The 230,686-nt window shown below is 31.4% G+C and carries 223 protein-coding genes, 1 other RNA gene, 1 pseudogene, 1 riboswitch and 4 other annotated features (1 of these 230 cut by a window edge); of the genes and pseudogenes, 196 read left to right on the forward strand and 29 right to left on the reverse strand.

What is annotated here, in order from left to right; genetic code table 11:
* The first annotated feature begins 405 nt into the window (after window positions 1-405).
* The 7 genes from pepV (at window position 406) to LQ609_RS03795 (ending at window position 7,892) form a co-directional block, all read left to right on the forward strand.
* Complete coding sequence (gene pepV / locus LQ609_RS03765) at window positions 406-1,821, forward strand: dipeptidase PepV (protein WP_107509639.1); 1,416 nt, start codon at window positions 406-408, stop codon at window positions 1,819-1,821.
* On the forward strand, window positions 1,821-2,669 hold the full coding sequence (gene dat / locus LQ609_RS03770) for a D-amino-acid transaminase (protein WP_208143730.1): 849 nt from the start codon (window positions 1,821-1,823) through the stop codon (window positions 2,667-2,669). Before pepV ends, dat begins: the two co-directional genes overlap by 1 nt.
* A gap of 257 nt (window positions 2,670-2,926) precedes the next feature.
* Window positions 2,927-3,718 carry a phosphotransferase family protein gene (locus tag LQ609_RS03775; RefSeq protein WP_078357558.1) on the forward strand — a complete coding sequence of 264 codons (792 nt, stop codon included), beginning with the start codon at window positions 2,927-2,929 and terminating at the stop codon, window positions 3,716-3,718.
* A 13-nt stretch (window positions 3,719-3,731) separates the two neighbouring features.
* Complete coding sequence (trmB, locus tag LQ609_RS03780; protein WP_078357557.1) at window positions 3,732-4,367, forward strand: tRNA (guanosine(46)-N7)-methyltransferase TrmB; 636 nt, start codon at window positions 3,732-3,734, stop codon at window positions 4,365-4,367.
* 97 nt (window positions 4,368-4,464) lie between these two features.
* The gene (locus tag LQ609_RS03785; protein WP_239734342.1) at window positions 4,465-5,352 is read left to right on the forward strand and encodes a nuclease-related domain-containing protein; all 888 of its coding nucleotides are present in this window, start codon (window positions 4,465-4,467) and stop codon (window positions 5,350-5,352) included.
* A 511-nt stretch (window positions 5,353-5,863) separates the two neighbouring features.
* Window positions 5,864-6,706, forward strand: coding sequence for a YtnP family quorum-quenching lactonase (locus LQ609_RS03790; protein ID WP_239734343.1), 843 nt, complete (start codon window positions 5,864-5,866; stop codon window positions 6,704-6,706).
* On the forward strand, window positions 6,696-7,892 hold the full coding sequence (locus LQ609_RS03795; RefSeq protein ID WP_107509999.1) for a MalY/PatB family protein: 1,197 nt from the start codon (window positions 6,696-6,698) through the stop codon (window positions 7,890-7,892). The genes LQ609_RS03790 and LQ609_RS03795 overlap by 11 nt, the downstream gene beginning before the upstream one ends.
* 149 nt (window positions 7,893-8,041) lie before the next feature.
* Here LQ609_RS03795 and LQ609_RS03800 read toward each other — a convergent pair whose 3' ends face one another.
* Window positions 8,042-8,356, reverse strand: coding sequence for a hypothetical protein (locus LQ609_RS03800; protein WP_078357554.1), 315 nt, complete (start codon window positions 8,354-8,356; stop codon window positions 8,042-8,044).
* 80 nt (window positions 8,357-8,436) lie between these two features.
* Between LQ609_RS03800 and LQ609_RS03805 the strand changes: the two genes are divergently transcribed.
* The 14 genes and pseudogenes from LQ609_RS03805 to ccpA all read left to right on the forward strand — a co-directional run bounded on the left by LQ609_RS03805 (window position 8,437) and on the right by ccpA (window position 23,242).
* Complete coding sequence (locus LQ609_RS03805; protein ID WP_078357553.1) at window positions 8,437-9,513, forward strand: M42 family metallopeptidase; 1,077 nt, start codon at window positions 8,437-8,439, stop codon at window positions 9,511-9,513.
* Between the two features lie 87 nt (window positions 9,514-9,600).
* Entirely contained in the window at window positions 9,601-10,383 is a 783-nt protein-coding gene (locus tag LQ609_RS03810; RefSeq protein WP_078357552.1) for an amino acid ABC transporter substrate-binding protein, read from the forward strand.
* Window positions 10,364-11,083, forward strand: coding sequence for an amino acid ABC transporter permease (locus LQ609_RS03815; RefSeq protein ID WP_078357551.1), 720 nt, complete (start codon window positions 10,364-10,366; stop codon window positions 11,081-11,083). Before LQ609_RS03810 ends, LQ609_RS03815 begins: the two co-directional genes overlap by 20 nt.
* Window positions 11,080-11,808 (forward strand): amino acid ABC transporter ATP-binding protein, encoded by a 729-nt coding sequence (locus LQ609_RS03820; protein WP_239734344.1) that lies wholly within the window; start codon window positions 11,080-11,082, stop codon window positions 11,806-11,808. Before LQ609_RS03815 ends, LQ609_RS03820 begins: the two co-directional genes overlap by 4 nt.
* Window positions 11,809-11,890: 82 nt before the next feature.
* Window positions 11,891-12,907 carry a PTS sugar transporter subunit IIC gene (locus LQ609_RS03825; protein ID WP_078357549.1) on the forward strand — a complete coding sequence of 339 codons (1,017 nt, stop codon included), beginning with the start codon at window positions 11,891-11,893 and terminating at the stop codon, window positions 12,905-12,907.
* On the forward strand, window positions 12,904-13,218 hold the full coding sequence (locus tag LQ609_RS03830) for a thioredoxin family protein (protein ID WP_078357548.1): 315 nt from the start codon (window positions 12,904-12,906) through the stop codon (window positions 13,216-13,218). The genes LQ609_RS03825 and LQ609_RS03830 overlap by 4 nt, the downstream gene beginning before the upstream one ends.
* A gap of 155 nt (window positions 13,219-13,373) precedes the next feature.
* Window positions 13,374-14,252: a DUF1444 domain-containing protein gene (locus LQ609_RS03835; protein ID WP_078357547.1), complete on the forward strand. Its 879-nt coding sequence runs from the start codon at window positions 13,374-13,376 to the stop codon at window positions 14,250-14,252.
* Between the two features lie 12 nt (window positions 14,253-14,264).
* The gene (gene ytpR / locus LQ609_RS03840) at window positions 14,265-14,870 is read left to right on the forward strand and encodes a YtpR family tRNA-binding protein (RefSeq protein WP_107510001.1); all 606 of its coding nucleotides are present in this window, start codon (window positions 14,265-14,267) and stop codon (window positions 14,868-14,870) included.
* Between the two features lie 1,402 nt (window positions 14,871-16,272).
* Window positions 16,273-18,024 (forward strand): annotated as a pseudogene (locus tag LQ609_RS12755) (DNA translocase FtsK); the annotation flags it as partial.
* A gap of 22 nt (window positions 18,025-18,046) precedes the next feature.
* Window positions 18,047-19,354 carry a UDP-N-acetylmuramate--L-alanine ligase gene (gene murC, locus LQ609_RS03850; RefSeq protein ID WP_078357545.1) on the forward strand — a complete coding sequence of 436 codons (1,308 nt, stop codon included), beginning with the start codon at window positions 18,047-18,049 and terminating at the stop codon, window positions 19,352-19,354.
* 92 nt (window positions 19,355-19,446) lie between these two features.
* Window positions 19,447-20,001, forward strand: coding sequence for a DUF948 domain-containing protein (locus tag LQ609_RS03855; RefSeq protein WP_078357544.1), 555 nt, complete (start codon window positions 19,447-19,449; stop codon window positions 19,999-20,001).
* Between the two features lie 64 nt (window positions 20,002-20,065).
* A complete protein-coding gene (locus LQ609_RS03860) occupies window positions 20,066-20,641 on the forward strand; it encodes a YtxH domain-containing protein (RefSeq protein WP_107510002.1) in 576 nt (191 codons plus the stop codon).
* 254 nt (window positions 20,642-20,895) lie between these two features.
* Window positions 20,896-21,975 (forward strand): bifunctional 3-deoxy-7-phosphoheptulonate synthase/chorismate mutase, encoded by a 1,080-nt coding sequence (locus LQ609_RS03865; RefSeq protein ID WP_078357542.1) that lies wholly within the window; start codon window positions 20,896-20,898, stop codon window positions 21,973-21,975.
* A 277-nt stretch (window positions 21,976-22,252) separates the two neighbouring features.
* Complete coding sequence (gene ccpA, locus LQ609_RS03870) at window positions 22,253-23,242, forward strand: catabolite control protein A (RefSeq protein ID WP_078357541.1); 990 nt, start codon at window positions 22,253-22,255, stop codon at window positions 23,240-23,242.
* Between the two features lie 344 nt (window positions 23,243-23,586).
* Here ccpA and LQ609_RS03875 read toward each other — a convergent pair whose 3' ends face one another.
* From LQ609_RS03875 to LQ609_RS03885, 3 genes are read right to left on the reverse strand one after another with little or no spacing between them, the layout of a single operon-like run.
* Window positions 23,587-24,735: an acetoin utilization protein AcuC gene (locus LQ609_RS03875; RefSeq protein WP_239734345.1), complete on the reverse strand. Its 1,149-nt coding sequence runs from the start codon at window positions 24,733-24,735 to the stop codon at window positions 23,587-23,589.
* Window positions 24,728-25,372: a CBS and ACT domain-containing protein gene (locus LQ609_RS03880; RefSeq protein WP_078357539.1), complete on the reverse strand. Its 645-nt coding sequence runs from the start codon at window positions 25,370-25,372 to the stop codon at window positions 24,728-24,730. The genes LQ609_RS03875 and LQ609_RS03880 overlap by 8 nt, the downstream gene beginning before the upstream one ends.
* Window positions 25,373-25,383: 11 nt before the next feature.
* The gene (locus LQ609_RS03885; protein WP_078357538.1) at window positions 25,384-26,019 is read right to left on the reverse strand and encodes a GNAT family N-acetyltransferase; all 636 of its coding nucleotides are present in this window, start codon (window positions 26,017-26,019) and stop codon (window positions 25,384-25,386) included.
* Between the two features lie 149 nt (window positions 26,020-26,168).
* On the opposite strand from LQ609_RS03885, the gene acsA reads away from it, so the two are divergent.
* Window positions 26,169-27,881: an acetate--CoA ligase gene (gene acsA, locus LQ609_RS03890; RefSeq protein WP_078357537.1), complete on the forward strand. Its 1,713-nt coding sequence runs from the start codon at window positions 26,169-26,171 to the stop codon at window positions 27,879-27,881.
* 152 nt (window positions 27,882-28,033) lie between these two features.
* Window positions 28,034-29,701, forward strand: a complete 1,668-nt coding sequence (locus tag LQ609_RS03895) for a formate--tetrahydrofolate ligase (protein WP_107509793.1) — start codon at window positions 28,034-28,036, stop codon at window positions 29,699-29,701.
* Window positions 29,702-29,753: 52 nt separating this feature from the next.
* On the opposite strand, the gene LQ609_RS03900 is transcribed toward LQ609_RS03895, so the two are convergent.
* On the reverse strand, window positions 29,754-32,204 hold the full coding sequence (locus LQ609_RS03900) for a transglycosylase domain-containing protein (RefSeq protein ID WP_078357535.1): 2,451 nt from the start codon (window positions 32,202-32,204) through the stop codon (window positions 29,754-29,756).
* Window positions 32,205-32,304: 100 nt separating this feature from the next.
* Window positions 32,305-32,491: a binding site (T-box leader), on the forward strand.
* Window positions 32,492-32,543: 52 nt separating this feature from the next.
* Here LQ609_RS03900 and tyrS point away from each other — a divergent pair.
* The 3 genes from tyrS to LQ609_RS03915 all read left to right on the forward strand — a co-directional run bounded on the left by tyrS (window position 32,544) and on the right by LQ609_RS03915 (window position 35,357).
* Window positions 32,544-33,806: a tyrosine--tRNA ligase gene (gene tyrS / locus LQ609_RS03905; protein ID WP_107509795.1), complete on the forward strand. Its 1,263-nt coding sequence runs from the start codon at window positions 32,544-32,546 to the stop codon at window positions 33,804-33,806.
* A gap of 130 nt (window positions 33,807-33,936) precedes the next feature.
* A complete protein-coding gene (locus LQ609_RS03910; protein ID WP_239734346.1) occupies window positions 33,937-34,515 on the forward strand; it encodes a LemA family protein in 579 nt (192 codons plus the stop codon).
* Window positions 34,515-35,357: a TPM domain-containing protein gene (locus LQ609_RS03915; RefSeq protein WP_078357532.1), complete on the forward strand. Its 843-nt coding sequence runs from the start codon at window positions 34,515-34,517 to the stop codon at window positions 35,355-35,357. The genes LQ609_RS03910 and LQ609_RS03915 overlap by 1 nt, the downstream gene beginning before the upstream one ends.
* A gap of 55 nt (window positions 35,358-35,412) precedes the next feature.
* Here the strand turns inward: LQ609_RS03915 and LQ609_RS03920 are convergent, their stop codons facing one another.
* The gene (locus LQ609_RS03920) at window positions 35,413-36,660 is read right to left on the reverse strand and encodes a S1C family serine protease (RefSeq protein WP_239734347.1); all 1,248 of its coding nucleotides are present in this window, start codon (window positions 36,658-36,660) and stop codon (window positions 35,413-35,415) included.
* Window positions 36,661-36,824: 164 nt separating this feature from the next.
* On the opposite strand from LQ609_RS03920, the gene LQ609_RS03925 reads away from it, so the two are divergent.
* Window positions 36,825-37,454: a lysophospholipid acyltransferase family protein gene (locus LQ609_RS03925; protein ID WP_239734348.1), complete on the forward strand. Its 630-nt coding sequence runs from the start codon at window positions 36,825-36,827 to the stop codon at window positions 37,452-37,454.
* Between the two features lie 746 nt (window positions 37,455-38,200).
* Window positions 38,201-39,316 (forward strand): HAD family hydrolase, encoded by a 1,116-nt coding sequence (locus tag LQ609_RS03930; RefSeq protein WP_239734349.1) that lies wholly within the window; start codon window positions 38,201-38,203, stop codon window positions 39,314-39,316.
* A 754-nt stretch (window positions 39,317-40,070) separates the two neighbouring features.
* Here the strand turns inward: LQ609_RS03930 and serA are convergent.
* The 3 genes from serA to LQ609_RS03945 all read right to left on the reverse strand — a co-directional run bounded on the left by serA (window position 40,071) and on the right by LQ609_RS03945 (window position 43,360).
* The gene (serA, locus tag LQ609_RS03935; protein ID WP_078356380.1) at window positions 40,071-41,666 is read right to left on the reverse strand and encodes a phosphoglycerate dehydrogenase; all 1,596 of its coding nucleotides are present in this window, start codon (window positions 41,664-41,666) and stop codon (window positions 40,071-40,073) included.
* Window positions 41,659-42,816, reverse strand: coding sequence for a pyridoxal-phosphate-dependent aminotransferase family protein (locus LQ609_RS03940; protein WP_239734350.1), 1,158 nt, complete (start codon window positions 42,814-42,816; stop codon window positions 41,659-41,661). Before LQ609_RS03940 ends, serA begins: the two co-directional genes overlap by 8 nt.
* A gap of 100 nt (window positions 42,817-42,916) precedes the next feature.
* On the reverse strand, window positions 42,917-43,360 hold the full coding sequence (locus LQ609_RS03945; RefSeq protein WP_078356382.1) for an SACOL1771 family peroxiredoxin: 444 nt from the start codon (window positions 43,358-43,360) through the stop codon (window positions 42,917-42,919).
* Window positions 43,361-43,433: 73 nt separating this feature from the next.
* Between LQ609_RS03945 and LQ609_RS03950 the strand changes: the two genes are divergently transcribed.
* Window positions 43,434-44,186, forward strand: coding sequence for a glycerophosphodiester phosphodiesterase (locus LQ609_RS03950; RefSeq protein ID WP_078356383.1), 753 nt, complete (start codon window positions 43,434-43,436; stop codon window positions 44,184-44,186).
* A 65-nt stretch (window positions 44,187-44,251) separates the two neighbouring features.
* On the opposite strand, the gene rpsD is transcribed toward LQ609_RS03950, so the two are convergent.
* Both rpsD and LQ609_RS03960 read right to left on the reverse strand, forming a co-directional pair.
* Window positions 44,252-44,854 (reverse strand): 30S ribosomal protein S4, encoded by a 603-nt coding sequence (gene rpsD / locus LQ609_RS03955; protein WP_078356384.1) that lies wholly within the window; start codon window positions 44,852-44,854, stop codon window positions 44,252-44,254.
* 225 nt (window positions 44,855-45,079) lie between these two features.
* Window positions 45,080-45,544, reverse strand: coding sequence for a GAF domain-containing protein (locus LQ609_RS03960; protein ID WP_078356385.1), 465 nt, complete (start codon window positions 45,542-45,544; stop codon window positions 45,080-45,082).
* A gap of 137 nt (window positions 45,545-45,681) precedes the next feature.
* On the opposite strand from LQ609_RS03960, the gene ezrA reads away from it, so the two are divergent.
* The 4 genes from ezrA (at window position 45,682) to LQ609_RS03980 (ending at window position 51,068) form a co-directional block, all read left to right on the forward strand.
* Window positions 45,682-47,376: a septation ring formation regulator EzrA gene (ezrA, locus tag LQ609_RS03965; protein WP_239734351.1), complete on the forward strand. Its 1,695-nt coding sequence runs from the start codon at window positions 45,682-45,684 to the stop codon at window positions 47,374-47,376.
* Window positions 47,377-47,894: 518 nt separating this feature from the next.
* Window positions 47,895-49,040: a cysteine desulfurase family protein gene (locus tag LQ609_RS03970; protein WP_239734352.1), complete on the forward strand. Its 1,146-nt coding sequence runs from the start codon at window positions 47,895-47,897 to the stop codon at window positions 49,038-49,040.
* Window positions 49,030-50,247 carry a tRNA uracil 4-sulfurtransferase ThiI gene (gene thiI / locus LQ609_RS03975; RefSeq protein WP_078356388.1) on the forward strand — a complete coding sequence of 406 codons (1,218 nt, stop codon included), beginning with the start codon at window positions 49,030-49,032 and terminating at the stop codon, window positions 50,245-50,247. Before LQ609_RS03970 ends, thiI begins: the two co-directional genes overlap by 11 nt.
* A 47-nt stretch (window positions 50,248-50,294) precedes the next feature.
* Window positions 50,295-51,068: a sulfite exporter TauE/SafE family protein gene (locus LQ609_RS03980; protein WP_107510079.1), complete on the forward strand. Its 774-nt coding sequence runs from the start codon at window positions 50,295-50,297 to the stop codon at window positions 51,066-51,068.
* Between the two features lie 625 nt (window positions 51,069-51,693).
* Here LQ609_RS03980 and LQ609_RS03985 read toward each other — a convergent pair.
* On the reverse strand, window positions 51,694-52,497 hold the full coding sequence (locus LQ609_RS03985) for an NAD kinase (RefSeq protein ID WP_239734353.1): 804 nt from the start codon (window positions 52,495-52,497) through the stop codon (window positions 51,694-51,696).
* 85 nt (window positions 52,498-52,582) lie between these two features.
* Between LQ609_RS03985 and sppA the strand changes: the two genes are divergently transcribed.
* The 7 genes from sppA to LQ609_RS04015 all read left to right on the forward strand — a co-directional run bounded on the left by sppA (window position 52,583) and on the right by LQ609_RS04015 (window position 57,712).
* Window positions 52,583-53,578, forward strand: coding sequence for a signal peptide peptidase SppA (sppA, locus tag LQ609_RS03990; protein WP_078356391.1), 996 nt, complete (start codon window positions 52,583-52,585; stop codon window positions 53,576-53,578).
* Window positions 53,579-53,591: 13 nt separating this feature from the next.
* On the forward strand, window positions 53,592-54,143 hold the full coding sequence (locus tag LQ609_RS03995) for an RDD family protein (RefSeq protein WP_078356392.1): 552 nt from the start codon (window positions 53,592-53,594) through the stop codon (window positions 54,141-54,143).
* 80 nt (window positions 54,144-54,223) lie between these two features.
* Window positions 54,224-54,724 (forward strand): thiol peroxidase, encoded by a 501-nt coding sequence (gene tpx / locus LQ609_RS04000; RefSeq protein ID WP_078356393.1) that lies wholly within the window; start codon window positions 54,224-54,226, stop codon window positions 54,722-54,724.
* Between the two features lie 61 nt (window positions 54,725-54,785).
* Window positions 54,786-55,730, forward strand: a complete 945-nt coding sequence (locus LQ609_RS04005; RefSeq protein WP_078356394.1) for a class I SAM-dependent methyltransferase — start codon at window positions 54,786-54,788, stop codon at window positions 55,728-55,730.
* Between the two features lie 75 nt (window positions 55,731-55,805).
* On the forward strand, window positions 55,806-57,002 hold the full coding sequence (locus LQ609_RS04010) for an acetate kinase (RefSeq protein WP_078356395.1): 1,197 nt from the start codon (window positions 55,806-55,808) through the stop codon (window positions 57,000-57,002).
* Between the two features lie 179 nt (window positions 57,003-57,181).
* The gene (locus LQ609_RS12685) at window positions 57,182-57,310 is read left to right on the forward strand and encodes a hypothetical protein (protein ID WP_256681917.1); all 129 of its coding nucleotides are present in this window, start codon (window positions 57,182-57,184) and stop codon (window positions 57,308-57,310) included.
* A 210-nt stretch (window positions 57,311-57,520) separates the two neighbouring features.
* Complete coding sequence (locus LQ609_RS04015; protein ID WP_208143737.1) at window positions 57,521-57,712, forward strand: hypothetical protein; 192 nt, start codon at window positions 57,521-57,523, stop codon at window positions 57,710-57,712.
* A 121-nt stretch (window positions 57,713-57,833) separates the two neighbouring features.
* Here the strand turns inward: LQ609_RS04015 and LQ609_RS04020 are convergent, their stop codons facing one another.
* Window positions 57,834-58,340: a universal stress protein gene (locus LQ609_RS04020; RefSeq protein ID WP_107510073.1), complete on the reverse strand. Its 507-nt coding sequence runs from the start codon at window positions 58,338-58,340 to the stop codon at window positions 57,834-57,836.
* A 233-nt stretch (window positions 58,341-58,573) separates the two neighbouring features.
* Between LQ609_RS04020 and ald the strand changes: the two genes are divergently transcribed.
* On the forward strand, window positions 58,574-59,686 hold the full coding sequence (gene ald / locus LQ609_RS04025) for an alanine dehydrogenase (protein ID WP_208143738.1): 1,113 nt from the start codon (window positions 58,574-58,576) through the stop codon (window positions 59,684-59,686).
* Between the two features lie 145 nt (window positions 59,687-59,831).
* Window positions 59,832-60,713: a nuclease-related domain-containing protein gene (locus tag LQ609_RS04030; RefSeq protein WP_208143739.1), complete on the forward strand. Its 882-nt coding sequence runs from the start codon at window positions 59,832-59,834 to the stop codon at window positions 60,711-60,713.
* A gap of 590 nt (window positions 60,714-61,303) precedes the next feature.
* Here LQ609_RS04030 and LQ609_RS04035 read toward each other — a convergent pair.
* Both LQ609_RS04035 and LQ609_RS04040 read right to left on the reverse strand, forming a co-directional pair.
* Window positions 61,304-61,933, reverse strand: a complete 630-nt coding sequence (locus LQ609_RS04035; RefSeq protein ID WP_078356399.1) for a copper homeostasis protein CutC — start codon at window positions 61,931-61,933, stop codon at window positions 61,304-61,306.
* The gene (locus LQ609_RS04040) at window positions 61,930-62,985 is read right to left on the reverse strand and encodes a M24 family metallopeptidase (RefSeq protein WP_088368987.1); all 1,056 of its coding nucleotides are present in this window, start codon (window positions 62,983-62,985) and stop codon (window positions 61,930-61,932) included. Before LQ609_RS04040 ends, LQ609_RS04035 begins: the two co-directional genes overlap by 4 nt.
* A gap of 111 nt (window positions 62,986-63,096) precedes the next feature.
* On the opposite strand from LQ609_RS04040, the gene LQ609_RS04045 reads away from it, so the two are divergent.
* Window positions 63,097-63,786 carry a metal-dependent hydrolase gene (locus tag LQ609_RS04045; protein WP_078356401.1) on the forward strand — a complete coding sequence of 230 codons (690 nt, stop codon included), beginning with the start codon at window positions 63,097-63,099 and terminating at the stop codon, window positions 63,784-63,786.
* A 120-nt stretch (window positions 63,787-63,906) separates the two neighbouring features.
* The gene (locus LQ609_RS04050; protein WP_115337343.1) at window positions 63,907-65,202 is read left to right on the forward strand and encodes a DRTGG domain-containing protein; all 1,296 of its coding nucleotides are present in this window, start codon (window positions 63,907-63,909) and stop codon (window positions 65,200-65,202) included.
* A 33-nt stretch (window positions 65,203-65,235) separates the two neighbouring features.
* Here LQ609_RS04050 and LQ609_RS04055 read toward each other — a convergent pair whose 3' ends face one another.
* Window positions 65,236-65,586, reverse strand: a complete 351-nt coding sequence (locus tag LQ609_RS04055; RefSeq protein WP_078356403.1) for a YtpI family protein — start codon at window positions 65,584-65,586, stop codon at window positions 65,236-65,238.
* 74 nt (window positions 65,587-65,660) lie between these two features.
* On the opposite strand from LQ609_RS04055, the gene LQ609_RS04060 reads away from it, so the two are divergent.
* From LQ609_RS04060 to pyk, 8 genes are all read left to right on the forward strand, one after another.
* Window positions 65,661-66,587, forward strand: coding sequence for a DHH family phosphoesterase (locus LQ609_RS04060; RefSeq protein ID WP_078356404.1), 927 nt, complete (start codon window positions 65,661-65,663; stop codon window positions 66,585-66,587).
* Window positions 66,588-66,599: 12 nt separating this feature from the next.
* Entirely contained in the window at window positions 66,600-69,791 is a 3,192-nt protein-coding gene (locus LQ609_RS04065) for a DNA polymerase III subunit alpha (protein ID WP_239734354.1), read from the forward strand.
* A gap of 134 nt (window positions 69,792-69,925) precedes the next feature.
* Window positions 69,926-71,155, forward strand: coding sequence for an NADP-dependent malic enzyme (gene ystJ, locus LQ609_RS04070; RefSeq protein ID WP_078356406.1), 1,230 nt, complete (start codon window positions 69,926-69,928; stop codon window positions 71,153-71,155).
* Window positions 71,156-71,175: 20 nt separating this feature from the next.
* Window positions 71,176-71,631: a FadR/GntR family transcriptional regulator gene (locus tag LQ609_RS04075; RefSeq protein WP_078356407.1), complete on the forward strand. Its 456-nt coding sequence runs from the start codon at window positions 71,176-71,178 to the stop codon at window positions 71,629-71,631.
* An 18-nt stretch (window positions 71,632-71,649) separates the two neighbouring features.
* Window positions 71,650-72,519, forward strand: a complete 870-nt coding sequence (accD, locus tag LQ609_RS04080) for an acetyl-CoA carboxylase, carboxyltransferase subunit beta (RefSeq protein ID WP_078356408.1) — start codon at window positions 71,650-71,652, stop codon at window positions 72,517-72,519.
* On the forward strand, window positions 72,512-73,456 hold the full coding sequence (locus tag LQ609_RS04085; RefSeq protein WP_078356409.1) for an acetyl-CoA carboxylase carboxyltransferase subunit alpha: 945 nt from the start codon (window positions 72,512-72,514) through the stop codon (window positions 73,454-73,456). Before accD ends, LQ609_RS04085 begins: the two co-directional genes overlap by 8 nt.
* A 239-nt stretch (window positions 73,457-73,695) precedes the next feature.
* Complete coding sequence (pfkA, locus tag LQ609_RS04090; RefSeq protein ID WP_078356410.1) at window positions 73,696-74,661, forward strand: 6-phosphofructokinase; 966 nt, start codon at window positions 73,696-73,698, stop codon at window positions 74,659-74,661.
* 31 nt (window positions 74,662-74,692) lie between these two features.
* Window positions 74,693-76,453: a pyruvate kinase gene (pyk, locus tag LQ609_RS04095; protein WP_078356411.1), complete on the forward strand. Its 1,761-nt coding sequence runs from the start codon at window positions 74,693-74,695 to the stop codon at window positions 76,451-76,453.
* A gap of 510 nt (window positions 76,454-76,963) precedes the next feature.
* Here pyk and LQ609_RS04100 read toward each other — a convergent pair.
* Complete coding sequence (locus LQ609_RS04100; RefSeq protein ID WP_239734355.1) at window positions 76,964-78,319, reverse strand: amino acid permease; 1,356 nt, start codon at window positions 78,317-78,319, stop codon at window positions 76,964-76,966.
* A gap of 429 nt (window positions 78,320-78,748) precedes the next feature.
* Between LQ609_RS04100 and LQ609_RS04105 the strand changes: the two genes are divergently transcribed.
* The 35 genes from LQ609_RS04105 to LQ609_RS04275 all read left to right on the forward strand — a co-directional run bounded on the left by LQ609_RS04105 (window position 78,749) and on the right by LQ609_RS04275 (window position 119,278).
* Entirely contained in the window at window positions 78,749-79,867 is a 1,119-nt protein-coding gene (locus LQ609_RS04105; protein WP_078356413.1) for a citrate synthase, read from the forward strand.
* Window positions 79,868-79,916: 49 nt separating this feature from the next.
* Window positions 79,917-81,185 (forward strand): NADP-dependent isocitrate dehydrogenase, encoded by a 1,269-nt coding sequence (gene icd, locus LQ609_RS04110; protein ID WP_078356414.1) that lies wholly within the window; start codon window positions 79,917-79,919, stop codon window positions 81,183-81,185.
* A 63-nt stretch (window positions 81,186-81,248) separates the two neighbouring features.
* Complete coding sequence (mdh, locus tag LQ609_RS04115; RefSeq protein WP_107509859.1) at window positions 81,249-82,181, forward strand: malate dehydrogenase; 933 nt, start codon at window positions 81,249-81,251, stop codon at window positions 82,179-82,181.
* Between the two features lie 143 nt (window positions 82,182-82,324).
* Window positions 82,325-83,035 (forward strand): response regulator transcription factor, encoded by a 711-nt coding sequence (locus tag LQ609_RS04120; protein ID WP_107509858.1) that lies wholly within the window; start codon window positions 82,325-82,327, stop codon window positions 83,033-83,035.
* Window positions 83,028-84,734, forward strand: a complete 1,707-nt coding sequence (gene pnpS, locus LQ609_RS04125; RefSeq protein ID WP_239734356.1) for a two-component system histidine kinase PnpS — start codon at window positions 83,028-83,030, stop codon at window positions 84,732-84,734. Before LQ609_RS04120 ends, pnpS begins: the two co-directional genes overlap by 8 nt.
* 192 nt (window positions 84,735-84,926) lie before the next feature.
* Window positions 84,927-87,548, forward strand: coding sequence for a DNA polymerase I (gene polA, locus LQ609_RS04130; protein ID WP_239734357.1), 2,622 nt, complete (start codon window positions 84,927-84,929; stop codon window positions 87,546-87,548).
* 21 nt (window positions 87,549-87,569) lie between these two features.
* On the forward strand, window positions 87,570-88,442 hold the full coding sequence (gene mutM / locus LQ609_RS04135) for a DNA-formamidopyrimidine glycosylase (protein ID WP_239734358.1): 873 nt from the start codon (window positions 87,570-87,572) through the stop codon (window positions 88,440-88,442).
* Between the two features lie 8 nt (window positions 88,443-88,450).
* Window positions 88,451-89,044 carry a dephospho-CoA kinase gene (coaE, locus tag LQ609_RS04140; protein WP_078356420.1) on the forward strand — a complete coding sequence of 198 codons (594 nt, stop codon included), beginning with the start codon at window positions 88,451-88,453 and terminating at the stop codon, window positions 89,042-89,044.
* A 230-nt stretch (window positions 89,045-89,274) separates the two neighbouring features.
* On the forward strand, window positions 89,275-90,309 hold the full coding sequence (locus LQ609_RS04145; protein ID WP_078356421.1) for a glyceraldehyde-3-phosphate dehydrogenase: 1,035 nt from the start codon (window positions 89,275-89,277) through the stop codon (window positions 90,307-90,309).
* A gap of 191 nt (window positions 90,310-90,500) precedes the next feature.
* On the forward strand, window positions 90,501-90,959 hold the full coding sequence (nrdR, locus tag LQ609_RS04150; RefSeq protein WP_078356422.1) for a transcriptional regulator NrdR: 459 nt from the start codon (window positions 90,501-90,503) through the stop codon (window positions 90,957-90,959).
* Window positions 90,960-90,970: 11 nt separating this feature from the next.
* Entirely contained in the window at window positions 90,971-92,353 is a 1,383-nt protein-coding gene (locus LQ609_RS04155) for a replicative helicase loading/DNA remodeling protein DnaB (RefSeq protein ID WP_239734359.1), read from the forward strand.
* Complete coding sequence (gene dnaI / locus LQ609_RS04160; RefSeq protein WP_078356424.1) at window positions 92,353-93,273, forward strand: primosomal protein DnaI; 921 nt, start codon at window positions 92,353-92,355, stop codon at window positions 93,271-93,273. Before LQ609_RS04155 ends, dnaI begins: the two co-directional genes overlap by 1 nt.
* A 316-nt stretch (window positions 93,274-93,589) precedes the next feature.
* Window positions 93,590-95,518, forward strand: coding sequence for a threonine--tRNA ligase (gene thrS / locus LQ609_RS04165; RefSeq protein WP_239734360.1), 1,929 nt, complete (start codon window positions 93,590-93,592; stop codon window positions 95,516-95,518).
* A gap of 69 nt (window positions 95,519-95,587) precedes the next feature.
* A riboswitch (Lysine riboswitch) is annotated at window positions 95,588-95,760 on the forward strand.
* Between the two features lie 89 nt (window positions 95,761-95,849).
* Window positions 95,850-97,343 carry an amino acid permease gene (locus LQ609_RS04170; RefSeq protein WP_239734361.1) on the forward strand — a complete coding sequence of 498 codons (1,494 nt, stop codon included), beginning with the start codon at window positions 95,850-95,852 and terminating at the stop codon, window positions 97,341-97,343.
* A gap of 52 nt (window positions 97,344-97,395) precedes the next feature.
* Window positions 97,396-97,521: a sequence feature (ribosomal protein L20 leader region), on the forward strand.
* Between the two features lie 23 nt (window positions 97,522-97,544).
* Complete coding sequence (gene infC / locus LQ609_RS04175) at window positions 97,545-98,075, forward strand: translation initiation factor IF-3 (RefSeq protein WP_078356427.1); 531 nt, start codon at window positions 97,545-97,547, stop codon at window positions 98,073-98,075.
* Window positions 98,076-98,100: 25 nt separating this feature from the next.
* Window positions 98,101-98,301, forward strand: coding sequence for a 50S ribosomal protein L35 (gene rpmI, locus LQ609_RS04180; protein ID WP_078356428.1), 201 nt, complete (start codon window positions 98,101-98,103; stop codon window positions 98,299-98,301).
* A 42-nt stretch (window positions 98,302-98,343) separates the two neighbouring features.
* Window positions 98,344-98,703: a 50S ribosomal protein L20 gene (gene rplT, locus LQ609_RS04185; protein ID WP_208143750.1), complete on the forward strand. Its 360-nt coding sequence runs from the start codon at window positions 98,344-98,346 to the stop codon at window positions 98,701-98,703.
* Window positions 98,704-99,299: 596 nt separating this feature from the next.
* A complete protein-coding gene (locus LQ609_RS04190; RefSeq protein WP_078356429.1) occupies window positions 99,300-99,923 on the forward strand; it encodes an NUDIX domain-containing protein in 624 nt (207 codons plus the stop codon).
* Window positions 99,924-99,925: 2 nt separating this feature from the next.
* Window positions 99,926-100,852, forward strand: coding sequence for a hypothetical protein (locus LQ609_RS04195; protein WP_078356430.1), 927 nt, complete (start codon window positions 99,926-99,928; stop codon window positions 100,850-100,852).
* Window positions 100,853-100,948: 96 nt separating this feature from the next.
* Window positions 100,949-102,229, forward strand: coding sequence for a trigger factor (gene tig, locus LQ609_RS04200; protein ID WP_078356431.1), 1,281 nt, complete (start codon window positions 100,949-100,951; stop codon window positions 102,227-102,229).
* Between the two features lie 122 nt (window positions 102,230-102,351).
* Complete coding sequence (gene clpX, locus LQ609_RS04205) at window positions 102,352-103,614, forward strand: ATP-dependent Clp protease ATP-binding subunit ClpX (protein WP_078356432.1); 1,263 nt, start codon at window positions 102,352-102,354, stop codon at window positions 103,612-103,614.
* 120 nt (window positions 103,615-103,734) lie between these two features.
* Entirely contained in the window at window positions 103,735-104,322 is a 588-nt protein-coding gene (gene yihA / locus LQ609_RS04210; RefSeq protein ID WP_078356433.1) for a ribosome biogenesis GTP-binding protein YihA/YsxC, read from the forward strand.
* A 74-nt stretch (window positions 104,323-104,396) separates the two neighbouring features.
* Window positions 104,397-105,734: a glutamyl-tRNA reductase gene (hemA, locus tag LQ609_RS04215; RefSeq protein ID WP_078356434.1), complete on the forward strand. Its 1,338-nt coding sequence runs from the start codon at window positions 104,397-104,399 to the stop codon at window positions 105,732-105,734.
* A 20-nt stretch (window positions 105,735-105,754) separates the two neighbouring features.
* The gene (locus LQ609_RS04220) at window positions 105,755-106,588 is read left to right on the forward strand and encodes a cytochrome C assembly family protein (RefSeq protein WP_107509049.1); all 834 of its coding nucleotides are present in this window, start codon (window positions 105,755-105,757) and stop codon (window positions 106,586-106,588) included.
* 18 nt (window positions 106,589-106,606) lie between these two features.
* Window positions 106,607-107,530 (forward strand): hydroxymethylbilane synthase, encoded by a 924-nt coding sequence (hemC, locus tag LQ609_RS04225; protein WP_078356436.1) that lies wholly within the window; start codon window positions 106,607-106,609, stop codon window positions 107,528-107,530.
* 15 nt (window positions 107,531-107,545) lie between these two features.
* Window positions 107,546-108,229: a uroporphyrinogen-III synthase gene (locus LQ609_RS04230; protein ID WP_078356437.1), complete on the forward strand. Its 684-nt coding sequence runs from the start codon at window positions 107,546-107,548 to the stop codon at window positions 108,227-108,229.
* Complete coding sequence (gene hemB, locus LQ609_RS04235; RefSeq protein ID WP_078356438.1) at window positions 108,226-109,209, forward strand: porphobilinogen synthase; 984 nt, start codon at window positions 108,226-108,228, stop codon at window positions 109,207-109,209. The genes LQ609_RS04230 and hemB overlap by 4 nt, the downstream gene beginning before the upstream one ends.
* A gap of 1 nt (window position 109,210) precedes the next feature.
* Window positions 109,211-110,497 carry a glutamate-1-semialdehyde 2,1-aminomutase gene (gene hemL, locus LQ609_RS04240; protein WP_078356439.1) on the forward strand — a complete coding sequence of 429 codons (1,287 nt, stop codon included), beginning with the start codon at window positions 109,211-109,213 and terminating at the stop codon, window positions 110,495-110,497.
* Between the two features lie 60 nt (window positions 110,498-110,557).
* Complete coding sequence (locus tag LQ609_RS04245) at window positions 110,558-111,628, forward strand: AbrB family transcriptional regulator (protein WP_239734362.1); 1,071 nt, start codon at window positions 110,558-110,560, stop codon at window positions 111,626-111,628.
* Between the two features lie 47 nt (window positions 111,629-111,675).
* Window positions 111,676-111,888 (forward strand) — a binding site (T-box leader).
* 42 nt (window positions 111,889-111,930) lie between these two features.
* Window positions 111,931-114,561: a valine--tRNA ligase gene (locus tag LQ609_RS04250; RefSeq protein WP_239734363.1), complete on the forward strand. Its 2,631-nt coding sequence runs from the start codon at window positions 111,931-111,933 to the stop codon at window positions 114,559-114,561.
* 8 nt (window positions 114,562-114,569) lie between these two features.
* On the forward strand, window positions 114,570-115,835 hold the full coding sequence (locus tag LQ609_RS04255) for a bifunctional folylpolyglutamate synthase/dihydrofolate synthase (protein WP_239734364.1): 1,266 nt from the start codon (window positions 114,570-114,572) through the stop codon (window positions 115,833-115,835).
* 115 nt (window positions 115,836-115,950) lie between these two features.
* Window positions 115,951-117,348 (forward strand): YfcC family protein, encoded by a 1,398-nt coding sequence (locus tag LQ609_RS04260; RefSeq protein WP_078356443.1) that lies wholly within the window; start codon window positions 115,951-115,953, stop codon window positions 117,346-117,348.
* A 178-nt stretch (window positions 117,349-117,526) separates the two neighbouring features.
* Entirely contained in the window at window positions 117,527-118,252 is a 726-nt protein-coding gene (locus LQ609_RS04265; RefSeq protein ID WP_208143755.1) for a prepilin peptidase, read from the forward strand.
* Entirely contained in the window at window positions 118,242-118,958 is a 717-nt protein-coding gene (gene radC / locus LQ609_RS04270) for a RadC family protein (RefSeq protein WP_078356445.1), read from the forward strand. Before LQ609_RS04265 ends, radC begins: the two co-directional genes overlap by 11 nt.
* Entirely contained in the window at window positions 118,955-119,278 is a 324-nt protein-coding gene (locus LQ609_RS04275) for a hypothetical protein (RefSeq protein ID WP_239734365.1), read from the forward strand. Before radC ends, LQ609_RS04275 begins: the two co-directional genes overlap by 4 nt.
* A 71-nt stretch (window positions 119,279-119,349) precedes the next feature.
* Here the strand turns inward: LQ609_RS04275 and LQ609_RS04280 are convergent, their stop codons facing one another.
* On the reverse strand, window positions 119,350-119,496 hold the full coding sequence (locus LQ609_RS04280; RefSeq protein ID WP_239734366.1) for a hypothetical protein: 147 nt from the start codon (window positions 119,494-119,496) through the stop codon (window positions 119,350-119,352).
* Window positions 119,497-119,641: 145 nt separating this feature from the next.
* On the opposite strand from LQ609_RS04280, the gene LQ609_RS04285 reads away from it, so the two are divergent.
* The 24 genes from LQ609_RS04285 (at window position 119,642) to LQ609_RS04400 (ending at window position 142,767) form a co-directional block, all read left to right on the forward strand.
* Window positions 119,642-120,085 (forward strand): DUF4930 family protein, encoded by a 444-nt coding sequence (locus LQ609_RS04285; RefSeq protein WP_078356447.1) that lies wholly within the window; start codon window positions 119,642-119,644, stop codon window positions 120,083-120,085.
* Between the two features lie 101 nt (window positions 120,086-120,186).
* Window positions 120,187-121,044: a rod shape-determining protein MreC gene (gene mreC / locus LQ609_RS04290; RefSeq protein WP_078356448.1), complete on the forward strand. Its 858-nt coding sequence runs from the start codon at window positions 120,187-120,189 to the stop codon at window positions 121,042-121,044.
* Window positions 121,044-121,547, forward strand: a complete 504-nt coding sequence (gene mreD / locus LQ609_RS04295; protein ID WP_078356449.1) for a rod shape-determining protein MreD — start codon at window positions 121,044-121,046, stop codon at window positions 121,545-121,547. Before mreC ends, mreD begins: the two co-directional genes overlap by 1 nt.
* A 59-nt stretch (window positions 121,548-121,606) precedes the next feature.
* Window positions 121,607-121,681 (forward strand) — a sequence feature (ribosomal protein L21 leader region).
* A 12-nt stretch (window positions 121,682-121,693) separates the two neighbouring features.
* Window positions 121,694-122,002: a 50S ribosomal protein L21 gene (gene rplU / locus LQ609_RS04300; RefSeq protein ID WP_016911517.1), complete on the forward strand. Its 309-nt coding sequence runs from the start codon at window positions 121,694-121,696 to the stop codon at window positions 122,000-122,002.
* Between the two features lie 3 nt (window positions 122,003-122,005).
* Window positions 122,006-122,326 carry a ribosomal-processing cysteine protease Prp gene (locus LQ609_RS04305; protein ID WP_016911518.1) on the forward strand — a complete coding sequence of 107 codons (321 nt, stop codon included), beginning with the start codon at window positions 122,006-122,008 and terminating at the stop codon, window positions 122,324-122,326.
* Window positions 122,327-122,336: 10 nt separating this feature from the next.
* Window positions 122,337-122,621, forward strand: coding sequence for a 50S ribosomal protein L27 (gene rpmA, locus LQ609_RS04310; RefSeq protein WP_016911519.1), 285 nt, complete (start codon window positions 122,337-122,339; stop codon window positions 122,619-122,621).
* A gap of 77 nt (window positions 122,622-122,698) precedes the next feature.
* On the forward strand, window positions 122,699-123,256 hold the full coding sequence (locus LQ609_RS04315) for a Spo0B domain-containing protein (protein ID WP_239734367.1): 558 nt from the start codon (window positions 122,699-122,701) through the stop codon (window positions 123,254-123,256).
* 2 nt (window positions 123,257-123,258) lie between these two features.
* Window positions 123,259-124,548 carry a GTPase ObgE gene (obgE, locus tag LQ609_RS04320; RefSeq protein ID WP_078356451.1) on the forward strand — a complete coding sequence of 430 codons (1,290 nt, stop codon included), beginning with the start codon at window positions 123,259-123,261 and terminating at the stop codon, window positions 124,546-124,548.
* 12 nt (window positions 124,549-124,560) lie between these two features.
* Complete coding sequence (locus LQ609_RS04325) at window positions 124,561-125,022, forward strand: ACT domain-containing protein (protein ID WP_078356452.1); 462 nt, start codon at window positions 124,561-124,563, stop codon at window positions 125,020-125,022.
* A gap of 14 nt (window positions 125,023-125,036) precedes the next feature.
* Window positions 125,037-125,627 carry a Holliday junction branch migration protein RuvA gene (gene ruvA / locus LQ609_RS04330; RefSeq protein WP_208143758.1) on the forward strand — a complete coding sequence of 197 codons (591 nt, stop codon included), beginning with the start codon at window positions 125,037-125,039 and terminating at the stop codon, window positions 125,625-125,627.
* Between the two features lie 28 nt (window positions 125,628-125,655).
* On the forward strand, window positions 125,656-126,636 hold the full coding sequence (gene ruvB, locus LQ609_RS04335; RefSeq protein WP_404932019.1) for a Holliday junction branch migration DNA helicase RuvB: 981 nt from the start codon (window positions 125,656-125,658) through the stop codon (window positions 126,634-126,636).
* 16 nt (window positions 126,637-126,652) lie between these two features.
* Window positions 126,653-127,678, forward strand: coding sequence for a tRNA preQ1(34) S-adenosylmethionine ribosyltransferase-isomerase QueA (gene queA / locus LQ609_RS04340; protein WP_239734368.1), 1,026 nt, complete (start codon window positions 126,653-126,655; stop codon window positions 127,676-127,678).
* A gap of 15 nt (window positions 127,679-127,693) precedes the next feature.
* Window positions 127,694-128,833, forward strand: coding sequence for a tRNA guanosine(34) transglycosylase Tgt (gene tgt / locus LQ609_RS04345; RefSeq protein ID WP_078356456.1), 1,140 nt, complete (start codon window positions 127,694-127,696; stop codon window positions 128,831-128,833).
* A gap of 12 nt (window positions 128,834-128,845) precedes the next feature.
* On the forward strand, window positions 128,846-129,109 hold the full coding sequence (gene yajC, locus LQ609_RS04350) for a preprotein translocase subunit YajC (RefSeq protein WP_016911527.1): 264 nt from the start codon (window positions 128,846-128,848) through the stop codon (window positions 129,107-129,109).
* A gap of 168 nt (window positions 129,110-129,277) precedes the next feature.
* Window positions 129,278-131,569, forward strand: coding sequence for a protein translocase subunit SecDF (secDF, locus tag LQ609_RS04355; RefSeq protein ID WP_078356457.1), 2,292 nt, complete (start codon window positions 129,278-129,280; stop codon window positions 131,567-131,569).
* Between the two features lie 177 nt (window positions 131,570-131,746).
* Window positions 131,747-134,041 carry a single-stranded-DNA-specific exonuclease RecJ gene (gene recJ, locus LQ609_RS04360; RefSeq protein WP_239734369.1) on the forward strand — a complete coding sequence of 765 codons (2,295 nt, stop codon included), beginning with the start codon at window positions 131,747-131,749 and terminating at the stop codon, window positions 134,039-134,041.
* The gene (locus tag LQ609_RS04365) at window positions 134,041-134,559 is read left to right on the forward strand and encodes an adenine phosphoribosyltransferase (protein ID WP_239734370.1); all 519 of its coding nucleotides are present in this window, start codon (window positions 134,041-134,043) and stop codon (window positions 134,557-134,559) included. The genes recJ and LQ609_RS04365 overlap by 1 nt, the downstream gene beginning before the upstream one ends.
* Before the next feature lie 252 nt (window positions 134,560-134,811).
* Window positions 134,812-137,001 carry a RelA/SpoT family protein gene (locus tag LQ609_RS04370; RefSeq protein WP_115337365.1) on the forward strand — a complete coding sequence of 730 codons (2,190 nt, stop codon included), beginning with the start codon at window positions 134,812-134,814 and terminating at the stop codon, window positions 136,999-137,001.
* A gap of 13 nt (window positions 137,002-137,014) precedes the next feature.
* Complete coding sequence (dtd, locus tag LQ609_RS04375; RefSeq protein WP_078356461.1) at window positions 137,015-137,467, forward strand: D-aminoacyl-tRNA deacylase; 453 nt, start codon at window positions 137,015-137,017, stop codon at window positions 137,465-137,467.
* The gene (locus LQ609_RS04380) at window positions 137,464-138,336 is read left to right on the forward strand and encodes an N-acetylmuramoyl-L-alanine amidase family protein (protein WP_078356462.1); all 873 of its coding nucleotides are present in this window, start codon (window positions 137,464-137,466) and stop codon (window positions 138,334-138,336) included. Before dtd ends, LQ609_RS04380 begins: the two co-directional genes overlap by 4 nt.
* Before the next feature lie 320 nt (window positions 138,337-138,656).
* On the forward strand, window positions 138,657-139,922 hold the full coding sequence (gene hisS / locus LQ609_RS04385; RefSeq protein WP_078356463.1) for a histidine--tRNA ligase: 1,266 nt from the start codon (window positions 138,657-138,659) through the stop codon (window positions 139,920-139,922).
* Window positions 139,922-141,694, forward strand: coding sequence for an aspartate--tRNA ligase (gene aspS, locus LQ609_RS04390; protein ID WP_078356464.1), 1,773 nt, complete (start codon window positions 139,922-139,924; stop codon window positions 141,692-141,694). Before hisS ends, aspS begins: the two co-directional genes overlap by 1 nt.
* A gap of 57 nt (window positions 141,695-141,751) precedes the next feature.
* Window positions 141,752-141,944, forward strand: a non-coding RNA gene (gene ssrS, locus LQ609_RS04395) — 6S RNA.
* 55 nt (window positions 141,945-141,999) lie between these two features.
* Window positions 142,000-142,767, forward strand: coding sequence for a tRNA threonylcarbamoyladenosine dehydratase (locus LQ609_RS04400; RefSeq protein WP_239734371.1), 768 nt, complete (start codon window positions 142,000-142,002; stop codon window positions 142,765-142,767).
* Between the two features lie 41 nt (window positions 142,768-142,808).
* Here the strand turns inward: LQ609_RS04400 and LQ609_RS04405 are convergent, their stop codons facing one another.
* Window positions 142,809-144,071 (reverse strand): replication-associated recombination protein A, encoded by a 1,263-nt coding sequence (locus LQ609_RS04405; RefSeq protein WP_078356466.1) that lies wholly within the window; start codon window positions 144,069-144,071, stop codon window positions 142,809-142,811.
* Between the two features lie 90 nt (window positions 144,072-144,161).
* Between LQ609_RS04405 and cymR the strand changes: the two genes are divergently transcribed.
* Window positions 144,162-144,581: a cysteine metabolism transcriptional regulator CymR gene (cymR, locus tag LQ609_RS04410; protein WP_078356467.1), complete on the forward strand. Its 420-nt coding sequence runs from the start codon at window positions 144,162-144,164 to the stop codon at window positions 144,579-144,581.
* A gap of 257 nt (window positions 144,582-144,838) precedes the next feature.
* The gene (locus tag LQ609_RS04415; protein ID WP_078356468.1) at window positions 144,839-145,573 is read left to right on the forward strand and encodes a trypsin-like serine peptidase; all 735 of its coding nucleotides are present in this window, start codon (window positions 144,839-144,841) and stop codon (window positions 145,571-145,573) included.
* A gap of 56 nt (window positions 145,574-145,629) precedes the next feature.
* On the opposite strand, the gene LQ609_RS04420 is transcribed toward LQ609_RS04415, so the two are convergent.
* Window positions 145,630-146,637, reverse strand: a complete 1,008-nt coding sequence (locus LQ609_RS04420) for an LLM class flavin-dependent oxidoreductase (protein WP_078356469.1) — start codon at window positions 146,635-146,637, stop codon at window positions 145,630-145,632.
* 317 nt (window positions 146,638-146,954) lie between these two features.
* Between LQ609_RS04420 and sal(C) the strand changes: the two genes are divergently transcribed.
* From sal(C) to LQ609_RS04585, 33 genes are all read left to right on the forward strand, one after another.
* Window positions 146,955-148,580, forward strand: a complete 1,626-nt coding sequence (gene sal(C) / locus LQ609_RS04425) for an ABC-F type ribosomal protection protein Sal(C) (RefSeq protein WP_078356470.1) — start codon at window positions 146,955-146,957, stop codon at window positions 148,578-148,580.
* A gap of 59 nt (window positions 148,581-148,639) precedes the next feature.
* Window positions 148,640-149,788, forward strand: a complete 1,149-nt coding sequence (locus LQ609_RS04430) for a cysteine desulfurase family protein (protein WP_078356471.1) — start codon at window positions 148,640-148,642, stop codon at window positions 149,786-149,788.
* Window positions 149,781-150,890 (forward strand): tRNA 2-thiouridine(34) synthase MnmA, encoded by a 1,110-nt coding sequence (gene mnmA / locus LQ609_RS04435; RefSeq protein WP_078356472.1) that lies wholly within the window; start codon window positions 149,781-149,783, stop codon window positions 150,888-150,890. Before LQ609_RS04430 ends, mnmA begins: the two co-directional genes overlap by 8 nt.
* An 84-nt stretch (window positions 150,891-150,974) precedes the next feature.
* The gene (locus LQ609_RS04440; protein WP_078356473.1) at window positions 150,975-151,643 is read left to right on the forward strand and encodes a tetratricopeptide repeat protein; all 669 of its coding nucleotides are present in this window, start codon (window positions 150,975-150,977) and stop codon (window positions 151,641-151,643) included.
* Window positions 151,644-151,645: 2 nt separating this feature from the next.
* Entirely contained in the window at window positions 151,646-154,030 is a 2,385-nt protein-coding gene (gene recD2 / locus LQ609_RS04445) for an SF1B family DNA helicase RecD2 (RefSeq protein ID WP_078356474.1), read from the forward strand.
* 250 nt (window positions 154,031-154,280) lie between these two features.
* Window positions 154,281-156,911 (forward strand): alanine--tRNA ligase, encoded by a 2,631-nt coding sequence (gene alaS, locus LQ609_RS04450; protein ID WP_078356475.1) that lies wholly within the window; start codon window positions 154,281-154,283, stop codon window positions 156,909-156,911.
* A 67-nt stretch (window positions 156,912-156,978) separates the two neighbouring features.
* A complete protein-coding gene (locus LQ609_RS04455; protein WP_078356476.1) occupies window positions 156,979-157,248 on the forward strand; it encodes an IreB family regulatory phosphoprotein in 270 nt (89 codons plus the stop codon).
* On the forward strand, window positions 157,241-157,669 hold the full coding sequence (ruvX, locus tag LQ609_RS04460) for a Holliday junction resolvase RuvX (protein ID WP_078356477.1): 429 nt from the start codon (window positions 157,241-157,243) through the stop codon (window positions 157,667-157,669). Before LQ609_RS04455 ends, ruvX begins: the two co-directional genes overlap by 8 nt.
* A gap of 18 nt (window positions 157,670-157,687) precedes the next feature.
* Window positions 157,688-157,993: a DUF1292 domain-containing protein gene (locus tag LQ609_RS04465; protein WP_107509071.1), complete on the forward strand. Its 306-nt coding sequence runs from the start codon at window positions 157,688-157,690 to the stop codon at window positions 157,991-157,993.
* A 79-nt stretch (window positions 157,994-158,072) separates the two neighbouring features.
* The gene (mltG, locus tag LQ609_RS04470; RefSeq protein ID WP_239734372.1) at window positions 158,073-159,188 is read left to right on the forward strand and encodes an endolytic transglycosylase MltG; all 1,116 of its coding nucleotides are present in this window, start codon (window positions 158,073-158,075) and stop codon (window positions 159,186-159,188) included.
* A 193-nt stretch (window positions 159,189-159,381) separates the two neighbouring features.
* Entirely contained in the window at window positions 159,382-160,026 is a 645-nt protein-coding gene (locus LQ609_RS04475; protein WP_078356480.1) for an O-methyltransferase, read from the forward strand.
* Window positions 160,023-160,946: a peptidase U32 family protein gene (locus tag LQ609_RS04480; RefSeq protein ID WP_208143769.1), complete on the forward strand. Its 924-nt coding sequence runs from the start codon at window positions 160,023-160,025 to the stop codon at window positions 160,944-160,946. The genes LQ609_RS04475 and LQ609_RS04480 overlap by 4 nt, the downstream gene beginning before the upstream one ends.
* Before the next feature lie 23 nt (window positions 160,947-160,969).
* Window positions 160,970-162,238, forward strand: a complete 1,269-nt coding sequence (locus LQ609_RS04485) for a peptidase U32 family protein (protein WP_239734410.1) — start codon at window positions 160,970-160,972, stop codon at window positions 162,236-162,238.
* Window positions 162,238-162,861: a uridine kinase gene (gene udk, locus LQ609_RS04490; RefSeq protein ID WP_078356483.1), complete on the forward strand. Its 624-nt coding sequence runs from the start codon at window positions 162,238-162,240 to the stop codon at window positions 162,859-162,861. Before LQ609_RS04485 ends, udk begins: the two co-directional genes overlap by 1 nt.
* A 29-nt stretch (window positions 162,862-162,890) precedes the next feature.
* On the forward strand, window positions 162,891-163,367 hold the full coding sequence (greA, locus tag LQ609_RS04495; RefSeq protein ID WP_078356484.1) for a transcription elongation factor GreA: 477 nt from the start codon (window positions 162,891-162,893) through the stop codon (window positions 163,365-163,367).
* Window positions 163,368-163,506: 139 nt separating this feature from the next.
* Window positions 163,507-164,232, forward strand: coding sequence for a 5-oxoprolinase subunit PxpB (pxpB, locus tag LQ609_RS04500; RefSeq protein WP_239734373.1), 726 nt, complete (start codon window positions 163,507-163,509; stop codon window positions 164,230-164,232).
* Window positions 164,229-165,230: a 5-oxoprolinase subunit C family protein gene (locus tag LQ609_RS04505; RefSeq protein WP_239734374.1), complete on the forward strand. Its 1,002-nt coding sequence runs from the start codon at window positions 164,229-164,231 to the stop codon at window positions 165,228-165,230. The genes pxpB and LQ609_RS04505 overlap by 4 nt, the downstream gene beginning before the upstream one ends.
* Before the next feature lie 3 nt (window positions 165,231-165,233).
* Entirely contained in the window at window positions 165,234-165,659 is a 426-nt protein-coding gene (locus tag LQ609_RS04510; protein ID WP_107509077.1) for an acetyl-CoA carboxylase biotin carboxyl carrier protein, read from the forward strand.
* A 15-nt stretch (window positions 165,660-165,674) separates the two neighbouring features.
* On the forward strand, window positions 165,675-167,012 hold the full coding sequence (locus LQ609_RS04515) for an acetyl-CoA carboxylase biotin carboxylase subunit (RefSeq protein ID WP_239734411.1): 1,338 nt from the start codon (window positions 165,675-165,677) through the stop codon (window positions 167,010-167,012).
* A 12-nt stretch (window positions 167,013-167,024) separates the two neighbouring features.
* The gene (pxpA, locus tag LQ609_RS04520; protein ID WP_239734375.1) at window positions 167,025-167,783 is read left to right on the forward strand and encodes a 5-oxoprolinase subunit PxpA; all 759 of its coding nucleotides are present in this window, start codon (window positions 167,025-167,027) and stop codon (window positions 167,781-167,783) included.
* 11 nt (window positions 167,784-167,794) lie between these two features.
* A complete protein-coding gene (locus LQ609_RS04525; protein ID WP_078356490.1) occupies window positions 167,795-169,033 on the forward strand; it encodes an NRAMP family divalent metal transporter in 1,239 nt (412 codons plus the stop codon).
* Between the two features lie 66 nt (window positions 169,034-169,099).
* Window positions 169,100-169,789, forward strand: coding sequence for a 5'-methylthioadenosine/S-adenosylhomocysteine nucleosidase (gene mtnN / locus LQ609_RS04530; protein ID WP_078356491.1), 690 nt, complete (start codon window positions 169,100-169,102; stop codon window positions 169,787-169,789).
* A 230-nt stretch (window positions 169,790-170,019) separates the two neighbouring features.
* Entirely contained in the window at window positions 170,020-170,544 is a 525-nt protein-coding gene (locus LQ609_RS04535) for a YqeG family HAD IIIA-type phosphatase (RefSeq protein ID WP_078356492.1), read from the forward strand.
* A 2-nt stretch (window positions 170,545-170,546) separates the two neighbouring features.
* Window positions 170,547-171,647, forward strand: coding sequence for a ribosome biogenesis GTPase YqeH (gene yqeH, locus LQ609_RS04540; protein WP_078356493.1), 1,101 nt, complete (start codon window positions 170,547-170,549; stop codon window positions 171,645-171,647).
* Between the two features lie 12 nt (window positions 171,648-171,659).
* The gene (gene aroE, locus LQ609_RS04545) at window positions 171,660-172,469 is read left to right on the forward strand and encodes a shikimate dehydrogenase (RefSeq protein WP_218702722.1); all 810 of its coding nucleotides are present in this window, start codon (window positions 171,660-171,662) and stop codon (window positions 172,467-172,469) included.
* 2 nt (window positions 172,470-172,471) lie between these two features.
* The gene (gene yhbY / locus LQ609_RS04550; protein WP_078356495.1) at window positions 172,472-172,762 is read left to right on the forward strand and encodes a ribosome assembly RNA-binding protein YhbY; all 291 of its coding nucleotides are present in this window, start codon (window positions 172,472-172,474) and stop codon (window positions 172,760-172,762) included.
* Between the two features lie 5 nt (window positions 172,763-172,767).
* Entirely contained in the window at window positions 172,768-173,340 is a 573-nt protein-coding gene (gene nadD, locus LQ609_RS04555; protein WP_239734376.1) for a nicotinate (nicotinamide) nucleotide adenylyltransferase, read from the forward strand.
* Entirely contained in the window at window positions 173,330-173,902 is a 573-nt protein-coding gene (yqeK, locus tag LQ609_RS04560; protein ID WP_078356497.1) for a bis(5'-nucleosyl)-tetraphosphatase (symmetrical) YqeK, read from the forward strand. Before nadD ends, yqeK begins: the two co-directional genes overlap by 11 nt.
* 12 nt (window positions 173,903-173,914) lie before the next feature.
* Complete coding sequence (rsfS, locus tag LQ609_RS04565; RefSeq protein ID WP_239734377.1) at window positions 173,915-174,271, forward strand: ribosome silencing factor; 357 nt, start codon at window positions 173,915-173,917, stop codon at window positions 174,269-174,271.
* Window positions 174,271-174,987, forward strand: a complete 717-nt coding sequence (locus tag LQ609_RS04570) for a class I SAM-dependent DNA methyltransferase (RefSeq protein ID WP_239734378.1) — start codon at window positions 174,271-174,273, stop codon at window positions 174,985-174,987. Before rsfS ends, LQ609_RS04570 begins: the two co-directional genes overlap by 1 nt.
* Before the next feature lie 46 nt (window positions 174,988-175,033).
* On the forward strand, window positions 175,034-175,681 hold the full coding sequence (locus LQ609_RS04575) for a helix-hairpin-helix domain-containing protein (RefSeq protein ID WP_239734379.1): 648 nt from the start codon (window positions 175,034-175,036) through the stop codon (window positions 175,679-175,681).
* 61 nt (window positions 175,682-175,742) lie between these two features.
* Window positions 175,743-176,198, forward strand: a complete 456-nt coding sequence (locus LQ609_RS04580) for a ComE operon protein 2 (protein WP_078356501.1) — start codon at window positions 175,743-175,745, stop codon at window positions 176,196-176,198.
* 141 nt (window positions 176,199-176,339) lie between these two features.
* Window positions 176,340-178,526, forward strand: a complete 2,187-nt coding sequence (locus tag LQ609_RS04585) for a DNA internalization-related competence protein ComEC/Rec2 (RefSeq protein WP_239734380.1) — start codon at window positions 176,340-176,342, stop codon at window positions 178,524-178,526.
* 41 nt (window positions 178,527-178,567) lie between these two features.
* Here LQ609_RS04585 and LQ609_RS04590 read toward each other — a convergent pair whose 3' ends face one another.
* The gene (locus LQ609_RS04590; protein WP_078356503.1) at window positions 178,568-178,705 is read right to left on the reverse strand and encodes a YqzM family protein; all 138 of its coding nucleotides are present in this window, start codon (window positions 178,703-178,705) and stop codon (window positions 178,568-178,570) included.
* 91 nt (window positions 178,706-178,796) lie between these two features.
* Here LQ609_RS04590 and holA point away from each other — a divergent pair, with 91 nt between their 5' ends.
* The gene (holA, locus tag LQ609_RS04595) at window positions 178,797-179,771 is read left to right on the forward strand and encodes a DNA polymerase III subunit delta (RefSeq protein ID WP_239734381.1); all 975 of its coding nucleotides are present in this window, start codon (window positions 178,797-178,799) and stop codon (window positions 179,769-179,771) included.
* 38 nt (window positions 179,772-179,809) lie between these two features.
* Here the strand turns inward: holA and rpsT are convergent, their stop codons facing one another.
* Complete coding sequence (gene rpsT, locus LQ609_RS04600) at window positions 179,810-180,061, reverse strand: 30S ribosomal protein S20 (RefSeq protein ID WP_078356505.1); 252 nt, start codon at window positions 180,059-180,061, stop codon at window positions 179,810-179,812.
* Between the two features lie 234 nt (window positions 180,062-180,295).
* On the opposite strand from rpsT, the gene lepA reads away from it, so the two are divergent.
* The 20 genes from lepA to recO all read left to right on the forward strand — a co-directional run bounded on the left by lepA (window position 180,296) and on the right by recO (window position 198,663).
* Window positions 180,296-182,119, forward strand: coding sequence for a translation elongation factor 4 (gene lepA, locus LQ609_RS04605; RefSeq protein WP_078356506.1), 1,824 nt, complete (start codon window positions 180,296-180,298; stop codon window positions 182,117-182,119).
* Window positions 182,120-182,173: 54 nt separating this feature from the next.
* Window positions 182,174-183,292, forward strand: coding sequence for a radical SAM family heme chaperone HemW (gene hemW, locus LQ609_RS04610; RefSeq protein ID WP_239734382.1), 1,119 nt, complete (start codon window positions 182,174-182,176; stop codon window positions 183,290-183,292).
* A 116-nt stretch (window positions 183,293-183,408) separates the two neighbouring features.
* A complete protein-coding gene (gene hrcA / locus LQ609_RS04615; RefSeq protein WP_218702720.1) occupies window positions 183,409-184,383 on the forward strand; it encodes a heat-inducible transcriptional repressor HrcA in 975 nt (324 codons plus the stop codon).
* 24 nt (window positions 184,384-184,407) lie between these two features.
* Complete coding sequence (gene grpE / locus LQ609_RS04620; protein ID WP_239734383.1) at window positions 184,408-185,001, forward strand: nucleotide exchange factor GrpE; 594 nt, start codon at window positions 184,408-184,410, stop codon at window positions 184,999-185,001.
* A 44-nt stretch (window positions 185,002-185,045) separates the two neighbouring features.
* Window positions 185,046-186,881, forward strand: coding sequence for a molecular chaperone DnaK (gene dnaK / locus LQ609_RS04625; RefSeq protein WP_078356510.1), 1,836 nt, complete (start codon window positions 185,046-185,048; stop codon window positions 186,879-186,881).
* Between the two features lie 94 nt (window positions 186,882-186,975).
* On the forward strand, window positions 186,976-188,109 hold the full coding sequence (gene dnaJ, locus LQ609_RS04630; RefSeq protein WP_078356511.1) for a molecular chaperone DnaJ: 1,134 nt from the start codon (window positions 186,976-186,978) through the stop codon (window positions 188,107-188,109).
* A 3-nt stretch (window positions 188,110-188,112) separates the two neighbouring features.
* Window positions 188,113-189,045: a 50S ribosomal protein L11 methyltransferase gene (gene prmA / locus LQ609_RS04635; protein WP_239734384.1), complete on the forward strand. Its 933-nt coding sequence runs from the start codon at window positions 188,113-188,115 to the stop codon at window positions 189,043-189,045.
* Between the two features lie 8 nt (window positions 189,046-189,053).
* Window positions 189,054-189,803: a 16S rRNA (uracil(1498)-N(3))-methyltransferase gene (locus LQ609_RS04640; protein ID WP_078356513.1), complete on the forward strand. Its 750-nt coding sequence runs from the start codon at window positions 189,054-189,056 to the stop codon at window positions 189,801-189,803.
* Window positions 189,804-189,809: 6 nt separating this feature from the next.
* Window positions 189,810-191,156 carry a tRNA (N(6)-L-threonylcarbamoyladenosine(37)-C(2))-methylthiotransferase MtaB gene (gene mtaB / locus LQ609_RS04645; protein WP_208143777.1) on the forward strand — a complete coding sequence of 449 codons (1,347 nt, stop codon included), beginning with the start codon at window positions 189,810-189,812 and terminating at the stop codon, window positions 191,154-191,156.
* A gap of 126 nt (window positions 191,157-191,282) precedes the next feature.
* A complete protein-coding gene (rpsU, locus tag LQ609_RS04650) occupies window positions 191,283-191,459 on the forward strand; it encodes a 30S ribosomal protein S21 (RefSeq protein WP_016910862.1) in 177 nt (58 codons plus the stop codon).
* Window positions 191,460-191,675: 216 nt separating this feature from the next.
* Window positions 191,676-192,392, forward strand: coding sequence for an NfeD family protein (locus LQ609_RS04655; RefSeq protein WP_404932018.1), 717 nt, complete (start codon window positions 191,676-191,678; stop codon window positions 192,390-192,392).
* Between the two features lie 23 nt (window positions 192,393-192,415).
* On the forward strand, window positions 192,416-193,411 hold the full coding sequence (floA, locus tag LQ609_RS04660; RefSeq protein ID WP_078356515.1) for a flotillin-like protein FloA: 996 nt from the start codon (window positions 192,416-192,418) through the stop codon (window positions 193,409-193,411).
* 15 nt (window positions 193,412-193,426) lie between these two features.
* Window positions 193,427-194,128 (forward strand): hypothetical protein, encoded by a 702-nt coding sequence (locus LQ609_RS04665; RefSeq protein ID WP_078356516.1) that lies wholly within the window; start codon window positions 193,427-193,429, stop codon window positions 194,126-194,128.
* Between the two features lie 252 nt (window positions 194,129-194,380).
* On the forward strand, window positions 194,381-194,776 hold the full coding sequence (locus tag LQ609_RS04670; RefSeq protein WP_239700847.1) for a PH domain-containing protein: 396 nt from the start codon (window positions 194,381-194,383) through the stop codon (window positions 194,774-194,776).
* Between the two features lie 35 nt (window positions 194,777-194,811).
* Complete coding sequence (locus LQ609_RS04675; protein ID WP_078356518.1) at window positions 194,812-195,759, forward strand: PhoH family protein; 948 nt, start codon at window positions 194,812-194,814, stop codon at window positions 195,757-195,759.
* A gap of 1 nt (window position 195,760) precedes the next feature.
* A complete protein-coding gene (gene ybeY / locus LQ609_RS04680; RefSeq protein ID WP_078356519.1) occupies window positions 195,761-196,222 on the forward strand; it encodes an rRNA maturation RNase YbeY in 462 nt (153 codons plus the stop codon).
* A complete protein-coding gene (locus LQ609_RS04685; protein ID WP_078356520.1) occupies window positions 196,215-196,562 on the forward strand; it encodes a diacylglycerol kinase family protein in 348 nt (115 codons plus the stop codon). The genes ybeY and LQ609_RS04685 overlap by 8 nt, the downstream gene beginning before the upstream one ends.
* A gap of 21 nt (window positions 196,563-196,583) precedes the next feature.
* Window positions 196,584-196,988 carry a cytidine deaminase gene (gene cdd, locus LQ609_RS04690; protein ID WP_078356521.1) on the forward strand — a complete coding sequence of 135 codons (405 nt, stop codon included), beginning with the start codon at window positions 196,584-196,586 and terminating at the stop codon, window positions 196,986-196,988.
* Window positions 196,989-197,885 (forward strand): GTPase Era, encoded by an 897-nt coding sequence (gene era / locus LQ609_RS04695; protein ID WP_078356522.1) that lies wholly within the window; start codon window positions 196,989-196,991, stop codon window positions 197,883-197,885.
* Between the two features lie 25 nt (window positions 197,886-197,910).
* A complete protein-coding gene (gene recO, locus LQ609_RS04700; RefSeq protein WP_078356523.1) occupies window positions 197,911-198,663 on the forward strand; it encodes a DNA repair protein RecO in 753 nt (250 codons plus the stop codon).
* Between the two features lie 43 nt (window positions 198,664-198,706).
* Here recO and LQ609_RS04705 read toward each other — a convergent pair whose 3' ends face one another.
* A complete protein-coding gene (locus LQ609_RS04705) occupies window positions 198,707-200,095 on the reverse strand; it encodes a glycine--tRNA ligase (protein WP_115337387.1) in 1,389 nt (462 codons plus the stop codon).
* Between the two features lie 297 nt (window positions 200,096-200,392).
* Here LQ609_RS04705 and ccpN point away from each other — a divergent pair, with 297 nt between their 5' ends.
* From ccpN to LQ609_RS04740, 7 genes are all read left to right on the forward strand, one after another.
* Window positions 200,393-201,028: a transcriptional regulator CcpN gene (gene ccpN, locus LQ609_RS04710; RefSeq protein ID WP_078356525.1), complete on the forward strand. Its 636-nt coding sequence runs from the start codon at window positions 200,393-200,395 to the stop codon at window positions 201,026-201,028.
* Window positions 201,029-201,043: 15 nt separating this feature from the next.
* Complete coding sequence (locus LQ609_RS04715) at window positions 201,044-201,859, forward strand: pyruvate, water dikinase regulatory protein (RefSeq protein WP_078356526.1); 816 nt, start codon at window positions 201,044-201,046, stop codon at window positions 201,857-201,859.
* An 11-nt stretch (window positions 201,860-201,870) separates the two neighbouring features.
* A complete protein-coding gene (dnaG, locus tag LQ609_RS04720) occupies window positions 201,871-203,643 on the forward strand; it encodes a DNA primase (protein ID WP_078356527.1) in 1,773 nt (590 codons plus the stop codon).
* Between the two features lie 26 nt (window positions 203,644-203,669).
* Window positions 203,670-204,779 carry an RNA polymerase sigma factor RpoD gene (rpoD, locus tag LQ609_RS04725; RefSeq protein ID WP_078356528.1) on the forward strand — a complete coding sequence of 370 codons (1,110 nt, stop codon included), beginning with the start codon at window positions 203,670-203,672 and terminating at the stop codon, window positions 204,777-204,779.
* A 100-nt stretch (window positions 204,780-204,879) separates the two neighbouring features.
* Entirely contained in the window at window positions 204,880-205,233 is a 354-nt protein-coding gene (locus LQ609_RS04730) for a c-type cytochrome (RefSeq protein WP_078356529.1), read from the forward strand.
* A gap of 54 nt (window positions 205,234-205,287) precedes the next feature.
* Window positions 205,288-205,956 carry a tRNA (adenine(22)-N(1))-methyltransferase gene (locus LQ609_RS04735; protein ID WP_078356530.1) on the forward strand — a complete coding sequence of 223 codons (669 nt, stop codon included), beginning with the start codon at window positions 205,288-205,290 and terminating at the stop codon, window positions 205,954-205,956.
* Window positions 205,953-207,044, forward strand: a complete 1,092-nt coding sequence (locus tag LQ609_RS04740) for a Nif3-like dinuclear metal center hexameric protein (protein WP_119634333.1) — start codon at window positions 205,953-205,955, stop codon at window positions 207,042-207,044. Before LQ609_RS04735 ends, LQ609_RS04740 begins: the two co-directional genes overlap by 4 nt.
* 29 nt (window positions 207,045-207,073) lie before the next feature.
* On the opposite strand, the gene LQ609_RS04745 is transcribed toward LQ609_RS04740, so the two are convergent.
* Window positions 207,074-208,042 carry a 4-hydroxy-3-methylbut-2-enyl diphosphate reductase gene (locus LQ609_RS04745; protein ID WP_107509475.1) on the reverse strand — a complete coding sequence of 323 codons (969 nt, stop codon included), beginning with the start codon at window positions 208,040-208,042 and terminating at the stop codon, window positions 207,074-207,076.
* 148 nt (window positions 208,043-208,190) lie between these two features.
* Here LQ609_RS04745 and LQ609_RS04750 point away from each other — a divergent pair, with 148 nt between their 5' ends.
* The 5 genes from LQ609_RS04750 (at window position 208,191) to LQ609_RS04770 (ending at window position 212,706) form a co-directional block, all read left to right on the forward strand.
* Window positions 208,191-209,525, forward strand: coding sequence for a DEAD/DEAH box helicase (locus tag LQ609_RS04750; protein WP_078356533.1), 1,335 nt, complete (start codon window positions 208,191-208,193; stop codon window positions 209,523-209,525).
* Window positions 209,526-209,534: 9 nt separating this feature from the next.
* Window positions 209,535-210,425 carry a deoxyribonuclease IV gene (locus tag LQ609_RS04755; RefSeq protein ID WP_078356534.1) on the forward strand — a complete coding sequence of 297 codons (891 nt, stop codon included), beginning with the start codon at window positions 209,535-209,537 and terminating at the stop codon, window positions 210,423-210,425.
* A gap of 105 nt (window positions 210,426-210,530) precedes the next feature.
* Window positions 210,531-211,340 carry a metal ABC transporter ATP-binding protein gene (locus LQ609_RS04760; protein WP_078356535.1) on the forward strand — a complete coding sequence of 270 codons (810 nt, stop codon included), beginning with the start codon at window positions 210,531-210,533 and terminating at the stop codon, window positions 211,338-211,340.
* Window positions 211,341-211,448: 108 nt separating this feature from the next.
* Window positions 211,449-212,330 carry a metal ABC transporter permease gene (locus tag LQ609_RS04765; protein ID WP_239734385.1) on the forward strand — a complete coding sequence of 294 codons (882 nt, stop codon included), beginning with the start codon at window positions 211,449-211,451 and terminating at the stop codon, window positions 212,328-212,330.
* A complete protein-coding gene (locus tag LQ609_RS04770) occupies window positions 212,293-212,706 on the forward strand; it encodes a Fur family transcriptional regulator (RefSeq protein WP_078356537.1) in 414 nt (137 codons plus the stop codon). Before LQ609_RS04765 ends, LQ609_RS04770 begins: the two co-directional genes overlap by 38 nt.
* Window positions 212,707-213,380: 674 nt before the next feature.
* Here the strand turns inward: LQ609_RS04770 and LQ609_RS04775 are convergent.
* The 3 genes from LQ609_RS04775 to LQ609_RS04785 form a co-directional block, all read right to left on the reverse strand.
* Complete coding sequence (locus LQ609_RS04775; protein WP_239734386.1) at window positions 213,381-213,944, reverse strand: 5' nucleotidase, NT5C type; 564 nt, start codon at window positions 213,942-213,944, stop codon at window positions 213,381-213,383.
* Between the two features lie 71 nt (window positions 213,945-214,015).
* A complete protein-coding gene (gene ispG / locus LQ609_RS04780; protein WP_078356539.1) occupies window positions 214,016-215,116 on the reverse strand; it encodes a flavodoxin-dependent (E)-4-hydroxy-3-methylbut-2-enyl-diphosphate synthase in 1,101 nt (366 codons plus the stop codon).
* Window positions 215,117-215,145: 29 nt separating this feature from the next.
* On the reverse strand, window positions 215,146-215,904 hold the full coding sequence (locus LQ609_RS04785; protein ID WP_115337392.1) for a DUF1189 family protein: 759 nt from the start codon (window positions 215,902-215,904) through the stop codon (window positions 215,146-215,148).
* A gap of 164 nt (window positions 215,905-216,068) precedes the next feature.
* On the opposite strand from LQ609_RS04785, the gene LQ609_RS04790 reads away from it, so the two are divergent.
* The 13 genes from LQ609_RS04790 to LQ609_RS04850 all read left to right on the forward strand — a co-directional run bounded on the left by LQ609_RS04790 (window position 216,069) and on the right by LQ609_RS04850 (window position 227,257).
* On the forward strand, window positions 216,069-216,671 hold the full coding sequence (locus LQ609_RS04790; RefSeq protein WP_078356541.1) for a superoxide dismutase: 603 nt from the start codon (window positions 216,069-216,071) through the stop codon (window positions 216,669-216,671).
* A gap of 136 nt (window positions 216,672-216,807) precedes the next feature.
* Entirely contained in the window at window positions 216,808-218,853 is a 2,046-nt protein-coding gene (locus tag LQ609_RS04795) for a peptidoglycan D,D-transpeptidase FtsI family protein (RefSeq protein ID WP_208143781.1), read from the forward strand.
* 179 nt (window positions 218,854-219,032) lie between these two features.
* Complete coding sequence (locus LQ609_RS04800) at window positions 219,033-219,986, forward strand: PstS family phosphate ABC transporter substrate-binding protein (RefSeq protein ID WP_078356543.1); 954 nt, start codon at window positions 219,033-219,035, stop codon at window positions 219,984-219,986.
* Window positions 219,987-220,052: 66 nt separating this feature from the next.
* Entirely contained in the window at window positions 220,053-220,982 is a 930-nt protein-coding gene (gene pstC / locus LQ609_RS04805) for a phosphate ABC transporter permease subunit PstC (protein ID WP_078356544.1), read from the forward strand.
* Window position 220,983: 1 nt separating this feature from the next.
* Entirely contained in the window at window positions 220,984-221,886 is a 903-nt protein-coding gene (gene pstA / locus LQ609_RS04810) for a phosphate ABC transporter permease PstA (RefSeq protein ID WP_078356545.1), read from the forward strand.
* A gap of 77 nt (window positions 221,887-221,963) precedes the next feature.
* Entirely contained in the window at window positions 221,964-222,752 is a 789-nt protein-coding gene (gene pstB, locus LQ609_RS04815; RefSeq protein ID WP_237687674.1) for a phosphate ABC transporter ATP-binding protein PstB, read from the forward strand.
* A gap of 1 nt (window position 222,753) precedes the next feature.
* Entirely contained in the window at window positions 222,754-223,401 is a 648-nt protein-coding gene (phoU, locus tag LQ609_RS04820) for a phosphate signaling complex protein PhoU (RefSeq protein WP_078356547.1), read from the forward strand.
* Window positions 223,402-223,477: 76 nt separating this feature from the next.
* Window positions 223,478-223,627, forward strand: coding sequence for a 50S ribosomal protein L33 (gene rpmG, locus LQ609_RS04825; protein ID WP_016911879.1), 150 nt, complete (start codon window positions 223,478-223,480; stop codon window positions 223,625-223,627).
* Between the two features lie 131 nt (window positions 223,628-223,758).
* Window positions 223,759-224,331 (forward strand): 5-formyltetrahydrofolate cyclo-ligase, encoded by a 573-nt coding sequence (locus tag LQ609_RS04830; protein ID WP_345773189.1) that lies wholly within the window; start codon window positions 223,759-223,761, stop codon window positions 224,329-224,331.
* Complete coding sequence (locus LQ609_RS04835) at window positions 224,332-225,780, forward strand: rhomboid family intramembrane serine protease (RefSeq protein WP_078356549.1); 1,449 nt, start codon at window positions 224,332-224,334, stop codon at window positions 225,778-225,780.
* A gap of 3 nt (window positions 225,781-225,783) precedes the next feature.
* Window positions 225,784-225,975: a YqgQ family protein gene (locus LQ609_RS04840; protein WP_078356550.1), complete on the forward strand. Its 192-nt coding sequence runs from the start codon at window positions 225,784-225,786 to the stop codon at window positions 225,973-225,975.
* Complete coding sequence (locus LQ609_RS04845) at window positions 225,972-226,943, forward strand: ROK family glucokinase (protein WP_239734387.1); 972 nt, start codon at window positions 225,972-225,974, stop codon at window positions 226,941-226,943. The genes LQ609_RS04840 and LQ609_RS04845 overlap by 4 nt, the downstream gene beginning before the upstream one ends.
* Entirely contained in the window at window positions 226,943-227,257 is a 315-nt protein-coding gene (locus tag LQ609_RS04850) for an MTH1187 family thiamine-binding protein (RefSeq protein WP_078356552.1), read from the forward strand. The genes LQ609_RS04845 and LQ609_RS04850 overlap by 1 nt, the downstream gene beginning before the upstream one ends.
* Window positions 227,258-227,286: 29 nt before the next feature.
* Here LQ609_RS04850 and LQ609_RS04855 read toward each other — a convergent pair whose 3' ends face one another.
* Entirely contained in the window at window positions 227,287-227,526 is a 240-nt protein-coding gene (locus LQ609_RS04855; RefSeq protein ID WP_078356553.1) for a DUF2759 domain-containing protein, read from the reverse strand.
* A gap of 99 nt (window positions 227,527-227,625) precedes the next feature.
* Between LQ609_RS04855 and LQ609_RS04860 the strand changes: the two genes are divergently transcribed.
* A complete protein-coding gene (locus tag LQ609_RS04860) occupies window positions 227,626-228,258 on the forward strand; it encodes an MBL fold metallo-hydrolase (protein ID WP_239734388.1) in 633 nt (210 codons plus the stop codon).
* A 36-nt stretch (window positions 228,259-228,294) separates the two neighbouring features.
* Here LQ609_RS04860 and LQ609_RS04865 read toward each other — a convergent pair whose 3' ends face one another.
* Window positions 228,295-228,540: a DUF2626 family protein gene (locus LQ609_RS04865; protein WP_078356555.1), complete on the reverse strand. Its 246-nt coding sequence runs from the start codon at window positions 228,538-228,540 to the stop codon at window positions 228,295-228,297.
* Between the two features lie 152 nt (window positions 228,541-228,692).
* Between LQ609_RS04865 and comGA the strand changes: the two genes are divergently transcribed.
* The 3 genes in view from comGA to comGC are tightly spaced (at most 13 nt apart) and all read left to right on the forward strand, a layout consistent with a single transcriptional unit that may run on beyond the window.
* Window positions 228,693-229,595, forward strand: coding sequence for a competence type IV pilus ATPase ComGA (gene comGA, locus LQ609_RS04870; protein ID WP_107509993.1), 903 nt, complete (start codon window positions 228,693-228,695; stop codon window positions 229,593-229,595).
* Window positions 229,588-230,625, forward strand: coding sequence for a competence type IV pilus assembly protein ComGB (comGB, locus tag LQ609_RS04875; protein ID WP_078356557.1), 1,038 nt, complete (start codon window positions 229,588-229,590; stop codon window positions 230,623-230,625). The genes comGA and comGB overlap by 8 nt, the downstream gene beginning before the upstream one ends.
* Window positions 230,626-230,638: 13 nt before the next feature.
* Window positions 230,639-230,686, forward strand: the 5' end (the start) of a protein-coding gene (gene comGC / locus LQ609_RS04880; RefSeq protein ID WP_107509991.1) for a competence type IV pilus major pilin ComGC. Its footprint extends 270 nt past the window's final position; only the first 48 of its 318 coding nucleotides appear in the window; its start codon is at window positions 230,639-230,641; the stop codon falls past the right edge of the window.

The raw sequence follows: 230,686 nt of genomic DNA on the forward strand, positions 1-230,686 counted from the left end.
TATCATGTTAGCCTCGTCTTGCAATATTCAGCCTCTCTATTTATCATGTTAGCCTCGTCTTGCAATATTCAGCCTCTCTATTTATCATGTTAGCCTCGTCTTGCAATATTCAGCCTCTCTATTTATCATGTTGGACCTGTCTTGATAAATTCAAGACAGTTTGTCGACAGTCTGAGACCGACAGTTTTGTCGGTATATATTTAATTATTTATAAATGACTGTCCTTTTTAAATGGGAAATAATTTCTTTAAAAAAATTTAAAATATAAATGACCATAGTGGTACGTATAAGGAAATAATTTTTTAGCTAAAAAAATAGCAATTTATCAGTATTTCTATTTCATATTTACAAAAATATCATGTATTATATAGATAACTATTCAAGTTAAGAAAGAGATGATTTTCGATGTGGAAAAATAAAGTTAAAGAATATGAAGAAGATATTATTAATGATTTAAAGGGGCTCTTAAGCATCGAAAGCGTAAGAGATGATTCTGCCAGTTCATATGATGCACCGGTTGGACCTGGTCCTAAAAAAGCGTTGAATTATATGTATCAAATTGGTGAAAGAGATGGCTTCTCTTATGTAGATATTGAAAATATAGTCGGAAGAATCGAAGCAGGTAAAGGTGAGGACTTATTAGGTATTCTTTGCCATGTTGATGTTGTACCAGCTGGAGCTGGATGGGATTCTAATCCATTTGAACCTGTTGAAACTGAAAATGCTATTATAGCGCGTGGCACTTTAGATGATAAAGGTCCAACTATAGCAGCATATTATGCTGTAAAGATTTTAGAAGATATGAAAGTTGATTGGAAGAAAAGAATACATATTATTGTGGGCACAGACGAAGAGTCTGATTGGAAATGTACAGATAGATATTTTGAAACTGAAGAAATGCCTTCTGTAGGTTTTGCACCAGATGCCGAATTCCCACTTATTCATGGAGAAAAAGGTATTGTTACATTTAACATTCTACAATCAGGGTATGTTGAAGATAATGATGAACCAGAAGTAGAATTAAAAGCCTTCTTCTCAGGTGAAAGATTTAATATGGTTCCAGACACTGCTCAAGCAAAATTATTAATTAAAGAACAAATGACTAATGTTGTACAAATATTTGAATCATTTTTAAGTGAGCATGAAATTGAAGGTGAAGCTTCAATTGACGAAGGATTTTTAAATTTAATCGTTCATGGTAAAGCAGCACATGGTATGGATCCAACTTTAGGAGTAAATGCTGGGTTACTACTTATCCAATTTTTAAATAAATTGAATTTAGATAAGTATGCAAATTCATACGTTAAATTTGCTAATGACTATTTAGTCGACTCTCCAAAAGGTGAGAAAATGGGTATGAAATTTGCTACTGAAGAAATGGGAGAAGTTACAACTAATACGGGTATTATGAGCTATACAGATGTAGATGGTGGTCAATTCGGAATTAATTTAAGATATCCAGAAGGTTTCAATTTTGATCAATCCATTTCTCGTTTTACTGAAGAAGTAACTGAAAAAGGCTTTGAAATTGAAATGGATAAACATCAATTACCACACTATGTAGATAAGAACGATCCATTTATAGAGCAGCTATTATCAGCTTATAGAAATCAAACTGGTGACAAATCTGAGCCATACACAATTGGTGGTGGAACATACGCTAGAAACTTAGATAAAGGTGTAGCATTTGGTGCGATGTTTAAAGACTCAGAAGATTTAATGCATCAAAAAAATGAATACATTACAAAAAAACAATTATTTAATGCAACTGCAATTTATTTAGAAGCAATATACAATGTCTGTGTAAAGGATGATGAGTAATGACATATATTTATATAAATGATGAATTTGTTGACGAATCTAAAGGGCAAGTAAGTTTTTCTGACAGAGGATACAATTTTGGAGATGGAATATATGAATACATACGTATTTATGACGGCGAAGTATTCACAGCACATGAACACTATGAGAGATTGTTTAGAAGTGCTAAAGAAATTGGTTTAAATTTAGAAGATTATACTGTAGAAGGACTAATTGATGTAACAAAAGAGTTAGCTGCAAAGAATAATGTAGTAAATGGTGGCATATATATTCAAGTTACTCGTGGTGTAGCACCTCGTAATCACCCATTTCCTGATGCCAGTACAAAACCAGTATTTACTGCTTTTTCAAAAAGCTATGACAGACCATATGAAGAATTAGAAAATGGTGTTAAAGCAATCACTGTTGATGATATTAGATGGTTAAGATGTGATATAAAAAGTTTGAATTTATTAGGTAACGTTCTAGCTAAAGAAAAAGCTACTCAAAATGATGCTGCAGAAGCAATCATGCACAGAGACCAAACTGTAACAGAAGGTAGCTCAAGTAACGTGTATGCTATTAAAAACGGTAAAATATATACACATCCAGCAAATAATTTAATATTAAATGGTATTACGAGACGTGTTATTAAAAAAATAGCTCAGGACTTAGAAATTCCATTTATAGAAGAAGCATTTAATTTAGACTTCTTAAACAATGCAGATGAAGTCATTGTTTCAAGTACGTCTGTTGAAGTTATGCCTGTTGTACAAGTGAATGATAGTAAAATCGGGGATGGTAAAGTTGGTCAAATTACGAAGCAACTACAAAAATCATTTGATAATTATATTGAGTCCAATTCTTAAAAATATTTTAGTGTAATTTTAATATCTAGACCAAACCATATGAATACTGAATTTATTAGACTTATTGTATATTAATAGGTTCAAAATACTCGAAAGTTTTCATTTATGAGGTTGAAATCTTAACCAAAAGATAATAAAATTTAAAAGAAGCGCACTAAAACTACAAAAATTAAACGAAATTTTTTAAGATTAAAATATGACTCTTGAAAAGGAACATTCTTGAGTCTTTTTCTTTTTCTGAAAGTGAGGTGGATAGGTTGGAACATTTTTATCAATTAGGATGGACGTTAGACTCAGCAGGTGGAGCATCTGGTGAAGCATATATGGCAGAACAAGATGGCCGCAAGCTCTTCCTAAAACGTAATTCAAGTCCTTTTTTAACAGCATTATCTGCTGAAGGTATTGTACCTAAATTAGTTTGGACTAAAAGAATTGAAACAGGAGAAGTTGTAACTGCACAGCATTGGAAAAATGGTAGAGAGTTAGTCCAAGATGAAATGAATTCTAACCGTGTTGCCAAACTTCTTAAAAAAATACATTCTTCTAAACAATTATTAAATATGCTTAAACGTATGGAAATGAAACCGATGCATCCAGAACTATTATTTAAGAAAATCAATAGTTCTTTATCTAGACATGTATTATCGAATAGGACTGTTAGAAAGGCATTGCTTTACTTAGAAGATAATATGCCTACATTAGATAGCAGATTTTATACTGTAATACATGGAGATGTTAATCATAACAATTGGTTATTATCTGACCAAGACGAACTATTTCTTGTAGATTGGGAAGGTGCGATGATTGCAGATCCTGCTATTGATATTGGCATGATATTATATACTTATGTTGATGAAAATGACTGGGTAGATTGGTTGAGCAAATATGGTATTAACGATACGCATGATTTGAAAAAACGTATGAAATGGTACACGTTAATACAAGCTATCGCTATGGTAGAATGGTATGAAGAGAAAAAGCGATATAATGATATGAATGATTGGTTAAACTTCTTGAATGAAGTAATGACAAGAAATGTATTTATATAAGGAGCTACTTTGAATGAGAATGCGAAATAAACCTTGGGCTGATGACTTTTTGAAAGATCATCCCAATTTAGTAGATGTAGATCTAAACCATCAATATAAAATGGCTGAGTGGTTTGATAAAGACCAACCAATACATATAGAGGTTGGTACTGGAATGGGTAGGTTTATTACTGAAACAGCTAAACAAAATCCTAACATCAATTATGTTGCAATTGAAAAGGACAAAAATGTTATGGTAAGGGTATTAGAAAAAGTTAAAGAAATGGAATTAGACAATATCAAGTTAATAAATCAAGATGCAAAATTATTAACTGAGTATTTTGTAGAAAATGAAGTTTCTAGAGTATATCTTAATTTTTCTGATCCGTGGCCAAAAACACGTCATGCAAAACGTAGATTAACATTCTCATCCTTTCTAGATATATATCAACACATTTTGAAAAAAGATGGTCAAATCCATTTTAAAACTGATAATCAAGGATTATTTGAGTATAGTTTAGAAAGCATGTCACAATATGGTATGTCATTTGATTATATTAACTTGAATTTACATGAAGACGAACCAGAAGATAATATTCGTACAGAATACGAAGATAAATTCTCAAGCAGAGGATTTAGAATTTATCGAATGGAAGCTAGCTTTAAATAAAATGATTAAGCTGGGACAAATTAATTTGTCCCAGCTTTTTCTTTTATTCTTTTAGTAAGTTGAATATAATAATGGTATTAAATATGGAGGTACAACAATGGACAGTCATAAATATTTATTAGCATTACAGAATAGAATTATTTTAGAAAAAATTGATGACGAAACGAAAAATTATATTAGAGGTTTAGAAGGAGAGGTTTGTATCAAAGGATTATTAGATAAGTATAAACAGTCTAACTACATATATAATCTCAATTTAAATTATAAGAATCGGGTTCAAATAGACTTTTTAGTAATTTCTGATGATACAATATTTCATTTAGAAGTTAAACATTATTCAGGAGATTACAGTATTCATGAAGGACAGTTGCTTAATGAATATGGAACTATGTTTTACACCCCTTTTCAACAAATCAAAAGAGCACATTATGAATTAAACCACGTTATAACCCACTACAATATAAACAGAGAAATAAAATCTTTTCTAGTATTTTCAAATCCTAAATTCACAATAAAAACGCATATTCCAAATAACATCAATGTTTTATTACCTACAGAATTACACAAACTTCAATATATGTTTAAAAATAATAAATCAATAGAAAATTCTCGAATATTAAAGATATTTAAAAGTAATCATAGTGACTTTTCTCATATATATAATAATGTCAATAAAATTCCAATTGAACATTTACGTAAAGGACTAAAGTGTCCACGTTGTAAAAGACTATACAAAACTACACTAGAAATTAATAAGAAATATTTAGTATGTGAAGCATGTCTTTATAAAATTGCTCGACAAAACTTGTATTTATATAACTTGAAAGAACTTTATATATGTAAAAAAGAACCTTTTACATTGAATGAAGCTCAAAAGTGGTGTCAGTTAGAAAATAGTCTAACGATTAGAAGAGTGGTAGAAAAATATTTTAAGTCTATCGATAAAAATCCCAAAAAGTATTACTTAGATAACGAAGAATTGTAAGCATAGTGATACTTAGATCACTTGAATTTATCAAGACGAGGCAAACATGATAAATAGAGCCCATGAATTTATCAAGACGTGTCCAACATGATAAATAGAGCGGTTGAATTTATCAAGACGAGGCAAACATGATAAATAGAGCGGCTGAATTTATCAAGACGAGGCAAACATGATAAATAGAGCGGTTGAATTTATCAAGACGAGGCGAACATGATAAATAGAGCGGCTGAATTTATCTAGACGAGGTCAACATGATAAATAGAGCGGTTGAATATTGCAAGACGAGGTAAACATGATAAATAGAGCGGTTGAATTTATCAAGACGAGGTAAACATGATAAATAGAGCGTCTGAATATTGCAAGACGTGGCCAACATGATAAATAGAACAATTTCCACTTATCAACTGAATTAATAAATACGCTTAATACCATAAACAACTTGCCAATCTTGAAAGATGTTCATTAAATCAATTAATGATAAAATAATGATAAATGATTGGAGGGGATAATCTTGTTAAATATAGGTGATTTTAAATTATGTCCATTACAAGGTGGTATTACTCAAATGGATGGTGGTGCAATGTTTGGTGTTGTGCCAAGAGCATTGTGGACAAAAAAATATCCAGTTAATGAACTCAATCAAATACCTCTTGTTACGGATCCAATATTTGTTCAGAGTAAAGAACATAATATTATCATAGATGCAGGGATAGGTAACGGTAAATTAACTGATAAACAAAAGCGGAATTATGGAACGACTTACGAAAGTGATATAGAAAATTCTTTAAATCAATTTGGCATCACTATTAATGATATAGATATTGTTATTATGTCACATATGCATTTTGATCATGCGTGTGGACTAACAACACCAGATGGTCAATCAGTATTTAAAAATGCAACAATCTATACATCACAAATTGAATGGAACGAGCTAAGATCACCTAATATTAGAAGTAAATCAACATATTGGGAAGAAAATTATAAAGGTATTGAACATCAAGTAGTTACTTTCGTTAAAAGCATGGAAATAATACCGGGAATTACTATGCATCATACTGGTGGCCATAGTGCTGGTCATAGTGTCATCGAAATAGAAAGTGATGGTGAGAAAGCTGTACATATGGCAGATATAATGCCAACGATTGCTCATTTAAATCCATTATGGGTTACAGCTTATGATGATTATCCAATGGATTCAATTAATGCAAAAGAACGTTTATTACAAAAATATATTAAAAATGATTATTGGTTTGTGTTTTATCATGATGCAGATCATTTTGCTGTACGAATTGATGAAGAAACAAGGGGAATCAAAGAAAACATTAGAAGGGATGATTTAGTTGAAATATAATTTTGATGAAATTATTGATAGAAGAGGAACTGCCACGGTAGCTTATGAAGGGCAACGTAAAGTATACGATTACGAAAATCTTGAACCTTTCTGGATAGCTGATATGGATATTAAAACACCTGATTTTATAATTGATCATTTAAAAAACAAATTAGACCAAGCCCATTTTGGATATTTAGTTTGGAAACAAGATGAATACTTAAATGCAATTAAACATTGGTACAAAACTAGGTTTTCAGTAAATGTTCAAAAAAATGATATTTATTATGTGCCAAGTATATTATTTACTGTTACAGAAGTAATTCGTGAATTTACAAAAGAAGGTGAAGGCGTATTAATACACACTCCTTCTTATAATGCGTTTATTAATTTAATTGAAGGAAATAATAGACGTCTAGTAGAATCACCTTTAATCAAGACAGAAAATGGATACGAATTAGATAAGGCACAATTTGAGAAAATGGCGGCTCAAGATGATGTGAAGGTTCTAGTACTTTGTAACCCTCATAATCCTACTGGTAAAGTATGGACAAAAGAAGAATGTGAATTTATGAAAGAAGTTTGTGAAAAAAATGATGTATTTATCGTTTCTGATGAAATTCATATGGACTTTGTAAGAAGTGAAAAAGGATTTTATTCAATGACGAATCAAATGAAATTAGATTCTCCAATTTTAGTTGTAACTGGATTAGGAAAAACGTTTAATTTAGCGAGTTTAGCGAGTAGTTACATGATTACTAAACATAGATATTTCACATTACAATTTAATAGAAAGCTTGCCACTTATTACGGTTTAGCAGCAGCCAATACACTTGCAGTTGAAGCTGTAAAAGTAGCATATACACAAGCTGGAGATTGGGTTGATCAATTAAACCAACATATTGAAAGAAATATGGATATACTAGATGATTTTATTAAAAGTGAAATGCCAGAACAACTAACATTTATCAAGCCAGATTCTACTTATTTGGCGTGGATTGATTTTTCTAAAAGTGGATTTAATGAAAGTGAAGTACAAAAAGCGTTACAATCTGTAGGCAAAATTGCAACAGGAATTGGTAATTCATTTGAAATAAGTGAAAGTCATCACTTTAGAATGAACTTAGCATGCAGTGAGGAAAAATTGGTAAATGGTTTAGAAGCTATTAAAAAGTCATTTACCGCATTATCAAATAATAAAATTTAAAAAATTATAAAATATTTTTTAAATATTTAGTATTTTTTGCGCTGACTCCCGCGGAAAGCATGCGCAAAAAAACTGCCGTCAAAGTCTAGGACATTGACGGCAGTCTGACATGATGTACTTTTATGTACATCATGTTTCATTTAATAGTATTATATTTCATAAATATCAATGACTTGGCCATTAAAAGCATCAGCAATAAATTCGTAGTGTATAAGTTTGCCATTTTTATTTATAGAAATGCCACCATGAACTACTTTTGTTTCAATGCCGAATTTTTGGTAGGTCTTTGGGATATGTAAGATATAAGATGCTTCCACATTATTAAATTCTTTTTTCACTTGATTAAGTATTTCTTCGCAATTGTAGAGCTTGAACTGCTTAAAGTAAATGATAGTTGCAAGTACCCCTAATCCTGTAAAAATAGAAGAAATTAATATGACAAAGCGTAACTTATTATTTTGCATGACCATGCCTCCTTTTTTCTTAAATTTAGTTTAACACAAAGAATGTATGATAGATAAATATTTAAATAGGGAGAATCATAATGACACAAATTAGACAAGAAACATTGACTAGAATGAAAGAACTTACTGAATTACATGGCGTTCCAGGATTTGAAAGTGAAGTACGTGAATATTTAAAAGAAAAAATGGAACCATTTGTAGATGAAATAATTGGCGATAATATGGGGAGTATATATGGTATCAAAAAATCTAAAAAAGAAAATGCTCCTAAAGTATTAATAGCAGCTCACATGGATGAAATCGGATTTATGGTTACTGAAATGACAAAAGAGGGTATGTTAAAGTTCACACCACTAGGAGGCGTTTCATCAGATGTTTGGTTATCACAAACACTACAATTAAAAACTCGTGATGGTCAATATTATAATGGTGTAGTTGGAAGTATACCTAAACATTTTAGAACGGGTAAAGAATCAGGCGTTGCTATTGAAGACATGTTATTAGATGTTGGAGCAGAAAGTTTAGAACAATTAAAAGAAATGGGTATTCGCATAGGTGATACGATTGTTCCTCGTACTGATTTTGAAAGATTGACAGAAAATAGAGTATTAGCAAAAGCTTGGGACAATAGATATGGATGTCTTGTTGGACTAGAACTATTAGAGTTACTAAAAGACAAAGAATTGGATGTTGATTTATACGTCGGAGCAAACGTTCAAGAAGAAGTTGGATTAAGAGGTGCTTCTGCAAGTGTAAATCTTATTCAACCTGATTTAGCTTTAGTTGTAGATTGTTCTCCAGCGAATGATATGAAAGGTCACATCGGTTTGTCAGGTGCATTAGGTAAGGGTGTATTAATTAGAATTCTTGATCGTACGATGATTCTTTCTGAAAGAATGCGAGATTATTTAATTGAGACTGTTGAAGATAAAGAAATTGATCATCAATATTTCCAATCACCAGGTGGTACAGATGGTGGCGAAATTCACAAATCTTTAACTGGTATACCTACTGCTGTAATTGGCGTTTGTGCAAGGTACATCCACACGAGTAAAGCAATTTATGATGTTAGAGATTACTTAAGTGCAAAGACATTACTTGAAACATTAGTATTAGATTTAAGTTCAGAAAAGATTGAATATTTAAAATTTAAATAAGTCAGATTTTAGTAATTGACAGTTCATGGATTTCAGTCTAAACTATGTTTATTCCGATTAGGATACTAAGAATAGAGGGATGTATAAATGAAAAAAGGTATATTTTTAATTATTGCATTAATAGTAGTGTTAGCTGCATGTGGGAATAGTGACGATTCAAAAGAAAGTAGCAGTAAGAAAGACGACAAAAAAATTGTTGTAGGTACTGAAGGTACTTACGCGCCATTTAGTTTTCATGATAAAAATGATAAATTAACTGGCTATGATGTTGAAGTTACTAAAGCTGTAGCAAAAGAAATTGGTTATAAAGTTGAGTTTAAAGAAACTCAGTGGGATTCAATGTTTGCAGGACTTGATGCAGGACGTTTTGATATGATTGCAAACCAAGTAGGTATTAATGATGAAAGAAAAGCTAAATATAAATTCTCAGATCCATACACTTATTCTAAAGGTGTACTAGTAGTAAATGAGAAGAACAAAGATATTAAATCATTTGATGATGTTAAAGGTAAAAAATTAGCTCAAACATTAACATCAAATTATGGTAAACTTGCTCAATCTAAAGGAGCAGATATCACTAAAGTAGATGGTTTTAATCAAGCTATGGACTTATTACAATCTAACCGTGTTGAAGGTACATTTAATGATAATGTTTCATATTTAGATTATAAAAAACAAAAACCAAATGCTAAAATCAAAGCTATTGAAGGCGATGCAGAACAAAGTCAATCAGCATTTACATTTAGTAAAAAAGAAGATGACAAAAAAATCGAAGAATTCAATAAAGGTTTGAAAACATTAAAAGATAATGGTGAATTAGAAAAAATAAGTAAGAAATGGTTTGGCGATAATGTTTCAGAACCTAAATGATGAACAACTTCATGCTTTAAATGCTGCTAAACAAGCTTTTCTACCGATGTTAGAAGGTTTAGTTAAATATTCTATTCCTATAACTTTAGCTACTTTTGTTATAGGATTGATATTGGCTTTATTAACAGCTTTGATGCGTATTTCAAGCAGCAAAGTACTTAAAGGGATTGCCCGTTTTTATGTATCAATCATAAGAGGAACGCCTATGATTGTTCAATTATTCATTATCTTTTACGGTATTCCCGAAATTGGCAGATTAGCAACAGGAGAAGCGGATAATCAGCTTACATTATCACCGGTTATAGCTGCAATAATAGGTCTTTCACTTAATGTTGGTGCATATGCATCTGAAATATTAAGAGGTGGAATTATGTCAATTCCTAAAGGTCAGACAGAAGCAGCTTATTCAATCGGTATGAATTATAAACAAACAGTGCAACGCATTATTTTACCTCAAGCTATTAGAGTATCAGTACCAGCTTTAGGTAATACATTCTTAAGTTTAATAAAAGATACTTCATTACTAGGATTCATATTGGTTGCAGAAATGTTTAGAAAAGCACAAGAAGTAGCTTCTACTACTTATGAATTTTTAACTATTTATTTATTAGTAGCTATTTTATATTGGGTTGTTTGTTTCATCATTTCCGTAATCCAATCTTATTATGAATCATATATTGAAAGAGGGTATCGCTCATGATAGAACTTCAAAATATAAAAAAATCTTTTAATGACAAAGAAGTGATCAAAGGCATTAATCTTTCAGTAGATAAAGGTGAGGTTATCACTTTAATTGGTAGATCTGGATCAGGTAAAACAACTTTACTACGAATGATGAATGCATTAGAAATCCCTTCAGAAGGTACAGTTGTTGTAAATGGCGAAACTTATACTGCTGAGAATAAAAAATCTCAAATTAAAGTTAGAAAACAATCTGGAATGGTCTTCCAAAGTTATAACTTGTTCCCTCATAAGACTGCTATTGAAAATGTAATGGAAGGTTTAATAACAGTTAAAAAAATGAGTAAACAAAATGCACTTAGTGAAGCGCTACAGCTTTTGAAAAAAGTAGGATTAGAAAGTGTAAAAGATCAAAGACCACACGCATTATCTGGTGGACAACAACAACGTGTTGCAATTGCAAGAGCACTAGCAATGAACCCTAAAGTAATGCTTTTTGATGAGCCTACATCAGCATTAGATCCTGAACTTGTAAATGATGTGTTAAAAGTCATAAAGAATTTAGCTAATGAAGGTATGACGATGGTTATTGTTACTCATGAAATGCGTTTTGCAAGAGAAGTTTCAGATAGAATGGTATTTATTAATGATGGTTTAATTGGTGAAGAAGGTAAACCTGAAACGTTATTTACTCAGCCAAAAACAGAAGCATTAAAAAAATTCCTTAATGTAATAGAAGTATAATAAAAAAAGCACTTGTAATTATTTGATTTTAAATAATTACAAGTGCTTTTTTATAGTATAATCTCTTTAAGGAGTGTGAAAAATGGAGAAAGTTAAATCATTTTTTAATAGAACAATAATCGATGGCCTTAGTTACATGGCTTTAGGTCTCTTTAGTACTTTAATTGTTGGGCTAATTATAGAAACTTTAGGTCAAACCTTAAATACATATTTTGATACATCAATTATGATAGAAATAGGAAAATTGGCACAATCATTAACTGGTGCAGGGGTAGGGGTAGCAGTTAGTTATGGAATTGGTGCATCACCACTTATTATTTTCACAACAGCAGTCACAGGTATGTATGGATACGAACAAGGTGGAGCTGTAGGTAGTTATTTGGCATCTGTAGTAGCAAGTGAATTGGGCAGGTTTTATTCTGGTAAGACAAAAATCGATATTATTTTGTCACCTATATTAACTCTTTTTATTGGCACTTGTATTGCGAAATTTATCGCACCATTTATAGATGCATTTATGAAAGAGTTAGGTAGTTGGATTCAATTGAGCACAGAACAACAGCCGCTATTAATGGGTATGTTCGTAAGCTTTTTAGTCGGTATAACTTTAAGTAGTCCAATTTCTAGTGCTGCTTTAGCTTTGATGCTAGGGTTAAGTGGTACTGCTGCAGCTGCTGCAACAATCGGTGGTTGTTGCCATATGATTGGATTTGCAGTTACAAGTTATAAAGATAACGGTATTTCAGGGGTAATAGCACATGGAATAGGTACTAGTAAGTTACAAATTCCAAATTACTTGAAACAACCTTTTATATTGATACCACCCGTTATAGCAAGTTTAATAGTTGCTCCAATTATGACTGTATTTTGGCCAATGGAAAATAATGCTGCTGGTGCAGGTATGGGTTCAAGTGGGCTTGTAGGTCAAATAATGACAATAAAAACGATGGGTAGTTCAACTGAGGTTTGGCTACAAATTGCATTCTTCCATTTCTTATTACCAGCTGTAATCAGTTTATTTGTTTATCAAATATTAAGAAAGTATCATATAATTAAAGATGGTCAACAAACTTTAATGATAGGAAGTGTAAAAAAATGAAACAATTAACTTCAATTGAAGAATTCAAAACATTAATTAATGAACCAACAATATTTATGTTCACTGCATCTTGGTGTCCAGATTGCCATTTTATTGATCCGGATTTACCAGCCTTAGAAGAAAAGTATAAGCAATATCAATTCGTATCTGTTGATAGAGATGAATTTATTGATTTATGTCAAGAGGTAGATGTAATGGGAATTCCGAGTTTTATAGCTTATGACAAAGAACAAGAGTTGGGAAGATACGTCGGAAAAGAACGTAAAACAATTCCACAAATCAGTTCATTTATTGATGGATTGAGTTTATAGAATAAGTGAAAAAAAGCAGGTCGAAAAAAGTTTCTTTAATTTTCGAATTACCTGCTTTTTTATTTTATTTAAGTTGATTTATATATGTTTATCACTGTTACATAGTGGTAATTTGTTGTAAACTATATAGAGGTATAAAAATAGGAGTGTTTAGAATGAATGTCTTTCAAATGAGAGATTTATTAAAAGATCGCTTGAAATCATTAGATGCAAATTTCAAGTTTGATAGAGAAGATGAAAGTTTAAGAATAGAAAGAACTGATAACAAAAAAGGGCTCTCTGTTAAATTAGCTCCAATTATTGCTAAGTATAAAGATAAAGGTGATAAAACAATTGATGAAATTGTTTATTACGTAACAGAGACAATAAATGCAATGCAAGATGAATCTACTAAAGAAATTAATAAAATAGAGATATTACCAGTTATTAGGTCTACAAGTTTCCATAAAGAAACGAAAGAAGGTATACCATTTTTAATTGATGAACATACTGCTGAGACAAATGTTTATTATGCTTTAGATTTAGGTAATACTTATCGTTTAATTGATGAATCTATGTTAGAAGAGCTTAAATTAACTAAAGAACAGATTAAAGAACAAGCATTATTTAACATCAAAAAGAAAAAAACAACTTATAAATCAGATGAAGTTCAAGGTAATACATTCTATTTTGTAAATACTAACGACGGCTATGATGCTTCTAGAATATTAAATCAAACATTTTTAAAAGATGTTTATAAAAATATTGAAGGGGAAATGTTATTAGCTACGCCTCATCAAGACGTATTAGTTATTTGTGATATTAAGAATGAAATTGGTTATGATGTTGTTGCTCAAATGACGATGCAATTTTTCCAAAATGGCCTTGTTCCAATAACTTCATTATCTTTCTCTTATACACCAGAAAAGCCTTTAGAACCAATCTTTATTTTAGGTAAAAATCATTCACGTAAGAGAAATCAAGAAGTCATAGAAAGACTTGAAAAAAACAGAGAAAAATTTAAAAATATGAAAAACAATCAAAAAAGACTTTAAGGAGTTAAGAAAATGAATTTATTTTATAACAAAAATGGCGTTGGAGATGTTCTAATGGTCACAATAGATCCTGCAACTGAAAATTTAGAATATGCATATCAAAATGATATAACAATTATTAAAAGTGAAAGTAATATTGTAGGATTTAATATATTTAATGCTTCTAAATATGTTCAGTTAGAAGGTAGTGGAAATATTAAAATTCAAGAAAAACATATTAGTAGCATACAAGATTTATTAGAAAAAAATAATATTAACTATAAACTAGAAGTTGATTTATCACCTAAATTTGTAGTTGGATATGTAACAGAAAAGACTAAACATCCAGATGCTGACAAACTATCAGTATGCCAAGTTGATGTTGATAATGGCACATTGCAAATTGTATGTGGCGCACCAAATATTGACCAAGGACAAAAAGTAGTTGTAGCTAAAGTAGGGGCAGTTATGCCTAGTGGAATGCTTATTAAAGATGCAGAATTAAGAGGTGTACCTTCTACTGGCATGATATGTTCAATGAAAGAACTTGATTTGGAAGGTGCTCCAAAAGAAAAAGGTATAATGGTATTGGATGATAGTTATACTGTAGGAACACCATTTTTTGAAGACGAAAGGTAGTGAACCTATGAGTTGGTTTGATGATATATTCGGACAATCTAAAAGTAATCAAAATAACGAAAAAGAAAAAAAAGAACAAATATCTTCCGATTACCATCCAGAAGATGATTCAACTAACGAAGAAATATACAGAAGACCTAAAGGGAAATTTAGATTTCCTATTCAAATGGAATATGAAGAACCGTCTGACGATAACTTGGGGCAATATAATCAATCAGAAAATGAACCTGATTATAAACCGAAAGAACATAATCATGACAATAGGTTTTATGATGAAAATGAAGCTTCATTCCCTACAAATAGAAGAAGACGCAGAAGAAATCAAAATAGTACGCAACAATCATTTAATAATGCATCTAGAACACATAACAAAGATGTAAATAATTATAAAAATGACAAAAATGAAAAAAATAATAAAACATCAAATCGAAATAAAAAAGCTGAAAAGTATAATGAAGATACAAAATTTCAGGAAAGATTGAATTCTTTACACCAACCGAAATTTAAGGCATCTGAAGTTCCTTCAGCTATTTTTGGCATGCGCAAACAAAAAGATGTCCCTAATAGTGGGTTAAAAGATCATAGCACATCAGATTATTTAAATGATCTTAAAAATAAGGATACTGACAACACTAAGAATGAAAACATTCAAAAAGAGCAAAATGGTGAAATCATTCAAGATGTACCTACTTATTCACAGACAGATAACACAATTAATATTGAGAATATATATGCATCTCAAATTGTTTCTGAAATTAGAAAAGAACGTGAAAAGAAACTTCAAAAGAAAAAACAATTTGAAAAAGCATTAAGAGAAAAAAGAGAACAAGAGTTAAAAAATCTAGAATCTGAAGAAGAAAAATCGCAAGTTAAAAATCAAGATTATTTCTTTAAACAACAAGCTTCATATATTAAGAATAATCCAAACGATAACTCTAATAATGAAGATGTTGATAAAGATAATACGAGCGAACTCAATCAAAGTGAATCTACTGATGATGAAATCAAAATGTCATTACAACCAGATGTAAATGACCTTACTACATATGAATTTAAAGAAATTGATTTAGATTTTGATGAAGAATCATACAACAGTGATGAACAAGACATTGGACAAGATATGTCAGAACCATATGAAGATGAACTTGTTCATGACCAAGTATTTGAAAATGAAGAAAATGCTACTTTTGAGGAAGTAGAAGAAGTAGAAGAAAGTGATGTTTCTGAACAATCTCATCATGAGATGTCTGAACAAAGTTCTGAAGATGAACAGTTTGAAGAACAAATAGACCAGGAACATGAAGTAATTAATCCAGTAGAAGAAAATGATACTGAAGCATTAAATAATCATATAGAAGAAGCACATTCAGAAATCATAGAAGAATCAAATCATTTTGTAGAAGATGATATAAGCTTTGAAGACTTCGATGTAGTAGAAGATAGTGAACCTTCATCTGAAGAAGCGTTTGGATTAGTAGATGAGACATTACTGGAATCACCTCAAGATGAAGAAGCACAGAATACTCAAGATATTGATGATCAACATGAAAGTAATGTTCAATTTGATGAAGTTGAAAATTCAGAAGAAAAACAAACTTATGAACCAGTACTTAAACCAAATCCAACAAGAAAATCGTCACCGTTTAATGTCTTGATGACGCCTTCAGATAAACGAAAACACCAAACATTCAAAAATGATATAAAGCGTAAAGAAAATAATGAATCTGAACAAGCTACAAAACGTAAAGGTCCTTTATTTGTACTACCTCCAGTATCAATCTTAGATGATGTAGTAGAAAAAGAGGATAATAGCGAATGGCTAGAAGACAAGAAAAAAGAATTAGATGAAGCATTTTATCATTTTAATGTTCCAGCTCATGTCGTAAATATGATTCAAGGTCCAACAGTTACAAGATTTGAATTATCAGTTGAAAAAGGTGTGAAAGTTTCAAGAATTACAGCACTACAAGACGATATAAAAATGGCATTAGCAGCTAAAGATATTAGAATCGAAGCACCAATACCTGGTACAAGTTTAGTTGGAATAGAAGTGCCAAATCAAAGTCCAAAAAAAATACCTTTAGGACAGATGATTACCTCTAAAGCATTTCAACAAGCGGAAAGTAAGTTGACAGTTGCTATGGGATTTAAGATTAATAATGAACCGTTATTAATGGATATTTCTAAGACTCCACATGCACTTATTGCTGGTGCAACAGGTTCTGGTAAATCTGTATGTATTAATGCAATATTGACGAGTCTATTGTATAAGAATCATCCGGATGAATTAAAATTATTACTTATTGATCCTAAGATGGTTGAACTTGCACCTTATAACAATTTACCTCATCTCGTAGCACCAGTCATAACTGATGTGAAAGCTGCAACAGCTAGCTTAAAATGGGCTGTTGAAGAGATGGAAAGAAGATATAAACGTTTTGCAGAATTACATGTGAGAAATATTACTGCTTTTAATAAAAAAGCAAATTACGAGCAAAGAATGGCGAAAATCATTATAGTTATAGATGAATTAGCTGATTTAATGATGATGTCTCCACAAGAAGTGGAGCAATCTATTGCCAGAATTGCACAGAAGGCTAGAGCTTGTGGTATACATATGATACTTGCTACTCAAAGACCTTCAGTTAATGTAATTACAGGTTTAATTAAAGCAAATGTTCCAACTAGAATCTCATTTATGGTATCTTCTTCGATTGACTCTAGAACTATTCTTGATGTTGGTGGAGCAGAAAAATTACTTGGTAATGGTGATATGTTGTATCTTGGTAATGGTATGAATAAACCAATAAGAGTTCAAGGTGCATTTGTATCAGATGATGAAATTGATGAAACAGTTTCAAATGTAAGTAATCAAATGAAACCTAACTATCTATTCAAAGAAGAAACATTGTTGAAAAAAGTTAATGAACAACCTAAAGATGCTTTGTTTAATGATGTTTGTGATTTTATGGTGAAAGAAGGTCATATTTCAACTTCACTGATACAAAGACATTTCCAAATTGGTTACAATAGAGCTGCTCGAATGATTGATAATTTAGAGGAAAGAGGATTTATATCTGGTTCTAATGGCTCCAAACCAAGAGATGTTTTAATTACTAAAGATATGCTAGAAGAAAAAGAAACTAACAATTAAGTACTAGAAGGAGTGACATGAAATGACATTATTTCATTTTGTTGGAATAAAAGGGGCGGGTATGAGTTCACTTGCACAAATTATGCATGATATGGGACATAACGTTCAAGGTTCTGATATAGAAAATACAGTGTTTACAGAAATAGCTTTGAAAAATAAAGGGATAAAAATACTACCTTTTGATGTTGAAAATATTAAAGAAGGTATGACAATAATTGCAGGTAATGCATTTCCGGATTCGCACCCTGAAATTGCAAGAGCGTATGAATTAGGATTAGAAGTTAAACGTTATCATATCTTCCTTGGTGATTTTATGTCTCAATATACTTCTGTAGCTGTTACGGGTGCACATGGTAAGACATCAACGACAGGGTTATTATCACATGTTATGAATGGTGATCAAAAGACTTCATTTCTAATTGGTGATGGTACTGGAATGGGTATGCCTGATAGTTCTTACTTTGCATTTGAAGCATGTGAGTATAGAAGACATTTCTTAAGTTACTATCCTGACTATGCAATCATGACAAATATTGATTTCGATCACCCTGATTATTTTAAAGACTTACAAGATGTTACAAATGCTTTCCAAGAGATGGCTAAAAATGTAAAAAAAGGTATTGTAGCATGGGGGCATGATAGTGAGCTGAGAAAAATTGAAGCAGACGTTCCTATCTATTACTATGGATTTGAAGAAGATAATGATGTTTTTGCTAAAAATATTCATACATCATCTAAGGGCACAACATTTGATGTCTATTTCAAAACTAAAAATGAACTAATCGGTACTTTTACTACACCAATGTATGGAGACCATCATGTTCTTAATGCATTAGCAGTAATAGCAGTTTGTCATTTAGAAAAATTAGATATTGCAAATATTAAAGAAGCTCTGTTAACATTTGGCGGCGTAAAAAGAAGATTTAGTGAAAGCTTTTATGATAACCAAATTTTAATAGATGACTATGCACATCATCCTAGAGAAATTAACGCTACAATTGAATCAGCTAGAAAAAAATATCCAGAAAACGAAGTTGTAGCAGTATTTCAACCTCATACTTTTTCTCGAACTGAAACATTTTTAAATGAATTTGCTGAAAGTTTAAACCGAGCAGATAAAGTATATTTATGTGATATTTTTGGATCAATTAGAGAACAACAAGGCGAGTTAACAATTCATGATTTAAAAGCTTTAATTCCAAACTCAGATTTAATTAATGAAGATACAGTTTCACAACTACAAAAACATACTAATGGTGTTATACTATTTATGGGCGCTGGAGACATTCAAAAAATTCAAAAAGCTTATGTTTCTACGTTAGAAGTTTAAAATTGATATGTTTATTATTTATTGAGTCAGGGTATTAAATATTAGTATATCAATTAAAGATTTAGTTTTATAATTATTAGGAGGCGTTCAGTATGGATTGGATATTACCAATAGCAGGAATTATTGCTGCTGTTGCATTTTTAGTAATATGTGTTGTTTTAGCACTATTCTTAATGCAACTATTAAAAACAGTTAAAGGTATTAACGAAACACTAGATGGCATTCAAGGCCAAATACAAGGTATTACACGTGAATCTACAGATTTACTTCATAAAGCAAATCGCTTAACAGAAGATATTCAAGATAAATCATTACGTTTGAATTCTGTTGTAGATGCTGTAAAAGGTGTTGGTGATTCAGTTCAAACACTTAACACTTCAGTTGATAGAGTGACTAATTCAATTACTCACAATATCTCACAAAATGAAGATAAAATTTCTCAAGTAATTCAATGGTCAAATGTTGCAATGGAAGTTGCAGATAAATGGCAATTAAGAAGAGATCGTAGAAGTAATGTATCATCATATAAAAGCGATATAAATTCTTCTAATGATTTTGAAACGCAAGTACCAAAAAACTACAATGAAAAAACAACACAGGGCGATAACTTGGATGAAGATAAAATTGGTGCAGGTTTAAAAAAATAAACTAAATGCACTTATAATCTAGATTATAAGTGCATTTCTTTAATTTAATTAGGAGGAAATAGAAATGGAAAATAAATATAATAGAGATCTATATACACATGGTTTAGAAACGTATGAAGCAGAATACGAAAAAAATACAAACGGTAGAGACTTTGTATTTGGAGTAGTATTGGGTACAGTTGTAGGTGGAATTGTAGGTTTACTACTTGCACCTAAACCAGGTAAAGAGTTACAAGGTGACTTAAGTGAAAAGTCTAATAAAATTTTAGATGACGTAAAAACAAAAACTGATGGCTTGAAAGAACAAGCACAATCTAAAGCTGAAGAGATTCGTACACAAGCTGAAGATAAAAAAGTCGAAGTAAAAGAAAAAGTTGAAGAAAAGAAAGTACAAGCAAACCAAAAAGCTGAAGAAGTTAAAACTCAAGCTGAAGAAAAGAAAACTGAAGCTAAGAAAAAAGCTGACGAAGTTAAATCAAAACAAGCTGAGAAAAAAGCTAATAAAGGCGTTGTAACAGCTGATGATGTTGCTAACGAAGAATTAAAAGCTCAAAAAGGTGCTATTAAATCAGAAGTAGAAGATGAAGATTTAAAAGGACCAAAAACAGTTGTAGAGAAAAAATCTTTCGATAAAAAATAATAGTTAGTAAATACTAACATTTAGAAGGCTGGGACAAATTAATTGTCCTAGCCTTTAATCATTATTTTGGACTGTTCTGCTCCTTTTTATATAACTTAAAGTATAGTATAATAGTTTGAATAATAAGAAATTTTTAAAAAATGAAATGTTAGGGTTGAATAGGCGCTTTTAAATTGTTATACTAACATCTAATTACTTATATATTTTATCGCTTTAAAGTATGTGAGTTAAATTGTTTACACGAGGTGAATAGGATGTCAAATGAATTAGAAAGTTTAAGAGAAAGAATTGAAGGTATTAATGATGAAATATTAGCTTTACTACAAGAGCGTGGTACTATAGCTAAAAAAATAGGTGAAGAAAAACGTAAACAAGGTACTCAAGTATATGATCCACAACGTGAAAAAGAAATGTTGAATCATTTAATTGATAACAATGAAGGACCATATAACGACAATACTATTAAGCAATTATTTAAAGAAATCTTTAAAGCATCAACAGACTTACAAAAATCAGAAAATGAAAAACATTTATATGTTTCTCGTAAGTTGAAACCAGAAGATACAATTGTACAATTCGATAATGGAGCTATTATCGGTAATAATAAAAAATCATTCGTATTTGGTCCTTGTTCAGTAGAATCACAAGAACAAGTTGACACAGTTGCTAAAGACTTAGCAGATAGAGGAGAGAAATTCATCAGAGGTGGCGCATTTAAACCTCGTACTTCTCCATATGATTTCCAAGGTTTAGGTGAAGAAGGATTAAAAATTCTTAAAAATACTAAAGATAAATACGGTTTAAATGTTGTAAGTGAAATCGTTAATCCATCTCACTTTGAAATGGCTGATGAATATTTAGACGTATTCCAAATCGGTGCAAGAAACATGCAAAACTTTGAATTATTAAAAGAAGCTGGTAAAACGAATAAGCCAATTTTATTAAAACGTGGATTATCAGCTACAATTGAAGAATTCATCTATGCAGCAGAGTACATTCATTCTCAAGGTAATAGTAATATTATTCTTTGTGAAAGAGGTATTAGAACATATGAAAAAGCTACAAGAAATACATTAGATATTTCAGCAGTTCCAATTTTAAAACAAGGCACACACTTACCTGTAATGGTAGATGTAACGCACAGTACAGGTCGTAAAGATATTATGCTACCTTGTGCTAAAGCAGCTTTAGCAGTTGGAGCAGATGGTGTTATGGCAGAAGTTCATCCTGATCCATCAGTAGCATTAAGTGATGCAGGACAACAAATGGACTTAAATGAATTTGATTCATTCCATAAAGAAATCGTTCAAGCAGCAAAATTATACGAAAAATAAATGTGATATAGTATTTCTATTCTCAATAAACTCTTCCAATCCGAAAGATAACACTTTGGGTTGGGAGAGTTTTTGTATTTATGTCATATGTTCATTCGTTTTCTGAAAAAGAATGAACAATTTACACTTTAAGAGATTTTATTGGAGCAATTATATCGACAACACTGTTATAATCTTTTATAATTGGTAATTGTGAGTTCGCTTTCATATATTTTGAAAACATTATGAAAACGTGCTAGAATGTACTAGAAAACGTTTTCAAAGATAGGAGGATATTATGACTGTAACAATATATGATGTTGCGAGAGAAGCTAAAGTATCTATGGCAACAGTTTCACGAGTTGTAAATGGTAACCAAAATGTTAAACCATCAACACGTGACAAAGTAAATGAAGTAATTAAAAGATTAAATTATCGACCTAATGCAGTTGCACGAGGATTAGCAAGTAAGAAAACGACAACGGTAGGCGTAATTATTCCAGACATTTCGAATGTATATTATTCTGAGCTAGCTCGAGGTTTAGAAGATATTGCTACTATGTATAAATATCATACAATTATTTCTAATTCTGATAATGATAGTGAAAAAGAACAAGAAATATTTAACAACTTATTGAGTAAACAAGTTGATGGTATTATTTTCCTTGGTGGTACGTTAACTGATGAAACTGTTGAACTTATTGATAAATCATCTGTTCCTGTAGTAGTATCAGGTACAAATGATAAAGATTCAAAGCTTGCTTCAGTTAATATCAACTATACAGAAGCTAGTAAACAAATTGCTGAAACACTTATTACTAAAGGTGCTAAGAAGTTCGCATTTGTAGGTGGAGGCTATTCTGAAAAAGCACAAGATGATGCTTTTAAAGGATTAGAATTAGCACTTCAAGATGCTAATCTTCAAATTGAAGATAATGCTAAATTTGTAGGCAATGAAACTTATAAAGATGGAAGTCGTGCTTATGAAGCTATTTCAAAAGAAAATCCAGATGTAATTTTATGTATAAGCGATGAGCAAGCTATTGGTATTGTCCATGCCGCTCAAGATGCAGGCGTTAAAATTCCTGAGGATTTACAAGTTGTAAGCTTTAACAATACGAGATTAGTTCATATGGTAAGACCACAATTATCTAGCGTAACTCAACCTTTATATGATATTGGTGCAGTTGGTATGAGATTATTGACTAAATATATGAATGACGAACAAATTGATGAACCTAATGTTATTTTACCTTATAGAGTAGAATATAGAGGAACTACTAAATAAATTTATATAAGAGGCTGAGACAAATTAATTTGTCTCAGCCTCTTATTCATAGAGTATCTATATTCACACAAGTCGTTAGAAGTGTGAATAAGGGCACCCATATTCACACAAGTCAGTAGAAGTGTAAGCAAGGGTAACTATATTCACACAAGTCGGTAGAAGTGTAAGCAAGAGTATCTATATTTACATAAGTCGAGAGAAGTGTAACTAAGAGTATCTATATTTACACAAGTCGAGAGAAGTGTAACTAAGGTCACCTATATTCACACAAGTCAGTAGAAGTGCAACTAACATTTATAAAAATAAGAGCAGAAATTCAATGTTACAATGAATTTCTGCTCTTTTTACATTTTAAACCAATCTAATATTCTCATTTTAGTATTGTTATTTTTTTCGGATATTTCCTTTTTTCTTGGTATTTCCATATAGCCTTCTTTTTCATCTATCCATGATGTTGCTAGTGGAAATGGAGCGTGTTCTTGATATTTTTCAATCCAAGTTTGAGGTATTGGTGTGTTTGGTGTTTGTAAATCATTTAATGCAAACCAAACATGTGACCAAGCTCTTGGTACAACTCGCCAAATATTATAGCCACCTCCACCAATCATGATTACTTTTCCATCGCAATATTTATCAGCTAAATTCTTAACGATATAAGGTATTTTATATAAAGTATCTAAAGTACAACTCAAATGTGTGAGTGGATCTAAGTAATGAATATCTACGCCATTTACACTTAAAATAACATCTGGTTTATAAGATTCACAAACTGCTTCAATTGTATCCTTAAAAACATCTATATAAGAATCATCTTCAGTATATGCATCCAGAGGGACATTGACAGTAGTACCGAATCCTTTACCATCCCCACGCTCAGTTAATGCGCCAGTACCTGGAAATAAATATCTTCCTGTTTCATGTATGGAATAGTTCATAACATCTTCATTTGTATAGAAAGACCATTGTACGCCATCTCCATGATGTGCATCAGTATCAATATACAAAACACGTTGCTTATACTTAGATTGCATATACTGAATGGCTACTGCACTGTCATTGTATATACAAAAGCCACTTGCTTTTCCTTTAAATCCATGATGTAAGCCACCACCTAAATGACAAGCTCTCGTAGCTTCTCCATTCATGACAGCATCTACAGCAGTAAGCGTTCCGCCAACAACTCTTGCGCTATTTTCATGCATATTTACAAATTGAGGTGTATCTTCGCTATTTAAACCATATTTGTCATATTCATCTATCGGTAATTCACCTTTGCCTGCCTTTTTAATTGCTTCTATATAATTCACTTCATGTACGAGTTCAAGTTCTTCATCTGTCGCCACTCTTGGAGCTATAATGTGTTCAGAAGTTAACACGCCTAAATCAATGAGAAGGTCGGTTGTTAACTTTAAACGCATTTGATTAAATGGATGACTATCAGAGAACCGATATTTCAATAAATCTTCCGAATAAACATATTTAACTTTAGTCATTTTTTATACCAAAAGGATAGATGACATGATAACCTTGTTCTTCTAATAGTTTATATATTTTTTCGGGATTCATTGATTTTACTCGTAACATAAGATATCTCTTATTAACATTTTGTTGATCAGCATAAGCAAGGACATTTAAAATATCGATATTTTGTTGTTTGAATATATGTGTTATATCATGAAGTGCACCAACTTTATCGTCAATATATACTTCAATGATTGAACCTGGCATTGTGACACCAGTTAGTTCTAAAAATGTGTTGAGCATATCTTTTTGAGTTACAATGCCTATTACTTTATTGTCTCTTATAACAGGAATTGAACCTATAGACATTTCATAGAAATCAAGTGCAATATCTTCTACGAAATCTAATGGGTGACAGCGTATGACATTGCGTCTCATTATTTTTGAAACAGATAAAGATAAGCTTTTGTTCGGCTCATCATCTGATAATATGCTGGGTAATGCCATTTTTATATCTCTATCAGAAATGATACCGAGCAGCTGATTATCTTCATCAACAATAGGTAAGTGTCTAATTTCTTTTTGTGTCATTAAAACTAATGCATCTTCAATGGATTTATCGCTTTGAATAGTCGTACAAGGTGATGTCATAATTTTTTCAACTAACATAATTTTACCTCCTAAAAGAAAAATCTATTCATAAATCTTAATTGATCAAATGCTTCCATTTGTTCTTGTTTAATATTTTTACCAATTCTAGCCATTAAACTATTTGCAGGATGACTTATAATTTCTGGGTCATCTGTAGCAAATACTTCTAAACCACCTTCAGCCATCATTTTATGCATAATTTTTTGATATTGGTACACATCTAAACCACTATTTTTCAAATCCCAATGCCAATAATATTCAGTTGTTATAACAATGAAATCTTCCATCTCCGGAGCTTTCATCGCTAACTTCAACATTTTTTTACCTAAGCCATACTTTCGATATTTTAAAGAAAGTTCTATTGCACCAAGCTCTAAAATATAGGGGAGATTGCCATCAGACCATCGCTCAAGTGGGTCTGGATAAAGATAAGTAGTATAGCCAATAATATGTTGATCTATGCGCGCAATGATGATTCTTCCTTCAGGTAGTTCGGCAATTTCAATAATAGCTTCAAATTGTTCTTTAGGAACTCTGAAACTATTTAAACCTTCGTCGAAAGTCATTTTCTTTAATTCATCTGAATTTACTGGACCTTCAATTATGATATTAATATCTTTATTATATGTAACAGTATCAGATAAAAAAGTTTTTAAGTGTTCCAATTTTGTACCTCCTTTCTATAAATATGATATTCTATATTTGTAAAGTTTATTTTGAATAATCAAATTTTTTTGAAAAGTATCATCTATTTATATTATAATAGAAATAGGCTTTATTGAAAACGATTACATTTATAAAAGGGGAGATTTAAATGAAAGTCGAAGTTTACGAAGCATTAAATGATAATTATAATCTTGCTAATTATGATGATGCAGTAAAAAATCATAATTGGGAAGATATTGAAAAAAATTTCAGTTGGAGTGAAACTGGAAAGATAAATATGGCATATGAGTGTATTGATCGTCATGTTGATAATGGTAAAGGGGACAAGATTGCACTTCATTATAAAGATCAGAATAGACAAGATAGTTATTCGTTTAAAGATATGCAAATCGCGAGTAATAAAGCTGCAAATGTTTTGAAAAATAAAGCAAACGTTAAAAAAGGCGATAGAGTATTTGTTTTCATGCCTAGAACGCCTGAACTATACTTTTCACTTTTAGGTACTTTGAAAATTGGCGCTATTGTTGGACCATTATTTGAAGCATTTATGGAAAAAGCTGTTAAAGATAGACTTGAAAACAGTGAAGCTAAAGTTATTATTACAACAAACGATTTAGTTGGAAGAATTCCTAAAGATGAATTACCTAACCTTGAACATATCGTTGTAGTAGACGATGAGGTAAGTGATGAATATATTGATTTTAATAAAGAATTTGAAAAAGCTGATGAAAAATTTGATATCGAATGGTTAGATAAAGAAGATGGATTGATACTACACTATACATCAGGTTCAACAGGACAACCAAAAGGTGTTCTTCATGTACAAGAAGCAATGGTTGTACATTATATATCTGGTAAATATGTCTTAGATTTTAAAGAAGATGATGTTTATTGGTGTACCGCAGATCCAGGTTGGGTAACAGGAACATCATATGGTATTTTTAGTCCATGGTTAAATGGTGTTACAAATTGTATCGTGGGTGGAAGATTCTCTCCAGAAGGTTGGTATGAATTTATCCAAACTTATGGTGTAACAATTTGGTATACTGCACCAACAGCTCTAAGAATGTTAATGGGTGCGGGTGACGATGTTGTTAGTAAATATGACTTATCATCTTTAAGACATGTATTATCAGTAGGTGAACCGTTAAATCCAGAAGTCATTAAATGGGCTCATAAAGTATTTAACCATAGAGTACATGATACTTGGTGGATGACTGAAACGGGTGGACATATGATTGTTAACTATCCATCTATGGATATTAGAGCAGGTTCAATGGGTAAACCTCTACCTGGTATTGAAGCTGCAATAGTTGATGATCAAGGTAAGGAATTACCACCTAACAGAATGGGTAATTTAGCATTGAAAAAAGGCTGGCCTTCAATGATGAGAACAGTTTGGAATAACCAACCTAAATATGAATCATATTTTATAAATGATGAATGGTATGTATCAGGTGACTCAGCTTATAAAGATGAAGATGGTTATTACTGGTTCCAAGGTAGAGTTGATGACGTTATTATGACTGCTGGTGAGAGAGTAGGACCATTTGAAGTTGAATCTAAACTAGTTGAGCATCCTGCAGTAGCTGAAGCTGGGGTAATCGGTAAACCAGATCCAGTACGTGGTGAAATTATAAAAGCCTTTATCGCTTTAAGAGAAGGATATGAAGAATCTGATGAACTTAAAGAAGAGATAAGAAAATTTGTTAAAGAAGGATTAGCTGGACATGCAGCACCTCGTGAAATTGATTTTAAAGATAAATTACCTAAAACACGTTCAGGTAAAATTATGAGACGTGTATTAAAAGCATGGGAATTAGATTTACCTGCTGGTGATTTATCTACATTGGAAGATTAATTTTTATGAAAGTTGAGGCTGAGACAAATTATTGTCTCAGCCTTTATCATGATATTAGTAGTGGTAAGTTAAATTGATTTTTTACAATTATTTGTTTATTCTAAAGTTGAGATACTTATAATTTGTAATATAAATTTAAGGAGTGAACAATATTGAGTCATTTATCAGATTTAGAAATTGCAAAACAAAGTACATTAAGACCGATTAATGAAATTGCTGAAAAGGTAGGAATTCCTCATGATTCTTTAGAACCTTATGGGCATTATAAAGGAAAAGTTGATATTACAAAGTTAAAAGATATAAAAGAAAAAGGAAAAGTTGTATTAGTAACAGCATTGAGTCCAACACCAGCTGGAGAAGGTAAATCAACTGTTACAGTAGGTTTAGCTGATGCATTCAATCAATTAAATAAAAATGTAATGGTAGCATTAAGAGAACCTTCGCTTGGTCCAGTCTTTGGAATGAAAGGTGGCGCTACTGGTGGAGGTTATGCGCAAGTACTACCAATGGAAGAAATAAATTTACATTTCAATGGAGATTTACATGCAATAACTACTGCAAATAATGCACTTTCAGCCTTTATTGATAACCATATTTATCAAGGTAATGAGTTAAATATAGATTCAAGACGAATAGAATGGAAACGTGTACTTGATATGAATGATAGAGAATTACGTCAAGTAGTTGTTGGGCTTGGTGGGCCAACTCGAGGTGTTCCAAGAGAAGATGGATTTGATATTACAGTTGCATCTGAAATAATGGCAGTATTTTGTTTATCGAATGGTATTAAAGATTTAAAAGAAAACTTAGCAAACATAACTATCGGTTATACAGTAGATAGAAAGCCTGTAACGGTTCGTGATTTGAAAGTAGAGGGTGCATTAACACTAATTTTAAAGGATGCAATTAAACCTAATATTGTTCAAACTATTGAAGGTACACCTGCATTTGTACATGGTGGCCCATTTGCAAATATAGCACATGGTTGTAACTCGATAATCGCAACAAATACTGCTAGAAAATTAGCAGATATAGTTGTAACAGAAAGTGGATTTGGCTCTGATTTAGGCGCAGAAAAATTCATGGATATTAAGACTCGTAAAGCAGGATTTGATCCAAGTGCTGTCGTAATAGTAGCTACGATAAGAGCCTTGAAAATGCATGGTGGTGTTGAGAAAAATGAACTTAAAAGTGAAAATGTTGAAGCGGTTAAAAAAGGCATAATAAACTTAGAAAGACATATTCAAAATATTAAACAATTTGGTGTTGAACCCGTAGTTGCAATTAATGCATTTATACATGATACAAAAGAAGAAGTTCAATATGTATTAGATTGGTGCAAAGAACATGAAATAAAAGTTGCACTGACTGAAGTATGGGAAAAAGGTGGAAAAGGCGGAATAGACCTTGCAAAAGAAGTATTACGTGTCTTAGAAAAACCACAACAATTTTCACCAATTTATGATTTAGATATGTCTATAGAAGATAAACTAGAAACAATTGTTCAGAAAGTATATGGTGGAAGATCAGTTAAATTTAGTGATAAAGCTATAAAACAACTTAAAACGATAAAGGAAAATGGATGGGACAAATATCCAGTATGTATGGCTAAAACACAATACTCATTTACAGATGATCCAAAACAAATCGGTGCACCTTCAGACTTTGATATTACAATTAGAGAATTATCACCAAGAACCGGTGCAGGTTTTATCGTTGCGTTGACTGGAGATATCATGACGATGCCAGGTTTACCTAAAAAACCAGCAGCATTGAATATGGACGTTAATGAAGATGGATCTGCAGTAGGGCTATTCTAATTTAAGATAAAAAAAGAGCTGAGACAAATTAATTGTCTCAGCTCTTTTGTGTTTAGTCGCTACTTGGTGGTGCTGTACTTGTACCACTGGATGGCTTGCTGTCAGAACTACTAGATTTACTGCTAGATTTGTATGACCAAGCTTCTTTAGAGTTTTTAGCAACTTTTTCTTTAGGTTTAACTTTAGATGATGTGTTAGGATCAATTGCTTTACCTAAACGTTTCATTACATAATCTGATTGTATATCTTTGTTAGATGTATCTACCTTATCTGAAATTAATGTAGAAGGTGCTTTAGATTCACCGCTACTACAACTATCTGTAGAATTAGTATATTGGCAAATTGTATCTTCTTTTACCGTACTTGGTTTTGTGAATTCACTATCATATCCAAGCTTTTCTCTATCAGTAGTAGATAATGCGTTAACCATATCTCTCCACATAAATAATTGATAATGACTATCTTCATCGAATGAAATTGGTTGATCATAACCCATCCAAATACCTAGTGTTACTTTTGGTGTATATCCAACGAATAAACTATCTTTAGCATCTTGTGATGTACCTGTTTTACCAGCCCAGTTACCATCAAATGAATCTTTAATTTGGTAACCTGAACCATCATCAAGAACGCCTTTCAAGATATCTGTTGTTAAATATGTTGTTGATTCACTAAATATACGTTTTGGATCTTTCTTATGCTGATAAATAACTTCGCCATTACGTGATTTAATAGATTCAATCATGTAACTGTCATTATATTCACCTTTGTTTGCTAATGAACTATAACCATTTACATCTTGTTCTAATGTAAAGTCAGCTGTACCAAGCGTAAGGGCTAATCCATCTTGAACATCTTCAGGTATAGTCATACCCATTTTATTTAAGTTTTCCCATGGTTTATAGTCTTGTACATTACTATATAACCTTAAAGTACTTAAGTTTAATGAGTTTCTTAATGCATAATCAACTGTTACTGGACCAAATTCTCTTCTATCATAGTTATCTGGGGAATAGCCAAGATAATCGAATTTTTTGTCGAGTAAAGCAGTATTTGGAGTAATTAAACCATTTTCAAATGCCGGTGCATAAGTTAATAATGGTTTCATAGTTGAACCTGGTGAACGTTTAGCACTAGTAGCATGATTAATTTGTGATTTTTCGTAATCTCTACCACCAACAAATGCTAGGATTTTACCAGATTGATTTTCTTTTAGAAGGGCACCGACTTCATGTTGGAATTCTTTAGAAGCTTTTTTACCTTCACTATTTGTATAATCTGCTTCTCTATCCCATGAGTAACTACCTGAATTATTTTTTACGTCTTGAATCTTATCATACATGTCTTTTTCAATTGTTGTATCAACACGATAACCTTCAGTACGCATTGCTTGATTAGCTTTTTCTGTATATTTCGTCATAAGTACTGGCGTTTGGTCCAATTCTTTTTTAGAAATATTATCATTTTTAGCTAAATGATACTTAAGAATATCAACTGTACGATTTTCAACTTCTTCAGTTAAGAACGGATATTTTTGGTTTGGTTCTTCAACTTTATCAACAAATGCTTTTTTTATGTCAAAATCTAAAGCTTCATCGTATTCTTTTTTAGTGATTTTATCTTCTTGATACATTCTTTTAAGTACATAGTGCTGACGATTTATACCGAATTTTAATGATTCATCATCTTTCAAATCACCATTAGGTAAGAAAGGTGTGTAAGTATATGGGTTTTGTGGTAATCCGGCAAGATATGCTGACTCTGCCACGCTTAATTTTTTAGCTGATTTACCAAATACACCTTGTGCAGCAGCTTCAATACCTGCAATATTCGAACCATTTGAATTACGACCGAATGAAACGACATTTAAATAACTATCGATAATTTCATCTTTTGATAAGTTCTTTTCAACATTCATCGACAGTAACATTTCTTTAGCTTTACGTTCAAAAGATGTTTCATTTGTTAAAAGTTGGTTCTTAACAAGTTGTTGCGTTAATGTACTACCACCAGAAGAATTAGCACTGCCCAAAACTTCTTGCACAGAAGCTCTAAGAAAAGCTTTTGGAACAATACCATTATGGTTATAGAAATCTTCATCTTCTGTTGAAATAAGAGCATTCTTAACATTGTCACTTATTTCATTTCCTTTAATAACATCCCTTTGGACATCACTTTTTAATCGGCCAAGTGACTCTCCAGAACCAAAATAAACAGACGTACTTTCCGTCATTGAATAAAGTTGTTGCTTCATATCTTTTTTTGACATCACTTTTTCATCTTTGACAAGTCCTGCGAAGTAACCGCCACCAATACCCAAGCCAAGTGCTAATAATAAGCAACTTATGAATATAATAATAAAGAATAAATTGCTTATTACATTATATGTAGTGTGGAATATTAATTTTGGAGACCATTTTGTTTCTTTAAAAGTATCTTTATACTTCTTACTTGAACGATTAAATTGATCTTTGAATTTGTTTTTAGACTGATTTGAACTCAAATTTTTACCTCCAATCTAATCATCATTATTATAACATATATGTATTGTATTGACTTTTAAAAAAGATAGCTTTATACTTTGTAATTAATTGCATAAGGTAACGAACTAAAGGAGAAGTAGTTGTTATATTCTTTTTAAGAGAGTCAGTGGTGCTGAGAACTGATAAAGCGATAATGATGAATACACCTTTAATAAATGTTCGACGTTTTAATGTACGTAACATTAATGAGCGATGATGTGTTTAACATCATAAGTATGGTGGTACCGTGTATTCAAGCACCCTTACATTTTTATGTAAGGGTGCTTTTTTATATTATATTTTAAGAGGAGGAATTAGTAATGGCAAATGCACTTATAGAAGATTTAAAATGGAGAGGTTTAATTTATCAACAAACTGATGAACAAGAAATTGAAGAATTATTGAATAAAGAATCTGTCAAAATATATTGTGGAGCAGATCCAACTGCTGATAGTTTACACATTGGACATTTACTGCCTTTCTTAACTTTACGAAGATTTCAAAATCATGGACATACACCTATTGTATTAGTAGGTGGTGGTACTGGTATGATTGGTGATCCTTCTGGACGCTCAGAAGAAAGAAATCTACAATCAGACGAACAAATTGAAGCAAATGTACGCGGAATTATGAATCAAATGCATAAAATATTTGATTTTGAAGGTGATGATTCTGCAATTTTAGTTAATAATAAGGATTGGTTAAAAGAAATTGATTTAATTTCATTCTTAAGAGATTATGCTAAATATGTTGGTGTGAATTACATGCTAGCTAAAGATTCTGTGAAATCGAGATTAGAAACAGGTATATCATACACTGAGTTCACTTACATGATTCTGCAAGCAATAGATTTCGGTTACTTAAATCAAAATTATGATTGTAAAATGCAAATTGGTGGTTCTGACCAATGGGGCAATATAACAACTGGATTAGATTTAATGAGAAAAATGTATGGTGATACTGAAGCTTACGGATTTACAATTCCATTAGTTACTAAAGCAGATGGAAAAAAATTCGGTAAATCTGAATCAGGTACTGTATGGTTAGATAGAAGTAAAACATCAGCTTATGAACTATACCAATTTTGGATTAACGCTCAAGATGCAGATGTCGTGAAATATTTAAAATACTTTACTTTCTTAGATAGAGAAGAGATAGAACGACTAGAAAAAACAGTTGAAGAAGCACCTCACTTAAGAGAAGCACAAAAAGTGTTAGCTGAAGAAATGGTAGGATTCATCCACGGTAGTGATGCAGTTGAAGAAGCAAAAAGAATTACTGATGCACTATTTAAAGGTGATATCAAAGCATTGACTAAATCAGAAATTGAAGAAGGTTTCAAGGATGTACCTACAGCACAAGTAAGTTCTGAAACTGTACAATTAGTTGATTTTATTATTGAAGCTGGTGTTTCACCTTCTAAGAGACAAGCGCGTGAAGATATTAATAATGGTGCCATTTACATTAATGGTGAACGAATTCAAGACGTTAATCATGAAATAACAAGTGCAGACAAAATTGATGATGAATTTACAATCGTAAGAAGAGGTAAGAAAAAATATACAATGGTTAAATTCTCATAATATTAACAATAAAAGCGCAATAGATAAATTTATTTATTGCGCTTTTTTCTATATTCAATGAACTGTACTAACATGGAATTTATTGTATAATAAAATTGACATATGAAATTAATGAAAAGGAGAAAATTAAATGAAAAAATATTTAGGACCTATTATTGCTGTAGTAGCAGTAATCGTGATTTTAGGGGTCATTATGATTGGACCATATAATAGATTAGTTGGTTTAGAAGAAGAAGCGGATAACTCTTTATCTAATATAGATAATCAATTACAAAGACGTGTCGATTTGATACCGAATCTAGTTGATACTGTTAAAGGGTATACTAAGCATGAAGAGAAAGTTTTCAAAGATGTTTCTGATGCACGTAGTAAATTAGCTGGTGCAAATTCACCTGAAGAAAAAGCAGCCGCAAATGGTGAAGTAAATAGTGCATTAAGCCGTTTAATCGCTATTAGTGAAAATTATCCTGATTTAAAAGCTGATAAACAATTTACTGGATTAAGAGATGAACTAGCTGGAACTGAAAATAGAATTGCAGTAGCTAGAAAAGATTATAATGAATCCATTAACGAATACAATCAAGCTACGCGTAGATTCCCATCTAGTATAGTAGCAGGTTTGTTTAATTTCGATAAGAAAGAATATTTCCAAGCAAAAGGTGAAGCAAAAGATGCACCTAAAGTTGACTTCGGTGGAGATGAATCTTAATGACATCAATGTTTAAACGTTTCTGTGTTTTGTTTATTATAAGCTTTTTTTCACTAAGTTCTACAATACAAGCGGCAGATGAAAAGTTTCCTAAGCTTGAACAACCTGTATTTGTTCAAGATCATGCAAACTTAATCAGTGATGAAAGTAAAGATAAAATTAGTAAAAAAGGTCAAAAATTACAAGATGGTACTGATGCAGATATCTTACTCATGACGATGAAGTCAATTGGACAAACTCCTCGTCAAGATTATGCTTTAGAAGCCGGTAGACATTATAAAGTTGGAGATCAAAAGCACAATAGAGGTATTGTTATATTACTTAATATGGATAACGGTAATGAATATAATAATAGAGGTATTGATATTGCAGTTGGTGATGGCTTAGAAGGTGTGCTGAATGATTCTAAAGTTGGTGAACTTATTGATTCCAACTTTATGCCATACCAAAAAAAGGCTGCTAAAACGGGCGATGCTAAAAAAGCAAAAGCATATTATGATCAAGGTTTGACGAAATTATATGATGCCGTCTGGGATGAAATTGCTAAAAGTTATGGTTACGACGGTAAAAAATTCACTGAAAAAGAACCTCAAAGTAGTGGATTAGGTAAAATTCCATTTGTATTTTTCATATTATTTATCATAGTGTTCTTCATTATCTACTTTAAAAATGGAGGAGGAAAACCTCCTAGAGGTGGTAATGGAAGAGGTACAAGAAGAGGAATGGCTGGTCCATTTATATTTGGAGGATCATCAGGTAGTTCTGGTGGTGGATTCTCCGGAGGCGGAAGCTTCGGTGGTGGAGGCGGATTCTCTGGTGGTGGAGCTGGCAGAGGATTCTAAATACTATAAAAAAATCCTTCTAAGTTAAAAGTAAACTTAGAAGGATTTTTTTAATTTAATTTTGTTCTTTTAAAGTGATTTTAGTACTATGTTCTTTACCATCTCTTATATATTTCATAGTAATTTTATCACCAGGTTTTTTCTCATTATAGATATAATTTTTTATATCTGAAACTTCAGTAACATCTTTATTATCAACTTTAGTGATAACATCATCTTTTTTAAGCCCGTTGTTTGCTTTTTCATCTACCTCTGAAATGTATACACCTTTGTCAGTTGTTAATTTTAATTCTTTTCTATATTGACTTGGTATATCTTCAATAGATATCATACTAATTCCAATATATGGTCTCGTAACTTTACCATCATCCATTATGTCTTTAATAATGTTGTTTACTTCATTACTTGGTATTGCAAAGCCAATACCTTCAACATCAGGACGTGATATTTTCATGGAATTAATACCGATTAAGTTTCCGTTTAAATCAATTAAAGCACCACCAGAGTTACCTGGATTTATAGCTGCGTCAGTTTGTATGACTGTTGCTTCTGTTACACCGTCAGAAGTTTGTACATCCATTGTACGTTCTTCAGATGAAATAATACCTTGTGTAACACTGTTTGCAAATTCTACTCCTAATGGATTACCAAGTGCAAATACTGTTTCACCAGCTTTAACTTTAGAAGAATCTGCGAATTTAATTGGTTCGATATTATAATCGCCATCAATTTTTAAGACAGCTAAATCAGTCATAACATCCGTTCCTACAAGTTCAGCTTTAACTGATTTATCGTTATGAAGACGTACTTCAATTTCATTGGCACCCTCTATAACATGATTATTTGTAACAATATAAGAACTGTTATCACTAGATTGATAAATCACACCAGTACCAGTACCTGACTCTTGTGGATCACTTGATTCACCCGAACTTTTTCCACCAAAGAATGATTCAATTCCGCTAGCTTTTTGTTTGTTAATAACACCAACAATAGATGGAGATACATCTTCAATCATTTTAGATACGGATTTATTACTTGATTTATTATCTTTTATATTACCGCCTTTTTCATTAGCCGGTGCTTTCGTTATATTCGCTTCGTCATTGTAGTTATTAACGACATCAATAATTTTAGTACCACCTATATATAAAACGAGTATTAAGACTGCACCAATAATCCCCGATAAAAAAGGTATCAGGCAACTTTGATACCATGGTATCTTATTTTTCTTCTTATAATAATAATCATTCGAAGATGTTTGATTTAAATTTGAATTGTCGCCATTTTGATTCTGATCCATTCTAATCCCTCCTAAAAAACTCCATAAAATAATTATTATAGATATTGCATTAAATTGCCAATAATATGATGTATTTAATTGTTACAATATTTTGTATGAAAACTTGTGACTCAAGTATTAGAGTGATAAAATATGAATATCATTAAGAAGAGAGTGATCATTAAATGTATAAATTTGCTAGTACTGTTTTACATGTTGTTTTCCAAAAGTTCGGTAAACAACTTGTAAAAATAAATAAAGAGAAGGTTCCTGAAGAACCATATGTCGTTACTTGTACGCATACAGGTTATGTTGAAGTTATAATGTTAGCTTTAAGTTTATATCCTACTGAAATCAATTATATGGCAAAAAAAGAATTATTCTCTAAAAATTGGTCGGATAAGTTTTTCCATTCATTAAATGCTTTTCCAGTAGATAGAGAAAAGCCAGGACCAAGTACACTGAAAATTCCTGTTAAATTACTAAATCAAGGTAAAAGTGTTGGTATTTTCCCTTCAGGACATAGAGCAGAAACAGGAGAAGCACCATTAAAAAGAGGTGCCGCAACAATAGCTGTATTAAGCAATAAACCAATTGTACCTGCAGCTTTCGAAGGTCCTAAAAAAGTAAAATCTATCTTTGGATTTAGACAGAAATCATTTGTTAAATTTGGGGATCCTATTGATCCTAGTACATTTCCAAGTGAGTTAAAGAAAAGTGAAAAAATAGCAAAAGTTATGGAATTATTAGAAGAAAGAACGAATACATTACAAAAAGAAGTTACATATATAGCAAATAAAGCTATGGACAAGTAATGTAATACAATAAAAGATTTCGGGACATATAGCCTCGCTCAAAATAAATAAGCATATCACTTAACTGATTTTTTAAAGTTTACAGTGATGTGCTTATTTTTTATGGAGTTTACGATTTTGTACGTGCATGCTTGCCTAGGGGTATGGCTCGAGCCTGTAGTCTCTCACACATACTATTCCCTCTGGCGTCAGCACTTACAAAATCGGTGGAAATATTTATTTTTGTACAAGTTTACGATTTTGTACGTGCATGCTTGCCTAGGGGTATGGTTCGAGCCTGTAGTCTCTCACGCATACTATTCCCTCAGGCGTCCGCACTTACAAAATCGGTTGTAGTATACATTTTTATACGCATTCTTACTGAGATTATACTAATAAGAGGAACAGTAAAAGCAGTTCTAAGTAAAATTGCTGATAAGAGGTGCGTTAAAAGCAGTTCTATGTAAAATTGCTGATAAGAGGTGCGTTAAAAGCAGTTCTAGGTAAAATTGCTGATAAGAGGTACGTTAAAAGCAGTTCTATGTAAAATTGCTGATAAGAGGTACGTTAAAAGCAGAACTAGGCAAAATTGCTGATAAGTGGTACGTTAAAAGCAGATCTAAGCAAAATTACTGATAAGAGGCGCATTAAAAGTAGAACTAATTTATGTAAAGCGTTTACATCCTCAAGATGCTTTAATTGTACTGTTTTCAATTTGAAACTATGCTAAAATTATAATCAGAATGTTCAAAAAATGGAGGCATATTATGAAACAAGTATTATTTGATGTAGATGGTGTGTTTTTGAGTGAAGAAAGATGTTTCGATGTATCAGCGCTGACTGTTTATGAATTATTACATAGTCAATCATTTCTGAATTTAAAAAGCTCAATAAGTTTAGAGAATTTAACGGAAAATGATATACAGCAAATTAGAAAAGATATGTTTATTGATGACAAAATTTTGAATCAATTAAAGTCTTTAGGATTAAATTCAAATTGGGATATGCTTTTTATTGTAATAAGTACTCATTTAATTGAATTGTTAAAAAAAGTAGAAGGTTCAAAATTAGATCTCAGTAACGATAATTTCAGTGAAGCAACATTAAAAGATTATGCAAACAAACTTAATGGGGCGCAAATTAAAATTGAAACGCCGTTACAATTTTTATCTAAAGCAACATCAGGTAAAGAAAATATTTATCATGATTTAATTGCTTTTGCAAAAGAGGAACTTAACGTTGAAGATGCTTCAATTTTTGAACTCAAGAGTAAATTCTGGGATATTGCTCAAGAAGTATATCAAGAGTGGTATTTAGGTACAGAATTATATGAAGAAGTAGAACATAAAACAGCTAGAACAACATATAAGAATGGATATATTAAAGAAGAAGTTGTTTTAGCAGATATTGATAAGGTTACACAACTACTCGAAGATTTAAAACAAGTCGGATATCAAATAGGTATTGCTACAGGAAGACCGAGAACTGAAACATTAGTACCGTTTGAAACAATAGGGTGGTTAAAACAATTTGATGAATTTCACATTGGTACTGCATCTGAAGTGCTGAATGCTGAAACAACATACCCGGAACACAAACCACTTGGTAAACCGAATCCATTTAGTTATTTAATTGCCAATAGTGGTAATGATTCAGAGAAATATTTAACATATATTCAGAATCAAAAAATGATTTTTGAAAATGAAAACATATATATTGTGGGTGACTCATTAGCAGATTTATTAAGTGCTAAGAAGACAGGGGCCACTTTTATAGGTACATTAACAGGATTAAAAGGTCAAGCAGCTAAAGCTGAATTAGAGTCTTATGACGCAGATTATATTGTAAATAATGTATTAGATATTAGAAATATTTTATTATAAAAAAGTAAAAATAAAAGACTTGGACATAAATGTCCTAGAAATTTATAAAGAGCAGAAATTCATTATTAAATTGAATTTCTGCTCTTATTTTTTATGAAAATCATTCACACTACTACCGACTAGTGTAAATATAGATACTCATGCTTACACTTCTTTAGACTAGTGTAAATATAGCTACTCATGCTTACACTTCTTTAGACTAGTGTAAATATAGCTACTCATGCTTACACTTCTTTAGACTAGTGTAACTATAGCTACCCATGCTTACACTTCTATAGATTAGTGTAACTATAGGTACCCATGCTCACACTTCTTTAGACTAGTGTAAATATGGATACCCATGCTTACACTTCTTTAGACTAGTGTAACTATAGCTACCCATACTTACACTTCTATAGATTAGTGTAACTTTAGGTACCCAAGCTTACACTTCTTTAGACTAGTGTAAATATAGCTACCCATGATTACACTTCTCCCAACTAGTGCAAATTTAGCTATTCTATAACTAAGAGGCTGAGACAATTAATTTGTCTCAGCCTCTAATCTTTGTATAAAAATAGATATTGAGAGCGATTTTGTGAAGTGCTGACGCCTGAGGGAATGGTATGTGTGAGAGACTACAGGCTCGAACCATACCCCTAGGCAAGCATGCACGAACAAAATCGTAAAACTTATAAAAAAACATATCACTAAACTAGAAAAATCAGTTAAGTGATATGCTTATTTGTTTTGAGTTATGTCTCAGCTTTATTGTTTATAATGATTGATTAAGTTCTACTTTATTTATGCTTTGGAAGCCTTCTATAGCAAATAAATCAGCTATTGTTTCTTCAGAAGCTTCATCATCAATTGACAATACCATTAATGCTTCGCCGCCTATAGAATGTCTTCCTAAATGCATTGAAGCGATATTAATCCCATGTTCACCAAGGATTTGTCCCATTTTACCTACAATTCCTGGTTGATCATTATGATGAATTAATAGCATATGTTTTTCTGGTTTAAAGTCTACAGGATAATCGTTGATACGAACGATTCTTGGACCATAGCCATTTAATACGGTTGAACCTATTTTTATAGAATGCTCTTTATTTACTAATTCTAATTCTATATAGTTACTGAATCCGTACTTTTTACTATTTTTTTCAATTTGGTACGTAACGCCTTGCTCATTTAGAAGTACTAATGCATTGATTAAATTAACATGATCACCTAAATCTTGTTGCAATACGCCCATTACAAGTTGTCTTGTAATTAAGCTAGTGTCATCAAGTGCTATTTCGCCATGATATTTAATTTTTAATTCTCTTGGACCTTTTTCAAATAGTTGTATACCAACTTCACCAGTTGTTCTACTTAATTCAACAAATGGTCTTAATTCTTCTTCAACTTCACCTGACATTTGAGGGGCGTTAACTGCATGAAGAACATTATTGTTTTCGAAAATGTCGATGATTTCATTAGCAACTGAGACAGCAACTTTTTCTTGAGCTTCAATAGTAGAAGCTCCAAGATGTGGCGTTACAATGATTTTTTCATGTTGTGTTAATGGCGTGTTGTTCGCAGGTTCTTCTGTAAACACATCAAGTGCTGCTTTCTCTATTTTCCCTTCATCTAGAGCTTTAATAAGTGCATCTTCATCGATGATTCCACCTCTAGCAACATTGATGATTTGTAAGTTTGGTTTAGCTTTATTGAAAAAGTCTTCATTTACAAGACCTTTCGTTTTTGGTGTTAGTGGAGTATGGACAGTTATAAAATCAGCTTGTTCAGCAATTTCATCAACTGTTGCTCTTGTGATTTCTAATCTCTTTGCATCGTCACTTGATAAATAAGGGTCAAATGCAAGAATATTCATACCGAAACTTTGAGCACGTTTAGCAACGCCAAGTCCAATTCTACCAGCACCGATTACACCAAGTGTTTTTTTGTATAATTCTGTACCGCGGTATTTTTTTCTATCCCAGTTACCATCTTGTAATGAACGATGTGCTTCAGGAATGTTACGAGCCATAGATAATATCATAGCCATTGAATGTTCAGTAGCTGAAATGGTGTTTCCATCAGGAGCATTAATAACTAAAATACCTTGTTTAGTTGCATAGTTTATATCAATATTATCAACACCTACACCAGCTCTAGCGACAACACGCAAGTTTTTTGCTGCATCTAAAATAGGTGGTGTAATTTGGGTTTGACTTCTAACGATTAAAGCATCATAGCTATCTATAATGTTAATAAGTTCTGATTCACTTAGACCAGTATTTATGTCTACTTCAAATTGTTCATGGTCAGTTAAACTCTTTAAACCTTCTTCTGAAATTGGATCTACTACGATTACTTTAAACATATTGATTTACGACCTCCTGGAATTTAGAAACACCTTTACCAATTAATGATTCATCACGAATTTCTGAAAGTATAATTTCTAATGCACTTATAAATTGCAACATATCATTAGGAGAAACTTTACCCATATGGCCAACTCTTAAAATAGTACCTTTGAGATGTTGTTGACCACCTGCGATAGTAATATTGAATCTGCTAAGTAATTCATCTTTAATTTGTTTTACTTCATCTTTGTTTGGTACGAAAGCAGTTACAGTAGGGGAAGCAAATTGATCTTCAACTAACAAAGTCATACCTAACGCTTTTAAACTTTCCCTAACTGCAGTTTTACATACTTCGTGTCTTTTAATTGTATTTTCAAATTTTTCTTCACGAATTAAATCACAATATGCTTGAACACCTCTAATAAGTGATACAGCAGGTGTAAATGGAGTTGAATCATCATTTAAAGAAGTTATGTATTTATTTAAATCTAAATAAAATCTTGAAGTCGTCACTTCTTTAAATCGTTCAATTGCTCTGTCATTATATGCTACAAAAGCAGCTCCAGGTGGTAACATAATTGCCTTTTGACTACCTGAAACGAGAACATCGATATTATCTTCTTCCATATCAACTTCAACTGCACCGATGATACTTACGCCATCAACAATAAAATAAATATCAGGATTAAATTCTTTTACTAATTTTCCTAATTCGTTGATAGGGTGTTTTACAGAAGTTGAAGTTTCACAGAATTGTGTAAATATAGCTTTAATATCTACATTAAGTGAGTTTAAATATGTTTCGAATTCTTTTAAATCAACACCTTTTCCCCATTCAACTTCAAAAATATGTGCATTGAAAGGGTATGAAGAAGCTATCTTTCTAAACCTATCGCCAAATGCTCCTGAAACAATTATCACAATGTTATCTTCTGGATTGGCTATATTAACCATAGCTGCTTCAAGGGCACTTGTACCTGAGGAAGTTAAAATAGCTACAGGATGCTTTGCTCCAAAAATTGTTTGTAAATCTCTTGATGCTTGATGAATGATTTGACTAAATTCCTTAGTTCTATGTCCTGTCATAGGAAGATTCATTCTTTCTAATATTTCCCTTGGAACAGTAGTAGGACCTGGTGCGAGTAATAAAGAATCATGCTGATACATATATAAACACTCCTTACTGAATTTATGTTCTATATTGTAGCAGAGAAAATAATAAAATAATAGTGAATTTATTGAAAATTCTGATTAAAACGCTTTCATTTTAAAATCTTATTTCTCCAGTTGCTATAACTTGAACATTTCCAGCTAATGCACGCGTAACCATGCATGATTCTTCAGCTTTTTGAACGAGTCTATTTAATTTTTTTTGTAGCGTTTCATCAGGTTCTTCACTTAAATAAATTACTGGGAAATGTTCTATTTTTTTATAAGTGATCACGTCATTTTCAACATCAACATGTCCTTTTGAATTCACTTCAATTCTTTCAATTTCAATTTCAGAACGTTCAATCATCGCAGCTAAAGTAATCATGTAGCAAGTTGATGCAGCTCCGAGTAACATTTCATCTGGATTTGTACCAATTTCAGGTCCATCCATAACCTCTGGAATAGATACTCGAGTAGATAAATTAGTTGTAGTTATATGACCAGAAGCATTTCTACCTTTAGTCCAAGTTCCTTTTAAGTCAAAAATATGTGTTGTCATTATAATGTTCCTTTCTTTAAATAAATATATTTGGGTATAATCTATAGTATGACTGATTATTAAGGAGTAGACAATGAATGTGTATAATCCACAATCTATAATTAAAGTAGCACATAGAGGGGTACCTTCGCTAGTACCAGAAAATACAATAGCATCTTATAAATTTGCACTTACATTAAATATAGACATGCTCGAAATCGATATACATAGAACGCGAGATCATAAACTTGTTATAATGCACGATCCTACAACAGAACGCACTTCACTAGAAAAAGGCGAAATAAAAAACTTAGCTTATAAGGAATTACAAAAATATGATATAGGCAAATGGAAAGGTGAAGAATTTATAGGAGAACGTATACCTTTATTTGACGATGTATTACATTTAATTAGAAATACAGATATTAAACTTTTAATCGAAGTTAAGCAACCAGAAAAATATCCGGGTATAGAAGAACAAATTCTTGAATCCTTAATTGCTAATGACATCAATGAACAACAAATCATCATACAATCTTTTAACAAAAAATCCATTCAAAAATTTAAAAGTTTAAACTCTAGAATTGAGTTAGGAGTTCTCATTAAAAAGAAAGATCGATTCATAAGTAGAGATTCTATAAGAAAAATAGGGGAATATGCGACATTCATAAATCCAAATTATAAAATAGTTACAAAAAAATTTGTCGACGAAGCACACAAAGTAAATATGAAAGTAATGCCTTATACTATTAATGACGATGAGACTGTTCGAAAAATGATTAATTTAAATGTAGATGGCATCATAACGGATTATCCTCAAAAAATAGAACAATGGTTGAAAACATAAGGGGAATTAAATAATCAAAAACAAAAAAACCACTTTCAATTTGAAAGTGGTTTTTGCAATAACTATTAACGAGAGTAGTACTCAACGATTAATTGTTCATTGATTTCAGCTGATAATTCGCTACGTTCAGGAACACGTACGAAAGTACCTTCTAATTTGTCAGCATCGAAAGTTAAGTAATCAGGTACGTGGTGACTTAATTCTACTGATTCTAATACGATGTTTAATTTTTGTGATTTTTCACGAATGCTAATAGTTTGACCTGGTTTTAAAGTGTAAGATGGAATGTCTACACGAGCGCCATCTACAGTTACGTGACCGTGGTTAACTAATTGACGTGCTTGACGACGAGTACGAGCTAAACCTAATTGGTAAACTACTGCGTCTAAACGAGAAGCTAATAGTGCCATGAAGTTATCACCATGAACACCTTTCATGTTACCAGCTTTTTCGAAAATACTGCGGAATTGACGTTCGTTAATTCCGTACATGAAACGTAATTTTTGTTTCTCTTGTAATTGTTGACCATACTCAGATAATTTTTTACGTTGAGTTGGACCATGTTGACCTGGTACGTAAGGACGTTTTTCTAATTCTTTACCTGTACCGCTTAATGAAATTCCTAAACGACGTGATTTTTTCCAGTTTGAACCTCTAAATCTTGCCATAATGAAGTTCCTCCTTTTTCTTGTTTGAATGTTATGAAGAAACAAGAAAGAATGTTAAATGCTCATAAGGATATGTTATGTTTTTGTGTCTTCACCTTGCAGCCGCGGTTACACAACACACCTTCTTTGGGAATAACATAGAGCCCTATAATATTTAACTGCTACTTTCGTTAATTCACACAAAGAATAGTATACCTTTTTGGAAGGGGGATGTCAATTTATATTTTAAATATGAATATGCTGTTCAAGAGTTTGAACAAGTAATTCTAAACCTTGTAAATCCTCTTTGCTAAATCGTGATTTAACTGGGGCATCGATATCTAACACACCAATTATTTCTTTGTTATAGTATATAGGTATAACGATTTCAGATTGGCTATTTGCATCGCAAGCTATATGTCCTGGAAATGCATTAACATCTTCTACAAGTTGAGATTTTTTTTGAGAAACAGCTGTACCACATACACCTTTTCCTATTTCGATATCAACACAGGCAGGTAAACCTTGAAATGGTCCTAGTTTTAATGCATTATTTTTTAAAAGGTAGAAACCTATCCAATTTATATTTGGTAAGAATTGATTGATAAATGCTGAAGTATTACTTAAATTAGCGATTAAATCTTTCTCACCTGATAATAAACCATCAAGTTGTCTACTAAGTAATGTATAGTCTAATTGATTTTCTGGCATTTTTTGTTCCTCATTTCATTATTTTTTTGAATTATATCTCTATTTTAAGATTTTGAATATGTTTTGCATAGAAAAAGGTTTGTTGGATAAATATTTTACGTTATAATAAAGAGAACGATTTAGGAGGAGAATACATAATGGCAATTTATATAACACTTGCAATTATAATCATTATATTAATTGGTATTGGTATAATGTTATGGTTGCGTACATCAAAGCGAAATTTGATTACTGAGACCGAGCAGCGTAAGCAAAAAATTAAACAATTACCTTTTCAAGATGAATTAGCTAAACTTAAAAAATTAAATATACATGGTGAAGCTAAGGACAAGTATGATCAATTCAAAAGGGAATGGCAAACTGTTTTACAAGAAGATTTAAAAGTTGTAGATGCAAAAATTCACGACGCAGATGCAGAATTAGATAAATTTAAGTTTTCTCAATCAGAAGAAAGTATTGCTGATGCTAATAAAATCATGGATGGTATAGAGAAGAAATATACGCGTTTAACTCAGAGTGTTACAGAATTAATGACAACAGTAGAAACAAGCGACCAATTATACGATGAATCTAAACAAATTTATAGAGAAACAAAAAGGGAAGTATTAGCTAACAGACATCAATTTGGTGATGCTGCAGAACTTATTGAGAAAAATATTGAAGCATTTTTACCTAGAATTGAGCAATATGAAGAACTTGTTGAAGATGGGCATTATATTAAAGCAAGTGGTCATATAGATCAACTCAATACAGATATGAAACGCATGCAAGAAGATATGAATGAAATTCCATTGTTGATTAAAGATGTTCAAAAAGAATTACCAGGTCAGTTCCAAGACTTGAAATTTGGTTGTAGAGATTTAAAAGTCGAAGGATATAATCTTGAACACGTTAAAGTTGAAGGTACTTTACAAACATTACGTGGCAAACTTAATTTAGTTGAACCATTAATAGGTAGACTAGAATTGACTAAAGCTGAGAACATTATAATTGAAATAAATGATACTTTAGATGATATGTATGATTTGATTGAACATGAAGTGAAATCTAAAAATACTGTAGAACAATCTAAAGAAATTATTACAGACGAATTATTCCACGCAAAAGATATGAACTACACACTTCAAACTGAAATTGAATATGTTAGAGAAAATTACTATATTTCAGAAGAAGATGTTCATAAAGTTAGACAGTATGAGAATGAAATACAAAATCTTATCAGTGTTTATGATGAAATATTAGGTGAAATGGCTAAGACAAATGTTCGATATAGTGAAGTGGAAGATAACTTATTATATATTGAAGAACATGTTAAAGTGATAAATGATAATCAACAAAAAATTCAAAATCACTTAGTTTCACTTAGAGAAGATGAAGCAAGTGCTCAACAAAACACATTACGTGTTCAATCTAAAAAAGAAGAAATATATAGAAATTTATTGGCGTCGAATTTACCTAGTGTACCTGAAAGATTCATCATTATGAAGAATGAAATTGATCATGAAATTCGTGAAGTTAATAAAATCTTCAGTCAAAGACCAATCAATGTACAATATGTTAAAGATAAAGTGAGTAATATTGTACTACAAATGAATAAGTTCGAAGATGAAACGACGGATGTTTTAATTAATGCAGTTCATGCAGAAACATTAATTCAGTATGGTAATAGATACAGAAAAGAAAACAATGAACTGAATAAAAGTCTTAATGAAGCAGAAAGACTCTTTGCTAATAATAGATATAAGAGAGCTGTAGAAATTGCTGAAACAGCACTTGAAAAAGTTGAACCTGGAATCAGTGAAAAAATTGAAGAAGAAGTTAATAAACAATAGTAGAACTATAGAGGCTGAGACATAAATACCCATTCTCAAATAAAAAGAGCTAATCCATATTTTCGGATTAGCTCTTTTTTTCTTTATTTATAAAATCTACGATTTTGTACGTGCATGCTTGCCTAGGGGTATGGTTCGAGCCTGTAGTCTCTCACGCATACTATTCCCTCAGGCGTCAGCACTTTACAAAATCGTGACAAAATATCAATTCTTATACAAAAAAATAAAGCACTTTCGCATAATTTAATTAATAACCACAAAAAATAAATTAACGAGGTGCTTTATGTATAAAAATTATAACATGTCTCAATTAACGCTACCACTAGATATTGAAGTTTTAATTCCAAAAAATGATATTGCGCATTTTGTAAATCAAATTGTTGAAACGATACCTAATGAAGAATTCTACGAATTTACTCAGCCCCTAAATGTTATCTACATGCTTTTGTGAGCTAATAAGTATATCTATAGCAAATGACTTATGGTATCATTATATAATGAAAAAAAGAGGTGACAGTATGATATATCTTGATAATGCTGCAACTACGAAACCTAATGAGGACGTTATTCAATCATATATTCAAATGAATACACAATATTTTTTTAATCCGAACAGTCCTCATACAGCAGGTGTGAAAATTGCTCATTTAATTGATAAAGCTAGAGATAATATAAAACAGTACTTAAACTTAAACGATAAGTTTGACATCATTTTTACGAGCGGTGCGACTGAATCAAATAATATAGCATTGCAAGGTATGGCTCAAGCGAAGAAAAGGTTTGGTAAAACAATTTTAACTACAAAAATTGAACATCCTTCTGTTCTAGAAACTATGAGAGCACTAGAAGAACAAGGTTTTAACCTACTATATATCAACACGTTAGAGAATGGAAAGTTAGATATTACATCATTGAAAAAATTACTTAACGATGACGTTGTACTTGTAACGTGTATGCATGTGAATAATATAATGGGACAAATTCAACCAATTGAAGAAATCAGTAATATTTTAAAAGACTATCCAAAAGTACATTTTCACGTAGATGGTGTTCAAGGATTTGGTAAAGTTAATTTAAATATTAATTTAGTAGATAGCTATAGTTTAAGTGCGCATAAATTTCATGGACTAAAAGGCTCTGGTATTTTAGCCTTTAAGCAAGCAAAAACGATTCAGCCAATTATTTTTGGTGGTGGACAAGAGTATGGTATTAGAAGTGGTACAGTAAATGCTCCCGTGAATATTGCTTTAACAAAAGCAATGCGACAAATGAATGCTCAAATGGATAGTAATATTAAATTATTAACTGAAAAAGGAAAAGAAATACGTCAATTTATTGATCAGTATGAAGGGGTTTTAATTAATTCTCCTATAGATGCTGCACCATATATATTGAATGTATCGTTTCCAGGAGTTAAAGGAGAAGTATTAGTTAACGCATTTTCTAAATATGAAATTTATTTATCCACTACAAGTGCATGTTCTTCCAAAAAAAGTTCTCATAATGAAACATTGAAAGCTATGGGGCTAAGCAATAATATAATTGAAGGAAGTATAAGAATAAGCATTGCACCAGATTTAACAAACGAACAAATAGAAGCATTTAAAGATGCCTTTGACAAAGTATATAATGAGGTAAAGGAGTTATTAAAATATGAATTATGATCACATATTGGTTAGATATGGGGAATTGACCCTTAAGACAGGTAATAGAAATATGTTCGTTAATAAATTAAAAGCAAATATTAAAAGTAGATTAATGCCACTTCAAGGTTATAAAGTACGTGCTAATCGTGACAGAATGTATATAGATGTACATGAAGGTTCAGATATTGAAGAAATGATGAGTCGTATCCAAACAGTGTTCGGCGTACACTCAGTAAGTCCAATAATAAGAATTGAAAAAGAATTGGACATTATGAAAGAAGTTGCTATAAAGTTTGCTGAGGATTTCAATGATGGTGATACTTTTAAAATTGATGTAAAAAGAGCAGATAAAACATTTGAACTAGATACATTTCAACTGCAACAAGAACTAGGAGGACACGTTCTTCAAAACACTGAAAATATAACAGTAAATGTTAAACAACCTGATCATAAAATTAAAGTTGAAGTACGTAAAGATGCCATTTATATGTATAACCGAGTACTCGAAGGAGTAGGAGGATTGCCAGTAGGAACGGGTGGTAAAACATTACTTATGCTTTCAGGTGGAATTGATTCACCAGTAGCAGGAATGGAAGTAATGAAAAGAGGCGTGACGATTGAAGCTATACATTTTCATAGTCCCCCATATACAAGCGAACAAGCGAAACAAAAAGTTATTGATTTAACAAAGCAACTTGCAAATTTAACTGGAGACATCAAACTACATATTGTTCCTTTTACAGAATTACAAAAACAAATTCATAAAGTAGTCGAAGAAAGTTTTACTATGACGAGTACTAGAAGAATGATGTTAAGAGTAACTGAAAAAGTAGCGCATGAAATTGGTGCACTTGCAATCGTCAATGGTGAAAATCTTGGACAAGTTGCAAGTCAAACTTTAGGTAGTATGTATGCAATCAATAGCGTGACATCTATGCCAATTTTAAGACCGTTACTTACTTTTGATAAAGAAGACATCGTTAAAAAAGCTAAAGCAATAAATACATTTGAATTATCAATACAACCATTTGAAGATTGCTGTACAATATTTACACCAAAAAATCCAAAAACAAATCCTAAACTTGAAAAAGTTGAATATTTTGAGTCTAAATTTGATTTTGGTCCATTAATCGAAGAAGCGGTAAAAAATGTAGAAACAATTACAATTTCTAAACATGATGATATACAGCAACAAAAAGATGAGTGGATGGATGAACTACTTTAATAATGACGTTGGGATGTCGCTATCATTAAAGTAGAGGAGATGTCCAGATGGAATTTGATTTAAATATTTTACTTATTATTATTTTATTTGGTTTAATAGCATCATTTATAGATTCCGTAGTTGGTGGAGGAGGACTTATTTCTTTACCAGCATTATTAGCTGTAGGTATGGATCCAGCAACAGCTTTAGGTACAAATAAATTAGCAAGTTCATTTGGAACGTTTACGAGTACAATGAAGTTTATAAAAGCTAGAAAAGTAGATTTTGATATAGTAGGAAAATTGTTTCCATTAAGTTTTGTCGGTTCAATATTTGGTGCGATTACTGCTACATATTTACCACCAGAATATTTAAAACCACTCGCAATTATAATATTAGCATTAGTGACTGTTTACTCAATTGTTAAAAAAGATTGGGGAGATATCAATAAATATAAGAAATTATCACTTAAAAAAGCTATCTTATTCATAGTAGGTGTTATAGTAATCGGATATTATGATGGATTTTTAGGTGGAGGTACCGGATCATTCTTTTTATTTATGTTGTTATTAATCGGTCTGGATTATTTACATGCAGCAGGCAATGCTAAATTTTTAAATCTAGCTTCCAATCTAGGCGCTTTACTTTTATTTATGATATTAGGACAAGTGAATTATATTTATGGATTCAGCATGGCAGCAGCTATGGTAGTCGGTTCATATTTAGGAGTTACATTTGCTATAAGAAAAGGTGTATCCTATGTAAAAGTCTTATTTATAGTAGTCACAATTCTATTAATACTTAAAAATGTATACGACTACGTTAATAGTCATTTCATGTAAAGAGCGTGAGCATAAATGCCTTAGAAAATTAAAAAGAGCAGAAATTCATTATTAAAATTGAATTTCTGCTCTTATTTTTTGTGAAAATCATTCACACTACTTCCGACTTGTGTAAATATAAGTACCCATGATTACACTTCTTTAGACTAGTGTAAATATAGGTACTCATGCTTACATTTCTATAGATTAGTGTAAATATAGCTATCCATGCTTACACTTCTATAGATTAGTGTAATTATAGGTACTCATGATTACACTTCCTTAGACTTGTGTAAATATAGGTACTCATGCTTACATTTCTATAGATTAGTGTAAATATAGCTATCCATGCTTACATTTTTCCCAATTAGTGCAAATTTAGTTATTCTATAACTTAGAGGCTGAGACAATTTATTTGTCTCAGCCTCTAATCTTTGTATTAAAATAGATAATTTCAACGATTTTGTGAAGTGCTGACGCCTGAGGGAATAGTATGAGTGAGAGACTACAGGCTCGAACCATACCCCTAGGCAAGCATGCACGAACGAAATCGTAAGATTGTATAAAAAATAATCAAGCATGCACGAACAAAATCGTAAGATTGTATAAAAAATAGGCAAGCATGCACGAACGAAATTATAAAATTTTATAAGAATTTTCTTTGAACTTTGCTCCAAAATGAATTTTGAGGTAATTTAAGTGTTCTTATATATTTATCTTTAATTCTAAGGCTTATAAAATCAGTTTCTTGTACACTTAGTGCTTCATTATCTAGACCCATGATTGGATAATAATTGCCTTCTTTATCAAGTGAAATTTTAAGTGTTCTTGTATCGCCTAATACAACAGAACTACTTACTGTTCTAAAGTTATTATTATTTAATGATGCAATTTCTGTTAATTGCATACTTCTTATTTTAGGATCTATAATTGCGCCATCTAAAGATTTATTATAACCTGTAGATCCAGTTGGTGTAGATATCAATAATCCATCTCCGTTAAATGCCTCGAAGTATTCATCATCTATAAATATTTCCATCTTCATTGGCTTGATAACGCTAGATTTAATGTAAAAATCATTTAAACACATATAAGACATTTGATTGTTTAAATTTACTTCTAGTACTGGGTATTTTCTTACCATAACTTCTTCGGAATCTATTGATTTAATTAAATGTGGTATATCATCAACGCTAAAATCAACATATAAATAATTTTGATCTAATCTTGTTTTTATTCCAATATAAACTTTATCTTTGTTGAAATTTGTTTTTCTACATGCTTGAAGGAAACTACCGTCGCCACCAATTGAAGCAATAATGTCTGCATCATCATAATTTGATACAAATTCAAAGCCATGTGGTTCCATTTGGTTTTGTATTTTTTTTCGAGTCTCTAAGACATCGCTATCTTTTGAAGTGAATAAGTAAATATGTTTTTTTGTTGCCATAATTTGTTCCTCCCAAAAGTTACAGTTATTATTAAAGTCTGTTATTATTATAAATGTAAATATTTAAAATAGAAAGGAAGATACTATGTCTAAAAGAATTATTGCTATTATCATCGCTGTTATTCTTGTGGTAGGTGGTATTGTTGTCAGTACTGTTGGCATATTTTTGGATGATTCATGGAAAAAAACTGTGACAGATTCAGATGGCATTAGCGAGTCGGTTCAATCTGGTAGTGATAGTAGTAATAAAATCGTAAAATTATCTGTGAATGGTACAATTCAAGATACAGGTGCGGAAGAATCACTATTCAGTGATGGAGGATATAACCATCAAGCATTTTTAAAACAACTTGATAAAATCAAGAAAGATAAAAGCGTTAAAGGTGTACTACTAGAAGTGAATTCTCCAGGCGGAGGAACATATGAGAGTGATGAAATACATAAAAAATTAGAAGAAATAAAAGCCAAAGATAAAAAAGTATATGTTCAAATGAAGAATATGGCTGCCTCAGGTGGTTATTATATCTCAACACCAGCAGATAAAATATATGCAGGTTCTCAAACATTAACTGGTTCTTTAGGTGTTATTATTTCAAGTATAAATTACGCAGATTTAGCCAATGACTTAGGTGTTAAAGATGAATCCGTAACATCTGGTAAGCATAAACAAATATTAAATCCAATGAAAGATATGACTAAAGAAGAACGTAATATTATGCAATCAATCATTGATGATAGCTACAAACAATTTGTAGATGTTATTAAAGATGGTAGACATATGTCTGAATCTGAAGTTAAAAAATTAGCTGACGGTAGAATTTATTCTGCACAACAAGCTAAATCAAATGGATTAATTGATGAGATTGGTTATGAAGATGATGCAATTAAAGACTTAAGAAGTGATATTAAATCTAAAAATGCACAAGTCGTAACTTATGATACATCATCAGGATTCTTAAACTTCCCAATGGGAGCTAAAAGTAAAATATCTTCTATGATGGGCTTAGATGATTTAAGTAAATATGAATCTTTAGTTAAAGCAAATAAATCACCACAACCTATGTACTTGTATGGTGAGTAAGGAGGGATTTTAAATGACTGAAGCAAGTTACGAACAAGTCGCTACAACTCGTGAACAAAGTGTTATTGAGCGTACAGTTAATAAACACATGTCTGATATAAAATCCATCGTATTTGCAGGATTCTGGGTTAGATTTTTAGCTTATATCATTGATATATTGGCTTTAGCAGGTTTTAAAGGAATAGTGTTAAGTCCTCTATTTGCATTAACACAAATTAAAAATGAATATTTATTTGTGCCATACTTTAGCGTTGGAAATATAGTAAGTGCCTTAATATTTTATTTATATTTTGTACTTATGACATATTATTTTAAAGCAACACTCGGTAAAATGATTCTAGGATTAAGTGTATACAGAGAAGATGCAAAATCGCTGAAGTTGAAAGATGTACTATTTAGAGAGTGGATTGGAAGAATTATATCAGGTGCATTATTAGGAATACCATATTTAGTTGTAGCTTTTAATAAAAAACATAAAGGTATTCACGACTATTTTGGTGAGACAGTAGTGCTTAAAAATAAATATATTCAACTAAGAAACGACTTCCAAAAGGCTACAAGATAAGCATGTTATAAACAAAAAAATTTTAAAGTCTCTTTAATCATGATAAAATATATTTATCAAGAATAAGGAGGCTTTTTTTAATGGCGCAAGTTACATTCAAGAATGAACCAGTTACAATATTAGGCAAGGAAGTTACAGTAGGTTCAGTAGCACCAGATTTTACTGTATTAGCAAATGATTTATCTGAAAAGACTTTAAAAGACTATGAAGGTAAAAAGAAACTTATTAGTGCCGTACCTTCTTTAGATACAGGAGTTTGTAGTCAACAAACTCGTAAATTCAACGAAGATGCTGCAAATGAACAAGATGGAGTTATCTTAACGATATCTAATGACTTACCATTCGCACAAAAAAGATGGTGTGCAGCTGAAGGTTTAGAAAATGTTGTTACATTAAGTGACCACCGTGATTTATCATTCGGTGAAAACTTTGGTGTTATAATGAAAGAACTTCGTTTATTAGCTCGTTCAGTATTTGTTTTGGACAAAGATAATAAAGTAGTTTACGCTGAAGTAGTGAGTGAAGGTACTAACCATCCTGACTATGATAAAGCTTTAGAAGCTTTTAGAAATTTAAACTAATTAACAACCATAAATCGCTGTCCATTAGATTGGACAGCTTTTTATACGAAAGAGGGCAATTATGACTGAAGAAAAGAATATAATGGAAATATTATTTGAAAAACTTGATGTAAAAAGTAAAGACCTCCATGACGAAAATGGCCAAAGCTATATTGAAAATTTAGGATTAGCAATGGAAGAAATTTATACGAACCAAAGAGATTTGTTAGAACAATCTACTTTACAAGAACGTAGAAAAGCATTCCAATTTGCTTATTTAAGTTTATTAAAAGAAGAAGTTATTCAACCGAATCATCAAATGACGCCTGATTCAATCGGGTTTATTTTAAGTTATCTTGTAAACTTATTTAATAAAAATAGAGAATCACTAAATATAGTAGATATCGCAAGTGGTACTGGACATTTAAGTGCAACAATTAATGAACAAAACCAAGAAAAAACAGTTATGCATCATTTAATTGAAGTAGATCCAGTTTTACAACGTGTAAGCATTCATTTAGCTAACTTTTTAGAAATACCATTTGATGTATATCCACAAGATGCGATTATGCCTTTACCATTAGAGGAAGCAGATGTAATAGTTGGTGACTTACCAGTAGGCTATTATCCTGTTGATGAGCGTAGTAAAGAAATGAAATTAGGTTTTAGTGAAGGTCATAGTTATAGTCATTATTTATTATTAGAGCAAGCTGTAACTGCAACTAAGCCTGGGGGATATGTCTTTTTAATAGTTCCTACAAAATTATTTGAAGGTGAAGAAGTGAAACAGTTGCAAAAATATATTGCAACAGAGACAGAAATGCAAGCATTCTTGAATTTCCCTAACTCATTATTCAAAACAGAACAGTCACGTAAATCACTATTGATCCTACAAAAGAAAGATCAAGGAAATACTAAGAGTGTAGAGGTATTGCTTGCTAATATTCCTGACTTTAAGGCACAATCACAATTGCAAACGTTTTTATCTGAAGTAGATGAATGGATGGAAAAAAATCATTCTTCATAAACTGTGTTAATGCTTGATTCATAACTGTATTAGTGTTTAAATAGTATAGAAAAGTATTATCAGGAGGAAGTCTAAATGACAAAAATAATAGCAATTAATGCCGGTAGCTCATCTTTAAAATTTCAATTATTTGAAATGCCAGATGAAAAAGTTATCACTAAAGGGTTAATCGAGCGTATCGGGTTAAAAAATTCAATTTTCTCAATTTCTGTAAATGGAGAAAAAATAACTGAAACATTAGATATAGAAAATCATGATGTTGCAGTAAATATTATGTTAGATGCATTGAAAGAACATAATATTATTAATGACATCAATGATATTCAAGGTACAGGACATCGTGTTGTACATGGTGGGGAACTATTCCCTGAATCTGCACTTGTTACAGATGACGTATTGGCTAAAATCGAAACATTAACTGATTTAGCACCATTACACAATCCAGCCAATTTAATGGGTATTAAAGCATTCAGAAAATTATTACCAAGTATTCCACATGTTGCTGTATTTGATACATCATTCCACCAGACTATGCCTGAAGAATCATATTTATATAGTTTGCCATATCATTTCTATAAAGATTATGGTATTCGTAAATATGGTTTCCATGGAACAAGTCATAAATATGTATCAGAAAGAGCAGCTGAATTATTAGATCGTCCATTAGATCAACTTAGAATTATTTCTTGTCATATCGGTAATGGTGCTTCTATTGCAGCTATTGATGGCGGTAAATCTGTAGATACATCAATGGGCTTCACACCTTTAGCAGGTGTTACGATGGGTACACGTTCAGGTAACCTTGACCCAGCGTTAATTCCATATATAATGGAAAAAACAGGTAAAAATGCAGAAGAAGTATTAAATATTCTTAACAAAGAGTCTGGTCTTCTTGGTATCTCAGGATCATCTAGTGACTTAAGAGATATTCAGCAAGATGCAAATGAAGGTAATGAACGTGCTAAATTAGCATTGGATGTATTCGCATCTAGAATTCATAAATATATGGGTTCATATGCAACAAGAATGCACGGCTTAGATGCAATTGTATTTACAGCAGGTGTTGGTGAAAACTCTGATACTGTACGTGCTAAAGTATTAGAAGGATTAGAGTTTATGGGTGTTTATTGGGATCAACGCCTAAACACTGGATTACATGGTGAAGAAGCATTTATCAATTATCCACATTCACCAGTTAAAGTAATTGTAATTCCAACAGATGAAGAAGTCATGATTGCACGTGATGTATTGAAATTCGGTAACTTAGGTTAATATATTAAAGAACTTCACAATTTGTGTCGTTCTTAAACTGTCAATAAAGTATGAGACTTTGTTGACAGTTTTTTTATGCGAATTTTTTAGTGAAAACCGCACTAAAAGTAAATATATAAATGTTTAAAGTTATCTTGTTTGGATATAACTAATTAATGTCTATTTTGAGGAGGATATTTATGAGACCAGAGAGAGCGTTAATGCGTTTAGTCAGAATAGTAACGAGAAGAGTGGCTAAAGAACAATCTAGAAAACAAAAACAAGAAAACAAACAAAATTTAAAAAATCAAAATGTAGATAATAAATAAATATAAGCGTTCAGTTATACTGAACGTTTCAGAGTGTCGACAAAGTCTTAGACTTTGCCGGCATTTTTTTATGCGCATGCTTTCCGCGGGCATGTTCTCAGCCTGTAGTCTTCGAATCATGCTTTTCGCGCAGGAGTCAGCGCAAAAAAACACCAAATATTAGCACATTATTTTATAATATAGATGAAATTTTATTTAGGAGTTGATTCTATGTTAAATAAATGTACGGAAAACAAAACCTATATTAGAGAAATCCGTAGACATGTTTGGCAAGATGATTTAGACATAATCGAAGATTTAAGGTTTATAGATACAATTAAAAAAGCATATAAATTAAGAAGTCAAACAGTAGAAAGACAATTTGGCGATGCAAAAGAACAACCTAGTTTAAACGCAGTTTAAGCTTAAATTTAATAAAACATACTTATTAAAACAAAAAACAAACTGAACTTATTAATTTAAGTTCAGTTTGTCTACAATCTGAGCGTTCGGTTATACTGAACGCTTTTTTATATTATAAGAATTATTTACTTTCATGGTGTTCATCAAATAATTCTTGTGTAGCTACAATAGGTTCGAAGTCATCTGGCATTGTTTCTGTTCTAACAACTAGAACGTCACAAGGTGAATTTCGCACGATTGATTCAGAAACTGAACCTACGATAAATCGTTCAACAGCATTTAAGCCTGAAGTACCACACATAATAAGGTCTACATCATAATCTATTGCTAGTTTTTTAGGAATAACTGTTTTTGGTGAACCAAATTCAAGTTTAGTTGCTACATTAGAAACGCCATTTTTTTCAGCGAATTCTTTATATCCAGATAGTAAACTTTCAGCAAAGCTAGTAGCTTTATTTACTATTTGAGTATCGTAAGCCTCGACACTTGCATAAGATCGAGAATCTACAACATTGACGATTGTTAATTTTGCATCATTACGTTTAGCGACTGCCACAGCTTTGTTGTATGCCCATTCTGACTCAGTTGAACCATCTACAGCTATTAAAATATTTTTGTAACTTAACATAAAAACCGCCTCCTAGTTCTTTTGTTTAATTATATCATAATTTTCTGAAAAAATAACATTATAAACTTTTAAATAAAAGGAAATATTGAACAGTTTTATGAGAAATATGTTAAAGTATAAATGCAGTAATAATTATTTGAAAATTTAGAAAATAAAGATAATATAAAAACTGAATAATAATGATTGCGCTTTCAAATTAGTGGCGTTAAGATTGAATCAAGGAGGAATGTAAAATGATTATAGGGGTACCAAGAGAAATTAAAAATAATGAAAATAGGGTGGCATTAACACCTAGTGGCGTAGCTAGTTTAATCGCACAAAATCATGTAGTTAAAGTTGAGACAGAAGCTGGAATTGGTTCACAATTCACTGACGAAGATTATAAACAATCTGGCGCAGAAATTGTTAGTCAAGAACAAGCTTGGAATGTAGATATGGTTATGAAAGTTAAAGAACCACTCAAAGAAGAATATCAATTTTTCAAAAAAGATTTAATTTTATTTACATACTTACATTTAGCAGCAGAAGAGTCTTTAACTAACGCATTATTAGAAAAAGAAGTTACATCAATAGCTTACGAAACTGTACAGTTAAGCAATCGTTCATTACCATTATTAGCTCCAATGAGTGAAGTTGCAGGTAGAATGTCGACACAAATCGGCGCGCAATTTCTTCAAAAAACTAATGGTGGAATTGGTATACTATTATCTGGTGTTCCAGGTGTTAAACGCGGTAAAGTTACAATAATTGGTGGAGGACAAGCTGGTACAAATGCTGCTAAAATGGCAGTTGGACTTGGCGCAGACGTAACAATTATTGACTTAAATCCAACACGTTTACAACAATTAGACGATTTATTTGGTGCAAGTGTTCAAACAATGATGTCATCACCTTTAAATATTGAAGAAGCAGTAGTTGAAAGTGATTTAGTTATTGGTTCAGTACTTATTCCAGGAGCAAAAGCCCCGAAACTTGTAACTGAAGATATGGTTAAAAAAATGAAACCAGGTTCAGTTTTAGTAGATATCGCAATTGACCAAGGTGGATCATTCGAAACTTCAGACAGAATTACAACACATGATGATCCAACATACGTAAAACATGACGTAGTACATTATGCAGTTGCTAACATGCCAGGAGCAGTTCCAAGAACATCTACAATTGCATTAAATAATGCAACTACACCATATGCAATTCAATTAGCAAACAAAGGCTATGTAAAAGCATGTCAAGATAATGAAGCACTAGCAAAAGGTTTAAACACAATTCATGGTAAATTAACTTATGAAGAAGTAGCTAAAGCTTTTGATAAAGAATTCACACCATATCAAGAAATATTAAAATAAGCAGAAATTGAAAAAATCCTGTCTCTCTAAAGCCTGAGACAGGTTTTTTTTGTTTTTTTGCAGCTTGAGAAAATAAATATCAGCAACTATAATTTGTATGTAATTTTATTGATTTACTTATAACAACGACGAGAAAGGTGAGCAAATGAATAGTAAAGACTATAAAATTTATTTAAGAGCTTTAGAAGGAAGAACAAATTTTTCAATAGAGCAAAGAAAAGATATGTATGTTGACCAATTAGGAGATGAAGGAGAAAAGTACTTTAAGTCAGTTTTAGATACAATAGAAAATATCAAATATATAAGTAACTTTGAAATAAGTGTGTCAAATCATGTACAAATTGATTTTTTGGTTGCAGCATCAGAGAAAATTTTTATTTTCGAAATTAAGCATTATAGTAATGAATGGTTCTTTGAAGATGATTATATTAAAAGTTCAAATGGACAGAAATATCATTCACCAATGCTACAAGTAGCTAAGATAAAAAAAGAAGTACAAAATATTTTAAATAAAACGGGTATTAGCAGAGAAATACAAACATTTATTATATTTACAAACCCTCACTTTAATCTAGTCGGAGAAAGACCACCAAATATTATACTTCTTCATGAAATTCCCCAACTTTTTAAAATCATTGATACCCATCACGAATTAGATAATGAAGTGATTTTAACTATATTGAAACAATTTGAATCAATCCATTCGACATATTATCATAAGAATATTGCTTTAGTAAAAGATAAAGTAGCATCAGGATTAAGATGTCCAAAATGTAGAAAAATGTACACGATATCTTTTAGTAAGTTTCAAAGAAAATATTTTTGCTATTATTGTAAGGAACATTTAAATAGTGAAAATATTATTTATTCTAACTTACAAGAACTTTTTATAATCAAAAGAAAGCCATTTAAATTAAAAGAGGCAATAGAGTGGTGTCAACCAGTACAAGCTCATACAGTTAGAAGAGTGTGTCAAAAACATTTTAAAAGTCAAAATGTGCGAAATAAAAGATTTTATATAGAATAATATGAAAAAATCTAAGTTTAGTTTTTTAGTGAATATTATGAATATCAGTGTTTATGTTCACACAAGTCGAGAGAGGTGTTACTAAGGATGCTCTTGCTGACACAAGTCTAAAGAAGTGTAACTAAGGATGCTCTTGCTGACACAAGTCTAAAGAAGTGTAACTAAGGATGCTCTTGGTGACACAAGTAGAGAGAAGTGTAACTAAGGATGCCCATGGTGACACAAGTCGAGAGAAGTGTAACTAAAGATGCCCATGGTGACACAAGTCGAGAGAAGTGTAACTAAGGATGCCCATGGTGACACAAATCTGTATAAGTGTAACTAAGGATAGCCATGGTGACACAAGTCAGTAGAAGTGTAACTAAGGATGCCCATGGTGACACAAGTCAGTAGAATTGTAACTAAGGATAGCTATGGTGACACAAGTGGAAAGAAGTGTAACTAAGGATGCCCATGGTGACACAAGTGGAAAGAAGTGTAACTAAGGATGCCCATGGTGACACAAGTCGAGAGAAGTGTAATCATCTCATGCCATAACACACTAAAATCCGCATCTCATACCTTAATGAGATGCGGATTTATATTAATACTTATACTATTTTCGTACCGTGGACTTCATCAAATGGGATATCTTCTGTTAATGCTGATAAATTATCTTTATTTAGTCCGCCACCTGGCATGATTGTTATGTTTCCTTTTGAATGGATTAACAATTTGCCGAGATGGTTTACGTTATCGAATATTGAAGTGTCACTTGGTCCGCCATGTGTTAATAAACGAGTAAATTGTTGGTTGATTAACCAATCTAATGATTTAAGTTGGTTGTACGGATTGATGGAATCAAATGCCATATGACAAACGGCTGGTATTACACCACATGCTTCTTTTAAAGACTGCATTTTCCATTCATCTAAGTGTTCGTTTTCGTCTAAGCAACCAAATACAAAGGCATCAACATTTAATTCTTTTAATTGTATGATGTCTTGTCTCATTATTTCGTATTCAAAGTAATCATAATTAAAATCTCCGCCACGTGGTCTAATCATAACTGCAACTTCGACATTGTTTTGATGACAAAGTTCTACTGCTATTTTTACCATTCCATAGCTTGGCGTTGTGCCACCTACTGAAAGGTTATCACAAAGTTCTATTCTGTTAGCACCGTTTTTAATAGCGTTATTTATTTGAGTAATTGTTTCTACGCAAGCTTCTTTGATCATTTTTTATATCCAGTCAAAATTTTATGTCCGTCTTTAGTTACGACAATATCATCTTCAATTCTAACGCCGGCAACTGTAGGAACGTAAATACCTGGTTCTACTGTTAATACCATACCTTCTTGGAATTCATCCTTATTTGTACTAGAGATGTCAGGGAATTCGTGAACACTTAATCCGAGTCCATGTCCTAGTCTATGAGGGAAGTATTCACCATAACCTGCATTACTAATAATATCTCTTGCTACTTTATCGCAGTCTGAAATTTTAGCACCAGGTTTTATCATGTCTATAGCTTGTTTGTTTGCATTAAGTACAACATTATAAATTTCTTTAGCTTTTTCTGATGGTGTACCGAATGGAACTGTTCTAGTTATGTCTGAACAGTAACCTTTATAAATTACACCTAAATCAAATAACACATATTCATTGTCTTTTAACTTTCTATCTCCAGGTGTACCATGCGGAGCAGCAGCATGGTCGCCAAACAATACCATAGTATCGAAGCTCATTTTTGAAATGCCATGTTGTTTCATCGTTGTTTCGATATGATTTAATACTTCTATTTCAGAAATACCTTCTTCTAACTTTTCAACACCAGCTTGAATAGCTAAATCTGCATATTTAGCCGCTTCTTGTAACATTTCAATTTCATTATCTGTTTTAACATTTCTAATATCTTTTAATACTTGATCAATATCGACAATTGTTTCTACGTTAAAAGCTTTTTCAATTTCACGAAGTCTTTTAACAGATAAATGTTCAGATTCTATTGCAAATGTTTTATAAGATTGTTGCTCGATTATATCAAAAGGTGATTCAGTATCTAAATAACCAACGATATTGCCTTTGAAACCAGCGTTCTTAGCTTCTTCTACTTCCATTTTTGGACAAAATAAAGTTTCGTCACCATCTTTAGTAATTAATAAACTAAATAATCGTTCATGAGGCTCAGATAAATAACCCGTTAAATAAAAAATGTTTAATGGAGTTGTTATCCATGCCGCATCTACACCTTTTTCTTTTAAAAATGTTGTAATTTCATTATGTTTCATTATTATGCCTCCCGCTTCTCTTTCTTACATTATTATTTTAGACTTCTTGATTCATAAATTCAAATTTAGGGTATATAACATATGGAAAAGACAATTTGAGGAGGGAAAGTCATGAAAGTATCATTTCATGGACAATCAGTAATCTATTTTGAGAGTAAAGGACAAAAAGTGATTGTGGATCCATTTATTACTGGAAATCCAATGTCAGATTTAACAGCAGATGAAGTAGAGGTCGATTATATTATTTTAACTCATGGTCATGGAGATCATTTAGGTGATACTGCTAGCATTGCAAAAAGAACTGGTGCAACAGTAATTGCTTTCCCAGAAGCGATTGATTATTTATCAAATAAATATAATCTTGAAAACTTACATCCAATGAATATTGGAGGCAATGTTGAATTCAAATTTGGTAAAGTTAAATACGTTCAAGCATTTCATAGTAATAGTATTACAGAAGAAAATGGTGAAATTGTGTATTTAGGTATGCCAGCAGGGATTGTATTAGAAACTGAAGCTGGAACGATTTACCATACAGGAGATACAGGATTATTTAGCGATATGAAATTAATTGCAGATAGACATCCAGTTGATTTATGTTTCATTCCTATTGGCGATAATTTCACGATGGGAATTGATGATGCAAGTTATGCAATTAATGAATTTATTAAACCTAAAAAAGTAGTACCAATACATTACGATACATTTGATTATATTAAGCAAGATCCTAAAGAGTTTGAAAAGGCTGTTACGTCATCTGAAGTAAGTATTCTAAAAGCAGGAGAATACGTCGAATTATAAAATAGAGATTAGAAGTGGTTGCATATAAACGCAACCACTTTTCTTTTGTAAACATATCATTTAACCACTCAAAAATGTATAATAGAAAGTAATTCATTAAATTTGATAGAGGGTATAAACATGACGAAACATGAACAAATTATAAAGTACATTGAGTCGTTATCTGTTGGACATAAAATCTCTGTCAGGCAGATAGCCAAAGATTTAAATGTCTCAGAAGGTACTGCTTATCGAGCAATAAAAGAAGCGGACAACAAAGGGCTCGTAGCTTCAATTGATAGAGTTGGTACTGTTAGAATTGAGCGTAAGTCTAGAGAACAAATTGAGAATTTAACTTTTAACGAAATTGTTAAAATAGTAGATGGTCAAGTATTAGGCGGAAAGCAAGGGTTGTATAAAACATTATCCAAATTTGCTATTGGCGCAATGGAGTTAAATGATGTAGTAAAATATTTAACTAAAAATACATTGCTTATAGTGGGTAACCGCGCTGATGTTCAATTGGAAGCTTTAAAGAGAGGTTCGGCAGTACTAATTACTGGTGGGTTTGAAGCAAATGAAGAAATTATTGAATATGCTAATGAATTTGAACTACCAATTATTTCTTCAAATTACGACACTTTTTTAGTAGCAAATGTTATTAATAGAGCCATCTATGATCAAATGATTAAGAAAGAAATTCTAATGGTCGAAGATATTATGATACCTATAGAATCAACTTCTCATCTTGATGACACGCAAAAAGTAAGAGATTGGAATGAATTATCCCAACTTACTTCTCACACACGTTTTCCTGTAATTGACAGTGAATCGAAAGTTGTGGGTATCTTGACAAGTAAAGACATTGTGAATGAAGAACTAGATAGAAGTATTAAACCATTAATGACTAAATCACCTATAGTTGCACATTTGAATACAACGATTGCAACCTGTGCGCATCTCATGATTTGGGAAGGTATAGAATTGTTACCAGTTGTTTCTAGTTCTAAAGAATTGATTGGTATTATATCAAGAGAAGATGTATTAAAGACTATGCAGTTAATGAGTAAACAACCACAAATTGGAGAAACAATTCATGACCAAATTGCGAAACAAATAACGATGGTTAATGGAAATGTTGTTGTAAATATATCGCCACAACTTACAAATCAATTTGGTATGATGACGAAATCTGTATATATTGCTGTCATTGAAGAAGCATTACGTTATGAAATACGAAAAATGAAAAAATCTGAAATTATGATTGAACATATAGATATTTATTATTTAAAGACTGTTCAAATAGATGATGAAGTCGAAGTGAAAATCTCTACTTTAGATATCGGAAGATTATTTGCTAAATTTGAAGTGACTATGGTTAGTGGAAGTGCAACAGTTGCCAAAGCTTTACTTATGTGTCAAATTTTCGAAAAATAAAAAAGCGTTATAAATACAACGCTTTTAAAGAAATTAGTTATGCTTTTTTTGTTCGAACTCTTCCCAAGCTTTATTTTCAATGGGTAAGTTGCCTTTAAAGTATTTGCTTGCTTTATAACCATAAGTAAGATTCAAAATACCAAAGAATAATAATACGATTACAATGATATACGTTACTAAAGTTGGAAATAAAAATACTTGATCAACTGCAAATGCTATCATAAATATACCGAAATAAAATCTAGAGCGAGCTTTATGATAGGCTTTTCTAACATCGCGTTTTGTTCTAAATGAACGCGCAAGATTTAAAATTGCAAATATTAAAGCTAGAATCATAATTGTTACTGCTAAAGCAACAAATGTGGACATAATTTCAGGTGACATGATTTATTCCTCCTACCAAATCGAATTATATCAATTAATAAAATATAAGTAAATATAAAGAAAGAAGGATAACAATGGAAGAAATATTAAATAAAATTAAGCAATATGAAACAATTATAATACATAGACATGTGAGACCGGATCCTGATGCATACGGTTCACAGTTAGGATTGAAATATATATTACAAGATACTTTTCCAGAAAAGAATATATATGCAGTAGGGCAATCAGAACCTACTTTAGAATTTATAGGTGATTTAGATGAAATATCTGATGATACTTATAATGGTGCACTAGTGATTGTATGTGATACAGCTAATTCACCTAGAATTGATGATGAACGATTTAACAAAGGTTCAGAACTAATTAAAATAGATCATCATCCACCAGTTGATTCATATGGTGATATTAATTTCGTTAATACAAATGCATCATCGACTAGTGAGATAATCTTTGATTTAAATCATTCATGGAATTTGAATGACTCAAATGTAAGTGAGCGAGCAAGCCGAGTTTTATATTTAGGTATTGTTGGAGATACTGGAAGATTCTTGTTTGATAACACAACACCACATACTATGGAAGTTGCAGCACAATTGATGACGCAAGAGTTTGAACGTAATAGACTACTCAATCAATTAAGTGAACGTGAACCTGAGTTATTACACTTTCAAGGTTATATATTACAAAACTTCAATTATGATGGTGAAGGCTTTTGTTCTATAAAAATTACGAAAGACATTCTTGAAAAATTTAATTTAAAACCTAACGAAGCTTCATTATTTGTAAATACAGTTGCAGATATTAAAGGACTTAAAGCATGGGTATTTGCTGTCGATGAAGGTAAAGAAATTAGATGTAGAATACGTTCAAAAGGAATTACAATCAATCACATAGCTGCTAAGTATAATGGTGGTGGACATCCAAATGCTTCAGGTGCCTCCGTATATAGTTGGGAAGAGTTTGATGCATTAACTGCAGATATTAAATCTGAAATTTAGGAGGTGTAGCGCATGGTAAGTCATTTAAATATTCATTCATCATATGATTTATTAAATTCAAGCATCAGAATTTCAGATGTCGTTGAAAAAGGTAAAGATGAAAATTATCAAGCGCTAGCTTTAACGGATTTAAATGTTATGCACGGTGCATTACAATTTTATGATGAATGTTTAAAGGTAAATATAAAGCCGATTATTGGATTAACAGTATATTTAGATGATCAACTTAATCAAGTTGAATGCGTTTTATTAGCAAAAAACAATATTGGTTATCATAATTTAATTAAACTATCATCAGCAATTTCTCTTAAAGAGCGGTTTTCAACGCCTGTTGAGTGGTTGAATACTTATTCTGATGGGTTAATCATTATAGCAAAACAACTTAGCCCAGATAATGCCTATTTATTCCAAGCAATTCAAATTAATGATGATGATAAATATTTATCTCATAATTCTAGTGCGGAATTAACACATAAAAAAGTGTATATACAATCTGCATTATATTTGAATCAAGATGACGGAGATAGTTTGATTGGTTTAAAAGCGATTAAAAATAATGAAAAATTAACGATTAGTGATTTTAACAAGAATATAAACAGACATTTCTTATCTGAAAAAGAATTACCGAATATAGATGTTTCAAATGAATATATTGAAAATACTGATGAGATAGCGCAAAAATGTAACGTTGAAATTACATATCATCAAGATTTATTACCTAAATTTGACACACCAGAGCATAAAACAAGTAATGAATACCTTTGGGAATTGTTAATGATTAATAAAGAAAGATACCCACAATTCAATGAAGAATATGAAAAAAGATTAAAATACGAATATGACATTATTGTCTCAATGGGCTATGCTGATTACTTTTTAATTGTTAGTGATTTGATTCAATATGCTAAAGAACAAAATGTACTAGTCGGACCAGGACGTGGATCATCAGGAGGTTCATTAGTTAGTTATATTTTAAATATAACGACGATTGATCCGATAGAGTTTGATCTGTTATTTGAACGTTTTTTAAATCCAGAGCGTGTAACAATGCCAGATATTGATATTGATTTTCAAGATACTAAAAGAGATAAAGTAATTCAATATGTACAAAATAAATATGGAGACAATAAAGTAGCAGGTATTGTTACATATGGTCATTTACAAGCAAGAGCGGTGGCAAGAGATGTAGGAAGAATTTTACAGTTTGATGATGCGACTTTAAATTATATATCTAAACTGATACCACATAAATTAGGTATTACACTGAACGAAGCTTATGAGAGTGAAGAATTTAAGCAATTTGTTAATCAAAATCATTTACATGAAAAATGGTTTGAACTCAGTAAACAACTTGAGGGATTACCGCGTCATACGTCTACTCATGCAGCGGGTATTATTATAAATGACCAATCATTACATCAATTTGTTCCTACTATGATGGGTGACACGGGTGTTTTAACACAGTGGACAATGACAGAAACTGAAAAAATAGGCTTGCTGAAAATTGACTTTCTTGGATTAAGAAACTTATCTATTATTCAACAAGTCGTTAATCAAGTTAAATATCAAGAAAATAAAAATATAGATATTGAAGAAATACCTTTCGACGATGCTAAAGTTTTTCAGCTTTTATCAAGAGGGGAAACTACAGGAATATTCCAACTTGAATCACAAGGCGTTCGAAGTGTATTAAAAAGATTAAAGCCTGATCATTTCTTAGATATTGTTGCCGTAACTTCTCTTTATAGACCTGGCCCAATGGAAGAAATTCCCACTTATATAAAACGGCGTAGACAGAATGAACAAATTGAATACTTACATCCAGATTTAGAAGGTATATTGAAATCAACATATGGTGTTATTATTTATCAAGAACAAATTATGCAAATTGCAAGCAAATTTGCTGGATTTTCTTATGGTGAAGCGGATATTCTAAGACGTGCGATGAGTAAGAAAAATAGAGCAGTACTAGAAAATGAAAGAAAGCATTTTGTTAACGGAAGCTTAGAACGTGGGTACGAGGAATCAACAGCAATAAAAATATTTGATTTAATTCTTAAATTTGCTGATTACGGTTATCCGAAAGCTCATGCTGTAGCTTACAGTAAAATTGCATATATCATGACATATTTAAAAGTTCATTATCCTACTTATTTTTATGCCTCTATACTATCCAATGTAGTAGGTAATGAAGTGAAAACTGAACAAATGGTAACTGAATTGAAAAGAATAGGTGTTAAAATTTATCCACCATCCATTAACGATAGTGAGTGGTTTTATAAAGCAACTTCAGACGGAATTTACACGTCACTTGGGGCAATAAAAAGTGTTGGTTATCAAAGTGTCAAAAGTATTGTCGATGAAAGAAAGACAAATGGTAAATATAAAGACATGTATGATATTGTTCATAGACTTCCTAATAAAGTGAAAAATAAAAAAATGATACAATCACTTATTTATTCAGGTGCATTAGATACTTTCGGTCAAACAAGAGCTACCATGTTACAGTCAATTGACGATGTTTATGAAAGTAGTGAGTCAGTTGGAGATGCCAATAATTTACTTGCAGAACTAGGCTTAAATGTAAAAAAAGAATTCAAAGAAGTTGAAGAAATGCCTAGTCTTATGAAAAGTGAATATGAAAAAGAATATTTAGGATTTTATGCGACTGAACATCCTATTCTATCATTATTCAAACAACTCCAATATTTATCTATTTATCCAATTAGAATACAAAATGAAAAAGTACCTATGTTAGTCATGATTGCTTCATTAAGAAAAATTAGGACTAAAAAAGGGCAAAATATGGCTTTTGTAAATATAATTGATGGTATAAATGAAGTGGAAGGTGTTATTTTTCCAGATGCATATAAACTAATTGAAACAACTGAAATTATAAACGTACCAATTATTATTCAAGGTAAGTTTGAGAAAAGAAATGGAAAGATGCAAATCATTATTAATAGTATAGAAACGTTAGAAGACTTTAAAAAAGAAAAGTTAGCAACTACTAAAGAAGTTGTGGTTAGAAATGTGACAAGTCTGGATGAATGGGTAACAAAATCAGAGGAAAGTAAAATTAAAGTAACATACTTTAACGATGATGATTTTACCTCAAAATCACTTGGATATTTAAATTTGAATAAAGGTGATTTTGAAGAATTTATAAATATAGTAGGTTATGAAAATGTACGACTTTTATAGTCTTTATTAATTAAATAAATTATGATATAGTATTCTTCATGGTGGTCTGACCACTGTGAAGAATTTCTTAATTTAAATAATAAAATTTCATGTATAATAAAGGGATAGATACATAAAATGAAGGGATGATCATTTTGTCACTAAGAGACGATGCTCTATATATGCACAAAGAAAAACAAGGTAAATTAGGTGTCTACGCAAAGGTTAAAGTTACTAATAAAGAGGAATTAAGCCTTGCTTATTCACCGGGAGTTGCTGAGCCATGTAAAGATATACATGAAGATGTACGTAAAGTATATGACTATACAATGAAATCAAATGCTGTAGCAGTTATTACTGATGGTACTGCTGTATTAGGTCTTGGAGATATTGGTCCTGAAGCAAGTATTCCAGTTATGGAAGGTAAAGCAGTATTATTTAAAAGCTTTGCAGGCGTAGATGGCGTACCAATAGCATTAAACACGACAGATGTTGATGAAATTGTAAACACAGTTAAACTATTAGAACCTAACTATGGCGGCGTTAACTTAGAAGACATTTCAGCTCCTAGATGTTTTGAAATTGAAGAGAGACTTAAAAAAGAAACTAAAATACCTGTATTTCATGATGATCAACATGGTACTGCAATCGTCACAGTGGCTGGATTAATAAATGCACTCAAAATTACTGACAGAAAATTATCCGATATAAAAGTAGTCTTAAATGGCGCTGGTGCTGCTGGTATTGCAATTATAAAATTATTATATAGTTATGGCGTAAGAAACATGATTATGTGTGATTCTAGAGGTGCAATTTATGAAGATCGTCCTTATGGAATGAATCCTACAAAAGATTTTGTGGCTAAATGGACTAATAAAGACAAAATCGAAGGAAAACTAGAAGATGTTATTAAAGAAGCTGATGTTTTTGTTGGTGTTTCAGTAGAAGGCGCATTAACAAAAGAATTAGTTGAAACTATGGCAGAGGACCCAATTATTTTTGCTATGGCCAATCCGGTTCCTGAAATTATGCCTAATATTGCAAAAGAAGCTGGTGCAAAAGTTATAGGCACAGGACGTTCAGATTTTCCAAATCAAATTAATAATGTATTAGCATTCCCTGGTATTTTTAGAGGTGCTTTAGATATTAGAGCAACACATATAAACGAAGAAATGAAACAAGCGGCTGTAGAAGCCATTGCTAATTTAGTTTCAGAAGATGAATTAAATTCAGACTATGTAATACCTGGTCCATTTGATGCAAGAGTTGCACCTTATGTTGCAAGAGCTGTAGCTAAAGCCGGTATGGAATCAGGCGTAGCACGTATTGAAGTCGATTTAGATGAAATTGAGCGAAAAACATACGAATTAGCTGACTTGTCATAGTTTGGGAAGGAGGCACCACATTGGATAAAAATAAGCAAAAAGGTTTAATCAAGATTGTCGAACAAATTCAATCAATTATTGTTGAAAAAAATATTCAAGTGGGCGAAAAGCTACCTTCTGAAAGATTTTTAAGTGAGACACTTAATGTCGGGCGTTCAAGTATAAGAGAAGCTCTTAGAGCATTAGAGCTTCTCGGTGTAATACATACTAGGAGAGGTGAAGGTACATTTCTAAGTGATATGTACCAACACCAACTTTTTGATTTGATTGGTAGGTTTTTGATCCATAATGAATCTCAATTAGATGAAATAAATGAGCTTAAATGGATGATTGAAAATTTTTGTGAAGAACATAATAGCATCGAAACAAATTCAAAAGAAGAACTTGTTTCTTCTAATAATAATCAAATTATGTATATGATTTGGAAACTACTCTCTCAATATAGTGATAGATTTGAAAGAGATAATTGTAAATAAGATCAGGGGGATAGTGACATGTTTAAAGACTTGTTCAATCGAAACCAAAAAAAGAAAAAATATGTAACTGTTCAAAACAGTAAAGATAATGACGTGCCAGAAGGTATTATGACTAAATGTCCAAAATGTAAAAAAATTATGTATACGAAAGAACTCGTACAAAATTTAAATGTTTGTTTTAATTGTGATCATCATATTGCGCTTAGTGCTCACGACAGAATTAAAACTGTAAGTGATGAAGACGCGTTTAAAGAATTCGATGTCGGTATGACTGCTTCAAATCCTTTAGAATTTCCTGGATATGAAGATAAGCTTGAAAAAGATAGACAAAAAACAGGTCTTAATGATGCTGTTGTGACAGGTGTTACAACAATAGATGGTATCCCTTATGGTATTTGCGTTATGGATTCCAGATTTAGAATGGGTAGTATGGGTGCAGTAGTCGGAGAGAAAATTTGTAGAATAGTAGATTATTGTGCAGATCATGATTTACCATTTGTATTATTTACAGCAAGTGGTGGTGCACGGATGCAAGAAGGTATAATTTCACTTATGCAAATGGCTAAAACAAGCGTTTCAATCAAACGTCATAGTGATAAAGGTTTACTTTTTATTTCTTATATGACACATCCAACTACAGGAGGCGTTTCAGCTAGTTTCGCATCTGTAGGGGATTTAAATTTTGCAGAACCAAAAGCATTAATTGGATTCGCAGGTAGAAGAATCATTGAACAAACTATAAGTGAAAAACTACCTGATGATTTCCAAACGGCAGAATTTTTACTAGATCATGGACAACTTGATAAAGTTGTACATAGAAAAGATATGTACAAAACATTAAGTACTGTTCTTAAGATGCATCACAACGAGGTGAGAGATAATGCTTGAATTTGAAAAACCTTTAGAAGAGATTAAAGAGAAGATAGCATCTCTAAAAGCTTATCAAGAAAAGCATGGTGTTAATTTATTAGATGAAATTGAAATATTAGAAGCAACTTTGTCTAAAGAAACAGAACAAATATATAAAAACTTAAAGCCTTGGGATAGAGTACAAGTTGCTAGGTTGCAAGAAAGACCAACAACGCTAGATTATATTCCATATATATTTGATGACTTTATAGAATTACATGGCGATCGTACATTTAGAGATGATCCAGCATTAATAGGTGGATTAGCTTATTTTAATGGATTACCTGTAACAGTTATTGGTCATCAAAGAGGTAAAGATACGAAAGATAATATTTACCGAAACTTCGGTATGGCACATCCTGAAGGGTATCGTAAAGCTTTGAGATTAATGAAACAAGCAGAAAAATTCAACCGTCCTATTATAACCTTTATTGATACAAAAGGTGCGTATCCAGGAAAAGCTGCTGAAGAACGTGGCCAAAGTGAATCAATTGCTAAAAACTTAATCGAAATGGCTTCATTAACTGTACCCGTTATTTCTATCGTAATTGGTGAAGGTGGAAGCGGCGGGGCACTTGGTTTAGGTGTTACGAACCGTTTACTTATGCTTGAAAATAGTACGTATTCTGTAATCTCTCCTGAGGGTGCAGCTGCATTATTATGGAAAGATTCAAGTTTAGCACAAATGGCAGCTGAAACGATGAAAATTACTGCTCCTGATTTATTTGAATTAGGGGTTGTAGATGAAGTGGTTAAAGAACCATTTGGTGGAGCACATAAACATTTAGAAAACCAAGCAACACTTATAAAGACTTCAATTAACAAACATATGTCTGAGTTAAAAACATTATCTCCAGAAAGTTTAGTTGAAGATAGGTTTAAAAAGTATCGTAATATAGGAAGTTATATTGATTAATAACAAACATGGAAAAGAAAAGTCTTGTTTAAAAGACTTTTCTTTTTCTTTGTTATGAGTATATATGCATAATAGAAATAAATGTATAGCGTTTTCAAGATTCCGAATATTACAAAACTTAGAATCTTTGTTTAAGAAGACGTTTACATATCTAAATAACGTTAGTTTTAATGGAATCAAGCAATTATTTGTGTTATTTTTAAATTAACAAACATATAACAAGAGAGGTCTGTATATTTATGAAAAAAATTGCAGTATTAACGAGTGGTGGAGATTCACCAGGGATGAACGCAGCTATTCGTGCGGTTGTTCGTAAAGCTATTTATCATGATATTGAAGTTTATGGTGTTTACCAAGGATATTTAGGTTTAATCAATGATAATATTGAAAAACTTGAATTAGGCTCAGTAGGTGACATGATTCAAAGAGGTGGAACATTCCTTTATTCTGCAAGGTGTCCAGAATTTAAAGAAAAAGAAGTTCGTGCTAAAGCTATCGATAACCTTGAAAAAAGAGGTATAGAAGGCTTGGTTGTTATCGGAGGCGATGGTAGCTATAGAGGCGCACAAAGATTAAGTGAAGAAGCAAAGAACCTTAAAACAATTGGTGTACCAGGTACAATCGATAATGATATAAATGGTACTGACTTCACAATCGGCTTTGACACAGCTCTTAACACAATTATAGAGTCTGTTGATAAAATTAGGGATACGGCATCAAGTCATGAACGTACTTTTATTATCGAAGTTATGGGTAGAGATGCTGGGGATTTAGCATTATGGTCAGGATTAGCTGCTGGAGCTGAAACAATTTTAATTCCAGAAGTAAAAGCGGACATAGAAGAAATTGCTGAAAAAATCCAACAAGGCATGGATCGTGGTAAGAAACACTCAATTATTGTATGTGCTGAAGGTGTTATGACAGGTAATCAATGCGGCGAAGAATTAAAAAAATATATCAACATTGATACACGCGTTTCATGTTTAGGTCATATTCAAAGAGGTGGTACACCTACAGGTATGGATAGAGTATTAGCATCAAGATTAGGTGGATACGCTGTCGAATTACTTATGCAAGGTGAAAGTGCTAAAGCAGTTGGCATTCAACAAAATGAGTTAACATGTACTCACTTTGATGGAATATTCCAATCAGAACATAATATCGATAACAAAATGTATGAATTAGCGCATCAATTATCTATTTAAATCAAGTAAAAACTATGGAGGTCATTTTAAAATGAGAAAGACAAAAATTGTATGTACGATAGGTCCAGCATCAGAATCAGAAGAAATGTTAGAAAAATTAATGCTTGCAGGGATGAACGTCGCTAGATTGAACTTCTCTCACGGCAGTCACGAAGAACATAAAGGTCGTATAGATACAATTAGAAAAGTAAGTGCAAAATTAAACAAAAATATTGGTATCTTACTTGACACTAAAGGTCCAGAAATCAGAACGAATAATATGAAAAATGGTTTAATTGAACTTACTAAAGGTAGTGAAGTTACAGTTAAAACAACAGAAGTTGAAGGTACGCCTGAAGCATTTTCAGTAACTTATGAGAAATTAGCTGAAGACCTTGAAGTTGGTTCAACAATTCTACTTGATGATGGTTTAATAGAACTTACTGTTAAATCTATAGACGTTACTAAAGGTGAAGTCGTTTGTCATGTAGAGAATACAGGAGAACTTAAAAATAAAAAAGGTGTTAACTTACCAGGTGTTAAAGTAAATCTTCCAGGTATTACTGAGAAAGATGCTAGCGATATTCGTTTTGGTATTGAACAAAATGTAGATTTCATAGCTGCAAGTTTCGTAAGACGTCCTTCAGATGTTTTAGATATTCGTGGAATTTTAGAAGAAAAAGAAAACAATACAATTAAAATTATTCCTAAAATTGAAAATGAAGAAGGAATTGAAAATATCGATGAAATTCTTCAAGTTTCAGACGGATTAATGGTAGCTCGTGGTGATATGGGTGTTGAAATCTTACCAGAAGCTGTACCAATGGTTCAAAAACAATTAATTAAGAAATGTAATAAATTAGGTAAACCAGTTATTACAGCTACACAAATGTTAGACTCAATGCAAAGAAATCCTCGTTGTACAAGAGCTGAAGCAAGTGACGTAGCCAACGCTATTTATGACGGTACAGATGCAGTAATGTTATCTGGTGAAACTGCAGCTGGATTATATCCAGAAGAAGCTGTACGTACTATGCAAAATATCGCAGTAGCTGCTGAAGATGCACAAGATTACAAAAAATTATTGTCAGATCGTTCAAAAATGATAGACACAAACTTAGTAAATGCTATAGGTGTATCAGTGGCACATACAGCATTAAACTTGAATGTAGAATCAATCGTAGCTGCAACAGAAAGTGGAGCAACTGCACAAACAATTTCTAAATATAGACCACATTCACATATCATTGCTGTAACACCAAACGAAACAACTGCTCGTCATATGACATTAGTATGGGGCGTTTTACCGGTTGTTAAAAAAGGTGAGCAAAATACGGATGAGTTATTAAACAATGCAGTATCAACAGCAGTAAACACTGGTTTAGTTGATAATGGTGATTTAATCATTATTACAGCAGGTGTTCCTACTGGAGAATCAGGTACAACTAACTTAATGAAAATACATTTAGTTGGGGATGAATTAGCTAAAGGTCAAGGTATTGGTCATAATTCAACAGTAGGTAAAGCAGTAGTTGTAAATAAAGCTGAAGATTTAAAAGGAAAAGATTTAAGTGAATCAGTCGTAGTTACACAATCTACAGATGCAGAAATGGTTCCTTACTTAGAAAAAGCAAAAGGGATTGTAACTGAAGAAGGTGGTTTAACTTCACACGCAGCTGTAGTTGGACTTAACTTAGGCGTTGCAACAATAGTTGGAGTAGAAGATGCTCGTCAAAAAATTGTAGACGGTACCTTAATTACATTAGATCCTAAACAACATAAAATATATGAAGGATACGCTAACGTACTTTAATATATAGATTAACTTTAAAAGAGGATGAGACAATTAATTTGTCCCATCCTCTTTGTCATAGGTCCTTTATATTTACACAAGTCGAGAGAAGTGTAAGTAAGGATAGTTATATTCACAAAAGTCAGGAGAAGTGTAAGCAAGGATAGCTATATTCACACAAGTCAGGAGAAGTGTAAGCAAGGATAGCTATATTTACACAAGTCGAAAGAAGTGTAAGCAAGGGTAGTTATATTTACACAAGTCGAAAGAAGTGTAAGCAAGGATAGCTATATTTACACAAGTCGAGAGAAGTGTAAGCAAGGATAGCTATATTCACACAAGCCGAGAGAAGTGTAAGTAAGGATAGTTATATTCACAAAAGTCAGGAGAAGTGTAAGCAAGGATAGCTATATTCACACAAGTCGAAAGAAGTGTGAATAACCTATATATAAAAAGAGTAGAAATTCACTTTCAACAATGAATTTCTACTCTTTTTTATATCTCTAGGACATTGTGTCCAAGCTCTTTATCTTATTTAAATACTTTTTTCTTTTGAATAAAATACATCAAAGTTAAAAGGATAAACCAAATTGGAGTGATTAAGATAGCGATTAAGGTAACTTTGTTTGTCATCAATAAAATGAATACAAAGATAAAGAATATTAATGTTATCCATGCTACTGGTACGCCACCTGGCAATTTGAATTTAGAACTTTTATTTAACTCAGGGGAAATCTTACGATATTTAATATAAGCAATAATAATCAGCGACCATACAACTAAAAATAAAACGGTTGAAACTGATGTAACGTATTTAAATACTTCTCCAGCATCTTTTATAACGTAGTTTAGAATTACAGAAATCATTAATAAAAAACAACTGAATAGTGTAGCTTTATAAGGAACACCTGTCTTGTTTGTTTCGCCAAATCTTTTATTAGCTTGTCCATTTTGAGATAAACCATAGAGCATTCTACTATTTGAAAAGATTCCACTATTACAAGATGATGCTGCAGCTGTAAGAACTACAAAGTTAATAATTGCTGCAGCTATTGGAATCCCTATGAGGCCAAATAGTTTAACAAATGGACTTTCTGCAGGATCAATTTTATCCCATGGCGTAATAGACATGATGATAATTAGTGAACCTACATAAAAAATCATAATACGAATAGGGACACTGTTTATTGCTCTCGGAATTGTTTTGTGAGGGTCTTTCGTTTCACCTGCAGTGACACCTATTAATTCAATTCCAACAAAAGAAAATGTAGCCATTTGGAATGACATGAAGAATCCATTCATACCATTTGGAAATATTCCATCATGATCCCATATATGTGTTATTGATGCAGTACCATAAGGTGTTTCATACGCCATAACAATCATTATAATTCCTACAATTATTAGTGCTACAATTGTTGTGATTTTGATAATCGAAAACCAAAATTCTAATTCTCCAAATAGTTTAGCAGTCATTAAATTCAAGGACATTAAAACGAGTATAGTAAATAATGCTGTTAGCCATGTTGGTATATTTGGAAACCAAAAACTTATGTATTTTGCAACTGCTGTAACTTCAGCCATGCCTGTTACGATCCAACAGAACCAGTAAGTCCATCCTGTTATGTATCCAGCAAATGGTCCGATATATGTATGAGTTACATCTGCGAATGAATGAAAATCAGTATTTGACAGTAAGATTTCACCTAAAGCTCGCATAAATAAAAATAGTATTAATCCTATAATAATATAGGTAAGCAGAATTGATGGACCGGCAGAATGAATTGTTTCTCCAGCGCCTAAAAACAAACCAGTACCGATTGCTCCCCCTATAGCAATAAGCTGTACGTGTCTATTACTCAACTCCCTTTGTAAATTATTAGACATAAAACCTATTTCCTTCTTTCATATTCAAAATTTTATGTTTTTATTATGCACTTGCTGTCAGAAAATAGCAATTAAAAACTTAAGTATATTAATGGTTAAATTTTACTTAAATCATGATTTATAATTTTTATCATATATAATAATAAAAATGAATGTTTAAAGTGTAAAAAGGACTAAATCTGATAAATGTGATAAGATATAATTATCTTAAAAATCCTTTGTTGTTCACGTTTTGGAGGTATATTTAATTTATTATATGAATATTATAAAAACGATAAATTTACATTTGTTTAATTTAATTTAATTTCAATTACTAACTTTTTTCAAGTTTCAAAGGTCTTCGCATTCACAAATCAACAGAAATTATATATAATGTAATATGAAAGCCATTACATATATGGGCAATTATTTAGTAAGGGGGATATTATTATGGCACAAGTAGCAAAAGGTTTAGAAGGTATCATTGCTTCTGAAACTGAAATTAGTTCAATTATAGATAATCAATTAACTTACGCAGGTTATGAAATAGATGATCTAACTGAAAATGCATTATTTGAAGAGGTAATGTTTTTACTTTGGAATTTAAGATTACCTAATAAAGCAGAATTAGAAGAATTAAATGGGAAGTTATTTGATTATATGACTTTAAATCCAAGAATGTATAGTCACTTTGAAGATTATGCAACGGATAAAATACACCCAATGACAGGATTACGTACATCGTTATCTTATCTTGCTCATTTTGATCCTAAAGCAGAAGTATTCGACGAAGAATCTAATTATGAACGTGCAATTAGAATCCAAGCGAAAATAGCTTCATTAGTAGCTTCATTTTCACGTGTGAGACAAGGTAAGCAAGTTGTTAAACCTAAAAAAGAATTAACATATGCAGCAAACTTCTTATATATGTTAAGAGGAGAAATTCCAACTGATGTTGAAGTTGAAGGTTTCAATAAAGCTTTAATTTTACATGCAGACCATGAATTTAATGCATCTACATTTACAGCAAGAGTTGCAGTTTCAACTTTATCTGATATGTATTCAGGTGTAACTGCAGCAGCTGGAGCTCTTAAAGGACCATTACATGGTGGCGCTAACGAGCAAGTTATGAAAATGTTAACTGAAATTGGTACAGTCGATAAAACAGACGATTATATTAAAGAAAAAATAGCAAATAAAGAAAAAATCATGGGCTTTGGACATAGAGTTTACAAAAATGGAGATCCAAGAGCTAAATATTTAAAAGAAATGAGTCGTCGTATAACAGATGAATCAGGTCAAAAAGAATTATTTGAAATTTCATTACGCATTGCTGAAATAATGAAAGAAGAAAAAGGATTATTACCTAATGTAGATTTCTATAGTGCTACTGTATATCATAGTATGGGTATTGATCATGACTTATTTACACCAATTTTCGCAGTTAGTCGTATGTCAGGTTGGACAGCTCATATTCTTGAACAATATAGAACAAATAGAATAATGAGACCAAGAGCTGAATACACTGGCGCGCGTGATCGTAAATACGAAGCGATTGAAAAACGATAATATAGTTAATATAATATAAATAACACAAATTAGATGGAGGAATAATATAATGACTGCAGAAAAAATCACAACAAATCAAGGCGTATTAAATGTTCCAAATAACCCGGTCGTACCATTTATTATCGGAGACGGAATTGGTCCAGATATTTGGAATGCAGCAAGTAGAGTATTAGATGCTGCAGTAGAAAAAGCATATAATGGTGAGAAGAAAATCGAATGGAAAGAAGTTTTAGCTGGTCAAAAAGCATTCGATGAAACTGGCGAATGGTTACCTGAAGCGACTTTAGATACAATTAGAGAATATTTAATCGCAATTAAAGGACCATTAACAACTCCAATTGGTGGAGGTATTCGTTCACTAAACGTTGCTTTACGTCAAGAGTTAGATTTATTCACTTGTCTACGTCCTGTACGTTGGTTTAAAGGTGTTCCTTCACCAGTTAAACGTCCAGAAGATACAGATATGGTTATCTTCCGTGAAAATACAGAAGATATTTATGCTGGTATTGAATTCCAAGAAGGCACAGATGATGTTAAAAAAGTAGTAGACTTCTTACAAAATGAAATGGGTGCTAAAAACATTAGATTCCCAGAAACTTCAGGTATAGGTATCAAACCAGTTTCAAAAGAAGGAACTGAAAGACTAGTAAGAGCAGCTATTAACTATGCATTCGATAACAATCGTAGAAATGTTACTTTAGTACATAAAGGTAACATTATGAAATTCACTGAAGGTGCATTCAAAAAATGGGGTTACGATCTAGCAGAACGTGAATTCGGTGATAGAGTATTTACTTGGCAACAATATGATAAAATTGTTGAAGAACAAGGTAAAGATGCAGCAAACAAAGCACAATCAAATGCTGAAGCAGAAGGTAAGTTAATTGTTAAAGATTCAATTGCTGATATCTTCTTGCAACAAATCTTAACTCGCCCAGCTGAATTTGATGTTGTAGCGACTATGAACTTAAATGGTGACTACATTTCAGATGCATTAGCAGCTCAAGTTGGTGGTATTGGAATTGCTCCAGGAGCGAATATTAACTATGAGACTGGACATGCAATATTTGAAGCTACTCACGGTACAGCTCCAAAATACGCTGGTTTAGACAAAGTAAACCCTTCATCAGTTTTACTTAGTGGTGTATTAATGTTAGAACATTTAGGATGGCAAGAAGCTGCAGATAAAGTAACTCAATCTGTAGAAGCAACAATTGCTTCTAAAGTAGTAACATATGACTTTGCTCGTTTAATGGATGGCGCGACTGAAGTTAAATCTTCAGAATTTGCTGATGAATTAATTAAAAATTTACCATAAATAAAGCATTAATTGAGGAAGGTTATTTATAACCTTCCTTTTATTTATAAGGAGATGAATATTATGGCAAGGAAGAAGATATCAATAATTGGTGCAGGATTTACTGGTGCAACTGCTGCTTTCATTGCAGCTCAAAAGGAATTAGGTGACATTGTTTTGGTGGATATGCCACAGTCAGAAAATCCTACTAAAGGAAAAGCACTAGATATAGCAGAAAGTGCTCCAGTATTATCTTTTGATTCAAAAGTAATAGGTACTTCAAACTATGAAGATACTAAAGACTCAGATGTTGTTATTATTACGGCTGGTATTGCGAGAAAGCCAGGTATGTCACGTGACGATTTAGTTCAAACAAATCAAAATGTAATGAAATCAGTAACAGAACAAATCGTTAAATATTCACCTAATACAGTTATTATAGTATTAACAAATCCTGTTGATGCAATGACTTATACAGTTTATAAAGAATCAGGTTTACCAAAAGAACGAGTAATCGGTCAGTCTGGTGTTCTTGATACTGCAAGATTTAGAACATTTGTAGCAGATGCTTTAGATTTATCTGTAAAAGACGTTACAGGATTCGTATTAGGTGGTCATGGTGATACAATGGTACCTTTAATTAGATATTCTACAGCTGGTGGTGTACCATTAGAAAATTTATTATCACAAGATAAAATTAATGAGATTGTAGATAGAACTAGAAAAGGTGGAGCTGAAATCGTTAACCTATTAGGGAATGGTTCTGCTTATTATGCACCTGGTGCAGCTTTAATAGAAATGACTGAAGCAATCTTGAAAGATCAAAAAAGAGTATTGCCTTCAATTGCATATTTAGAAGGCGAATATGGATATAATGATATATATTTAGGTGTGCCTACTGTATTAGGTAAAAATGGAATAGAAAGCGTCCTTGAATTAGACTTAACTGATGAAGAAAAAGAACTATTAGATGAATCTGCTGAATCAGTTAAAGTTGTTAGAGATATTTTACAATAAAATAATAGGAATAAGGCTGATTCGGTAAAGAATCAGCCTTAATGTTTAGAAAGTGTTAACTTTTTGTAAAGTTCTCTAAATATGCATTATTTTTTTAATAATTTAAGTTATAATTATATTAAATCGCTTAAGGAGGACCTTGCATGTCACAAAAAGTATTGGTTGTAGACGATGAACAATCTATCGTTACATTGCTGAAATATAATATAGAACAAGCTGGATACCAAGTAATCGTAGCTTACGATGGTGTTCAAGCATTAGAAATGGTTAACGAAGAAAAGCCTGATTTATTAGTATTAGATGTAATGTTACCTGAAAAAGATGGAATTGAAGTATGTAAAACGATTCGTTCTGACAAAAATCAAGTTCCAATTTTAATGCTTACTGCCAAGGATGACGAATTTGATAGAGTATTAGGTCTAGAATTAGGTGCAGATGATTATATGACGAAGCCATTTTCACCCCGTGAAGTGGTAGCTCGTGTTAAAGCAATTTTACGACGTGTCGGTCAAATTGAAACTCAAAACTCAGATGACGATGAAGATATTATTTTAGGTTCTATTAGAATCAGACCTGACTTTTTCGAAGTTTATAGAAATGACGAATTATTAGAATTAACACCTAAAGAATTTGAACTATTACTTTATTTAATTGAAAGACAAGGACGAGTTATAACACGTGAACATATGTTAAATTCAGTATGGAATTATGAATTTGCTGGCGACTCTAGAATAGTTGATGTACATATTAGCCATTTGAGGGATAAACTTGAAGAGAATCCTAAGCAACCTCAATTTATTAAAACAGTTAGGGGTTTAGGCTATAAGTTAGAAAGACCAAAGAACAATGATTAAATTTTATAATAAGTTATTAATTATACTTACAATGGTCACTGTTGTAAGTTTTCTTATATTAGGGTTTTTCCTTCATAATTCTAGTTATGATTTAATTTCTAAACAACAGCAAAAATTATTAAAAACAGAATCTCAAAAAATATATAACATCGCTAAAAAAGAACCACAAAAAATTAACGAAATACTTGATGTGTTTGAGCAAGATATTTATCTAGAAAAAAATGGTAAAGTAATCTATAACTCAACAGAAAATAATACAAAACTATTTAAAAAAGAAAAGAAGAAAGCAATTTCAGATGCAAAATCTTTTGATGAATATTTCTCAGTTGACAAAATTGATTCTGAAATTTTATATGCTAAAAAATACAATGACTATACTATAGCTATAGCTAAGCAAACGGATACTATATCTATTATTCAAAAAGATATATGGAAGTATTTATTACTCGTTCTATGCTTTATGTTACCGCTTATATATTTTGTAGTTAGATATATTAATACTTCTTATATACATCCAATAAAAGAAGTAACTTATGCTACAAAATTATTAGCTTCAGGAAAATATCGTGTTAGAGTTCCAGAAAGTAATGTTAAAGAAACGAAAGAGTTATTTATTAATACAAATGAGCTTGCTAGAACTTTAGATGATTTAAATAATGAGCAAAAATTACAAAGAAATAGATTAGAGACTACATTAGAAAATATACCTAGTGCAACATTGATGGTAGATAGAGATGGTGTTATCGTTATTGCGAATAAAACATATCATGATTTATTTGACCGTGTTGGTAATGCAGAAGGTCAATTATTTAAAGATGTAATGCCAAACGCTGAAATCTCTCAAATGATGAATGAATCATTAAAGTTAGAAGAACCGGTGTTTGAACAAGTTGAAATAACTATTAATAATGTTCATAATAAATTTTTTGAAGTATCAGTTATACCTGTGTTATCTAGAAGAAAGCGTAACTTATTAGGTTTGGTTGTCGTTATGCATGATATAACAAAATTAAAAAAATTAGAACATATGCGAAAAGATTTTGTTGCCAATGTATCTCATGAGTTACGTACACCAATAACATCTATAAAAGGTTTTGCAGAAACATTGTTAGATGGTGCTAAAAATGATCCAGAATCATTAGATATGTTCTTAAATATTATTCTTGAGGAGTCTAATAGAATTCAGTCGTTAGTTCAAGATTTACTTGATTTATCAAAAATTGAACAAAATGATGAAATTCCTAAAGAGCAAATATCTCTCACTGAAATAGGAGAACATACAATAAATACAGTTGCCAATGTTGCTATGAAGAAAGACATAGAAATAATAAACAAAATAGACGAAAATGTTATTTCATTTGGAGATAAAGATAAAATCACTCAAGTTTTGATTAATTTATTAACAAATGCAATTAGTTATTCACCAAAATCTAGTCATATTGTTCTTACAATCAAAAATGATAGAGATGGCCAAGTCATTTCAGTTAAAGACAATGGTATTGGTATATCAGTAGATGAACAAAGACGAATATTTGAAAGATTTTATAGAGTGGATAAAGCAAGAAGTAGAGATTCAGGTGGAACAGGATTAGGATTATCAATTACAAAACATATCATTGAAGCACATAATGGACAAATTAAAGTAGAATCAGAAGTCGGTAAAGGTTCTGATTTTATTGTGAAGCTATTTAATAAATAATCTTTATAGAATCTTTACAATTTATTCATGCTGAATTAATTATTGATAGATAGAATAAATATAGACCCCTTCATTTTGATGATTGAGCGAAATACATATGTATTTCGCTTTTTTTTATTTTATGCGAAACAATCTGATTATAGTGTGAGGTATGATAAAATAAAATCAATATAATAATGGAGGTATCCTACATTGGAAAAATTGGTACTGATTGATGGTAATAGTTTATCATTTAGAGCGTTTTTTGCATTGCCTTTATTAACTAATAAAGCTGGTGTTTATACTAATGCAATATATGGTTTTACAATGATTTTAGATAAAATTATAAAAGAAGAAGAACCTACACACTTTATGGTTGCATTTGATGCAGGGAAGACTACGTTTAGAAATAAAATGTACAGTGAATACAAGGGTGGACGAGAGAAGACGCCAGATGAACTAAGAAGCCAATTACAATATATACGCCAGTTAGTAGAAAGCTATCATATTAAACATTATGAATTAGAAAATTATGAAGCAGATGACATTATCGGTACACTATCAAAACAAGCTGATGAAAAAAATTTAAAGACAATCATTATTACGGGTGATCGTGACTTAACACAATTAGCTAGTGAAAACGTAACGATTTATTATACAAAAAAAGGTGTAACTGATATTGATCATTATACTCCTGAATTTATTTCAGAAAAATATGATGGACTAGAACCAAAGCAGATTATAGAAATGAAAGGACTTATGGGTGATAAGTCTGATAACATTCCTGGTGTGCCGGGAATTGGCGAGAAAACTGCGATTAAATTGTTGAAACAATATGATACTGTTGATGGCGTTTATAATAATATAGATGAATTAAAACAATCTAAAATGAAAGAAAAACTTATAGATAATGAAGATAATGCAAAGCTTAGTAAAGAACTTGCAACAATCAATAGAGATAGTCCAATTGAAGTAACGATAGATGATTTGAAGTTAACGGATAATGGTGATGAGGAAAAAATTAAATTATTCAAAACTTTAGAATTCAAACAGTTACTTGATCAAATGGATGCGAGTACTGAAGCATCAGACGATCGCATCATAGAATATCAAGATCATTTAAAAGATTTTGATTTTGCAAATATTAAAGAAGCAGCTATACATTTTGAAACAAACGAAAACAATTATTTAAAGGCTGATATTCTTGGATTTGCAATTCATGCCAATGATAAAACGTATGTCATTTCACTTGAAGAACTCGAACAAAATAAAGACTTACACGCTTGGTTAGAAAATGGGAATGTGAAATTCTCAGCATATGATTCTAAAAAGACAATTATTTTATGTGAAAGATTAGGTATTAAAGTTGAAAATATTCAATTTGATACAATGCTCGCTAGTTATATATTGGATCCATCTAGAACAATCGATGATGTGTACTCAGTTGTTTCTGAGTTTGGCATTTATTATGTACCAAATGATGAAAGTATATATGGTAAAGGTAAAAAGCTACATGTTCCTGAACGTGAAGTACTTTTTGAATGTATTGCTAAAAAAGTAACTGCAATATTTGAGTCAAAAGAAAAAATGGTCGAGCTACTGAAAGAAAGAGCGCAACTTAGTCTACATGATGATTTAGAGTTGCCATTAGCAAGAGTATTAGCTGAAATGGAATATATCGGTATAACTGTAGATAAAGATACATTAGTTGAAATGCAAGAAGATTTAAAAGTTCGTATCGATAAATTGATTGAACAGATTCACAATCATGCTGGAAGTGAATTTAATATAAATTCACCTAAACAGCTAGGAGTAGTTTTATTTGAAGATTTAAAATTACCTATTATTAAAAAAACAAAAACAGGCTATTCTACAGCAGTTGATGTATTAGAACAATTGAGAAATGAACATCCAATTATTGAAGATATTTTAGTTTATAGACAACTTGCTAAATTACAATCGACTTACATTGAAGGCTTACAAAAAATGATAACTTCAGAAGGTAAGATTCATACTAGATTTAATCAAACCTTGGCTCAAACTGGTAGATTAAGCTCAATAGAACCTAACTTACAAAATATACCGATACGGTTAGAAGAAGGTAGAAAAATCAGAAAAGCATTTCGTCCAAGTAAAGAAAATCACGTTATTTTTGCTGCTGACTATTCACAAATCGAGTTGCGAGTGTTGGCTGATATAACAGGTGACGAACATATGAAAGAAGCTTTTACTGCTAATGAAGATATCCATACAACTACTGCGATGAGAGTGTTTAACGTAGAAAAAGAGGAAGTAACCTCAAATATGAGAAGACAAGCAAAAGCAGTAAACTTTGGAATTGTATATGGTATAAGTGATTATGGACTTAGCCAAAGTTTAGGTATAACAAGAAAAGCTGCTAAAAAATTCATAGATGATTATTTAGATAGTTTCCCTAAAGTAAAAGAATATATGGATACTATCGTTCAAGATGCTAAGCAAAAAGGTTATGTGGAAACATTGCTTCATAGACGTAGATACACACCTGATATTACGAATAGAAACTTTAATTTAAGAAGTTTTGCAGAAAGAACTGCAATGAACACACCAATTCAAGGTAGCGCAGCTGACATTATAAAATTAGCAATGGTTCAATTTTCTAATAAAATGAAAGAAAAAGAATTTAAAGCTAAATTGTTATTACAAGTACACGATGAATTGATTTTTGAAGTTCCGAAAGACGAATTAGAAACATTTAAACCATTCGTAGAAGATATCATGGATAATGCACTCGAGTTATCAGTGCCATTAAGTGTAGAATCAAGTTATGGAGAAACATGGTACGATGCAAAATAAGTAATAGAAAGAAGATTGAATATGCCGGAATTACCAGAAGTTGAAAGTGTTAAAAGAGTGATTACACCTAGAATACTAGGTGCAACTATTCAAAATGTATCTTTTTCAGATAAAGTGAAAATTGGAAAAGAAGTTGGGAAAGAAACAATTATAAAAGGAACAACTTTAGAATTGTTTAAGGAACGAACAGAACAATTTAAAATCATAAATGTATATAGAAGAAGTAAATATATTTTTATGGAAATTGAAAAAGAATCAGAAAGTAAAATCATTATGTGTCATTTTGGAATGACTGGCGCATTTTTTACTGTTCCTGAGCTATCTAATATAGAAATAGAAAATCATAGAAAGCATTGGCATGTAATTTTTGCATTAGATAATGGATTGAAACTTATTTATACAGACATTCGTAGATTTGGTGAATTGAGAGCGTTAGATGAGTTGAATGAGTATCCTTCTGTACTGAAAATAGCACCTGAACCATTTGTAAAAGAAGCTTATGAACATTATCTGGAAAAAATTATGTCAAAGAAATTTATTAATAAACCAATAAAAGTTGCTATATTGGATCATACTGTTATATCAGGTTGTGGGAATATATACGCTTGTGAAGCTTTATTAAGAGCAGGTGTTTTACCTACGAGAATTATAAAAGATTTAACAGTAAATGAGAGAGAGAAAGTGTTTAAAGAAGTGGTTAACGTCCTGCAAGAAGGAATAGATAATGGTGGATCGAGTATATCAGACTATTATAATGCAGACGGTGAAAAAGGAACGATGCAAGAGAAACATTTAATATATGGTAAAAAAGTATGTGGTCAATGTGGTGGACCAGTACTCCAGAAAGTTATAGCGACAAGAAATACACATTATTGTCCAAATTGTCAAAAGTAGGTGAAAAAATGCCGAAAGTCATAGGCTTAACAGGAGGCATTGCAACGGGTAAATCAACCGTTTCAAAGATGTTAAAAGAACGTGGATTTTATATTGTTGATGCTGATGTTGCAAGTCGAAAAGCTGTTGAAACAGGTAGTAAAGGGCTTCGACAAGTAGAAGAAGTATTTGGTAAAAAAGCAATATTAAATGGTGAAATGAATAGACAGTATGTAGGATCAATCGTTTTTAAAGACGAAGACATGAGGAAAAAACTTAATAACATTGTTCACCCTATTGTTAGAGAAATTATGGAAGAAGAAAAACAGTTAGGGTTAAAAAAAGATAAAAATGTCATTATGGATATACCATTATTATTTGAGAACAATCTTCAAGATACAGTAGATGAAACATGGTTGGTTTATACTACAAAGGAAACACAAATAGTTCGTTTGAAACAGCGTAATCAATTAACTGATGAAGAAGCATTATCAAGAATCAAATCACAAATGCCTATTGAAGAAAAAAAAGAAATGGCAGATGTTATTATAGACAATAATGGATCATTAGTAGATTTAACTCAAAATATAGAAACATTACTCACAAACAACTTTAATATATAGGTCGTTAAAGTAATAATTCTTATAAAATATATATAACACTCTCAGCCTGTTTGGAATTAATGGACTGAGAGTGTTTTTTTGATACATTAGCATTTTTATTGCTTATTTTTATTTACATTAAACTAATGATAAATTTTTAAAAAACATATTAGAAAACGTTTTCAACAAACTTTTAATGTGATATACTAATTGCAATAAATAGTATATCACATTAAAAGGGGTTCTCGACTATGACGAAAAATATTGCAATTAATGGTTTAGGAAGAATTGGAAGAATGGTATTGAGAGGTTCACTTAAATCTGATTTTTTAAACATTGTAGCTATCAATGCTTCTTATCCACCAGAAACAATTGCACATTTAATTAAATATGATTCAACGCACGGTAAATTAGATGGAGAAATTGAAGCGGTTGAAGATGGTATTGTTATAGATGGTCATAAAATACTACTAGTTTCTGAAAGAGATCCTAAATTATTGCCATGGGGAACTTTAGATATCGATATCGTTATCGAAGCAACTGGTAAATTCAATCATGGAGATAAAGCAATTTCTCATATTGATGCTGGTGCTAAAAAAGTTATATTAACTGGACCTTCTAAAGGTGGTCAAGTTCAAACTATCGTAAGAGGTGTGAATGATAATGCGATTGATTTGAATAAGTATGACATATTATCTAACGCATCTTGTACAACAAATTGTTTAAGTCCTGTTGCTAAAGTACTTAATGATACTTTTGGCATTGAAAATGGATTAATGACAACTGTTCATGCTTTTACTAATGATCAAAAAAATCTAGATAATCCGCATAAAGATTTAAGAAGAGCTCGTTCTTGTACTGATAGTATTATCCCAACTTCAACAGGCGCTGCTAAAGCTTTAGCACTCGTACTTCCTGAACTTGAAGGTAAGATGCACGGTATGGCTTTGAGAGTTCCAACTTCCAATGTATCTCTTGTTGATTTAGTAGTAGATTTAAAGACAGATGTGACAGTTGAACAGGTTAACGATGCATTACGTCAAGCAAGTAATGGTCCATTGAAAGGTATTATGGATGTAAATGATGAACCGCTTGTATCTATAGACTTTAATACAGATCCTCATTCGGCAATTGTTGACGAGCAATCTACAATGGTAATCGATTCAAATAAAGTTAAAGTATTAGCTTGGTACGACAATGAGTGGGGCTATTCAATGAGAGTTGTAGAATTAGCTGAACAAGTTGCAAATATTTTATCAGAAGTTAGAGAACAAAAAATTTCATAATTAATATAATTTACGAGAAGAACGTAATGTGGTAAAACTAATTCCACATTACGTTCTTTTTATTAAAATAATTTCTTTTAAGTGATAAATGTATTATTGTATACCCTATGTAAAATAGTGAGCGTTTAAAAATATACGAAACTACTGTATAATTTATGTATGAAATTAAATGTATATAAGAGGTGAAACGAATGAGATGTCCAAACTGTAAATACGAAAATTCTAAAGTAGTAGACTCTAGACATGCTGATGATTTAGTTGCAATTAGACGAAGAAGAGAATGTGAATCATGTGGCTTTCGTTTCACAACTTTCGAGAGGGTAGAACTTACGCCACTAATAGTCGTTAAAAAAGATGGAGCTAGACAAACTTTCAATAGAGATAAAATATTAAATGGATTGGTTCGATCATGTGAGAAAAGACCGGTTGCTTATCAAAAGTTGGAAGATATTACGAATCAAGTAGAAAAAGAATTAAGATCTGAAGGTATTACAGAAGTATCTTCCAATGATATTGGGGAAAAAGTTATGGAACATTTAATGGACGTGGATCAAGTTTCATATGTAAGATTCGCTTCAGTATATAGAGAATTTAAAGATGTCGATCAATTATTAAAATCAATGCAAGGTATATTGAAAGACCGAAAGTAAGGTGAGTATTAATGGCGGAATATTTTAATGGCGTAAAACCAAGTGATGGTTTTTATGTTAAATCAAATTATAATTATACACATGTTCATCAAGATATATTAATCAGCTTATACACGCCATTAATTGGAACAGATGCAATTGGTGTTTATTTATATTTATCACAATTTAACTATCATAATGAAATAGAAGCATATAACCATTACACGATAATGAATGATTTGAAAATTAATTTATCTAGTTTTAGAGATTCACTCGATTTGTTAGAAGGTATTGGTTTATTAAAAACTTTCTTTAAGACTAATCAACAAGAACAAACATTTGTATATATGCTAGAACAACCAGCAACAACAGAACAGTTTTTCAATGACCCATTGTTATCGGTATTTTTATACCAACAAATCGGTAAAGCGAGATATATTTCATTAAAAAATAGATACAAAGATAAAAGTATATCAACAACAGAATATAATGAAGTGACGAAAAGTTTCACTGATGTGTTTAAAATTCCTAAGTTATCAGAATTAGAACATCAAAATGATATTCAAATTAAATTAGACACTAAAAGTAAAGGGCTTGATTTATCGGATGTGCAATTTGATTTTGAAATGTTGGAGTTATTATTGAATAATCATTTGATTTCTAAAGAAATATTGAACAAACAAACTAAAGAAGTCATTATTCAAATAGCAACTTTATATGGCGTTACGCCAGTTGAAATGAAATCAATTATTTTAAAATCAATAACAGAAAATCAAACGATTTCTCTACAAGATTTAAGAAAACATGCACGTTCCATATATCAAATTGAGCACGAAGGTGAACTTCCTGCGTTAGAACTAAAACGAGAAAAACCCAAATCTGAACTAAATGATTCACAGCAGGAAGTAGATTCTCTGTTGTCATGGTTTGAATTACTTGATACAACTAGTCCGATTGAGATGTTGTCATCATTTACAAAATCAGAACCTACGACTGCCCAAAAAAGGGTTGTTGAAGATATTATAACAAGAGAGAAATTACCGTTTGGCGTATTGAATATATTGTTACAATATGTAATGTTTACAAAAAACATGCAGCTACCGAAAGCATATATTGAAGAAATTGCTTCAAATTGGAAAAAACTAAAATTAACTTCTGCTGAAGAGGCGTATCATCATATTAAAAAACTTGATAAACAAACTGAAGAAAAGAAAAAAGAGCGTATTAATACATCGAATAACTCATTTAAGTTAAAATCAATTGAAAAAACACCTGAATGGTTGTTGAAACAAAAGTCATCTGAAAAACCAAAAGATGAACAACAGAAAAATAACGAATCGAACGCTGCATTTGAAAAAAGAAAACAAGAGCTTCAAAAAGAAATGGAAGCTTTTTGGAAAGAAGGTGATCATTAATGGAACCATTAGGTCAACATTTAAAACAAAATAAAGATTTTCAAAAGAGATTGGAAAAGATAAAAAAAGATACACTCAATCATAAAGAAGTTAAAGCATTTTTAGATGAACACCAGTCAGAGTTAACAAATGAAATAATTGAGACTGATTTAGACCAGTTACAAGCTTATAAAGACCAATCTAAATGCTGTGAAAAATGTGCGAGTTATAGTAAATGTATAAATTTCGTAAAAGGGCATGTACCAGAATTATATATTGAAAATGATCACATAAAAACAAGGTATTTACCTTGTCCAAATAAAATTGAATATGATGAACGTAAATTTGAATCAAATCTTGTCACGTCATTCCAAATGCCAGAAGAAACTTTAAAGGCAACAATTAAAGATATATATGTTGATAATGAGTCGAGGATGACTATTATTAAAAAAGCCATGGAAATATGCAATAAAATTGTTGCTGGAGAAGATACAAAAGGTCTTTATATTCATGGTCCTTTTGGTACAGGTAAATCATATATTCTAGGTGCGATATCTAACCAACTTAAATTAAAAAAACAGCCATCTACAATAATTTATTTACCAGAATTTATTAGAGTGTTGAAAAATGGATTTAATGATGGTTCCTTTAGTGATAGATTTGAATCAGCTCGTGAAGCAAAAGTATTGATGTTGGATGATATTGGTGCGGAAGAATTAACACCATGGGTAAGAGATGAAATATTAGGACCATTGTTACATTATAGAATGGTTCACAAATTGCCGACATTTTTTAGTTCTAATTTTAACTTTGATGAATTAGAGTTTCATTTAAGTAAGACGAGACAAGGTGCAGAAATTACAAAAGCGAGTCGTATTATGGAAAGAATCAAAACAATAACTGAAGATTACGAGCTAGAAGGTAAAAATTATAGAGCTTAAATTTAACTTGATATTTTAAAATAGAGTTGTATAATTGAATTATCTTAAATGAATATAAAAATTTAGAGGACATGACGTCTATAAAGCATTTACAGAGAGTCTCATATCGCTGGAATTGAGATAATGCAATATAAATTGTTACTCCCTCATACATGATGTGTTAATCCACATACGGCTCAAGACCGTTATCTTATGTAGAGTTATCGTGCTCAGTTTTTGAGTGCGTTAATGAGGGTGGTACCGCGAGAGATTTCGTCCCTTTGGATGAGGTCTCTTTTTTATGTTCTTTAATAGAAAAAATGAGGAGGAAGTCGTTATGAGTGAAATAAACATTAAATTTCCAGATGGTAATGTGAAAGGGTATGAACAAGGCACTACAACTGAAGAAATTGCTCAATCTATTAGTCCAGGGTTAAGAAAAAAAGCAGTTGCCGGTAAATTTAATAATCAACTAGTAGATTTAACAAGACCTTTGGAAAATGATGGGGAGCTAGAAATCGTTACACCAGGTAGTGATGATGCTTTAGAAGTATTAAGACATTCTACAGCACATTTGATGGCTCAAGCATTACAAAGATTATACGGTGATGTAAAGTTTGGTGTTGGTCCTGTTATTGAAGGTGGTTTCTATTATGATGTAGATACTGAACACAAAATTTCTAGTGACGACTTCGAAACTATAGAAAAAGAAATGAAGCAAATCGTAAATGAAAACTTTAAGATTGAACGTAAAGTTGTAACACGCGACGAAGCAAAAGATTTCTTTAAAAATGATGAATATAAATTGGAATTAATAGATGCTATACCTGAAGATGAAAATGTAACTTTATACACTCAAGGTGAATTCACTGATTTATGCCGTGGTGTTCACGTACCATCAACTTCAAAAATTAAAGAGTTCAAACTATTATCAACAGCTGGTGCTTATTGGAGAGGCGATTCAAATAATAAGATGCTTCAACGTATTTATGGCACTGCATTTTTCGATAAGAAAGAATTGAAAGCGTATTTGAAAGTTTTAGAAGAAAGAAAAGAACGTGACCATAGAAAAATTGGTAAAGAGTTAGAATTATTTACTACTAACCAAGATGTTGGAGCAGGACTACCATTATGGTTGCCTAATGGTGCAGTTATTAGACGTGAATTAGAACGTTATATTGTAGATAAAGAAGTAGCAATGGGCTATGACCATGTTTATACTCCAATTATGGCAAATGTTGATTTCTATAAAAAATCTGGTCACTGGGATCATTATCACGAAGACATGTTCCCTACAATGGATCTAGGAAATGAAGAATTAGTTCTTAGACCTATGAACTGTCCACATCATATGATGATTTATAAAAATAGCCGTCATTCATACAGAGAATTACCAATACGTATTGCAGAATTAGGAATGATGCATAGATATGAAGCAAGTGGTGCAGTATCTGGTTTACAACGTGTTAGAGGTATGACTTTAAATGATGCACATATCTTTGTAAGACCTGATCAAATTAAAGAAGAATTTAAACGTGTTGTAAATATGATTCTTGATGTATACGATGACTTTGGATTCGAAGATTATACATTTAGATTAAGTTATCGTGACCCAGAAGATAAAGAAAAGTATTTTGACGATGATGAAATGTGGAATAGAGCACAAACTGTTCTTAAAGAAGTAATTGATGAAATGGAATTACCTTATGAAGAAGCTATAGGGGAAGCGGCCTTTTATGGTCCGAAATTAGACGTACAAGTAAAAACAGCAATGGGTAAAGAAGAAACTTTATCAACAGCTCAACTTGATTTCTTATTACCTCAAAAATTTGATTTAACTTATATCGGTAATGATGGTGAAGAACATCGACCAGTCGTAATTCACAGAGGCGTTATTTCTACTATGGAAAGATTTACTGCATTCTTAATAGAAGAAACAAAAGGTGTATTCCCAATTTGGTTAGCACCGAAACAAGTGGAAATCATTCCTGTAAATATTGATTTACATTATGATTACGCTAGAACAATTCAAGAAGATTTGAAATCTCAAGGTGTACGTGTTCATATTGACGATCGAAATGAGAAAATGGGATATAAAATTCGTGAAGCTCAAATGAAAAAAATACCTTATCAGCTCGTTGTTGGTGACAAAGAAATGGAAAATCAAGAAGTGAATGTTCGCCAGTACGGTTCTAAAGATTCTAATACAGTTGAAAAAGATGAATTTATTTGGAGCTTAGTTGATGAAATTAGATTGAAAAAGTAATAATCTATTGAAATTACTCGTTTCATCGGGTATAGTTTTAATAGTGAAATTTAATTAAATATTCCTCAGTAATGAGTTAGAGGTTGCGATGTTCAAAAGTAATTATTCAGAAGCGTAATGGCGCGTATGTTGAAATGATGAAAGGGGACGTTGCCGAAATAAATAGTATCCATAATACTATTTATTGGGCCAGTGTTGAATAAATACTGGACTGTCACACTAAGTGATGTGCTACCAATTTGTATGGAATGATCATATATAGGTCGCATATCTTAATGATATGCGACTTTTTTTAGTGGCTCGATTGTGGAATAAAGAAAGGGAAAAAACAATGGCTCAAGAAAAATCAACGAACAATGTTCAAAGAAAGCTTAAAGATAGACATATTTCTATGATTGCCATTGGAGGTTGTATAGGTACTGGTTTATTTATGACTTCTGGTGGTGCGATTAGAGATGCTGGACCAGGTGGAGCATTATTAGCATATGCTGTCGTAGGATTAATGGTGTTCTTCCTTATGACTTCTTTAGGAGAAATGGCAACATATTTGCCAGTTTCAGGATCTTTTAGTACGTATGCAACACGATTTGTAGATCCTTCATTAGGATTTGCATTAGGATGGAATTATTGGTTCAACTGGGTTATTACTGTTGCTGCTGACATTACAATTGCTTCACAAGTTGTCAGCTATTGGGAACCGTTAGAAATTATTCCATCATGGTTATGGAGTGTCATATTTATGGCCATTATATTTGGTCTGAATTCATTATCTGTACGTGTATATGGAGAAAGTGAATATTGGTTTGCTTTCATTAAAGTAGCTACAGTTATAATCTTTATCGGGATTGGGTTATTAACGATATTCGGATTACTAGGTGGAGAGTATTTAGGATTCGAAAACTTTGTAGCTGGAGATGCACCGTTCCTCGGAGATTCCAATGTTAATACATTCTTGCTAGTTCTAGGTGTGTTCTTAGTAGCAGGATTCTCTTTCCAAGGTACAGAGTTAATAGGTATTACTGCAGGTGAGTCTGAAAATCCAGAACGTGCAGTACCTAAAGCAATTAAACAAGTATTTTGGAGAATAATATTATTCTATGTTTTAGCAATATTTGTAATTGGTATGATTATTCCTTATACTAATCCAAACTTAATGGGTGGCGATGAAATAGCAAAATCACCATTCACATTGGTATTTGAAAATGCTGGTTTAGCATTTGCTGCTTCATTTATGAATGCAGTAATATTAACTTCAGTATTATCAGCAGGTAATTCTGGTATGTATGCATCTGTGAGAATGTTATTCTCTATGAGTAAAGATAAACTTGCTTCGCCAGTATTTTCTAAAACAAATAAATTTGGGGTGCCTTATACAGCACTTATGACTACTGCAGTAGTTGTCGTTCTAATATTTGCTATAGAGCATTTAAGTGGTGGGGCGTATGAGTATATTATCGCAGCATCAGGTATGACAGGATTTATTGCTTGGCTAGGTATAGCAATCAGTCACTTTAGATTTAGAAGAGCATTTGATCTACAAAATTATGATAAATCAAAATTGAAATATACTGCAAAGCTATTCCCATTTGGTCCGTTATTTGCGTTTGCACTTTGTGCAATTGTAATTGTCGGTCAAGATGTTGACTTCATACAAACTGGTGAGTTTGAACCAAGAAGATTCTTCATCACATATATGGGTATTCCAGTATTTTTAGCATTCTTTATTTTCCATAAAGTGAAATATAAAACAAAAATGATACCACTTAAACAAGTTGATTTAAGTCAAGATATCGATATGAAAGAATTTGAAAATAATATTAAATAAAGATTGACATAAAGGTTTATAATTGGTAAGATTAGTTTTGTTGAATACGAAACGGACCAAGTAGAGGCATACCCGCTTCTCACCTGTAGTGACGCGTAAAGCAGTTAGCAGGTACAATAAACCTTTAATGTTTATGGAGGAGAGCGGGTGCATTGTGCATTCGTTCTTTTTTTCTTGGACGACTTCGTAAAATTCTAGGAGGTGTCAACCATAGCTAAAGATCAGACTCAAATAAACGACAAAATTCGTGCGAAAGAACTTCGCCTTATTGGCCAAGATGGGGAACAAATTGGTGTTAAATCAAAATTTGAAGCCATTGAAATGGCTGAAAGAGTAGATTTAGATGTAGTAGTAGTAGCGCCAAATGCTAAACCACCTGTTGCAAGAATTATGGATTACGGTAAATATAAATTCGAACAACAGAAAAAAGAAAAAGAAATGCGTAAGAAACAAAAAATTGTTAGTGTAAAAGAAATTCGATTAAGTCCAACTATCGAAGAACATGACTTTGAAACTAAATTGAAACATGCACAAAAATTCTTATCTAAAGAAGATAAAGTTAAAGTATCTATTAGATTTAGAGGACGTGCGATTACGCATAAAGAAATTGGTCAACGCGTGTTAGAACGCTTTGCAGAATCTTGTAAGGATATAGCAACAGTTGAACAAAGACCTAAAATGGAAGGGCGTTCAATGTTCTTAATGTTAGCGCCAATTTCAAACGACAAATAAACCGAAATAATAGGAGGAAATCTCAATGCCTAAAATGAAAACTCATCGTGGAGCAGCTAAACGTGTTAAAAGAACTGGTTCAGGTCAATTAAAACGTTCTAGATCATTTACTTCACACTTATTTGCAAACAAATCTACTAAAGCGAAACGTAAATTACGTAAAGCTTCATTAGTTTCTAAATCAGATACTAAACGAGTTAAACAAATGTTAACGTACGTAAAATAATAAACATAGCGGACTAATGGTCCATTTTAAGGAGGAATTATAATGCCACGTGTTAAAGGTGGAACAGTGACGAGAGCTCGTCGTAAAAAAGTTTTAAAATTATCTAAAGGTTACTTTGGATCAAAACATACATTATATAAAGTTGCTAAACAACAAGTAATGAAATCAGGTAACTATGCTTACCGTGACCGTCGTCAGAAAAAACGTGAATTCCGTAAATTATGGATTGCACGTATTAATGCAGCATCTCGTCAAAACGACATCAGCTATAGCCGTTTAATGAATGGTCTTAAATTAGCTGGTATTGAAATCAACCGTAAAATGCTTTCTGAAATCGCTGTTTCAGATGAAAAAGCATTTGCTGAATTAGCTACTAAAGCTAAAGACGCATTAGCTAAATAATATATTCTATATAAGAGCAGAAATTCTTCATTGAATTTCTGCTCTTATTTTTTTATAAAAATCATTTTGGTAACTCTTAGACTTTGTTGGTATTTTTTTGCTCGTGCTTACCCCACAGGAGTCAGCGCTACAAAATACCAAATATTAATTAAATATTTATAGTATAGGTGAAATTTATCCTAGAGTTGATTCTATGTTCAATAAATCTACTTATTAAAACAAAAAAACTGAACTTATAAATTCAAGTTCAATTTGTCCGCTATCCGTAGTAGCACTTAGAGCAACCATTTTTCTATATAAAAATAGATATTAAGAACGATTTTGTAAGTGCTGACGCCTGAGGGAATAGTATGCGTGAGAGACTACAGGCTCGAACCATACCCCTAGGCAAACATGCACGAAAAAAATCGTGAGATTGTATAAAAAAAGTAGGCAAGCATGCACGAACAAAATCGTAAGATTGTATAAAAAAAGAGGAAAACTTGCACGAACAATATCATAAGATGTTATTAAAAAAAGAACGAACAGACCCAACTCCTTTACGCTTTATAAACGCTTTGATAAAATAGTGTAGAAATAAGAATAAGGAGATTATTATGTCTAAATTTGATGAAATGATAACAGTGGTACCAAGAAAGACAATTTTTAATAATGAAACATATCAATTCGATGGATTTAAATCTATCCAAGATGAAGAAACAAAATATATTTACGAAACAATTAATCAATACGAAACTAAAAGACGTGGAGACATGGAAGAAGATCCATCATATAAACAGTTGATTTCATATTGTATTTTAGAAAATGAAAATAACGAAGTGTTAGTTTATGAAAGGTTAACTGGTGGTGGAGAAGGTAGACTTCACGGATTGAGTTCAATAGGTGTAGGTGGACATATGAATGATGTTCCTAATGCTACTAATGTTGAAGAAGTGATAAGAGAAAATGCTGCAAGAGAACTTGAAGAAGAAGTTGGTTTGAGTAAAAAAGATGTAGAAAACATGGAGTTAATCGGATTTATCAATGATGATCAGAATGAAGTTGGTAAAGTTCATATTGGCGTAGTGTTTAAATTAAAAGTCCAAAAAGAAAGTGTCGAAGCTATCGAAACTGACACATTGAAAATTAATTGGGTCAACCAATCGGAGTTATCTAATAATGAAAACTATGAAACATGGAGTAGTCTTATTATAGATGGTATATACAGAAGAGGTGAGTAACCTTGAGTGAAATCATTCCATTTCCAAAACTGAAAAACCAACTCATACAAAATATTAATACTGCTATACAAAAGGAACAATTTGATGAAGCGTATCAAGTGTTCGAATTATATGAACAACATTTTGCAATGGATGAAGACCTATCATTAAAAAAATGTGAAGTTTTAAAAGCGTGTGGTCATTATTTAGAATTGAGAGAAGAAGCAAGTATATTGCTAAATCAAGGGCATGACTATTATGATAAGATTGTTATTTATTTTGTAGAAAGCCTATATTATTTAGAACAATATCAAACAGTAGTTGAAATCATTAATCAAATTAAAGATGAAAATATTGAACATTCTACTAGGATGGCACTACTTCCTATTCAAGATATGGCAAAAGACAAACTTAATCAAAGACAGTTAAAAGCATCAGAAATTTTGAGAGCATTTAAAGAAACACAATTTGAAGAACAAATTAATCTCTTAATCGACTTAATTGATAATCATTTAGGTGTGTTTAATTTAACTTTAGCTCAGATTATAGAGAATGAAACATTGCATCCCAATGTACAAAGTTTGATTTTAGAGTATTTAAGATTAAGTGAATGGTCTGCTGAAGTAAAATTCGAAAAATTAAACGAATTTTTAACTGTTAATCCTATAGAATTAGATGGCATTGAAAGAACAAATTTAAACAAAAATATAATACCTAAAGTAATAGATCAACTTGAAATTGATAGTCCTTCATCGATTGAATTAGCTAAAAGTTTATTGAATCAACATGCTATCGTAATGTATCCAATTGATTTTAGCGAGCTAGAAGATGAAACTTTAATTGCATGTTACTTGAAACTTTTATCAGAACGTTTTATTATAGACGCTAGCTACAATAGTGTTAATCAAGCAGATTGGGACAAATTCATAGATTTTATTGAAAAATTATAATGAATGTAAACACTATAGTTGAAACATCAGAAAGCTATGTTATAATTAAAGAGTTGAAAATTTATAAAATTAGGTTAATCACGGAGGTTTTTATACATGACAGCAACATGGGAAAAGAAGGAAGGTAACCAAGGTTTATTAACTGTTACGGTTCCTAAAGAAGAAGTAGATAAAGGTTTAGACAAAGCATTCAAAAAAGTTGTTAAACAAATTAATGTACCTGGTTTCCGTAAAGGTAAAATGCCAAGACCATTATTTGAACAAAGATTTGGTGTTGAATCATTATACCAAGATGCATTAGATTTCATTTTACCTGAAGCATATGGTAATGCAGTTGAAGAAGCAGAAATCAACCCAGTTGATCGTCCGGAAATCGACGTTACACAAATGGAAAAAGGTAAAGAACTTATCTTTGAAGCTACTGTAACAGTTGAACCAGAAGTTGAATTAGGTGACTATAAAGGCCTAGCTATAGAAAAACAAGATCGTGAAGTAACTGACGAAGAATTCGATAAAGCTTTAGAAGAAGCAGTTAGTCGTCAAGCTGAATTAACAGTTAAAGAAGGCGAAATCGCTCAAGGTGACGTTGTAAACATTAACTTTGATGGTTATGTTGACGGCGAAGCATTTGAAGGTGGACAAGCTGAAGGTTATGATCTTGAAATTGGTTCTGGATCATTCATTCCAGGATTTGAAGAACAACTTATTGGTCTTAAAGCTAGCGATAGCAAAGAAGTTGTTGTTACATTCCCTGAAGAATACCATGCTGAAGAATTAGCTGGTAAAGAAGCAACATTCAAATGTGATATTAACGAAGTAAAATCTAAAGAAATTCCAGAATTAGATGATGAGTTAGCTCAAGAGCTTGACGAATCAGTTAATACAGTAGATGAATATAAAGAAAAATTACGTAAAGATTTAGCAGATGCTAAATTAAATCAAGCAGAAGCAACTGAAAAAGAAGAAGCAATTACTAAAGCTTCTGATAACGCTACAGTTGAAATTCCTGAAGCTATGATTAACACAGAATTAGATCGTATGATGCAAGAATTCGAACAACGTATTTCACAACAAGGTTTAAACCTTGAATTATACTATCAATTCTCTGGCCAATCAGAAGAAGAACTTAAAGCACAAATGAAAGAAGACGCTGAAAAACGTGTTAAAACTAATTTAACTTTAAGAGCTATCGCTGATGCTGAGAACATTGAAGTTTCTGATTCAGATGTTGAAGCAGAATTGACTAAAATGAGCGAACAATTTGGATTATCTGTTGAAGATATTAAATCAACATTAGGTAATAACGATATTTTAGTTAACGACCTTAAAATTCAAAAAGTTATCGACTTATTAGTTGCTGAATCAGTTGGAGAATAATTGTTATTCGGTATAAATTAATTATAGTAGCAGAATTTTTCTGCTACTATTCTTTTTTAGTTCGTTTAATTTGAAAAAGTAAAAAACATTTAGTATAGTCTAAAAAGAATAGGGGTGTAAAAATGTTTAAATTTAACGATGGTGAAGAAAACTTAAAATGTTCTTTCTGTGGTAAAGAGCAGGATCAAGTTAAAAAACTTGTAGCTGGTAGTGGTGTCTATATATGTAATGAATGTATAGAGCTTTGTTCTGAAATAGTTGAAGAAGAATTGAAGTCACAAGAGCCAGAACAATTTACTGAAGTTCCTACACCTAAAGAAATTATGGAGCAATTAAATGATTATGTTATCGGACAAGAAAATGCTAAAAAATCATTAGCAGTAGCTGTCTATAACCATTATAAACGTGTTCAACAACCTTCAGAAAGTGAAGATGGTGTTGATTTACAAAAAAGTAATATCGCATTAATTGGGCCAACTGGTAGTGGTAAAACATTACTTGCTCAAACATTAGCCAAATCATTAAACGTTCCATTTGCAATAGCAGATGCAACTAGTTTAACGGAAGCTGGTTATGTAGGTGAAGACGTAGAAAATATACTTTTAAGATTAATCCAAGCAGCTGACTTTGATGTTGAAAGTGCTGAAAAGGGTATTATATATGTTGATGAGATTGACAAAATCGCACGTAAATCTGAAAACACATCTATAACAAGAGATGTTTCTGGTGAAGGTGTTCAACAAGCATTGCTTAAAATTCTTGAAGGTACAACAGCTAGTGTTCCGCCACAAGGTGGTAGAAAACATCCAAACCAAGAATTCATTCAAATAGATACAACAAATATACTATTTATTCTTGGTGGTGCATTTGATGGAATCGATGAAGTCATTAAACGTAGATTAGGTGAAAAAATCATTGGATTTAGTAGTTCTGGTGAAGAAATTAGTGATGAAGAGTCATTACTATCACAAATTAGACCTGAAGATTTACAATCTTATGGTTTAATTCCAGAATTTATCGGCAGAATTCCTATTGTAGCTAATCTTGAAACATTAGATGTTGATGCATTGAAAAACATCTTAACTCAACCTAAGAATGCATTAGTAAAACAATATACTAAAATGCTTGAATTAGATGACGTTGAATTACAATTTGATGAAAATGCATTAACAGCTATTAGTGAACTAGCTATAGAACGTAAAACTGGTGCACGTGGATTACGTTCTATAATTGAAGAAGCTCTTATTGATATTATGTTTGATATTCCTTCAAGCAACGATGTTAGTAAAGTAGTGATTACTGAAGATACAATTAGAGATAATAAATTACCTAACTTATTTGATAGTGAAGGTAACTTAATAAATGATGAAAAAACATCAGCATAAACTTTATTAATCTATTAGAGGCTGGGACAATATATTGTCTCAGCCTTTAATCTTTGTGGTTTGTTTAAAATGTAGCCAATATAAGATATAATAAAAGAAACAAATTTGTAGGAGAAAACAATGAAAATTAATCCGAATAACGTAGATATAATTATAAGTGCAGTTGATCCAAAGCAATATCCTGAAACTGGTTTGCCAGAGATTGCTCTAAGTGGGCGTTCTAATGTTGGTAAGTCAACGTTTATTAATACATTAATATCAAGAAAAAAAGTTGCTAGAACGTCATCTAAACCTGGGAAGACACAGACTTTAAACTTCTTTAATATAGATGAACAACTTGTATTTGTTGATGTACCAGGATATGGATATGCAAAAGTGAGTAAAAAACAAAGAGAACAGTTTGGTAAGATGATAGAACAATATTTAACGACTAGAAATGAGTTAAAATGTGTCATTCAATTAGTGGATATAAGACACAAGCCGACTCAAGATGATGTATTGATGTATAATTATTTAAAACATTTTGAAATACCTACAATTATTATCGCAACTAAAGAGGATAAGATACCAAAAGGTAAAGTTCAAAAACATTTAAAAATCATACGAGAAACATTAGAGGTTGATTCTGAGGATAAATTAATAAGTTATTCTTCATTAAATAAAGATAAGACAGACAATATATGGGCATTATTGTCACAATTTATTTAAACAAAATCCTCACATTCCTAAATTAGAAATGTTATAATTTAGACATTGGACATAAATTAATGGGGGCGTTAGAAGTGCATGTTGTTGTAGTAAGCGTAAACTATAAGACTGCAGATGTTGCGATGCGAGAAAAACTAGCATTTAATGATCAAGAAATTGAGAATGCACTCGTAACACTTAGTAATAAAAAATCAATTTTAGAATGTGTCATTTTATCGACATGTAATAGAACTGAAGTATATGCTGTTGTAGATCAAATACACACTGGTAAATATTATATTCAGTCTTTCTTAGCTGATTGGTTTGACCAATCGTTAGATACGATTAAATCTTATACAAATGTGTTAACTGAGAATGAAGCAGTGGAACATTTGTTCAGAGTAACATCTGGTTTAGATTCAATGGTTCTAGGTGAAACGCAAATTTTAGGACAGATGAAAGATGCGTTTCAAATTGCACAAACTGAGGTTACAACAGGTACTATGTTTAATCGATTATTCAAACAAGCTATAACATTGGCTAAACGTGGTCATCACGAAACAGACATAGCTTCTAATGCCGTATCAGTTTCATATGCAGCTGTGGAATTATCGAAAAAAGTACTTGGCAAACTAGATAATAAGAAAGCATTAATCATTGGAGCAGGAGAAATGGCTGAGTTAGCAGTAGCTAATTTGAATGGTAGTGGTGTAAATGACATTACTGTTTTAAATAGAACTGTTGCAAAAGCTGAAGCATTAGCTATGCAATATAAAGGTGTAGCTAAAAGCATGAATGAACTACAATGTTCGTTGATGGAAGCTGATATCGTCATTAGTTCTACGAGTGCGGAACATTATGTATTAACTAAAGATATGATGAAAGATGTTGAGCGCTTTAGAAAAAATAAACCACTTGTATTAATTGATATTGCTGTGCCAAGGGATATAGATCCTGAAGTGAATGACTTAGAACTAATGTTTAATTATGATGTGGATGATTTAAACGGCCTTGTAGATGCAAATCTAGCTGAACGTGAGCAAGCAGCTCGTGAAATAGAATTGCTTATTGCTAAAGAAATTGATAAGCATGAAGAATGGGTGAATATGCTAGGCGTTGTGCCGATAATTACAGCACTTAGAGGTAAAGCATCACATATACAAGAAGAAACAATGGTAAGTGTCGAAAGAAAACTACCTGATATGACTGAAAGAGAAAGAAAAGTTATATCTAAGCATATGAAAAGTATCGTAAATCAATTATTAAAAGATCCGATAACTCAAGCTAAAGAATTATCAACTGATAAAAAATCAGCAGAAAAATTAGAATTATTCCAAGAAATCTTTAATATTACGAATGAAGTAGATCGATTAAATGATACAAAGAAAGAAATAAAAAGAAGTCAATTGTCTCCTAACACAGTTGAAACTTAATCAAAATATATGGTGATGCTATGCAAGATGTAATTGCGGTACGTTTGCATGAAATTGTCTTAGTTATTTACATGATTTGTTTAGGGTGCTATTTCTATGACTTTATTCAAAAAAATTCTAAAGTAAGAAAGCTTGGGTATTATGCACTGGGGATTGTTTGGATTTTTCAAACAATCTTTTTGTGCATGTATATTGTTACAACAAAACAATTTCCAATCTTGACGATATTTGAAGGATTTTATTTTTATACATGGATGATTATTACAGTTTCATTAGTTTTAAACTATTTTAAATCAACGGATTTAACAGTCTTTATTATTAATTTAATTGGATTTGTATTTTTAGTTATTCATACATTTAGACCTGAGCAATATGATACGGAAAATACGGCATCTAATATTATGAATGAATTACTATTAATACATATTTCTTTAGCTATATTAAGCTATGTTCTGTTTGCATTGAGTACATCACATGCAATTTTATATTTACTCCAGAGAAAAAATCTAAAAGAGAAAAAGTTCAATCAAAAGTTCTTTAGAATGGGTAGTATTGAACAACTAGAGCAAAATGTTTTTAGATTTTCTTTAATAGGATTTTTAGTGTTACTTATTAGTTTAATATTAGGTATACAATGGGGCTTAATTATAATTGGTAGTGAGATATGGATAGATATGAAAGTGATCGGTTCTTTAATTGTTTTACTACTTTATGGTGTTTATTTATATTTAAGAGTAAGAAAATCAATCAATACTAAAACGTTAGTAATAGCGAATATTATGATATTTTTAGTGTGTATGATAAATTATTTGGTGGTCTCAAAGTTTTCGGGATTTCATCAGTGGTTTAATTAAACAATAATGGAGGAAGTTATGCGTAAAATTATTGTAGGTTCTAGAAAAAGTAAATTAGCAATGACACAAAGTCAGCAATTTATAGATAAATTGAAAGAAAAGCATCCAGATTTAGATATCGAAATTAAAGAAATCGTAACTAAAGGCGATAGAATCGTCGATGTTCAATTGTCTAAAGTTGGTGGTAAAGGTTTATTCGTAAAAGAAATACAACAAGCATTATTTGATCATGAAATAGACTTTGCTATTCATTCACTTAAAGATGTGCCTAGCGAATTGCCGGAAGCATTAACGCTTGGATGTATTCCTGAGAGAGAAATTCCTTTTGATGCATATATTGCTAATAATCATGTTAAACTTGCAGAATTAAAGCCAGGCAGTATTGTTGGTACTAGTTCTTTAAGACGTGGTGCCCAAATTTTAGCTAAATATCCTCACTTAGAAATCAAATGGATTAGAGGGAACATCGATACACGATTGAAGAAATTAGAAACTGAGGATTTTGATGCTATAATACTTGCTGCTGCAGGATTAAAGCGCATGGGTTGGAGCGAAGATATCGTTACTGAATATTTACAAGAGGATACAATGGTTCCAGCAATAGGTCAAGGTGCATTAGGTATAGAATGTAGAAGTGATGACAAAGAATTATTAGATATTCTAAAATCTGTGCATGATGAAAAAGTGGAAACGTGTGTAACATGCGAAAGAACATTTTTAAATGAAATGGATGGAAGTTGTAAAGTTCCAATTGCAGGTTATGCAACAAAAGATGGCAATGAAATTTCATTTACAGGATTAATTATGTCACCTGATGGTAAAGAAAGATATGAATCTACAAAAGTAGGTACCGATCCAGTAGAAATCGGTAAACAAGTATCTGAAGAATTAAAATCCCAAGGTGCATATGAAATTATTAAGAAATTAAATGAAGAAGCATAATAAGGAGTAGTTAAAATGAAGCCGATTATAGTGGTTACGAGTACAAGAACTGTTCAACGTGAAGACGTAGAGATTCGACATTATCCATTTATAGATATTGTCCCTATCCAATTTGAACAGTCTTGTTTAAAACCCCACTATGATTGGCTTATTTTTACGTCTGTAAATGCTATTAAAATTTTTGAACCATATTTACCAAAGATACAAGTTAATCATATTGCAGTAATTGGTTCTAAAACGAAAAAAATAGCTGAAAAACTTAATATACCTGTTGATACAATGCCGGAAACATTTACGCAAGAAGGCATGTTAAATGATTTTAAAGACAAACTTTTTAATCAATCTGTATTGATACCATGCAGTAAACAAGCAAGAGATAAATTAACAACTCAGTTATCTGAATGGAGTAATCAAGTTCAAAGGCTGAATATATATGAGCCAGTAACAAATACTGATAATGTTCATAAGGTGCATGAACTAATTACAAACAATAAAGTTACGCATATAACATTTTCAAGTTCTTCAGCAGTTTCAAGTTATTTTGAAACCTACAAAGAAATTGGTCATGGCGTAGAAGTATATGCAATTGGAGAAATCACTCAACAAAAATTAAATACATATCATCAAACTTCTAAAATAGCTTTAGAATCTACTTTAGAAGATATGATAAATACAATCTTGAAAGAGGTAAAATTATGAAATTTGATAGACATAGAAGATTAAGATCATCACAATCAATGAGAAATATGGTAAAAGAAACGTATGTTCATAAATCTGATTTAATATATCCTATATTTGTGATTGAAGAAGATAATATTAAAAATGAAATCTCATCAATGCCTGGGATTTATCAATTGAGTTTAAACCTGTTAGAAGAAGAATTAAAAGAGGCATATGACCTAGGTATTCGAGGTGTAATGTTCTTTGGAATTCCTAATGAGAAAGATGCTTGTGGTACTGGTGCATTTATCGATGATGGCATTATTCAAAAAGCGACTCGTTTATCTAAAAGTAAGTTCCCAGATTTATTAGTTGTGGCAGATACTTGTCTTTGTGAATACACAGATCATGGTCATTGTGGTGTGATAGATGAAGCTACAAGCGATGTAGATAACGATAAGTCATTAGAATTACTTGTTAAAACAGCTGTTTCACAAGCAAAAGCTGGAGCAGACATTATTGCACCAAGTAACATGATGGACGGATTTGTAGCTGAAATAAGAGCAGGACTTGATCAAGCAGGATTTATTAACATGCCGATTATGAGCTATGGTATTAAATATGCATCTAGTTTTTATGGTCCTTTCAGAGAGGCTGCAGAAGGTGCGCCTTCATTTGGTGATCGTAAAACATATCAAATGGACCCGAGCAATCGCTTAGAAGCATTTAGAGAATTAGAAAGTGACATTAAAGAAGGTTGCGACATGATGATTGTTAAACCTGCTTTAAGTTATTTAGATATTATAAGAGATGTGCGTAACCGTTCTGACTTACCTATTGTTGCGTATAACGTAAGTGGCGAATATAGTATGACAAAAGCAGCATCACTAAATGGCTGGATAGATGAAGAGAAAATTGTTATGGAACAAATGACTTCAATGAAACGTGCTGGAGCAGACATGATTATTACTTATTTCGCAAAAGATATTTGTAAATATCTAGATGGAGGAGACTATTAATATGAGATACGAACAATCAATTGAAGCATACAAAGAAGCAGTAGATTTAATGCCTGGTGGTGTAAATAGTCCAGTTAGAGCATTTAAATCTGTAGATACACCGCCGATATTTATGGATCACGGTAAAGGATCAAAGATATATGATGTAGATGGTAATGAATATATTGATTACGTATTAAGTTGGGGGCCTTTAATTTTAGGTCATTCTCACGAAAAAGTTAAAACAGCTTTACACGCAGCGGTAGATAAAGGAACTTCATTTGGTGCTTCTACAGAGCTTGAAAATAAAATGGCACAACTCGTAATTGAACGTGTTCCATCTATTGAGATGGTAAGAATGGTATCTTCAGGAACAGAAGCAACATTAGCAGCATTACGACTTTCAAGAGGTTATACTGGCAGAAATAAAATATTGAAATTTGAAGGTTGTTATCATGGACATAGTGATTCATTACTAATCAAAGCTGGCTCTGGGGTAGCAACTTTAGGATTACCAGACTCTCCAGGCGTACCTGAAGGCACTGCGAAAAATACAATAACAGTTCCTTATAATGATATTGATGCTGTAAAAGTGGCTTTTGAACAATTTGGTGATGATATCGCAGGTGTTATTGTAGAACCTGTTGCCGGTAATATGGGTGTAGTACCACCAGTAGAAGGTTTCTTAGAAGGTTTACGTGATATTACTAAAGAATATGGTTCTGTATTAATCTTTGATGAAGTTATGACAGGATTTAGAGTAGGATACAATTGTGCACAAGGGTATTTTGGTGTTACGCCTGACTTAACTTGTCTAGGAAAAGTTATTGGTGGAGGATTACCGGTAGGTGCTTTCGGTGGTAAAAGAGAAATTATGGAAGAAATAGCGCCAGTTGGTAATGTTTATCAAGCAGGAACACTTTCAGGAAATCCATTGGCTATGACGAGTGGCTTTGCAACTTTAAGTGAGCTAACTGAAGATAGTTATAGCTATTTTAATGAATTAGGAGATTTACTTGAAAAAGGTCTGAAAGATGTGTTTTCTAAACATGAAGTACCAATAACAGTTAATCGTGCTGGTTCAATGATAGGTTATTTCTTGAATAAAGGTCCAGTTACTAATTTTGATGAAGCTAATTCATCAGATTTAGAAATGTTTAGTAATATGTATAGAGAAATGGCTCAAGAAGGTGTATTCTTGCCACCATCACAATTCGAAGGTACTTTTTTATCAACAGCTCATACTAAAGAAGATATAGAAAAAACAATTCAAGCATTTGATACAGCACTATCTAGAATTACAAAATAACAATTATAACCTCAATTTATATTTTTAATAATGGTATAATTTTACATGAGGTGTTAATTGATGCATAGAAATAAACAGAACATAATAATTGTAAGTTTGCTAGCTATAATACTTGGCTTTATACTCCAAAGCATTCATATGATTTTACCTTGGTTATTTGGTCCGATATTTGCTAGCATTATCGTTATAAAATTGATGAAATGCTCGATTAAATGGCCGAATTGGTTAGGTAATATAGGATTACTCATTTTAGGAGTTCAAATGGGTTCTACTTTTACACTTGATGTACTTCATGATATAAAAGATGAATGGTTGCAGATTGTATTAATGTCAGTATTTATCATATTACTCGCTTTAATTATATCTATAGTCTTTAAAAAGATAGCCAATGTTTCATTTGAAACAGCATTATTAAGTGCAATCCCTGGAGCTCTAAGCCAAATGGTTGTTATGGCGGAAGAGAATAAAAAAGCAGACTTACTCATCGTTACACTTACTCAAACATCACGAATTATGTTTGTTGTAATCTTAGTTCCTATTATTTCTTCAATATATGGTAGTAATGGTTCAAGTTCTAGACAAATTGATGCAGCACCTTCCATATTTTCAGTTTTAGATTTAACGGGATATATTACGTTGATTGTAGGAATAATTATTTTATTTTTATTATTCTACAAGATTAAGTTTCCTGTTCCTCATTTACTTGCACCAATTTTTGTTCTTCTTACTTGGAATTTATATACTGAACAGGTTTTCTCTTTAGATTATCAGTTGATTATAATTGCTCAAGTGTTATTCGGAATAAGAATAGGGGTTCAAATATCTGATTTAATAAATAATCTGACTAAAAAGACTGTGTTTGCAATAGCATTCCAAAATGTCTCGTTAATACTTGGTGCTTTTATACTTGTGTTTATTTTTGATCTTTTTATTGATGACAATATTAATGACTTGTTTTTAAGTGCTGCTCCAGGGGGAATGGCACAAATTATAGTAGTTGCGCTTGAAACTGGTGGAGATGTCGCAATGATTTCAAGCTATCATATTTTTAGGATATTTTTTATACTTCTAATTATTTCACCATTAATAAAGGTTTTCTTAAGCATAAGGTCTAAGAAATACGGTAATTAGTACTTTCAATATTGACTTATATTGAAAGTGCTTATATTATTAAAGTAATTAAATATTTAACAAGGAAGAGTAAATCATTGATTATTTGAAGAGAGTGTATGGTTGGTGTGAATACATATTAATGATGATTGAAGGTAGCCTTAATTTGAACGTTAATTGAAACTAAGTAGATTAATGCGTGTGCGAGCGATAATCGTTAAAGTGCAATATAAGAAATTATATTGAATTTAGGTGGTACCACGGTTTAACCCGTCCTATTCATTTAGGACGGGTTTTTTTATATTAAAAAGGAGTGATAAATAATGGAAATGGAACCTAAATATAACCCTAAAAAGGTTGAAGAAGGCCGTTATCAACATTGGTTAGAAAATGATTATTTTAAACCAAGTGAAAATAAAGACAAAGAAACGTATACGATTGTTATTCCGCCTCCAAATGTAACTGGTAAGCTACATTTAGGTCATGCATGGGATACAACTTTACAAGATATTTTAACTAGAATGAAAAGAATGCAAGGGTATGATACTTTGTATTTACCTGGTATGGACCATGCAGGTATCGCAACCCAAGCTAAAGTTGAAGGCAAATTAAAAGAACAAGGATTGACTAGACATGATTTAGGTAGAGAAAAATTCCTTGAACATGCTTGGTCATGGAAAGAAGAATATGCAGACTTTATTCGTGCACAATGGTCTAAGTTAGGCTTAGGTTTAGACTATAGTCGTGAACGTTTTACATTAGACGAAGGATTATCTCAAGCAGTTAAAAAAGTGTTTGTTGATATGTATAATAAAGGTTTGATATATCGTGGAGAAAGAATTATTAACTGGGATCCACAAACTAAAACAGCAATTTCTGATATAGAAGTTATACATGAAGATATATTAGGGCATTTCTATCATATTAAGTATCCGTTTAAAGAAGGAGAAGGTGCTATTGAAATAGCAACAACACGTCCTGAAACGATGCTTGGGGATACTGCAATTGTTGTTAATCCAAACGATGATCGATATAAACACTTAATAGGTAAATCTGTTATTTTACCAATTATTGGTCGTGAATTACCTATCATCGGTGACGATTATGTTGATATTGAATTTGGTAGTGGAGCAATGAAAGTAACACCTGCACATGATCCTAATGACTTCGAAATTGGTGAAAGACATCAACTAGAAAAAATTAACGTTATGAATGAAGACGGTACGATGAATGAGCTTGCTGGTAAATATAATGGTTTAGATCGTTTTGAATGCCGTAAGCAATTAATTGAAGATTTAAAAGCAACTGGAGAGTTAATTAAAGTTGAAGAACATGAGCATTCAGTTGGCCATTCAGAAAGAAGTGGGGCAGTAGTTGAGCCTTACTTATCTACTCAATGGTTTGTGAAGATGGAACCTCTAGCTAAACAAGCTTTAGATAACCAAGATACTGAAAATCGTATTAATTTTGTTCCAGACAGATTTGAAGGTACATTTAATAGATGGATGGAAAACATCCGCGACTGGACAATTTCTCGACAACTATGGTGGGGTCATCAAATTCCAGCCTGGTATCATAACGAGACAGGTGAAACATATGTAGGAGAAGAAGCGCCAGAAGATATTGAAAATTGGACTCAAGATGAAGACGTTCTTGATACATGGTTTAGTTCTGCATTATGGCCATTTTCTACATTAGGATGGCCAGACGAAAACAATGAAGACTTTAAACGTTATTATCCAACTAACACATTAGTTACAGGTTATGATATTATTTTCTTCTGGGTATCGAGAATGATTTTCCAAGGGCTTGAATTTACTGGACAAAAACCATTCAATGATGTCTTGTTACACGGTTTAGTAAGAGCTGAAGATGGCCGTAAGATGAGTAAGTCATTAGGTAATGGTGTTGACCCAATGGATGTTATAGACGAATATGGTGCGGATAGCTTAAGATACTTCTTAGCTACTGGTTCATCACCTGGACACGATTTACGTTATTCTACTGAAAAAGTTGAAGCTATTTGGAACTTTATCAACAAGATTTGGAATGCTTCTCGTTTTAGTATTATGAATATTGGTGAATCATTTAAGTTTGAAGATATAGATTTATCAGGTGAAAAATCTGTTGCTGATGAATGGATTCTTACACGATTAAACGAAACTATAGCAAATGTTACAGATTTAAGTGATAAATATGAATTTGGTGAAGTTGGTCGCGTACTTTATAACTTTATTTGGGATGAGTTCTGTGATTGGTATATTGAAATGAGTAAAATACCAATGAACGGTGAAGATGAGTCTAAAAAACAAATGACGCGTTCAGTATTAGCTTACACACTGGATCAAACAATGAGAATGTTACATCCATTAATGCCATTTGTAACAGAACATATATGGCAAGCTCTACCTCATGAAGGAGAAACAATCATAAACGCTTCATGGCCAGAAGTTAAACCAGAATTATCAAATGAAAACAGTAAAGTTTCAATGCAATTGTTAGTTGAAATTATTAAATCTGTAAGACAAGCTAGACGTGAAGTGAATACACCAATGTCTAAAGAAGTGCCAATTCATATCGAAGCAAAAGACGAAAAAGTTAAAGAGCAACTTTTAGATAATAAAGATTACTTAATGCGTTTTTGTAATCCAAGTGAGTTAATTATCGATACTTCTATAGAAATACCTGAAAAAGCGATGACTGAAGTTGTATTTGGTGCTACAGTGGTGTTACCATTAGAAGGATTAATTGACATGGATAAAGAAATAGAAAGACTTGAGCAAGAACTTAATAAATGGCAAAAAGAATTAGATCGTGTTAATAAAAAATTGAGCAATGAGAAGTTCGTTGCTAATGCACCTGAAAAGATTATTAACGAAGAGAAAGATAAAAAAGTTAATTATCAAGAAAAATATGATGGTGTACTAGCTAGAATTGAACAATTGAAAGGCTAGGAAAGCTAATGGATTATTTAGATAGTTTACACTGGATACACGAACGAACTAAATTTGGTATTAAACCAGGTGTTAAAAGAATGAAGTGGATGCTCAGTAAACTGGACCATCCTGAAGATAATATTCAAGCAGTTCATGTAGTAGGTACGAATGGTAAAGGATCAACAGTCAGTTATTTAAGAAATGCACTTGTAGCAAATAATTATGAAGTTGGTACTTTTACTTCACCATATATCGTTACATTTAATGAAAGAATAAGCATTAACGGTGTTCCGATAACTAACGATGAATTAGTTGACTTAGTTCAAATAGTTAAACCAATTTCAGAAAGACTTGAAACTGAAACTGATTTAGGACCAGCTACAGAATTTGAAATTATCACATTAATTATGTTTGTATATTTTGGATCTATACGCCCTGTTGATTTTGTTATAGTTGAAGCGGGATTAGGAGCTTTAAATGATTCAACTAATGTATTCCAACCAATTATGACAGTATTAACAAGTATCGGTTTAGACCATACAAATATATTAGGTGATACTTATATGGATATTGCTAGGGAAAAAGCTGGTGTAATTAAACCAAGTGTACCTCTTGTTTATTCAATTAAACCTAAAGATGCGCTACATTTTGTGCGTGAAGTTGTAGAAACTAATTATAATAAAGGTTTAGAATTAGATAGAGATATTCATGTTATTTCTGATGATGCTGAATTTACTTACAGATATGAAAGTTATGAACTTGAAAATATTCAACTAAAAATGATTGGTCAACATCAACATGAAAATGCTGCACTTGCAATTACAACGCTTATTGAAATGTTTCAAAGAGGGATTATACAATTAGACTTTAATAAAATGATAGATGCCATTGAGAATACGACTTGGTCAGGCCGTATTGAAAAAGTTAAAGATCAGCCTCTCATATTAATTGATGGTGCTCATAATAAAGAAAGTATAGATGCGTTAGTTAATACTTTGAATCAGTATTATTCTGATAAAAAAATTGACGTATTGTTTGCAGCTATTGAAGGAAAACCTATTGGAAAAATGTTAAACAGTTTAGAAGACGTAGCGAACAGATTCTATGTAACGACATTTGATTTTCCAAAAGCATTACCAATAGATACAGTTTATGATTACTTAGAACATGATCACATTGAAAAGATTCAAAATTATAATAGCTTTATCGATGAATATGATGGTGAATTACTTGTTATAACCGGTAGTTTGTATTTTATAAGTGAAGTAAGAAAATTGTTTGTTCAATCATAAATGAGTTAAAAGATAACGACAAAATGAAAAATGTCGTTATCTTTTTTTGTGTAAAAATTCATTATATTCTGAAAAATAGGGTATGAGTAATATATATTACTAAAGGGGAGATTATATGAAAGAAAACAATAAACAGAAAATAAAATTCAAAAATCCTCATACATATGCGATTTTACTATTTATTATTGCGATAAGTTGCTTGCTAACTTATGTAATACCTTCAGGTGAATTTGAACGTAAAACTGTAAATGATCGAGAAGAAGTTGTATCAGGTACGTATCATTTAGTAGACAGTCAACCATCTGGATTTTTAGAAATCTTTAGATCGATTCCTGAAGGTTTAATTAGTGGCGCGGATATTATTTTTTACATATTTCTAGTAGGTGGCGCTTTTGGTATTATACATAAGACTGGCGCTATTACAAATGGTGTAAATGCTGCAATGAACAAGTTAGGGGAAAACGGCAAATTTATGATTCCTCTAACGATGTTTATTTTCTCATTACTCGGTTTTTCTATTGGATTGGCTGAAGAAACTATTATATTTGTTCCGATAGGTATAGCAATCGCAAGAGCAGTTGGGTATGATGCGATGACTGGTACAGCAATGATTATAATGGGGGCAGCAGCAGGATTTCTAGGAGGCATGCTCAATCCATTTACGGTTGGAGTCGCACAAAAAATCGCTGAAATTCCTCTGTTTTCAGGCTGGCAATTTAGAACGATCATTTATATATGTGTATTGATTGTTGGCATCATTTATGTAATGTTATATGCTCGAAAAGTTAAGAAAAATCCAAAGAAAAGTTTAGTATATGAATTAGAACAAGAAGAACAACATAATATTGCTGACCAACCTAAGATTGGCAGATTTACAAAACGACAATCATTTTGTTTAGTTTTGCTAGTCGCGGCAATTTGTTTTAACGTATTTGGTATTTTTACATTCGGATGGTCCTTTAATGAAATGAGTGCTAATTTCTTATTAGCAGGTTTATTAGCAGGGTTTATCGGTGGTCTAGGGTTTAATGGAACTTTTGATGCTTTAGTAGAAGGAATGAAATCTATTTTGTTCGGTGCTTTAATTGTAGGATTTGCTAAAGCAATTGTTGTCGTATTAGAAAATGGTAAAATTATAGATACTATAGTGTATTATTTAACAAACACCATTCAAGATTTACCAGCTAGTATTACGGTTGGTATGATGTTCGTTATTCAAATGATTTTAAACTTCTTTATACCATCAGGATCGGGCCAAGCAATGACAACTATGCCTCTTATGGTTCCGATTTCTGATTTATTAAGTATAAATAGACAGATGGCAGTACTTGCCTTCCAATATGGAGACGCAGTGAGTAATAGTATATTCCCAACTTCCGCCTCTTTAATGGGTGGATTGGCTGTTGCCGGAATTTCTTATACTAAATGGGTGAAATTTATATGGAAGTTATTAGTACTATGGGTTGTTATATGTATGGCTGGAATATTCGTTGCTTTAGGATTAGGTTTTTAACTTTTATAAATATTACAAAACTTGAAAAACTCATGTTATTACATAGAGTTTTTCAAGTTTTTTTATGAATAATATTTTAATGTTTATAATGGCATACTCATAAGTTCAAAAACTGTAGTTATACGTTTAACGAGTTGTTTTGGTATATTTATATATATCAAAAAAGGAGAATGAAATAATGGCTTTACTCTTTTTGTTGGGGGCAATTTTAGCTAGTTATATGTATCAACTCACAAGTACAACAAACATAAATTATAATATGTTTCTTAGTCGTTCTAAGTGTGAGAATTGTTGTAAAAATATTTTGTTTAGAGATCTTATTCCAATTATCAGTTACTTATGTTTAAAAGGTAAATGTAGATTTTGCAAGAGTAGGATATCTCTAGATTTATTTTTATGTGAACTTATACTAGGAACACTTTTTTTAATACCTCTAATATGCAATACACCGTTTGATCCTCTATTATATTATTTCTTAGTCATATTTTTAATCCCTTTATCTATTTATGATATGAAGCACTATATTATTCCTAACCATGTATTAATTATAATGTTTATAACAGCTTTAGTGCTTTTTGATATGTCGTTGAAAGGTTTTTTATTATCAATTCTTATTCTGTTTTTACTTCATTGTGTTTATTTTATTTCTAATAAAAGTATAGGATACGGTGATATAAAACTATTTTCTTTATTAAGTATTATACTATCCAATTCTCAATTTTTATTAATGTTTATGTTCACGTTCATTATTGCAGGAATTTTCGTCTTACTTTATTCTTGTGCTTGTAAAAATCTTATGAAGAAAGTTCCTTTAGTTCCTTTTATCACAGTTTCTACACTATTTGTTTTGATTTTTAATCATCAACTTAATTATTATTTTTTAGGAGGCTTACATGGTCATTAAAATTAAAGATTTACAACACGAAGATAAACCGAGAGAAAGATTAAAATCTTATGGTCCGGATAAACTAACTAATAGAGAGTTATTGGCAATAATCATCAATTCTGGTAGTAAACAATATTCGAGTTTAGAATGTGCAAATAAAGTGTTAAATTTAGTAGAGAACACTAGAGAATTAAGGCACCTTACTTTGCCTGAATTATTAACAGTAAATGGAATAGGAGAATCTAAAGCCATTACTATTTTAGCTGTCATTGAATTAGCTAAAAGAATGCATAGTAATACAGTATTGGATAAATTTGAAATAAATGAGCCACAAGATGTAGCAAATTACTTGATGGAGAAACTAAGATATTTAAAGCAAGAACACTTTGTTGCGTTGCTATTAAACACTAAAAATCAAATTATACATGAACAATCTATATTTATAGGTTCTTTGAATATGGCAGTAGTACACCCGAGAGATTTATTAAGAGAGGCAATCAAACATTCGGCGGCATCCATTGTAATAGCTCATAATCATCCGAGCGGAGATCCAACACCATCTATAGAAGACATTAAAACGACTAAACGAATTCTATATTGCTGTGAATTAATGGGAATAGATTTACTTGATCATATCATTATTGGGGATGGAGAATTTATAAGTATTTTTGAAAATGATTATATTATGCGTGAAGACATAGAAATTAATGATGTTTATGAATGATACAATGGTATAATATAAATAAAAATGAGTCAGGAGTTTTTGATTTGCAAATCATTACATTTATTTTAGTTGTTTTACCATTGTTATTCATAATATCTATTTTTCAACGAAAGAAAAGAGCGATTGTAAAAAAAGACTATGGAATTATAATGGCATTAGGTGTTGTGGGTGTATTTCTTTCATCAATATTACTTACATTAACAAATAGTGAATCATCACTTTCATTTAGTGTTATTCTTGGATCAATTGGTGCAGGCATAGTGTGGGGTATTTTAGTATCACTTACTTTATTCTTGTTAAAAAAATTACTAAATAAATAAAAAGAAGAAGCCGAGACAAATTATTGTCTCGGCTTCTTCTTTAATAAAAATCAAGTGATATTCATTAAGGGTCACATAAAGTAAAGAACACCTTGATATATGAAGTAAATTACTAAAGCAATAATAGCTAATTTTATGATAACTCTTAATAACCCAACAAAAAATCGGAAAAAGATAATTAAAAACAAGATAGCTAAGAATATATATATTAATTCCATTATTTTCACCTCTTAATGAGATTATATATGAGAATTGATAAAAATACATCAGACTACAGAATGATTAAAGAGTTCAGTCCAAAGCCCGATGATGATTTATATTATATTTTTGTATAATATATATGAATGAGAGGTGTCTATAATATTGAGATGGTTATTTAGGTTAATTAGAAATTTATTAGCATTATTGGCAATTGTAATTATAGTCGTAATTGTGTACAGAAATGTTCCTGCTATTAGCGATTTGAATCCATTTGATAATAGTGATAATCAAGAAACTGAAGAAATTGCGCCACAACGAGCAAATGCTACATATGAAGTAGAAGACAATCCCTTGTTACAAAATGTTCCTTTAAGTCAAACAAAGCATGCTTTTAAATGGATAAATAAAAGCGAATTTATGGATGTTTCGGGATTAGAGCGTATGGGTTACGATGACGATTATGTAGCTGGTCAACGTGGTACTGAGTATATTTTGTATAAGTTTGGTGAATCGAAAATGTATGTGTATCAAACTGAGCAAGATTTAATTAATGATTTAAGTGAAATGAACTCAGATATAAAATTATTACCAAAAACTTCATATTAATTTTTAATTTCGACGGTCTCTCACTTTATTTAAAGTGAACTGTAAGCTAAAATAGTAATATCATTGTTATTTAGACATTTGAAGATTAAGAGGTGTTTAGATTGTCGAATTTTTTTAAAAATAATAAATTAATGTTTTTTCTTATTTCTATGGTCTTATTAATTGTAATAGTTGGTTATTCAGTGAGAGCACAATCAGCATCGCTTAGTGAACAATATGCGAGTGATACATCTTCTTTTGGTGGAAGAATTATCTCTTATCCAGTTACTTTTGTATCAGACTTTTTCTCAAATATCTTCACATCGGATGAAGACATCAACAAATTAAAAGAAGAAGTTAAAAGTACAGACCAAATTAAAGCTGATAAAGCAAGATTAGAAAAAGAAAATAAATCATTGAAAAAAGAGTTAGATATGAAAGATATTTCACAGTTTAATCCAATTTCAGCGACTGTTATTGGTAGAAGTCCTGATCAATGGATGAATACAATCATTATTGATAAAGGTAAAAAAAGTGGAATGAAAGAAAATATGGCTGTTATAACGAGTGAAGGTTTAGTTGGAAGAATTAAAAAAGCTAATCAATTTTCTTCACAAGTAGAGTTAATATCTACTAGCGTGAAGACAAGTAAACTATCAGTCGATATTCAACAAGATGAAGAAAATATTTTCGGTATGATAAATCGATATGATGAAGATAAAGATTTGTTAGTTATCAGTGATATAGATAATAAATACAATATAAAAAAAGGATCTAAAGTAGTTACAAACGGTTTAGGCGATCAGCTTCCTAAAGGACTACTAGTTGGGAAAGTTGAAAAGGTAGAAAATGATGAGTATGGATTATCTAAAGTTGCATACATAAAAACATCTACAAACATTAAAGACTTGAACCACGTATACGTTGCGAAGAGAGATCCGGAAACAATACCTTCTTCAAAAGAAAGTGGTGAGGAATAATGAGATTTTACGTTATTCCTTTAATTGGCGTCATATTATTCTATTTAGATATCATATTAACGCGTCTATCTCCAATAAATGTGTTTAATGAAACATTTATAGTCGTACCAAGATTAACATTTTTATATTTATTAATTATTGCAGTGTACAAAAATCCTAAAGTAGCAATAATTTTAGCCATCGTCACTGGAATATTCACTGATATCTATTTTGGTGGCATATACGGGGTATATACATTTGGCTATACTATTTTTGTAATAATGATGGATAAATTATTCAAAGTATTTTATAGAGACATATTAATGATGGTAATACTTTTAATATGTTCAGTTGTGTTGTTAGAAATATGGGTAATGATTTTTTATGGATTTTTAGGAATTGCTTCAATTAATATTATCCAAATTATTCTATTTAGATTTATACCTACAGTTTTCTTTAATTTAATTTGTTTAATCATAATTTTTCCGTTTGTTCTAAAATTATTAGAAAGAAATACAAATTAGTTAAAGAATATTGACATCATAGGCTGTAGGTGGTAATCTATTGAAGTTGAGTAGTTTCAGGCTACATACAACCGCTCGATCATAGGTATATAAAGTACGAATGTCACCTATGAATGGCGTGACTTAAAAAATTAGGAGGTGCAAGTATGTTTGCTATAATTGAAACTGGCGGAAAGCAAGTTAAAGTAGAAGAAGGTCAAACAATTTGGGTTGAAAAATTAGACGTAAATGAAGGTGATTCATTCACTTTTGACCAAGTATTATTTGTAGGTGGAGATTCAGTTAAAGTTGGATCACCTGTTGTTGAAGGTGCTTCAGTTACTGCTAAAGTTGAAAAACAAGGACGCGGTAAAAAAATCACTGTTTTCAAATACAAAGCAAAGAAAAACTACAAACGTAAACAAGGTCATCGTCAACCTTACACTAAATTAACTATCGAAAAAATCAACGCGTAAGCAATGATTAATGTAGATATTAGTTTGAATCAAGAAGGGCAAGTTACAGATGTTGAGATGTCTGGACATGCTGATTCAGGTGAATATGGCAAAGACTTAGTCTGTGCTGGAGCTTCAGCAGTCGTCTTTGGTGCAACAAATGCAATCATTGGCTTAACTGATGAAACACCTGATATAGATTACAGTGACGACGGTGGATATTTTCATATACGTAGTGTAAACTTAGAAAATGAACAAGCACAAACATTATTACAAGGTCTCATAATTTCTTTGAAGACAATTGAAGAAGAATATGGACAATATATTAAACTAAATTACAAGTGAGGTGTAACTCATGTTAAAATTAAACTTACAATTTTTCGCATCGAAAAAAGGGGTAGGTTCTACAAGAAACGGACGTGACTCTGAATCAAAACGTTTAGGTGCTAAACGTGCTGACGGTCAATACGTAACAGGTGGTTCTATCTTATATCGTCAACGTGGAACTAAAGTTTTCGCTGGTGAAAACGTAGGTCGCGGTGGAGACGATACATTATTCGCTAAAATCGACGGCGTTGTTAAATTCGAACGTTTTGGTCGTGACAAAAAGAAAGTATCTGTATACGCAGCTGCTGAATAATCACTATATTGAGACACCAGAATTTTTTCTGGTGTTTCTTTTTTTAATCGTATAGTGATAATGTTATAATTAATGTTATGAATATTGATAATATAGGTGATAAAATGAATAATTTAGATGTGTATTTAAAGTCGAGACATGATTTTGTGAATCAATTCCAATTGTTATATACATATAAACAGTTAGGCAAAGATGAAGAGGTTAATTCATTACTTGATGAGTTATACAAAGATTTAAAGCAAGAACAGTTGTTTTTAAATGCACCTTGTAGAAAATTTGTGCGTGAAGTATTTGAACACAAAATATCTACGTCAGGCTCTAAATGGACATTTGAAATTGAATGCTCAAATCATAACTATTATCAGAACAATCTAGAATTAGCAGACAACATTTTATTGGAAATTTACCAATATTTAAAAACAGTTATTAAAAGTCAACAAGATGATATTCAAATAAGATTATGTTTAAATGTAGAAGAAGAATTTGTCATTTTGGATGTATTTCTTAATGAATTGACGTTAAGTGACAATCAATTAAAAACAATGTTTTCCGATTATAATTTTGAAATTTTATCAGGAAACGATAATGCAAAAGAAATAGAATTTTTTATCAATATAAATGAATTAGAGGTGTAAACATGTTTATAGATCAGGTCAAGATTTCGTTGAAAGCTGGTGATGGTGGTAACGGTTTAGTTGCTTTTCGTCGTGAAAAGTATGTTCCATTTGGTGGTCCAGCTGGTGGTGACGGTGGTAAAGGTGCTTCCGTTATATTTGAGGTAGATGAAGGTTTACGTACTTTATTAGACTTTAGATTCCAAAGTAAGTTTAAAGCAGAGAAAGGTGAAAATGGTCAAAGTAGTAACATGCATGGTCGTGGCTCAGATGACTTAATATTAAAAGTGCCACCTGGTACAATTATTAAAAATATTGAAAATGAAGAAGTTTTAGCTGACCTTGTTGAACATGGTCAACGCGCTACAGTCGCAAAAGGTGGACGTGGTGGTAGAGGTAATTCAAGGTTTGCTTCTGCTAGTAATCCCGCACCAGATTTCTGTGAAAATGGTGAACCAGGCGAAGAGCTAGAAGTCACATTAGAACTTAAATTAATGGCCGATGTAGGACTTGTAGGTTACCCAAGTGTTGGTAAGTCTACATTACTATCTATAGTATCTAAAGCTAAACCGAAAATTGGTGCATATCATTTTACAACGATTAAACCAAATCTTGGTGTCGTTCAAACAAATGATGGTAGAGGATTTGTAATGGCCGATTTACCAGGTTTAATTGAAGGTGCATCAGAAGGTGTCGGTTTAGGACATCAATTTTTAAGACATATTGAAAGAACGAGAGTAATCGTTCATATTATTGATATGAGTGGAATGGAAGGAAGAGATCCATATGATGATTATGTTACAATTAATCGAGAATTAAAATCATATAACGAGAATCTTTCTAGAAGACCACAAATTGTTGTAGCTAATAAAATGGATTTACCTGATTCAGAGACACAATTAGACATGTTTAAAGAACAGTTAGAAGAAGATGTCAAAATACTTCCAATAAGTACTGTTACTAGAAAAAATGTTGATCAGTTATTGTATGAAATTGCAGATTTACTGGATGAAACAGAAGGCATGGATTTTGATAGTGTTGAAGAAGAAACTGGTGTTCATAGAGTTGTATATAAACATGAGAAATCTAGAGATCATTTTGTAATTACAAGAGATGATGATGGAGCATATGTAGTATCTGGTAACTCTATAGAGAGATTATTCAAGATGACTGACTTTAATCGTGATGCAGCTGTAAGAAGATTTGCAAGACAAATGCGTTCAATGGGTATTGATGATGCATTAAGAGAACGTGGAGCATCAAATGGTGATATAGTTAGAATATTAGGTGGAGAATTTGAATTTGTCGAATAGGGCGTGTTCCAATTGAAAAAATCAAATGAATCAACAAAAAGGTTTTATTTAATTAGAGAAGATGTTTTACCAGAATCTGTTCAAAAAACTATTAAAGTTAAAAATGCGTTATTGAAAAATAACAATCTAACAATTTATGATGCAGTTAAAGAATTTAATTTATCAAGAAGTGCGTTTTATAAATATAAAGATACGATTTTTCCTATAGATAGATTGGAAGAACAGACGAGGAATTTAACTTTAATTTTATATGTGCAAGATGAAATTGGTATGCTTGCTACAGTTTTAAATAAAATTGCTGAAGTTAAAGGCTCTGTTCTTACGATTCATCAAAGCTTACCAATGAAAAATAGAGCAACTATTACAATTTCATTAAATGCAACAAATATTGAATTATCATTAGATGAACTAATGGATGCAATAAAAGAAAGTCCGTATGTAGATGAAGTAGAAGTCATCGGAATGAGCATGTAAAGGAAGTTATTTAAATGTATGCATATATAAAGGGAAAAGTTACACAGTTATATCCGTCACATATTGTTGTAGAAACAAATGGTATAGGGTATGAAATTCAAACACCAAATTCATATCGTTTTCAGTCAAAACTGGATCAAGAAACACAAGTATATACACAATTAATTGTTCGTGAAGACGCTCAATTATTGTATGGATTTGTTAATCTTGAAGAAAAAGATATGTTTTTAAGTTTGATCAAAGTTACTGGGATAGGACCTAAATCAGCTTTAGCTATTTTGGCATCTAGCACACCAAATGAAGTGGCAATTGCTATTGAAAATGAGAACGAAACTTATTTAACTAAATTCCCTGGAATTGGTAAGAAAACAGCAAGACAAATTATATTAGACTTAAAAGGAAAATTAATAATTACCGAAGAGTCAGAGCTATTTTCTAATAATAGTCATTCAGATAACGACTTGTTAGAAGAAGCTTTATTAGCTTTAGAAGCTTTAGGTTATTCAAAACGTGAATTAAGTAAAGTTAAAAAAGGTCTAGAAAAAGAATCATTTGATACAGTCGATGCATGTGTTAAAAGAGGTTTAGCATTACTTATTCAGTAAATGGGGTGATTTTTTGGATGAGCGATTAATGGATGAGCATGAACATAACGATGATATCCAAAATGAATTGTCGTTAAGACCAGACACTTTAAGTCAATATATAGGTCAGCATAATATTAAATCTAACTTAGATATTTTTATTAAAGCTGCAAAATTAAGAGAAGAGCCTTTAGATCATTGTCTACTTTATGGACCACCAGGGTTAGGTAAAACAACTTTAGCTCATATTATATCTAATGAGATGGATGTAAACTTAAGAACTGCGAGTGGTCCTTCAATTGAAAGACCAGGAGATTTAGCTGCAATTCTCTCTGCTTTACAACCTGGAGATGTGTTATTTATAGATGAAATACATCGTTTGAGTAGAGTTGTTGAAGAAGTTTTGTATCCTGCTATGGAAGATTTTTTCTTAGATATTGTTGTAGGTAAAGGTGAAGAAGCGAGAAGTATTAGGATTGATTTGCCGCCATTTACATTGGTCGGTGCAACTACTAGAGTAGGTAGTTTATCAGCGCCTTTAAGAGATCGTTTCGGTGTTCATTTGAGATTAGAGTATTATGATGATAAAAGCTTAGAAGAAATTATTAAACGTACTGCAGAAGTTTTCAATGTTGAGATAGACGATAAAAGTACCAATGAACTATCTAAACGTAGTAGAGGTACACCACGTATAGCAAATAGATTATTGCGTAGAGTTCGTGATTTTGCTCAAGTTAAAGGTAATCAGTCTATATCAATAGATATAACGAAGCATGCGCTTGATTTATTGCAAGTTGATAAAGAAGGTCTCGACCATATAGATTATAAAATTATGCAATGTATCTTGAATAATTATAAAGGTGGACCGGTTGGATTAGATGCAATAGCTGCAACAATTGGTGAAGAACGTATTACATTAGAAGATGTTTACGAACCGTATTTAATACAAAAAGGCTTTATAGAAAGAACACCTCGTGGTCGTCGTGCTACTGCAATTAGTTATGATCACTTCGAGTATAAAAAGCATTAGGAAAGAGGCAAAGTTTGTGAATATTGAAGATTTTGATTTTGATTTACCTGAATCGTTAATTGCACAAACACCACTGTTAGATCGAGAAAGCAGTAGGTTACTTAAATGTAATAAAAAAACAGGTGAATTAGAAGATTTAACATTTAAAGAAGTTGTAAACCAACTTGCGCCAGGCGATTGTTTAGTTTTAAATGACACTAAAGTTATGCCAGCTAGATTGTTTGGTTTAAAAGAAGAAACAGGTGCAAAGGTTGAAATGTTAATGCTTACTCAACATGAAGATAATGAATGGGAAGTATTAATTAAACCTGCAAAAAGAATAAAAGTAGGTCAGTCTGTGTCTTTCGGTGAAGGGAAAATAATTGCGACTTGCGTTAAAGAATTAGAGCAAGGCGGAAGAATTATGAAACTTTCCTATGATGGAATTCTACAAGAAAGATTAGATGAACTAGGTGAAATGCCTCTACCTCCATATATTAAAGAACGTTTGGAAGACCAAGATAGATACCAAACTGTTTATGCAAAAGAAGTTGGTTCTGCTGCAGCACCAACTGCAGGATTACATTTTACTGAACATTTATTACAAGAAATTGCTGCGAAAGGTGTTCATATTGCATTCATTACTTTACATGTTGGTTTAGGTACATTTAGACCAGTAAGTGTTGATAATATTGATGATCATGAAATGCATTCTGAATATTACCAGATGACAGCAGAGACTGCTGATTTATTAAATAGAGTTAAATCAGAAGGTAATAAAATCATTTCGGTTGGCACAACATCTACACGAACTTTAGAAACGATTCGATCTAAAAATGATGAATTTGTAGAAGCAAGTGGATGGACAGATATCTTTATTTATCCTGGATATGAGTTTAAAGCAATTGATGGACTTATTACAAATTTCCATTTACCCAAATCTACTTTAATAATGCTTGTATCAGCACTTTCAACAAGAGAAAATATACTTCATGCATATCAACATGCAGTAGATGAAAAATATAGATTTTTTAGTTTTGGAGATGCAATGATATTAATATAGAAAAGGAGTAACAACATGCCTGCAGTAACATATGAGCACATAAAGACTTGTAAACAGTCTGGTGCAAGATTAGGAATTGTTCATACGCCACATGGTTCATTTGAAACACCAATGTTCATGCCTGTCGGAACAAAAGCAACGGTTAAAACAATGAGTCCTGAAGAACTTAAACAAATGGAAGCTAAAATCATTTTAAGTAATACCTATCATTTGTGGTTACAACCTGGAAGTGATATCATTTCTAAAGTGGGTGGATTACATAAGTTTATGAATTGGGATGGACCGATACTTACTGATTCTGGAGGCTTTCAAGTATTTAGTTTAAGTGATATGAGAAAGATTGAAGAAGAAGGAGTGCATTTTAGACATCATTTAAATGGTTCTAAATTGTTTTTAAGTCCTGAAAAAGCTATGCATATTCAAAATGATCTTGGTTCAGACATAATGATGGCATTTGATGAATGTCCTCCTATGCCTTCTGAATATGAATATGTAAAAAATTCAATTGAAAGAACTTCTAGATGGGCTGAAAGATGTCTTGAAGCTCATCAACGTCCAGAAGATCAAGCTTTATTCGGCATAATCCAAGGTGGAGAATACAAGGATCTTAGAGAGCAAAGTGCTAAAGATTTAGTTTCACTTGATTTTCCTGGCTATGCAATTGGTGGCTTATCAGTAGGTGAACCGAAACCTGTAATGTACAGAATGGTTGAACACACTGCGCCATTAATGCCATTTAATAAACCAAGATATTTAATGGGAGTTGGTTCTCCAGATGCATTGATTGAATGCTCTATAAGAGGTATCGATATGTTTGACTGCGTATTACCAACGCGTATAGCAAGAAATGGTACATGCATGACTTCTCAAGGTAGAGTCGTGATTAAGAATGCTAAATATCAGCAGGATTTATCACCACTAGATCCTGAGTGTGATTGCTACACTTGTAGAAACTATACTAAAGCATATTTGCGTCATCTGATTAAAGCAGATGAAACATTTGGAATTCGTCTTACTACATATCATAATTTGTATTTCTTATTAAAACTTATGGAGAATATACGCCAAGCAATAAGAGAAGATCGATTACTTGATTTTAAAGATGAATTTTTTGAACAGTATGGACTAAATGTAGATAACCCCAAAAACTTTTAAAGGAGCTTGAATATGGAAGTATTAGTACAACTATTACCTATTATTTTAATTTTTGCACTTGTTTGGTTCTTAATGATTAGACCACAACAAAAACGAGCAAAAGAGCATCGTGAATTATTAAACCGTTTAGAAGTAGGTCAAAAAGTAACTTCAATCGGTGGAATTAAAGGAACAGTTAGAGCAGTTGACGAATCAATCGTTGTTGTTTCTGTTAATGATAAAGGTCAAGAAATCACATTTGAAAAACCAGCTATTAAACAAGTAGACCCTTCATAAAATTGTTTACTTTTTAAGAAAATTGGTTTATTATTATTTATCATATTTAATGTTAAAAGACATGGTTATCCATGTCTTTTTTTGATATATGAATGATATGGCTATTCAATCACTGCTAATGTATGCTATAACATATATAGTGAATCAAATTACGTAAGAGGTGTTATCGTGAAAAAGCGGAGTAGAATTGTAGCCTTTTTACTTCTTGCAGTGTTGGTTTTTAGTTTAATAGGATCAACTACAAAAGATATAACAAAGAATGTAAATTTAGGCTTAGACTTACAAGGTGGATTTGAAGTATTATATCAAGTTAATCCTTTAGATAAGGGTGACAAGATAGATACTGAAGCTGTTAAATCAACTGCAAAAACATTAGAGTCACGTGTTAACGTATTAGGTGTCTCTGAACCGAAGATTCAAGTTGAAGAAGGTAACCGAATACGCGTTCAATTAGCTGGTATTAAAGACCAAGATGAAGCTCGTGAAGTACTTTCTACACAAGCAAATTTAACAATCAGAGATGCTAAAGACAGAGTTTTATTATCTGGTAAAGATTTAGTTCAAGGTGGCGCTAAACAAGGATTTAAAGATAATACAAACGAAGTTGCAGTTACATTGAAATTGAAAGATGCTAAGAAATTTAAAGAAGTAACTGAAAAAGTCTCTAAAATGAATCCTAATCTAATGGTTATTTGGATGGATTATGAAAAAGGAGATAGTTACGCTAAAGAGGCTAAAAAAGAGCAAGAAGGTAAAGAGCCTAAGTATATTTCAGCAGCATCTGTTAGTAAGCCAATTAATTCAGAAAATGTAGAAATTTCTGGTGGCTTCGATGGAGAAAAAGGTGTTAAAGAAGCTAAACAAATTGCTGATTTATTAAATTCAGGTTCATTACCTGTTAAACTAGATGAAGTTTATTCTACATCTGTTGGTGCTCAATTTGGTAAAGATGCATTAAATGAAACAGTGCTTGCTTCTTCAATTGGTGTAGGCATTATATTCTTATTTATGCTCATTTATTATCGATTACCAGGTATTGTTGCTGTAATAACGCTAAGTGCTTATGTGTACTTAACATTACTAGCTTTCAACTTTATTTCAGGTGTGTTAACACTCCCTGGACTTGCAGCTTTAGTTTTAGGTGTAGGTATGGCAGTCGATGCTAATATTATTATGTATGAGCGGATTAAAGATGAGTTGCGTATAGGAAGGACATTACAACAAGCCTTTAAAAAAGGTTCTGGTTCTTCATTCATTACAATACTTGATGCTAACTTAACAACAATTTTAGCGGCATTAGTATTATTTGTATTTGGTGAAAGTTCCGTAAAAGGTTTCGCAACTATGTTATTATTAGCGATTTTAATGAGTTTCGTTACTTCTGTATTCTTTACTAGAATCTTATTGTCATTACTTGTAAACTCAAACTACTTTAAGAAAAAATATAACTGGTTTGGCGTTTCTAAGAAAGATAGACATGATATAAGTGAAAGATTGGATATTCACGACTTAAAAACACCATATGATAAAATTAACTTTGTTAAGTTAGCTAAACCATTATTAACGTTTAGTGTTATCACGATCATTGTTGGTGCGATTATTGTATCTATATTTAGATTGAATTTAGGTATCGACTTTACAAGTGGTACTCGAGTTGATTTACAATCAGATCAAGCAATCAAAACTGAACAAGTGTCTAAACAGTTTAAAGATATGGGATTAGAACCTTCACAAGTTACAACGAGTGGATCAGGTAATAAGATGGCAACAGTCCAATTTAAAGATGCTTTAGATAAGTCTGAAATCAAAAAGGTTAAATCAGACTTTGGAGATAAATTAGGACATGATCCGAACGTTAGTACAGTATCACCAGTTGTCGGCCAAGAGTTGGCAATGAACGCACTAAAAGCTATGCTTTACGCGGCTATAGGTATTGTTTTATACGTAACATTCAGGTTTGAATGGAGAATGGGTACAACAGCCGTATTAGCCTTACTACATGATGTGTTCATGATTGTTGCAGTATTCAGCTTATTCAGACTTGAAGTTGATATAACATTCATCGCTGCAGTACTAACAATTATTGGTTATTCGATTAATGATACGATCGTTACGTTTGACCGTGTAAGAGAAAACTTACGTAAAGTTAAAGTCATTACAAAACCAGAAACAATTGATATGATTGTTAACTCTTCAATTAGACAAACAATGACAAGATCGATTAATACAGTATTAACAGTAGTAATAGTTGTTGTAGCATTATTAATACTTGGTTCTTCAAGTATCTTCAACTTCTCACTAGCCTTATTAATTGGTTTAGTTTCAGGTGTATTCTCATCTGTATTCGTTGCAGTCCCATTATGGGGTATATTGAAAAAACGACAACTTAAGAAATCAGAGAATGGTAAATTAGTTGTTTATGAAGAGAAAAAATCAAACGACGAAAAAATATTAGTTTAATCATTGTTGAAACCTGTCCTCAAAAGAGGGCAGGTTTTTTTATGCTTAAAATTGAATATATTTTATGAATCGTAATCATTGGTTGTAGATGCTTGCTTTTGTTATGCTTAAATTGTTTAGTAGAGAAAGTAAGATATTTCATGTATAATGTTTTGAGTAGAAATGAGGAGATTTGTTATGACTAAAGCGCGTTATCAATGGCTTGTATCTGATAGTAATCAAGGTATTGATCAACAAATAATAAAAAAATTTAATATTTCCCCACTGTTAGAAAAAACATTAATTTCTAAAGGTTATACAACTGAAGATGAAATTGAAAAGTTATTATCTAAAGAAGTTTTATTCCATGATCCTATGCTGTTAAGTGATATGGAAAAAGCAACTACAAGAATACATAAAGCAATAGAAAATGACGAAAGAATATTAGTCTATGGTGACTATGATGCTGATGGTGTAACCTCAACTACTATTCTTGTGAAGACTTTAGAATCACTTGGTGCAACAGTTGGATGGTATATTCCAAATAGATTTACAGAAGGATATGGGCCAAGTGAAGCAGCTTTTAGAAATGCACATGATGAAGGCGTGACTTTAATTATTACTGTAGATAATGGTGTTCAAGGACATCATGAAATTGATATAGCAAATGAATTAGGCATAGATGTTATTGTTACAGATCATCATGAGTTTGGCGAAACAAAGCCTAATGCATATGCAATCGTGCATCCGATGCATCCAGATTTTAATTATCCATTTGAGTATTTAGCTGGTGTCGGTGTTTCATATAAACTATCAAAAGCGCTTAAAAATGATTTGCCAGAATCATTTCTTGGATTAGTCGCAATCGGTACGATTGCCGATTTAGTGAGCTTAACAGACGAGAACAGGTATATGGTAAAACAAGGATTAAGAGTATTAAATGAGAATCCATCTTCTGGAATTAAAGCTTTATTAGAAGTTGCTGATTATCATGACGAAGTAACTGAACAAACTGTAGGCTTTATTATTGGACCGAGATTAAACGCTGTTGGCCGACTTGATGATGCTAGGTTAGCTGGTGAATTGCTTATGAGTGAAGATTATGATGAAGCAACTTTCCTTGCTGAAGAAGTGGATCAATTTAATACAGAAAGAAAATCTATAGTTGAAACGATTACTGAAGAAGCGATGGAGTTAGCTGAAATAGAAAAACAACAAAATGCACAATTTCTAATTCTTGCAAAAGAAAATTGGAATGAAGGCGTACTAGGTATTGTCGCTTCAAGAATAGTTGAAAAATATCATTTACCAACAATCGTACTCAATGTGGATATAGATAAGAATCATGCTAAAGGTTCTGCAAGAAGTATCGAACAAGTTTCGATGTTTGAATTTCTTCAAAAACATGGAGAACTTATTCAAAAATTCGGTGGCCATCATATGGCAGCAGGGATGACTTTAGAAATTGATGCGGTAGAACCTTTAAAAAAAGCTTTGAATGAAGAAATGGCTAAGCTATCTGATGGTAAACCGTTATTGCCACAATTAATGGTTGATGCTGAGATAGAAACATCAGATATAACTGTAGATAATATTTTTGATTTAGAAAGATTACGACCGTTTGGAACAGATATAGCTGCACCATTGTTTTCTATAAAGAATGTGCAAGTTAAATCTGCAAAAGGAATCGGACAAGGTGAGAAACATCTTAAACTAACTTTAACTGATAAAAATATAGCAGCTTTACATTGGAATTTTGGACAATTGGTCCATGATATATCAAATGATACATTGATTAATGTTGCTGGAAGCTTAAATGTTAATGAATGGAACAGTCATCAGTCACCTCAAATAATACTTAAAGATTTAGAATTAAGTAATGACCATACTGTTTTTGATTATAGAAGCAAAAATAAACATGATTTATTAAAAATCAATCAAGAGAATGCTTTATTTATTATTAATCAATCAGAAGAAAAAGTGAATGATCAGTATATTCATTATGGTGAAACTTTTGATAATGAAATTGAAACGTGTGTTTTAAGAGATTTACCAGATGATATTGAAGCGTTTAAGCGTACATTGAATGGAATAAAGGCTGAAAAATATTATTTAGTATTTAAAGGACAATCAAATTCTTATTTTGAGGGTATACCTAATGAACAGAAGTTTAAAGCGGTATACAAAGCGTTATATAGCAAAAAAGAAACTAACATTCAAACTGATGGTATGAAGATATGTGAAACATTAAAAATTAAACCTAATCAATTAAAATTCATTTTAAATTGCTTTTATGAGCTGAACTTTATTACAATAAAAAATGGTATAATTGAAATAAATAAAGATGCGGAAAAAAATGAAATACAAAACGCACCGTTATATCAAGCAAGGAAACAACAAATAGAAATAGAAAAGACATTGTTGTACAATGACAGTCAGTCTCTAATTAACTGGGTTCAATCGTTGTTAAGCAACACTGAGGAGGAAATATAATGGATTTAAAGCAATATGTTTCAGAAGTACAGAATTGGCCGAAAGAAGGCGTCAATTTTAAAGACATCACTACAATAATGGATAATGGTGAAGCTTACAAATATGCTACAGACCAAATCGTTCAATATGCACATGATAAAGAAGTAGATTTAGTAGTTGGACCAGAAGCTAGAGGATTTATCATTGGCTGTCCAGTATCATATGCTATGGGTATTGGTTTTGCTCCAGTACGTAAAGAAGGTAAATTACCTCGTGAAGTGATTCGTTACGAATATGATTTAGAATATGGATCTAATGTATTAACTATGCACAAAGATGCTATTAAACCAGGACAACGCGTATTAATTACAGATGATTTATTAGCAACAGGAGGCACAGTTGAGGCTGCTATACATCTAGTAGAATCATTAGGTGGTATAGTAGTAGGAATAGCTTTCTTAATTGAATTAAAATATTTAAATGGTATTGATAAACTTAAAGGTTATGATGTTGTTTCCCTAATTTCTTATGATGAATAAAATAATAACAAAATAGTCACTATGTGAATATTTTGTTTCTGACTGTCGACAAACTCAAACTTTGTTGGCAGTTTTTTATTTATAATTATTGTATAGTGCTGATAAGCGTTGCGTTAAAAGCAGATTCTAGCAAACTTGCTGATAAGGATAGCTACGAAAATAAAATAGTCACAATTAACGGTGGCGTATTACTATTAAAAATTGCTATAATAGTAATATTAAAGAGATTTAATATGATGAGGTGGTGTCCCTATGAATAAAGAATATCCTTATAGTGCTGATGATGTATTATATAAAGCTAAAAGCTATTTATCTGCAGATGCATATCGTCTAGTTGAAAAAAGTTATGATTTGGCTTTTAAAGCGCATCAAGGACAAATTAGAAAGAATAATTTGCCTTACATTATGCACCCTATACAAGTTGCTGGTATTTTAACAGAGATGAAATTGGATGGTCCGACAATTGTTGCTGGATTCCTTCATGATGTTATTGAGGATACACCTTATACGTATGATGACTTAGTAGAAATGTTTAACGAAGAAGTTGCAATAATCGTTGATGGTGTTACTAAATTAAAAAAAGTTAAATATAAATCGAAAGAAACTCAACAAGCTGAAAATCATCGTAAATTATTTATAGCTATCGCTAAAGATGTCCGTGTAATTTTAGTTAAATTAGCTGATAGACTACATAATGTTAGAACTTTAAAGGCAATGCCTAAAGAAAAGCAAAAAAGAATTGCTAAAGAAACGTTAGAAATCTATGCACCACTTGCACATAGGTTAGGGATTAATACAATTAAATGGGAATTAGAAGATATCTCATTAAGATATATTGACAGTGTTCAATATTTCAGAATTGTTAATCTCATGAAAAAGAAAAGAAGTGAACGTGAAACATATATTTCAAATGCTATTAGAGATATTAGTTCAGAAATGGAAGTTATGAATATTTCTGGCGATATTAGTGGTAGACCGAAACATATTTACAGCATTTATAGAAAAATGGTTAAGCAAAAAAAACAATTCGAACAAATTTTTGATTTATTGGCTATTAGAGTAATTGTGCCATCTATTAAAGATTGTTATGCAGTGCTAGGACTTGTACACACATTATGGAAACCTATGCCTGGTAGATTTAAAGATTATATTGCTATGCCCAAACAAAATATGTATCAGTCACTCCATACAACAGTTGTTGGTCCGAATGGTGACCCTCTAGAAATTCAAATTAGAACATATGAAATGCATGAAATAGCTGAGCATGGTGTTGCAGCGCATTGGGCTTATAAAGAAGGAAAAAATTTAAGCAATAAATCAGAAGAATATTTACAAAAAATGAGCTGGTTACAAGAAATAGCTGAAACAGACAACACGTCTCCAGATGCAGAAGAATTTATGGAGTCATTAAAGTATGATTTACAGAGTGATAAAGTTTATGTATTCACACCAGAAAGTGATGTTGTTGAATTACCATATGGTGCAGTGCCAATTGATTTTGCATATTCTGTACATAGTGAGATAGGCAATAAAATGATCGGTGCAAAAGTGAACGGAAAAATAGTACCGATCGATTATAAATTATCAACTGGGGATATTGTAGAGATTAGGACAAGCAAACATTCTTATGGACCAAGTCGAGATTGGTTAAAGATTGTCCGTTCTTCAAGTGCAAAAAGTAAAATTCGTAGTTTCTTTAAAAAGCAAGATCGCTCTGCCAATATTGAAAAAGGTAAATTTATGATAGAAGCAGAAATTAAAGAACAAGGATTTAATGTTGATGAAGTACTTACTTCAGAAAATATCAAAATCGTAAATGACAAATACAATTTCTCAAATGAATCTGACTTATATGCAGCAGTAGGTTTTGGAGGTATTACTTCATTACAAGCTGTGAATAGACTTTCAGAGAAAATTAGACAAGAACGTAAAAAACAATCACTTAACCAAGTTCAAGAAGTAAGTAAATCAATCCCGATTAAAGAAGATATTCGAACTGAAACCGGTGTTTATGTTGAAGGTTTAGATAATATGCTAATCAAACTTTCAAAATGTTGTAATCCAATACCTGGTGATGAAATTATAGGATATATTACAAAAGGTCATGGTGTTAAAGTACATCGCAAAGATTGTCCTAACATTGTAAACGAAACAGAACGCTTAATAAATGTCGAATGGGTTAAGAACATCAATGAACAAAAGAATTACCAAGTAGATTTAGAAATTACCGGATATGACAGAAATGGTTTACTCAATGAAGTATTACAAGTTGTTAATGCAATTAAAGTACAATTAGTAAAAGTTTCTGGAAAAGCTGATATAGATAAAAATGCTGTTATAAACATTAGTGTTATGGTTAAAAATGTCAATGATGTCTATAGAATCGTTGATCGCATTAAACAATTAGGTGATATTTATACAGTTAGTCGTGTATGGAATTAAGAGGTGAATGTTTTTGAAAGTTGTTTTGCAAAAAGTCAGCCAAGCAAAAGTAACATCTGATAATACTCAAAATGCAATAAATAAAGGTTTTTTATTATTAGTTGGTGTAGGAGAAGAATCAACTTATAAAGATGCAGAAGTTCTAGCTAAGAAAATTGCAAAAACTAGAATATTTGAAGATAGTGATGGAAAAATGAATTTAGATATTCATCAAGTCGAAGGTGAAATATTATCTATATCACAATTTACGATTTATGCTTCCGTTAAGAAAGGGAATCGACCAGGATTTTCGAATGCGAAAAGTCCAGACGAAGCTTTAAAAATATACGAATATTTTAATGAGCAACTAGAAGCATATAATATTAAAGTAAAAACAGGTGAATTTGGCGCACATATGGAAGTGGCTTTAACGAATGATGGACCTATTACAATTATTTTTGAGAGTAAGGATGGTAACATTCAATGAACCGAATTAATTTATGGTTTAAAAAAAGAAAGATAAAGCCAGTACCAGTTATAAGTGCAGCTGTTTTACTATTAGTATTATTGATTATTATTATAAATTTAATAATACCTAATGAAGGTGAACCTAAGACATTAACCATGAAAGAAGATAATGAGCTAAGGACTGGACCAGCAGCATATTATCCAATCATTTTTGATGTCAAAAAAGGTGATGATTTTGAAATTACGGATAGACAAGATAAATGGTTTGAAGTTAAAAATGATAATAATGAAAAAGGCTGGATAGCTGGATGGCATACTAATTTAGATATAAAAGAAGATGTAAATCCAGTTTTAAAACCGTTAAAAGATAAAGTTATTGTGTTAGATCCTGGTCATGGCGGTAGTGATCAAGGTGCGTCGAGTTCTAAAAATAAAAATGTAACTGAAAAAGAAATTACTTTAAAAACAGCTAAAGAACTTAAAAAGATGCTAGAAGATGAAGGCGCAAAAGTTAAAATGACAAGAGATAAAGATGAGTACATTAAATTAAAAGACAGACAAGAAGATGGGGATGTATTTATAAGCATTCACAATGATGCTCTTGATTCATCTGGACCTCATGGCTTAACTGTTTATTATCATCATGATAGTCAACAAGATTTTGCAAAAACGTTACACACATCCATTAATCAAAAATCAATTCTTTCAGATAGAGGCGTTAGAAACGAAAACTTCCAAGTTATTCGTCAAACTAAAATGCCTGGTGTATTATTAGAATTAGGATATATTAGTAATCCAACTGATGAAGATTTAATAGTAGATCGAAAATATCGACATATAGTTGAATCTGGAATAGTAGATGGATTGAAAGTTTACTTTTCAAATTAGATATTGACTGATTCTACTTATGGGTTTAATATTAATATAAATTATTAAATATCTTATATACCGTATATTCTTGAATAGTATACAATTCAGGTAGAGGACAGAGATTATAACAGTTGCTGAGAGTTATAAGGATACCGAGTGTACTTTTGAACACAAGAAGAGGGAATCTTATGAAAGTAAGATCGGTTAACACCCGTTAACATGTTGTTAAGTGAGTATTCAAACTAATTGAATACTAATTAGGGTGGCAACACGGAGAATTCGTCCCTTGTATGTAAATACATACAAGGGACTTTTTATATTTTAAAGGAGGAATTTTTATGATAAATATACCACGTGGAACACAAGATTTATTACCAAAAGATACTTATAAATGGCAATACATTGAAAATAAATTGCACGAATTAATGAGATTATATAATTATAAAGAAATTAGAACGCCTATCTTTGAGAGTACTGAGTTATTTAGTAGAGGTGTAGGTGATTCAACTGATGTAGTACAAAAAGAAATGTACACTTTTAAAGATAAAGGTGATAGAAGTATTACATTAAGACCTGAAGGCACTGCAGGTGTCGTTAGAAGTTACATTGAAAATAAAATGCAAGGCGAACCTAATCAACCAGTAAAATTATATTATAATGGTCCAATGTTCCGATACGAAAGAAAACAAAAAGGACGTTATCGCCAATTTGTTCAATTTGGTGTAGAAGCAATTGGTTCAGAAAATCCGTCAATAGATGTTGAAATCATATCTATGCTTGTTCACATTTATAAATCATTTGGATTAAAAGATTTGAAACTCGTTATAAATAGTATTGGTGATGCTGAATCGAGAGCAGATTATACGAAAGCATTACAAGCTCACTTTGAGCCAGTGATTGATACTTTCTGTAGTGATTGTCAAAGTAGATTATACACTAATCCAATGCGTATCCTTGATTGTAAGGTTGATAGAGATAAAGAAGCGGTTAAAAATGCACCGAAAATTACAGAATACTTAAATGATTATTCTAAACAATACTTTGATGATGTTAAATACTTATTAGATGAAATAGGTATTGACTATGAAATTGACACGAATCTTGTTAGAGGATTAGATTATTATACACACACTGCTTTTGAAGTAATGAGTAATGCTGAAGGATTTGGGGCAATTACTACGTTATGTGGTGGTGGCAGATATAATGGCTTATTAGAATTACTAGACGGTCCAAAAGAGACAGGTATAGGATTTGCATTGAGTATTGAAAGATTATTGCTTGCACTTGAAGCAGAAGGAATTGAAATAGAACAAGAAGATACGATTGATTTATTCATTGCGACTATGGGTGAAAAAGCTGATCAATTCTCAGTTCAACTAATCAACAAACTAAGAATTGCTGGTATAAGTTGTGATAAAGATTATCTTGGCAGAAAGTTAAAAGGCCAAATGAAACAAGCAGATAGATTGAATGCTAGAAATACAATAGTTATTGGTGACAATGAATTAGAAAAAGAAGAAATTGAAGTGAAAAATATGGAGACAGGTGAGAAGACACTTGTGTCATTATCAGAATTAGAGAATTATTTAAAGGTGGAATCATAATGGATAAGAGAACAACATACTCTGGAAAAATTACGGAAGAATATATTGGACAAACAGTTACTTTAAATGGATGGGTTCAAAAAAGACGTGACTTAGGTGGATTAATTTTTATTGATTTACGTGACCGTGAAGGTGTCGTACAAATTGTCTTTAATCCTGATTTCTCTCAAGAAGCGTTGAATGTTGCTGAAAAGGTTCGTTCTGAATACGTTATTCAAGTAAAAGGACTAGTAACTAAAAGAGATGAAAAGTCAGTTAATGACAAAATCAAAACGGGTAAAGTAGAAGTACAAGTATCTGATATCATTATTTTAAATGAGTCAGAAACACCACCATTTTCTATTACAGATATGAATGATATTGATGAAAACGTACGTTTGAAATATCGTTATATAGATTTAAGAAGAGAAAGTTTAGCTCAAACGTTCAAAATGAGACATCAAATTACACGTTCAGTCAGAAATTATTTAGATGAAGGTGAATTTTATGAAGTTGAAACACCTGTATTAACAAAATCAACACCTGAAGGGGCTAGAGACTATCTTGTACCTTCAAGAGTTCACGATGGTGAATTTTATGCTTTACCTCAATCACCTCAAATATTTAAACAGTTATTAATGATTGGTGGATTTGATAAATACTATCAAATTGTTAAATGTTTTAGAGATGAAGATTTAAGAGCAGATAGACAACCTGAATTTACTCAAATTGATATTGAAATGAGTTTCGTAGATCAAGAAGATGTTATCAAAATGAATGAAGGTTTAATGAAACGTATTATGAAAGATGTCAAAGGTATTGATATTACTACTCCATTCCCACGTATGACTTATGCTGAAGCGATGGATAGATACGGAATTGATAAACCAGACACAAGATTTGGTATGGAATTAATAAATTTATCTGAACTTGCAGCCAAAATGGACTTTAAAGTATTTAAATCTACTGTTGAAAATGGTGGAGAAGTTAAAGCAATTGTTGTAGAAGGTGCAGCAAATGATTATTCAAGAAAAGATATTGATCAATTACAAGCTTTCGCAAATATTTACGGAGCAAAAGGATTAGCATGGGTGAAAGTAACAGACGAAGGATTAAATGGACCTATTAGTAAATTCTTTAGCGAAGAACATGCTGCTGAATTATTAAGTAATACACAAGCAAATGCTGGAGATTTAGTATTATTTGTAGCAGATAAGAAAGATGTTGTTGCAGCAAGTTTAGCACAATTAAGAAACAAACTTGGTAAAGAACGTGGATTAATCGATCCTAACAAATATAATTTCTTATGGGTAACAGATTGGCCATTATTTGAATATGACGAAGATTCAAATCGTTATGTAGCTGCTCATCATCCGTTTACAGCTCCTAAAAAAGAGCATGAAGAAATGTTGGAAACAGACCCAACTAATGTTGAAGCTAATGCTTATGACATTGTTCTTAATGGTTTTGAATTAGGTGGAGGTTCTATTAGAATTCATAAATCTGAACTTCAAGAAAAAATGTTTAAAGCGCTTGGATTTACTGAAGAACAAGCTCAAGAACAATTTGGATTCTTAATTGAAGCATTTAAATATGGTGCGCCTCCACACGGTGGTATCGCATTGGGTCTTGATAGACTAGTAATGCTTTTATCAGGCAGAACAAACTTAAGAGATACAATTGCATTTCCTAAGACTGCAAGTGCTTCATGTTTATTAACAGATGCACCAAGTAAAGTATCTGATAGTCAGTTACATGAATTACATTTGCAACTTGATTTAGATGAAAAATAATTAAAAGTTTAAATACTTGTTATTTAGAAGAATTATGATAAAATAAATTTATAAGGTAGTCATCTGAAGTGTTCGTAATAAGCTTTTTATATTTTGACCTAACACTTTTGATCAAGGGAGCTTAATTGGTTTTCTTAATAGCGCATACGCCTCGTAAGGAGGACATGCAAAATAAGAAACAGGGCACCCACCTGTATATAGCAGGCCAAAATGATCGAGCACTTAATATTACGGCACAATTGGATTCTATCGGTACGCAAGACTTTATGTCTTGCGTATTTTTGTGTAAAGGAGTTAATTAAACTATGAAACATCAATTTTCAAGAAATGAATTAGCTGTAGGAAAAGAAGGTTTAGACCTACTGAAAAGTAAAACAGTTGTTGTACTTGGTGTTGGCGGCGTAGGATCATTTGCAGCCGAAGCATTAGCTAGAACAAATATCGGACATATAATATTAATAGACAAAGACGATGTAGACATAACAAATGTAAATAGACAATTACATGCTTTAACAACTACAATTGGCCAATCTAAAGTTGATTTAATGGAAGAGCGTATCAAATTAATCAATCCTGACTGTAAAGTAACGTCACTCCACATGTTTTATACAGAAGAAACATATGAAGCGTTATTCAATGAGTATGATATTGATTATTTTGTAGATGCAAGTGATACTATTATGTATAAAGTTCACTTAATGAAAGAATGTTTAGAAAGAGGTATAGACGTTATTTCAAGTATGGGTGCTGCTAATAAGACAGATCCAACTAAATTTGAAATCGCAGATATCTCTAAAACACATACTGATCCAATGGCGAAAATTATACGTCTTAAATTAAGAAAGATGGGAATTCATAAAGGAATTAAAGTAGTCTTTAGTGATGAAAGTCCAATTATGATTCGTGAAGATGTTAAAGAAGTTGTTAGAGATAAAAATGCAAAAGTGAGAAAAGCTCAAATGCCTCCATCATCAAATGCGTTTGTGCCTAGTGTTGTAGGTTTAATTTGTGCGAGTTATGTCGTTAATAATATATTAAAAGATATACCAGTAAAAAGAGTCAAAGATAAATAATAAAGACTTTGAAATAAAAATGAGACTGGACATATCCAGCCTCATTTTTTTAAGTTTTTATATATTTCAGCAAATTTTTGTTCAGATTTGGATGTTAGTTTAGGATGATAATATTGCTTGTTTTTTAGGGTGTCAGGTAAATATTGTTGTTCCACATAACTATTTTCATAGTTATGTGGATATTTATATCCAATGGCATTTCCTAATTCTTTAGCGCCTTGATAATGTCCATCTTTTAAATGTTTAGGAACTAAACCAGCTTTGCCATTTCTAATATCAGATAAAGCTTCGTCTATAGATACAATCGCTGAGTTCGATTTAGGAGATAAACATAATTCGATTACAGCTTGACTAAGTGGTATACGTGCTTCTGGAAAGCCTAGACGTTCACTTGCCTCAATAGCAGATAACGTTCTTGCAGCTGCACCTGGTGAAGCTAAGCCAATATCTTCATAACTAATAACAAGTAAACGTCTTGCAATGGTAGGTAAATCGCCTGCTTCAATTAGTCTAGCTAAATAATGTAAAGCAGCATCAACATCGCTACCTCTTATTGATTTTTGGAATGCACTCATAACGTCATAATGTTGGTCGCCATCCTTATCATGTTGAAAAGCATTTTTTTGAATGCACACTTGAGCATCTTCAATTGTAACATGACGCTTTTCATCGAGTATTTCAGCACTTAATACAGCTAGTTCTAATGCATTTAAAGCACTTCTAACATCCCCATAACTAGCTTTTGCAAAATACTGAATAGCATCATCATCTACTTCGGGTGCATATGTTGCCAAACCGTTTTCTGCATCTTCCAAAGCTCTATTTAAAGCAATCACAATATCAGATTCTTCTAATGGGAAAAGTTCAAAGATTTGCGTTCTACTTCTTATTGCTGGATTTATGGCGTGATAGGGATTTGATGTTGTTGCCCCAATAAGAACGATTTTGCCAGACTCTAAATGAGGTAAGAGAAAATCTTGTTTCGCCTTATCAAGTCTGTGAATTTCATCTAATAAAAGGATGACTTGACCAGACATTTTCGCTTCTTCAACTACTAATTGCATATCTTTTTTCGTATTAGTAACGGCGTTTAGTTGTCTGAATTTATATTGAGTACTGCCAGCTATAGCTTGAGCAATACTTGTTTTACCAATACCTGGAGGTCCATAAAAAATCATAGAAGTTAATCTTTTAGTAGTGACCATTCTTCTAATAATGGCTTTAGGACCTACTAAATGCTCTTGACTTATAACATCGTCGATCGTTTTAGGACGCATTCTATATGCTAATGGTTCGTTTTTCATTTGTGATCAACCTTTCTAATTACTCAAATTGTATAAAAAATGATAAAATAAGTTAACAATATTTTTTAAAGAAAATAAGAGGTGTAGTACATGAAAATATCAACTAAAGGCCGATATGGCTTAACACTTATGATATCGTTGACTAAGCGTTACGGTCAAGGATGTACATCGTTAAAGTCTATCGCAGAAGAAAATGATTTAAGTGATTTATATTTAGAACAATTAGTAGGACCATTACGTAATGCTGGTCTTATTAAAAGTGTAAGAGGTGCCAAAGGGGGCTATCAATTACAAAAAGCACCATCAGATATAACAGCTGGTGATGTGATTAGATTGTTAGAAGGACCAATTACACCAGTTGAAGGTATAGAAGATGAACCACCAGCACAACAACAATTGTGGATTCGTATTCGTGATGCTGTTAAAGAAGTATTAGACAATACAACTTTAGAATATTTAGCAAACTATACAAATCAAGATGAATTAGAAGGGTATATGTTCTATATATAATCATTTAACAATTAAATCTGGTACAGTATGCAGAATAATACCAGAAAGGGATATAAAAAAGTAGAAATTCAGTTTCCTTTGAATTTCTACTTTTTTTATGGAAAAAATTCCTAACTGTTTTAATTTCATGCCTAACTGTACTTTAAAAAGAATTGTAATGACAGTTAGGCATGAAATTTGGTTAAGTAGTGTAATTTTCTCCTTTGATTTAATATTCATATTAAGATAGTTGTACACTACAAAAAAGGGGAGATTATATGAAAAATATTAAAGCTTACATATTAACCGTAGTTGCAGTTTTATTATTAAGTTTTGTAGGATTACCTTTAGAAGCAAATGCCAAAACGGATGATCCTTCATCAAGAGTCATATTACCTAAAAATGATCGTGAACAAATAACTAATACAACATCAGCACATTATCAATCAATTGCTTTTACTGAAATTGGTGGAACATCGATAGCCTCTGGAGTTGTAATCGGTAAAAATACTGTATTGACAAATAAGCACGTTGTAAATGCTACAAATGGAGATGCTTCAGTATTAAAATTTTCTCCAGCAGCAAATGGAAATGGAAATTACCCAGCTGGAACATTTACAGCAACTGATTATAAAACAGCACCAGGTGGAGAAGATTTAGCTGTCGTAACAGTTGGTAAAAATAGTGAAGGACAATCTATAGGTGATGCGGTACAACCAGCCACATTAGCTAACACATCAACTGTTCAAAAAGGCGATGACATTACAGTAACAGGTTATCCTGGAGATAAACCAATCGCAACATTATGGGAAAGTAAAGGTAATGTATTGTCTGCTTCAGGTAGTGACTTAACATATGACTTAAGTACATATGGTGGTAACTCAGGATCTCCAATATTTAATGCTCATAATCAAGTAATTGGACTACATTATGGTGGCGTTCCAGATAGTCATAATAGTGGTGTATTATTTAATAGTAGTATTCAGGAATTCATAAATAGTAACTTGAAATAAATTAAAAGAGTCCAGGGCTTTGTGGCCCCGGACTCTTTTAATTTGTCTACTCTTAATTATTCTCCATATACATCATCAACGATATTTTTGAATGATTCAAATGATTTATATTGTTTATCTAAATCATAAATATAACTAACTGCCATTATTTCATCTACGTTATATTTTTCTTGGAAGTCTAAAAATTGTTGTTTAACTGTTTCTTCACTACCAATAAACGAAGTGTTTGTCTTAGATTGTGACATGTATTGTTCTTGTGGTGACCATATATTTTCTAATTGGTCTGTTGGTGGTTGTAAAGGTAAACGTGAATTTCTAACAATTCCTAAAAACATTAAATGCATTGTTGATGAAAGGAATGTTGCTTCTTCATCTGTTTCTCCTATAATAACATTTAAACAAATTGTTACATAAGGTTTGTCTAAATAATCTGATGGTTCAAATAAATCTCTATATATTTCTATAGCTTGTGACATTTGCTCTGGCGCAAAGTGAGCTGCGAAAACGTAAGGTAATCCTAAACGCGCTGCTAAATGAGCAGAGTCAGTTGAAGATCCTAGTACATAAATGGGTATGTTTGTATCTACACCTGGATAAGATCTAACATAAGATTGATTTTCTTCTGGACCAAAATATTGTAGTAATTGTTTAATGTCATCTCCAAAAGTATAAACACCTTTATGTGAGTCACGTCTCAATGCTGAGGCTGTCATCATATCAGTACCAGGTGCTCGTCCTAATCCTAAATTTAATCTTTCAGGAAACATCGTTGCCATTGTGCCAAATTGTTCTGCTACAACGAGTGGTGCATGATTTGGTAGCATTATTCCACCTGAACCAACTTGTATTGTATCAGTATGTTCTAAAGTATGTTGAATGAGTAAAGCTGTAGCTGAACTTACAAGGTTAGGTGCATTATGATGCTCAGCAATCCAGTATCTTTCATAGCCTAACTTCTCTACATTTTGTGCTAATGTGACCATGTTTTTAATAGCGTCTTGCTCTGTTTCTCCCTTTCTTAATGGGACAAGGTTCAATGCAGAGACTGGGAAATTAGATTTCATTTATATGACTCTCCTTACTTAATTGTATATTGGCAAGTATATCAAGCGTAATCTTGTTGCACTATTTAACTGCTCAACAAAAGTTGACTATTTTCATAGTTATAGTTATAATAAACCCAAATTTAAAGAGAGGTGGCATCAATAATAGGCATGGATATCCAATAATTTTTACGACGTCATGTTAAAACGTAAAAATACCATTGTGTTACACAATGATGATTGGATAAATATGTCTACATTTTGATGCTACCATTATATTTTAAAATAGTGTAATGGTGTGTCTTACTGTGTAATGCATGGAATAAGGAGGCAACATTATGCTATTTTTATTTGAAAAAAAGTCTTTAGAGATTGACAATAAACTGCTCATACCTTCACTAACATTTATTATTGAAGAAAATGAACATTTGGCAATAGTCGGCATAAATGGTATCGGAAAATCTACACTTTTAAATAAAATCCATCATAAAGAAAATATTGAAACAGCAATGATGGAACAAGATTTAACTAAATATGGAACTTTAAATGTCATGGAGTATATTATGTTAACTTATCCACAATTATCATCGTTAAGAGAAAATCTAAGTGATTTGGATAATATAAATAGATATATTGAATTAGACGGTTACGAAATTGAGCAAAACATTATAATTGAAGGAAAAAAGTTAGGATTAACAGAAAGGCACTTTGATCAATTAATTTCTACTTTAAGTGGTGGTGAGCAAACAAAAGTTTCGTTTTTGAAAGTTAAATTAGATAAAGCACGATTATTATTAATTGATGAACCAACTAACCATATGGATGAAGAAATGAAAGTATGGTTAACTAATGCATTTAAACAAGAAAAACGTGCAATATTATTTGTTTCTCACGATAAGACTTTTTTAAATGAAACACCAGACGCAATTTTGGAACTGAGTAGTAGTGGTGCAACAAAATACTCAGGTCAGTATGACAATTACAAGCAACAAAAAGATTTAGAATATAAAACGATTAAGCTACAATACGAAAAACAAGAAAAAGAGCAACGAGCAATTGAAGAAACAATTAAAAAATATAAAGAATGGTATCAAAAAGCTTCACAAAAAGCTTCAGTAAGAAATCCTTATCAACAAAAACAACTTAGCAAGCTTGCGAAAAAGTTTAAATCGAAAGAATATCAAATGAATAAAAAACTTGAACAAACCAATTTATCAGATCCTGAAGAGGAAGGAAAAACATTTTCAATGCAACATCACGCCTTCAAATCTCATTATTTAGTTAAATTTGAAAATGTGACATTTTCATATAATGAAAAGCCTATTTTTAATGATGTCTCTTTTCATATTAAGCGAAATCAAAATGTTATCATTGAAGGTCAAAATGGCTCAGGTAAATCTACTTTGATCAAGTTGATACTAGGTCAACTGACACCTGATGAGGGAGAAGTAATCGTACATCCTGAATTAGAAATAGGTTATTTTTCACAAGATTTTAATAACTTAAATATGAAAAATACTGTGTTAGAAGAAATAATGTCTATTCAAGAAATGAAAGAAGCGGAAGCAAGAACAATTTTAGCGAATTTTTATTTTAATGAAAATAGAATTAATGATGTTGTTGCCAATTTATCTATGGGTGAAAAATGTAGAATACAGTTTGTTAAATTGTATTTTTCAAATCCACATATACTCATATTAGATGAGCCAACTAACTATTTTGATATTGAAATGCAAGAAAAAATCATACAATTAATTCAATCTTTTCAAGGATCAACACTTATCATTTCACATGATAAATATTTTAAAGAAAAGCTTAAAGATCAAATTTGGACAATAAAGAATCTAGATTTGGTACATGAAAATCTTAAAATTGAGAATCCATTAAATGCTGATTCTATTAAAAATCAATTAAATGAATTAGAGCAATATACCGACGAAAGAAATAGAGAAACAGAGTTCTAGTCATTTTCTTAAATTGGTGCTAGAATAGGTACATTGAAAACTAAGAAAGGACGTTCAACATGAAAGTATATGCAGATTATGCAGCAACTACTCCAGTTAAACCGATTGTTACAGAGAAAATAACAGAAATACTATCTGAACACTATGGCAATCCATCGTCAATTCATTCTATTGGAAGAGATGGAAGGAAGTATTTAGATCAAGCTAGAAGAGAAATTGCATCGATATTAGGTGCTACTCCAAATGAAGTTATCTTTACAAGCGGTGCAACAGAGTCTAATAATACAGCAATTAAAGGAATCGCGAAAAAAAGAAAACATTTGGGCAACCATATTATAACGAGTAGAATAGAGCATCATTCTGTATTACATGTTTTTGAAGAACTTGAACGTGATGGCTTTGATGTTTCATATATAAATGTGAATGCTGAAGGAAGTATAGATTTAGAAGAATTAAAACAAACGATTACTTCTGAAACGACATTAGTTTCTATTATGTTAGTAAACAACGAGGTTGGTACTGTACAACCGTTATATGAAATAGCTGAAATTTTGGAAGAGCGTCATATTACCTTTCATGTTGATGCAGTTCAAGCAATAGGTCATATGCCAATTGAATTTGATGAAATGCCTATAGATTTGTTAAGTGTTACGGCACACAAATTTGGTGGTCCTAAAGGAATCGGCGCACTATTAGTAAAAAAAGGATTACAGCTAGATACCTTTATTCATGGTGGAGAACAAGAACTTAAGAGAAGAGCTGGTACTGAAAATGTTCCATATATTTGTGGAATGGCAACAGCTTTAACGGATGCATATGAACATATGGATGAGAATAATATTCACTTAATGAACTTAAAAGAAAAATTAATAGTCGGCTTACAGCAACGAGCAATACCATTTGAATTAAATGGTAGCATGGTTGAAACAACAGGTCATATTACGAATTTGTACTTTCCATTTATCGAAGTTGAAACGATGCTTACTTTATTAGACATGTCTAATATATACGTTTCAAGTGGTTCAGCTTGTACAGCGGGATCAACTTTACCTTCACATGTATTAGAGGCTATGTATGGTGAGGACGAAAGAGTGAAGCAATCAGTTAGATTTAGCTTTAGCTCATTAACAACAGAAGAAGAAATTAACTATATCGTAAATGCAATTATGAAAATATATAATCAATTTAAGGAGGAAGAAAATGAATAATCAATCTACCCGTGTAGTCGTAGGAATGAGCGGGGGCGTAGATAGTTCTGTAACAGCACATATATTGAAAGAACAAGGTTATGATGTTGTAGGAATATTTATGAAAAACTGGGACGATACAGATGAAAATGGTGTATGTACAGCAACTGAAGATTATAACGATGTAATAGAAGTCTGTAACCAATTAGATATACCATATTATGCGGTGAACTTTGAACAAGAATATTGGGATAAAGTATTCACGTATTTCTTAGATGAGTATAAAAAAGGAAGAACGCCTAATCCGGATGTTATGTGTAATAAAGAAATTAAATTCAAAGCATTTTTAAATCATGCTTTGAAATTAGGTGCTGACTACGTAGCGACAGGACACTATGCACGAGTAAATCGTGAAGGTGATAAAGTAGAAATGTTGCGTGGAGTAGATAATAATAAAGATCAAACGTATTTCTTAAATCAACTTACTGAAGAACAATTATCTAAAGTAATGTTTCCAATTGGCGAATTAGAAAAAAGTGAAGTAAGAAGAATAGCAGAAGAACAAAATTTAGCAACTGCTAAGAAAAAAGATTCAACTGGTATTTGTTTTATAGGTGAAAAAAACTTTAAAACATTTCTATCTCAATATTTACCTGCACAAAATGGTAAAATGCAAACTTTAGATGGTGTTGATATGGGTGAACATACAGGTTTAATGTATTACACTATTGGACAAAGACATGGACTCGGTATTGGCGGAGACGGTGATCCTTGGTTTGTAGTTGGCAAAAACTTAAAAGAAAATATTCTATATGTAGAACAAGGTTTTCATCATGATGCTTTATATAGTAATTACTTAATTGCATCTGATATATCATTTGTTAATGACATAGATTTCTCACAACCTGTGAAATGCTCAGCTAAATTTAGATATAGACAAAAAGATACAGACGTTACAGTTGAAAAAATTTCTGACAATCAAATTAAAGTGACATTTGATCAACCTGTCCGTGCAATCACGCCCGGCCAAGCAGTTGTACTTTATGATGGCGAAGTTTGTCTAGGTGGCGCAACTATTGATGAAGTTTACAAAACTGAAAAACAATTAGATTATATGGTATAAATTCATAGAGGTGCTATCTTTTCTGATGCACCTCTATTTATTTTTGTTATAATTACAATTAATGATATTTAAAGGAGTTAAATCATGCATAGTGAAAATGAAATCGTAAAATTAATAGAAAATAAAAAATTTGATCAAGCACTCAAATTTTTATTTGAAAATATTGAAGAGAATCCAAATGAAGTAACAAATTATATTAATGCAGGTACTATTTTGTCAGAAGCGGATGAACTTGAAAAGGCAGAGAAGTTCTTCCAAAAGGCAATAACAGTAAATGAAGAGCACGGTGGAGCATATTATAGTCTTGCAAATTTATATTACAATCAACAAAGGTTTGACGAAGCGATTAAACTATATCAATTTGCTATACAAAAAGGGTTAAATGACTCTGATACTAACTTTATGTTAGGTATGTGTTTTAATGAGTTAGGTGCGCATACTGAAGCATTGCCTTACGTTATGAGAGCAAATGAATTGAATTCTGATGATGTAGAAATAGGTTTTCAATATGGTTTAACACTTTGCCAATTGGAAATGTTTGAAGAAGCAATTTCACAATTAGAAAATGTACTTGAAAAAGACCCTAATCATGTTGATGCATTATACAATTTAGGATTAGCTAAGTATATGAAAAATGAAGATCCAGAAGAAGCATTGATTTATTTTAGAAAAGCAGTCAACATTCAGCCAGATCATTTACTAAGTGGTCATGCGATAAATATGTTTGAACAATTACAAGAAGAGGAGGACTAACATTGGAAAACTTATCTTTATTTGATCTTTCACATGTAAAAGGTGAAGTTATTCGAATCTTATTTCAAAATAGTGATAACTACTATACCGTTATAAAAGTAGATGTGATGGACTCAAATGAAGATTTTGACCAAGAAGTCACAATTGTTGGTTATCTTCCTCAAATTGTTGAAGGAGAAACATATCTTTTTAAAGGTAAAGTTACAAACCATCCAAAATATGGTAAGCAATTACAAGCAGAAACTTTTGAAAAAGAACTACCTCAAACTAAACAAGGTGTAATCCATTATTTATCTAGTGATTTATTTAAAGGTATAGGCAAAAAGACTGCTGAAACAATAGTTGATAAACTAGGTGAAGATGCACTTCAAAAAATTATTGATGAACCAGATGTATTGAAAGAAATACCAAAGCTTAATAAACAAAAAAGAGATACGATTGCAGCATCTATACGAGAAAATCAAGCTATAGAACGCATTATGATTAAACTTAATGAACTTGGATTTGGTCCTAAATTAGCAATGTCTATATATCAAGTCTATAAAGAAGAAACACTGAATGTTCTTAAACAAACACCTTATAGATTAGTTATGGATATAAATGGTATAGGTTTCCAAAGAGCTGATCAAATTGCTGAACAAGTTGGTATATCTAAAGACCATCATGATCGACTTATTGCTGGATTAAGCTATTTCTTAGATCAACAGTCCTTACAAAATGGTCATACGTATTTACCGATAGATATTCTCATAAATGGTGCATACGAACTGTTAAATCATAATCAATCAGAAGTGGTAAATAAAGATCAATTAAATGGCGTGATAATTGAAATGAATGAAGATAAAAAGCTTATAATCGAAGATAATAACTGCTTTTTACCTTCTTTATATTATTCGGAAGCTAAAAGTGTTCAAATTATACATCGCCTATATCAACATCAAGATGAATTGAAAGACATTGAAAAAAGTGATTTACAACTACATATTGGGCAAATAGAAGAAATGAATGATGTATCATATGCGGATGGACAAAAATTAGCATTAGAAACTGCAATTAACAATAAAATGATGCTATTAACTGGAGGTCCTGGTACTGGTAAAACAACCGTTATAAGAGGAATATGTGAATTATATTCTGAAATTCACGGTGTGAGTTTAAATTATGACGATTATCAAGAAGGATCTGATTTTCCAATAGTATTAGCTGCCCCAACTGGACGTGCAGCTAAAAGGCTTAGTGAATCAACTGATTTAGAGGCTATGACGATTCACAGATTAATAGGGTGGAGCAAAGATACTCAGCCTGATGATGTACTAGATAATGATATACATGCACATTTAATTATATTGGATGAAATGTCTATGGTAGATACTTGGTTAATGTATCAATTTTTAAGAGCAGTACCTGATTATGCTCAAATTATTTTCGTTGGAGATGAAGATCAATTACCTTCAGTTGGTCCTGGCCAAATATTTAAAGATTTGATTGATTCTGAAGTAATACCAAGAGTTAATTTAACTGAGGTATATAGACAACAAGAAGGGTCTTCAATTATTGATTTAGCTCATAAAATTAAAAATGGTATGACAGTTTCAATTAATGAGAAACATCATGATCGATCATTTATTCCATGTAGCAGTAATCAAATTGCAACAGTCGTAGAAAAAGTTGTACAAGGTGCAGTCAACAAAGGCTATAATATGCAAGATATTCAAGTGTTAGCGCCAATTTATCGTGGCCCAGCTGGTATTAATAAATTAAACGAGCTGTTACAGGATATACTGAATCCTAAAGATGAATCGACTAGGTATTTAGAGTATGGTGATATTGAATATAGAGAAAATGATAAAGTGTTACAACTTATAAATCGTCCAGATGACAATGTGTTTAATGGTGATATAGGTGTTGTCATCGGTGTGTATAAAGCAGAAGAAAACGCACTTGGTAAAGATGTCGTAATTGTAGATTATGAAGGAAATGAAATTACTTATACTAAACAAGATTTATCAGAAATAACGCATGCTTACTGTTGTTCTATACACAAATCACAAGGTTCTGAATTTCCAATTGTTATTATGCCTATCGTCAGACAATACTTTAGAATGTTGCAGAAGAACATTTTATACACAGGACTTACACGTGCTAAACAATCATTAGTTATTTGTGGTGAAGAGAAAGCATTTAACCAAGGTATACAAACACTAGGGCATGGTCGGATGACTTCATTCGATACTAAATTAAAAATGTATTTTCAAGATGACAAAGATAATGAAAATACAAACGAGCCTATACAAATGAAAAATTTGATTTTAACTGAAGAGACTATGTATGAAATTGATCCGATGATTAATATGAAAGATAAAACACCATATGATTTTATGAAATAATTGACATCTAAAAACGCAGTGCTTATAATCTAATAGAATACTAATAAAGAAGCCGAGTAAATCATATATTGCTACAAGAGACATGTTGGTTGGTGCGAAACATGACAATATATATTGAACGCTACTTCTTTTATAGAAATTGAATAAACTTAAAGTGATGACATTTTGTCATAACTAGGGTGGTACCGCGATACGTTCGTCCCTTTTACGAGGGATGGGCGTTTTTTATTTTATTTGAGGAGTGAATATAATGAAAAATTTAAAAGCAAGTGAAATTAGACAAATGTATATAGACTTTTTCGTTGAAAAAGGACATATGGTAGAACCTTCAGCACCTTTAGTGCCAATTGATGATGATACTTTATTATGGATTAACTCAGGTGTTGCTACATTAAAAAAATATTTTGATGGTAGAGAAGTACCCAAAAATCCAAAAATAGTTAATGCACAAAAAGCAATCAGAACAAATGATATTGAGAATGTTGGTTTTACAGCAAGACACCATACTTTCTTTGAAATGTTAGGTAATTTTTCAATTGGCGATTACTTCAAAAAAGAAGCTATCGAATATGCATGGGAATTCTTAACAAGTGATAAATGGATGGCTATGGATCCTGGAAAATTATATGTAACCATTCATCCAGAAGATACTGAAGCATATGATTTATGGCATGAAGTGATTGGTTTAGAGGAAAGCAGAATTATAAGAATAGAAGGTAACTTCTGGGATATAGGTGAAGGACCATCTGGACCAAATACAGAAATTTTCTATGACCGAGGCGAAACATACGGCAAGGAAGATCCAGCTGAAGAAATGTATCCAGGTGGAGAGAACGAACGTTATCTTGAAGTATGGAACTTAGTATTTAGTGAATTCAATCATAATGCTGACCATACGTATACACCATTACCAAATCAAAATATTGATACTGGTATGGGTCTAGAACGTATGACTTCAATTGCACAAGATGTACCAACAAATTATGATACAGATTTATTTATTCCAATTATTGAACAAGTTGAAGCAGTTAGTGGAGTGAAATATTTACAATCTAAAGAACAAGATATTGCGTTTAAAGTTATAGCCGATCACATTAGAACAATAAGCTTTGCTATCGGAGATGGTGCTTTACCTGCAAATGAAGGTAGAGGATATGTATTAAGAAGATTACTAAGAAGAGCAGTACGTTTTAGTCAAACACTTAATGTTAATGAGCCATTTTTATATAAATTAGTAGATATAGTTGCAGAAATTATGGAACCTTATTATCCAAATGTAAAAGCACAAAGTGATTTCATTAAAAAAGTTGTTAAATCTGAAGAAGATCGTTTCCACGAAACACTAGAAGATGGATTAGCAATTCTAAATACAATGATGAATTCAGCAAAACAAAAAGATAATATACTTTCAGGTTCAGATGCATTTAAACTATACGACACTTATGGTTTCCCAATTGAACTTACTGAAGAAATTACAGCTCAGGAAGGTATCACAATTGATAATGATGGATTTGAAGATGAAATGCGTCAACAACGTGAAAGAGCAAGAGCAGCACGTCAAAAAACTCAATCCATGCAAGTTCAAAATGAAGTTTTAGGTAAAATTACGACGCCAAGCAAGTTTGTTGGATATGAACAATCAGAAATTCAATCAGAAATTACTGATATTATTTTAAACGGACAATTAGTCGATCATGCTGAAAGTGGAGAAGATATCCAGTTCATTTTAAAAGAAACACCATTCTATGCTGTTTCTGGTGGACAAGTAGCAGATAAAGGTGTTATTAGACATGACGAGTTTGAAATTGAAGTAACAGAAGTTATTAAAGCTCCAAATGGTCAAAACTTACATGCTGGACGTATTACATTTGGACAAGTGCAAATTGGTAAAACAGTTGAAGCGGTTGTTAATAAGGTAGCTCGTAAATCAATCGTTAAAAACCATTCAGCAACGCATTTATTGCATGCAGCATTAAAAGAAGTGCTAGGTTCACATGTAAATCAAGCTGGTTCATTAGTTGAAAGTGAAAGACTTCGTTTTGACTTCTCACATTTTGGACAAGTAACAGCAGAAGAGCTTGAAACCATCGAACAAATTGTTAATGAAAAAATATGGGAAAATATTCCCGTTTCAATTCAAGAAATGCCAATTGAGCAAGCTAAAGATAAAGGTGCAATGGCTCTATTTGGTGAAAAGTATGGAGATGTAGTTAGAGTTGTTGAAATGTCATCTTATTCAATCGAACTTTGTGGTGGTATACATGTTAGAAATACTAGCGAAATTGGTTTATTTAAAATTCTTTCAGAATCAGGTACTGGTGCAGGTGTAAGAAGAATTGAAGCAGTTACTGGTAAAAAAGCTTATGAAACATTAAAAGCTACAGAAGAAATTTTAAAAGATGTAATGAAACATGTTAAAGTTAAAGATCAAGCGAGAACAATTGAAAAAATTGATCAAATACAACAACAAAATAAAGACTTAGATAAAGAGCTTCAACAAAAAAACAAAACAATTACTGAATTAAAATCAGGTAATATTGAAGATAGTGTAGAAGAAATTAACGGTATTAAAGTATTATCTGTACAAGTAGAAGCGGAAAATGCTAAAGTGTTAAGATCAATAATGGATGATTATAAATCAAGAATGCAAGATACTATATTATTATTAGCAAGTGTTAATGGTGAAAAAGTTTCATTAGTATCTTCAGTACCGAAAGACTTAACAGATAAAGTTAAAGCTGGAGATATTATTAGAGAAGCTGCTCAAATAACTAATGGTAAAGGTGGCGGTCGTCCTGACATGGCTCAGGGGGGCGGAACAGATCCATCAAAAGTAACAGAAGCTTTACAGTTTGTTAAAAACTACATTAAAACTCTATAATTTTAAGTGTTAATAGAATATGATATAATCAATACTAAGTTAATGGAGTTAGGGAGTGTAAAAATAGATGAATAATTTTGATAAAACAATGAAGTTTAACTATGATGATTTTCCGAATGAAGATGTCAAAACAGTACTACAAAATGTTTATCGCACTTTAGAAGAACGAGGATATAATCCAGTTAACCAAATAGTTGGATACTTACTGTCTGGCGACCCAGCTTATATTCCTAGACATAACGAAGCAAGAAATCAAATTAGACGCTTAGATAGAGATGATATTATGGAAGAATTAGTATCGAATTATTTAAAGCAAGAAAATGAACTCAATGCTTAAAAATAGGATAATAGGTTTAGACGTAGGAAGTAAAACAATTGGTGTAGCTGTTAGTGATGCGATGGGTTGGACAGCTCAAGGAATTGATACGCTCCGTATTAACGAAGAAAAAGAAGAGTTTGGAATTGATGAATTAATTAAAATAATAGATCAATATGATGTTGATACTGTCATTATTGGATTGCCTAAAAATATGAATAACTCTATTGGCCCCCGTGGTGAGGCATCAATTCATTTTAAGGACTTACTTGAACAAGAAAGACCAGAATTAAAAATGGTGATGTGGGATGAAAGACTGAGCACAGTCGGAGCAGAACGCACATTATTAGAAGCAGATGTTTCCCGTAAAAAAAGAAAAAAAGTTATAGATAAAATGGCCGCTGTATTTATTTTACAAGGATATTTAGATTCTATTAAATAAAGATGAGGAGAATGAATAATGACTGAACATAACCATGAAGAACATTTAGAAATCAACAATGAGGAAGAATTATTAACTTTAATCGACGAAAATGAAAATGAAGTTCTATATCGTAAAGTTTTAGAGTTTTATCATCCTGAATTCAAGAAAGAATATATCATTTTAGCTGAAGAAGGCACTGATGATGAAGAAGAAATCGAATTAATCCCTATGATTAATGAAGCTAATGACGACGGTGAAGGTGGTAAATTATTACCTGTTGAAACTGACGAAGAGTGGGACATGATTGAAGAAATCGTTAATACTGAAATGGATGAAGCTTAAAAATTAATATGTAATAGTACACTTTACCCCTAATGTGATATAATCATTAGGGGTATTTAATTTACATAAGGAGTTACATATGGGAAAAAATAGTATATATAAAGATGCTAGATTATTATCGAAGTATATTAGTTTAACTATAATCAGTATCCTCTTTTTATTATTTTTATTAATAACTATTGTTGGGTTAATAGTTGTAGGAGTAAATGTGAGACCAGTAAATGCAGATAGCAATGAACAAATAATCGTTAATGTGAACCCAAATACAAACATTGAATCGTTAAGCCATCAACTATCTGACAAGAAAATCATAAGAAATGCTACTATTTTCAAATATTATTTAAAATTAAATAATATTTCGAGTTTTCAAGCTGGAGAATATAAATTTTCACCTTCTATGTCACCTAAAGAAATAGCTAAAAGTTTAGAATCTGGAAAGGTATTTCAAAAAACGGCGGTTCAATTTGAAATTAGGGAAGGTTCTAATATTGAACTTATTGCAGGTATAATAGAGGAGAATACTTCAATTACTCGTGAAAACTTTCTGAAGAAAATGCGTGATCAAGATTATATTAAAGAATTACAGAAAAAATATCCTAAAATGCTTACTGATGAAGTACTAAATAAAGATATCCGTTATCCATTAGAAGGCTATTTAGCGCCATCTACGTATCAATTTTCAAATAATGATGTATCAATTGATGAATTAACGAAAGCTATGCTCAAAGAGACTTATAATAGCACATATAAAGTTTACAATGACAACGGCGGTTTTAAATATCGTGCAAATTATGAAGAAAAGAAAATTACTTTCCATGAGTATTTGACATTGTCATCAATAGTTGAGTTAGAAATGAAAAAAATTACAGATAAATCTAGATATGTTTCTTTACTCTTGAATAGAATAGAAAATAATCCACAAATTGCATTAAATTCAGACGAAACGGTACGTTATGCAACAAAAAAAGAACCAAATGAAACTTTAACTGATGCAGATTACAAAAATAATTCTAAATATAATACCTATGAATACAAAGGTTTTCCAGTTGGACCAATTAGTAACGTGTCAGATGAAACTGCAAGTTCTACAATTAACCCACCTGATACAGAATATTATTATTATACAATCACGAAAAGTGGCAAAATATTATTTGCGGAAACATTAAAAGAACAAGAAAAGAATAGAGAAAAATAGTAAAATGTAAAACAAGAACGCTATTGTAAGATTTATAAGCGTTCTTGTTTTGTAATTATACTTACTATTTATCTGGAAATATGGTAAAATATCTAATGTTTATGAAAACATATTAATGGTATGATTGAAATTACTAACTAGTCAAAGCACTAGTTGGGTTTTTTATTATATTCAAGTGTAAGGAAGTTGTAACATGGAAAAAGATATAGAATATATCGAACAATTGCTTTTTCAAGATTCATCAAATATAGATGAACTAAGAGCATATGCTACAGAGCATAACGTTCCAATAATGGACAAAATATCAACAGAATTTGTTAAACAAATGATTAGAATTAAAGATGTACGTCATATTCTTGAAATAGGAACAGCAATTGGTTATAGCGCAATGCATTTTGCTTCATGTCATCCTAATATTAAAGTTTGGACTATTGAGAGAAGTGAAGAAATGTATGAACAAGCATTAACAAATATTAAACAATATGATTTTGAAGAACAAGTTCAAGTTGTATTTGCTGATGCTTCAGTGGGATACGAATTATTACAGAATAATCAAAAGTTTGATTTAATATTTATTGATGCTGCAAAAGCGCAGTCAAAGAAATTCTTTGAAATATATGAACCTTTTCTTAATGATGATGGCATTATCATCACTGATAATATTTTATATCATGGATTTGTTAGTGATATAGATATTGTTAGAAATAGAAATGTTAAACAAATGGTTAAGAAAGTTCAACAATATAATCAATGGTTAATGAATCGTTCTGACTTTAATACTACATTGATAAACATAGGTGATGGTATGGCTATTTCTAAAAAGGAGAATACGAAATGACAGAATTATTAGTGACACCTAAATCGGTCCAACATATCGAGAAACTAATAGAGTTAGGTGCTGATGCATTTGTCATAGGTGAAGAAAAATTCGGCTTAAGACTTGCTGGTGAGTTTAAAGAACCTGAACTTCGAGAAGCTATAAAATTGATTCATGCACATGGCAAAAAAGCATACGTTGCTGTAAATGGTATTTTTCATAATGAGCACATAAAAGATTTAGAAGCTTATATTGACTTATTACATGAATTGAAAGCAGATAGAATTATATTTGGCGATCCTGCCGTTGTTATGTCAATGAAACATCGTGAAAATCCTATCCCATTAAACTGGAGTGCTGAAACTATTGTAACGAACCACTTCCAATGTAATTATTGGGGAGATAGAGGCTCTTCACGTGCTGTTCTGGCTCGTGAATTAAGTATTGATGAAGTATTAGAAATTAAAGAAAAAAGCAATGTTGAAATTGAAGTTCAAGTCCACGGTATGACTTGCATGTTCCAATCAAAAAGAAAATTACTTGGAAATTATTTTATGTATCAAGATCAAGTAATGAAAATTGAAAATAGAAATGAAAATAAAGATATGCTTTTATATGATGAAGAGAGAAGTAATAAATATCCAATTTATGAAGATGGTAATGGCACACATATTATGAGTCCTAATGATATTTGTTTAATAGAAGATTTAGAAGATTTGTTAACTGCTCAAATCGACTCTTTTAAAATTGATGGTGTTCTTCAATCTGAAGAATATATTAATATTGTGACTGAACAATACAGACAAGCCATTGATTTATTTAATGAAGACCCTGAATTGTATGAAGATGAAAAATTTATGTTACTCGAACCAATTGAAGAAGTTCAAAAAGATCATCGTCCTATGGATCAAGGATTCATGTTTAAACAAACTGTTTATTAAGTTAAATTAAAGGAATGATAAAAATGAAGGTTTTAGAACCTATTGGAGCTAGTCTTAAGACCAAAGTAAAAAAACCAGAATTACTAGCACCAGCAGGCAATTTAGAAAAACTGAAAATTGCTGTCCATTACGGAGCAGACGCAGTCTTTTTAGGTGGTCAAGAATATGGATTAAGGTCTAACGCCGATAATTTCACTATGGATGAAATTAAAGAAGGTGTAGAATTTGCTGCTAAATATGGAGCGAAGATATACGTCACAACTAATATCTTTGCTCATGATGAAAATATTCCAGGGCTAGAAGACTACTTAAAAAATTTAAATGAAACTGGAGCACATGGAATCATTGTAGCTGATCCACTTATTATAGAAACATGTAAAAGAGTGGCCCCTAATCTAGAGATTCATTTGAGCACACAACAATCTTTATCTAATTACCGTGCTGTACAGTATTGGAAAGAAGAAGGTCTTGAAAGAGTAGTACTTGCGCGTGAAACAAGTGCAGAAGAAATGCGAGAAATGAAAGAAAAAGTTGATATAGAAATAGAAACCTTTATTCACGGAGCTATGTGTATTGCTTATTCTGGAAGATGTACATTAAGTAATCATATGACTGCAAGAGACTCTAACAGAGGTGGATGTTGCCAAAGTTGTAGATGGGATTATGATCTAATTTCAGTAGAAAATGATGGCGAATTAGAGCCATATTTCGATGGTAAAGACATTACACCATTTGCAATGAGTCCAAAAGACTTGAAATTAATTGAATCTATCCCTACAATGATGGACATTGGTATTGATTCATTAAAGATTGAAGGTCGTATGAAATCTATTCATTACATTGCGACAGTCGTATCAGTATATCGAAAAGTGATCGATCGTTACGCTGAAGACCCTGAAAACTTTAAAATTGATCCTAGATGGTTAATTGAATTGGATAAATGTGCGAACAGAGATACTGCTCCTGCATTCTTTGAAGGTGTTCCACAATTTGAAGAACAAATGTTTGGAAAAGAAGCAAATAAAAAAACACCTTTTGATTTTTGTGGATTAGTGTTAGACTATGACGCAGAATCACAAATAGCTACCATCCAACAAAGAAATTATTTTAAACCTGGTCAAGAAATAGAGTTTTTTGGTCCTGAAATAGATAATTTCACACAAGTCATAAATAAAATTTATGATGAAAATGGAGAAGAATTAGATGCGGCAAGACATCCACTACAAATTGTACAAATAAAAGTGGATAGCCCGATTTATCCAAATAACATGATGAGAAAGGGAATCGTTTGATGGGAAAGACTACAATTATAGGTATTGCAGGGGGTTCTGGTTCAGGAAAAACTTCTGTAACATCCGAAATTATGAAAAACTTAGATGGATATAGTGTTGCATTAATTGCGCAAGATTACTATTATAAAGATCAATCACATATGTCATTTGACGATAGATTAAAGACAAATTATGATCATCCATTTGCTTTCGACAATGCAAGATTAACGCATGACTTAAAGAACCTTAAAGAAGGACATGCAATAGAAGTGCCAACGTATGATTATTCAAATCATACACGAAGTGATAAAACGATTAGATTCGAACCTAAAGATGTTATAATACTTGAAGGTATATTTGCTTTAGAAAACGAAGGTTTAAGAGATTTAATGGATGTTAAGATTTATGTTGATACTGATGCTGATTTGAGAATATTACGCCGACTAACAAGAGATATTAAAGATAGAGGACGTACTATGGAATCAGTAATTGATCAATACCTATCAGTTGTAAGACCGATGCATATCCAGTTTATAGAACCAACAAAGAAATACGCGGATATCATCATCCCTGAAGGTGGTAGTAATAAGGTAGCTATTGATATCATGACAACAAAGATTCAATCCTTAGTTAAAAATATTTAAATAATTACAAAGTAAAGGAAGATTGAAGAATGGAAACACAAAAAGAATTTCCTATGACACAGGAAGGCTATATCAAATTAGAAAAAGAGTTAGAAGAATTAAAAACAGTTAAACGACCAGAAGTCGTTGAAAAAATAAAAGTAGCGCGTAGCTTCGGAGATTTATCTGAGAACTCTGAGTATGATGCTGCAAAAGATGAACAAGGTTTTATTGAACAAGAAATTCAAAAAATCGAAAACATGATTCGTCATGCACAAATTATTGAAGATAATGGTTCAAAAAATGATATTCAAATTGGTAGAACTGTAACATTTACTGAGATTCCAGGTAATGATGAAGAAAGTTATAAAATTGTAGGTTCTGCAGAAGCTGACCCATTTGAAGGCAAAATTTCAAATGAATCTCCAATAGCTAAAGCTTTAATTGGTAAAAAAATTAATGACGAAGTTAACGTCCCATTACCAAATGGCAATGAAATGAAAGTTAAAATTGTAAAAATAGACTAGAACTTATAATAGCTAGAGGCATAGACAATTAATTTGTCTATGCCTCTTTTTTTTAATGCGGAAATCATGATATTATGATAAAGTGAAAAAGTTATAATAATCTGAATATTATACAAAGAATGTTTAAAGGGGTGGTATATTGGATATTCAGCAAATTAACGAAACGCACTTTATGATTTATGAAAAGAATGAAATTGATTCTGTGATAAGAGAAAAAATTTCAACTATATCGTTATATATCGAGGGTGTTAATCATCCAGCAATATTGAGTGTGACATCTTCATATAGGTCATTAATGGTAGCCTTTGATGCACAACAATATTCTTTTGATACTTTAATTAAAGAGTTGAATCTGCAAAACGTTAATTTTAATTTACAAAATAATGTTAAATCTAAAAAATTAATTACTTTACCGGTTGTTTATGGGGAACAACATGGTCCAGACATAAATGTTGTAGCAGAACACGCAAACATAACTGAAGCAGAAGTTATAAAATTACATACAGAAGAAAAATATTTAATATATGCAATAGGTTTTTTACCAGGATTTCCATTTTTAGGTGGATTAAATAAAAAAATATATACACCAAGAAAAGAGACGCCTAGAAGTAAAATCAAATCAGGTTCTGTCGGTATAGCTCATAATCAAACTGGCTTATATCCAAAAGAGTCTCCTGGCGGATGGCAAATTATTGGTCGTACACCAATTGATGTATTTAATTTAGAGAGAAATCCTATGATTTTATATGAAGCAGGCGATTATATTTCATTTAAATCTATAGATGAAGAAGAATTTAACAAAATTGATTTAGAAATTAAAAGAGGACGATTTGATTATAGTCAGTTGGTAGGTGAAATGAAATGAAATGTATAAAGCCAGGTCTATTTACAACTGTACAAGATATTGGAAGAACAAAATATGAAAAAGATGGCTTCTCTGTAGCAGGAGTTATGAGTCAATATTTATATAATATAGCTAATGCATTAGTTGATAATGATGATGGAGCAGTTCTAGAAATCACGATGAATGGACCTGTATTACAATTTAATGCTTCAAATATAATTGCTTTTGTAGCTCAAGATGCAGAGATATTTTTAGATGAACAACAAATTCCGGTGAATACTGCTGTATATGTTGAGAAGGGACAAATTCTTAAAATACAAACAATTAAATCAGGTGCAAGAGGTTATTTGGCATTTCATAAATCATTAAAAATCAAACACATTTTAGAAAGCGCTTCCACACATACGAGAAGTGGAATAGGCGGATATAAAGGTAGAACTTTAAAACGAAATGATGTATTTTGTTTCAATGAAAAAGCGCTAAATCATGACATTATAGGCAATACTTTTAACATTAAAAGTATAGAAGAACCTCATACAATTCCGATCGTTAAAGGACTTCAATTTGATCAATTTGATACGGCATCTCATCAGTTACTAGTAAATCAAACATATAGTATTTCTGAAATGTCAGACAGAATGGGGTATAGATTAAATGGTAACAAAAATTTAGTTCATTTAGAAAATGCTGATATTATATCTGAACCAATCGCACCAGGGAGTGTTCAAGTACCTAATAATGGGCAACCTATTATACTTTTAAATGATCGCCAAACTATAGGGGGATATACCAAAATTGCTACAGTTAGTTTTGCAGGTCGAGAAAAACTTGCTCAATTAAAAGCACATGACCATATTGAATTTAAGTGGGTTTCTGTAGAAGAAGCTACAAAAGATTACAAAGATTATATTCATCAAATGAATCAAGACATAAAATCTATTAAATTAAACAAATATAAAGATTTAAGTAATATTAGACCAAAATCTAAAAAAATTGCAAAACTTATAAAAGGGGAATAAAGCGTGAATATCAAAAAAATAGAAGAAGTAATCAAATTAATGAAAAGAAATGACGTTTCTTATATGAATTATAAAGACAAATCTATTGAATTAGAATTAGATTTAAAAAATAAGATATCTGAAGGAACGAGTCCTGAAACTGTAGTAAGTGAAGAGGATAACAATATCTCGGAAAATAAACAACAACATAATCATGCAACTATTGATGCAGAAATCTTAGGAACATTTTATTTACAAGATGAAGAACAATTAAGCAATCCACTCGTTAAAGTTGGAGATGAAGTTAAAAAAGGTCAAACAATAGGGTACATAGAATCTATGAAAGTATTGAATGAAGTTATTTGTGAATATGACGGAGTTGTTGAAGATATTCATATTAGTCATGGAGATCCAGTAGAATATGGACAAATCATCATCACATTAAAGTAAAGGGGGATTGAAATGATTAAACGTTTATTAATAGCAAACAGAGGAGAAATTGCTGTTAGAATCATAAGAACATGTAGAATGATGAACATTACAACAATTGCAATATATTCTGAAGTCGATAAAAATAGTTTGCATGTTCAACTTGCTGACGAAGCTATTTGTATTGGACCAAATCAATCTGCCGAAAGTTATTTAGACATTGATCGAATATTAGAAGCTTGTAAAATGAGCAAAGCTGACGCTATTCATCCAGGATATGGTTTCTTATCTGAATCGACTACTTTTAGAAAAAGAGTAGAAGAAGAGAATATTATTTTCGTTGGCCCAAGCTATAATACAATGGATTTAATGGGAGATAAAATCAAAGCACGAGAAACAATGTATCATGCTGATGTTCCTATTATACCTGGTTCGATTGGTGAAGTTAAAACGATTGAAGAAGCACGTAATGTTGCTTTAGAAGTTGATTATCCATTTGTAATAAAAGCTGCTAGTGGTGGCGGAGGTAAAGGTATAAGAATTGTTAATGACGAATCTGAATTAGAAAAATGCTTTAAAGAGGCACAATCAGAAGGCGAGAAATATTTTAGCGACAAACGTGTATATATTGAGACATTTATTGATAAGGCAAGACATGTTGAAGTACAAGTGTTAGGGAGTAGTCATGGTGAAGTCATTCATTTAGGTGAAAGAGATTGTTCTATTCAAAGAAAAAACCAAAAACTAATTGAAGAAGCACCTTGCGCAGCACTTGATGAACATACACGCACTTCACTCCATGATGATGCAGTTAAAGCTGCTAAAGCCTGTAATTATGAAAGTGCAGGAACAATTGAATTTTTACTTACGGCTGATGGATATTACTTTTTAGAGATGAATACGCGTATCCAAGTAGAACATACTGTAACGGAATTATTAACCGGTGTAGATTTAATAAAACAGCAAATATTAATGGCAAATGGCGAGCGCTTAACAATTGGTCAAGAAGATATTCGATTTGATGGTCATGTGATCGAGTGTAGAATAAATGCTGAGAATCCTGAAAAAGAATTTAGACCTGCAGCTGGAAAAGTAAAAGCATTACATTTACCAAATGGATTTAATACGAGAGTGGATAGTATGCTTTATGATAATTATTTAATACCACCGTATTATGATTCTTTAGTTGCTAAAATATTGGTTAAAGGAACAGATAGACTGGAAGCAATTGAGAAGATGAAAGGTACTTTAGAAGAAACTGTAATAGATGGTTTTCCAACTACGTTAGATTTTCTATATAGCGTATTAAGCTATGAACCATATATAAAAAATGACATTACGATTAAATTTTTACATGAACATAAAATTGTTTAAGGAGAATGCTACATGGTACAAGTTGATTTGAATTGCGATTTAGGAGAAAGTTTTGGTAATTATAAACTAGGTAATGATGAACTTATTTTACCGTTGATTACTTCTGCAAATATAGCTTGTGGATTTCATGCAGGTGACCAACATGTTATGAATGAAACGGTTAAAAAGGCTGTTGAACATAATATACACATTGGTGCCCATCCAGGATTTCAAGATTTAAATGGATTTGGTCGTAGAAATATGGATGTTACACCAAATGAAGTATACGACTTAGTGATCTACCAACTAGGTGCGTTGTCAGGATTTTGTAAAATTCATAATACTAAGATTTATCATGTTAAACCTCATGGTGCACTTTACCAAATGGGTGCGAAAAATCCTGAGATAGCTGATGCAATTGTTAAAGCAGTAAAAGACTTCGATGATCAGCTATTGTTTGTAGGTTTGTCAAATAGTGAATTAATCGAATCTTGTAAAAGGCACAAATTAACTTATAAAAGCGAAGTTTTTGCTGATAGAGCTTATGAAGATAATGGGCAACTTGTTTCTCGTAAAAAAGAAGGTGCACTCATTAAAGATACTGAAAAGGCTGTTGCACAAGTGATTAAAATGGTTAAAGAATCTAAAGTTAAAACGATAAATGGCAATGAAATATCGATTGAAGCGGACACTATTTGTGTACATGGCGATGGCCAACATGCACTAGACTTTGTTAAAGAAATTGTGAATCAATTTAAATCTGAAAGTATACAAATTAGTGCAATGAACTAGGAGGTCAATTTATGAAACAGAATAAAGGGTATGAGGATTTAAACAAACCGTTTGAATACACAAATAAACATAGAAGAATTTTATGGGGTGCTGTTTTCTTAATGGCTACTTCTTCTATCGGTCCAGCATTTTTAACGCAGACTGCAGTATTCACTGAACAATTTATGGCGAGTTTCGCCTTCGCTATTCTCGCATCCATATTAATTGACATTGGTGCTCAAATTAATATATGGCGCGTGATCACGGTTGCTGGTAAAGGTGGGCAAGATATAGCGAATGACGTGTTTAAAGGGTTAGGAACAGTTATTGCTATTTTAATTGCTATAGGAGGCTTAGCTTTTAATATTGGTAATGTAGCTGGTGCAGGACTCGGTTTAAATGCTATATTTGGGATAGACGTTAGAATAGGTGCCGGAATTACCGGTGTATTAGCAATTCTAATATTTATAGTTAGAAACGCACAAAAAGTTGTAGATATTATTACACAAATTTTAGGTGTACTGATGATCGCAATAGTTGCATATGTAATGGTTTTAACAAAACCACCAGTAGTTGAAGCAGCACAAAAAATGGTTGCACCAGACGATATAAATAAGCTGATTGTACCAATTATTACACTTGTGGGTGGAACAGTTGGTGGTTATATCACATTTGCAGGTGCACACAGATTACTTGAAGCAGGTATCACTGGAAAACATTACATACCATTTGTTAATAGAGCAGCAATATCAGGAATCTTAACAACAGGTGTTATGCGCGTATTTTTATTCTTAGCTGTTCTTGGTGTAGTAATAACTGGTTTTACTTTAAATCCAGATAATCCGCCTGCGTCAGTATTTGAACATGTACTTGGTCCAGTCGGTAAACAAGTGTTTGGAGTTGTTTTGTTTGCAGCAGCACTGTCGTCAGTAATTGGTTGTGCATATACAAGTACAACTTTTATCCAATCATTACATCCATCTATTAAAAATCATAGAAATTTAGTTATAATTATATTTATTGTCGTTTCATCTATTGTCTTCTTAACAATAGGTAAACCAGTAAAATTACTAATCATTGCGGGAGCATTAAATGGACTAATATTACCAATCACATTAGGAACAATTCTTATAGCATCTAGAAAGAAAAGTATTGTTGGTGATTATAAACATCCAGCTTGGATGATTATAATTGGTATCATTGCCGTCTTAACTACATTAATTGCTGGCATATTATCATTACAAGGATTACAAGATTTATGGAATAACTAAAAACATGTTTCAAAGTATGCTAATTATGTTAATATAAATAAGAATGAAAATGATGGAGTGATAAGCATGATTGGTATAATTGGAGCAATGGAAGAAGAAGTTGAAATTTTAAAGTCATCTATTGAAAATATAGAAACAATCCAAAAAGCACATGTTATTTTTTATAGAGGCCAATTAGAGGGCAAAGAAATTATACTTGCACAAAGTGGAATTGGTAAAGTCAATGCTGCTATTACAGCTACATTATTAATTGATGAATTCAATCCAGAACTTGTTATTAATACGGGGTCAGCTGGATCAGTAGACAATCAATTAAATATTGGAGATATAATCATCAGTAATAAAGTTTATTATCATGATGTTAATGCGACTGCATTTGGTTATAAATTTGGACAAGTTCCAAGTATGCCAGAATATTATGAAACAAAAGAAGAATTGATATCTCTTGCGAAGTCATCTATAGAGAATCTGAACTTAAATGGTATTGTTGGAGAAGTTGCAACTGGTGATAGTTTTATTGGATCGTTTGAACAGCGTAAAGAAATCAAATCTAACTTTCCTACATCAAGCGTCGTTGAAATGGAAGCTGGCGCTATAGCACAAACGTGTCACCAATTTAACGTACCTATCATTGTTACAAGAGCAGTTTCAGACTTAGCAGATAAAGAATCAGATGTTACTTTTGAAGAATTCTTAAAAGTAGCTTGCGTGAATTCCAGTAAAATTGTAAAATTATTATTAAATAGAGTGGCATAAGGAGGCAGTATCATGTTAATATTAATGGCTATCGCTGTCATTGCTACAGCACTTGTTGGTTTTGTGATTTTTGCGAATACAGATGTTGAAAAAGAATCTGACCGTGAAATTACTGAATAATATTTAGTGTTGCGAATCTAATTCGATTTGCAACACTTTTATTTTGTATTCAACTAAAAGGAATGTCCTTTTAATTTATGTTAAAATAAGAATAATATTGAGGTGTAATAATGGGAATTTTTACTAAATACTTTTTGCCAAATGAATATGTTCAGTCTATTTTTGATATTAAGCCTGAACATTTAAAATCAAAAAATATAAAAGCAATCATTACAGATTTAGATAATACTTTAGTTGGTTGGGATGTTAAAGATCCAACTGATGAAGTACGAACATGGTTTGAAGAGATGAAAGAACAAAATATTACCGTAACGATTGTATCAAATAATAATCAAGAACGTGTCGCATCATTTTCATCGACGTTAAATATTGATTATATTTTCAAAGCACGCAAACCAAGAGGTAAAGCATTTAGACAAGCTTCGAATTTAATGGACGTTAATAAATCTGAAGTCGTTGTGATAGGTGATCAAATGTTAACTGACGTCTTTGGCGGTAATAGAAATGGACTTTATACAATAATGGTAGTACCAGTGAAAAAAACAGATGGTTTAGTTACAAAATTCAATCGCTTAATTGAGAGAAGATTCCTAAACTATTTCAAGAGAAAAGGTTTAATTAATTGGGAGGAATAAATTTGACAGAAATAGCTAAATGTATTGGTTGTGGTGCAACACTTCAATCTGATAATCCGAAAGAAGCAGGTTATGTTCCACAATCTAGTTTGAGTAAAGAAGATGTCATTTGTAAAAGATGTTTTAGACTTAAAAACTATAATGAAGTTCAAGATGTTGATTTAACAAGTGAAGACTTTTTAAATATGCTGAAATCACTCCATAACGAAGATGGTTTGATTGTTAATGTAGTTGATGTATTTGATTTAGAAGGATCAATGATACATCGTTTAAAAGATATAGTAGGTAAGAAAAAAGTTGTCCTAGTAGCAAATAAAATGGATATTTTACCTAAAGCAATTAATAAAAGAAGAGTAGAAATATGGCTTAGAAGTAGAGCAAAAGATTACGGCTTAAATCCTGATGAAGTAGTTTTAATATCTGCATATAAAAATCAAGGAATTGATGACTTACTAGATATAATTGAAAAAGTTCGTGACGGTAAAGATGTTTACGTTGTAGGTACAACCAATGTCGGGAAATCAACATTAATTAATAAATTAATTGAGAAAAGTGTTGGTGAGAAAGAAGTCATTACAACAAGTCATTTCCCTGGAACAACTTTAGATATGATAGATATCCCTCTAGATGATGACTCTTATATGTTTGATACACCAGGTATTATTCAAAGTCATCAAATGACACATTATGTAACGGACAAAGAGTTAAAAGTTGTAATGCCTAAAAAAGAAATAAAACCAAAAGTTTATCAATTAAATGAAGAACAAAGTTTATTCTTAGGTGGATTAGTTAGAGTGGATTATGTAAGTGGTGGCAGACGTTCTTTAACATGTTTCGTTTCTAATGATTTAAATATTCATAGAACAAAGTTAGCAAATGCTGATGATTTATGGAATCGTCAAATTGGTGAAATTCTAAAGCCACCATATGATCCTACAAACTTTGATTTTGACCGTTTAAAGAAAACTGAAGTTACAACTGAATTTGAAAGACAAGATATTATGATTTCTGGTTTAGGATTTGTGACTGTTGATGCTGGTGCTGAAGTACATGTAATTGCACCTGAAGAAGTGGAAGTTACATTGAGAACATCAATTTTATAAGAGGTGATTTAAATGAAATTTGGAGTTATTGGTCATCCTATAAGCCATTCTCTTTCACCTATTATGCATGTAGCTAATTTTAATGCTTTAGGTAGAAATGATCAATATAGCGCTTTGGACGTATCACCTCAAGACTTTCAGTACATTAAAGAAATTATTAAAGAAAATGAATTAAATGGCTTTAATATTACGATTCCACATAAAGAATCAATTATTCCGTATTTAGATGAAATATCTCCAAGTGCAGAGCATATAGGAGCAGTAAATACAGTTTTAGTGAAAGATGATAAGTGGATAGGTTATAATACTGATGGTATTGGCTTTGTTAAAGGCTTAATAGACAAGCATGGCTCAATAGATAAAGATAATATTTTAGTGCTCGGTGCTGGTGGTGCTAGTAAAGGCATTGTGTCAGAAATGATGAAATTTACCAATAATAAAATTACTGTTGCTAATCGTAGTATAACTAGGTTTGATAACTGGAAACTAGATGTAGAAGCTATGAGCTTAACAGACGTTAAGGATATACTAAATACATTTGATATTATTATAAATACAACACCTGTTGGGATGAATGAAAGTAGCAGTGAACTCATTATTCCAATAGAAAATATAAATAAAAATACTTTAGTATGTGATATTATTTATATCCCAAATAAAACACCTTTTTTACAAGCTTGTGAAAAAAGAGGTTTAGCAATATACAATGGGTTGGATATGTTTGTATATCAAGGTGCTGAAAGCTTTAAAATATGGACTGGCAAAGAAGCAGTTATTGAAGAAATGAAAAATAAAGTAAAAAACGAATTAAAAAGGAGATAATTATGTTAACTGGTAAACAAAAGAGATATTTAAGAAAAGAAGCACATCATTTAGACCCGATTTTTCAAATAGGTAAGGGTGGATTAAATGAAAATATGATAGAACAAGTGAAAGAAGCATTAGAAAAAAGAGAATTAATTAAAGTGCATATTTTACAAAATAATATGGATGATCATAAAGAAATAGCGGCGACTCTTGCAAAACAGACTAATGGTGAACTCGTACAACTTATTGGAAATATCATTGTTATATATAAAGAATCTAACGAAAACAAAAAAATAGAACTGCCTTAATTTTTATGAAAAAATTAGTGATATATGGTGGCCAATTTAACCCTATTCACATTGGTCATATGTTAGTCGCGAGTGAATCATATCATTTTATTCAACCAGATGAATTTATATTTTTACCTAGTTATCAGTCTCCACTTAAAGAACATAATGATGCTTATCTTATAGAATCTGAACGTGTAAATATGTTAGAATTAGCGATTGAAGATTTACAATTTGGTGTAGTTGATAAAAGGGAACTTGATAGAAAAGGAACAAGTTATACATTTGATACAATAAAAGAATTTCAAAGTGAATATCCTAATTATCAAATTTATTTTGTTATTGGTTCCGATCAATATGAAAATTTGAATAAATGGAAAAACATAGAGGAATTGAAAAATATGTTAACTTTTGTAGTTGTTAATAGAGAAGTCGATACCCAAGATGTTCATGAAGGTATGTTAGCTTTACACATACCTAGAATAGATGTAAGTTCAACAGACATTCGTAATCGATCTAAAAATCGTCAATCTATAAAGATGTTGGTTACACCAAGAATTGAAACATATATCAAAAGGGGACGATTGTATGAAAATTAAAAAAGCAGTAAAGTTAGTAGAAGAAACTTTGCCTTCAAAAAGATATAATCATTCAATTAGAGTAGCAGAAACAGGAAAAAAAATAGCAGAAATTTTTGATGGTGACTCTAAAAAAGTTGAATTAGCAGGTATTTTGCATGATTTATGTAAATATGAAGAGCTTTCAGATTTATATCAAAGTGTGACTCAATATGATTTAGGGCATGATTTATTAAGCTATGGATCAGAGATATTACATGGACCAGTTGCTGCAGCTCGTCTTAAAGATCTATATGATATAGATGATGAAGAAATTTATTATGCTATATATAGTCATACAACAGGTAGAGCTCAAATGAACAAGACTGAAAAAATTATTTTTATCGCTGATTATATCGAGCCTAAAAGAACTACACCGGGTGTTGAAGAAATTAGAGATATCGTTTTCAAAGAACGTAGCTTAGATAAAGCTGTTTATGAAATTTCAAAACGTACTGTCTTACATTTAATTAATAAAGATAAAACTGTACACTTAAAAACTATTGAATGTTTGAATTATTATAATTTGCATTCAGAACAATAAAGGAATGGTTAAATGAACTCGAATGAATTAATGAAACAAAGTGTATTAGCATGTGATGATAAGCGTGCTGAAGATATTATAGCAATTAATATGCAAGGTATAAGTGACATTTCGGATTATTTTGTTATTTGTCATGGTAATAGTGATAAGCAAGTTCAAGCTATCGCTAGAAATGTTAAAGATGAAGCTGAAATTAATGACATAAATGTAAAAAGATTAGAAGGTTTTAACGAAGCAAGATGGATATTAATCGACTTAGGTGATGTAGTTGTTCATGTTTTCCATAGAGAAGAACGTGATTATTATAATTTAGAAAGATTATATAAAGATGCACCACCATTCATTACTTTAGATGAGGTTGCTAATTAATGGCATACAATCGTATGAGCAATTATTATGACTTATTAACTGATGATCAGCCATATGACAAATGGAAAGAAATAGTCGGTCATTTTTTAAAAAGTAATGATAATGAAATTTTAGATATTGGTTGTGGCACTGGGAGGCTAACTACTAAACTTTTAGACTTTGGTAATGTTAGTGGCCTTGATTTAAGTGCTGAAATGTTAGAAATAGCTGAAAGTCGAAATCCAAATATTGATTGGTATTGCCAAGATATGAGGGATTTAGATTTGCCAAAAAATTATGATGTCATTACGATATTTTGTGATAGTTTAAACTATGTTACTGATCCGGAAGATGTTCTTCAAGTATTTAACTATATAAACAATTACTTAAATAAAGATGGTTTACTTATTTTTGATGTTCATTCAATTCATAAAATGAATCATCAGTTTAATAATTGTAACTATATTGATGAATCAGAACATTTAACTTTAACTTGGCAAGCAATTGCAGGCGAAGAACCGAATAGTGTATATCATCAAATGTCATTTTTTGCTGAAAGAGAAGATGGTTTATACGAAAGATTTGATGAAGAACATTATCAAATAACATTTGAAATACCATTATATAAACAACTTTTAGAATTTGCTGGTTTTGAAGTGAAGAACGTTTTTACAGATTTTAATATCGATGATTACAATGAAGATGGCGATAGACATTTTATTGTTGCGCAAAAATAAGTAATCATTTACACCTCTTACGTTTAATAAAGTAGGAGGTGTTTTTTTGAATAATGTTATAAAAATAAAAGATTGGATACGTAACAATTATCATTTCGTTTTAATAGGCGTAATTTTATTATTTGTTGTATTTAAATTTTTATTTATTGAGCCAGACTCAGAACAAATGAATACGGAAGATCGTTCAATTCATCGTGAGGCGATTGAAACGTCCATTGAGAACAAAGATAAACAAGAGTTAGCAAAGTCATCACCAGAAGAAAAAGTAAATAAAAATGTCATTGTAGATGTGAAAGGTGCAGTCAATTTTCCGAATACATATAACATGAAAACATCAGATAGAGTAGATGATGTATTAAAGAAAGCACAAATAAAAGGCAACGCAGATATTACAAAAATAAACTTATCTGAGAAATTAAAGGACCAAATGTATATTTATGTGCCATCACAAGGAGAACATGTTTCTAGTGCAATGTTAAATCAGCCCACAGAAAACAAGATAGAAGTTAATATAAATACAGGTGATAAAGCAGAAATAGAAAAATTACCAGGTATTGGTCCTAATAAAGCAGAAGCAATCGTACAATATAGGGAAACAAAAGGCGAGTTTAAGACTATTGAAGATTTAAAAAAAGTTAAAGGTTTTGGAGAAAAAACAGTTGAATCATTAAAGGAATATATTGTATTAGATTGAAATTGCAATTACACTTTTAAATAATTACAATAAGGTTATATGAAAGGTAGGTCGATATGGAATGGAAAGAATACAATGGAAAGAATATTTTATGGCTCAAAGTCATCTCTTATCATTAAGATCAACATGTGAAAGACTATCGGTTGGCGCTACAATCGTGAAAGATAATAGAGTAATTGCTGGTGGCTATAATGGATCAGTTTCTGGAGAAGAACATTGTATCGATAATGGTTGTTTAGTGGTAGATGGTCACTGTATTAGAACAATACATGCTGAAATGAATGCTATTATTCAATGTGCTAAACTCGGTGTTTCTACAGAAGGCGCAACAATATATGTTACACACTTTCCATGTTTAAATTGTACTAAGACAATAATTCAAGCAGGTATTAAACAAATTTATTATGCTGAAGATTATCATAATCATACATATGCAATTCAGTTATTAGAACAGTCAGGTGTACATTATGAAAAAATTGATTTTCATCCACAAGATATTATTAAATATTTGAATTAATGGTTGAATAAATATATGTGGTTTTATTTTGCACTTTATTTATTATGTGGCTATATTTTTCATCTAAATTTATATGTAGGATTATCCATACTCATTATCATTTCGTTAAGCTGTTTTATTAAGCTCCACTCGTTTAAAATAATGATAATGAGTTTATCGTTTATCTTCATGGGCTATTTAACATATCCAAAGTTATTATTACCTCAAATTGATTCTTTTAATATTCCTATTGATCATAAAAGTTACACTAACGTAATAGAATTTGGAGATAAAGTGCTTATAGATGGAGATTTTTTTCAAGCTAATGGCGATATAAATGGTAAATCATATAAAGTGTTTTACAAATTGAAAAATGAACATGAAAAAAATAAGCTTTTAAACACAATGCCATTTATGAAGAATTGCATCATTACTTATAACAAAACAATCACGTTGCCTAACACTAACAATTTAAAGTTTAATTATAACGAATATTTGCTAGAGCATGAAATAGACGGAGTATTAAAACTGAAAAATTTTTCAGTAGGAAGTTGTAAAAAGCGTTATTTAAATGTTATTGAGAAGGGACAACTATACAGAGAGAGGTTAATACAAAATCTTAAAAAACTAGACGTAAAAAATATAGATGATATTATTGCCTTAACTTTAGGTGAAACACGTTATTTATCATCTGAAAGAATAGAGCAATTAAAAAAATTAGGAATTTATCATTTGTATGCTGTTAGTGGTTCTCATGTTGCATTAGTCAATGTATTTTTATTTCGATTTTTACTAAGAATTAATGTGAAATACAACCATGCGGAGTTGATTATTTTTATAGCATTGCCGTTATATGCCATTTTGACAGGTTTAAGTCCTAGCGTTTTAAGAGCTGTTGGTGTCGTTATGGTATATATGGTTATTAAAAGAATTACGAATATTGATTCATTGCAAATTTTATCTATTACATTCATTTTATATACCCTTTATAATCCTTATGTCATATTTGACATTGGCTTCCAATTATCTTATATTATCTCCACATTTATCCTATTATGTATTCCAATTATTAAAACATTTACAACCTTCTATAAAATATTCACCATAAATATAATATCGCAATTATCCTCATTTATTATTTTGATTCTCCACTTTAATACTTTTCAATGGCTCGGTTTTATAAGTAATTTTATTTTTATTCCACTTTTTGAGCTAATAATATTTCCTCTCGTAATGACATTTTTAATCATATTTATCATATTTAAAAAAGTACCATTTTTATTGAGTGATGTTATTGAAACCTTACTAAGTAAAACAATTGACTTAATTGAGAAAATAAATAATATACCAATCAATGATTTAGTTGTTAGAAATCTAGATGGATTTTTATATTTTTTAATATTTATGATTGTGGTAACAATTTCAATTTTAGTGCTTAAAAAACATATCGTTAAATCAATAACTATATTTTCAATATTAATTTTAGCTATATCCATAAGACCAAATTATGATAGGGTGATTTTGAAGTTTTTAGATATAGGTCAAGGAGACGCAATGATTGCTTATCATCAAGATGTAGATAAAGTAGTTATGATTGATACAGGAGGCAAAGATAAGAGAAAGAAGAAAAAATGGCAAATTAGGAATAAAGAATTTACTTATACTGATTCAGTGCTAGTACCTGAATTACATGAGAATGGCTATAATCGAATTGATTATTTAATCATTTCGCATCCTCATGCTGACCATATGGGTGAATTGAGCAATTTGATAAAGAAAGTTGAAATTAAAAATTTAGTTATCAATCAAAAGACGTGGGATAGTCCATATTTAAAGTTATTAATAAGTGAAGTTGCTAATACTAACACAAATATAATAGATAGTAGAGATATCAATAAATTAAAAATTGGTGAATCTATTTATCAATTATATAATAATGATAGTGAAAATCATGAAGATAAAAATGATACTTCTATCGTTACAGAAATAAGAGCATACAATAAAAAAATACTGGCAACAGGAGATGCAACAGAAAGAGTAGAAGATATTATAATAAATGATTTAAAACAAAACTATGATCTTTTAAAAGTTGGTCACCATGGTAGTTCAACTAGTACAAGTGATAAATTTTTATATAAAGTAAACCCTAAATTATGTGTCATTAGTTCAGGTCGTAACAATAGATATGGATTGCCAAGCCAGAAAATAGTAAAAAAACTTGAAGGAAATAAATGTAAAGTCTTTAATACACAAGATTATGGAGTGATAAACTTTGTAATCGAAGAAAATAGTATTAGAGTCAATAATGGATTAAATGAGTATAATAAAAAAGCGTACAAAAATCATTGAATTTTTATACGCTTTATAAAAATGGTCTTATTATGTAAATCTTAATTTGGAAGTAAACTAAATACTTGAGCAATTATATAAATTGCAGCCAAGAATAAGAAACCAACTAAAAATCCCATTCCAGAGTCTTTAACGTCATTGTTACGCCCTTGAGTATTTTCACCTTCAAATCTGTTCATATGACTCCCTCCTATACTTACATTCATTATATGATAATAAACTTAAAAATGCTATACTTAATTAGAACTTTATAAGAGAGGGAGACTTATTTTGGAAGATAATATTGTGTTGAATTATGGTGCAGTAGATGCACTAATAGAGAAAAAATCTGACGAAATTATCAATCAATATTTAGATGGAGAACGCGATGAGTTCAACTATGTAAAATATGATTTATATGAGACATCCATTTCGAGCGCAATTGAAGAAGCATTAACTTTACCATTCCTCTCAGATAAGAAAGTTGTACATATTAAGAATGCATACCTTTTTACAGGAGAAAAAGTAACAAATAATATTAATCAAAATGACGATCAATTGATTGGTTTTATTGAGCAATATGACGGGGAAACATTAGTTGTTTTTGATGTATTCAATGAAAAGTTAGATGAAAGGAAAAAGTTAGTCAAATCTGTTAAGAAAAATGCTAGATTAAATAAAATTGATCAAATGACAGAGCAAGAAATAAAACAGTGGATTAAGTCTTATTTAAATGAACAATACAAAGATATTAAAGAAGATGCATTAGTAGCGTTCTTAGAGCTTACAGGTATACAGTTTAATATAATAAAAGCTGAACTTGATAAATTAGTATTATTTATAGGCGATGAAGCGGTAATAAATAAACAAGATGTAAAAGATATTGTGAGTCGTTCGTTAGAGCAAAACGTATTTTTACTTACAGAATATATACAAAAAGGGCAGAAAGAGAAGTCTATAAACTTATTGAAAGATTTAATTAATATGAAAGAAGAGCCTATTAAACTATTAGCATTGATAACAAGTAATTATAGATTATATTATCAATGTAAAATATTAGCTAGTAAGCATTATAGTGAACAACAAATAGCTAAAACAATAGGCGTTCATCCATATAGAGTTAAACTTGCACTTCGTATAGTGAGGAAATTATCTTTGGAAAGATTGTTAGCAACAATTGATGTATGTGCAGAAACAGACTATGATTTAAAATCGTCATATATGGATAAAGTGCTTATTTTAGAACTATTCATCTTAAAAATATAAAAATAAAAAAGCTACAGAAAATTCTGTAGCTTTATTAATTAGTTAGCTTTAGACATTAAGCTTGATTTAATTCTATCAGCTTTATTTGAATGGATTAAGTTCTTTTTAGAAGCTTTATCAATTTTTTTAACAGCTAATGAAACTAATTCACCTTTGTTATCAGCATTATTTTCGATAGCAGTTCTAGCAGCTTTTACAGCTGAACGCATATCATTTTTTTGTGATATGTTTGCAGCGTCTTTCTTTTCTGTTACAGAAACACGTTTAATTGCAGATTTAATGTTTGGCATGAGAGTCACCTCCTAAGTATGTTGTCCGTGATCAAAAATTATTTGATTGCAACAAAAAATATTTTATCAAATGTAGGACATAAGTGCAATCATTATTTGCACATTCCTTATAAAGCATACCACTTTATTGTTAGTTTGGTAATACGTTTGCATTTATTTCATAAAGACGGTATCATATCAAAGATGCGACTTACATTTAAGAGATGTAAAATTAACGAGAAAGTTGGAGTTCAAATGGACAGAACTAAACGCCTAGAGCGCCAAAATAAAATTAGAAACTTTTCAATTATTGCTCACATTGATCATGGTAAATCAACGTTAGCAGATAGAATATTGGAAAATACTAAAACTGTAGAGACAAGAGACATGAAAGCACAATTGCTTGATTCTATGGATCTTGAAAGAGAACGTGGTATTACGATTAAACTTAATGCTGTTCGATTGAACTATACAGCAAAAGATGGGGAAACATATATTTTACACTTAATAGACACACCAGGACATGTCGACTTTACATATGAAGTTTCACGTTCTTTGGCAGCGTGTGAAGGTGCGATATTAGTAGTAGATGCTGCTCAAGGGATAGAAGCTCAAACTTTAGCTAATGTTTATTTAGCGTTAGATAACGATTTGGAATTAATACCAGTGGTTAACAAAATTGATTTGCCTGCTGCTGAGCCTGAACGTGTGAAACAAGAAATTGAAGACGTAATTGGTTTAGATGCAAGTGATGCCGTTTTAGCTAGTGCTAAAGCCAATATTGGAATTGAAGATATTTTAGAAAAAGTAGTAGAAATGGTTCCGCCTCCTGAAGGTGATCCTGAGAATCCATTACAAGCCTTAATATTTGATTCTTCATTTGATGCATACAGAGGCGTAATTTCTTCAATTAGAGTAGTTGAAGGTTCTGTTAAAGCAGGAGATAAAATTCAAATGATGTCTACTGGGAAGACATTTGAAGTTACAGAAGTAGGTATTAATACACCTAAACAACTTCCAGTTCAAAATTTATCAGTTGGTGATGTAGGTTATATTGTTGCATCTATTAAAAATGTTGGAGATTCAAACGTTGGTGATACTATAACATTAGCGAATAGACCTGCTGAAAAACCACTACAAGGATATAAAAAAATGAATCCAATGGTATTCTGTGGATTATATCCGATTGATAATAGTAAATATAATGATTTAAGAGAAGCGTTAGAGAGATTACAACTTAATGATGCTTCATTAGAATTTGAAGCTGAGACTTCGCAAGCACTAGGATTTGGTTTTAGAACTGGATTTTTAGGATTATTGCATATGGAAATCATTCAAGAGAGAATTGAGAGAGAGTTTAATATTGAATTGATTGCTACTGCTCCTTCAGTTGTATATGAATGTGAACTAACAGATGGAGAAAAAGTTCAAATAGATAATCCGTCACAATTTCCAGACCCACAAAAAATAAATACAATTTATGAACCATATGTTAAAGCAACAATGATGGTTCCTAATGATTATGTCGGTGCTGTTATGGAACTGTGTCAGAAAAAACGTGGTAACTTTAAAACAATGGATTATTTAGATGATATTAGAGTGAATATTATTTATGAAATTCCATTATCAGAAGTTGTGTTTGATTTCTTCGATCAGCTAAAATCTAATACAAAAGGTTATGCTTCGTTTGATTACGAACTAATTGGATATCAAGAAAGTACATTAGTTAAGATGGATATACTTTTAAATAGTGAAAAAGTGGATGCATTAAGTTTTATCGTTCATAAAGATTTTGCATATGATAGAGGAAAAGTAATAGTTGAAAAATTAAAAAAATTAATCCCAAGACAACAATTTGAAGTGCCAGTTCAAGCAGCAATTGGTAATAAAATAGTCGCACGTACAAATATTAAATCGATGGGTAAAAATGTATTAGCAAAATGTTATGGTGGAGATATTAGCCGTAAACGTAAATTACTTGAAAAACAAAAAGCAGGTAAAGCTAAAATGAAATCAGTAGGTAATGTTGAAATACCTCAAGATGCATTCTTAGCTGTACTTAAAATGGATGAAGACTAATTTTGAAACAGCTGCATAATATGTAGCTGTTTCTATTTTTAAAGGAGAGTTTATATGGCTAAAAGTGTATATATTCATATACCTTTCTGTGTGAGAATTTGTACTTATTGTGATTTTAATAAGTTTTATATAGCCAATCAACCAGTTGATGAATATTTAGATTGCTTGATTAAAGAAATGGCAACTAGGGAAGATAAAATAGTTGAAACAATGTTCGTAGGTGGTGGTACACCTACAGCTTTATCAGAACTACAATTAGAAAAATTGCTTCAAGCGATTAATGACTTGTTCGTAATTACAAAAGAATATACTTTTGAAGCTAATCCAGATGAATTGACTGAAGCTAAAATAAAATTATTAAAACAATATGGCGTAAATAGATTGTCGTTAGGTGTTCAAACATTTGACGATGAATTGCTTAAAGTGTTAGGAAGAACACATCATAGTGGAGATATTGAAAAAGCAGTCAACTTATCTAGAAAGCATCAAATTGATTCTGTTAGTCTAGACTTAATGTTTCATTTGCCAGGACAAACATTAAAACAATTTGATGACTCACTAAACAAAGCATTAGCGCTAGATGTTGATCATATCTCAAGCTATGCACTTATACTTGAACCAAAAACTCAATTTTATAATTTATATAGAAAAGGTAAATTAAAATTACCAAATGAAGATTTAGGGGAAGAGATGTATCAGCATTTAAAGGAAAAAATGAAAAATTCAAATTTAAATCAATATGAAATCTCAAACTTTTCAAAGTCTGGACATGAATCCCTACATAATATGGTTTATTGGAAAAACGAAGAATATTACGGATTTGGTGCAGGTGCGCATGGCTATATAAAAGGGGTTCGATATGGAAACATTAACCCCGTTAATCAATACATTAAAAAGATTAATCATAATGAAATGCCAAAATTACAAAGTAGCGATGTATCTATTAAAGAACAAATGGAAGAGGAAATGTTTCTTGGTCTAAGAATGACTGCAGGTGTTTCCAAGTCAAAATTTAAAAATAAATTCAAAAGATCAATAGAAGATGTGTTCGGTGATCATGTTAATGAATTAACTTCAAGAGAATTATTAATAGATGAAAATGATTATTTACGTTTGAGTAATAGAGGTCAAAACATTGGTAATGAAGTGTTTGAGAGATTTTTGTTAAGTTAAATATTATTTTGAAAAAAGTTTTGAAAAATCGAATGCTTTAACGTTGACTTTCTTTGACCAATTTGATAAATTGTAATTAGCACTTGATAAGAGAGAGTGCTAATCGAGGTGATGACATGATTACTGAGAGACAATTACAAATATTAAATGTGATTGTTGAGGATTATGTTGAGTTAGGACAACCAATAGGTTCTAAGTCGATTATCGAAAGGCATCAATTGCCTATAAGTCCAGCAACAGTTAGAAATGAAATGAAGCAACTTGAAGATTTAGATTTGTTAGAAAAGACACATACATCATCTGGGCGTATTCCTTCTGAAAGTGGAATTAGACATTATGTAGATCAATTACTAAAGTCTAAGTCACAAAGTAAGAAAAGCGCAAATTGGTTTAATCAATTCCATGATGAAAACCAATATGATGTAAATGCTATGCTCAAATGGTTAGCTTTAGAAATATCAAATCGTTCACATTATACGACTGTTGTACTTGGACCAAATAAATTTTCAAGATATATATTTGAAATTCATTTTGTTAGAGTCAACCCTACTCATCTAATGAGTGTCATTGTATTTACTGATGGATATGTTGAGAAAATTCATGTTCAGGTATTAGAATCTTTGAATCAGCAACAAATAGAGAAACTAATGAACTATTTAAATCAACATTTTAAGCAAAATACTTTATCTACAATGATAAACACGTTAGAATCATTAACGTTGTCATTCATAGATCGCAACTTTATCAAGAAGTTTAAACATGCATTATTAACTCAAATTAATAATCAAAGTGAAGAAATGTTTCTAGGTGGAAAGATGCACCTGATTGAGGCAATGGATGTTACGAATATAACGATGATTCAATCTATATTAAAATATCTTGAATCAGAACGCATTGCTCAATTTTTAAATGAAACGACTAATGATTCAATAAGTGTCAATATTGGACAAGAAATTAATAAAGACTTACATGGTATATCGATTGTAAGTACAAATTATGAAATTTCTGGAGATATAAGCGGTCATTTAGCCGTTATCGGTCCAACTGCTATGCATTATAACAAAGTGATTCAATTACTGAATCATTTTTAAATAAGAAAATATGGAGGGCATGAAATGACGGAAGAAAAGCAAAATGAACAATTCGACGAAACAAATGATCAAGCTCATTCTGTCGCTACTGAAGAAGCAGAAGCAAATACTCATGATTCAGTAGAAGATGTAGAAGAGGTTGAAGAAGAAAAGTTAGTCGAAATTCCGGAAGCTGAACTCGAACAATTAAAACAAAAAGCTGATGAAGAAGAAGAAAAATACTTACGTTTATATGCGGAATTTGAAAATTATAAACGTAGAATGAAACAAGAATCTAGTATCATGAAAGACTATCAAGCACAAAGAGTGCTTACTGATGTATTACCTGCTTTAGATAACATGGATCGCGCTTTACAACAAGATGGCGAATCTGAAGACTTTTTAACATTCAAAAAGGGTGTTGATATGGTTTATAACGATTTACTAAGATCATTGAAAGATAATGGATTAGAAGAAATTGAATCGTATAATAAACAATTCGATCCAAATATACATCAAGCAGTAATGCAAGATAGTAATCCTGATTTCGAATCAGGTGTCGTAACTGAAGAACTACAAAGAGGTTATAAATTAAAAGACCGCGTTCTTCGACCAGCAATGGTTAAAGTGAACGAATAAATAATTTAATTCAAACGTAACTATAAATTGGAGGAATAATTATTATGAGTAAAGTAATAGGTATAGACTTAGGTACAACAAATTCAGTAGTATCAGTATTAGAAGGTGGAGAACCTAAAGTAATTCAAAACCCAGAAGGTAACAGAACAACACCATCAGTAGTAGCATTTAAAGATGGAGAAACACAAGTTGGTGAAGTTGCTAAACGTCAAGCAGTAACAAACCCTAACACAATTCAATCAGTTAAACGTCATATGGGTACTGATTATAAAGAAAAAGTAGAAGATAAAGAGTATACACCACAAGAAATTTCAGCAATGATTTTACAAAACTTAAAATCAACTGCAGAAAGCTATTTAGGAGAAAGTGTTTCTAAAGCAGTAATCACTGTTCCTGCATATTTCAATGACTCTGAACGTCAAGCTACTAAAGATGCTGGTAAAATTGCTGGTTTAGAAGTAGAACGTATCATTAACGAACCTACTGCAGCTGCATTAGCATACGGTTTAGATAAAACTGAAACTGATCAAAAAGTATTAGTATTTGACCTTGGTGGCGGTACTTTCGACGTATCTATCCTTGAATTAGGTGACGGTGTATTTGAAGTATTAGCTACAGCAGGTGACAATAAACTAGGTGGGGACGACTTTGATGATGTTATCATTAAACACTTAGTTGAAGAATTTAAAAAAGAAAATGGTATAGATTTATCACAAGATAAAATGGCAGTACAACGTCTTAAAGACGCAGCTGAAAAAGCTAAAAAAGATTTATCAGGTGTATCTTCAACACAAATTTCATTACCATTCATTTCAGGTGGAGCAAATGGACCATTACACTTAGAAACTACTTTATCAAGAGCTAAATTTGAATCATTAACAAGTGAATTAGTTGAAAGAACTATGGGTCCAACTAAACAAGCTATGAAAGATGCTGGTTTATCTAATTCTGAAATTGACGAAGTAATTTTAGTTGGTGGATCAACTCGTATCCCAGCTGTACAAGAAGCGATCAAAAAAGAAATTGGTAAAGAACCAAACAAAGGTGTTAACCCTGATGAAGTTGTAGCAATGGGTGCAGCTATTCAAGGTGGCGTTATCACTGGTGATGTTAAAGATGTAGTATTACTTGATGTTACACCATTGTCTTTAGGTATTGAAACTATGGGTGGCGTATCTACAGTATTAATTGAAAGAAATACAACAATTCCAACATCTAAATCACAAGTGTTCTCTACAGCAGCTGATAATCAACCAGCAGTAGATATTCACGTGTTACAAGGTGAACGTCAATTAGCAGCAGATAACAAAACACTTGGTAGATTCCAATTAACTGATATTCCACCAGCACCACGTGGCGTACCTCAAATTGAAGTATCATTTGATATCGATAAAAATGGTATCGTAAATGTTACAGCTAAAGATTTAGGAACTAACAAAGAACAAAAAATTACAATCGAATCAAGTTCATCATTATCTGATGAAGAAATCGATCGTATGGTACAAGATGCAGAAAAAAATGCTGAAGAAGACAAAAAACGTCGTGAAGAAATAGATGTAAGAAACGAAGCAGACCAAATGGTATTTACTGTTGAAAAAACATTAACTGATCTTGGTGATAATGTTGATGAAAGCGAAAAAGCTAAAGCTGAAGATGCTAAAGAAGAATTGAAAAAAGCATTAGAAGGCACTGATATAGAAGACATCAGAACTAAAAAAGATGCGCTTCAAGAAATCGTTCAACAATTATCAGTAAAAATGTATGAACAAGCTGCTCAAGCACAACAAGGTGCTGAATCAGCTGAAGGCCAATCTACTTCAAACGATGACGACGTAGTTGATGCTGATTATACAGAAGTTAACGAAGACGATAAAAAATAATACTCATTATTAAAAAGTCAAAGTCAATGTGATTGGCTTTGACTTTTTTAATGCATATCCGTATTATAAATCAGTGTGTAAAGGAGAGATTATATTGGCAAAAAGAGATTATTATGAAGTGCTAGGTGTATCTAAAGATGCTTCTAAAGACGAAATAAAAAAAGCTTATAGAAAATTATCAAAAAAGTTCCATCCTGACATTAATCAGGAAGAAGGTGCTGACGCTAAATTCAAGGAAATATCTGAGGCTTATGAAATATTAAGTGATGAAAATAAGCGTGCTCAATATGACCGTTTTGGACATAATGGACCGCAACAAGGTTTCGGTGGTTCACAAGGATTTGGTGGACAAGACTTCTCTGGATTCGGTGGATTTGAAGATATATTTGGTTCATTCTTTGGTGGCGGTGGCGCTAGAAGAGATCCTAACGCTCCAAGACAAGGTGATGATTTACAATACAGTATGACTCTAACATTTGAAGAAGCTGTATTCGGTACTGAAAAAGATATTACAGTTCGCAAAGACGTTGAATGTGATACTTGTCATGGTAAAGGCGCTAAACCAGGAACTAAGAAAAAAACATGTACTTATTGTAATGGTCAAGGACATGTAACAGTAGAACAAAATACTATTCTTGGAAGAATGCAAACTCAAAAAGTTTGTCCTGAATGTGAAGGTTCTGGAGAAATATTCGAAGAAAAATGTTCAGATTGTCATGGTAAAGGTACACAAAACAAAAAAGTTACAATTAAAGTTAAAGTACCTGAAGGCGTTGATAATGACCAACAAATACGTCTTGCAGGCAAAGGTGGTCCAGGTGTTAATGGTGGTCCAGCTGGTGATTTATATGTAGTATTTAGAGTTAAACCTCATAATAAATTCAGACGTGAAGGCGATGATATATTCTATGATCTAAACCTTTCATTCCCACAAGCAGCACTTGGTGATGAAATAACGGTCCCTACACTAACTGGTAATGTATCTCTATCTGTTCCTGCAGGTACTCAAACAGGTAAACAGTTTAGACTACGAGAAAAAGGTGTACAAAATGTTCATGGTTATGGAAAAGGTGATTATTTTGTAACTGTTAAAGTTGTAACTCCAGATAAAATGACAGAAAGACAAGAAGAACTTCTTCGTGAGTTTGCTGAAATTGGTGGAGAAGATTTAACAGAACAACCATCTAGTTTAAAAGATAGAGCCAAAAAGTTTTTTAAAGGAGAATAGCCTGTGAATTGGATTGAGTATTCTATAATGATTAATAAAGAAGCAGAACCAGTTGTTACTGCTCTTTTAAATGAATTAGGAGCAAATGGAGTAGTAATTGAAGATTCAGCTGAATTAGAAAAAGACCATGCAGATGTATATGGTGAAATATATGAGTTGAATCCTAACGACTATCCTGATAACGATATTAGGATAAAATGTTACTTTAATGAATTAGTCTTTACAGATGATTTAGAAAAAGAAATTAAAGTTTCAATTGCTGATGTCGAAGGAATAAATTCAGAAATTCTTTCTTTTTCTAAAACAATAATTAAAGAATCTGATTGGGAAAATGAGTGGAAAAATTATTTCCATCCATTTAAAGCTTCTGAGAGATTTGCTATAGTACCAAGTTGGGAAGAAGAAGAATATGATAACCAAGATGATGATTTATGTATAAAACTTGATCCCGGAATGGCATTTGGAACTGGTGACCATCCAACAACAAGCATGTGTCTGAAGCATATAGAAGAAGTTGTGAACCCAAACCATAAAGTTATTGATGTTGGTACTGGTTCAGGTATTTTAAGTATTGCTTGTCATTTGCTTGGTGTCAAATCAATAAAAGCTGTAGATTTAGATGATTTAGCTATTAAAGTTGCTAAGGAAAACTTCGAGAAAAATAATTGTGAGCAAGATATATTAGCTGATACAGGTAATTTATTGACTGAAGAAACTGAACAGTATGATGTGATTATTGCAAATATTTTGGCACATATCATTGATTTAATGATTGAGGATAGTTATACAAGGCTAAACGATAATGGTTACTTTATTACTTCTGGAATTATAGAAGAAAAATCTGATGAAATTATTGAAAAACTAAAAGAAACTGGTTATACTATCGAAAAAGTATTACGAGAAGATGGATGGGTTTCAATAAGAGCTAGAAAGTAGGAGAAATGATGCAAAGATATTTCTTACTCGAAAACGCTGAGTTAAATCAGCGTTTTTTTATACATAATACTGATGATATACATCATATTAAAAATGTGATGCGTATGAATGTGGAACAAAAAATTATTTTAACTTTTAAAGATAAAAAATCTCTAATTTCTGAAATAACTGCTTATCATGATGATTGTATTGAAGTACTTACACTTGAAGATACAACAAGACAAACTGAACTTCCTATTGAAGTCACAATTGCTAGTGGACTCATTAAAGGTGACAAATACGAATGGATGATTCAAAAAGCAACAGAGATGGGTGCTCATCATTTTATTGCGGTTCAATCAGAAAGATCAATTGTTAAATTAGAAGAAAAGAAACTTCATAAGAAACTCGAAAGATGGCAAAAAATTGTAAAAGAAGCAAGCGAGCAAAGTATGAGGCTTACAATTCCAGATATTAAGTATAAATCGAATTTTAAAGGTATTTATGATAATATGAATGAATATGATTATATATTAATAGCTTATGAAGAAGAGGCAAAACGTGGGGAAACAAGTAAATTACATCAAATTGGTTCTAATCTTAAACATGGACAGAAAATTTTAATTATTTTTGGTCCAGAAGGTGGCTTAACAGAAAGTGAAGTCCATCTTTTTAAAGATGCAGTAAAGATGAGTTTAGGACCTAGAATTTTAAGGGCTGAAACTGCTCCATTGTATGCTTTAGCTGCTTTAAGCTATCAATTAGAATTAATGAGGTGAATATATTTGGCTACAGTAGCGTTCCATACTTTAGGTTGTAAAGTTAATCATTATGAGACTGAAGCGATTTGGCAATTATTTAAGGAAAATGATTACGAAAGAGTAGAATTTGAAACAAATGCTGACGTGTTTATTATAAACACATGCACTGTTACAAACACTGGGGATAAAAAAAGTAGACAAGTAATCAGACGAGCTATTCGTAAAAATCCAGATGCAGTTGTTTGTGTAACGGGTTGTTACGCTCAGACTTCTCCAGCAGAAATCATGGCAATACCTGGTGTTGATATAGTTGTAGGTACTCAAGATAGACATAAATTACTTTCTTATATTGAAGAATATAAGCAAAGTAGACAACCAATTAATGGTGTAGGTAATATTATGAAGAACAGAAAATATGAAGAATTAGAAGTACCATATTTTACTGACAGAACTCGCGCATCATTAAAAATCCAAGAAGGATGTAATAACTTCTGTACATTTTGCATCATTCCGTGGGCAAGAGGCTTAATGAGATCAAGAGATCCTGAACAAGTTGTGAGTCAAGCAACAACTTTAGTTAATTCAGGATATAAAGAAATCGTTTTAACTGGTATTCATACAGGTGGCTATGGTGAAGATTTAAAAGACTATAACTTAGCACAACTTCTTAGAGATTTGGAACAAGTTGAGAATCTTGAAAGAATTAGAATTTCTTCAATTGAAGCAAGTCAACTTACTGATGAGGTGATTGATGTAATTGATAAGTCTACTAAAGTAGTAAGACATTTACACATTCCATTACAATCAGGATCAGATACTGTGTTAAAACGTATGAGAAGAAAGTATACGATGGCACACTTCTCTGAAAGGTTGCAGAAACTTCATAAAGCATTACCTGGTTTAGCTGTAACAAGTGATGTTATTGTTGGTTTCCCTGGTGAAACTGAAGAAGAATTTCAAGAAACATATGATTTTATCGTGAAACACCAATTTTCAGAATTACATGTATTCCCTTATTCTATGAGAACAGGTACACCAGCTGCACGAATGACAGATCAAGTTGATGAAGATGTTAAGAATGATCGTGTGCATCGCCTAATTGAGTTATCTAACCAATTAGCAAAAGACTATGCATCTAAATTTGATCAAACTGTTTTAGAAGTTATTCCCGAAGAGAGTGGTTCATCTGAAGGGAAATTAATTGGTTATGCTGATAATTACATGAAGATTGAATTTGATGGCGATGAAACATTAATTGGTGAAATAGTGAAAGTTAAAGTAATGACACCAGGTTATCCTATAAATGAAGGAAAACTTGTAAAAGTAGTCAATCATGCAACTAATAAAGATGAAAGATTAGTTACATTTTAATATTCATAACAAATGATTATTGACTTAAAAAATGAGTTATTTTATAATGTTAAAGTACATAGTAATTTATTTACTATGTAAATGACATATAAAGCTTTGTTGATATTTGGAGGGAGGGAAATACAGATGTCTAAAACAGTAGTTCGTAAAAACGAATCAATCGAAGATGCATTACGTCGCTTTAAACGTACAGTTTCAAAAAGCGGTACGATTCAAGAAGTGCGTAAACGTGAGTTCTATGAAAAACCAAGCGTTAAGCGTAAGAAGAAATCAGAAGCAGCTCGTAAACGTAAAGTTAAATAATTAATAGTTTATTGAACTCCCTCAATGAATATTAATTAATTATAATGAACAAATTTAACGTTTAAAATGTATGAAGAACACATAAACATCTTGTTTATGTGTTCTTTTGCTTATATTAAAAATATTTAAGTACATATATATATATATAAAATAATACGTGTATACGTTTTAGTTCGTAGTTGTTTTATTGTATAATATTAATGAGGGGTGAGATTATTGACATCAGCGTATGAATACATATTTGCTTTTATTCAACATAATTTGAATTTAGGTATTGTTTCAAGTCATAGTATTTCAACTATTGGCGACTTTATAACTTCGCCTCTAGTGACGTTAATTTTGACTTGTATTATTTTTCTTGGCGCTCTTTATCAATTATATTCTGAACATATTAATTTTGCTGGAATTTTAAGTTTCATTTGTACACTTATATTCTTTATAGGTTACGTTATAATTGATGAAATAAGTTTGATTTCTGTTTTACTTTTTAGTATTGGAGCGTTATTAGTAATAATTGAATTATTTGTTATTGGCGCAATTTTGGGTATCCTAGGCTTTGTAGCTATTATAGGTAGTTTTATATTAGTTGGAGAGAATATATTAGTTATGGGTATGATTATTGCTGTAGCATTAATTTTAACGACGATAGAGTGGGTGATATTAGTGAAAGGATTTAATCGTAAAATACCATTCTTTGATAAAGTCATTCTTAGAGATTCTACAAATAAAGAATCTGGCTATACATCTCACGAAGATAGAAGTCATTTGATTGGCAAAATATGTACAACATACACTGCATTAAGGCCCTCAGGCATTATCCTTGTTGATGATGAAAGAATAGATGCTGTTTCAGATGGTACATTTATTCAGAATGATAAACAAGTAAAGATTGTACAGGTTGAAGGTACAAGAGTTGTTGTAAGAGAAATTTAAGATAGTGAAGGAGAGAATTGCATATGTTATCAGGTTTAATTGCCTTTATAATTATTGCTGTCATTTTAATCGTACTGCTTATGATTTTATTCTCATTTGTTCCAGTAGGATTATGGATTTCAGCTGTAGCAGCAGGTGTCAAAGTTGGAATTGGTACTTTAGTCGGTATGCGTTTAAGACGTGTATCACCAAGACGTGTTATCAATCCATTAATTAAAGCACACAAAGCAGGTTTAGCATTAACAACAAATCAACTAGAGTCTCACTTTTTAGCTGGAGGTAATGTTGATAGAGTCGTAGATGCGATTATTGCGGCACAAAGAGCAGAAATTAATTTAGCATTTGAAAGAGGTGCAGCAATAGATTTAGCTGGCCGTGACGTTTTAGAAGCAGTTCAAATGTCAGTAAACCCTAAAGTTATTGAAACACCATTTATTTCAGGTGTTGCAATGAACGGTATTGAAGTGAAAGCGAAAGCCAGAATTACAGTTAGAGCTAACATTGAACGTTTAGTTGGTGGTGCTGGTGAAGATACAATCATCGCTCGTGTTGGTGAAGGTATTGTTTCTACAATTGGTTCAAGTCAACACCATACAAAAGTTCTAGAAAATCCAGATAGTATTTCTCAAACTGTATTAAGTAAAGGTCTTGATTCAGGTACAGCATTTGAAATCTTATCTATCGATATAGCTGATGTAGATATCGGTAAAAATATTGGTGCAGATCTTCAAACTGAACAAGCACTTGCAGATAAAAACATTGCACAAGCTAAAGCCGAAGAACGTCGTGCTATGGCTGTAGCAACTGAACAAGAAATGAAAGCAAGAGTACAAGAAATGCGTTCTAAAGTTGTTGAATCAGAAGCAGAAGTACCACTTGCAATGGCAGAAGCACTTAAATCAGGTAATTTAGGTGTTAAAGATTACTACAATTTAAAAAATGTAGAAGCTGATACTGGCATGAGAGAAGCAATTAACAAGAGTACAAAGCCACAAGATTCTAATTCACCGAACCAATAAGAGAGGTGATTTGAAATGGAAATAGGCATTATCGTCTTTGTTATTTGGGTGATTTTTAGTGTAGTTAGTGGAATTATTGAAGGTAGCTCTAAAAAGAAAAAGAATAAACAACCCCAAAATAATCAAAGACCAAATCCAGTAAATAAACAAGCAACAGAAAAAACAGATAAAGCTCAGCAACAATTACAAGATTTAGTTAATAAATACGAATCTTATAAACAAAAAGCTGAAACGAGTTCTACTGATCGTATGTCAGGTCACTATAAAAATTTAGCTGATCAACTTGCAACTCATCTTAAACAATATAATATTGACGTTGAACAACCTAAAGTAAGTGAAAGACCTAAAGAAAATACTGCTCAACACACATCTAATGAACATGAAAATGCGTATATAAATGAGAAAAAAGAGCAAATTCATAAAAATAGACCTAAAAAACAAGAGCAAGTAATAAAACAACTATTACAATTTAGTCAAGATGAAAAAAATTCTTTATCAAACTTACAAAGAGATAACATTTCTCAAATTGAAGCTGAGGCAGAACAAATTATCAAGAATACTCAACTTTCTGAGAGAACAAGACGCTCAATGGTTAAACAACTTTATTTGAACAGTAAACATAAATTTAATGATGAAGCTATAAACGTTGATGAGAACCAAGTAGTTAACGGTATAATTTGGTCAGAAATACTTAAAAGACCAAATGAGTTGAAATAAGCTTAATATAATCATATATTCAATTCAGTCATCTACTGCTAATATATTGATACAGGCTGAGACAAATTAATTGTCTCAGCCTGTTTTTTTATTCACAAAAATACCATTTAGTCTTACAATATAAGTAGGAATCAAGAAGGTGTGATAAAAATGGTATTTAAGAAAAAGCTTAGTTTTTTATCTATATTGATTTCATTTATAGTGTTTTTAATTGCTTTAATACCTCTTTTTATTAGTAACAAATACTTAATAATGATAACTTTCGTCTTGGTATTTCTTATTATTTTAAACATTCTTTTTGAAAGGTACACAATAAAAGAACATTTTTTAACGATTAGAAGAGGTCTTTTTAAAAACACATATAACATCTTTGAAATTGAGCAAATTAACATGACTAAATCTATAGAAGGTAATAGCATGTTAGAAATCGTATCAAGTGGTGAATTAGTTGAAAAGGTTAGTCCGCTTGAAGAAAGAGAATTTATCATTGCGCTTATGCGTATCAATCCTAAAATTAAATTAAATAACAGTAATAGATTACGTGAATTTGAAAAAGTAAGTCATTTGATAACTTCACAAGAAAAATTAAATAATATGCAAAATAAAGTGCATAAGATTGCACGTTATAGTAAGGTTTGGTACATTTAAAGTGTTAACAATTCAACTTATAAAGGAGATATTTAATGCCTACATTAATTCAAATCGAAAATATGGATCAAGCTCAAGCATTATTAGGTAATGGAGATGAGCATATAAAATATATTGAAAATGAACTCGAGGTGGATATTTTAACTCGAGGACAAGAAATTAGTGTTCGCGGAAAACGTTTAGAAAATGTTGAAAAAGCAGAAAAAGTCCTAATGAACTTACTAAAAGTGATTGAAAGTGGAGCAAGTATAACAATCAATGATGTTCAAGCTGCTGTTAAAATGGCTGAAAAAGGCACAATAGATCAGCTTATTAATTTATATGACGAAGAAATTACTAAAGATAGTAATGGTAAAATAATAAGAGCAAAAACAATGGGCCAAAGAGTTTATATTAATAATATTAAAAAAAATGACTTAGTTTTCGGTATAGGTCCTGCAGGGACAGGGAAGACGTTCTTAGCCGTTGTAATGGCAGCAAGAGCATTGCGTCTAGGACAAGTTAAACGCATCGTATTAACGCGCCCAGCAGTCGAAGCAGGTGAATCACTAGGATTCTTACCAGGTGACCTGAAAGAAAAGGTAGATCCTTATTTAAGACCACTATATGATGGCCTACATACAGTACTGGGTACAGAGCAAACGGCTCGATTAATTGAGAGAGGTACAATTGAAATTGCTCCTTTAGCTTATATGAGAGGTAGAACACTTGATGATGCCTTTGTTATTCTTGATGAAGCACAAAATACAACGCATCCACAGATGAAGATGTTCTTAACAAGGTTAGGCTTTGGATCTAAGATGGTTGTTACTGGTGACAGAACACAAATCGACTTACCAAAAGGCGTTAAAAGTGGTCTGATTGAAGCTGACCAAAGATTAAGTGGAGTCAAAGGTATCTCAATGTCTTATTTAGAACAAACAGACGTTGTAAGACACCCATTAGTAGGTAAAATAATAAATGCATACGAAGAGGAGATTTAATATGCTAACAATGGATTTTATTGATGAACAACAAGTGATTGATGAAGATACAAAAAATCAAATTGAATCATTACTGACATTTGCTGCTAAAAAAGAAAATATAACTCAAGAAGCAGAGCTTTCTATTTCATTTGTCGATGAAGAAGAAATACAAGCTATTAATCGTGATTATAGAGATAAAGATAAAGTTACTGATGTCATTTCATTTTCACTTGAAGAGGATGAACCAGAGATTGAAGGGCTAGATATTCCTAGAGTATTAGGGGATATAATCATATGTTTAGAAGTCGCTAAGGAACAAGCTGATTCATATAATCATAGTTTAAGTAGGGAATTAGGGTTCTTAGCATTACATGGCTTCTTACATCTATTAGGTTATGACCATATGACTGAAGTTGATGAGAAAGAAATGTTTTCTCGACAAGATGAAATTTTAAATGAATTTGGTTTAACTCGTGATTAAATTTATTAATCGTTTTAAATTTCCTTTAGCTGGTTTAATAACGATACTGAAGAAAGACCGTAATTTTATTTTACATTTAGCATTTGCAATTATTGTCATCATTGTTAGTTTAATATTAAATTTAAATCAAAACGAATGGCTATGGATTATACTTGCAATATTTAGTGTTTTAATAACAGAAATTTTAAACACTTCTATAGAATATGTTGTTGATATGTATACAGATAAATATCATGCACTTGCTAAACATGCAAAAGATACAGCTGCATTAGCTGTATTAATGTCATCAATTATGGCAGCAATAATCGGGATAATTATATTTTTACCAAAAATTATATAGTAAGTATAAGGGGGAAGAATTATGGAATTTAAACAAGAGTGGTACGATGGCGCAAGAGAAGCACAGAAAAGGGCTTATACACCATATTCGAAATTTAATGTTGGTGCATATTTAATCACTAAAGATGGCAAAGCATATTATGGTGCAAATATTGAGAATGCTGCATATCCATCTACAATATGCGCTGAACGCTCAGCTTTAGTTGCTGCAATGTCAGATGGCTATAGACCTGGAGACTTCAAATGTATTACAATAACTGTTGATGCAGATAAACCTTCATCACCATGTGGTACTTGTAGACAAGTCTTAAAAGAGCTTTGTGATGATGACATGCCTGTTTATTTAACACATCAAACAGATGAAAGAATTGAAACTACTGTTAATGATTTATTACCTTTAGGTTTCTCAGGAAAGGATTTAGAATAAATGAATGAATTTAAATCAGGTTTTATATCTATTATAGGTAGACCTAATGTTGGAAAATCTACTTTTATGAATAAAGTAATAGGTCATAAAGTAGCAATTATGTCAGATAAAGCACAAACGACAAGAAATAAAGTGCAAGGTGTTTTAACAACTGATGATTCTCAAATGATATTTATTGATACACCAGGTATCCATAAGCCTAAACATGTGTTAGGTGATTACATGATGAAAATCGCCAAAAATACATTAAAAGAAGTAGACTTAATTATGTTTATGGTTAATGTAGATGAAAGTATCGGTAAAGGCGATGAATTTATCATTGATTTGTTAAAAGATACTAAGACGCCAGTATTTTTAGTATTAAATAAAATAGACTTAGTACATCCAGATCAGTTACTAGTTGAGATTGAAAAATATCAAAAAAGAATGGAATTTGCAGAAATAGTACCTATCTCTGCACTAGAAGGATTAAATATTGAGACGCTTCTAGCACAATTCAAGAAATATTTAGAAGAAGGTCCAATGTATTATCCTAAAGATCAAATTTCTGACCATCCTGAGCAATTTGTTGTATCAGAATTGATTAGAGAAAAAGCACTACATTTAACTAGCCAAGAAATACCACATTCAATTGGCGTTAGTGTTGATAAAATGACTAAAGTTGAAGGTGAAAAGGTGCATGTTGAAGCTACAATTTATGTAGAACGCGATTCTCAAAAAGGCATTGTTATCGGTAAAGGTGGTAAAATGCTTAAAGAAATAGGGAAACGTGCACGTAGAGACATAGAAATGTTACTTGGTTCGAAAGTATATTTAGATCTATGGGTAAAAGTTCAAAAAGACTGGCGTAATAAACCTAATTTCATTAAGCAAATTGGTTACAGAGAAGACGAGTAATATTTAGAATGGAGGCGATGATAAAATGCTTTATAAACAAGAAGGATTTGTCATTCGCTCAGTAAATTATGGTGAGAATAATAAAATCATAACTATATTAAATGAACATGGACATAAAGTTCCATTAATGGCACGCGGTGCTAAAAAAACAAGTCATCCTTTACAAGGTGCTACACAGCCCTTTGTACATGGCTTGTTTATTTTTTCAAAGTTTAAAGGTATGGGAACGTTGTCGTCAGCTGATATTATAAATAGTCATAGAATGATGCAAAGCGATATTTTTAAAAGTGCTTATGGTGCTTATTGTATAGAGATAGTTGATAAAGCGTTGGAAGAAGATGAACATGATGTATTTTTCTATGACTTGCTTTTAAGTGTATTTCAAGCTGTTGAAAAAGGCGTTGATGCCGATACAATGAGTATGATAGTCGCTTTGAAATGTATGCCTAAATATGGTTATGAACCTAGATTTAATGCATGTGTCATTACAGGTGATATGGATCAACAACAATTAAATGCGTATAGCTTTAAATATAATGGCCCATTAAGTAACCAAGCACTCGTAAATGATGAACATGCTTATCGAATTTCAAATAGAGCATTATATTTTATGAATTTAATGTACCAGCTACCAATACAACATTTAAATAGCTTTACAATTAATGATCAAGTTAAGAAAGAAATCGTAACTTTGATTGATAATATGTATGATGAATATGTTGGAATTGTATTCAGAACAAAAAAATTACTAAAACAACTAGAAAACTTAAATATATAAAAAAGAGCAAAGACTTATCGAAAAGTCTTTGCTCTTTTTTTATTTAGAATCTAATTTTTTCAGCTAAGAAGCTTTCAACTTCGTCAATTGGCATACGAATTTGTTCCATTGTGTCTCTATCACGAACTGTAACTTGATTGTCTTCTAAAGAATCAAAGTCGAATGTAATACAGTATGGTGTACCAATTTCGTCTTGACGACGGTAACGTTTACCGATTGATTGTGATTCGTCAAAGTCAATTGCGAATTTTTCGCTTAATTTTTCATATACTTTAATTGCATCAGGTGAAAGCTTTTTACTTAATGGTAAAATAGCTGCTTTGTAAGGTGCTAATGCAGGGTGGAAGTGTAGAACTGTACGTTGGTCTTTTTCGCCTTCGTTTTCTTCCTCATAAGCATCACATAAGAACGCTAATGTAACACGGTCAGCACCTAATGATGGTTCGATACAATATGGTACGAATTTTTCATTCGTTTCTTGATCATGATAATTAAAGTCTTCACCACTAAATTCACTATGTTGTTTCAAGTCGAAATCTGTTCTTGAAGCGATACCCCATAGTTCACCCCAACCGAATGGGAATTTATATTCGATATCAGTAGTTGCATTAGAGTAGTGACTTAATTCATCATCATCATGGTCACGTAACTTAGTATTTTCTTCTTTAATTCCTAAATCTTTTAACCATTTTGCAGCAAATTCTTTCCAGTAATTTTGCCACTCAATTTCAGTGCCTGGTTTACAGAAGAATTCAAGTTCCATTTGTTCAAATTCTCTTGTTCTGAAAATAAAGTTACCTGGTGTAATTTCATTTCTGAAAGATTTACCAACTTGTGCGATACCAAATGGTAATTTTTTACGCATTGAACGTTGAACATTTTTATAGTTCACGAAAATACCTTGAGCAGTTTCAGGACGTAAGAAAATTTCATTTGTTGATGATTCTGTTACACCTTGGAAAGTTTTGAACATTAAGTTGAATTGACGAATGTCAGTCCAATTTGCTGTTCCACTTTCAGGACATGTAATACCTTTGTCATCGATAAGTTGTTTCATTTCGTCAAAGCTCATGCCATCAGCGATAAAGTTCTCGTCGCCTTCAACATTTTGCATGTAGTCTTCGATCAGTTTATCAGCTCTATAACGAATTTTAGAATCTTTGTTATCAATCATTGGATCATTAAAGTTAGATAAATGACCTGAAGCTTCCCAAGTTCTTGGGTTCATTAAAATTGCAGCATCTAATCCAACATTGTATGGAGATTGTTGAACGAATTTTTGCCACCATGCTTTTTTAATATTATTTTTTAATTCAACACCTAGTGGACCGTAATCCCAAGTGTTTGCTAAACCACCATAAATTTCACTACCAGGGAATACAAATCCTCTGTGTTTTGCTAACGTTACTACTTTGTCCATATCATTTGCCATAAATAATTCACTCCTTATTTAAATTAAAAAAGTCCCAAGACATCATTAAATAATGCCTTGGGACGAGTATATAACCCGCGGTTCCACCCAAATTAGTGTAGCCACTCTCTTTATATGAAATTTTATAAGCCAGAACTTTTAATGTTAAGCTTTCACCAACCTTAACTCGCTTTTAATTTCAAAGTTACTTAAAATATAGCATGGTATGTAAGACTTATCAAGTAAAAACAGATATTCAAATTGAGCAAAATTTGCGATACATGTTATAATTAATCTAACTGAGTTGTGTTTGAAGGGGTGAGAGCAATCGAATTAAATCAAAGACAAGAACATATTGTACAAATTGTTAAAAATAATGGTCCTATAACAGGTGAAAAAATTGCTGAAAGATTAAATTTAACTAGGGCAACTTTAAGACCTGATTTAGCTATTTTAACTATGGCTGGTTATTTAGATGCTAGACCAAGAGTTGGATATTTTTATACAGGAAAATCGAGCACACAGTTGTTAAGTGATTCTATTAAGAAGATGACAATTAAAGAATCTATGGCCATACCAGTTGTTATAGAAGAAAGTGTATCTGTATATGAAGCTATATGTAAAATGTTTTTAGAAGATGTCGGTACATTATTTGTAATTAATAAAGAAGGTTATTTAATAGGTGTTTGTTCCAGAAAAGATTTACTAAGAGCAGCAATAGGTGGACAGAGTTTAAAAGAAACACCAGTAAGTATAAATATGAGTCGAATGCCTAACATAACGGTATGTTTGGAAGACGATTTACTAATATACGCGGCTAAATTATTAATTGATAAACAAATAGATGCATTACCTGTAGTGAAAAAATTAAAAGGCGATAAGATGAAAGTAAAAGGTAGAATAACAAAAACAACTATAACAAGAGCATTTGTTTCATTAATTGAAGATGAGTAGGGGGATAAATTTAAAATGGAAGAAATAAGAATAATTATAGCGTCAGATTCAGTAGGCGAGACAGCCGAACTGGTTACTAAGGCATGTACATCTCAATATAAAACTGAAGGCAATGCATTAGATATTGTAAGATTACCTTATATAGAGAATGAAAGTAATATTAATGAAGTTGTTTCATTAGCATTAGAACAAAATTCTATAGTAGTTTATACATTAGTTAAACCTGAAATGAGATTATACTTAAAAGAAAAACTAGAAGAAAATAATATAAAAAATGTTGATATTATGGGACCTTTAATGAGTATTTTAAGTAATGAATTAAATGAATCACCACTTAATGAACCAGGTAACATTCATAAACTTGATGAAGACTACTTTAAAAAAATTGAAGCAATAGAATTTGCAGTTAAATATGATGATGGAAGAGATCCTAGAGGTTTACCAAAAGCTGATATTGTACTTATTGGTGTATCTAGAACTTCAAAGACACCACTTTCTCAATATTTAGCGCATAAGCGTTATAAAGTAATGAATGTACCGCTAGTTCCAGAAGTTGCACCTCCAGAAGGGTTATTTGATATAGATCCTAAGAAATGTATAGCATTAAAAATCAATCAAAAAAACCTAAATGCAATTAGAAGAGCTAGACTAATTCAACTAGGTCTAAGTGATGATGCAGATTATGCTAAAGATGATAGAATTGAAGAGGAATTAAGATACTTTGAAGAAATTGTTGAAAAGATTGGTTGCCCTGTCTTAGACGTTTCGGATAAAGCAATTGAAGAAACAGCAAATGACATCATAAAAATTATTACTCAACAAAATCGATAAAGGGTGAAATGATGCGTATAGAACAAGATGTAATAAAAGAAATTCGTGAAAAAAACGATATTTTAGATGTGGTAAGCGAATATGTAAAGCTTGAAAAAAGAGGACGTAACTATATAGGGTTATGTCCTTTCCATGACGAAAAAACACCTTCATTTTCAGTATCAGAAGATAAACAAATATGCCATTGTTTTGGTTGTAAAAAAGGTGGTAACGTCTTTCAGTTTATTCAAGAAATTAAAGGTGTATCCTTTGTTGATGCTGTTAGAGAGTTAGGCGATAAAGTAGATATTCATATTCAAAAGCAAGAACCTTCTGCAACTGATTCAATGGTTGATGATCACATAAAGATGATAGAAATGCACGAGCTTATGGCAAATAATTATCATTACATATTGAAACATACAGAAGAAGGCGAAGCAGCCTTAAACTATTTAAAATCAAGAGGATTCACAGATGAACTTATAAATGATAGAAAGATAGGATATGCTCCAAACCATTCTAAATTTACACATGACTTTTTAGAAAAAAATGGCTACGATGCTGTGATTGCCTATGAAGCTGGATTATTAAGTCGTAATGATGAAACGTTTGACTATTTTGATAGATTTAGGGATAGGATTATTTTTCCGTTATTGAATTTTCAAGGTAAAACGGTTGGATTTTCCGGTCGTACTTATACGGACCAATCGCCTAAGTACTTGAATAGCCCAGAGACGCCAATTTTCCAAAAAAGAAAAATGTTATATAACATTGATCGTGCTAGAAAATTCATTAGACAAAATGATGAAGTCATTCTCCTAGAAGGATTTATGGATGTTATTAAATCATCAGAAGCGGATATAAAACAAGTTGTTGCTACAATGGGAACTGCTCTTTCAAAAGAACATATTATTATGGTCAAAAAACTGGCGTCAAACGTAACATTACTGTATGATGGAGATTTCGCAGGTAAAGAAGCAGCGATGAATGTTGGTAAAGAATTATTAAATGAAGGTTTAAATGTCTTTGTTGTAAATTTACCTAAAAAAATGGACCCAGATGACTATATCTCTGAATATGGAAGTGAAGCGTTTAAATCATTTGTAGAAGGGCAAAAACAATCTTATGTAGGGTTTAAGGCTCAACAATTATATTATGCCAACGAAAACAATGATTTAAAGCATGGACAGCATTTAGAAGAGTTAGTTCATGATATCAATCTGATTCGTTCTGAATTTTTAAGAAAAAAAGTATTGCAACAAGTAGCTGATTTGTATAAAGTAGATGTTAACAGTCTTAAAAATCGACTATCGCCGAATATTGTTCAAAATAATGCTGATTATAATTATGTCGTTCCTGAATTAAAGGAAAAAAAACTAGATAAAATTGGTAGAGCTGAACAAGCGTTGTTAAAACATTTTATGAATCATAAACAGTTATTTTTAGAATATCATTCTAGGATTAATCAAGAAGACTTCACTTCATTGAATAATAGAGTGATTTTTTCACGTTTAAACGGGTATTATAAGAATAATGATGTTTTTAACATTAGTGATTTTTCAAGTTACATTGAAGAACATCAAATCATGGAGACAGTAATGTATTTAGATTCATTATCAATCAATGATGAACCAGAAACGGATGAAGTGGAAGATTATATTAATGTCATTCATCCTAATGAGCAAGTAGAAACATCAATAGAATATTTAAATGAACAATTGAATAAGGCAATGCAAGCAGGCGACATCGCACTACAAAGACAGTATTTAGAACAAATTGTACAATATAATCGGAATAGAATGTAAGAGTTAATAAACCGGGAGGCCTATTCATGTCTGATAAAGAATTAAACAAAATTAATAGCGCTAATAATGAAGCAGTACTTACTATTGATCAAGTAAAGCATCAATTAATTGAACAAGGTAAAAAAGCAGGACATTTAAGTCATGAAGAGATTGCAGATAAATTACAAAACTTCGAAATGGATCCAGATCAAATGGATGATTTCTTTGATTTAATTAACGAGAATGAAATTAATTTAATCAATGAAAAAGACTCAACTGATACAAATGATAAATTAAATTTAAATGATTTAAGTGCTCCTCCAGGCGTAAAAATAAATGACCCAGTTAGAATGTATTTAAAAGAAATTGGACGAGTTAATTTATTAACTGCACAAGAAGAAGTAGAATTGGCTAAACGTATCGAAAAAGGTGATGATATTGCTAAATCACGCCTTGCTGAAGCAAACTTACGTCTTGTAGTTAGTATTGCTAAACGTTATGTAGGTAGAGGTATGTTATTCTTAGATCTTATTCAAGAAGGTAACATGGGTCTAATTAAAGCAGTTGAAAAATTCGATTTTAATAAAGGATTTAAATTCTCGACATATGCAACTTGGTGGATTCGTCAAGCGATAACTAGAGCTATCGCAGACCAAGCACGTACAATCCGTATTCCAGTTCATATGGTTGAAACAATCAATAAATTAATACGTGTTCAACGTCAATTGTTACAAGATTTAGGTAGAGATCCATCTCCTGAAGAAATTGGCGAAGAAATGGATTTACCTCCAGAAAAAGTGCGTGAAATTTTAAAAATAGCACAAGAACCAGTTTCACTAGAAACACCTATAGGCGAAGAAGATGATAGTCATTTAGGAGACTTCATTGAAGATCAAGATGCGCAAAGTCCATCTGATCACGCTGCTTATGAATTGTTAAAAGAACAATTAGAAGATGTATTAGATACACTTACTGATAGAGAAGAAAATGTTTTAAGATTAAGATTCGGTCTTGATGATGGAAGAACAAGAACATTAGAAGAAGTTGGTAAAGTATTTGGCGTTACTAGAGAGCGTATTCGTCAAATTGAAGCTAAGGCTTTACGCAAATTAAGACATCCATCTAGAAGTAAGCGATTGAAAGATTTTATGGATTAATGACGAAAAGTTTATATTAATCCCAAAAAGCCTTTGACAATGCCTTGTTTTAATATAAAATATAATTGTATGAAGGTTTAACAAAAGGGAGGTTGTATGAATGAATCGTAATCCTGTTATCCCGTTTATTCTGATATTATTACTCGGTGTGGGATTAATATTCTTCATGTCAGCACATGGTGCTAACAAAGAGGAAGAAAAAGAAGGCGGTGGCGGTGAAAAAACTGAGAAGTTTGACGCAGCTACATTCGCAAAAGATAATTGTACAAGTTGTCATGGACAAAATCTTGAAGGTGGAATGGGACCTAAATTAGCTGGTTCTTCTAAAGAAGCTGGCGAAATGAAAAAAATCATCCGTGATGGTAAAGGTTCAATGCCTGCCCACGATGAAGCGACTATTTCAGACAAAGATTTAGACACACTTGTCAAATACTTAAAAGACGGCGCTAAATAACACAAAAAAATCTTTTGCTATTGCAAAAGATTTTTTTTATGAAAGGAAAAAATGATGATCCAGATAAACAAACGTTTAACGAAGGTGAGCGAATACCTCAATCATAATAAATTAGCTGACATTGGATCTGATCATGCTTATTTACCAATATATGCTATACAAAAAGGCTTAATTAACAAAGCGATAGCTGGAGAAGTAGTTAAAGGTCCTTTTTTGGCAGCACAACAGAACACTAAAACTTATGGTATGACAGATAGTATTGAAGTTAAACTTGGAAATGGTTTAGAAGTGATTGACGAAACAATAGATGTTATTACGATATGTGGTATGGGTGGACCATTAATTGCACAAATTATTGAAGAAGGTCAACATAAATTAAACAAATATCCTGATTTAATATTACAAGCAAATATACATGCGTTACCAATTAGACAAGTGTTACAAAAAATTGGATATAAAATTTATGACGAACAATTAATAAAAGATAAAAAACATATATATGAAATATTAGTCGCTAAAAAAGGAACAATGCTACTAGATGAAAAAGAAATGAGATTTGGACCAATATTATTAAAAAATAAAAGCGATTTGTTTTATGAAAAATGGCAGAGAGAACTTGAATCGTTAAATAAAATTAGTAAACAGTTAGAACATCATGATGATCAAATTAGGTATAATGAAATTAATCAACAAATACTTCAAATTAAAGAGGTGCTTAAATGATTATTCAAGAATTACTAAATGTCATTAATAAACATATTCCATTTTCAAGTAGTGAATCATGGGATAATGTTGGTTTATTAATTGGAACTGAAGATAGTGAAGTGACGGGCATATTAACAACACTAGATTGCACTATGGAAGTAGTAGATGAAGCAATAGAAAACGATTTAAATACAATTATTGCGCATCATCCACTTATTTTTAAAGGTGTTAAAAACATTACAGAAAAAGGTTATGGACCGATTCTAAAAAAACTGATTCAAAATGATATTAATTTAATCGCGCTTCACACAAACTTAGATGTGTATCCAAAAGGTGTAAGTTACATGATAGGTGACCAAATAGGTTTGAAAAACATGTCTGTTCTAGATGACAAAGAAGAAAGTTATTTCAAAGTACAGATATTTATACCAGATAAAGATGTGGAACTAATGAAGTCTGCATTTAACAAACATCATTTAGCACAAACAGGAGAGTATAGCGAAGTGTTTTTCCAATCGCAAGGAAAAGGTCAATTTAAACCAAGTGAGAATGCTAACCCGCATATTGGACAATCTCATAAGACTGAAACGGTTTATGAAACTAAATTAGAGCTTATGGTAGATGGAAAAGATAAGTCACTAGCTAAACAACTTATTTATGAAAATCATCCGTATGAAGAACCTGTTTTTGATTTTATAGAAATGAAGAAGACTTCTAGAATAGGATTAGGAATAGTTGGAGAATTAGATAAAACACAATCAATAAATGAATTTGTTGAACACTATAAAGAAAAACTACACATTCCAGCTGTTAGATTTATAGGGAATAAAGAGGCGAAAATAAATAGAGTGGCAATAGTTGGTGGCGCTGGAATAGAGTACGCACAACTTGCACAAAATAAACAAGCAGATTTATTTATAACTGGTGATGTTAAGCATCACGAAGCATTAGATGCCAAAATGGATGGTATTAATGTTCTAGATATAAATCATTATAGTGAATATGTAATGAGAGAAGGATTGAAGTCATTATTAGAAGAATGGACAAATCAATCAATAGAAATAAAAAGTTCTAAAATCAATACAGATCCTTATTGTTATATGTAAAAAAACTGCCGAAAAAGTCGGCAGTTTTTTTATTCCATTATTGTTACTGGTTGTGGCTTTTTAATCTTAGGTAATATTTTTTCAACAGGTACATTACTCTTAAGAGCTGAAGTTGGTACATGAGTTGGATCATAGTTTTTAATATAGTCAATGACTTCTTTTACTATTGGAGTAGGTGTTGATGCTCCTGCAGTAACGGCTACACTTCCAATGTCTTGTAACCATTCTAGTTTTAGTTCACTTAAATCAGAAATTCTATATGCATTTGTGTGTGCAATCTCTTTGGATACTTGTGCGAGTCTATTAGAGTTATTACTTTTTGGATCGCCTACAACTATTAATAAGTCAGCTTGATTTGCTTGATTAGCAACAGCTTCTTGTCTTACTTGTGTTGCTAAACAAATTTCTTCATGAACTTCGATGTGCGGGTATTTAGTTTGTAGTTTATCTATTAAATGTTTAACATCCCATTGTGACATCGTTGTTTGATTAGTTACGATGAGTTTTTTATCTTTAATATCTTCTGGCAAATCTTCTATATCATCTAATGTCTGGACGAGGTGAACAATATCTGGAGCAACACCAACTGCTCCCTCAGGCTCTGGATGACCTTTCTTGCCAATATAAATGACATGGTATCCTTCTGATTTAACTTTTCTTATAAGTTGATGTGTGTTGTCTACATCGGGGCAAGTTGCGTCGATACAAACAAGTCCTTTTTCTTTAGCACGTTTTTTTACTTCAGGTGACACACCATGTGCAGTAAAGATTACAGTTCCTTCTTCTATTTGCTCTAAAATCTTTAATCTGTTTGGTCCATCTAAAGTAATAATTCCATCTGATTCAAACGCGTCTGTTACATGTTTATTATGAACAATCATGCCAAGTATATAAATTGGTCTAGGAAGTGATTTGTCTAGTGAAGCATTTCTTGCAATCACCATAGCATCTACAACGCCGTAACAATAGCCTCTAGGGGTAATTTTTATAATCTCCATTAATTGCCCTCCTTATTAATATCTATTATAACAACACTCAAGATTGAATGAAACTAAATAAAAATTCAAAATAAATCTTTAAGCCTATCATAAACTACGTATTTACTATATAATGTATGAAGTGAAAAAGAAACGAGGAGGGTCGCTTATGTCTAAGCATCCGTTTGAACATTTTCAGTTAGAAAATGAATTAGTAAAGGCAGTTGAAGATTTACACTTTGATCAGCCGACAGAAATACAACGTAGAGTTATACCTAAGATTAAAAAAGGATCTAATATTATAGGTCAATCTCAGACTGGTACTGGTAAGTCTCACGCCTTTTTATTACCATTATTTGATAAAATTGATGTTGATATAAAAGAACCACAAATAATTATTTTAGCTCCAACGAGAGAGTTGGCTAAACAATTATACGACGCTGCATCACATTTGGCACAATTTAAAACAGGTGTTAAAGTAAGCTTATATATTGGTGGAACTGATAAATCGAGAGATATTGATAAATCTAAAAACACACCACATGTAGTTGTAGGAACGCCAAACAGAATTGATGATATGGCTGTTGAAAGAGCTTTAGATTTACATTTAGCTAAGTCAGTTGTTATTGATGAAGCAGATTTAATGATTGATTTAGGGTTTATGCCTAAGGTTGATAGTGTTGCGAGTAGATTAGATGGAAAAGCACAAATTTCCGTATTTAGTGCAACGATTCCTAAAGCATTACATCCTTTCTTAAATAAATATTTAAGCAATCCTGAATTTGTTGAAATTGAAACAGCATCTTCAAATAAAGATAATATTGATTTTTACTTAATTCCTACTAAAGGTGAAGAGAAAAAAACAAAAATCTTAAAAGTTATGAAAGTTATAAACCCTTATTTAGCAATTATATTTGCAAATAGTCGTGATAGAGCTGATGAATTAGTCGCTCATTTATCTGAAGAAGGATATAAAGTTGGTGTTATTCATGGTGGATTAACACCTAGAGAAAGAACACAACAAATGAAACGTATTAAACAATTAGATTTTGAATTTGTTGTAGCAAGTGATTTAGCTTCAAGAGGTATTGATATTGAAGGTGTTAGTCACGTTATTAATTATGATTTACCTAAAGAGATTGATTTCTTTACGCATAGAGTAGGTAGAACTGGTCGTGGTGACTATAAAGGTGTAGCAATCACTTTATATACACCAGACGAAGATGATCTAATAACTCAAATTGAGAAGAATAATTATAAACTTAAACATGTTGATATTAAAAATGACGAATTTGTAGAAATAAAAGATCGTCAAAATAGAACAAGACGTGTTAAAAAAGAAGATAATATTGAGAAATCGCTTAAACAAAAAATTAAAAGAAATAACAAAAATAAAGTTAAACCTGGTTATAAGAAGAAATTCAAACGTGAATTAGATGAATTGAAATTCAAAGAAAAGAAAGCACATTCTAAAAGAACTAAAAAACAAAGCAGAAAAGGATAGGTGTCATATATGTTAATCGGATCACACGTATCAATGAGTGGTAAGAAGATGTTGCTTCAAGCAGCGGAAGAAGCGGCAAGTTATAATGCTTCAACATTTATGATTTATACTGGCGCACCTCAAAACACAAGACGTAAAAAAATTGAAGATTTAAATATTGAGAATGGTCAAGCAGCAATGAAAGAATACGGTTTATCAAATATTGTTGTGCATGCACCATATATCATTAATATTGCGAATACTACAAAGCCTGAAGTATTTAATTTAGGTGTTGAATTCTTACAATCTGAAATTGAACGTACTGAAGCTTTAGGAGCTAAAGATATCGTACTTCATCCTGGTGCTCATGTAGGTGCTGGAGAAGAAAAAGGTATTAAAAAAATTATTGAAGGTTTAAATGAAGTTTTAACGAATAATAACGATGTTCGTATAGCATTAGAAACAATGGCGGGTAAAGGTTCAGAATGTGGTAAAACATTCGAAGAACTTGCACAAATTATTGATGGTGTAGACCATAATGAAAGATTATCAGTATGTTTTGACACTTGTCATACTAACGACGCTGGTTACAACGTTAAAGAAGACTTTGATGGTGTATTAAACGAATTCGACAAAATCGTCGGTATTGATAGAATAAAAGTCCTTCACGTAAACGATAGTAAAAACCCACAAGGTGCTAAAAAAGATAGACATGAAAACATTGGATTTGGTTCTTTAGGTTATGATGCATTGCATTATATTGTTCATCATGAAGCCTTTACTAATGTTCCTAAAATCTTAGAAACACCTTATGTAGGTGATGATAAAAAGAATAAAAAGCCACCATATAAATACGAAATTGAAATGATTAAAAATGGTACTTTCGATCCAGATTTAAAAGATAAAATTTTTAATCAATAAATAATACTTAAGGAATGCTAAATTAATAGCATTCCTTTTTTCATTCGTAAACATTCCTATTTACATTAATCCATTTTCATTGTATAGTAATCTATTGACGAGGTGATGAATGTGGAAAAAGAAACACCAATTTTTGAATTAAAAGATATAAGTTATAGCTATCCAAATAAATTGGCGCTTAGCCATATCAATATACAAATTTATAAAGGTGATTTTCTAGCAATAGTAGGACCGAATGGTTCAGGGAAATCAACCTTACTTAAATTAATATTAGGACTTTTACCTTTACAAAAAGGTGATATATTCATAAGTGGTAAAAAAATAAATCAATATAAATCTTGGGAAAAAATTAGTTACGTTTCACAAAAATCTAATGCGTTTAGTTCAGGATTTCCTGCAACTGTTAAAGAAGTTGTCATGAGTGGATTAACTAAAAATAAAGGTTTGTTCAAATGGTTTAATAATGAAGATGCGAAAAAAGTCGATGAAATATTAGAAAGATTAAATATAATTGAACTTAAAAACGAGAATATCGCACAACTATCCGGTGGACAGCAACAGAGAACATTCATAGCGAGAGCTTTAATTTCTAAGCCTAGCATTTTAATATTAGATGAACCTACAGTTGGTATAGATGCAAGACACGTATCAGAATTTTACCAACTACTTACACAATTAAAACAAGAAGGCATAACAATTATACTCGTAACACATGATATTGGTGTCGTTGCTGATACAGCAAGTAAAGTTGCTTGTTTAAATCAACATATTCATTTCCATGGGACAAGTGAATCATTCAAATCACTAGATGAAGTTTCAATATCTAAAATTTATGGACATCCAGTACAATTTGTTGACCACCAACATGATCGTGATTGCTGTGCAGAAGAACAATTAGAAGAACTCGTTAAATAAATAGAACTAGTAGATAAGTATCGGTAAGGAGATAGGATATGGAAAGTGAGATTGAGTACTTTAATAATATAAGTTCTTTAAACCTCCTATATGAGGGGTGTTTAAAGAATGATTGATGCGTTTTTAAATTTTGATTTTATAAGATATTCATTTATAAGTGGTGTCTTAGTTGGTTTAATTGCACCACTAATCGGTGCATTTATTGTAGTTAGAAGATTATCGCTTATTGCAGATGCTTTAAGCCATGTTACTTTAGGTGGTATTTCAATGGGATTATTCTTAATGAGTATTAGTCCATTGTTTGCTTCCATTAACCCAATTTGGTTCGGTATTATATTTTCAATAGCTGGTGCTTTACTCATTGAACAATTAAGAACTGAATATAAACATTATCAAGAAATCGCTATACCGATTATTATGAGTGGTGGTATTGGTGTAAGTGTAATCTTCATTTCATTAGCTAATGGATTTAACCAAGATTTATTTGGATATTTATTTGGTTCTATCAGCGCAGTAAATATGAGTGATTTATTTACAATCATTATTATTACTTTAATCGTGTTAATTTTTGTCATGTTATTGTATAAATCACTTTTCGTACTATCTTTCGATGAAGAATATTCAAAAGTAATAGGGATGCCTAAATGGATTCAACTCTTATTTATAGTTATTGTTGCATTGGTTATCTCGGCTTCAATGAGAGTAGTAGGGATATTACTTGTAAGTAGTTTAATGACATTGCCAGTAGCTACTAGTATGAGACTTGCGAAAGGATTTAAACAATTAATTGCACTAAGTATTATATTTGGTGAATTATCTGTCATTGTTGGTCTGATACTTTCCTTCTATTTGAATATTTCACCTGGAGGTATTATAGTAGGATTGTTAATTATAGAATTACTTGCAAGTATTGCATATAGTAAAGTATTGATAAAAAAAGGAGGCTATCATCTTGAAAGTAGAAGAAGCAATTCAAATATTGAAGAATGATGGTCATAAGTATACAAATAAACGACGTGATATCATTTCTTTATTCGTTAACGAAGATAAATATATAACAGCAAAATATATACAAGAAGCTTTAAAAGATGATTATGCAGGTTTGTCTTTCGATACAATTTATCGTAATTTATACTTATTTAAAGACTTAAATATAATTGAAAGTACTGAAATTGACGGTGAAATGAAGTTTCGTATTTCATGTCAAAGCCACCACCATCATCACTTTATATGTGATTCGTGTGGAACAACAAAAGTCATCGATTTCTGTCCAATGGATTCAATTAAGCAACAACTACCAAACGTAGAAATTTCATCACATAAACTTGAGGTATATGGTAAATGTGAGCATTGTAAAACAGTATAAAATAAATAAGCATATCACTTAACTGATTTTTTAGTTTACAGTGATATGCTTATTTTTTAATATCTTACGATTTTGTACGTACATGCTTGCCTAAGGGTATGGCTCGAGCCTGTAGTCTCTCACGCATACTATTCCCTCAGGCGTCCGCACTTTACAAAATCGTTTCAAATTATCTATTTTTTATATCTTACGATTTTGTTCGTGCATGCTTGCCTAAGGGTATGGCTCGAGCCTGTAGTCTCTCCCACATACTATTCCTTCAGGCGTCAGCACTTCACAAAATCGCTCTCAATATTTATTTTTAAATAGAAAAATGGTTTCTCTAATCACTACTTTGTACTGTGGACAAATTGAACTTAAATTTATAAGTTCAGTTTGTTTTTTGTTTTAATAAGTAGATTATTTAACATAGAGTCAACTCTTGAATGAATTCCACCTATATTATAAATATTTAATTAATATTTGGTATTTTTTAGCGCTGACTCCTGCGGGAAAAGCATGATTCGAAGACTACAGGCTGAGAACATGCCCGCGGAAAGCATGCGCATAAAAATGCCAACAAATTCTATAAGCTACTTAAATGATTTTTAAAAAGTAAGAGCAGAAATTCATTATTAAAATTGAATTTCTGCTCTTAATAGAATTCTAGGATAGTTATGTCCAAGCTCTTTAATTTATAATTTATTTAATAATGGAGATACTTCATGCCAACTGTTTATTCTATATATACCAGATTGAAGTTCTTTTTGATTATATGGTGTGTCGAATAAAAATACTGGTATATTTAGTTGGTGATTGATGTCTTCAGCATTGTCTAATTTATCTTCAAAAAATACATCTATATTTTGATTTTTAGTTACTTCTAATTTGTTATGACTACCTGTTAATGTAATTTGATCAAATGGAATGTTATGCAAATTAAACCATTCTTTTGTTATGTCTTCTAAATAGTTATGCCTGGCACTTATATAATATAGTTCATATTGATATTGAAGCTGGCTTAAAATATCTTTAGCGCCTTCTGCAACTGGAGAGTTTTGGTAAATATATGATTCATTGTTTTTAAACCAGTTAAGCATTTCTTCTTCTTCACAATTTAAGACATTTGCTAAATTGTATTCTGTAATATCTTCATATTTCAATTGTTCATTAAAGTCTCTTTGTAAATAAGGGACAAATGTTTTTGGGCAAGTGACAGTCCCATCTATATCTATTCCTAGTCTTGGTTTTTGGTTCATAAAAATCACCTTTATATATTATTTAATGAAAGGCTGGGACAAATTAATTGTCTCAGCCTCAAACATTATATTTATGAGTTTTGAATTTCTTTATTTTGTTCCATTTCTAAAGCTAGTTTATCTATTTCTTTTTTTAATTCGTCTACCATTGTTTCTTCTGGTACTTTACGAACTGTTTTACCTTTCATAAATAAAAGGCCTTCACCTCGAGCACCAGCAATACCGATATCGGCTTCTCTTGCTTCTCCTGGACCGTTTACTGCACATCCAAGAACGGCTACTTTAAGCGGTACTTGAAGATTAGAGATATATTCTTCTACTTCATTAGCTATAGATATTAAATCTATTTCTATACGTCCGCAAGTAGGACAAGCAATCAATGTTGCAGCATTACTTGCTAAACCGAATGCTTTAAGTAGTGATTTTGCTACTTTAACTTCTTCTACTGGATCTGCTGATAAAGAAATACGACAAGTATTACCTATACCTAAACTTAAGATTGCACCTAATCCTGCAGACGATTTAACTGTACCATTGAAAAGCGTACCACTTTCTGTAATGCCAAGATGTAATGGGTAATTAAAAGCTTGTGCAGCTTTCGTATATGCCTCTATGGCTAGATTAACATCACTGGCTTTCATTGAAACGATGATATCATGAAAATCTAGATCTTCTAGTATTTTTATATGATGCAAGGCACTTTCAACCATACCATCTGCGGTAGGGTAACCATATTTTTTAATAATATGCTTTTCTAACGATCCAGCATTTACACCAATTCTAATAGGAATTCCTTTTTCTTTACACGCTTTAACAACCGCTTCAACTTTTTCCCGTCTACCAATATTTCCAGGATTAATACGAATCTTATCTGCGCCATTTTCAATAGCAATCAAAGCAAGTTTATAGTTGAAATGAATATCAACAACTAATGGAATGTTTATTTGGGCTTTAATATCTTTAATTGCATATGCGTCTTCTTCGTTTGGACAAGCGACACGAACAATTTGGCAACCAGCTTCTTCTAAACGTTTAATTTCTGCTACTGTTGCTTCGACATCATATGTTTTTGTAGTAGTCATACTTTGAATAACGACTTCATCTGAACCGCCAATCGTTAAATCCCCAACTTTAACAGGCCTAGTTTTAGTACGATGAATGATTTCTGACATGATAAGACTCCTTTGTATAGATTTGCTTATTATTTTACATTAGCATGTTTCTTTCCATTTGGTAAGTAAAACACTGTTATGAGAATACCAATCACAATTATACACCATGAAACAATGATTAATAAAGTATTCGACGCAACTATACCTAATAAGAGTACTAAAGTTGGAAGCGTTATTATAAACGTCATCATTTTAAACCATGTCATGTATCGTGTTTTCTTTCGAAGTAACATACCTAATAAATGACCTACTAATGCTAGAATACCAATTTTAATTGATAGACTGATAAATTGAATTATTAATAAGAATATAATTATCATACTTAAATAGAAGTACTTGGAATCATTGATCGTATCTATGAATTTAATTAAATCATCTTGATCAGTGACAACAGTTGATAAAGAACCGTAACTGATTTCGGTATAGTCATTGTAATTTGATATTTCAATATGGTCAGGTTTGAAAACGATAAGATGATTAGCTTCCATATTAAATTGATTAGAACTTGTGAAAATAATGGATTGTTTATCGTTCATTTTGATGTTTTTGTCAGAAGATAAAATCATTTTGTTATTTTCTATTTTAAAATTAGGTATTTCATCTACTTGTTCATTTGCTAGGGTGGATAAGTTTTGAGTGATTTGTATGTATTGAACTGTATTAGGTAATATTAATATAAAACTGAGTAATAGAATATGTAGAAATATGTATCTTAATTTAGTTATTCTAAACATAGGATATTTATTAGGGTGTTTAAATAACCTTTTTAGTTCTTTCATGTACTGCATAATTTCACCTCTTCTTGACTCAATAATAATGATAAAAAACAAGAGTTGCAACATGATAAGTTAGAAAACAAAATTTTTTAAATATTATATAAACAAATTGTTTGTTATAAAACTTTAATCTTGATAAGATAAGTATGTAAAACAAATGAGGAGGATGATTTTTTATGGCTTTTGAATTACCAAAATTACCATATGCATATGATGCATTAGAACCACACATCGACAAAGAAACTATGGAGATTCACCATACGAAACACCATAACACTTATGTAACAAAACTAAATGATGCAGTTAAAGGTACAGATTTAGAAAGTAAATCTATCGAAGACATCGTTAAGAATTTAAATTCAGTTCCAGACGATATTCGTACTGCAGTTCAAAACAATGGTGGCGGACATTATAATCACTCATTATTCTGGGAACTATTAACTCCAAATGCTTCTGAACCTTCAGGAGAAGTTGTTGACGCAATTAGTTCTACATTCGGTTCATTAGACAAATTCAAAGAAGAATTTGCAGCTGCTGCAGCTGGCCGTTTCGGTTCAGGTTGGGCATGGTTAGTTGTAGATAACGGTGAATTAGCAATCGTTTCAACTCCAAACCAAGACAATCCTATTTCAGAAGGTAAACTTCCAGTTTTAGGTTTAGATGTTTGGGAACATGCTTACTACTTAAACTATCAAAATAGACGTCCAGACTACATTAATGCATTCTGGAATGTTGTTAATTGGGATAAAGTTAACGAATTATATCAAGCAGCAAAATAATTCGACTATCTAATAGGGGCCGGGACAATTTTATTGTCTCGGCTTTTTTTATAAAATTTTAACTTTATCAATAGCAATGTACGTCATAATCATATATGATGAAATTATTAATATAGAGTTACAAAGGTAGGTTTAGTTGTTGAAACGAGTAAAAAAGAAATCTAAAGAAGAAGCATTTCGCCTTTTAATGAACAAACGAGTAAGTCTTATATTAGCAGTTGTAGTCATATTGTTTTCTGTACTCATAATGCGTTTAGGTTACTTGCAAATTGTTAAAGGCGGAGAATACAAAAGGACAATTGATAGTACGGAATCAATCACAGTTAATGAATCCGTACCTAGAGGACGTATCTATGATAGAAATGGCAAAGTTTTAGTAGATAACGAATCTAAAAAAGCAATTACATATACGAGAGATAGAAGAACAAGTCAGGATGATATTTTAGAAATCGCTGAAAAACTATCCCATTTAATGAAGATGGACACATCAAATATAACGGATAGAGATAAACAAGACTTTTGGATTTTAAGAAATCAAGATGAAGTTCAAAAGTTAATGAAAGATGAACAAGCTTTATTCTCAGATGGCAATATTAGCCAGGAAGAATATGATGAAGCACTATACAACAAAGTTACTTCTAAATATACAAATACTCTATCAAAAGAAGATTTGCAAATTCTGGCAATCTTTAGAGAAATGAACGGAGGCTCTCAACTTAGCCCTGTAGTGATAAAAAATGAAGGTGTGAAAAATGATGAATATGCAGCTGTATCACAACACTTATCAGAACTACCAGGAGTTAATACAACTATGGATTGGGAAAGACGATATCCATATGGAGAAACTTTAAGAACATTATTTGGTAATGTATCTAGTAAAGAAGAAGGATTACCGAAAGAGCTTGTTGATGATTATTTAGCTAAAGGTTATTCTAGAAATGATAGAGTAGGTAAATCATATTTAGAATATCAATACGAAGATATATTAAAGGGTTCTAAGAAAAAAATGAAATACGTTACAGATAAATCTGGAAAGATTACAAGTTCAGAAGTAATATCAGAAGGATCCAGAGGTAATGATTTAGTATTAACTATAGATATTGAATTACAGAAAAAAGTAGAAGAATATGTAGATAAGCATATTGAGTCATTGCGTAGTGAAGGCGCAAAAGATATGGATAGAGTTATGGTAGTTGTACAAGATCCAAGAAATGGAGACGTCTTAGCGATGGCGGGTCGAGATATTGATGAAAACGGAGAAATTACAGATAATCATATCGGTAACTTTACTAGTCAATATACGGTAGGTTCATCAGTGAAAGGTGCAACATTACTTACGGGTTACCAAAATGGCGTTTTAGATGTTGGAGATAAAATGGTCGATGAACCGTTGAAATTCAATGGTGGATTAACTAAACGTTCTTATTTCAACCAAGACGGTAAAAAGACAATAACTGATGCTGAAGCATTAATGCATTCTTCAAACGTATTCATGTATAAAACAGCACTTTTACTAGCAGATTCACCGTATAGAAACGGTATGTCCTTACCGACAGATGTTGAACAAGCTGGAATAAAATTACGTAAAGGACTTAATCAAGTAGGATTAGGTGTAAAAACAGGTATTGATTTACCAAACGAGTCAGCAGGTCAAATAGAACCTATTAAAGATAACCCAGGTAACTATATTGATTTAGCTATTGGACAATTTGATACTTATACACCAATACAACTGTCCCAATATGCAGCAACAATTGCTAATGATGGATATAGGTTAAAACCACACTTAGCTAAAGAAATAAGAAATTCTACAAATGAAGATTCACTTGGACCTATTAAAAAGTCATTTAAAGGTGAAGTGATGAACAAAGTAAATAATAGTGATAAAGAAATCAAACAAGTACAAAAAGGTTTTGATATGGCATTTAATGAAGAAGAAGGAACTGGATATTCTAGTTTTAATGATACTGTTGTAAGATCTGCAGGTAAAACAGGTACAGCTGAAGTGTTTAAAGATGGAAAACCAAAAGTAAATTCTACTTATGTTGGTTATGCTCCAGCAAAAAATCCAGAACTATCATTCTCAATAACTTACACAAATCAACCAGTACCAGAACCATGGTTACCAGGTGGAGATTTAGGTAGAGATATTATAAATTACTATTTTAAAGATAAAAAATAATAACAGATATAATGATAACGCTGAGACAATGTAATTGTCTCAGTTTTTTTGCGTTAAATTAAAACGTTTACATAAAATGTTAACACAAAATTTACATTCAATTTATTTGTACTTAATAAAGAAAATGTAAAGTAAAGGTGTAATAAAGATTAAGGCGTTATTAATTAGGAGGATTTAACATGAAAAAGTGGCAATTAATTGGGTCAACAACAGCTTTGAGTTCTGCACTATTATTAGGAGCTTGTGGTGGAGCAGCTGAAAAATCTGATTCAGGGGATACTAAATCTTCAGATGATAAAAAATTAAGCGGTGAAGTTAAAGGTGACGGTTCATCTACTGTTGCACCAGTAATGGAAAAAATAAATGAAGATTTTTCTGCTGAACAACCTGATGTTTCAGTTTCAATCGGTGTATCAGGAACAGGTGGAGGATTTGAGAAATTTATCGCGGGTGAGACAGATTTCTCAAATGCATCTAGAGATATTAAAGATGAAGAAAAAGAAAAATTAAAAAAAGAAAAAATTGATTATACTGAGTTTAAAGTTGCTCAAGATGGTTTAACTGTAGCGGTTAATAAAGATAATGACTTTGTAGAAGAACTAAGCATGGACGAACTTGCAAAAATTTATAGCGGGAAAGCTAAAACTTGGAAAGATGTTAACTCAAAATTCCCAGATAAAAAAATTAAAGCCTTTTCTCCTGACCAATCACACGGGACATACGACTTCTTTAGTGAAGAAGTATTAGATGAAAAAGATCTACAATCAGAGAAAAATGCTGATACAAACGTAATTGTTAAATCTGTACAAGATAACAAAGATTCTATCGGTTTCTTTGGATACAACTTCTATCAAGAAAATAAAGATTCACTTAAAGCAGTGAAAATTAAAGGTGATGAAGGTAAAGCAGTAGAACCTACTGATGAATCTGTTAATGACGGTTCTTACCCATTAAGTAGACCACTATTCGTATATGCGAAGAATAAATCATTAGAAGATAACGATGCATTCTACGGATTCATGGAATATGTTATTGATAACTCAGCTGATGCTGCTAAAGATGCAGGATACGTTCCATTGAAAGATGAAGAATACAAAAAAGACAAAGAAACATTAGAAAAGTTTAAAAAATAATCATTAATAAATCAATACAAAGGGCGCTTAATTGTCGCCCTTTTTCAAAATGAAGGAGTTATTTTTATGAAAGAACAAAGTTCAGTACAGGAACTTATAAAACGAAATAATAATAACAAAGGGAAAGTTTTTGCTGACAAAGCTGTTCCAATTGTTTTATTACTAATAGCTTCAGTTTCTGTACTTACAACAATCGGGATATTGTTTACACTAGTTACTGAAACGGTAACATTTTTCACAAGAGTAAATCCATTTGAATTTTTATTTACTAAGGATTGGGCACCATTTTCTTCTGATCCTAAATATGGAATATTCGCTCTTATATTAGGTACTTTAAAAGTAACTGCTGTTGCTACTATATTTGCAGTACCAGTTGGATTAGGAGCAGCACTTTATTTAAGTGAGTATGCTTCAGACAGATCAAGAAGATTGATTAAACCAGTTTTAGAAATACTGGCAGGTATTCCTACAATTGTGTATGGTTTCTTTGCTTTAACATTTGTTACACCTATATTACGAGGGATTTTCCCTGATTTAGGTAGCTTTAACTCAATTAGTCCTGGTTTAGTTGTGGGGGTCATGATTATACCAATGATTACAAGTATGAGTGAAGATGCTATGAGTTCAGTGCCGGAATCGATTAAAGAGGGTGCACTTGGCTTAGGTGCAACAAAATTTGAACTAGCTACAAAAATTGTATTTCCAGCAGCTTTATCAGGGATTATTGCTTCTATTGTATTGGCAATCTCAAGAGCAATTGGAGAGACGATGATAGTATCATTAGCAGCTGGTAGTACACCAGATTCAAGCTTTAGCTTAATTGGTTCAATACAAACGATGACAGGGTTTATCGTTCAAGTTGCTACTGGTGACGCAACATATGGTTCGGATATTTATTATAGTATTTATGCGGTTGGTTTCACATTGTTTATATTCACTTTTATCATGAATATTATTTCTCAGTGGATTACTAAGCGCTTTAGAGAGGAGTATTAATATGTCAGAAGTGAATTTAGTTGATCAAACCGTTGTTCAAAAAAAATTACCAACGAGATTATTGAAAAATAAAGTAATCAAATCGATATTTTTTGTATGTACCTTAATTGGATTAATCGTATTAGCTATACTGCTTTTTGACATATTTAAAAAAGGGATTCCTTATCTAAGTACTGATTTCTTCACTAACTTTTCTTCTACTTCACCTGAACGAGCTGGTATTAAAGGTGCATTATTAGGAACACTTTGGCTAATGATGACGATTGCACCAATATCAATTATTTTAGGTGTAGGTACAGCGATTTATATGGTTGAATATGCAAAAGAAAATTGGTTTACGAAATTTATTAGAGTAAATATATCGAATCTAGCTGGTGTACCATCAGTTGTATTTGGTTTACTAGGATTAACGATATTTGTTCGTGGAGCAGGGATTGAGAATTTATCATTAGGCAAAACAGTTATTGCAGCTGCTTTAACAATGTCATTAATGATTCTTCCTATAATAATTGTAGCTAGTCAAGAAGCGATTAAATCAGTTCCTTCTTCGATTAGAGAAGCATCATTAGGTCTAGGAAGTACTAAATGGCAAACGATTAAAAATATTGTATTACCTGCGTCTATACCAGGTATTTTGACAGGAACAATCCTTGCGTTATCAAGAGCTCTTGGTGAAACAGCACCATTGGTTGTAATAGGTATACCTGCAATATTAATGAAAACGCCAAATAGTATTTTTGAATCATTCCAAGCATTGCCGATGCAAATATACAATTGGGCTAAATTGCCACAAGCCGAATTCCAATTTGTATCATCAGCAGCAATTATTGTTCTACTCGTAATATTAATTCTTATGAACTCAGTTGCAATTTACATTAGAAATAAATATCAAAGAAAACTATAAAATCAAAATGAAGAGGGGTCATTAAAATGACAGACGTAAAAATTAGAGATTTATCTCAAAATATATCTTCAAATGAAATGACAAAGAATAAAGAAATAGCGGTTGAAGATAAAAATATTGTATATAAAACGAATAACCTAGACTTATGGTATGGTGATTTTCACGCATTAAAAAATATTAATCTTGATATCACTGAAAACGAAGTAACAGCGATAATTGGTCCATCAGGTTGTGGTAAATCAACTTATATTAAAACATTAAATAGAATGATCGAGTTAATTCCAAGTGTTAAAACATCTGGTGAAATCATTTATAGAGATAAAAATATTTTTGATAAAAAATATAGTGTTGAAGAATTAAGAACGAATGTAGGTATGGTATTCCAAAAACCAAATCCATTTCCTAAGTCTATTTACGACAATATAACTTATGGACCAAGAATTCATGGAATTACGGATAAAAAAGTATTAGACGAAATTGTTGAACGTTCTTTAAAAGGTGCAGCTATATGGGATGAATGTAAAGATAGACTTGATAAAAATGCGTATGGACTATCTGGTGGACAACAACAAAGAATTTGTATCGCTAGATGTTTAGCAATAGAGCCAGATGTAATTTTAATGGATGAACCAACATCTGCATTAGATCCTATTTCTACATTAAAAGTTGAAGAACTTGTTCAAGACTTAAAATCAAAATACTCAATTATTATCGTGACACATAATATGCAACAAGCTGCTAGAATTTCAGACAAGACAGCATTTTTCTTAAATGGATATGTAAATGAATTTGATGATACAAATAAAATTTTCTCAAATCCAAGTGATAAGAAAACTGAAGACTATATTTCTGGGAGATTTGGTTAATATGGTTATTAGAGAAAAATACGAAGGCGAGTTAAACTTACTTATTGAAGATTTGTTTAAACTTGGCAAAGAAGTTTATAATATGATTGAGCAATCCATTTCCGTTCTTAGTGATGAGAAAAAAGATAATGCTAGAAATCTAATTGCATATGATAAAAAAATTAATCAAATGGAATATGATATAAATGAAAAAGTCGTTATGTTAATTACAAAACAGCAACCAATTGCCACTGATTTACGTGTAATGATTTCAGCTTTAAAAATTGCTTCAGAGCTAGAAAGAATGGCAGATAACTCAACTAATATAGCTCAAATTAGAAAAAGAGCTAAAATTACTGATTATTTTATTTTGATGAGATTAAAAACAATGGGTAAATTGGCTATGTTAATGCTTAGAGATCTAGAAACTGCTGTTAATAATAAAGATATATTATTAATTAAAGAAATCATTGAACGTGATGATGATATTGATGATTTGTATAAAGAGATTAATAATACGACTTATTTAATAGACAATGACCCATTCATTTCTGCACAAGCACACTTAGCTGCAAGATATTTAGAAAGAATTGGTGATCACATTACAAATATTAGTGAAAGCTGTTATTATTATATTACAGGCAAACACTATGAAGCCGTTGAAAAATAATACTGGAATTATATAACCATAGATGGTATTATAATAAGGTCGTATATTAATTGAAATAAGAATAGGAGGGTTCATCATGCGCGTAAATGTAACTTTAGCATGTACTGATTGTGGTGAAAGAAACTACATCTCTAAAAAGAATAAACGTAATAACCCAGAGCGAATTGAAATGAAAAAATATTGTGCTCGTGACGGTAAACACACTCTTCATAGAGAAACAAAATAGTAAAACGAATAAGAACACATTGCCAGCTTTGGTGATGTGTTTTTTATTCGTTTTTAGGAGCCTACAACTACCTTTCACAGTATTTCTTGTGTTATCATTAAATGTATAAAATGGTAAAAATGAAATAATAATTGGGAAGTGTTAAACTCATGACGATGAAGAAAGATTTGAGAAAAGAAATATTAGGTTTGATGAAAAATCAACAAAAGTCTCAGAAGGACGATTATGATTTTAATTTACATGAACAATTATATGCGCACTATAAATATCAAAATGCAAAATCTGTAGCTATTGTAATGAGCATGGATCATGAAGTAGATACTTTGCCGATTATCCAAAAAATATTGAAGGATAATAAAAAGGTTTATGTACCTACAACAAATTACAACACAAAAATGATGAAATTCCAGCGATTAACAGATTTAGAGTCAATTGCAATAGACGAAAAAGGCATTAAATTTATAGATAAAGAAACAGAAATAGAGGACAATATAGATTTGATAATTGTGCCTGGTGTAGTATTTAATAATGAAGGTTATAGAATTGGTTATGGTGGTGGTTATTATGATAAGTTCTTATCTCAATATAGTGGAGATACGCTTAGCTTAGTATACCCATTCCAAATTAAATCTTTTGAAAATGAAGTACATGATATACCAGTTGAAGAAATTATATTACCAAACGTTTTAAATGGAGAAGAATAAATGGATAAAATAAAGCAAATGTGGAAATCGATTTATTATTTAGTATATACAGAAGGGTTTAACATTTTATCGATTGATGAAGATGAATCAGAAATTTGGTTAACGCATGAATCTAAAAAAATCGTTAAAAGATTTATACATAAGACCCCGACACATCAAGAAGTTGATTTTGATTTTGAGAAAACAACAGATCATTTAAGCAATTTGATTGAAAGTATAGGGTTTAGTTTTGAACAACTAGATATATACTATGTAACGGATAAAGAAATAGATTTCACAGAGTTTAATCATTATAAGCGTCCAAAAATACGGTATTACGCTTTAAGTAATGTGGAAGATTTTCAAAAAGTTTCAGGGCATTTAATTACTAAGCAGCAAATTAAACGCTCAAAGACATCGGCCGTAACAACTTATAAAAACAAGCTACTTAATGCCAGTTTTATTGATAGTTTTATGTTGAAATTCTCACCAGTTACATATATTTTAGTAGCAATTAATGTGATTGTTTGGTTATCTTTAGTATTAATATTTAATCAAGTAGCGCAAATAAATTTAGTAGATTACGGTGGTCTAGTACATTTTAATGTTGTACATGGGGAATGGTATAGATTATTAACATCTATGTTCTTACATGCCAATTTTACACATCTTATAATGAATGTATTTTCACTTATTATATTTGGTAAATTAATTGAAGGTGCATTAGGATCGGTCAAGATGTTTACGATTTACATGGCATCTGGGCTATTTGCAGGATTAGTATCTTTAAGTATTGATACAGAATCTATATCGATTGGTGCGAGTGGTGCAATATTTGGTTTGATTGGTGCATTTATTGTTTACTTATTTACTAGAAAAAATATAAATAAACAATTTGTATTGCAAACTTTTATTGGCATTGCAATCATTTCACTATTAGCCTTATTCATTAATAATGTGAACCATTTTGCACATTTAGGTGGATTTATAGGTGGTGCTATCCTAATGTATATTATATATCGTTGGATGGAACATGATAAATTCAAATTATATTATATCATTGGGTTTATAGTTTTAATTATTATTCTAATCATAGTTATTTTTAGTAGACAGCAGCATTATATATATGATGAATTAACGAAAAATGCTATGAATAACGGTGATTTTGATAGTGCTGAAACAATGGTAAAACAAATAAAAGAAAAAGATTTTGAATCAGATGAAACATATATTTTAAGTGGATTGATTGTTGCAAATAAAACTTCATTAAATGAAGCAATATTAGAATGGGAAAAAGGTTTAAAAGTTTTTCCAAAATCTGGACAGTTAAATTATCAATTAGCGTTAGGTTATAGAGCTAAAGACGATTATGATAAAGCCAGTAAATTTATAAATCAATCATTGAAGCTTGATAAAGATAATAAACGCTATAAAGCTTTAAAGAAAGAAATAACTGCATTTAGGAGTTAATATATGGAAAACTTATATGATGTACAACAATTGTTAAAAAAGTTTGGATATATCATTTATTTTAAAAATGAAGATGACCAACTAGAAATGATGGAACAAGAAATCAAAACCATGTATCAATCTATGCTAATTGACAAAGACACATTTTTACAAGCAAGACTCATTATTAACCAAAGAAGGATTGAGAAAAAATGACACATATTTTATCAGCAGATATAGGCGGAACAACATGTAAATTAGGAATATTTGATCGTTCTTTAAATATTGAAGAAAAATGGGAAATTTCTACGAATAGAACTGGAGAAGGTATATTAGAAAACATTTACGATTCATTTATGGTCCATATGAATCGTAAAAATATAGACATTGAAAATATAATCGGTATGGGTCTTGGTGTTCCAGGACCTATCGATTTTGACAATGGTATTGTACATGGTGCAGTTAATTTAAATTGGAAAGGAAATATTGAAGTAAGAAAACTTATGCAACAATATTTTGATGGCCCAGTTTATGTTGATAATGATGCGAATGTAGCAACTTTAGGTGAGAAGTTTAAAGGTGCAGGAAGAAATGAAAGTGATGTCGTATGTATCACACTTGGAACTGGTGTTGGTGGTGGAATTGTATCCAATAGTGAGTTAATTCATGGACATAATGGTTCAGGAGCAGAGATCGGTCACTTTTTAGTAGATCAAAAGAAAAGATTTCAATGTAATTGCGGATTAAAAGGTTGTTTGGAAACAGTTGCATCTGCAACAGGAGTTATAAATTTAGTTCATCATTATTATCCAAATATTAATATGAAGTCTAGACTGCATGAATTAATCGCAAGCAAGAACGTAACGGCTAAAGATGTATTTGATGCTGCTAAAGCTGGTGATGAATTCAGCTTGTTTATTATAGATAAAGTGGGTGGCTACATAGCTTATGCAGCAAGCGTAATTAGTGTTATGACAAATCCAAAGTATATTATAATTGGTGGAGGCGTTAGTAAAGCTGGAGATATTCTTATCGAATTCATTAAAAAGCATTATGAAGAAATGACTTTTAAACCTGCTCAAGAAGATACGCGCATTGAAGTAGCACAATTAGGCAATGATGCAGGTATAATTGGTGCAGCTGGCCTTATTAAGACATATGTACTAGAAAAGGAGAATCAATAATGGCAATCGTTGATGTTGTTGTAATACCGGTAGGAACAGAAGGACCGAGTGTAAGTGAATATATAGCAGATATCCAGTTGATTTTAGAAAAACATAAACAATCTGGAAAAATTGATTTCCAACTTACACCTATGAACACTTTAATCGAAGGTGACTTGAAAGATTTATTTGAAGTAATTCAAGAAATTCATGAAAGTCCATTTAATAAAGGTTTGGATAGAGTATGTACTAACATAAGAATTGATGATCGAAGAGACAAATCAAGAAAAATGAATGAAAAGTTAGAATCAGTTAACAGACATTTAAACAAATAAAAAAAGACGAGTGTAAACTCGTCTTTTCTTTAATGATGCAAAATTGGATAACCGTATGTAAATATTGTTGCTAATGAGAAAAAGCCAAAAGATACTACAGTTATTGCACCAAAAAGAATGCCCAAAATATTTTTGTTTTTGAATGCTGAAATCAAACCAAATATTGCAAGAATAAAAACGGCAAGCATTAATAAAGAGAAAATATTAACGCCGATATGGATTTTTATTCCAAACAACTCAAATAGTTCCCCTGTGTCGATAAATGGCATTCCAATACCCCCAATACGTTTTCTTTTATTATCATATTAATTGTATAATTAATATGTGATTTTGTCGAGGTACTTTTTAAAAAAAGAGGAGGAAATACAATGAAAGTACATAGTTATGCTTTAGGAATAGTTGAAACTAACTGTTATATTATCGAAGGAGACAAGGAACTGCTAGTAATTGATCCGGGTGATAATGGACAATTTATAAACAAACGCATAGAGAAATTTAATAAAAAGTTAAGTGGTATTCTACTTACACATGCTCATTTTGACCATATAGGTGGCATTGATGATGTCGTTAAAAAATATGACGTCGATGTATATGTTCATAAAGAAGAAAAATCATGGTTAACAGATACAGTGAAAAATGGATCTAAAAAATTCGCAGCATATCAATTACCTCAAGTTGTACAACATACAGTACCTTTAGTTATGGATGAAGGAACTCACAAAATAGGAGAGTTTGAGTTTGAAGCTCTACATACACCAGGGCATTCACCAGGTAGCTTGTCATTCGTTTTTGGAGATTTTGCAATTGTTGGGGATACTTTATTTAAAGGTGGAATAGGTAGAACGGATTTATATAAAGGTGATACTGAAACTTTAATTAAATCAATTGAAGATAAATTATTAGAATTAGATCCTAATACTACAATTTTTCCAGGACATGGTCCCGAATCAACTATTTCTGAAGAAGAAATGACAAATCCATATTTAAATGGGTTTAGTTAAATAAAAAAGCATTACACATAATGTGTAATGCTTTTTTTAATGATGACCGAAGCCTGGCTCTAATAAGAATGTTGAATAATATGTAAATCCAACAAAACATAATACTAAATAAATAGCGAATATATACATATACATTCTTTCTGTTAATTTTAAGTATCCCAATAATACGAAAAATCCTGTCTGTGCTACAAAGAAATACGCCATCATGTCCATTCCTCCGACATAAAACATTGTAGCAAATATAGCAGTCCAGAAGCCTAGAGTTTTATAAACTTTATCCATCTTCTTAAGAACCCCCTCTGTGTTTACTTTCTTATTCACATTTAATTATAAAGTTACTCTATACAAAAGTAAATAGCATTTTTAGTAAATTAAAAACTATCATAGAAGTAATCAGCGGAATTGAAAGCGTTTATATATATGAGGAGGAGATTATGGAGAAATTATTCAAATCAATTATTAATGACGCAGTGAAATTAGAAGCTAGTGATATACATTTTATCCCAGTAATTGCTGATAAGGTTATTATCCAAATGAGAATCAATGGCGATAATAATCACTATGATTTATCGATGGATTCGAAGTTGTATAGTAGATTATTAATTTATATGAAATTCATCTCTCATTTAGATGTAAGTGAAAGGAATAAAGCACAAAGCGGACAATATTTATATGAGCATGAGATAAGTTATTATTTGAGAATATCCACGATACCAATTAGCTTAGGTATTGAATCGTGCGCTATTAGAATAACGCCACAATATTTTAGTGAGAGAGGATTTAGTAAGGATGATTTAGATTTTAAAAAAATTAGAAATGAAATATATAATGCTGAAGGATTATTTCTGTTTACTGGTCCCACTGGATCGGGAAAGTCCACATTGATGTATGAATTAATGCATGATTTAAAAAAAGTGAAAAACAAACATATTATCACTATTGAAGATCCAGTTGAACAAACTTTAGATGGTATTGTACAAGTTTCTGTTAATGAAAAAGCAAATATCTCTTATAATCAGTCATTCAAAGCCATTTTAAGGTGTGATCCTGATGTCATTATGATTGGTGAAATTAGAGATAAAGAAACTGCTAAACAAGTTATTCAAGCAAGTTTAAGCGGTCATTTAGTACTTTCAACAATGCATGCTAAAAATAATATTGGCGCAATACACAGGTTAATCGAATTAGGTATTACTACTGAACAAATTAAACAAGGTATATCATGTATCGCAAATCAGCGCTTAGTTAAACAAAATGACTCCAGTCGCAGTAGAGTTATGACTTATTTATTCAATGATGACATTGTTAAGTATATGGTGTGTGATTTTAATGAATAAAGGCAATGTCTTAAAAAAAGAAAAAGTATTATATCTAATAAGACTTTCAGACATGTTGAAACAAGGTTTTACCTTGTTAGAAGCAATTCAATTGTTGAATGATCAATTTCCTCAATTGTCTAAAAAAGAATTAAAGATAAAAGTAATTGGACTAGTCAAAGATACTGGACAATTACACGAAGTTCTAAAATTTTTAAATTATCCTCAAGTAATCTTAACTCAAATATATTTTGGTGAACAATATGGAAACTTGATTGAAACAGTTGATCATTCCATTTTATATTTAAGAAAAATTGAGCAAGTAAAAGAAAGATTTATAAAAACAATTCAATATCCTGCTTTATTATTCTGCATTTTTTTCATGTTATTAGCTGCAGTAAACCAGACAATCATTCCTCAATTTAGTGAAATATACGAATCTATGAATGTTGAAATTTCAACTTCATTAAAAGTAATAACGACAATTTTTTCTTATTTACCCACAACTATTTTTACATTGTTTTTAAGTTTAGTACTTATTCTCCTCATCATTTACTTAAATTATAGTAGTAAAGACGTGTCTAAAAGAATTTCATTCTCCAATAAAATACCTTTAATAAACAAATATATATCTATGTATCACTCATATAGAATATCTAGGGACTTTTCATTTTTTATACAAAACGGAATAACGCTTAATAAAATAATTGAAATATACATGATGCAAACAAAAGATAGCTTTTTAAAGTACATTGGCTTATCAATTAATAAATCTATGGAAAAAGGTGAATCGTTCCCGGATGCCATAAAAAAATTAGGATGTTTCGAGGAGCATTTAATTCATTATATTAAACACGGAGAAAACAAATCAAAGTTAGATATGGAATTGCATTATTTCAGTGTATTTATGTTAGACAAACTAGAAAAAACTTTTATAAAACATTTGAAATGGATTCAGCCAATTGTATTTGGCATTTTAGCATTACTAATTATAACGCTTTATTTAATTATAATTTTACCAATGTTACAGATGGTAGAAGGAATAAAATGAAAGGGTGTAGTAGATGAAAAGTTTTAAATTATTTTGTAAAAAAGAAGGCTTCACATTAGTG

This window comes from Mammaliicoccus sp. G-M28 (genome assembly GCF_022386595.1).
GTDB classification, from domain to species: domain Bacteria; phylum Bacillota; class Bacilli; order Staphylococcales; family Staphylococcaceae; genus Mammaliicoccus; species Mammaliicoccus fleurettii.

Bases quoted from the DNA above. Each gene is read 5' to 3' on its own strand.
- LQ609_RS04775 (WP_239734386.1), bottom strand. From the start codon at position 213,944: ATGAACCAAAAACCAAGACTAGGAATAGATATAGATGGGACTGTCACT.
- ispG (WP_078356539.1), bottom strand. From the start codon at position 215,116: ATGTCAGAAATCATTCATCGTACTAAAACTAGGCCTGTTAAAGTTGGG.
- LQ609_RS03820 (WP_239734344.1), top strand. From the start codon at position 11,080: ATGATAGAACTTCAAAATATAAAAAAATCTTTTAATGACAAAGAAGTG.
- LQ609_RS04590 (WP_078356503.1), bottom strand. From the start codon at position 178,705: ATGAACAGATTTGAAGGTGAAAATACTCAAGGGCGTAACAATGACGTT.
- LQ609_RS04405 (WP_078356466.1), bottom strand. From the start codon at position 144,071: ATGAAAAACGAACCATTAGCATATAGAATGCGTCCTAAAACGATCGAC.
- LQ609_RS03785 (WP_239734342.1), top strand. From the start codon at position 4,465: ATGGACAGTCATAAATATTTATTAGCATTACAGAATAGAATTATTTTA.
- LQ609_RS03880 (WP_078357539.1), bottom strand. From the start codon at position 25,372: ATGTTAGTTGAAAAAATTATGACATCACCTTGTACGACTATTCAAAGC.
- LQ609_RS04015 (WP_208143737.1), top strand. From the start codon at position 57,521: ATGTTAAATAAATGTACGGAAAACAAAACCTATATTAGAGAAATCCGT.
- sppA (WP_078356391.1), top strand. From the start codon at position 52,583: ATGTCTAAAAGAATTATTGCTATTATCATCGCTGTTATTCTTGTGGTA.
- tgt (WP_078356456.1), top strand. From the start codon at position 127,694: ATGCCTGCAGTAACATATGAGCACATAAAGACTTGTAAACAGTCTGGT.
- cdd (WP_078356521.1), top strand. From the start codon at position 196,584: ATGGAATTTAAACAAGAGTGGTACGATGGCGCAAGAGAAGCACAGAAA.
- LQ609_RS04030 (WP_208143739.1), top strand. From the start codon at position 59,832: ATGAATAGTAAAGACTATAAAATTTATTTAAGAGCTTTAGAAGGAAGA.
- alaS (WP_078356475.1), top strand. From the start codon at position 154,281: ATGAAAAATTTAAAAGCAAGTGAAATTAGACAAATGTATATAGACTTT.
- LQ609_RS04465 (WP_107509071.1), top strand. From the start codon at position 157,688: ATGACTGAACATAACCATGAAGAACATTTAGAAATCAACAATGAGGAA.
- LQ609_RS04845 (WP_239734387.1), top strand. From the start codon at position 225,972: ATGACACATATTTTATCAGCAGATATAGGCGGAACAACATGTAAATTA.
- LQ609_RS04100 (WP_239734355.1), bottom strand. From the start codon at position 78,319: ATGTCTAATAATTTACAAAGGGAGTTGAGTAATAGACACGTACAGCTT.
- nadD (WP_239734376.1), top strand. From the start codon at position 172,768: ATGAAAAAATTAGTGATATATGGTGGCCAATTTAACCCTATTCACATT.
- LQ609_RS04525 (WP_078356490.1), top strand. From the start codon at position 167,795: ATGAAACAGAATAAAGGGTATGAGGATTTAAACAAACCGTTTGAATAC.
- rpmG (WP_016911879.1), top strand. From the start codon at position 223,478: ATGCGCGTAAATGTAACTTTAGCATGTACTGATTGTGGTGAAAGAAAC.
- LQ609_RS04315 (WP_239734367.1), top strand. From the start codon at position 122,699: ATGAATATTGATAATATAGGTGATAAAATGAATAATTTAGATGTGTAT.
- LQ609_RS04440 (WP_078356473.1), top strand. From the start codon at position 150,975: ATGCATAGTGAAAATGAAATCGTAAAATTAATAGAAAATAAAAAATTT.
- LQ609_RS04365 (WP_239734370.1), top strand. From the start codon at position 134,041: ATGGATTTAAAGCAATATGTTTCAGAAGTACAGAATTGGCCGAAAGAA.
- coaE (WP_078356420.1), top strand. From the start codon at position 88,451: ATGCCGAAAGTCATAGGCTTAACAGGAGGCATTGCAACGGGTAAATCA.
- LQ609_RS03910 (WP_239734346.1), top strand. From the start codon at position 33,937: ATGAAAAAATATTTAGGACCTATTATTGCTGTAGTAGCAGTAATCGTG.
- LQ609_RS04035 (WP_078356399.1), bottom strand. From the start codon at position 61,933: ATGATCAAAGAAGCTTGCGTAGAAACAATTACTCAAATAAATAACGCT.
- LQ609_RS04280 (WP_239734366.1), bottom strand. From the start codon at position 119,496: ATGGAATTAATATATATATTCTTAGCTATCTTGTTTTTAATTATCTTT.
- LQ609_RS04380 (WP_078356462.1), top strand. From the start codon at position 137,464: ATGAACCGAATTAATTTATGGTTTAAAAAAAGAAAGATAAAGCCAGTA.
- LQ609_RS04040 (WP_088368987.1), bottom strand. From the start codon at position 62,985: ATGAAACATAATGAAATTACAACATTTTTAAAAGAAAAAGGTGTAGAT.
- LQ609_RS04260 (WP_078356443.1), top strand. From the start codon at position 115,951: ATGAAAGAAAACAATAAACAGAAAATAAAATTCAAAAATCCTCATACA.
- aspS (WP_078356464.1), top strand. From the start codon at position 139,922: ATGGATAAGAGAACAACATACTCTGGAAAAATTACGGAAGAATATATT.
- LQ609_RS03830 (WP_078357548.1), top strand. From the start codon at position 12,904: ATGAAACAATTAACTTCAATTGAAGAATTCAAAACATTAATTAATGAA.
- LQ609_RS04860 (WP_239734388.1), top strand. From the start codon at position 227,626: ATGAAAGTACATAGTTATGCTTTAGGAATAGTTGAAACTAACTGTTAT.
- rsfS (WP_239734377.1), top strand. From the start codon at position 173,915: ATGAACTCGAATGAATTAATGAAACAAAGTGTATTAGCATGTGATGAT.
- LQ609_RS04740 (WP_119634333.1), top strand. From the start codon at position 205,953: ATGATTATTCAAGAATTACTAAATGTCATTAATAAACATATTCCATTT.
- LQ609_RS04430 (WP_078356471.1), top strand. From the start codon at position 148,640: ATGAAAGTATATGCAGATTATGCAGCAACTACTCCAGTTAAACCGATT.
- dnaG (WP_078356527.1), top strand. From the start codon at position 201,871: ATGCGTATAGAACAAGATGTAATAAAAGAAATTCGTGAAAAAAACGAT.
- LQ609_RS04170 (WP_239734361.1), top strand. From the start codon at position 95,850: ATGGCTCAAGAAAAATCAACGAACAATGTTCAAAGAAAGCTTAAAGAT.
- recJ (WP_239734369.1), top strand. From the start codon at position 131,747: ATGACTAAAGCGCGTTATCAATGGCTTGTATCTGATAGTAATCAAGGT.
- LQ609_RS04755 (WP_078356534.1), top strand. From the start codon at position 209,535: ATGTTAATCGGATCACACGTATCAATGAGTGGTAAGAAGATGTTGCTT.
- ruvB (WP_404932019.1), top strand. From the start codon at position 125,656: ATGGATGAGCATGAACATAACGATGATATCCAAAATGAATTGTCGTTA.
- aroE (WP_218702722.1), top strand. From the start codon at position 171,660: ATGAAATTTGGAGTTATTGGTCATCCTATAAGCCATTCTCTTTCACCT.
- LQ609_RS04400 (WP_239734371.1), top strand. From the start codon at position 142,000: ATGAAACATCAATTTTCAAGAAATGAATTAGCTGTAGGAAAAGAAGGT.
- LQ609_RS03835 (WP_078357547.1), top strand. From the start codon at position 13,374: ATGAATGTCTTTCAAATGAGAGATTTATTAAAAGATCGCTTGAAATCA.
- LQ609_RS04055 (WP_078356403.1), bottom strand. From the start codon at position 65,586: ATGTCACCTGAAATTATGTCCACATTTGTTGCTTTAGCAGTAACAATT.
- pstC (WP_078356544.1), top strand. From the start codon at position 220,053: ATGAAAGAACAAAGTTCAGTACAGGAACTTATAAAACGAAATAATAAT.
- LQ609_RS03860 (WP_107510002.1), top strand. From the start codon at position 20,066: ATGGAAAATAAATATAATAGAGATCTATATACACATGGTTTAGAAACG.
- grpE (WP_239734383.1), top strand. From the start codon at position 184,408: ATGACGGAAGAAAAGCAAAATGAACAATTCGACGAAACAAATGATCAA.
- LQ609_RS04580 (WP_078356501.1), top strand. From the start codon at position 175,743: ATGGAAAGAATACAATGGAAAGAATATTTTATGGCTCAAAGTCATCTC.
- LQ609_RS04415 (WP_078356468.1), top strand. From the start codon at position 144,839: ATGAAAAATATTAAAGCTTACATATTAACCGTAGTTGCAGTTTTATTA.
- LQ609_RS04750 (WP_078356533.1), top strand. From the start codon at position 208,191: ATGTCTAAGCATCCGTTTGAACATTTTCAGTTAGAAAATGAATTAGTA.
- ruvA (WP_208143758.1), top strand. From the start codon at position 125,037: ATGTATGCATATATAAAGGGAAAAGTTACACAGTTATATCCGTCACAT.
- pfkA (WP_078356410.1), top strand. From the start codon at position 73,696: ATGAAAAAAATTGCAGTATTAACGAGTGGTGGAGATTCACCAGGGATG.
- LQ609_RS03930 (WP_239734349.1), top strand. From the start codon at position 38,201: ATGAAACAAGTATTATTTGATGTAGATGGTGTGTTTTTGAGTGAAGAA.
- mdh (WP_107509859.1), top strand. From the start codon at position 81,249: ATGGCAAGGAAGAAGATATCAATAATTGGTGCAGGATTTACTGGTGCA.
- ytpR (WP_107510001.1), top strand. From the start codon at position 14,265: ATGAATTTATTTTATAACAAAAATGGCGTTGGAGATGTTCTAATGGTC.
- LQ609_RS04145 (WP_078356421.1), top strand. From the start codon at position 89,275: ATGACGAAAAATATTGCAATTAATGGTTTAGGAAGAATTGGAAGAATG.
- tig (WP_078356431.1), top strand. From the start codon at position 100,949: ATGACAGCAACATGGGAAAAGAAGGAAGGTAACCAAGGTTTATTAACT.
- LQ609_RS03855 (WP_078357544.1), top strand. From the start codon at position 19,447: ATGGATTGGATATTACCAATAGCAGGAATTATTGCTGCTGTTGCATTT.
- LQ609_RS04675 (WP_078356518.1), top strand. From the start codon at position 194,812: ATGCCTACATTAATTCAAATCGAAAATATGGATCAAGCTCAAGCATTA.
- LQ609_RS03920 (WP_239734347.1), bottom strand. From the start codon at position 36,660: ATGGATCAGAATCAAAATGGCGACAATTCAAATTTAAATCAAACATCT.
- lepA (WP_078356506.1), top strand. From the start codon at position 180,296: ATGGACAGAACTAAACGCCTAGAGCGCCAAAATAAAATTAGAAACTTT.
- LQ609_RS04230 (WP_078356437.1), top strand. From the start codon at position 107,546: ATGAAGCCGATTATAGTGGTTACGAGTACAAGAACTGTTCAACGTGAA.
- LQ609_RS04060 (WP_078356404.1), top strand. From the start codon at position 65,661: ATGGAAGAAATATTAAATAAAATTAAGCAATATGAAACAATTATAATA.
- LQ609_RS04265 (WP_208143755.1), top strand. From the start codon at position 117,527: ATGGCTTTACTCTTTTTGTTGGGGGCAATTTTAGCTAGTTATATGTAT.
- recO (WP_078356523.1), top strand. From the start codon at position 197,911: ATGCTTTATAAACAAGAAGGATTTGTCATTCGCTCAGTAAATTATGGT.
- LQ609_RS04735 (WP_078356530.1), top strand. From the start codon at position 205,288: ATGATCCAGATAAACAAACGTTTAACGAAGGTGAGCGAATACCTCAAT.
- LQ609_RS04835 (WP_078356549.1), top strand. From the start codon at position 224,332: ATGGATAAAATAAAGCAAATGTGGAAATCGATTTATTATTTAGTATAT.
- LQ609_RS04535 (WP_078356492.1), top strand. From the start codon at position 170,020: ATGGGAATTTTTACTAAATACTTTTTGCCAAATGAATATGTTCAGTCT.
- thiI (WP_078356388.1), top strand. From the start codon at position 49,030: ATGAATTATGATCACATATTGGTTAGATATGGGGAATTGACCCTTAAG.
- LQ609_RS03945 (WP_078356382.1), bottom strand. From the start codon at position 43,360: ATGACAACACATATTTTTGACTTAAAAGGAACTTGGACTAAAGGTAGA.
- LQ609_RS04050 (WP_115337343.1), top strand. From the start codon at position 63,907: ATGACGAAACATGAACAAATTATAAAGTACATTGAGTCGTTATCTGTT.
- LQ609_RS03865 (WP_078357542.1), top strand. From the start codon at position 20,896: ATGTCAAATGAATTAGAAAGTTTAAGAGAAAGAATTGAAGGTATTAAT.
- LQ609_RS03950 (WP_078356383.1), top strand. From the start codon at position 43,434: ATGAATGTGTATAATCCACAATCTATAATTAAAGTAGCACATAGAGGG.
- LQ609_RS04505 (WP_239734374.1), top strand. From the start codon at position 164,229: ATGAAATGTATAAAGCCAGGTCTATTTACAACTGTACAAGATATTGGA.
- era (WP_078356522.1), top strand. From the start codon at position 196,989: ATGAATGAATTTAAATCAGGTTTTATATCTATTATAGGTAGACCTAAT.
- LQ609_RS03960 (WP_078356385.1), bottom strand. From the start codon at position 45,544: ATGCCAGAAAATCAATTAGACTATACATTACTTAGTAGACAACTTGAT.
- hisS (WP_078356463.1), top strand. From the start codon at position 138,657: ATGATAAATATACCACGTGGAACACAAGATTTATTACCAAAAGATACT.
- LQ609_RS04730 (WP_078356529.1), top strand. From the start codon at position 204,880: ATGAATCGTAATCCTGTTATCCCGTTTATTCTGATATTATTACTCGGT.
- tpx (WP_078356393.1), top strand. From the start codon at position 54,224: ATGGCGCAAGTTACATTCAAGAATGAACCAGTTACAATATTAGGCAAG.
- LQ609_RS04190 (WP_078356429.1), top strand. From the start codon at position 99,300: ATGTCTAAATTTGATGAAATGATAACAGTGGTACCAAGAAAGACAATT.
- LQ609_RS04045 (WP_078356401.1), top strand. From the start codon at position 63,097: ATGAAAGTATCATTTCATGGACAATCAGTAATCTATTTTGAGAGTAAA.
- LQ609_RS04855 (WP_078356553.1), bottom strand. From the start codon at position 227,526: ATGCCATTTATCGACACAGGGGAACTATTTGAGTTGTTTGGAATAAAA.
- mnmA (WP_078356472.1), top strand. From the start codon at position 149,781: ATGAATAATCAATCTACCCGTGTAGTCGTAGGAATGAGCGGGGGCGTA.
- ezrA (WP_239734351.1), top strand. From the start codon at position 45,682: ATGGCAATTTATATAACACTTGCAATTATAATCATTATATTAATTGGT.
- acsA (WP_078357537.1), top strand. From the start codon at position 26,169: ATGAAAGTCGAAGTTTACGAAGCATTAAATGATAATTATAATCTTGCT.
- LQ609_RS03800 (WP_078357554.1), bottom strand. From the start codon at position 8,356: ATGCAAAATAATAAGTTACGCTTTGTCATATTAATTTCTTCTATTTTT.
- icd (WP_078356414.1), top strand. From the start codon at position 79,917: ATGACTGCAGAAAAAATCACAACAAATCAAGGCGTATTAAATGTTCCA.
- yihA (WP_078356433.1), top strand. From the start codon at position 103,735: ATGAAAATTAATCCGAATAACGTAGATATAATTATAAGTGCAGTTGAT.
- thrS (WP_239734360.1), top strand. From the start codon at position 93,590: ATGAGTGAAATAAACATTAAATTTCCAGATGGTAATGTGAAAGGGTAT.
- ruvX (WP_078356477.1), top strand. From the start codon at position 157,241: ATGCTTAAAAATAGGATAATAGGTTTAGACGTAGGAAGTAAAACAATT.
- hrcA (WP_218702720.1), top strand. From the start codon at position 183,409: ATGATTACTGAGAGACAATTACAAATATTAAATGTGATTGTTGAGGAT.
- LQ609_RS04475 (WP_078356480.1), top strand. From the start codon at position 159,382: ATGGAAAAAGATATAGAATATATCGAACAATTGCTTTTTCAAGATTCA.
- murC (WP_078357545.1), top strand. From the start codon at position 18,047: ATGACATTATTTCATTTTGTTGGAATAAAAGGGGCGGGTATGAGTTCA.
- LQ609_RS04275 (WP_239734365.1), top strand. From the start codon at position 118,955: ATGATACAATGGTATAATATAAATAAAAATGAGTCAGGAGTTTTTGAT.
- hemW (WP_239734382.1), top strand. From the start codon at position 182,174: ATGGCTAAAAGTGTATATATTCATATACCTTTCTGTGTGAGAATTTGT.
- obgE (WP_078356451.1), top strand. From the start codon at position 123,259: ATGTTTATAGATCAGGTCAAGATTTCGTTGAAAGCTGGTGATGGTGGT.
- LQ609_RS04020 (WP_107510073.1), bottom strand. From the start codon at position 58,340: ATGTTAAGTTACAAAAATATTTTAATAGCTGTAGATGGTTCAACTGAG.
- clpX (WP_078356432.1), top strand. From the start codon at position 102,352: ATGTTTAAATTTAACGATGGTGAAGAAAACTTAAAATGTTCTTTCTGT.
- rpmA (WP_016911519.1), top strand. From the start codon at position 122,337: ATGTTAAAATTAAACTTACAATTTTTCGCATCGAAAAAAGGGGTAGGT.
- pnpS (WP_239734356.1), top strand. From the start codon at position 83,028: ATGATTAAATTTTATAATAAGTTATTAATTATACTTACAATGGTCACT.
- LQ609_RS04420 (WP_078356469.1), bottom strand. From the start codon at position 146,637: ATGAAATCTAATTTCCCAGTCTCTGCATTGAACCTTGTCCCATTAAGA.
- LQ609_RS04120 (WP_107509858.1), top strand. From the start codon at position 82,325: ATGTCACAAAAAGTATTGGTTGTAGACGATGAACAATCTATCGTTACA.
- comGB (WP_078356557.1), top strand. From the start codon at position 229,588: ATGAATAAAGGCAATGTCTTAAAAAAAGAAAAAGTATTATATCTAATA.
- LQ609_RS04085 (WP_078356409.1), top strand. From the start codon at position 72,512: ATGCTTGAATTTGAAAAACCTTTAGAAGAGATTAAAGAGAAGATAGCA.
- radC (WP_078356445.1), top strand. From the start codon at position 118,242: ATGGTCATTAAAATTAAAGATTTACAACACGAAGATAAACCGAGAGAA.
- LQ609_RS04005 (WP_078356394.1), top strand. From the start codon at position 54,786: ATGACTGAAGAAAAGAATATAATGGAAATATTATTTGAAAAACTTGAT.
- pepV (WP_107509639.1), top strand. From the start codon at position 406: ATGTGGAAAAATAAAGTTAAAGAATATGAAGAAGATATTATTAATGAT.
- LQ609_RS04850 (WP_078356552.1), top strand. From the start codon at position 226,943: ATGGCAATCGTTGATGTTGTTGTAATACCGGTAGGAACAGAAGGACCG.
- rpsT (WP_078356505.1), bottom strand. From the start codon at position 180,061: ATGCCAAACATTAAATCTGCAATTAAACGTGTTTCTGTAACAGAAAAG.
- trmB (WP_078357557.1), top strand. From the start codon at position 3,732: ATGAGAATGCGAAATAAACCTTGGGCTGATGACTTTTTGAAAGATCAT.
- LQ609_RS04665 (WP_078356516.1), top strand. From the start codon at position 193,427: ATGGAAATAGGCATTATCGTCTTTGTTATTTGGGTGATTTTTAGTGTA.
- LQ609_RS04785 (WP_115337392.1), bottom strand. From the start codon at position 215,904: ATGCAGTACATGAAAGAACTAAAAAGGTTATTTAAACACCCTAATAAA.
- LQ609_RS03970 (WP_239734352.1), top strand. From the start codon at position 47,895: ATGATATATCTTGATAATGCTGCAACTACGAAACCTAATGAGGACGTT.
- LQ609_RS04800 (WP_078356543.1), top strand. From the start codon at position 219,033: ATGAAAAAGTGGCAATTAATTGGGTCAACAACAGCTTTGAGTTCTGCA.
- LQ609_RS04105 (WP_078356413.1), top strand. From the start codon at position 78,749: ATGGCACAAGTAGCAAAAGGTTTAGAAGGTATCATTGCTTCTGAAACT.
- LQ609_RS04010 (WP_078356395.1), top strand. From the start codon at position 55,806: ATGACAAAAATAATAGCAATTAATGCCGGTAGCTCATCTTTAAAATTT.
- mutM (WP_239734358.1), top strand. From the start codon at position 87,570: ATGCCGGAATTACCAGAAGTTGAAAGTGTTAAAAGAGTGATTACACCT.
- serA (WP_078356380.1), bottom strand. From the start codon at position 41,666: ATGTTTAAAGTAATCGTAGTAGATCCAATTTCAGAAGAAGGTTTAAAG.
- LQ609_RS03825 (WP_078357549.1), top strand. From the start codon at position 11,891: ATGGAGAAAGTTAAATCATTTTTTAATAGAACAATAATCGATGGCCTT.
- hemB (WP_078356438.1), top strand. From the start codon at position 108,226: ATGAAATTTGATAGACATAGAAGATTAAGATCATCACAATCAATGAGA.
- LQ609_RS03995 (WP_078356392.1), top strand. From the start codon at position 53,592: ATGACTGAAGCAAGTTACGAACAAGTCGCTACAACTCGTGAACAAAGT.
- pxpA (WP_239734375.1), top strand. From the start codon at position 167,025: ATGGTACAAGTTGATTTGAATTGCGATTTAGGAGAAAGTTTTGGTAAT.
- ald (WP_208143738.1), top strand. From the start codon at position 58,574: ATGATTATAGGGGTACCAAGAGAAATTAAAAATAATGAAAATAGGGTG.
- rpsD (WP_078356384.1), bottom strand. From the start codon at position 44,854: ATGGCAAGATTTAGAGGTTCAAACTGGAAAAAATCACGTCGTTTAGGA.
- LQ609_RS03985 (WP_239734353.1), bottom strand. From the start codon at position 52,497: ATGGCAACAAAAAAACATATTTACTTATTCACTTCAAAAGATAGCGAT.
- yajC (WP_016911527.1), top strand. From the start codon at position 128,846: ATGGAAGTATTAGTACAACTATTACCTATTATTTTAATTTTTGCACTT.
- LQ609_RS03980 (WP_107510079.1), top strand. From the start codon at position 50,295: ATGGAATTTGATTTAAATATTTTACTTATTATTATTTTATTTGGTTTA.
- LQ609_RS04485 (WP_239734410.1), top strand. From the start codon at position 160,970: ATGAAGGTTTTAGAACCTATTGGAGCTAGTCTTAAGACCAAAGTAAAA.
- dnaK (WP_078356510.1), top strand. From the start codon at position 185,046: ATGAGTAAAGTAATAGGTATAGACTTAGGTACAACAAATTCAGTAGTA.
- LQ609_RS04250 (WP_239734363.1), top strand. From the start codon at position 111,931: ATGGAAATGGAACCTAAATATAACCCTAAAAAGGTTGAAGAAGGCCGT.
- LQ609_RS04255 (WP_239734364.1), top strand. From the start codon at position 114,570: ATGGATTATTTAGATAGTTTACACTGGATACACGAACGAACTAAATTT.
- rpsU (WP_016910862.1), top strand. From the start codon at position 191,283: ATGTCTAAAACAGTAGTTCGTAAAAACGAATCAATCGAAGATGCATTA.
- comGA (WP_107509993.1), top strand. From the start codon at position 228,693: ATGGAGAAATTATTCAAATCAATTATTAATGACGCAGTGAAATTAGAA.
- LQ609_RS04155 (WP_239734359.1), top strand. From the start codon at position 90,971: ATGGCGGAATATTTTAATGGCGTAAAACCAAGTGATGGTTTTTATGTT.
- LQ609_RS04245 (WP_239734362.1), top strand. From the start codon at position 110,558: ATGCATAGAAATAAACAGAACATAATAATTGTAAGTTTGCTAGCTATA.
- nrdR (WP_078356422.1), top strand. From the start codon at position 90,501: ATGAGATGTCCAAACTGTAAATACGAAAATTCTAAAGTAGTAGACTCT.
- accD (WP_078356408.1), top strand. From the start codon at position 71,650: ATGTTTAAAGACTTGTTCAATCGAAACCAAAAAAAGAAAAAATATGTA.
- mreD (WP_078356449.1), top strand. From the start codon at position 121,044: ATGAGATTTTACGTTATTCCTTTAATTGGCGTCATATTATTCTATTTA.
- hemC (WP_078356436.1), top strand. From the start codon at position 106,607: ATGCGTAAAATTATTGTAGGTTCTAGAAAAAGTAAATTAGCAATGACA.
- LQ609_RS04705 (WP_115337387.1), bottom strand. From the start codon at position 200,095: ATGGCAAATGATATGGACAAAGTAGTAACGTTAGCAAAACACAGAGGA.
- LQ609_RS03815 (WP_078357551.1), top strand. From the start codon at position 10,364: ATGTTTCAGAACCTAAATGATGAACAACTTCATGCTTTAAATGCTGCT.
- hemL (WP_078356439.1), top strand. From the start codon at position 109,211: ATGAGATACGAACAATCAATTGAAGCATACAAAGAAGCAGTAGATTTA.
- LQ609_RS04765 (WP_239734385.1), top strand. From the start codon at position 211,449: ATGATTGATGCGTTTTTAAATTTTGATTTTATAAGATATTCATTTATA.
- dat (WP_208143730.1), top strand. From the start codon at position 1,821: ATGACATATATTTATATAAATGATGAATTTGTTGACGAATCTAAAGGG.
- mltG (WP_239734372.1), top strand. From the start codon at position 158,073: ATGGGAAAAAATAGTATATATAAAGATGCTAGATTATTATCGAAGTAT.
- greA (WP_078356484.1), top strand. From the start codon at position 162,891: ATGGAAACACAAAAAGAATTTCCTATGACACAGGAAGGCTATATCAAA.
- LQ609_RS03915 (WP_078357532.1), top strand. From the start codon at position 34,515: ATGACATCAATGTTTAAACGTTTCTGTGTTTTGTTTATTATAAGCTTT.
- LQ609_RS04585 (WP_239734380.1), top strand. From the start codon at position 176,340: ATGATAATGAGTTTATCGTTTATCTTCATGGGCTATTTAACATATCCA.
- rplU (WP_016911517.1), top strand. From the start codon at position 121,694: ATGTTTGCTATAATTGAAACTGGCGGAAAGCAAGTTAAAGTAGAAGAA.
- LQ609_RS03810 (WP_078357552.1), top strand. From the start codon at position 9,601: ATGAAAAAAGGTATATTTTTAATTATTGCATTAATAGTAGTGTTAGCT.
- LQ609_RS04745 (WP_107509475.1), bottom strand. From the start codon at position 208,042: ATGGAGATTATAAAAATTACCCCTAGAGGCTATTGTTACGGCGTTGTA.
- LQ609_RS04865 (WP_078356555.1), bottom strand. From the start codon at position 228,540: ATGGATAAAGTTTATAAAACTCTAGGCTTCTGGACTGCTATATTTGCT.
- rpoD (WP_078356528.1), top strand. From the start codon at position 203,670: ATGTCTGATAAAGAATTAAACAAAATTAATAGCGCTAATAATGAAGCA.
- LQ609_RS04220 (WP_107509049.1), top strand. From the start codon at position 105,755: ATGCAAGATGTAATTGCGGTACGTTTGCATGAAATTGTCTTAGTTATT.
- LQ609_RS04640 (WP_078356513.1), top strand. From the start codon at position 189,054: ATGCAAAGATATTTCTTACTCGAAAACGCTGAGTTAAATCAGCGTTTT.
- LQ609_RS04370 (WP_115337365.1), top strand. From the start codon at position 134,812: ATGAATAAAGAATATCCTTATAGTGCTGATGATGTATTATATAAAGCT.
- dnaI (WP_078356424.1), top strand. From the start codon at position 92,353: ATGGAACCATTAGGTCAACATTTAAAACAAAATAAAGATTTTCAAAAG.
- LQ609_RS04570 (WP_239734378.1), top strand. From the start codon at position 174,271: ATGGCATACAATCGTATGAGCAATTATTATGACTTATTAACTGATGAT.
- LQ609_RS03805 (WP_078357553.1), top strand. From the start codon at position 8,437: ATGACACAAATTAGACAAGAAACATTGACTAGAATGAAAGAACTTACT.
- LQ609_RS03875 (WP_239734345.1), bottom strand. From the start codon at position 24,735: ATGACTAAAGTTAAATATGTTTATTCGGAAGATTTATTGAAATATCGG.
- LQ609_RS03940 (WP_239734350.1), bottom strand. From the start codon at position 42,816: ATGTATCAGCATGATTCTTTATTACTCGCACCAGGTCCTACTACTGTT.
- pyk (WP_078356411.1), top strand. From the start codon at position 74,693: ATGAGAAAGACAAAAATTGTATGTACGATAGGTCCAGCATCAGAATCA.
- pstB (WP_237687674.1), top strand. From the start codon at position 221,964: ATGACAAAGAATAAAGAAATAGCGGTTGAAGATAAAAATATTGTATAT.
- cymR (WP_078356467.1), top strand. From the start codon at position 144,162: ATGAAAATATCAACTAAAGGCCGATATGGCTTAACACTTATGATATCG.
- phoU (WP_078356547.1), top strand. From the start codon at position 222,754: ATGGTTATTAGAGAAAAATACGAAGGCGAGTTAAACTTACTTATTGAA.
- LQ609_RS12685 (WP_256681917.1), top strand. From the start codon at position 57,182: ATGAGACCAGAGAGAGCGTTAATGCGTTTAGTCAGAATAGTAACGAGA.
- rpmI (WP_078356428.1), top strand. From the start codon at position 98,101: ATGCCTAAAATGAAAACTCATCGTGGAGCAGCTAAACGTGTTAAAAGA.
- pstA (WP_078356545.1), top strand. From the start codon at position 220,984: ATGTCAGAAGTGAATTTAGTTGATCAAACCGTTGTTCAAAAAAAATTA.
- ccpA (WP_078357541.1), top strand. From the start codon at position 22,253: ATGACTGTAACAATATATGATGTTGCGAGAGAAGCTAAAGTATCTATG.
- yqeK (WP_078356497.1), top strand. From the start codon at position 173,330: ATGAAAATTAAAAAAGCAGTAAAGTTAGTAGAAGAAACTTTGCCTTCA.
- LQ609_RS04455 (WP_078356476.1), top strand. From the start codon at position 156,979: ATGAATAATTTTGATAAAACAATGAAGTTTAACTATGATGATTTTCCG.
- floA (WP_078356515.1), top strand. From the start codon at position 192,416: ATGTTATCAGGTTTAATTGCCTTTATAATTATTGCTGTCATTTTAATC.
- LQ609_RS03925 (WP_239734348.1), top strand. From the start codon at position 36,825: ATGTATAAATTTGCTAGTACTGTTTTACATGTTGTTTTCCAAAAGTTC.
- mtnN (WP_078356491.1), top strand. From the start codon at position 169,100: ATGATTGGTATAATTGGAGCAATGGAAGAAGAAGTTGAAATTTTAAAG.
- LQ609_RS04715 (WP_078356526.1), top strand. From the start codon at position 201,044: ATGGAAGAAATAAGAATAATTATAGCGTCAGATTCAGTAGGCGAGACA.
- tyrS (WP_107509795.1), top strand. From the start codon at position 32,544: ATGGCAAATGCACTTATAGAAGATTTAAAATGGAGAGGTTTAATTTAT.
- LQ609_RS04760 (WP_078356535.1), top strand. From the start codon at position 210,531: ATGAATGTGGAAAAAGAAACACCAATTTTTGAATTAAAAGATATAAGT.
- LQ609_RS04065 (WP_239734354.1), top strand. From the start codon at position 66,600: ATGGTAAGTCATTTAAATATTCATTCATCATATGATTTATTAAATTCA.
- udk (WP_078356483.1), top strand. From the start codon at position 162,238: ATGGGAAAGACTACAATTATAGGTATTGCAGGGGGTTCTGGTTCAGGA.
- LQ609_RS04790 (WP_078356541.1), top strand. From the start codon at position 216,069: ATGGCTTTTGAATTACCAAAATTACCATATGCATATGATGCATTAGAA.
- yhbY (WP_078356495.1), top strand. From the start codon at position 172,472: ATGTTAACTGGTAAACAAAAGAGATATTTAAGAAAAGAAGCACATCAT.
- ybeY (WP_078356519.1), top strand. From the start codon at position 195,761: ATGCTAACAATGGATTTTATTGATGAACAACAAGTGATTGATGAAGAT.
- LQ609_RS04670 (WP_239700847.1), top strand. From the start codon at position 194,381: ATGATAACTTTCGTCTTGGTATTTCTTATTATTTTAAACATTCTTTTT.
- LQ609_RS04840 (WP_078356550.1), top strand. From the start codon at position 225,784: ATGGAAAACTTATATGATGTACAACAATTGTTAAAAAAGTTTGGATAT.
- LQ609_RS04305 (WP_016911518.1), top strand. From the start codon at position 122,006: ATGATTAATGTAGATATTAGTTTGAATCAAGAAGGGCAAGTTACAGAT.
- LQ609_RS04480 (WP_208143769.1), top strand. From the start codon at position 160,023: ATGACAGAATTATTAGTGACACCTAAATCGGTCCAACATATCGAGAAA.
- rplT (WP_208143750.1), top strand. From the start codon at position 98,344: ATGCCACGTGTTAAAGGTGGAACAGTGACGAGAGCTCGTCGTAAAAAA.